We start from the raw sequence: 230,686 nt of genomic DNA, 5'->3' as shown, positions 1-230,686 counted from the left end.
TAACGAATTATACGGTTGCAGGGGCTACCACCATTGGAGCCGGTTTGTATGCTTCTCCTGCAGCATTTGGTATATATAACAGTATTTTCTGGGGCAATAAACGAGGTAATGATGTGGCCGATCAGATCGGTGGACCAGCCACTAGTCTGGCCAATAACCTCATTCAGGATGATTATATTTATGGGGCCAACAACCTCATTGGTAATCCAGAATTTGAAAATGCGCTAACGCATGATCTGCGGTTAAAAAACGGCTCAGTAGCCATCAATGCAGGTAACAATGCCTATGTGGGAACGCCAAATGATTTAGGGGGAAATACGAGGATCATCTATAATACCGTCGATCTAGGGGCGTATGAAAATACAAATGCAAGTGCCGGATCTCTTGTGCTCCTTCCAGCGACTTTACCGGTAGCTCGTAGAGGAACAGCTTATAGCCAGCAATTTAGTACTTCTGCTACTGGCGCTATCACCTGGGACCATACTAGTGGTACACTTCCATTGGGTATGCTCTTTAACAAACAAACTGGACTCCTTAGTGGTGTACCGATGTATTCAGGTGCTTTCACGTTTGTCATCAAGGCTACGCAGAATGGAACAATGGCAACAAGGCAGTATAATTTACAAGTCAACGACGGAGCTACCCGCTGGCATGTTAAAGGCAATGCCACAGGTGCCAATAATGGTGCAGACTGGACAAACGGATTAACCAGGTTACAGTCGGCCTTGGGTATGGCAAAGAGTGGAGACGAAATCTGGGTGGCAAAAGGAGTATATACGCCTGCTGGTCACGTGGATTCAACTTTCAACCTGGTATCGGGCGTGAAGCTGTATGGTGGTTTTGCCGGAACAGAAACACTCCTCTCGCAGCGTATAGCAGATGCCAATGGAAAGTTTACGCTTAACAATGCCGAACTCCATGGTTCTGGGGTAAACAAACATGTGGTTTCCAGCATTACGCTAATGTCGGTAGAGACACTCTTAGATGGTTTTACCATTTCAGGAGGAAACGCCACAATTGCAGCTGTTTATGGTACCGGGATTTTTACTCTTGCTGCCGCTATAAATGGAACCTACAAAAACCTGATCATTAAAAATAATACAGGTGCTACACTTGGCGGAGGGATGTACAATCTTGCTACAGCCATCAAATTGGAAAACGTTCATTTTGAAGGCAACACGGCCACGCTTTCTTCCAGGTACGGCGGGGGACTTTATAACGGTGGAGCAAATGCGATACTAAATAATGTAACCTTCCGTGGCAACCAGGCTATACAGGGTGGAGGTATGCATAATGCCGCTGCCAATGTAACCATCAACAATGCGGTTTTTGAAAATAACAGTGCAACTGCAATCGGTGGTGGTTTGGTTAATACAGTTGCCGGGCTTATCCTGAACAATGTGGTGTTTGAAAATAACGATGCTACGCAAGCTGGTGGTGGATTCTCTAATGGTGGGTTAGCTACACTAACAGATGTAACCTTCAAGTCAAACAGGGCAGGTACAACTGGTGGAGGTATCTCCAGTACGGCTGTATTGACCATCGACCGCGGCTTGTTCATTAACAATTCTTCGGTGCAGCATGGAGGTGGTATTTTTACAAACACTGGTGGTACATTGAATTTCACTAATGTGGCCTTTAGCCGTAATGCCGTAACTTCAACTGCTGGCTTTTTTGGTGGTGGTATGTACATTGGAACAGGAACTAACAATATTGTGAACGCTACTTTTAGTAAGAATACTGTAGCGCGGACGGCTCTGAATAGTGGCGCTGGCTTGTACCGTGCTGCAGGAACAGTAAATGTCTATAACAGTATTTTCTGGGGCAATACACAGGGAACTGGCCTGTCTGATCAGCTCAATACAGGAGTCAGTTCTGTGTCCAATAGTACCATTGAAGATGGTTATGCAACGGGATCAGCTATTCTTGTTGGCGATCCACTGTTTACAGATGCAGCCAATGATGATCTGACCTTAAAAACAGGGGCACTGGCCATAGATAAAGGAAACAACGCTGCTGTAGGAACAACAAAAGATATCGAGGGCAACCCAAGGATTTATAATTCTATTGTGGATCATGGTGCTTATGAAAATCAAGGTGGGGCTTCCCTCAAAATTACACCGCTAACCCTCGGGACAATTACCAGAGGCGCATTGGTCGATATTCAGATGGTTGCGACTGGTGGAACGGGTCCTTTTACCTGGAGTATCTTGACCGGAGAATTGCCATCTGGACTATCCATCACTCCAGCTGGACGGATTTATGGCCGCGTGATGAGACCAACTCCCGGTGGCGATACTTTCGTGATCGCGGTAAACAATGCTACGCTTATTGGTAGTAAACAGTACACCATTGATGCTATTCCCGGACCTGCACGTTTCTATGTGAAAAAGGATGCCTTAGGAAAAGCAACAGGTGCTAACTGGACCGATGCCTTTACCGATCTACAACCAACATTAGCTTATGCAATTGCCGGAGATGAGATCTGGGTGGCCAAAGGCACTTACTTACCGGGAACTGCTGTTACCCATACTTTTACGATGAAGTCGGGCGTAAAATGGTACGGTGGTTTTGCCGGTACAGAAAATGAATTGACGGAAAGGGTAGCAGATGCCAATAAATTATATGCGGTTAATGAAACCATTCTCTCTGGAAATGGCGTAAGCTACCACGTAGTGACTAACCTCGAGCAATCTACAAAGGAAACTGTTGTTGATGGTTTCAGTATTGCTAATGGTAAAACAGCAGCAGGATCGACGTCTATCGCTTATAGCGCTGCAGGTATCTACAACAATGCCGGTGAAGCGGTATTCAGAAACCTCTGGGTAAAGAACAATATTGCGGATAGATTTGGTGCAGGTATTTACAATAACGGACCAGCTACCTTTGAAAACATTCGCCTCGAGAAAAATATTGTTAGTCGCGGAGCAGGATATGGCGGTGGTTTATACAACTTGAATGCGTTCGTGATCCTGCGCAACCTGACTTTCGTAGAAAATGAAGCCATCATGGGTGGGGGTATGTATAATACCGTTGCCAATCTGACTGCGGAAAATTTGACTTTCCTAAGAAACAAAGCAAGCTCCTCTGGTGGCGGTTTGTACCATAATGTTGGTGTACTGAACCTTAAAAAAACTGTGTTCGAAGGGAATACCGTAATAGGAACTGGTGCCGGGATAACGAGCACTACGGGCTTTAATGGGGAAGATCTGGTTTTTAAAAATAATACGGCCACCACAACGGCAGGTGGAATGGGTAGTACAGGACCACTAACTTTAAACAGAGTTTCTTTTATTGGCAATACATCTGCAGGCGTTGGTGCCGGGCTTCATAATAGTGGAGTTTCAAGACTCGACAATGTGGTATTTAGCCAGAATAAGACGACTACAAATTCTGCGGCAGGTTATGGTGCGGGGATGTACAATAGCTCCGGTGCTTCAGTCCTCAGTAATACCACCTTTAGTAACAATATCAGCGCTTATACACATGCTACCCTTGGCGCTGGTGCTGGGTTTTATTTTAATAGCGGTTCTGCATCCATTTACAATAGTATTTTCTGGGGCAACAAGAGAGGTGCTGGGGTGTCAGATCAAATTAGAGGCGTAGTAACAGTTGCTAATAGTATTGTCGAAAACGGCTATGCGGGGGGAACAAAGATCTCTATAGGAAATCCATTGTTTACCGATGCTGCTACAGATAACGTTAAAATTAAAGGCGGCTCAGCTGCAATCGATGTGGGTGATAACGCAGCCAGTGGAACAGCACTCGATATAGCCAATCTACCAAGGCTAGTGAATGGAATTGTCGACCTTGGTGCTTACGAAAATCAAGGTGGCGAGAGCCTGCTGATCCTACCTGCAACTTTACCTGTTTCAGTTCGTGGTACCAATATAAATACACAGTTTACCGCTACAGGAGGGGGTGCATCACTAACCTGGAGCATTTCTTCTGGGACGTTACCTGCCGGACTTAGCTTTAGTGCAAATGGAGTGCTTTCCGGAAGAACGATGTTTGTAGGAACTTATACTTTCGTCGTATCTGTTACTGATGGGGAGTTCGCCGGAACAAAACAGTTTAATGTTGTGGTGAGCCCAGGTGCTACCAATATTTATGTAAGTGAAGGAGCAACTGCCGGTCGTAAGGACGGTAGTAACTGGCCAAATGCATTTACGGATTTGCAATTGGCATTAGGACAGGCAACAGCCGGAGATCAGATCTGGGTAGCCAAAGGAAATTATAGTCCTGGGTTATTGGTTACCTCTACCTTTGCCATGAAGGAAAATGTAAAAATCTATGGTGGCTTTGCAGGTACGGAAGAAAACCTTGCCGCAAGAGACACCAGCCTAATACATACCAGTAATAAAAGTATCCTCGACGGAAGTCAGGGCGTAGCCAGTTACCACGTCGTATCCAGCACTACAGCTGTTACTTCGGAGACCATCCTTGATGGATTTACCATTTCAGGTGGACGTACCTTAACCACTACGAGTACCAGTTATCCTAATGTACCTGATCAAGGTGTAAATTATTATGGTGCCGGTATTTATACCAGTTTGGGTCGACCAATATTTAACAACCTTATCCTAACCAATAATACCGCCCTTTTTGGTGGCGGAGCATTTGTCCTTTCGGGAGTAGCTACATTCACCAACACCAAATTTATCGCCAACAGCACCATTGGTAATCTTGGTCGTGGTGCAGGTATTTATAACCATACCGGAGGTATTACTGTTGATAAGGTGCTTTTTGAAGGAAACACTATTACTGCAGGATCCAGCACTTATGGTGGGGCTATTTTCAATAGCGGAACCGCATTGATCAGCAATAGTACTTTTAAAGATAACATTACCAATGGCACAGGTTATGCCTATGGCGGGGCTTTATATAGCAATAGCAGCTTAGCAGTTAAAATCTCCAATACTACTTTTACAGGGAATCAGGCCCTTAACGGTGGCGCGGTATATAACAATGTAGGTTCACCTGAATTTACTAATGTTACCTTTAAATCAAACCGCTCAAGAGGCATGGGCGGTGCCGTTACCTCAGCTGGTACGCCGCTCTTTGAACGTGTATATTTTATTGACAACGAATCTACGCAGCATGGTGGTGCATTATATACTTCAGGGGCAGCCAGGTTAAACAACGTAATGTTTAGCCGCAACCGTATCGTTGCTGCATCTAATGTAGCCGCATATGGTGGAGCCATGTTTACCGCTACCACAGCTACGCTAACCAATGTAACTTTCAGTAACAACAGTATTTCCCGTATTGCTGTGGGTGGTGGCGCTTTGTATCGTTCATCTGGTACAGTTAGCGTCAGCAATAGTATCTTTTGGGGTAATACGCGTGCAGAGGGGGTGGCCGATCAGATCATGGGGGTAGTGACCATTGACAAGAGTATCGTACAGAATGGCATTGCCGGAGGAACAAATATTGCCATTGGTAATCCACTCTTTACGGATGCAGCGACAGACAACCTTCGTTTAAGAGGCGGATCGCCCGCTATAGATATGGGTGATAACGCTAAGGTTAGCGGAGCAACTGATGTGGAAGGAAATCTGAGGATCTATAATGATATAGTGGATATGGGTGCCTTCGAAAATCAAGGAACCGCTAGTCTGATCATCAGTCCGGCAACATTACAGGCTTATAGTCGTGGTGACTTGATGAGTGTGCCACTAACTGTTTCTGCAGGCGGCGCTAATCTGGTATGGAGCATCACTTCGGGTGTACTACCGCTTGGACTCGGTCTGGATGCCAATGGCGTATTAAAAGGCAGGCCACAGGAAGCAGGAACATTTACTTTTGTAGTAGGTGTTACCGATGGTTCACTTGTCGGCAGAAGGCAATATACCTTACTGGTAAATCCGGCATCTACACAACTATTTGTAAATGTTGCCGCGGTATCCGGCAGGAATGATGGCAGCAGCTGGGAACATGGATATACGGATCTGAAAATGGCCATTACTAAAGCCCTTGCCGGAGACCAGATTTGGGTAGCCAAAGGAACTTATAGCCCAGGATTATTGGCCACTAGCTGGTTCACTATGAAAGAAGGCGTAAAAATATACGGAGGTTTCGCTGGAACAGAAACAACATTTAACGACAGAGCCCTACCATTGATACACACGAGCAACCAAACCATATTGGACGGTAGTCAAGGCGTAGCAAGCAGGCACGTGGTGTTTAACAATATTGCATTGAGCAATGCCACTTTATTGGATGGCTTTACCATCAGTGGTGGACAAGGCCTGGCGGGTTCCGACTCAGATAACAACCGGGGAGCAGGTATTTATAATTATGCAGCTGTAAAAGCTATTTTCCGCAATCTGAGGGTCATCAATAATAAAGCAGAAAGAGGTGCCGGTATCTATAACATGGGTACGGCAGTTTATGATAAAATCTTATTTGAAGGGAATGAGGCGAACTCCGTAGGGGGTGGTTTCTTTAACCTCAATACGAATGTCACGCTGACCGATGTGACTTTCCGCGGAAACACTGCGAGGCTGAATTCCGGAGGTCTTTCTCAAAGTGGTGGTGTGTTGAATATCGATCGGGGATCATTCATTGCCAACACTGCCGGTCAGCAGGCTGGGGGTATGTATAACACTTCTGGCACAGCAAACCTGAGCAACGTGATCTTCAGCAGAAATGCTGTGACAACAGTAGGAGCTTACTATGGTGGAGGTATGTTCTCAGCAGCTGCAACCAACCTAAACAATGTTACTTTCAGTGACAATAAGATTGCCTTTACACACGCGACTACTATTGGTGGTGCGGGACTTTACCGTTCGGCAGGTGTGGTGACGGTGAACAACAGCATTTTCTGGGGCAATACCCGTGGAAATAATGTTCCTGATCAGTTGACTGCCGCACAGACTGTGCGTAATTCGATTGTTCAGGGGGGGTATGCAACAGGAACAAATATCCTGATCGGTAATCCTTTGTTTACTAACTCGGCACAGGATGATTTGCAATTGAAAGGCGGATCACCAGCAATTGATGCTGGCGATAATTTAAGCAATACAACAAGTATCGATCTCGCAGGAAATCCAAGGATCACCAATGATATCATAGACTTTGGAGCTTATGAAAGTTTGGGTGGTAACGGACTGAAAATTCAGCCTACGGTATTCCCTTCATCAGCACGTGGACTTGATCCTAACTTCCAGATGACGGTTACCGGCGGTACCGGAAATTATACCTGGACATTGCAGTCTGGTACATTGCCTACTGGTTTGGTGCTAACAGAAGATGGATTAATTACTGGCCGACCAACCGTAGCTGGAACGTTTACCTTTGTGATCTCGGTTACCGATGGTACGCTGGTAGGTAGTAAGCAATTCAGTGCAGTGATTACCGATGGGCCATCGCGATTGTATGTAAGACAAGCAGCTACAGGAAATAACAATGGTAGCAACTGGACAAATGCATTTATAGATCTTCAGACAGCATTAGCACAAAGCAAGGCGGGAGATGAGATCTGGGTGGCCAAAGGAACCTATTATACTGGGCCTTTAGCCAGCTCTTACTTTACCTTAAAAGAAGGCGTAAAAATGTATGGTGGTTTCGCCGGAACAGAAGCGCTTCTTACAGAAAGAAACATAGACAACATACGTACCACAAATGAAACCATGCTGGATGGTAGTCAGGGGACGCCGAGTTATCACATTATATATAATACAGCGGCATTAACCAGCGCAACGGTACTGGATGGTTTTAGTATCCAGAACGGGAAAGCAGCCATCAATAGTACCGGAGCCAGTTATTATGGTGGTGGTATTTACAATACCAATGGTGCGGCGGTCTTCAGTCATTTATGGATTAAAAACAACATTGCTGCATACGGTGGCGGTTTATATCATACTGGAAATGCCGTGTACACAGACATCATTTTTAGTAATAACCTGTCAAAAGGATCAAATGCCAGAGGTGCAGCGGTCTACAATCAGAGTGGTTTTAAACTCACAAAAGGTGTTTTCCAGAATAACCAATTGCTAGAAGGCACGGCTTATGGAGCAGCGATATTCAATTCTGGCCCACTAACGCTTACTGAGGTGAAGTTCGAAAATAACATCATCAGCAATGGATATGGGGGAGCGATTTACTCCAACTCCGGTGCGATAATTGATATTAGTAAAACTGAATTTATAGGAAACAGAGCAAGCACAGGTGGGGCGATATTCCTGGCCAATGGTACAACCACTTTTACGGATGTACAGTTCAAGAACAACACAACCGCAGGCACTGGCGGAGCACTATATGCTGCCGGAGTAGTGAACATTAACAGGGGCGCTTTCATCAATAACACTTCAGTGCAATATGGTGCGGCAATATTTTCGGCCAGTACCCTGAAAATCGACAATACGATCTTCAGTAGAAACAGTGTAACTTCTGCTGCCGCATATTATGGTGGCGCTATCTTCCTGAATTCGGGAAATGCACTGATCAACAACACTAGTTTCAGCAACAATAGTATTGGTTACAATAAAGGAACAGCAACCTTAAGTTATGGTGGGGCTGTGTATCGTTCAGGTGGTACCGCGACCATCAACAATAGTATCTTCTGGGGCAATAAAAGAGGAAATGATGTGCTCGACCAGATGAACGGTGGGCTTATCGTTGGTACTTCTATCGTTCAGAGCGGTTATGCTACGGGGACAGATATTAAAATTGGAGACCCGATGTTTGTAAATGCGGCTACCGATGACTTGCAGCTAAAAGGAGGTTCATTGGCTATTGATGCCGGTAATAACAACTGGCAGGCTTTTGATAAGGATCTTTCCGGTAATCCAAGGGTAGTAAATGAAACGATCGATTTGGGTGCTTATGAGCAGGATGGCAATGGCCGACTGATGATCAGCCCTGCAGTGATCAATTCTATTCCGAGAGGAACTGCGCTGAATCTGCAAATGTTTGCTACGGGAACTGCGTTGCCAGTTAGCTGGACCTTGCAGACAGGTAAACTACCTACAGGTGTTACCTTCTCTACTGATGGGAAACTCAAAGGCGTGCCTACGGTTATGGGTACTTATACTTTTGTGATTGGAGCTACCGACGGACAGATTTTGGGCAGCAAACAATATACCATCACGGTTCAAAATGGTATCAGTCGTTTGTTTGTTAGCCGTTCAGCTGCAGGTGACAACAATGGTAGCAATTGGGAAAATGCCTTTATAGATGTACAACCTGCCTTGGATCTTGCAGGAGCAGGCGACGAAATCTGGGTAGCAAAAGGTACTTACTTTACGGGGCCACTGGCTGCTTCAACCTTTAAATTAAAAGAAGGCGTGAAAATGTATGGTGGTTTTGCCGGGACAGAAGCTGCACTGGCAGACCGGAATATGGCTGAGCTCAGTAGTACCAATGAAACGGTACTGGATGGTAGTCAGGGTATAGCCAGTTACCATGTGGTATCTAATACATTGGCGTTAACCTCGGCTACAGTACTCGATGGATTTAGTATCCAGGGTGGTAATGCAACCTATATGAGTGGTAACAACTATCAAGGGGGCGGTATCTATAACGTTCTGGGTGCTGTTCAGTTCAGCAATCTTTGGTTAAAGAACAATAACGGAACTTATGGTGGAGGTATCTACCACAATGGAGATGCAAGCTATACCGATATCCTATTTAGCAACAACCAGGCTAAAGGGACAAGTGCCAGGGGGGCGGGAGTTTACAATTTGAAAGGTTTTAAACTGAGCAAAGGGGTATTTGAAAGCAACAGAATTCTGGAGACTAGTAGTTATCCTGGTTATGGCGCGGGTATCTTTACGAACGGAATATTGGAGCTTTCGGACGTAGAATTTAAAAATAACACGATTCTTAACGGACAGGGAGGAGCGATTTACAGCAACTCCAGTGCGGTGATCAAAATCAAGAAAGGAATATTTACAGAAAACAAAGCCACAACTGGGGGAGCTCTGTTTATCGCCAGCGGAAGTCCGGTACTAGATGAGGTGACCTTCACTGATAATACAGCGACTACAGGTGGAGCCATTTATGCCAGTGGTGTAATGATGCTTAACCGCGCTTCCTTTATTCATAATACGGCAGTGCAGCATGGTGGAGCGATCTGGTCCAACAGTAATCTGAAAATCGACAACAGTATCTTCAGCCGCAATGAGGTGACTTCTACTGCAGCCTATTACGGTGGTGCCATTTACATCAGTTCTAATGATGTATTGATCAACAACAGTAGTTTTAGCAAAAATAATATTGGCTATGCCAAAGGCACAGCAACCCTAAGTTATGGTGCTGCACTGTACCGCAATTCGGGAACAGTAACTATACACAATAGTATCCTTTGGGGTAACACCCGTATGGGTACTGTTGCTGATCAGCTTAACGCAGGCGTTATCGTAGGGAATACTATTGTACAGCAAGATTATGCTACTGGTACGGATGTTAAAATTGGCAATCCTTTATTCCTCGATGCAGCGGCCGATAACCTACAGTTGCAGGGGGGCTCTTTAGCCATTGATGGTGGTGAGAACAGCTGGCAGGCATATGATAAAGATCTGGCAGGTAAAGCCAGGGTGATCAACAGTAGGATCGACCTGGGTGCTTATGAGAATGAAAGTACAGATAGGTTGATCATCAACCCGGAAAGGATTGACCCGATCAGGAGAGGAGCTTTTCTAAATCTTCCATTGAGCTATACCGGAACGAGTCTACCAGTTACCTGGAGCCTTCAGGCAGGGAAACTTCCGCCAGGTGTATTATTGACGGCTGATGGAAAGCTAACTGGTGTACCTAATATTATTGGCATCTATACTTTTGTGGTTGGTGCTACGGATGGAAACCTAAGTGGTAACCGACAATATAAAGTAACCGTACAAAATGGTACTGGTAGAATGTATGTGCGTCAGGCTGCTGTTGGTGCTAACAATGGTAGTGATTGGACAAATGCCTTCAACGACTTACAAACGGCATTGGAACTGGCAGGCGCAGGAGATGAGATTTGGGTAGCTAAAGGTACTTATTACACTGGCCCACTGGCGGCATCCACCTTTAAACTAAAAGAGGGTGTGAAAATGTTTGGTGGATTTGCCGGAACAGAAACCACCATCGCAGAAAGGGATACCTTGAAAATCAGAACTGATAACGAAGCCATCCTGGACGGTAGTCAGGGTATTGCAAGTTACCATGTGGTGTATAACGCAGTTGCCCTTACCAATGCAACGGTATTGGATGGTTTCAGTATCCAAGGTGGCGGATCGGCGGTTAATACCTCCAACAATAGCATTAACTTTTATGGTGGGGGTATTTACAATTCGCTGGGCACAGCGGTGTTCCGGAACCTGTGGATCAAGAATAACCTTGGCGTATATGGAGCCGGATTGTATCACAATGGTGATGCCAGCTATACAGATGTGATCTTTAGTAACAATAGGTCTACCGGTTATTATGCCCGTGGATCTGCAGTATATAACGTAAAAGGATTCAAGCTGAACAAAGGGGTATTCGAAAACAACAGAATTATTGAAAGTTCCAGTTATCCGGGATATGGAGCAGCAATGTTTAGTACTGGGGTTGCGGATCTGAATAACGTAAAGTTTGAAAATAATACTGTAACCAATGGGCAAGGTGGTGTCATCTATGTCAATTCGAGCGCAGTTACCAACATCAGCAATGCCAGTTTCAGCGGAAGTAAGGCGACTACCGGTGGGGTTTTATACCTGGCAAGTGGTACAGCAAATCTGAGTAATATTAGCTTTAAAGATAACGTAGCTACTGCTGCGGGTGGAGCAATCTATGCCTCAGGCGTATTGAACATTGACCGTGCTTCATTCCAGAATAATAGCTCGGGACAACATGGTGGTGCCATCTGGAGCAATGCTACATTGAAGATCAGCAATACAACTTTTAGTCGGAATAAAATAAGCAACACGGCTGCTTATTATGGTGGCGCGGTCTTTATCTACAGTGGAATAGCTACGTTGACCAACACCAGTTTCAGTAAAAACAGCATCGGCTATTACAAAACCGGAACGGTAAATTATGGAGGTGGATTGTACAGGAATTCTGGCACGGTGACTGTAAATAACAGTATTCTTTGGGGAAATACCCGTGGAGAAGGAATGCCGGATCAACTGAACCTGAACATTAAGGCCAGCAATACATTGATCGGCGGAGGTTACACCGCCGGGCTGAATATCATTGATGCAAATCCAGCCTTTGTGAATGCAGATGGCGATGACCTGGCGCTTACAGGCTGTTCGCCGGCAATCAATACTGGTGACAATAACCTGTCTTCAGCAGGGACTTTAGATATACTGGGGAACCCAAGAACTAAGGCCGGAGTGATTGATTTGGGGGCGATAGAATACCAGCTGGATGTGATCACTTTAAATCCTACAACTTTGCCTCAAATCCCGCGTGGAGCAGCATTCAATCAGCAACTACAGGGAATTGGTGGAACGGGTACTTATACTTATAAACTGGTCTCGGGCAAGCTTCCTGATGGATTGTCTATGGATGCTTCAGGGCTGATCACCGGCAACCCTATCGTGATCGGCAAGTACACTTTTGTAATCAATGTAACCGACGGAACTTTATGCGGTAACCGCGTTTACAATATGGATGTGGTAGCAGGTACAGGTGTAGTACGTATCCTGGTGAACCAGGCAGCAACTGCCGGTCAAAACAACGGTAGCACCTGGGACAATGCTTATCTTGACTTGCAAAGTGCGCTTAAGGTGGCCCTTGCGGGCGACCAGATTTGGGTGGCCAAAGGAACTTACAGTCCGGGAACATTAGTGACTTCTTACTTTACTTTAAAAGAAGGCGTTAAAATGTATGGTGGTTTTGCTGCCACAGAGTCCACCCTCGCTGATAGAGATTCTCTGAATGTCAGAGCGGCTAACGAAACAATCCTGACGGGTAACAATAACAGCAGGCACGTAGTGTACAACAACATTGCCCTTACTGCGGCGACAGTGTTTGATGGATTCAGCATCAGTGGCGGTCGGTCGGTGCCCACAGGTACAAGCACCGGGGAGCCTTATATCGGTGCCGGTATTTACAACAGGATCGGAGCGGCAACATTTAATCACCTTTGGATTAAAAATAACAATTCCAATACTTATGGTGGTGGAATGTACAATGGCGGAACAAGTATCATCAGCAACATCATTTTCGAGAACAATGGAACGCTTAACACTTCCGGATCCTATCGTTACGGTGGTGGTTTATACAATATAGGAGCGGCAACATTCAGACAACTCGAGTTTATCAACAATACAGCTGCTTATGGTGGTGGTATGTACCAGGGCTCAGCAACATTAACGATTAATGACGTATCATTTAAAGACAACAAAGCAACCTTAGGTGGCGGTTTTTACAGTTACTCAGGTAAGGTGACTTTAAATAATGCAACTTTTACAGGGAATACGTCTACTCAACACGGTGCTGGTTTATACCAATGGGCATCCACGTTGACCATTAATAATGCTAAGTTTAGTCGCAATAGGGTAACTGGTACAGGTGCTTATTTTGGTGGTGCAATGTATCAGTATACATCAACCTCGACCTTGGTTAACGTAAGCATGAGCAACAACAGCATTGCTTACGTGAATGCTACGGTAAACAAATATGGCGGGGCCATTTATAAGTATGCAGGAACATTAAATCTGCATAACAGTATCGTTTGGGGTAATGAACGTGGTAATGGCGTACCCGATGAACTTAATCTGAATATCAAACCAGTGAACGCTTTGATTCGTGGTGGATATGCGGCAGGAAAAGTGATCGTAGACAAAGACCCATTATTTAACCTAAGTAATGAAGATGATCTTTCCCTATCGGATTGTTCACCTGCGATCAATATGGGCGATAATTCCCTTTCTGCGGTTATCTTGAAAGATCTTGCGGGACAAGCGCGGGTTAAAACAGAAGTGGTGGATCTGGGTGCTTTTGAAAATCAAAAAGACCGGATCAATGTTGGTCCTGCGATATTGCCAGGAGGTTTTAGAGGGGTAATCTACGAACACCAGATGGTTTCTTCCGGTGGATCTGGAAGTTATACTTATGCGGTGAGTTATGGCTCATTGCCAGACGGACTTCTTTTGAGTCCTTCAGGAAGATTGAGGGGAAGGCCGATCAATGCAGGTCTGTATACTTTTAACATCACAGCAAGCGATGGTACTTTATGTGGAAACAGGTTGTACACCTTTGAGGTGAAAGTGGGCACAGGAAAAGTAAGGATCTATGTAAACCAGGCGGCAACCGCAGGTATGAACAACAGTGCAAGCTGGGATCATGCATTCCTGGATTTGCAAAAAGGACTCAGCTCTGCATTGGCAGGAGATACGATCTTCGTGGCCAAAGGTACTTATACACCTGGTCTGAAGGTGAACAATTATTTTACACTGAAAGAAGGCGTTAAGATATATGGCGGTTTTGCAGCGACAGAAAATGAACTTGCGGATCGGGATTCGACGGCCATCATGACGACCAATGAAACCATCCTTGATGGTGCAAACCGCAGTTACCACGTTATATTTAACAAGATGGCCTTAACCAATGCTACGGTGTTGGATGGATTTACCATCCGTGGCGGTAAATCAGCCAATGGAAGTAGTACAGCTGACCCATATAATGGTGGTGGTATTTACAATGCGCTTGGAAACGCCATATTTAAAAACCTATGGATTAAAAATAACTTCGCTTATTATAGCGGTGGGGGAATTTTCAATAGTGGAGCAGCTATCTTCAGTAACATCATCCTTGAAAATAATACCGTAGTGCAGCTGGGTGGTGGACTTTACAACAATGCTGCCGCTAGCTTTAACAATATCAAATTCATCGGTAATAAAGGTGGTCAGGGTGGGGGAATGTACCACATCACTGCTGCCGTGGGGATGAAAGATGTGGTATTTAAGAACAATATTGCAACAGCAACGGGAGGTGCATTTTACAATGCAACCAATGGAAAACCTAGCATCACAGGTGGATTGTTTGTCGGCAATACTTCTGCACAGCATGGGGGTGCCATTTATCATTTAACAGGTACTTTTAACCTGATTAATGCGGCCTTCAGCAGAAACAGAACTACGGTGAATGGTTATTATGGTGGTGCTTTCTACCATTATACAGGAACGTCGAATATCGTAAACGCGACCTTTAGCAACAACACTTCTGCTTATATCAATGCATCAACAACCACCAAATACGGCGGTGCTTTGTACCGTAATACAGGAACGGTTAATGTTGCCAATAGTATCTTCTGGGGCAATACGCGTGGAAATGCAATCCCGGATCAGATGAATGTAGGAATCGTTGTTTCCACAAGTACAGTACAAAACGGATATGTAACCGGCACAACCATATTGACAAAGGATCCTCAGCTGGCAAACCCTGCTGCGGACGATCTTTCGCTCGCACCTTGCTCGCCGGTGATCAATATGGGAGATAATACAAAGGTTACTGGAACGGCGAAAGACCTTGCGGGCGGAGACCGAATCAAACATACAAAGGTTGATCTTGGAGCTTATGAGTTCCAGGGGGTATATCTTGAAAATGCAGAACAGCAACTTCCGGCGGCCGATCAATGGACCCCCTATAGTCATCAAATTCAACTGGCAGAAGGCGGACCTTATACTTATTCCTTAAGTCAGGGTTTATTGCCTGATGGTTTAGGTTTGAGCAGCTCCGGTGTGATTTCAGGAGAACCATCAAGGGCCGGAGATTACGAATTTACACTGGCAGTTCAGGGGGGGGATGTTTGTGGTTCACTGAAAGTAAAGATCAAAGTGAATCCACGTCTTTCTTATATCATTCAAGTATTGAAACCTTATCCTGTACCGGTTAAGAAAGATACAGGAACACCATTTGGCCAGTTGAACCTGGTGACACAGGTTGAGGTGGTGATGAGTGATAACAGTCATGCCCGATTCCCTGTGACCTGGCAGCCGGGTAACTATGACGGTAATGTGGAAGGTATTTACGAACTCGTAGGTACGTTGACCGTTCCGAATCCTGATGTGAATAGAAATAACCTGACCGCGATAGCGAGGGTTGCGGTCATCACACCGATCTATCCGTATATCATTGATGTAGCAGCACTGCCACCGGTAAAGGTATTATCAGGCACACCATACAGCGATGTATTGCCGTTATTGCCTAAACAGGCACTGGTGACTTATGATGATGGCATCACCAAGGAAATGTTGAATCTGACCTGGAAGCAGGGTGATTATAATCCTAAGGTAGGGGTATATCGTTTATATGCTACACTGGGTATTAAGGAAGAGCATGCTAATCCTGCCGACTTTGAAGCAAACGTAGATGTATATGTTCAGCATAACATCATAGCCGTTGAGGATCTGGCCGACATTACGGTGGATTTGAATACACCAGCTGCAAACTTGCCATTACCTGCTACTGTAAGGGTAACTTACCATGATCAGACTACAGGATTCCTGGATGTGATTTGGGACAGGACGCAGTATGTAGCAGATAAAGGTGCGGAGTATGACCTTAAGGGAACGCTCCAGTTGACTGATCTTGTTTCTAATACCAATTTGTTATTTGCCAATAATAAAGTGATCATCCGTAAGAACATTGTTTCTGTGGAAGGCCAGTACACGGCAAGTACGCCTTATGATACGCCATTTGATGAGGTGATCCTACCACAAACTGTAAAGGTTAATTTTGACGATGGTACACAGGATACTGTAGGGGTAGAATGGGCTCCTGGTAGTTACAATCAACTGCAAAGCGGTAATTATACCCTTACAGGGACTTTGCTACACAATGAAAGTATCGACAATAAGAACAACATCAACGCACAGATGATCCTTACGGTACTGCCAAAACCTAAGAATATTGTAAGCATTGCAGTGTTGGATACGGTGAAGGTGAACTATGGTACATTGCTGACGGCGATTCCGGAGTTGACCGCAGCGGTACAGGTAACTTATGATGATGGTAGTACCGGTACGTTGAACATGAACTGGGATACCGAAGGTTATGATCCACTGGTTCCTGAGGTTTATTCCTTTATTGGAGATCCGATACTAATTCCAGGTGTTGTTAATAAAGATTCCAAAACAGCAGAAATAAACATACAGGTAGGCAATAAAAAGATAATCTCCGTACAGAATCCAGCTGCAATCAGCGTTAAATACGGAACACCGGTGGAAGATATTCCTTTCCCAGAAACTGTAAATGTGACTTATAATGACCAATCGGCAGGAACCGAAGGTGTTGTTTGGACTTCTGCAACCTATAATGCACAGCTTCCAGGTGTGTATGAGTTTAAGGGAACACTGGTTACCGGTGATGACATTGACAATCCAGATAGTTTGTTTGCGAAGGTGAATGTGACTGTTGGACCGAAGCCACTTGAAGTGGTTAGCGTTGCCCCAAGTACGGTGCTTGTACCTTTCGGTACCAGCTTTACCAATGCGCAACCTTTGTTCCCTGCACAAGTAACTGCAACTTACGATAATGGTACAACGGGTCTGCTGAACGTGACCTGGGAAGAGGGCGATTACATTGATGATATGTCTGGTGTTTATGAATTGAAAGGTACATTACAGCTTCCTGAGGACATTCTAAATCCAAATGATGTGGAAGCCTTACTAACGGTAACTGTAGGTAAACACCTTATTGATACTTATACCAGTCCGGATTCTATAACGGTAGTTTTCGGTACGGCTCCAGAAGCAGTTACCTTGCCAGGACAGCTGAATGCACAGTTTGCAGACGGTGGTAATGAAGACCTGGGTGTGGATTGGGACCTTAGTCCTTATAACGGAAACCTTGCCGGATCTTATGTGTTGAATGGAAGCTTTACGCTGACTGATCAAATAGAGAATCCTAAGCCGATAAATCCGAAAATCGTAGTGACCGTATTGCCGAGAGAGAAGGTGATTGTTTCTTTAAAAACAGATACCATCAAGGTCGCATTTGGTACTCCATTGGAAAATTTACAGTTTCCGTCGATCAGCAAAGCGACATTGGATGATGCCACATTGATCGATATTGCCGTACAGGATAATTCATTCAAGTCGGCACTTTACAACGGCGATGCTGCAGGGGAATATCTTTTTGAAGGAGCTATCATTCTGCCTCAGGGAATTTTAAATACGAATAACCTGATGCCAAAAGTCGTGGTGGTAGTCGACAGAAAACAAATTGAAAGTATAGAGAGTCTGCCGGGAATCAACGTAGATTATGATACTGAATTTGACGCGCTGACCTTACCGGAAGCCGTAAAAGTAATTTACAATGATGCCTCAGAAGAACTACTTTCTGTAACCTGGGCTAAGGGTACTTATGACGGTAAGACACCGGGCGTGTATACCTTGCAAGGGACAATGGTTATTCCTGATGCTGCTGACAATCCGAAAGGATTGCAACCTGTAATTACGGTAACAGTAGCAGAACGCATTAAAAAGCTACTTTCTATTCGCAGGGATACGGTTGAGGTGAGCTATGGAACGTTGAAGGCGGACATTTCGACCCCAGCTACCGTAATGGGCTTATTTGATGATGGTAGTACAATGAGCCTTGCGGTAACCACATGGGCGAATGCAGACTACGATCCTACAACCCCAGGATCATACGAGTTTTCAGCTGATGTGGTGATGCCAGCCTTGACCGAGAATGCGGATTCAGTTAAGGCTTTACTTACGGTGAACGTGGCCCAACGCTATATTGTTAGTGTTACAGATCCGCTGGCTTTAACTGTTCCTTTCGGTACCACCTTCGGAACGTTGATGCTACCGGAGAAAGTGACGGTGACTTACAACAATAATGAACAGGAAGATTTGCCTGTTAACTGGGATGGACTTACTTATAACGGTATGCTTGCCGGTGAATATATTCTTCCGGGTACAATAATTCCTGGCTCACCTGAAGAAAACAAAGACAATAAAGCAACGGCGATTAAAATAAAGGTATTACCTAAACTGTTGGTGTTGGATTCTGTATTGGTAAATACGCCAGTTCATTTCCCATTTGGCACCACACAGGAGCAGGTTCTTGCAGCTTTGGGAACTCAGCTTGATGCTGTATTTACGGATGGATCAACAGGTAAAGTTGCCGTTAGCTGGGAATCCCCGCTGTTCAATGGCAATGTTGCGGGGACTTATAATTTTACTGGTCTGCTCGATATGGAAGGGAAAGCGGAAAATCCTGATGACCTGACACCGAAGGTAGAGGTGATCATCGACAATAAAAACGTGATTGCAGTGGAGAGCCTGGCTGATCTGATTGATGTGTATGGCAAGCCTTTCTCTGCCCTTAATTTGCCATCAACAGTAATGGTCACTTATGACGACCAGACTACAGCTAACTTGCCGGTGCTGTGGACTGAAGGCGATTACGATGCAAACTTGCTGACTCCGCAAACTATTCATGGAGAGATCCAGCTGACCGATGATGTGCGGAATGGTGCAAACTTGCAGCCGCAGATTAAGGTAACGCTTTGGAAAGATCTGCTTTCGGTAGCGGAGATTACTCCAATGATCGTGAAATACGGAACGCCATTTGCAAATCTTGCTCTGCCGACATCCATTGAAGTTACTTATAACGACGGGTCGAAAGAGTTGTTGAGCATCACCTGGGATCAGGCGGCTTATACAGCTGCTGCAATAGGAGAGTTGAACCTTACAGGCGAACTTACTTTATCTGCAAATACCTTTAATACCACAGATCAGGTTGCCAGTGTAAAAATTACTATTGAGAAGGCTGCGCAAACCATCACTTTTGCACCTGTAGGCGATAAGAATTATGGCGATGAGCCATTCAAACTGATCGCCACGGCTTCTTCAGGATTACCAGTAACTTTTGAACTGCTGGAAGGTAAGCTTGATCTTAACGGTGACATGGCGACAATCGAAGGTGCCGGAGATGTTGTCCTGAAAGTTTCACAAGCTGGAAATGCCTTTTTTGCCCCTGCGGAAGCACAGCAAACCTTTAAAATCAATAAAGCCATGCTGACGGTTTCTGGAGATACCTTAACGAAATACTTCGGCAAAGAGAATCCTCCGTTCACATACCATATGAAAGGATTTAAATACGAGGAAACAGATACGACAGTTCGTGCGGATGCTACGCTGCAAGGTGAACCTGCTTTCAGTACAACGGCAACGCTGAGCAGTCCGGCAGGTGATTATCCGGTAACACTGAGTTTGGGTACACTGCAAGCCGATAACTATGAGTTTACTTTCGAGCCGGGCTTGTTGACCGTTAAAAATCTATACCATACGATTACTTTTGAAACGATGGGCGGAACGGCTATAGATCCAATACAAGTGGAAGATGGTACTAAACTTCCTGCGGTAACGACCACAAAACAGGGAATGATTTTTTATACTTGGTTTAGTGACCAACTTATGGAAACAGTTTTTAATTTTGACGCCGCAATCACAGAATCGATGACGCTTTATGCAGATTGGACGATGACAACCTTACCAGATTCGGGAGCACTAAGTATGCGTACTGTGGCAGACTATATGCTTGGCCTAAATGAACTGACTACAGCGGAGCGTGCGGCGCCATTCTCGCTATCGCTCTTGAATGGCAAAAGTCACCTCGCGAAGAAGACTGTACCATTCAAACTGAGTGATTGGTATAGTTACGGACCGATGAAAAAGGCATTGTTGAATACCAGTACAGTAACTGCGAAAAGTGAAACTGAGGTTACGATAGCGATGACATTGCTTAACAATGGTGGAACAGCTTTAACAGCCAGTGGTATTTGCTGGAGTACGAATGAGCACCCAAGCCTTGCAGATACAAGAGTGAATGCTGCAAATATTGGCGACACTCAGATCGCAGTGGATGGTTTGATGGTAGGTGTAAATTACTACCTGAAGGCTTTTGTGATCAATCAGGCTGGTGTGAGTTATGGCAACGAGCTGGTGTTCAAAATTAAAGAAGATGGTTCAGTAGAAATGATTAAGAAATAAAAGATATGCAAATCAAACAAAAATGGAGCAGCCATTTAATCCGATTTATGGTGCTCGCTTTAAGTACCTGGTGCTTTCATCCTACGGATGCTAAAGCCCAGTTTGTCGGGAATCCGCTGATTCCTAAAGAAGGGAAAGTGATTATCTATACCAATGACGCCAAAGGTGGGCATCACCAGGTGGCGACGGTTGCCGAACGGAATAACATCAGTGCCGACAGGCGGCAGCCGGGAATGCTGTGTACGGTAATGGACGATGGTACCGGGAAGGCTAAAACTTTCCAGTTGATCTGTAAAGATTTACCTGCAGAGCTGAGTGATAATGCCAACTGGACTGACTTTGCTACTTCGGGTGGTGGTGGTACTATTGGGAGCTTTAACGGTAGCCGCCCGATCACAGGAGAATTTTATACGAATGTGAATCCTGGTACTAATGACCTTGCGAAATGGATTGAGGCGGTATTTTATCCTTCTGTGGGACCATCGGCATCACTTACTGCAACACCATCGGGGGTGGCAGAAATGGGGGCAGCAGGTAGTACTTCTGTTTTCCTATCATGGAGCGCTGCAAGGGCTGCTGCAACAGAAGAAATTACAGAGATTACGGTAAATGGAACCAATGTTTTTAGCAGTACACCTGCTGCAGGTGCTTCAGTAAGCGGAACACAAAGCGCTACAGCTACAAACAACACCAAAACTTCCTTTACAATGACTGTAAAGACAAAAGATAATAAAACGGCATCGGCGACTGCCTCTATCGACTTTCAGTGGAAGCGTTATTGGGGATTTACCTCTGGTGGTGAGGATGGAGTGTCTTTTGCACCAACAGACGCACAGATCCTGGCCTTGTCTGGCAAGGAGTTCGGTACCACAGCTGCAGTATCTAACAAATCAGCTACGCCAAGTGGTCCACAGAAATTGGTTATTGCTTTTCCAGCTTCATGGGGCGGCGGGACTAAGGTTATTGTTGGGGTAAATGATTCTACAGGTGCTTTTGAGAAGACGACGAGATCGTTTACCAATGCAATTGGAGGAACAACATCCTATGTGATTTATGTGCAGCGTGACAACACCGCTGCGGGACTAACTTTTAATATTCAGTAAGCATGAAGAATATCTATTCATTTTTAATAGTAATGGCATTGACTGGCCTGAGTGCATCGGCACAGGTAAAGGTGATCGGTGCGGTAGAACCCAATGACCTTAGCGATAAATATCCTACACACAATGAGATTTATGGTAAAGGAGGTTTTCGTTCGGTAGCAGATATCGCAGGACGAAATGGCATTACCCCTGCAAGAAGAAGTGTCGGGATGTTGGTGTACGTTATTTCAGAAGAAAAACTTTACCAACTCAAAGGTGGTTTGGTAGATGCAAACTGGACAGAACTTGCTTTTGGCGCAGGCGGCGGTGGTACTGGTACCGTTGTGGCCATTGAAAAGGGTGGAACGGGTGCTATTACTGCGGAAGAAGCAAGAGTAAACCTTGGATTGGGTACCATGGCTATTCAGAACAAAGATGCCGTAGAGATTACCAATGGGGCGATTGATGGCACTTTAATTGGTAAACTGACACCTGCAGAAGGTATGTTCACTATTCTGGATGTAAATTCGGAACTGCGTGTGACTGGAAAGGTCATGGTTTCTGGAGATATCACTGCAACAGGGGATGTGACAGCGAATTCGGATGTGCGCCTCAAGAAGAATATTGTGACCATTCCTCCAGTCTCAGAAAGTCTAAGGCGACTGCACGCGGTGTCTTATGATCGTAAGGATATGAACTTGCACCAGATCGGATTTATCGCACAGAATGTTCAAGAGTATTTTCCGTCGCTGATCCGCATTGATAATGATGCGAACAAAACATTGTCGCTGAATTATCAGACCATGACGGTTCCGTTACTGAAGGGCTGGCAGGAACATGATGAAGAAATTAGTCAGCTTAAAACTGAGGTTGATCTGTTAAAGAAGGAATTGAAGGAGCTGAAGGAAATACTGCTGCTCAATGCAAAGGGCAAAAAGTAGGCTGGTATTTGGTCGATGTTGAATTAAATTTGATTTAGATCAATACTGAATTGACTAAAGATAGACTAGGGCGTTTTGATTCATCGTATCTTTAAAGAAAACATCACCAAGTACTTGATAAAATTATGTTTGAACTACCTTATCTAGAAATTTGTGCGGAGATCTTTGAGAAAAGATTTAAAAATAGAGTTCTGCAAAGAGTAGACATTGAGAAGGAACAATGCGCAAATTTTTCTCAAATAGAGTTAAGCGAGCTGTTGGTTGGGCATGAATTGAAAAGGGTATGGCGCGAAGGTTTGTCTTTGTGGTTCCAATTCAGGAATTATGCGGTCTTGGAGATGAGCTTAATGCCTTCAGCAGAACTGCGCGTAATAGAACAAAGTCTGGAAGCTGATTATGGTTTATTGAATCTTTATTTTAACGGTGGACAAATCCTCTCTGTTGAGGATGTTTACGAATTGAGCATATTCCGTCTGAACCCTATTCAAACAAGTGCTCCTGACGTATTGAGTAAGGAAATGACTTACGAGTACTTAATAGATCAATTTTCTAATAGAAATGAAGAGATTAAATATGTACTAATGGATCAGCGGGTGATTCGAGGAATCGAGGAGGCCTACGCGGATGAAATTCTCTGGTTTGCAGAAATTTCTCCTTTTTCAATAGCAAGTAAAATCCCGCTGGATAAAGTAAAAGTACTGTATAAAACAATTAAATATGTTTTATTGGACAGTATTAAAGAAACAAGAAAACTAAACTTTTTGAAAGTTAATGAAATCGATCCTGATCTATTGCTGATTCATAATTCGAATAAGGAGTGTAGTCCAACAGGGAAACCGATAAAAGTAGAAATACGAGATGATACCACCACTTATTATACTGATGAACAAATTCTTTATGTTTAAGGCTCAGCTTTCTGAGTTAGGATATTTTAAGTAGGCAACCAGCCCAGGAATAACCAACTCCGAAACCTGCAAGAAGAACATTTCCTTTTAGTTTGTCCTCTTTTTTAGCTTCCGTCAAAGCGATAGGAATAGTCGATGAAACTGTATTTCCGCAGTCCTCTAAAAAATAATAGAACTTTTCTTCTTCAATGTTTATTTTCTTCCGAAGATGATTTAGCATATACTTATTGGCCTGGTGAAAAATGTATAAATTAACCTCATCAGCCAGAATGTTATTTTTAGACAATACATTTTTTATTAATTCAGGAACTGCAGTTGAAGTAAAACTAAAAATCTCTGCTCCATTCATGCACAATTTACCTGGGTTAGTCACATTGCCGAATTCATCCAAAACATCCTCATTTTGTAAACTAAGACCTGGAAATCTTAGTCCGCCCTTTTTTACAATAAGGTTTTCAGCACCCTTACCATCAGTTCCAAGTTCAAAACTTCCTATTTCAGCAAATCCATCATTCATGGTTATTAAAGTAGCTGAAGCCGCATCTCCAAATATTGTTCTATTGCTTTTATCCTGTGGATGGATAAATTTACTGTAGGTTTCAGCAGTGATCAATAAAACATTAGTCGCAACACTACTATAAATCAGACCTTTTGAAAGTCCTAGGCCATAAACAAAGCCCGAGCAACCTAAATTAAAATCTAAAGCCCCACAAGAGGTTGGAATCCCTAATTTATTTTGGACAATACAGGCGGTGGTTGGTAAAAAGTAATCCGGACTTTGCGTACATAAAAGGATAAAGTCAATGTGATTCCGATCTATCTGATGTTCTTCGAATAATTTCTCGGCCACCTTAACGGCCATATCTGATGAAAATTCATCATCATTCGAAATATGGCGATTATAAATTCCAGTTTTACTGGAGATTTTATCTATCGACCATTCCGGGAAGAGTTCATTTATTTCCTGATTATCGAAAACCTTTTCCGGTAAATAATAGGATATGGCCTTAATTTTTGCTTCCATTGTATTGTTAATAGCCTATAATTTTCCTTTTATTATTCTATATATATCGGCCAATGTGCTAGACTTTCCCAAGTCTTCTGCTGTTAAATTAACACCATACTCTGTATCAGACATGGCCATAACTGATAGTGCAGTTAAGGAGCTCCATTCATCCAGCTCTCTAAAATTAGTGTCGATCTTGATCAGTTCGGGATCAGTTTCATCAAATTGTTTTGAAAAATTGATGAGAAATTTATGTTCTTCCATAAGAGTTAATATTAGTATTTGTAGTAGATTAAGGATTATTTATGAAATTTTACGGGCCTTGCGGGGCTGCCAATTGCGGTACAGTTTGCCGGTAACGATTTGTGGACAACGGCGCCAGCACCTATAATTGTTCCTTCACCGATTTGTAAGTGATCTATAATCTGGGCTCCAGTCCCGACAAAAACGTCTTTGTAAATCGTTACTTCTCCTGAAACATTAACTGAGGGCATAAAAGAAGAATAATCGCCAATCGTCGTATTGTGTCCCAAAGTACATCCTAAATTAAATATTACATGTTTGCCTATTTCAATGTTTACAGTTATAATATTTCCTGCGCATATGATACAGCCTTCTCCTATGGAAACCTGATCTTTTCCAATGATCACATTAGGATGAATTAATGTTGGATGAACAATTAAGGGATTATTTATTTTACTTAATACCTTTCTTTTTAAAGCAGGTAAAGCTATTGCTACAACTGTACTTAACTCAGTTGAAATATTATTTAACGCTTCAATTTCTCCTAAAATAGGATAACCATTCACGATAGTTGATTGCGCTATATCATCATCGTAATACCCCAAAAGATTATATTCCTGTTCTACCTCATTGATTTGATCAATCAACATTTTAACTTCCCTTCCAAAGCCTCCAGCACAAATTATTGCAATGTCTTTCATCTTTTTTTATTTCCATAATAGCCTGATTGCTGTTAATAAAAATGATTTTATCCCTAATAGAGATCGAGGTCGGATTCGAACCGCCTAAGAGATTTTGCTGATCCCTGCCTAACCACTTGGCCACTCGACCTTTATCCAAGGGATTTCGTCCACAGGTTTCTGTGTTATTTTTGGTTAGGTATTTAACACCTTTTTTGAATATTTTTCCATAAGCTATAGATTTAGGAACTATTTTTTGTCATCAATTTTTCTGAGGAGTGTAGATTGTAACAAGAGCATTGCGAAATGGTTTGGAGAAATTATATTTATGACAAACCATTTTTTATTGGTGCAATGGAATGATTAGTTTATGTAAGTTTGCCAAAACTTAGGACAAGGTTAAATTTATGGAGCATAATTTTACGGCAATTGATTTTGAAACTGCCCATGGTAAACGCTGGAGTATTTGTCAAGTTGGTTTGGTGCGTGTTGAAAATGGGATAATTAAAGAGACTATTAACCGATTAGTTTGTCCACCTGATAATTTTTATTTTTACAGGAACATTGAAGTTCATGGCATTACCCCTGAGCGAACCCGTAGATCTCCTGATTTTTCAACTGTTTGGACTGAAATTTCTCATTTTATCCAAGGACAAGTTGTCGTGGCTCACAATGGTGCTTTTGATTTCAGTTGTCTCTCTCAAACTTTGGATTATTATCAGATTGAACAACCTGTGTATAATAAACAGTGTACCTATAAAATCTACGGGCAAAAGTTGGCCTCTCTATGTCAAGAATACCGGATCCCATTAAATCACCATGATGCTTTAAGTGATGCGTTGGCTTGCGCCGAATTATATAAAAGGTATTTGAATAAGTAAAAAAATTACGGTTTTTTATAAAGTACAGCCGTCCCTGGTCCGGTTCCAAAGGGACTAGTAGAGCTAATTGTTACTGACTTTTCATCACTACTTAAGGTGAGTGTTGAATTTGCAGCGGGTTTAACTTCTTCTGTAAGGGTAGCTCCAGGATTAGATTTGGTCCACAAGACCGTGCAGCCCCATGTATTTGTCGTTTTTTTAACTAAATTATAGATATAGCTCGATCCAATAGAGATCAAATTTCTATCCAATGCATTTCTCCAGCCATATTCCGGTTTCGCAGTAGGCGTGATAGCGTAGAATTCGAAATGTTCAAAATTCCCTTTGAACACTATAGTTGCTGCTGAGTTCTGCCAAAATCCGTTGAATGGATGGCAATCATTTAATATGCCAGTGGCTTTGAAATCGATTTGATTACCGTAATAGGTTTGACCGGTAGTAGTAATGGCATAGGCACGCACGTAGTATTTAACACAGGGTTCAATAGGTGTAGCGAGCACGCTGGTAGACATATTGGTGGTGCCAGGGAGTATGGTACCCGTATTTTTTCCATTTGAAGTAGTTGGATTTTGGTTTATACTCCAACAGATTCCCCATTCTCTCATTTTGGCAGTTCCAGCTACCTGTATTTTAACGGATACATTAGTGCCAAAATACTCAGTATCGATCGTGGTTAATGTCAGTGCTCCACCTTCTTCGACGACTGGGGACTCAGTTTTATTCTTTTTACAAGAATTAATGATAAAGATCAAGGCAAGAAAGAAAAGCAATAGCTTTATTTTTAATAGATTTTTCATAGGGTTGGCTTTAGCTTCCCAAAAGTAAGCCGGCTTTTTTTAGCGGAAAATACCTAGATATGGGTATTTTTGAATGAAAATTTTCTGGACTTCATTTTAACGGTAATTTATCAGTTTTATTTACGATAGTGTAAGTATTATTTACCTAACTTTGGTAATTTCGTACGAAATTTATGTATGACACAATTATCAAATAAGAGTGATGACGATCTTCTGAGCGCATTCCAGTCTGGAGACAAGCAGGCTTATGAGATAATTTATGACCGGTACTGGCAGATACTATTTAGGTTTGCCAGAAAAATGTTACAGGATGAAACAGCTGCAAAAGATGTAGTTCAGGAGGTATTTACTGCTTTCTGGATTAAAATTTCTGAAGTCACCATCAACCCTCCGCTTGCTGCATTTTTGTATACTTTAACCAGAAATAAAATTTTGGATCTGGTTAAGCATTTAAAAGTAGAGACCAAGTATCTCGCATCTTTAAATAAAATGATACAGCTCAGTGAATCATTACCAGACAGGATGTATATCGAAAAGGAACTTTATGACCAGATTGAACTGGAAATAAAAAAACTCCCTGAAAAAATGCGTATTGTTTTTGAAATGAGCCGTAAAGGCTATAAATCAAATAAGGAGATTGCTGAAGAACTTAACCTTTCCAATAAAACGGTAAAAAATCAAATTGGTAATGCCATCCGCATACTTAAAAGCAAATTAGGAAACTCTATTCACATTTACTTAACTTTTTTTTAGTTCCATCTGGGCCTTGTGCCTGAGCTTGTCGTTATACCTGTAATCAAACCGAAAAACAGCGTTATGAACGAACAAAGCTATTTAGAAGAAAGGCAACTATTAGACCGGTACAGAAATGGGCTTTGCAGTTCACAGGAAGAACTATTGATAGATCACTGGTTTAATCAGCAATCTAGATCTCTTTCCGACGATTTTGTTGAACCGGGTTACAATGAACTTCGTGAAGAGATTTGGTCAAAACTTCCTGCTTCCAATCAGCCTGTAAAAACGTTAAAACTTTTAACCCTAAAAAGGATAACTGCTGCAGCGGCTATATTTTTGTTTACTGTTGGCGTCGGTTTTTATTTTTATATCAATTTGGGAAATAAACAGGATATCGTGAATGCAAGTAATTATGCAAATGATGTGGGACCGGGAGGGAATAAAGTGACCATAACGCTTGCAAACGGTAAAACTGTTCATCTGAGTGATGCTAAGACTGGTGTTGTTATTGGTAACGATAAACTAGCTTATAGTGATGGTACGGAAATTCAAGACCCCGCTCTGTCCCAGGCGACCTCTCTCCCTAAAGGGGCGAGAGAATTAAATATTCAAACACTGACGGCAACTACCCCTCGGGGCGGTACTTATCAAGTGATGCTATCTGATGGCACTCGTATCTGGATGAATGCAGATTCAAAGATTCAATTCCCTTCTAAATTTAGTGGCAAACGGAGACGAATAATTCTTACTGGTGAGGCTTATCTGGAAGTAGCAAAGGATAAATCGCATCCATTTGTTGTGAAAACCGGGGGACAGGAGATTGAAGTTTTGGGGACGCATTTTAATGTTAGCTCGTATCCGAATGAGCCTGTAAAGACTACTTTGCTTGAGGGTTCAGTTAAGGTTTTAACTGAAATGGCTTTTAAGATTATTCGTCCGGGGCAACAAACGATAGTTGAAAAGAATGCCATAAAAGTACATGATGCTGATTTAGATGAGGTGATAGCATGGAAGGATGGGGATTTCAATTTTAACAGTGAAAGTATAGTAAGTATTATGACCACACTCTCCAGATGGTATGATATAGAGGTAAAATATCAGGGCCAGCTGAAAGATGATGCATTTACCGGTAAAATTTCGCGATCTAAAAATATAAGCCAGGTTTTAAAGATGCTGGAAAAAACAAAAGGTGTTCATTTCAAAATAGAAGGAAGGAGGGTAACTGTAACAGAATGAATGGAAAAAAGCCATTCCGGGTCTTAAACGGAATGGCTTTAGTCTGGATCACGATAACAATTAAATTATTATTGAACCTCAGTAGCCCGCTCATCTGGAAAATGCAAAGGCATACTGAATAACCAAACAAAGCAAATGTACATTTTTTACAAGAAAAATTTCGTACAGCCACCAGGCTGTTTTAATAAAATCCTGTTGATTATGAAGTTGACCACACTTTTATTAATCGTCTCTATCATGCAGGTAAGTGCAACAAGCTTTGCACAGAAAATAACTTTGTCCGAAAAGGCAGCTACCCTGAAAACGGTATTCGATAAAATACGTAGCCAAACGGGTTATGATTTTGTATTTGTTGATGCAACAATAAGGACCATTAAACCTTTTAGCATCCAGGTAAAAAATGAAGACTTAAAAATTGTGCTTGATAAAATATTCGAGGGGCAGCCTTTAACGTATTCTATTGAAGATAAATCGGTAGTGGTATCAAAAAAAGAAGTTACGCTTATCAACCGGTTGGAAGATAAAATTACCAGCTTTTTGCGACAGGACTCTGTTAATTATAAGGGGACTGTTTATAATGAAAAGGGGCTGCCTTTGTCAGGCGCCACAATTCAGTTAAAAGAAGGCACCCGGATTACCCACTCTACTCCGCAGGGTAACTTTGTGATTCACGGGCCTGTTAAGGGAACGCTCGTGGTTTCCTTTTTGGGTTATGCGAATAAAGAGATTAATGTTAATGCGAAAGATTCCGATCGCCAGCTGAAAATTAACATGATTACTACGGCCAGCGAATTGGGGGAAGTAGCCATTGTTAGTACAGGTTACCAGGACATACCTAAGGAAAGGGCTACAGGTTCGTTTGAAGTGATCACGGCTAAACAGTTACAGCACAGCAACGATCCTAATTTACTGAGGAGGTTAGAGGGGATCACGACAAGTCTTGACTTTCGTAATACACTAAGACCCACAAATTCAAGCCAAAAAAGCCGGATACCTACTATTGGACAGATGACCATCCGCGGCAGGAATACGCTTGGTAATATATCGATCACTACTAATACCAGTGGCTGGCCGCTTATTGTAATTGACGGGATCGCTTCCCCCTATGGAACTACTGCTCCTTATTCAGGGGCCGAGGACCTGATCAATCCTGACGACGTGGAAAGTGTAACTATCCTGAAAGATGCTGCGTCAGCTTCAATTTGGGGTTCCAGGGCTGCAAATGGGGTTATTGTGATAAAGACAAAACGAGGTGCCCTTAACCGGCCTGTCCGGGTATCCTTTAACAGCAGTATAAATGTAGCTGAAAAGGTAGATCTTTTTTATAAACCCCAAATGACGGTTTCTGATTATATTGATGCACAAAAGCTTTCGTTTAACCAGGAATTTGCAGACCCGGAGTCTGACGGTCTCCAGGATCCGGAACTTTTCACACCTCAGAAATTCACTAATCCTGTATGGGAAATCATGACCCTGCAAAGAAAAGATCCAAATCCGGATAATCCGATCTATGACCAACAGATCGATGCCTTGCGCGGAAATGATATCAGACGGGACTTTAATAAATATTTTTTGCAAAACGCAATGGCACAACGCTATTCATTAAGTGTGGATGGTGGATCTAAAAACGTAGCTTACCGCCTGTCCGGGGCTTTTAATAAAAACAATCAAAATACTAAAGGTTCATCCTTAAATAATTTTTCACTGGGTTATAATACAACTGTTAAACTCCTGAAAAATCTAGATTTTAACGGGGGGATTATGTATAACAGGCAAAATACCGACGGTCAGTACCAGGCTGATCAAATACAAGCTACCAATATCGGAATGCCTTTTTTTCCTTATACCAGGCTCGTGGATGATCAGGGGAATCCAGCTGTGGTGGCCAAACTGTATCGGCCGGTTTATTTAGATCTTTTACAGCAAACTTATGGGGATAAAATTCTGGACATGAGTTATAAGCCACTGGAAAGTATTAACGAGGGCTATTTAAAGGGTAAAGTACACGCATTCAACCTGAACCTGAATACGGTTTACCGGTTAAGTCAGGTCTTTTCGGCTAATGTTGCTTACAATTACAGCAAAGTCCTAAACGGCTCAACCGAGCTTAGAAGGCAGGATTCCTGGTACATGCGTGAGCTGATCAACCGTTTTACTAGCCCGGACGGGGCAAGGAACATTCCTTTAGGGGGGCTATTGGTTACAAGAAATGCGGAGTCGGACAGACATACCTTAAGGGGGCTGCTGAATGTAAACAAAACCTGGAGCGATAAACATTCCCTTTCCGCTATCGCCGGGGTTGATATAAGTCAGGATTACAATAAACAGCATAATAATCAGTATTACGGTTATGATGAAAACACGCTTTACACAAGTAATCTATTAAATTATGCTACCGGTTATTCGTTTTTATTCCCTGACCTGGACGGAAACTTTAGCAGCGCAATCCCGGTTGCAGGCGATGCACGTATCGGCTTTTCGGATTCAAGGCTCAGGCTCTTCAGCGTTTTTTCCAATGCTGCGTATACCTACAATAATAGGTATACCATTTCGGGAAGCATCCGTAAGGATGGATCCAGTCAGTTTGGTTTAAAGACAAATAAAAGCGGGACACCATACTTTTCATTTGGTGCCGGATGGAACATTGATAAGGAAGCTTTTTATAAGCTTACCTGGCTCCCGAGCCTGAAGTTCCGGGCGACTTATGGATACAACGGTAACGTTAATTCTTCAACACTTCCCCGCACGGTAATACGTTATTCTGTTTTGTCTGGTCTTTCTTCCCCCACGCTTCTGCCTTTCGCAACAACAACTAATGCACCTAACAGAGCGCTTCGTCCTGAACGAACAGGGATGCTGAACCTGGGATTTGATTTTGGATTTAAGAACAACCGTATATCAGGAAGTATAGAGTATTATGATAAACGGACTGTTGATTTAATAGGAAGTAACCCGGTAGATCCCAATACCGGATTTAACAGTATATCCTTCAATTCAGGCAACTTGCATGGCTATGGGGTCGATTTTACCTTAAACTCCGTAAATCTGGTGACAGGTGCGTTTAGGTGGGAAAGTACTTTCCGTTTGAGTTACAACAGGGTAAAACTGACTAAACTATTTGTACCCCCGGTTTCAAATGTTGGACAAAGATTTGGCAGTACCTTTAATGTAGGATATGATCTAACCAGTTTATTTGCTTACAAATGGGGTGGTTTAGACCCTGAAACCGGAGATCCGAGGGTAATTTCCAACGGAGAAGCGGTGACTGTTGACGGAACAGATTTTGAAGTTATGGCTGCCATAGATGAGGGACCGGTTTCTGATCTTCGTTATATGGGTTCATCGGTTGCTGTTTATTTCGGTTCCTTCCAGCACACTTTCAGCTACCGTTCATTTACCCTGAGTGCCAACATCATGTATAAACTGGGGTATTATACCAGAAGACCTATTTCTGATATCGTAGGCTATGGCTTTTTATTCCCGGAGTTTATCGGACAAGGTACACTTCTTGGGGCGGAATATAGTCAACGCTGGCAAAAACCTGGTGATGAACTGAAAACCAATGTACCTTCACAGGTCTATCAGAATGCTATCAATAATACGGCGAGAGACAACTATTACCAATTTGCTGATATCAATGTCATCAGGGCCGATCACATTCGTCTGCAGGAGATTAATCTGGGTTATTCATTTAAAACCGGATCCCGCTTTATCAAAAATCCAAGGGTTTACGCAAACATCAATAACCTCGGCATTTTGTGGAGAGCAAATAAATTGGGTATTGATCCTGATATTAATGATTATCCTCAGCCACGTACTTATAACTTAGGTTTTAGCGCTAACTTTTAAACTTCACAAAATGAAAACACATAGAATTTTATTGCCCCTCCTGATACTTGGCATTGTCTTCAGTTCCTGTGAAAAATACCTGGACGTTAAGAGCGAGAACACACAGGCTTTTATAGAAACGGCTGAAGATTGCCAGTTGGTACTCGATAACTATGCGGCAATGAATGTCGGTTATCCAAGTGATGGAGAGGCTTCAGCTGATGATTATTATCTGCGTGAATCCACATATAGCGGTTCAGCAACGGATCTGGAAAACAAAGCGCTTTATACCTGGGAGCCTGCGGCGCAGCGGGAATCATCTACACCCCAGTGGATAAATCCATATAAGGTGGTTTTTAATGCCAATCTGGTCCTGGAAGCACTTGAAAAACTGAAGGGTGGAAGCACCAGTCAGGCAACACTTGATGCGCTCAGAGGTTCGGCATTGTTTTTTAGGTCCTATGCCTTCTGGACGCTTGCACAGCAATATGCCAATGCTTATCTTCCGGCAACAGCTGGTCAAGACGCAGGTATTCCACTAAGGTTAAGTCCTGATTTTAACGACCAGTATGGACGGGGCACTGTCCAACAGACCTATGACCGGATCACCCAGGATCTTCAGGAAGCGGCAGGGCTGTTGCCTCCGGCTTCTCTGGTTTCGGCTAGACCCAATAAGGCAGCGGCTTATGCCATGCTGGCCAGAACTTACTTATCCATGGAAGATTATCCTAAGGCGCTTACCAATGCCGAATCTGCTTTAGCAACTTTGCCGGCTGACCACCTGCTGGATTTTAACAACTTGTTGGATATGGACCCTCCGTTTCTGCGGTTCAACAAAGAAGTGATCTTTCATTCGGTTATGGTTGGACAACCCTTGATTAACCCTAATACTTTTGGCGCAAGAATAGTGCCGGAGCTGGTTGACGCTTATGCGGATAATGACCTCAGAAAGGATCTGTTTCTAGCACCCAATACCGGCAGTGCCCATGTCGGCACCTTCAGGTTTCGGGGGAATTACGATGAGACTACCACTTCAGCTTTGTTTAACGGGTTGGCCGCTGATGAAATGTATCTGATAAAGGCTGAATGTTATGCCCGGGCGAATAATATCCCGGCGGCTATGACTGCCCTGAACACCTTACTGGTTACAAGGTGGGCAACCGGAACATATGTAAATATGACTGCAGGTAGTGTTGATGAGGCGTTAACAAAAATTCTGGCTGAACGCAGAAAGGAACTGCTGATGCGCGGATTACGTTGGACAGACTTACGCAGGCTGAACCGCGACAACAGGTTTAAGGTTAACATCGAAAGGAAACTGGCCAGAGCGGATAAGACGTTATATATAGTGAGTACTTTACCCGCAAATGACCTTAGGTATACTTTACTGATTCCTAGACAGGTGATCAGGAACACCGGCGCCGAACAAAACCCGAGATGATATAAATTTCATTCCTAACAATTGCAGTGGCCAATTTTGGCCACTGTTTTAACTCTATGCTTAATAATATGAAGAATAATTTCATTTTAATATTGCTGTTTGTGCTATTTGGAGTAGTGAACAATGCTGTTGCACAACAGCCAGAGGCAGCCCTTAAAATAGGCGACCAGCTCCCGGATTTTATAATAAGCAAACTTTTAAACGCCGGAACTGACCGTGTAAGTACTGAAGAAAATACAGGCTCATTTAAAGACAGACTTTTAATTATAGATTTCTGGGCAACCAGTTGTAGTGGCTGTGTAGCCGCGCTACCGAAGATGGAAGCCCTGCAAAAGCAGTTCGGAAATAAGATTAAGGTTTTACCGGTAACTTATGAAGAGAGAGCCCTGGTTACCGGGTTTTGGAAAAAGAACAAATACACCAAGGTACTGGCTTTACCAACTGTGGTAGAAGACAATAAATATAAGGCGTTTTTTCCGCATGAGGCAATTCCTCATGAGGTATGGGTGTACAAAGGAGAAGTGATTGGGATTACCGATGCCGATTATGTTGATGCCTATAATATCCAGCAAGTTTTGGATGGTAAAACACCAAACTGGCCTGTTAAAAATGATTATTATTTTTATGATGCCAGTAAACAGCCTCTGTTTACGCCTGATGAAAAGCAAGAGCATATGAATTCAATTCATACTTATGCAGCAATACGCGGTTACATGGAAAAGGATGGGGCTAGTGCGGCAGGTGTTTTTGGTAATACAGGAACTGTAAGGGATTCGGTAAAAAAGACGATCAGAACCTGGTTCATTAATCAGTCGATTTTTTCATCTTATGCAACCAATTGGAATGCGATAGTCAGCTTGAAGGATTTAGTAAAACCTTCATCTTCCATTGATCCGAACCAGATTGTCTGGGAAGTGAAGGACCCGAAGAAATATATGTCCCAGTCGACTTTAACACCTGATTTTAAGACAGGTTATCGTGGCTATTGGATGCGAGAAAACGCCATCTGCTTTGAATCTGTTAAACGGGATACAGGGCAGACCAACAAAGATATTTCGAGAGGGATCATCGCAGATCTCGACAGCTTACTTGGTTTAAAGGTACGCTGGGAAAAGCGTAAAGAGAAGGTATTTGTATTGGTTAGCACCGGTAAAAAAACGGTCATTTCCCCTGCACAGGCTAAAGCAAATGAAGATGTTGTAAACTCTGTAGACGAACTGGTTTATAAATTAAACCGCCTGGCTAAAAACCCCTATGTATTCAATGAAACTAAAGGAGAGGAAAAACTGGACCTAACCATAAACTCATGGACAGACTTATCCGCTATTGGCAAAGCATTAGCACCATATGGCCTGCTATTGAAAGAAGAAGAGCGGTTAGTAGATAAGTTCATTTTAAGCGAAAGGAAAAAAATATGAACAGAACATTCAAGGGGCTGATGGTGGCAATGCTACTATTTTCAACCAATGCATTACAAGCACAGGTTAGGCCTGCGCAAAGCCAAACAGAACAGCAGGCAAAGGATGCAGCTTTTCTGAAAAAGAATAAGACACAAGTTGGGATTACAGAGACCGCTTCAGGACTTCAATATAAGGTCGTCACGATAGGGAAGGGACCTAAACCTAAAAAATTTAACCGTGTTACCATCAATTATACCTTAAGGAATTTAGAGGGCAAAATTATTGGCAGTAACGGCAATAATGTTTGGAACCACAAAATGGAGAAGGGCTTGTACGGAATGGAGGAAGCGATGAAAATGATGCCCGAGGGATCTAAATGGGTATTGTATATGCCTGCCAGCTTATGTAAAAGCAAGTATGAAAATGTACCAGGTGGAAGAGTCCTGGAATGTACCATTGAGTTATTGGAAGTACAATGAAAATGAAAAAGATACATCTATTCGTGATTTTGCTGTTTGGCATTGGAACAGCAAAATCACAGGAACTGCATATCGGGGATATGCTTCCAAATATTACAGTCAGGAAAACAGTTCCAGCAATAAAGGCTGTTGTCCAAACTGCTGATTATAAGGATAAATTATTGATCATTAATTTTTGGGCAATCAATTGCGGTGCCTGCATTGCAGCTATGCCGCGGATAGATAGTTTACAGCAGCATTTTGGCAACCAGATTAAAATCCTTCCTGTAATCGCTGAAGAAGAAGATCGGGTGAATGCTCTTTGGAAGAAGAACCGCAATACTAAAAATTTAAGTTTGTTTACAGTAGTGGATGATAATTTGCTGCTGTCGGGCTATTTTCCACATAAATCAGTTCCCCACGAAGTATGGGTGCACAAGGGTAAAGTGGTTGCTATTACTTCGGAAGATGAGGTAACCGCTGCTAATATCGAAACAGTATTGGCGGGAAAGCAGGTAGATTTGCCTTTAAAAGATGACTTCGGCGGACGTTTTGATGGGGCTACAAAACCCATCAAAGACACTGCATCTATAGCAGGTACGGATCCTTCAGTGATGCTGAAGTATGTGATGCTGAGCAAGTATAAGCCTGCTATTAAGCCGGGGGCCATAATGAATGAAAACAGGGGTGGTATAAGCAAGGATGTTGCCAGAAGGTCAGTGCGCGCATACGTCATCAACCAACCTATATACACCACCTACCTGTGGGCCCTGTTCAATGCACAGCGCATGGACTGGCTGAAGACGGTACATGCCATTGTTGATTTTGAGCCCAATCGAATAGTGTGGGAAGTTAATGATCAGTCGAAATACAAATATGATAAAGCGCTGTCATGGGATGAATGGAATCGCAGAAATGCCATTTGCTACGAATCACTAAATCCTGATACTGGGCAGACAGACCAGCAGGTTTACCATCAAATTGCCAAAGACCTGAATGACCTGCTCGGTCTGGACGTTCATTTTGAAAAGCGTAAGCTTAAAACACTGGTGCTTACACGTACCGGACAGGCAGATCTCCTGAAAACAAAGAACGAGGGTATAGATCCAAGTTATAACAGTTACAAGGAAGGCCACTTTTTTAGACTCAGGAATGCAGGTATAGCCGCTTTTGTTAAAGAATTTAACCAGTATCAGGGAAATGCTTTTGCAATAGATGGCAGCGGCTACACCATAAAGGTAGATATGGACCTGAACATCCCATCGTGGACAGATCTGGCAAACGTTAAAAAAGAATTGAATAAATACGGGCTGGGCTTTAAGGAAGAAATACGTGAAGTAGAAGTACTGGTTTTTAGCGAAACAGGTGGTGGCTACCGTAAGCCGACAAAATAAACCAGATTTATAAATACACAATTGAAAAAATGAACAAGAGTATTGTAAAAATTGAAGGTCTTAGTCACCGCTATACCCGTGACTGGGCCATTAGGGATATTAATTTTGAGATTAACCAGACAGGAGTTGTGGGCTTACTGGGTTCAAATGGCGCCGGCAAGTCTACAACAATGAACATCATGTGCGGGGTACTGAACCCTACACAGGGCAAGGTTTACATCAATGGCATTGACATGCAGGAAGATGCGGTAGGTGCCAAGAAACTGATCGGCTTCCTGCCACAAACTGCACCACTTCACCTGGATTTAACAGTTGACGAATACCTTGTTTATTGTTCGCATTTAAGGCTGATTCCCGAAAAGGAGATTTCCGCGGCGCTTGAAGAAGCCAAGGATCGCTGCGGTATCAGCCATTTCAGCAATCGGCTGATCCGGAATCTCTCGGGTGGATATCGTCAGCGTGTAGGGATTGCCCAGGCGATCATCCATAGGCCCCGGTTAGTGGTGCTCGATGAACCAACTAATGGACTGGATCCGAACCAGATCACGGAGGTTAGGAAACTTATAAAAGAAATTGCCCAGGAACGCTCGGTCATCTTCTCTTCACACATCTTATCGGAGATCCAGGCCACCTGCCGGGACATCAAGATGATTGAGAACGGGCGTATGGTATTTGAGGATACGATAGAGGCTTTCAATAATTACATTGAACCCAATAGCATGCTCGTTGCATTGAACAATCCTCCTGCACTTGAAGTGTTGCAGGCAATCCCGGGCATTATCTCTGTAGAACAGGATCATGGGAAATATATTCGCTTGAGCTTTAGTAATCCCGAAGGGATCTCAGAAAAGGTAATTGCGATGAGCTCAGAAAATGGCTGGCTGCTCACTGAGATCACTTTAGAGAAGAGTTCCCTGGATGCAATATTCGCTCAGTTGTCGAACAAAAGTAAGGTATAGCCATGAAGATAATTTTAAAAATTGCGGGACATGAGTTGAAACTGCTGTTCTTTTCACCAATCGCCTGGTTGTTGCTGATTGTTTTTCTTTACCAGTTTGGAGCCGCTTTTGCAGGTCACTTAAGTGGGGCCGATGGAGGAGTGCTAAAGTATTTCCCGGGGTATACGAGTTGGTTATTTAGCGGCAATTTGCTGCCGGATGTAGAAGGTAAGATTTACCTTTACATTCCGTTAATGACCATGGGGATCATGAGCCAGGAACTTAATTCGGGCAACATTAAACTACTGTTTTCCTCACCAATAAAGAACAGTTCAATTGTACTGGGTAAATATCTCGGGACAATGGGCTACTGGGTGATTGTAATAGGCTTATTTTCATTGTTTGCCATTCCACCTTACTTTATGATTTCAAGCCTTGACCTGGGGATTGTTCTGCCAGGAATACTGGCTATATTTTTACTCGCCTGTACTTATTCGGCTATAGGTTTGTTCATGTCTTGCTTAACCACTTACCAGGTGGTAGCTGCATTGAGTACACTGACGACCCTGGCTGCCTTGAATTATATAGGCGGTTTATGGCAAGGTATTCCTGTACTAAAAGACATAGTGAACTTTCTGCATATTGCCGGGCATGCCCAGAACATGAACTGGGGGTTTATTAAGAGTAAGGATATCCTGTATTTTGTGATCATCAGTTCGCTATTTTTAGGACTGGCCATTTTTTATGTTGAAGACACCATTAAAGCAAGAACAAAGGTAGCAAAAATTAACCGGTATGCCTTGTTTACAGCTGCAATGGTATTTTTGGGTTGCATGGTTTCCTTAAGACAGTTCACCTTGTATTTTGATACCACAGCCATTAAATTCAATACCATAAGTACATCAAGTCAGGAACTGTTAAAAAAAATTAAAGGACCTGTTAGCGTTACTGCCTATTCAAACCTGCTGGATGATAAAAATGAAATTAATGTTGGCCGTCCGGAAAACAGGGTCAAAGACTTTAATTTCTGGGAGCCATATATCAGGTTTTTACCACAGCTGGAACTGAACTATGTTAATTATTATTCAGATAGCGAACATTATAAAAGTGGTTCAGCGCTTGATTCCGCTGCCAGGCAGCGGGCAGAAGCACGTGGATGGTACATTGAAGATTATTTAAGCCCCAAAGAGCTGAGCAAGACCATTGACCTGAAATCGGAGGACTTTACTTTTGTACGCTGTATATCACATGGGAATAAACATCGTTTTTTGAGGGTCTTTAAAGATTTTATCCATAAACCTTCAGAAAAGGAAATCATAACCGCATTTACAGGGCTTTTGGTAGATTATACCAGGATCGGATTTTTAACCGGTCATTACGAAAGGACCATTGAGGAGAATGAGGATCGGGGCTATAAAAAGATCTTGAATGAGAAGCCTTTTCGGTCTTCGCTGCTTAACAATGGGTTCGAATTTCAGTTGGTTTCTATAAAAGGTAATATTCCAGGTGGTATTGATGCCTTGGTTATTGCTGATCCGCTTTCCGCTTTCAGCTCCCAGGAACAACAGAAGATAAAGGACTATATTTCCAAAGGGGGGAACTTATTGGTAACCGGGGGGCCGGGGAGCCAGGAAATATTGAACCCGATTATCAGCCATGTGGGGGTCCGTTTACTGGAGGGCCAACTTGTTCAGCGTAATAAGGACTTTACCCCTGCTATGGTGTTTACGCACTGCCCATTACGTGAAGGTGGTGATCCTTATGAATTTCAAACTCCGGGCGTATTAGGTATGCCGGAAGCTGTTGCTCTTGAATACAAGACGAATGCAGGCTTTAAGGTAGAGGAAGCTGTAGTAACTGATGAAAGCAATACCTGGAAGCAAAACCGTGAGATCCCTTCGGATACCAGCCTGATTACTTATCAGCCGGAGTTTGGAGATATCCATGGGCAGCTGCCGGTGGCAGTGTCCCTTACACGCAATATTGATAAGAAACAGCAGCGGATCATGATTGTAGGTAACGGAAATTTTTTTAGTAATGTGAACCTGGAGAGAGATTATACACTGGTGCCAGCTTCACATCTGGCATTTGGTGTGGCTATTTTTAAATGGCTTGGATACGGACAATATCCGGTAACGGTTAAGCCTCTGGAACGTTCAAAGGATGTTGAATTACTTTATACAAAGGAAAGCTTTGAAAAATACCGCCCGTATTATATCTGGCTGCTGCCTTCACTGGTATTTCTATTTGGGGCAATATTCCTATTGAGAAGAAGGAGAAAATAATTATGATGTATTTAATAGAAATATAGAATGAAAACGATATTTAAAATTGCCCGGCTCGAGCTGAAGACCTTATTCTCATCACCCATAGCCTGGCTCTTATTGATCATACTTACGGTTCAGATCAGTCTGGATTTTATAGAAATGCTCAAAGTAGTAATCATCCACGAGAGTTATCCTTTCGGCTGGAGAATGATGGGCGAAGCATTAATCCGGTCCCATGCTACAGAGCTCATTTTTGGCAAGTATTTTTACTTTGCTTCAGATGGTATTTTAATGAAGACGATCTCTCACTGGTATTTGTATATCCCGTTGTTAACTATGGGGCTTATTAGCAGAGAACTAAGTAGTGGAAATATCAAACTACTTTTTTCTTCACCAATAAAAACCAGGGAAATTGTATGGGGTAAATTTACAGGGATCATGATGTATTGGAGCACGCTGATGCTTGTTCTTTTAGTGCTTGGTCTGTGTGGCTATATATTCGTCACAGACCTTGATATTCCAATGGTACTTACCTGTCTGCTCGGTGTTTTCCTGGTTGCAATGCTTTATTCCGCTATTGGTCTGTTCGTATCTTGTCTCACTACTTACCAGATTGTGGCCGCAATCAGCACCTTTATCGTTTTGGGCCTATTAGATTATTTCGGTGGCTTGTGGCAGGGGATTAACTTTTTGAGGGACGTGTCTTATTTTATCAATACAACTGCACATACAGAAAATTTGTTAAAGGGATTAATCGTTAGCGAAGATGTTATTTATTTTATTGTACTCACGCTGATGTTTATTGCCTTATCTGTGATGGTACTGCAAGACAAGGTGCATGCCAGGCCTGTGATGGTAAAAGTGGGCCGTTATATTTTACTGCTGGTCATTACATTGATGGTAGGGTATGTGACATCCAGGCCAACGCTCACTTTGTATTATGATGCAACTGCTTTTAAAACGAATACAATCACCAAAGCTGGTCAACAGGTGTTGGGAAGGATAAAAGGCCCGGTAAAGATCACCATATTCGACAACCTGCTGATGAATTATAAAGATGTGGGCAGGCCAGATCATGTTAATGGGAACCTTAAGACCTGGGAACCTTACAGGCGTTTTTTACCTGGACTGGAAATAGAATATGTTCATTTTTATGATAAACAGGCTATCGACGGATCATACCCCGGAGGTACTGAAATGAGTTTAAAAGAGGCCGCAAAGGCCTCGGCAAAGGAACAAAAACTCGATTATGAGGATTACATGCCGCCAGAAAGCATTCATAAGCTGGTTAACCTGGCGCCCTATAACAACGGTACAATCATGCGGATTGAAAATAATGGGAAAAGTATTTTTATCCGGCGCTTAACGGAGCTAAATTTTGAAAGGTTCGAAGAATATGTAATTGCCAATTTCAAGCGAATGCTTGATGGTGCAGATACCCTTGCCTTTCTTGCTGGCAATAGCGAGCGAAGCATTGAAAATGAAGGGGAGAGGGATTATAAATACATTATGTTTGACCATACTTCTACCGAATCGTTGAATGACAACGGCTTTGAGGCTATCGCACATAAACCGGAGCAGCCAATCCCGGGAAATGTGTCTACCCTTGTAATTGCTGATCCGGCGTCTGCCTATTCTCCTGAAGCTTTAAAAAATATCCGGAATTATATTGGATCAGGCAGAAATTTGCTGATTTTAAAAGGAGAGAATGATCCCGCAGTCTTAGAACAGCTAACCAAGCCATGGGGCGTTGAGTTTATGCCCGGTATGGTTATTCAGCCAAATAAAGATAGGTCGGAAAATCACATCGTCGTGAAGCTGATCCGCAGTGCATTAAATGATACATCCTATTTTAGGGAAGGATGGAATGTTGTGGGGCTAACCAATGTCACGGCATTGAAATATCAGGAAGGTGGGCCATTTGAGATAAAGCCAGTACTGGTAACGGATCCAAAAACGACCTGGAACAAAATGCAAGAATCTACACTGGACACCGGGAAGCTGGCTTTTCATCCGGAACAGGGTGATATTCAGATCGAATTGCCTGTTGCCCTTGCATTAACCCGGCAGATTAATAATAAAGAGCAAAGGATCATGATTATAGGGAATGCAGAATTAATGACATACGCTAAAACAGCCCCTTTTTATAAAACGCTTTTCAGATGGTTATCCTATGGGAAATTTCCACTTGATCCGCTTCGTGAAGATTCGGTAGAAAATCATGCAAAACTAAGCTATAAACAATCTGATTTATTAAAATACTTGCTGATTCTGGTCATCCCGGGTATACTGCTCGTTTTTGGCTGGATCTATATATTAAAAAGAAGAAGTCTATAACATGAGTTTAGCTACAGATAAACAGACGCTGAAAGATTTCAGTATTTTTGAGAATAAGGGTAAGGACTCAGTTTACCAGTTATTTAACCATACCTCTACCGGTAAAGGAGCCGAGCTGCTTGAACAAATGTTCAGGCAGCCGCTTTCGGATCGGCAGCAGATCAATGAACGCATCGGGATCTTTAAATTCTTTGAATCAGAAAAAGCGAGTTTTCCTTTCCAGGGCAATCTTTTTGAATTGGTGGAAGCTTACCTGGACAATACAGATACCCGGACATTATATTCTGCACAAGACAATACAATTGTGCGGAGACTACAGGATCTTTTAGGCGGTCATGACCATGCTTATAGGGTTTTATATGGCGGGGTCATTTCCTTTATCAACATCCTGCAGGTGTTGAGGGATTTTATAGCAGGTATTAGCGTTGCTGCCGCCGGATCGTCTTATGCAAGGGAGTCAAAGCTGATTGAAGAATTGCTTGCTGAGGCCGATTTTCAGCCTTTTTTAATGGAGCGGAAAAAGGGTAGACTTTCCTTTTTAAAGGTCATCGCTCACGATAAGAAACTCCGGTTTTTAAACCGGGACAAGATCAGAAAGCTACTGCACTACATTTATAAGATAGATGTATACATTGCGGTTGCAAAGGCGGCCAATGAAAATCATTTCAACTTTCCAGAGGCCCTGGACAAGGATTCTTTAACTGTAAAGCTGAAGGGTTTTGCCCATCCTTTACTAAGTAATGCTATTCCTTATGATCTGGAAATCAACCCAGATAGCAATATTATCTTCCTTACAGGGGCCAATATGGCCGGTAAGTCTACTTTCATGAAAGCCTTGGGCATCACCATGTACCTGGCACATATGGGTTTTCCGGTTTCGGCAGCATCTATGCAATTTTCGGTGATGGATGGAATCTATTCAACGATAAACCTGCCAGATAACCTGAGCATGGGATACAGTCATTTTTATGCAGAAGTGCTGCGGATCAAAAAGATGGCACATGAGCTGAGCACAGGTAAAAACCTGTTCATCATTTTTGATGAGCTATTTAGAGGAACGAACGTTAAGGATGCCTATGAGGCAACAATTGCACTTACAGAAGCCTTTTCAGAAAAACGGAATTGCAAGTTTGTGATCTCTACACATATTGTGGAAGCTGGTGAAGTATTGAAAGAAAGGCGCGAAAACATCAACTTCCTGTTTTTACCGACAAAGATGGAGGGTAGCAAGCCGGTATATACTTACAAGCTGGAGCCTGGGATTACGGAAGACCGGCATGGGATGCTGATTATTAATAATGAGGGAATCCTTGAACTGCTGGAAAAAAGAGAGAATGGAATTTTAAAGCATATGGAATCATGAGTTTTATAGCAGATAAACAAACATTGGAAGACCTAAACCTGCTAAGCAAGTACAGGAGTAATTCGGTATACAGCATTTTTAATGTGGTGCATACCAGGGGTGGCAGGAAGATTCTGGATGAGATGTTTGACTTCCCATTAACCAATGTGGAAGCGATCAATACCCGTAGCAGTATTTTTGAGGCATTTGGTAGGCTGGAGTTTTTGTTTCCTTTGAACGGCCAGGCCTTTGAAGTGATGGAGGATTATTTAAGTTCGGCCGAGGGAAAAGATGCCATGGACATTTTTAAGTTAAAAGCCCTGGCTTTTGTTGGCCTGGATAAGGAATATCGGGAAATCCAGGCAGGCTTTTATGAGACCGTAAAACTACTGAACATTTTCCGTGACTTTCTTTACCGCTTGGATCCGGAAGCTATGCCAGCGGTTTATTGGAAAGAGATAGCGTCTGTAAAGGCGATCTTCAAAGATTATAGGTTAGCCTGGTTGTTATTAGCTAATGGTGCAAAGGACCTATCGGGCCTAAAAATTGCAAAATATGATGCGGTACTTAGGTTTACATTCCGAGAGGAGATGAAGCAGATTTGTAGCCTGATTTATAAAACAGATACTTATATGGCAGTGGGTAATGTAGGCAGGTTGAGCGGCTTTGCCTATGCGAAGGCATTGGCAAAAGACCGGTACATCATTAGGCTGGAAGGCCTGTGCCATCCTGAGTTAAAAAATCCGGTGTCCAATGATATCACGCTATCGGCAGACAGCAATGTGCTGTTTTTAACGGGGGCTAATATGGCGGGCAAATCTACAACGATGAAGGCCTTTGGAATTGCAATATACCTGGCACATATGGGTTTTCCCGTAGCAGCAACTGCGATGGAGTTTTCGGTGAAGGACGGGTTGTATACCTCTATCAATGTGCCTGATAACCTTAATTTGGGGCTGAGCCATTTCTATGCCGAGGTATTGCGAGTAAAAAGAGTGGCAGAAGAGGTGGGTGATTCAAAGAACATGGTGGTCATTTTTGACGAACTGTTTAAGGGAACAAATGTGAAAGATGCCTATGATGCCACTCTATCTGTTACCAAAGCCTTCTCAGCTCATCGGAATTGTGCCTTTATCATTTCCACACATATCATCGAAGTAGGGGAGGCGCTCGGGGCGGTTTGTGACAATCTACAGTTTGTATACCTGCCAACAGTTATGGATGGACTTAAGCCTAGCTATACCTACAGATTGCAACAGGGTATTACGAATGACCGGCATGGCATGATGATCATTAATAATGAGCGCATACTAGAAACCATAAAAGGAACACTTAAACAATAATTCATATGAAAAAGATTAGTAAAATAGTACGCAGGTTTAGTTTAGTGGCTTTTGCTTTGATATTGGCCAATCCACAGGTGAAAGCAGTTAAAACAATAGCTGGAGCACGATTTCAAGAGAAAAGAAATTTTTTTATGGCCAAGGTGGTTGATGAAAAAGGAAAGGAAATAGAAGGCGCTATTGGCAGGATTAAGGGGCGGGAAGACGAAAAAATTAAGGGTTATGATGGCCGTGTTTCCGGAAAAGGTAGGAGTATAATTTTTATTAACCCTCCTACCAACGCAATTATAGTAATTTCCAAAGCAGGCTATGTTACCCAGGAAATTATGACTAAAGAGCTGAGGCAGCCAAAAGAATTTACCGGAGAAGAGATGAGAAAATGCATCATTACAGTAAAGATGGTTCCTGTAAAAAAGGCAGGGAAACAGTCTTTCACGAAAAAGAAAGGAGCACATAAATGATGAAACTAATTGTATTATTGGCCTTCTTTATTGTTGCAGGCAGCGCTGATTTGCCAGCCCAGATCACCAAAATTCCTTTTGAATCCAAGGGCTCGCATCTGTACATTAAAGTACAAACTGCTCAAAGTGATTCCCTGAGCTTTATTTTTGATACCGGTACAACAGGCGCAACGATTGATTCTGCAACTGCAGAAAAGATAGGTGTCAGTAAAGAAAACCGAAAGATGGTAAATGTTGGTGGCATAGCCGGAATGCAAACCAATATCATGGCTGTAAATCAAAATCTAAAATTGAAAAATATTGAGATTAAAGGCTTAAACCTGGTACTGATGAATTTAAATACATTGTCTAAAATTTTAGGTAGACGTTTAGATGGGCTTATTGGTTATGAAATTATGAATAAATACGTAACGCAGATTGATTTTGATCATAAACATTTACTATTGTATAACCAGATTAAAGAAGTAGATACTACCGGCTATACTGGCATCCCATTTGAATTTAACAAGGGTGTTTTAATACCGCGTTTTCCGATTACGATTACGCTTACCAATGGAGAGCGTTATACTGGAAGAGCAATGTTTGACACAGGGAATGCTTTTTCATTGTTGGTGAGTGCGCCCTATAATAAATTCCATAATCTGAATGCAAAACTGGGAACTGTGTTCCCGGCATGGGGGCTGAATCCGGTAGCACCAGATCTGGTTGCTATGATTAAATCAATGTCTTTTAATGGGTTTGATTTCGGAAATATGAGCATCAGGTTGACGACAAATGAACAGGCGGAGCCAAAGGACGGTTATCTGGGTATTTTAGGCATTGAAGTGATTAAGCGGTTTAATGTAATTTTAGACTATGCACACAAAAGGATCTACCTAAAGCCAAATCAATCGTTTAACAGCAATTTTACTATAGAGCAACAAGCCGTTACTACTGCTCCGGCTCCAAAATTGCCTTCTTTAGTTAAAGAAAGTTCTAAATTTTTAGAAAATAATAAGACCATGCCAGGAGTAAAGCAGACGGCTTCGGGCTTACAATACAAAATTCTTAAGAAGGGCATGGGAGCTAAGCCTTTACCTGGGGATAAAGTGACTTTATATTATACAGTTTCCCTTCTTGATGGCACTCCGTTATGGAAACCTTTTGATGCTAAAAATCCCTGGGTACACCATTTGGACAAAACTTTGGATGGCATTAAAGAGGCCGTATTGATGATGCCGGCAGGTTCTAAATGGAAATTGTATATTCCACCTGCACTTGCTTTTGGTGTGGATGGCTATGAAGAGGTTCCTCCGGGAGCGGGGATCATTTGTGACTTGGAGGTGGTTGGCAGTGTTCAATAAAAATAGGATCTTATGCTGAGAAAAGTTTTGATTTTAACAGGAGTGCTTTCCTTTTTTTGCTTGCCGGAGTTAAAAGCACAGGGATTACCGATATGGGATCGCAGTAAACAGACGGGATCTTTGCCAGACTGGCTGCTTAAAGCCCCTGCTGTAAAAGCCAGTGTGCTGAGAAGTGCAGACGGTAAGGACCTGATATTATATAACGGTCTGCTGAAAAGGGTGTTCAGAATATCGCCAAATCTGGCCTGCACAGATTATACCAATTTAAGTACGGGTAAACAGCTCCTCCGTAGCTTGCGGGAAGAAGCCCGTTTAACCATTAACGGAAAGGAATATAAGATAGGGGGATTGAAAGGACAACAGGAAAAAGCCTATCTGCTGCCCGAATGGGTAGATGGTTTTACTGCTGGTGAAGCTGATTTTAAATATGCGTCCTACCAGATTAAACCGCTTATATCACAACTGAAATGGAACAATTCCCGGTTTTGGACACCACAACACAAGGACGCAACTGGCAAAATGATTTCTTTCCTTTTTAAACCTCAGGTCAGCGAACTGGAAGGATTGGAGGTGCGGGTAAATTATGAATTGTATGATGGTATGCCTTTAATGTTGAAGTCGCTTTATGTGTCAAATAAAGGAACAAAGGTTTTTAAGATCAATAAGGTCGTGAATGAAGTATTGGCAATGGCGGAGGAAGAAAGTTCTGTAGAAGGAATGTTTGAGAAAATGAGGAAGCCAGCCGGCATTTATTTTGAGACCAACTATGCCTTCAATAATTCGATGAACTACGCCAACAGCGACCAGACTACACATTGGAAAACAGATTCAACTTATACATCTCAGGTGCACTACCGCCATCAAACGCCTTGCCTGCTGGAGATTTATCCTGAAAATGCACCGGGAATTGAGCTTCAGCCCGGGGGGAATTATAATTCCGTAAGAACATATGAGCTGCTGCAGGACGGGGATGAACGGGAAAGACGGGGACTGGCCATCAGGCGGATGTACAATGCTGTGGCCCCCTGGATATCCGCCAACCCGATTTTTATGCACCTGGTAAGCCGTAACGATGAACAGGTACGTACCGCCCTAGATCAATGTGCGGCTACAGGATATGAAGCGCTGATTGTCAGTTTTGGCAGTCACCTGAATATGGAAGATACGACCGCAATAAACTTAAAAAGATGGAAACAGCTGGCAGATTATGCCCATAGCAAAAACATCAGGATTGGTGGATATTCTTTGTTTAGTTCGAGGAGGATCAGTGATAATGATGATGTTGTGGACCCGAAAACGGGAAAACCCGGTGGCGCTTTTTTTGGTGGCCACGCACCTTGTTTTGGCAGTGAATGGGGGCTGTGGTACATCAGCAATATCAAGTATTTTTACTCGAAAACAGGGTTTGATATCTGGGAAAATGACGGGCCTTACCCGGGAGATCTTTGTGCTTCGGTTTCGCATCCCGGGCATAAAGGCCTGGAAGAGTCGCAATGGCGGCAAATGGAGATCCAGAAGGAACTGTACCATTGGCTGAATGAACGCGGGGTATACATTAACGCACCTGACTGGTATTTTCTGGATGGTACAAATAAGATCGGCCTGGGCTATAGAGAGGCTAATTTTTCTTTATCGCGCGAGCAGCAAAAAATTCTGAACCGGCAAAATATTTATGATGGTACCTGGGAGAAGACCCCAGCTATGAGCTGGGGTTTTGTACCACTAACCCAATACCAGGGCGGTGGTGCGGCCGCTACGCTGGAACCTTTGGCCGAGCACCTGAAAGATTATGAACAGCTGATGATGCAGTACTATGGAGCGGGAATCCAGGCCTGTTATCGTGGTCCCAGATTATATGATAGCGAGGAAACCAAACAAACGGTGATTAAGGTAATCAGCTGGTATAAAAAATACAGAGAGATCCTGAATTCGGACATCATACACCTGCGCAGAGCAGATGGCCGGGACTGGGACGGGATATTACATGTGAACCCATTGTTGAAAGACAAAGGGCTGATGATGCTTTATAATCCGACAAAGAAAAAGATCACAAGAACGGTAAAAGTACCACTGTATTATACAGGACTAACCGATGCGGTAGTACTGAGAGAAAGAGGAACGACTGCTAAAAACTATAAATTGAACAGGGATTATAGTATTGACGTTACTTTTAGCATTGACCCTGAGAATTATAGCTGGTTTGTTATACAATGAAAAATCCGCCTAATCCGTTTTTATTCTTTTTACAAGAATTAATGATAAAGATCAAGGCAAGAAAGAAAAGCAATAGCTTTATTTTCAATAGATTTTTCATAAGATTGGCTTTAGCTTCCCAAAAGTAAGCCGGCTTTTTTTAGCAGAAAATACCTACATATGGCTATTTTGTATCAGTATGGTCTTCCGATAATTTGCTGATTTAAAAATATTTTCATTTTTATCTACTCCCTACCACAAAGTTATTCGTCAATGTGCTAAATAAAGACAAAAATGTCTTTGCAGATATGCATAAACCAGATATAAAAGAATTGTTAAACAGGTATAAAAGCGGAAACCGTACTGAAGGAAGGAGTATTATCGTAATGGCTTAAACTTTACACACAATTGCGCAAAAAAAGACCCGGAAGCGTTTGCACCGCTCCGGATCAGTTAAGGTATAACCTTGGCAAGAGAACCAAACCGTTTCAAAAGTTTTTAATTTCACTTACTAACCAAATGTACAAAATTTTTAAGGACCTACTATGGTGGACATCACACCGTATAGGATCCATATTTCTACTCCGAGTAGTTTTATTACTGTTGGGCCTGCTTGTTTGGACTAAAAGTAATGCCGAAAATGGTTATGATTTATGGCTTAGATATAAACCAGTTCATGAGACAAGCTTAAAAAACAATTACCAATCTGTTATCAAACAGATTTCTGCAAGTGGAAATTCAGCAAGCCTTATCGCAGCAATTACCGAACTGCAAATCGGAATGAAAGGTTTACTCAATGTATCTTTACCACATGTAAAGACCGTTAATGTAAACGGAACATTGCTGCTCGGAACGCCGAGCACTAACGCTGCTATAGCTAGACTTAACTTGGCAGAATTAAAAGATCTTGGAAAGGAGGGCTACCTGATCAAATCGCTGCAGATCAACAGAAGATCTTGTACTGTAATTGCATCCAATACTGATATTGGTCTACTTTATGGATCGTATCATCTTTTACGTTTGATTCAAACCAGACATTCGATTCAAAAGCTCTTAATCGTGGAGAAGCCAAAGATACAGCTTCGTGTACTTAATCATTGGGATAATTTAAACGGAACCGTTGAAAGGGGCTATGCCGGATCTTCTTTATGGGACTGGCAGCGTTTACCGGGGTATCTTGACCCAAGGTATACCGACTATGCAAGGGCAAATGCATCAATAGGTATTAACGGCACCGTAATAAATAATGTAAACGCCAGTGCTAAAAGTTTAACAAAAACCTACCTCCTCAAAGCTGCCGCACTCGCAGATGTATTCAGACCTTATGGAATAAAAGTCTATCTGACCGCACGTTTTAGTGCACCAATAGAAATTGGGGGCTTAAAAACTGCTGATCCTTTAGATCCAGAAGTGATCAAATGGTGGAAACTAAAGGTCGATGAAATTTATAGGTACATCCCGGATTTCGGAGGTTTTTTAGTTAAGGCAAATTCGGAAGGGCAACCAGGACCGCAAGACTATAAGCGTAGTCATGCAGAAGGGGCCAATATGATGGCTGATGCTTTGGCCCCTCATAATGGGGTGGTGATGTGGCGTGCATTTGTGTATGAAAATATTAAGGGAGAAGACCGAGCTAAACAGGCCTACCAGGAATTTAAAAAATTTGACGGAGATTTTAAAAGCAATGTCTTACTACAACCAAAGAATGGTCCAATTGATTTTCAGCCAAGAGAGCCCTTTCATCCATTGTTTGGAGCAATGTCAAAAACACAGCTAATGCTTGAGTTTCAGATTACTCAAGAATATCTTGGCTTTGCAACTCACCTTGTGTATCTGGCTCCTATGTTTAAAGAAACGCTATCAACAGATACCTATGCAAAAGGAAAGGGCTCAACCATTGCAAAAATAGTCGAGGGTAAGCTAGAATCCCATCAGATTTCAGGAATTGCAGGAGTTGCCAATATTGGTAGCGATATCAATTGGACAGGACATCCTTTTGCACAATCCAATTGGTATGCATTTGGGCGAATGGCCTGGAATCCGGAAGCGAGTCCTGAAACCATTGCAGATGACTGGCTGAAGATGACCTTCAGCACTGATCCTTCTTTTGTGGTGCCGGTAAAAGAATACATGTTAGCTTCAAGAGAACATGCTGTACATTATATGATGCCTCTCGGACTCAACCACATTATGAACCTGGGAACACATTATGGCCCTGGACCATGGGATAAAATTCCAGGATGGAATGCGCACGATTACCATTTGGCAGATGCTGAAGGTCTTGGCGTAGATCGTACGGATAAGGGCTCAAATGCGGTGGAGCAGTACTTTCCGGAAGTAAGACAGAAGTATAATGACATCAAAAGTATTCCACCGGAGTTATTGCTTTGGTTCCACCATGTGCCCTGGAAGTACAGGATGCCTACAGGCAAAAGTCTTTGGGAAGAACTGGTATACACTTATTATTCAGGAGTAAGTGCCGTTGAAAAAATGCAGAATACATGGGATGGGCTTAAAGATAAAGTTGATCCCTTACGTTTTGTGCAGGTTAAGCAACTGCTGGCTGAACAACAGCGGGAAGCGGCTTGGTGGCGTGATGGGTCGGTGTTGTATTTTCAAACGTATTCTAAAATGCCATTACCCCAGGGGTTCAAAGTTCCGGCACAAAGCCTGGAACATTACAAGCAAATTAAAATGCCAGATCGAACGGATAAATAATTTAATAAAAAAACAAGCAAAACTGCAAAGTTAAATTTTTAAAAAACTATGTCTAAATTATCTCAACTCATTAAATCAACGTTGTTTCTGTTTCTTTTTATTGGAAGCTTATCTTCCCTTGCACAGGAACCGGTTAACAATGCTCCTGTTCCTTCGGAAATTGAAAATCCTGAATTATTGGGGATTAATAAAGAAGAGGCCCATGCCACACTAATGCCTTATGGTAACTTGAAGCAGGCGCTAAATGTCGACAGGAAAGCGTCATCATTAAGTAGAAGTTTAAATGGAATATGGAAGTTTAATTGGGTTCCATGGCCGCAACAAAGACCAGTAGATTTTTATAGGGTGTCATTTGATGTGTCAAAATGGAAGAATATTCCTGTACCCTCCAATTGGCAGGTAGAGGGATATGGCACTCCATTTTATCGGAACATGGGCTATACGTTTAAAACCAATTTTCCTTTTGTAATGAATGACACACCAAAGGAATTTACCTCTTATAAAGAAAGAAATCCAGTTGGAAGTTACAGACGGGATTTTGATCTGCCTTTGGACTGGAAAACGAGACAGATTTTTTTAACCTTCGAAGGTGTGGATGCCGGATTCTTTTTATGGATAAACGGACAAAAAGTTGGTTACAGTGTCAATAGCAGGAATGCAGCAGAGTTTGACATTACAAAGTATACCAAACCAGGTAAAAATATCGTCGCTGTAGAAGTTTATCAATATACCTCAGGCAGTTACCTGGAGGATCAGGATATGTTTCGCTTAAATGGTATTTTCAGGGATGTTACACTTTGGTCAACACCAAAGCAGCACATTAGGGATTATTTTATCAAAACAGACCTTGATGACCAGTACAAAAATGCTACTGTTCAGATCTTAACAAAAATAAAAAATTATAGTACGGTTATAAGCGGGGCTAAAACTGTAGAAGCACGGCTTTATGACGGAGAAAAAGAGGTCCCGGGTTCTACCACTATAATGGCTGTACCTGTGTTAAAACCTGGAGAAGAGGTTTCAGTAAATCTATCTTTTAAAGTGAAAGATCCGGTTAAATGGACTGCCGAAACACCTAAACTATACACTACGGTGATCAACTTAAAAGCCGGACAAACAATTATAGAAACGCTTTCTTCACATACAGGTATCAGGGAGATTGAGATAAAAGGCCGTACATTTTTGGTAAATGGTATTCCAATAAAGTTAAAAGGAGTAAACAGACATGAGCAATGGCCCGATGTTGGCCATGCTGTTACCGAATCCCAGATGATACGGGATCTGGAGGTAATGAAACAAGGTAATTGTAACCACGTTCGAACCTCCCATTATTCTGATGATCCACGTTGGTATGAGTTGTGTGATAAATATGGCATCTGGGTTCTTGCGGAAGCCAATGTGGAGTGCCATGGACTGGAAAACAAATATAGAGAAGATCCTCGTTTGAAATCGGCAATGATAGATCGGAACGTTTCCAATGTCCAGAATTTTAAAAACCATCCTTCGGTGATCATATGGTCTTTGGGTAATGAGAGTGGTAGTGGACCTATAAACTTAGTGGCAGCTTTAAAAGCCGTAAAAGCATTAGATCAGACCAGACCAACGCATTATGAGGGCTTTGGTACTGGAGAAAAAAATCCGGCAGATATTGATAGTCGAATGTACTCCGGTCCTGAATCGGTTGAAAAAAGTGCAAAGGATACGAGTCTTACCAAGCCTTATTATCTTTGCGAATTTGCCCATGCGATGTTTAATTCTATGGGGTCACTGAAGGAATATAACGATTTGTTTGATAAGTATCCCAGTGTACTTGGTGGAGCTATATGGGAGTTCCAGGACCAGGCACTTTGGAATAAGAGAGATCCGAAACATCCAATTCTTGCTTATGGTGGTGGATTTGGGGAATTTCCAAATAATGGGCTTTTTATTCATAAAGGTGTTGTTGCTGCAGACAGAACACCAAAACCGCATTATCCGGAAATGAAAAGGTTGTTCCAATGGATCGGCACCAGAGATGAAAACCTTAGCAAAGGTTTAATCAAAATAAAAAATAAATACCAGTTTATAAATTTGAATGCATTTAAAGCGAGCTGGGTACTTTCAGAAAATGGAATAGAAATTTCTAAAGGCGACTTCGATATTGCAGATATCGGTCCCGGAACAGAAAAGGTTATTAATTTGCCAGTTTCTGTTGTCAATCCCAAGCAAGGTGCGGAGTATTTTTTAAACGTGTCTTATACGTTAATGAATGACCAGATGTGGGCAAAGAAAGGATTTGAAGTTGCCTCACAACAATTAAAAATGCCAGCACAGAAAAATAATGTTGAGGTTAAGCAGCCATTAAATGGCAAGGTGGTATTTTCTGAGACTGGTGATGCAATTGAAATTAAAGGTGGAGATTTTAGCCTGGCCTTCGATAAAAAGTCAGGAACTATTTCATCGCTTATACGTGGTGGAATCAATATGCTTCAAACCAACGGTGGTCCCAAACTACATTTATGGAGAGCTCCACATCGTAAAGATGATATGTGGGCAGATCCTGACTGGCAAAAGAATGGATTAAGGGATCTGAAATGGACAGTTAATAAAATTGAGACCATGCAGAAAGATGAGGCCACTATTGTAGTAACCGTTGATCTGAATGCTTTGGGTAAGAATGATTTCAAGGTAACCCATCATGTAGTGTATACGATTACTTCCGATGGTAAGTTGAGATCAGTTAATGATGTAAGTTCAAATAAACCTGAATTACCGATCGCACGTATGGGCGTCAGGATTCTGATGGATAAGCAGTTTGGTGATTTTAGTTATTTCGGACGGGGGCCAATGGAAAATTATTCGGATCGCAAATCCGGGTCTGACGTTGGTCTTTATGGTAGTACAGTTTTGGCTCAATTCACTCCTTACGAAAAACCGATGGAATGTGGTAACCATGAGGATATCAGATGGGCAGCCGTTAAAAATGATATGGGCTATGGACTTAAGGTAGTCTCGGATAAGAATTTATTGCAGGTGTCTGCGCTTCCGTATACAGACGAAGAAATGGAAGATGTGGCTTATCGGATTGATCTTCCTCAAAGTAAAGGAACTGTACTTTGTGTAAGTTATAAAACGCTTGGAGTAGGCTCATGGGGTTGTGGTCCTAAACCGCTTGGACCTTACATGCTTTATGCTAAACCAGCTTCGTTTAATTATGAATTGAATTTGTTGAAGCGGAAATAGCTTAGTTGTTACCAAAACATACCAAATATCTAACCACACACAATTAATTATGCGAATTGTATACTTCTTAGGGTTGTTTCTTTTGATGGGGTCCTCTGTTCGGGCACAGGTATCACCTCCTTCATCCAAACCAAAACCACAAAAAAAAATCACTCAAAAACCAAAACCAGATACGGTTATCGTAAGCATGCCAGTAAAGCCGGTTTTGAGTACGGGTGTTAAGGATTTGCAGTCTATCAGCTTGCCCTTGTTCCCTGCGTCTTCTTTAAATCAGGCATTAAAAGGTACTGCTGCTGGATTATATGTTCAGGAGCAAAGTGGTGAGCCTGGTGTTTATCAGTATATGCACATTAGGGGTACATTGTTACCGCTGTTTTCGGCCGAAGACCTGGTAAGATCGCAGCCCTTGATTGTAATTGATGGAATACCGGTAATTTCAAATGAACATCCCTTTGCCTATGATGTTCAGCTGTACGACTACAGTAGGATAGGCCCGTCAACCAATCTGCTTGCGGGCATTGATCTTGATAATGTTGAATCTGTTCAGTTGCTTAAAGACATTTCTCAATATGCTGTTTATGGACCTAAAGCAGCCAATGGTGTTATTTATGTAAAAACCAAGACAGGAAAAACCAAAAAGGCGATCTCATTCGATTCCTATTTTGGAATAGCGAATCCTGCTCCCGTTACTACTTTTAACGGTGCTACGGAAAACAAGTTCAGAGAACAATTTTATAATCGGTACGCAAGCATGGCGCAAATGCAGAATTATGCTGCTTTTTTAAAGGATTCCCTAAACACTGTTTACTATGGTCCATCAAACTGGACAGATTCTTATTATAAAAAGGCGGCGGTTTATTCGATAAATGCGAGTGCAACCGGTGGAACAGAAAGAGCAAATTTTAAATTTTCATTAGGCAAGGTTGGCAATAATGGCGTTGCTGATGATACTCGGCTTGATAAATATGCTGTTGGTTTTAATTTAAATATGAAGCCTGTTAAATGGATGACTGCAACTGCCAATATTATGGCAAGCAGGATGGATAGAAAACGTAACAGGTACAGTCGCGACCGCATAGCTGAAGGCCGTTATTTGCCAGATCTTAGTCAGCCTTTATCACCAAATAATGACATCTATGGTGGAATGCTTACTGCCTATAAGGAGGCGGTTGATGACAATCTAACAAATACTTTAAACGGATATTTTAACATGGGCCTTACATTTGGTAAAGTCAGGTTTAACAGTTTTCTGGGAGTAAGTTACACTGATGGTTCCAGAGATTTGTATAATCCTACAACTTTGCTGGAAACGATTGCCTTTGCCTCAAATTATTTCGGATATAGTCAACGGTTGGTAATTGACAATACCATAAACTATTCTTATAAAATTAATGATAATAACACAATTGATTTTCTTGGCGGTCAGTCGATAAATTGGGACACCTATCGCTATAATTATGCTTATGGATATAGAAACGGCACGGATTACATTAAAGTAAACCTGCTGAACAAAGATGACCTTCAACCCAGTATATTTACCCGTAGGTTAATATTCAGATTCCTGGATAAGACCGTTAATAATCAGGTTTCCTTCTATGGAAAAGCAGATTATAAATATAAAAACTGGTTAACGGTATCGGGGCTTTTGAGGGCTGATGGCATTTCAAATATGCAGCCGACCAATCGATGGTTTTATTCGCCAGTTGTATCAGCTTCATGGAATATTAAAAATCACCTGCTCATCAAAAACAAAACGGTGACGGATTTAAAGCTGAGAGGAAGTTTTGGGATTTTGGGAAGAAATGAACTGAATGACCGTTATGCGCAGGGGCCTCAGTATGTTGTCGATTTTGGGTGGTCTGGAGAACCCCTTGTCCCATCTTATGCGGGTACAGTTGGATTGGTACGTCCCTACACCAAAGGATATATCGGGTATGATATTCCCTGGTCTTACAATGAGCAAATCTCAGTTGGATTTGACTTTTCACTTTGGAAAGGCCGTTTAAACGGGATAATTGACTTGTACGCTAATACCGCTAAGGATCAGCTTCTCGGAGTTCCGGGATTGGCAGAGTACGGCTATACCAAAGCTTATAAGCCGGGTATGGATGTAAACAATTCGGGTGTTGACCTGACACTGACTGCTGATCTGTTACCTGCCAGGAATAAAGTGAAGTGGACTATCTCGCTGGGAGCGAACTATAATAGAAACACATTAAGGTCGCTTCCAGATGGAAGGAAGTCAATTATTATTGGGAATCGTTTATTGCAGGTGGGCAATTCGGTGGATCAGTTCTGGTTGTTAGAAAATAATGGCATCTATAGCGCTGATAATGAAGTGGAAATAAACCCTGCTAATCAGCGTAAGCTAAATTATGAGGGTGTTGATTTAAAGGCAGGAGATCCTAGATGGAAGGATTTGAATGGTGATTTTACGATTAATGAAAAGGACAAAAAACTGATGGGACACATGATGCCTGTCGTATCCGGAAATTTTTCAAATACCATTTCTTATAAAAAGATAAGTTTAGGGTTTGACTTTTACTATAACCTGGGCAAAAATATTTTAAACAAAGAAATGGCCAACCGTTTTGATTTTATCAACCGTGAAAGCAGTAATGACATTAACTCAATTAAAGAAATTACTTTTTGGCAGGAGCAGGGGAACGTAAAAAAATATCCATTGTATAACGTCTGGAGTAGTGTTATTCCTTATCGTGCCGAACAGGATCTGTTTTTAGAAAATGCGTCGTTCCTGAAGCTTCGTACGGCATCACTGGGATATGACATGACACAATTGATAAATCGTTCCTTTAAAAAGGCAGATGTCAATAGATTTTTTATTTACACCACAGTCAACAACGTATTTACGCTTACACCTTATAGCGGCAGAGATCCTGAGTTGGTCGATTATACCGGTTACGATACTGGATATGGCTTGCCTATACCCCGTACTTATACGGTTGGAGTTAAAATGAGTTTATAACCAACAGCACATTTAAATGAGAAAGATATTTCTATTTTTTGCCCTGATAATTATGTTATCAGGTGCTTGTAAGAACATCCTTGATGTTACTCCGACAAGGGTAGTTGGAGAGGAAAATATGTGGAATGTAATGGAAGACGCCCGGGCCGGCTTGATTGGGGTTTACGGTTTGTGCAGATCTGCCCTGGCTGATAATAACAGGTTTTGGTATTATGGTGATGTAAGAATGGCTGATTTTGATGGGACAACCAGGGAGGATATCAAATCAATACATAATAATGAACTTAATGTTCAATATCCGCTTGTTCAGGATTTGTCAGATTGGAGGCGGTTCTACGCCGCTATAAATGCAGCCAATTTATTTATTGAACGTGCGCCCGAGATTTTCAAAAAAGACCCTAGGTATACTGAGCAGAATTTTAACCTGGACATGGCTCAGGCGAGGGTTTTGCGGGCCTTCCTTTATTTTTATATTGTGCGTCTGTGGGGAGATGTTCCGCTGATCACTACTTCGCATGATGGTGAGTTTGCAAATAAGAAAAGGGAAGATCAGCAGAAAGTGCTGGCCTTTGCTGCAAATGAGTTAATTGCTTCAGTTCAATATTTACCTTATAGGTTTAATGGAGCTTTTCCTGAACAAACCGGGCAATACTATGGCCGGAATATAGATAATTGGGAATCTGATCTGGTTAGGAAGCATACTGCCTGGGGCATACTTGCGCATATTTACGCCTGGCAAGGGAATTATGCAGAAACCGCAAGATATGCGCAGCTGGTGATGGATGCTGAGTCAAATCTCGGGCTGGCCACTGCTGCATTTCCCATCAACGGCAGCAATATACGCAGGATGTTCCGTGGCGAAGTCAATGATGAAGTCAAGGCTGTAGTTTTGGGCTTCGGACACAGGTGGAGGCCTGCCGAAACTTCGTTTACCGGGACCATTGAAGGACTTACCTTGGCTCAACCCCTGGTAAATAACAGATTGATACAGGCAATATACGTACCTAAGGATACAATTTTGTCAATTTATAAAGAGGCTAAAGATGATCGGTTTGGAATTGATACCCTGACCAAAAATGTGACAAGTGATCTCTGGTTTACAGGCTTTGATAGACCTTATCCTATGTTTAAAAAGATTTTCGCAGTGGCAGATGTCAGTGTGCAGAACACGAATGTGCCAATAGCATATTTTTCCAGTACTACAGTGGTAAACAGAATGGAGGATATTGCTTTGCTCCTGGCAGAAGCCAAGGCGGTATTAAATGATCGTCCGGGGGCAATTGTGATTTTAAATAAAATTAGGACAAAACATGGACTTCCGGTCTATAATCCGCTTGTCAACGGTGAGGCGGTTGATGCCGTATTTAGTGAACGCAGGCGTGAATTGCTGGGTGAAGGGCACAGGTGGTATGATCTGGTCAGGTATAAAAAAATTAAAAACAATGACCTGGAATTTAATGATTTGATACAGTCTGGAGGAATTTACTGGCCCATTAACCGTAACCTGCTTATTCAGAATCCTTTGTTAATACAAAATACTTACTGGCAATAATCAAAATGAAGAAGCTTAATTTATTTAATTATTTAGGATGTGTACTGCTGGGCAGTATAGTCTTTTTCGGATGTGATAAAACGGATAAGGGTGATTATGATTATACCAATCCCAAGGCTCCATTTAAAGGTAATACTTATGAGTTTTTAAAAAGTAAACCTGGAATTTTTGATTCTGTGCTGGTGGTTATCGACAGACTGGGACTTAAAGATGTATTGGAAAAAGAGCATATCACACTTTTTGCCCCTACTAACCAAAGCTTTGTGTTGGCACTCAATAAATTAAACAATGGTAAGACCATATCATCTCCCGGCTATGTTTCACTCAGCAAGTATCGCGTAAATAATTTGGATAGCCTGATGTGCCGCTATATGATTGCTGGTTTAAACCTCAGTGATTCTATGACGCTCACTGATGGAAAAACGATGAAAAGCTATAAGTATAACTATCCGATGAATGGTAAAAGGAACATTTCCAGATCGGAGGGTTATCAAAATGGTGGTGCCTCGTTGATCACCTTTTCAGATACACGCCGCAGTAGTTTTAAAGCCTCCTGGCTGGGTACAGTTGCTAATTCGATAGATATCCGTACCACTAATGGTATAGTTCATATCCTTGAACCGGGGCATTTATTTGGGTATAATGATTTTTACAAACCGATCCGTTCTCCCTTCAAGGGCTTGCCATTTGAATTCCCTTCTGTTATAAATGCAAAGGCAGTACTTGAAGCCGAAGATTTTGATAAAGGTGGCGAGGGAGTAGCTTATCATGCGACTGTATTTCCCTCAAAAAATTACAGACCTACCGAAGGGTTTAGGCTTGAAAACCATGGTGCTTCGACGGCACCGCTTTCAGCAGGTTATTCCTTTCCTTCTACCTGGGATTTACAAGATGGAACTTCCGGTGATTGGGTAATCTATACCATAAACGTATCTGAAGAAGGGGATTATGAAATCATGACCAGGTACCGTAATAGAGCCGGCATTAATTCAGATTTTAGTTTGGTCAGATATAATCTGTCATTTGACTTTATAGAATCAAGTTCTATAGCTATAGTTAAAAGAGATAGTTACCCTGTCTGGTCGGGAAGTATTGTAAACGTGCATCTTAAAAAGGGCATCCACTCTATGCGTTTTTTATGGGAAGTGACCCCATTGGAACTCGACGCATTTCTTGTTAAACGAATAAACTAAATTATATGATCTCGAAAATTAATTGTACATCAGTGCGGTTTAGAGGTAGTTCATTGTTCAAACAGATGATGCTTGGCATCCTGCTTTCAAGTACTGCTTTAACAGCCTGCAAAAAAATATACAACGTTCCGGCGGGTTCTGATTATTTAAGTGAAAGCATCAATTATACCGTAGATACCTACCGCCCGGTATTAGGCCGCACTACTGTCTTTGGAAGCTTTAGTTCTGATGATTCTACTTTCCCTTTAAAGTTTGAAATTGTTAATCCCCGAAATAATGCTGGGACAGCAACAACTGCTTTTTCTCAAACGTCTTCAGCTCTGGTATGGAATGGCAGATATACCGGATTAGAAAAAAGCATAGCTGAAATTGAAGCAAAACGGAGTGTGGAAGAGCGCCCTTTATTTGAAGTGGCTACATCGGGGGAATTCATTTTATGGGCAGGGGCCAGAAATAATAACTTCCTCAAACCAGTATCTGACAGTGCCTATGTTTTTGATGTGAGGGTTAGCAATAATGGGGGCAGCAGACTCATCCGAAAAATAAATATCATTCCCAGAAGAGAACGCCCTTATGAACCTAGCTTTCATATAGATGAAGTAACAGGCTTAAGTAAGCTGGAACCCAATGGTGCCGTAAAGCGCCTGATTCCGGCGATTCTTGCAGGTATGAGAGCCTCAACTTTACAAAGAAATCTGGAACGTGAAATCAGGGATGATCAGAAAAAAACGCTTACGCAGGACTGTTGGGTTTATTTCAAAAAGAAAGCCGGTGAAGGTCATTCGCTAACTTTCAAATTTATGGATAAAGATTCACTGCCGATAAATCCGGCAAAGTTTAACAATACGAAGTGGGATCAGCTGGTTCATGGATTTAATATGGAAATGACCCCTCAATATGTGAAGTATGATATTGCTTATCCGGTTCCTTTGATAAAAGCTCCTACAGTTTATACAACTATCGATGGTGCCCAGGCAAATGTAGTTTTTAGTTATAGCCGAATTGGTTTCTCCGGCAGCAGGGAAATAGGCACGATGAGTCTGGCCTTTAATATTTTTGAAAAAGGGGACTGGGAAATTATCTTTTTCTTTCACAATGATACGCCAAAGTTTGAAAATGAATAAGGTTGTAAACACACTGAGGAATCCAGTAAATATGAAAAATAGAATATTGAAATTGCTGTTGATGTTAGTAATGGTGCATTCAGGTATTTACGCACAAAACAAACCAGTCAGAATAAGAGGCTTGGTTACAGAGCGGTCTACCGGTGCGGTAATTCCAGGGGTAAGTATTATTGTGAACAATAAAGCCGTTGGACAATCAAGCAACCAGGGTACCTATTCCATTTCCGTGCCGGAAGGTTCTGAGATCAAATTTCGGATTGTTGGTTATGAGGAGGTTACAGGCAAGGTTAAGCCTGGATCTGATGAACTAAACATACAGATGACCGAGAAAACGTCAGCGCTGCAGGAAACCATTATTAGGGGATATGTATCAACCAGCAGGGAAACCGATGCCGGGTCGTCTAAAAAACTTGATGGTAAGAACATTCAGGACGTGCCGGTTGCAAATATTGAGTCTTTGTTACAGGGACAAATTGCAGGATTAAATGTTCAGGTAAATACAGGTGCTCCGGGGTACCGGGGAACAGTATTGATCAGAGGTGTATCCAATATTGATGTAGTGGGGAATGGAGAAGATTCTTTTTTAAATCCAACTTCGCCTTTGTATGTAATTGACGGGATACCAATAGATGCAGAGAGCGAAGCTGCGGATAACGGATTCAATTCATTAGGGCCGGGTATTAGCCCACTTTCGATGATTGCTCCTGAAGATGTCGCCAGTATTGAGGTTCTTAAAGATGCGCAGGCAACTTCACTGTATGGCTCCAGAGGAGCATATGGTGTGATATTGATCACCACACGGCAGGGAAATTCTTCCATACCCAGATTGCGCTATTCTTCAAATTTCTTCATAAGTACCCCGCCGAAACTCAGGTCAACCTTAGGTGGGGCCGCTGAGCGGGAGTTTAAAATCGGGCAGATACTAAAGTATGGTACGGTGAATGATATAATTAACAGACTATCAGATTCCTATTACTTATCGGATAGTTTGAGTACCTATTATAACAACTCCACCGATTGGCAGAAAGTATTCTATGGGCCGCAGTTTAATCAACAGCATAATCTTGCTATTGAGGGTGGAGTTAAAGAGTTTATCTATAAAACGAATTTAGGTTTATATAATGAAAAAGGGATCCTTGCCAATACAGGTTTCAACAGGTACACACTGAATTCCAGCTTTACTTATAAACCAAGTGCTAAGTTTTCTGTATATGCCAATATCTTCGGGGGCATTGGTATAAAAAATAAGGGCAGTGGGGTTGGACTACTTCAGAATGGCATTGCCAGAAACACTTCGGCATCTTCCTTATTGCCGCCGCCATCATTATACAGTGCTTCGTCAGATGTCATAGGTGCCTTACAGGTGCAAAATGACAACAGCTCCAAGAACCTAAGGACAAGTTTTCAGGTGAATTACCAACCTACCAAAAAAATAAATTTGAGCACTACCGGAAGTTATGATACAACAACGGGAACGGAAGACAGTTTTACACCTGCGGCTGCAAACGGAGAATATGCGAAAGCTTATGCTTATCATGACTCAAAATATACGGTATACAATCGAAATAATATTTCCTACAATACCTCTTTTAAAAAGAGTCACGAACTTTCAATATCCGCCTTCAATGAGGTTTATATTAAAAGCTTCCAGTCTTACGCTGCTGAGCAGACCAGACTGCCGGTGAATTCATACATTGGGCCGATTGGTTATAGCGGAGATTTTGTTACAGGCTCGTCGAGAGGGGGCGGTATGCTTCAGCTTACCAAATCCAGACTGGTGTCTTTTGCTGGTTCTATTGTTTATAATTATAAGAGAAAATATGTATTCAACGGTTCATACCGATTTGATGCAAGTTCCTTTAGTGGAGAGGAAGATCCTTATTCTAAAAACCCTTCCGTTGGTTTAAGGTACAATTTCAGTAAGGAAAAGATCTTTGATGGAGCAAGTAAATGGTTAGAGTATGCTTCTCTTAAAGCAAGCTGGGGTAAAAGTATTTCTCCAACAGGAAATGTTTTTGCTGTGAACGGAACATATGAGAACAAAGGGACTTATAATGGCTTGCCAATTACAGGATTAAAATATGATTTTATTCCAAATCCGGCATTGGGAGCCGCAACAAGAAGTACCTATAATTTTGGTCTAGAAGGTGGTCTGTTTAAGGGACGTATCAGTTTTTCTTTTGACGCGTATTCTAGTCAAATGGATCAGCAAACACGTGAACTACAGTTGAATACAATTATTGGTTACAATAAGGTATTGAGTAACGAGGTCGGATTAACCAATTTTGGGTACGAGGGAGATATCACCATCCAGGTATTGCCACCTAAAAGCAAATTAAGGTGGGTTACAAAGCTTAATGGATCCATGAATACTACTTATCTGACAAAATTACCTGGCGGGGTAAGTCAGATCGTTCAGGGAAATACTGTGTTTTCGGTTGGAAAAAATCCTTTCTCTTATTATTTCTTTAAAAATAATGGCGTATATGCCAGTGACACTGATGTACCGATAAATCCAAAAACCGGTTTGCGAATACGAAATGGGAATAATGCAAATGCTTATTTCCAGGGAGGGGATCCAATCATCCAAGATTTGGATGGGGATTACGTGATTACGGATAAAGACCGTGTTGCCATGGGGAATTCTCAGCCTACTTTTACCGGAGGGTTCATCAATAGTTTTGGATATGGCAACTGGTCTCTTAACATAAATTGCTCTTTTACCATCGATCGTGATGTCATTAATGCCGCAGATGCCTCCCGGTTGAGGATGGCTGGCGACCCTTTTGGTACACAGGCTGTTTTACCAATAGACAATCTCAATTATTGGAAAAAACCAGGTGATCGCGCAAAGTATCCGGATGCGTTGAACTACACCAGGGCTGAACTGATATCGCCATTTAGAACTAATCAATCCCTTTTTATGGAAGACGGTTCCTATTTTAAAGTTAATAACATGACGCTTGGCTATGTATTTAACAGGCAGCTGGTGCAATCACTGTCCATTAAATCTTTAAGGGTATTTACAACGATCAACAACGTAATTACTTTCTCTAACTATTCAGGTTCAAATCCAGAAAATGTATCCAATACAGGTTATGATAATTCTGGGGGATATCCAATGGCGAGAACTTACAGTCTGGGACTGAACGTGGAGTTTTAGGTTTACTTTTAAAATTATACTTATGAAAAAATATATAATATGCCTGTCAGTAGCAATGATTTTTACGAGTTTATCAGGCTGCAAAAAGTTTCTGGATGTAGAATCTATCACTGCGCTTAGTGGTAATAAATTCTGGTCTACGCAGGCTGATGTTGAGTCTTTTACGAATAATTTATATGCCCAGCTCTGGGCCAAGTTTTCAAGCGCTCCGTTTATCTCCTCAACAGGGGAATTGCGGTCGGGTGAAATATTGCCTTCAGTTGATGGTAATTATAACAGTAACAATACAACATCAAGGGTGGTATACCGGTCTTTTGGTATAAACGATCTTAAAACTGTATTGGTTTCGGGACGAGCCTGGACCAATCTCAATTTTGCTTCCATTACACGTTGGCTTGAGTTTTACCAGGTCATCCAGGGAAGTAATATCATGTATGATAAGGTAGATAGAGGTATTCCGGGGATGTCGGACATTGATACAAAGCGGTATAAGGCAGAAGCGGTTTTTATCCGTTGTTTTACCTATTTCTATATGGTTAGGTTGTTCGGAGATGTAGCTTACTATACAGATGCTTATCATTCTGACCCTATAGGCAGGGAGAACTTTGTTTCGGTATTAAATAAATGTATTGCTGAATTAGCAGCCTCCAGGAATGATCTTCCATGGAAGTATGAAGATGCGGCCTTTAATGGTTTTAGGGCTAACAAGGGAGCTGCTATAGATTTATTGATGAATATGAACATGTGGAATGCAGGGTTCGATCAGGCTAACAAGCAAAATTATTACGCAACAACGCAGTTATTAGGACAGGAAATTGTCACCAGTAATGCTTATAGCCTGGTGCCACTTTCCAGATTGCCAACGGTGATGGAAGGCGGTACAGAAGAAGGGTTATTTGCCTTTAAGCAGGGTGTTGATTTCGGAACACCAAACAAAAACGCTTTTCCAGGCGAGATATTGGTTGCCTACCCTCAAAAAGGTAATACAGCTGCAAATGGTACTTATAGCAACGCTTATTTTCGGTCTTCTTATATCAACAAAATATATAATCTGGATGAGGATGACCGTCTGGCTTCATGGTTTGTGAATCCGACTGCAAACGATGGGATCTTCAGTATGAAAAAATTTGCGGGATCCTTATCCTCTACAGGTTTTCCGGATTGGGCAATTGTGATGTTCAGATATGCGGATGCTGTTTTATTAAGGGCAGAAGCAGCTGCGGAACTAGGAATGGATCAGGAGGCGGTAGATATGCTTAACCTGGTGCGTGATCGTGCAGGGGCGACCTTGTTTGAAATTGGCAGTGCGGAGAATCTTAAAGACGCAATTTTTAGAGAAAGACAGAGAGAGTTCATAGGAGAAGGTTACAGTTTTTTTGATCTGGTAAGAACCCGAAAAATTACGGATGGTAACTGGACGAGTAATCCACTCACTCTTGCCCAGTTTAATGAAGGCGCCTGGACCTGGCCGATTGACGCTTCCGCACTTACAAGGAATCCGTTTATGACCCTGAATTCCTATTGGTTATAATTAAAATAAAGAATAAAAGATGAGAAAATATATGAATTCCGGACGCCTGCAATTGGCTTTATTGGCATTTACTATACTGATTTTTGCTGCATGCGGAAAAGATACCTACTATCAGGACGGTGGAAAGGAAAACGCAAAATTTGACGGCACCATTCTTCAGTATCTGGAGTCTAATCCACGGTACTTTGATACCCTGGTTACGGTCATCAAGTTGGCTGGAATGGAAAAAGAGTTTAACAATGATCAGTTCACTTTTTTTGCGCCTGTTGACAACTCATTCCGCGGGCTGATCAAAACACTCAATACAGTCTTGTATGCAACAGGGAAGGACACTGTGGTAAACCTTAATGATATCCCTGATGCAATATGGCAGAAATATGTTTCGGTATATATGTTTAAGGGGCTTAAAAAAGTAAACGATTACCCGCAGATTGATTTGAACGCTCGGGGTTTGTACCCCGGGCAAAATTATAAGTCCTTAGGGGATGTGGTTTTTAATATTGGTGCCATTTACGATAATGCAGGGAATGTGAGCGGTACAGGAAGTGAGAACTCACAGGGTGTAAAATATGCGGGATACCGCCATCTATGTATCTCATTTATTCCCAATACTGCTGATCCGCTGGCAAACTGGAATACTGTACTGGTGTCATCTTCGGATATTCAACCCAATAACGGAGTTGTGCATGTGCTTAAAGCAAGCCATACTTTTAGTTTTGATGCCACAAATTTTATCCAGGATGTCCTGTTATCCAGGTAGTATAGCTGGTCATAAATAATAAAAATACGCTGATTAAATATTTAGAATATGAAATATACATACCTATTGTTTGTTGCCTTCTGCCTGTTGTTTTTCTGGGGATGCAAGGAGGATAAGACGCTTTCTGAAAATCCTTACAATGGAGGGGCTAAGCCCCTGGGGATCGGTTTTAATGCCGTTATTCCACCTGTTCCAATCGACGGTAGTTCAGGAACGACAGTTACGTTTACCGCATCTGGCTTATTAAAGTATAAAGGAGCTATTTCTTTTTCTTTTAATGGAGAGGAAGCAGAAATTATTGATATTCAGGATAATGCTATCGTTGTCAAAGTGCCCGCTATGGCAAGCTCCGGGGCCGTTTCAATTATGGTTGAAGATCAGGTTTTTTATGGTCCTCAATTTAAGGTATTGGGTAAAGTCATGATCGATCCATTTTATAAAGCGATTAACGGTGCCAATAATTTGGTGAGGTCTTATCTTAAACTGGATGATGGAAGATACATTCTTACTGGAAGCTTTAGCGATTATAATGGCCAGGCCAATGAGGCTTCACCGATCAGACGGATTGTGCTGACCTCGGCCAGCGGGGAACTTGACCGTTCCTTAAGATTTGGTTCTGGTGCAGATGATCAGATCAATTCAGTAATTCAATCTCCTAATAAACAAAATTTTTATGTAGGTGGACGCTTTAGTAGTTACGACAGGATGAACAGGTTCATTAGTAACATTACAAGGACAACAGTTAATGGTACAGCTGATTCCATTCGGGTGAACACTTACAGTACTCCCTTCAATGGTAAACAGATTACAGTACCGGCTTTTTCAGGTGGCATAAGTGGTTCGGTACTTAAGCTTTTTAATTCGGGAAACCAGTTGATTGCAGTAGGTAACTTCAGTCATTATGTAAAACGTAACTACACTAATGGAAGGACTATTGTAATTACTAATCCGCTTACTCAGGAGCAGTTTTTTGTTTACAAAGACAGCATCACTACAGACAGTATTTCAATGAAACAACTGATCCGTTTTAATCCGGACGGTACGCTTGACAAATCGTTTCATTTTAATGCCGCCACCGGCAGAAGCTATGAAGGAGGTAATGGCTCCATTAACGCAGCCTTTCAGCAGGCAGATGGTAAGATCATTCTGGTCGGTTCATTCAGTAGGTTTAATGAGCTGCCCTCGGGGAGGATTGTAAGGGTAAATCCTGACGGAACGCTAGATAATACCTTTAATGTAGGAACAGGGGCCAATGCGTCAATCAGTAGCATTACCTATAATGAAATTTCTAAAAAATTCCTCATCACAGGCACCTTTGGAACCTTCAACAACTTGCCGGCAAAAGGTTTGGCCATGCTCAATCAGGATGGGTCTCTTGATGCTAATTTTGTAGCTAAGGATTTCGCCAACGGTTATCCTTCTTATGCCAAACAGATATCAAATGGCATGATTATCATTAGCGGAGGATTTAAAAAATACAGCAATGTTAAACGTTCAGGCTTTATTATACTGACTGAAACCGGGCTGTTGGCTCCCGGATACAATACCGCCGGTGATTTTTCGGGGAGCATATATGACATTATTGAAGGCAAAAATGCAGAAAATAAAACCTCATTGATTTTACTCGGCAGTATTTCCAAGTTTGACGGAAAACCCATTAATAATATCACTTGTATTTCTTTTACAGAAGAATAATTGCAGATCAAATTACAAATAAAGATCACATGAGAAACAAAATTGTATTATTCCTAGCCGTTTGCATCACACTAGGACTGCTTGGCAGCTGTCAGGATAAATTTAAAAGACTTTTACCTGAAAAGGATTACGTAGATGCACCAAATGTAAATGCTGGCGCACAGAAGGTTTTATATGTTATTGTGGATGGCGCACGAGGACTTTCTGTTAAAGATGCGCCGGCGCCAAACATAAAAGCTTTAACACAGAAAGCAACTTATTCCTGGACGTCATTAAGTGATGAACTTTATAATGATGCCAGTTCCTGGGCGGATATGCTTACCGGTGTTGGGAAAGATAAACATGGGGTATATAATGAGACCCTGATAGGCAGTAATTTAAGCAAGTACCCGACCATTATTACCAGGATTAAGTCGGCAAGACCAGAGACCAGGATCAGTTCTTTTTCTGCATCAGATGTTTTTAAAGAAAAGCTTGCAACAGGAGCAGATGTCCGTCAGTCATTTTCTACTGATGCTGCCGTTAAATCTGCTGTCGTTACAGAACTTAGCCAACAGGAAGTGGGTATTGTAATAGCCGAATTTGGTGGTGTCAACGTCGCTGGAAAAACTTATGGCTACGATTTATCATTTCCTGAATATAAAACCGCCATCACCAGTTTTGATAGCTATGTGGGAGAAATGGTAGCGGCTTTAAAAGCAAGACCAACCTATAATGCTGAAAACTGGCTGATTGTTGTCACCTCTAGCAGGGGCGGGGCATTTGATATCGTTCCGGCTGACGGAACTGTTTTCAGTAACGCTCAAATCAATACATTTACGATTTTCTCAAGTCCAAAATACAATCTGAAATATATAGATAAACCTTATACCGGTAATCGCTATGATGGTACCTTCCTCAAGTTTGGTGGTATTCAGGATGATGCGATAAGTGCCCGGGTAGCTGATCCTGTTGCTAATGATCAGATTTTTAATTTTGGGGATACCGCCCAGTTCACTATTGAGTTAAAAGTTAAGAAAATCAACAGGGGTACAACTGCTCAGCCTAATTATGACTATTCCTATCCAGCTATTCTTTCCAAAAGAGCATCTAATACTGATAATAGTAGTATAGGATGGACAATTTCTTTGGATGGGAAGAGCTGGGCTATTAATTTCGGAAAGCCTTCTGCTGCTAATTTTTCTGTTAGAGGTCGCGATATTAACGATGGGAATTGGCATACACTAGGTGTTGTTGTTGAAAATAGAGATCTTAAAAGGTATATCAAAACATTTACAGATGGTGTATTTAACGGTGAATCTATGTTACCTGATGGCTGGGGCCCAATAGATCTGCCGGTTGGTACTGATTTGCCAAATTTATTAACACTGGGTTATATTCCTGGACGTATAAACACCGGCCAGACCTTTAATGGCTTTATCAGCGATGTGAGGATTTGGCGTAAAGCATTGACTAATGAAATCCTTACAAGATTTGCCTGTGATACTTATGTGCTGAAGTCACACCCCAATTTCAAAAGCTTAGCAGGTTACTGGCCATGTACAGAAAGTGCTGGTAATCAGTTGCACGACAATAGCGGGACGTTGGCACATTTTAGTGTCGAAAAAGGTAATGATCCCATCATTAATCCGCTATGGGTCTTCAATTCCAGTTTAATTTGCCCGGTTTCTGCGACTAATCTTGCCAGCACGGTTCCTGCTTCCAGGGATGCAGCAACACAGATTTTAAGCTGGATGTCTATCCTACCGAAGGAGACCTGGAAGTTAGATGGAAGAGTATGGCTTAATCAGTAGTTTGATCTCAAAAAATAAAAGATATGAAAACTAAGTATATAATTATGTTTGTGTTGATCTTCATTCTAAGTGCATGTAAGGATGATATCTTTCCCAATAAAGAGTTCCCAGCGGTAACAACGGGATTTGATTATAAGGATGGCCGTCTGGAGGTCCGTAAATCCATTGTACAGAGAGTCGGAGCCTATATGGATGTTCCTGTAGATATTTCACTTGACGGACCAGCCCCTGCCTATTTTACGATGAACATTACTGCAAATGCAGATACTGTAAATACATTAATCGCAAATGGTGGTCTATTGAATACGGTAGCCTTACCAGCGCAGTCTTTCTCCTACCCAGCAAACACCGAGCTACATTATGGTCGGAACAGTTCAAGGATTTATGTGCGGTTTTATGTGCCAGACCTTGAGATTTACTATGGCCGAAATGTAGCAGTTGCGCTTAAATTATCTAATCCCACAAAAAATAATGAAATAGCCCCTTCTAAAAAGACTATAATTCTTGTGCTCAATACGAATGAACTAATAGATCAGAGCGACCTTCGTTTGATCAGGTTTGAAAACGGTGGGGAAAGAATGGTAATTACGCCAACGTCTGGGAGCAATATTACTCAGGATGCCACTTACTTTAACATTCCTTTAAATGCCAGGCTTATGGGGGCTGTTGGCCAGGATGTTTCTGTAAAAGTATTGTCTAATCAGGATACAGTTCAAAAACTACTGTTAGCAGGTGTACTTCCAGAAAATACTGTAATGTTAGAAAGTTCGAATTATTCTTTGCCTTCAGACCCTATAAAGATTTTACAAGCAGAGGGGGGGAAGGGAACATTTAATTTAAGAATTAATACCAGGGATATGGCAAGGTACTTTGGTAAAAATATTGCCATTGGTCTAAAGTTGAGCGATCCCACCAGGTATCAGCTAGATCCTCTTGATAAGTCGCTGGTAATTATCATCAACACTACGGTATTGAAAGACTTGGGCGGTGTTCTAAAAAATTCATTGCGACCATATACTGTTGTTCAATCTACTGACAGATGGGGTACACCGGTAGATTGGATCGTTAACGATGCTACGAAGGTACATACTGTTGCTGGGGTAAAATACGGGGGACACGATAAAACAAACACTTGTTTAGTTATTGGAGGAGCCACTGGCAGCCCTGTTGTTACAAATGGGAAGGTTTACCAAACCATTACGCTGCCGGCAGGAAGCTACCAATACACCACAAATGCAAAAGATGTAATAAATCCTAATAACGGAGTGTTTTATTTTGTGGTGAACGTGGGTGATGGGCTGCCTAATACAGTAGATGTACCCAATTCTGCACTTGCTTTTACACGACCAACCAAAAATGATCATACGCTAACAGCAAGCTTTACACTAAATACACCCACAAAGGTTTCTATTGGGTTTGTTGCCAGTTCTACAAATGGGAATTTCCTGGTAACAGTTAGAAAGATTGATCTTTTTAATACTACTGTTTATTAAACAATGAAATGGAAAAAATATAATCAAATCTTAAACATGAAATTAAAAAATCTGATCATCCTTCTTTTTAGCATTTCATCCCTGGGATATGCCCAAAAAGTAACACTTAGTGATAGATCCGCTCCGCTATCTGTTTTTCTTCGTTCGGGAACTGTTATGGATGGATCCAGTCAGTGGAAAATGAAGAAAGTTACTGAGGTGAGGGAGAATGAAATGAAAATATCGGCAGTTAATTATAGTGCTGCTGATTGGATGCCTGCAACTGTACCTGGAACTGTTTTAAGTAGCTTGGTTGCAAATAAGATTTATCCGGATCCATATTTCGGTGATAACAACAGAAAAGAGCGCAAATTGATTCCTGATTTGAATGATGAGGGGGTCGAATTTTATCATTACTGGTTTAGGACAGCGTTCATTATTCCAAAAAGTTTTGCTGGCAAAAGGCTGTGGCTAAAGTTTCACGGAATCAATTATCGTTGTGAAATCTGGATGAATGGAAAGAAACTTGGGAATATGGCTGGCATGTTCAATGCACAGCAGTTTGACGTTAGTGAATTTGCAAACAGGCAGGGTAAAAATGTATTGGCTGTTAAGGTGAAACCAGTAGATATTCCAGGATCTAGTCATAATTCAAAAAAAAACAGGACTGGAGCAATTGGGGAGAATTTTAATGGTGGAGATGGTGAAATTGGCAGAAATGTGACGATGCTGATGTCGGTTGGATGGGACTTTACCAGTCCAGATGGGATCAGGGATCGGAATACGGGGATATGGAAGGATGTAGAGTTGTTTGCTACCGGTGATGTTTTGTTAGCGCATCCTTTCGTGATGACTAAGTTGCCATTGCCAGATACGACTTCAAGCAAGGAAACTGTAAAAGTAGAGCTTTATAACGCCGCTGCTGCCGCTCGTTCGGGTGTGCTGTCTTGTTCGATTAAAGAGGCTGGGGTTGATTTTCAAAAGCAGGTATCGCTGAAAGCGGGCGAAAGAAAGACTATGACCTTAACGCCGGAGGAATTCAGCCAGCTAAAAATTTCAAAACCAAGATTATGGTGGCCGTTAAATAAGGGAAAACAGGAATTGTATACACTTGATCTGAAATTTACTATTGGGGGCAAGGAGAGCAGTAGTGTGACCAGCCGCTTTGGTATCCGGGAAATCACCACGGATCAAAATACCCCTGATCAGTCACGCAGGTTTCTTGTAAACGGGCACCCTGTATTTATTCGGGGCTCTAACTGGGTGCCGGAGGCAATGTTAAGGAATTCTGAACAGCGTACCTATGCCGAATTGCGGTATACCCGACAGGCTGGTATTAATTTCCTGAGACTTTGGGGTGGTGGAATTGCCGAATCAGATTATTTTTATCGGCTTTGTGATGAGATGGGGATTATGGTATGGACTGAGTTCTGGATTACCGGCGATACTCGTTTTCCGACAGATACGGCACTATATTTTAAAAACATGACGAATACGGTAAAAAGGGTTCGAAATCATGCTTCATCTGCTTTTTACGTTTCTGCCAATGAATCTACCGAAATCAAGGGAGCGCGGGAGCTGATCTATGCACTAGATCCAACTAAAGGGTATCAGCCACAATCTGAATGCTGCGGGGTGCATGATGGAAGCCCGTATAAATATGAAAACCCAATGCAGTACTTTGAAAATACAGCTTCAAAAAGAGGAAGCCGGGTAGATGGGTTTAACCCTGAATATGGAGCCCCGATTTTGCCGGTCCTTTCTTCGCTGAAAGACATGATGCCGCAAAAAGAGCTTTGGCCAATCAGCACTGCTGTATGGAATTACATGGATGGGGGAGGTTTCCATCAAATGACCACAAAGTATAGGGAAGCAGTGGAACAGTTTGGCCGTTCTTCGTCAATTGAGGATTTTGCGAGGAAAGCGCAATTTGTCGGGGCAATGAACTACCGGGCACTCTGGGAGGTCTGGAATTACAATAAATTCCAATATGGCGATCGCTTTGCTTCTGGATTATTGTTCTGGTATCACAATAGCCCGTTGCCACAAACCTCAAGTAGGTTTTACGATTGGTTCCTGGAGCCGACTGCCGGACTTTATTATTCCCAGAATGGGTTGGCACCGTTGCACCCGCAATATGATTACATCAAAAATACGGTTTCCGTATATAATGATTACAGGCAGTCATTTAAAGGATATAAAATTATTGCAATGGTTTATAATTTCGAAAGTAAGATGGTATCGAAGCTTGATAAAATTGTAGACATCCCTGCTGACGGATTGGTTAAGGATGCTTTAAAAATTAGCTTTCCGGAGGATATTTCGCAGATACATTTTATCAAACTTGTTTTAGAAGATGCTCGTGGAAAGCAAATCGCTGATGCTTTTTACTGGAGGTCAAATGATAAATATAAAGGGGCCTGGACCATAACGGGGCCAGCTGTATCAGGATTTCAGGATATTAATAAATTGAATAAAACAAAACTTAGCCTAAAAACCAGTCAGAAAACTTTTCCGGGGAAAACAGTGGCAACAGTGCTTGTTGAAAATGAAGGGAATTCTCTTTCTTTCTTTACACAACTCAGGCTAACAGATGGTAGTGGGAAAAGTATCAGACCTGCATTTTATAGTGATAATTTCTTCAATCTTCTACCAGGTGAAAAAAAGGAGATAACGATTGAAATTCCATCCTATGTGCTAAAAGGTAATCGTTTTTCAATTGGTATAGATGCTTTTAATGCGGATTCGCCAAAATAGCCTGGCGGTATCCCGTTAAACTCATGCCCTTCTGCTTCTTAAAGAACTTGTTTAGGTGACTGCCATCGGCAAAGCCGAATTCATCAGCCAGTTCATTGATCCGCAGGTCGCTGTACTTTAACCGCCATTCGATCAGCCGGATCCTGTAGCTGGTAATGAACTGCTGGACGGTTTCTCCGCAAGCTTTTTTGAAATAGACACCCAGGTAAGCCTGGGAAATCCCAAAAGCCTGACTTATTGCGGCCGCAGTCAGCTGATCTGGCCTAAAAATATGGCGCTCAATGTGGTTGATGATCTGGAGGATGCGCTTGTCTGTGTTGGTACGGACATTTTCAGGTCTTATCTTTGAAATGTTCCTTGCCGCAATCACAATCAGCGCGTTCACCAGGTTCATGTCCAGATCCTGCTGGTAAACACCCCCAAGCTTCATTCCAAACAGCAACGATTCGACAATCATTTCAACGAGGCGGCTGTCGTCTTTGCAACGCATTACACAACCCGACAGGTGGGTGGCATAGAAGAGCAGACATTCCAGGTGGTGAATGCTTTTCCATGGGTAGCTGCGAATGTAACTGTCGCTAAACCGGATCAATAGGAACTCTGTTACTTCGCTTATCTCGAAAGTATGTCGGTCGTTGGGCGTGATCAGTAACAGATTCCCGTCACGATAAGCCATACGGTTGCCGTTGATGCAGACTGTGCCTTTACCAGAAATCAGGTATACCATTTCAAAGAAACTATACTGTTTGTCGCCCAAGGGGCAGTGATCGGTTTTGAGATATTCCAGCTCCACCTGCTGGTGCATATTTTGTTTGACCATAATGCAAACATACCTTTTTATCATAGAAATGAACCGAAGGAGTGCGTATTTATCGGTTTACTTTTGTTAAAAATGACCTCAAGAATAAAAACTATGTTTAAAGATAAAAAGAATACACTAACCCTGGCCGCCGTTTGCCTTTCCTCACTGATGTTTGGATTGGAAATTTCAAGTGTCCCGGTATTGCTGCCTACACTCGAAAAATTATTAAGGGGCAATTTCAGTGATGTACAATGGATTATGAATGCCTATACCATTGCCTGCACTACAGTACTGATGGCTTCTGGCACGCTTGCCGATCGCTATGGCCGCAAACTTGTTTTCATGGCCGGGCTTGTGCTTTTTGGTATAACCTCCTTGCTTTGTGGGCTGGCTACATCAATGACACTACTCATCGCCGGACGCTTTTTGCAGGGGCTTGGCGGGGGGATTATGCTGATCTGCCAGGTTGCTATTCTTTCTCATCAGTTCCAGGACGGGCGCGAACGCAGCCGGGCATTTGCTGCCTGGGGTATTGTTTTTGGAATAGGATTGGGGTTTGGGCCGCTAATTGGCGGTCTGATCCTTACATTTTTAAGCTGGAAATGGGTTTTCCTGGTACATGTTCCGCTCAGCTTGCTTACGTTAGGACTTGCATGGGCGGGAGTGCGGGAATCAAGGTCAGCTCAAATACAGCGGCTGGATACCTTAGGTATGGTTAGCCTTTCCATAGCTGTTTTCGGGCTAATCTATTACATTACCCAAGGACCCGCAATGGGGTTTACAAGCGTATACTCCCTGCTGATTCTGGGAGTATCTACAGGGAGTTTTCTAATCTTTTTATATGCAGAAAAGACAAGCGTCCAACCCATGTTTGATTTTACTGTATTCAGGATACGGGACTTTTCCGGTGCTATCATCGGCTCTATAGGCATGAACTTTTGTTTTTGGCCTTTCATGATCTACCTTCCTATCTATTTTCAGGGCGTTTTGGGATACAGCAGCCTTTTGGCTGGTACGGTGTTGTTGGCTTATACGCTGCCCACATTAGTGGTTCCACCACTGGCCGAGCGATTATTGCTGAGATATCGTCCTGGTATCGTTATCCCATTGGGGCTTTTTATCATCGGATTGGGATTTATATTGATGTGGTTTGGCATTTATGCTGCACATTTCGGAACTTGGACTATGATGCCCGGCATGCTGTTGTCTGGCATCGGATTGGGGCTCTCTAATACTACTGTTACGAATACCACTACAGGCGCTGTGAGTCCTGACCGTGCAGGTATGGCTTCGGGGATAGACATGAGTGCAAGACTGATCACCCTGGCAATCAATATCGCTTTGATGGGGTTTTTGTTAAGTAAAGGTGTGTTTATGCATTTAAAGGTTGCATTTGCAGGAACTTTTGATAACCTTCAGCTCCATTCAGCGGCCGAAAAAATCGCAGTAGGTAATTTTGCGGGCCTTCTGGAAAAAATCCCTGGGATTATAACTTTAGACCCAAGTGGTGAGGTAACACATGATGCATTGGCTGGTGGTTTTCAATTGCTGACTTTGTTCAGTGGAATTGGGGTCGTTTTCCTGGCATTGGTTAGTTTCTTTATATTTAAGCCGGGATCACAGAATAAGTAATGCCATGGCATTTGGTGCGGAGTAGATCAACTATTATTATGAATAAAAAGAATACAGGTGAAATCTTAGCGGCTTTATGTTCATTTCAAGTCCAGAAAGTCACTTTTTACACATAATCTGTTGATCTTCAAATTTTAACCGAAAAATGTAGGGTCTTCAATTTAAAAGAATTTATATATTTTTGAATCGAATTGCCAAGTTTGAATTCACAAGCGCTCTATCGGCAAGGGAAAATGAAGCCTAAGCAAGAAGTAAAAGAAACGTCTAAATCATCTCTCAAATTGAAGAGTTCGTATTTCAAAGCAGCATTGGTTATTGCGATAATTATAACCCTTGGAATGTTATTTTTTAAACGCTCGGCTAAATTTATTCCGGTCGAAAATGAGCGTAGTTCTGAACATGAATTTGCTTCTATCACCCTATCTAGTGGCGAAAAGGTAGTTCTTAATGATGAAAAATCAGGAGTTATTCTCGATGGCAGTCAGTTTAAATATAACGATGGCTCGATTATAAATAGAAACAAAACAAAACAATTCTTTTTTGATAAGCCCTTTTCAGAAATTTTGCTGGAGAAGCAGGCGTTTGCGGTAATTATGTCTCCGGCTAAAAGGATGTACCGGGTAGCGTTACCAGACAGCACTAAAGTCTGGTTAAGAGCAAATTCAAGCCTAAAGATTCCTTCAGATTATAATCAATCTGACAAGCGAATAATTCAACTGACCGGAGAAGCATATTTTGACGTCCCAATTAAAATAGCTTCTTCAACAGAAATGAAGAACGTGCCATTTGTAGTCTTAACAAATAATCAGAAAATAGAGACATTTGGAACAAAGTTTAATGTAAGTGCATACTCAAATGCTAATCACGTGAAAACTACTTTATTGGAAGGGGAATTGAGGCTTAGTTCTTTGGTGAATAAATTATGGTTATCTGTAGATCAAGTAGTTGCAGACCCATTTGAAAGTGTTTCAGCTGGGCAGCCGATCATGCTCAAACCAAATCAACAAGCAAATTTGATAGATTCAAAATTCTATATTGAGACTGTTGTCGCTGAAGAAATAGTTGCCTGGAAAGATGATGAGTTTGTATTCAGAAACACATCTTTGGAAAAGATTATGGATGTAATTTCTGGATGGCATAATATTAAAGTCGTTTATAAAACCGAACGCAGTAAGCATATTTTATTGGGTGGGGAAATATTTAAGAACCAGTCATTATCTACGGTCCTTAAGGGCTTGTCTTTAGCAGTTAAAGTAAACTTTAAGATTGTTGGGAATAAAATAATCGTTTACGGCTTATAATGCGAGTTTTTTCCTGATAAATAGTCTTTTGAGGGATGGGTACTTCTGAGCTTTTTTGGGATTTCACCGACATAGCTTTTAAAAGCCCTACTAAAATAATGAGGCTCTTTGTATCCACATAAAATAGCAATGTCTTTAATTGGTTTATCAGTTGTTAGCAGTAATTCTACAGCGTATTCAATTCGAAGTTTTATAACTTGTTCATGAACAGGTAAACCAAAGGCCATTTTAGATAAACGATCCATTGTTCTGATGGAGAGCATCAAATTTTGAGCTAGTTTACTTGCGCTATCAACTTTAGAAGTTGTAAAATTTGCTAAAATGTACGCTTTGATCCTGGAGGCAGAATCCTGTTGATAAATGGTCGTTAATACTTTTCTCTTAATATTGCTGTAGTATTTATCAATACATTCATCAATAAGATAGTAACCATCGTCGTCAACACCATTGAATATTGAACTATTTAGCAATTTAATTAAACGGCGGGGTATGCTAACCTGTGTTAGGTTGATTTTCTTATTTGTTCGATTATAATAAGATGAAAGTATAATTTCAAACTCCGGCATTTTTCTGCATCGATACATGAACCAGTCTGGCTTAAAATTGATTAATATTATTGTATTCATACCTTCATGAGCAATTTTCCGATATTTTCCTGGAGGATGGTAAGTTAAATAACAGGTTGACTTATTAATATTTACGAGCATATAGAACGAGGGGGAGGTTACTGAGATATCGATCAAAACTTTTTTAGAGAGTGAACCTTCAAACATTTCTACATTTGCGAAGTAGAAGGAGTTGGATCGAACAACCAAAGTTCCCTCATTCAAATGATATTTTTTTAAGTTGGTATTTAAAAGCGGTTTGTCAGACTTAGCTGTTAAATCAGAAAGGATTTCAGATTTAATCGGATCCAAGTGAATAACGATATTCGAGCGCATTTTTGTCCCAGTTTGTTTTGAGCGAAAGGTGATTTAATTAAGATTCTATATATTAAGTCAATCTTTAAGCGGGTAAAAACAACAATTAGGGGATGCAAAAATAAATTAAGATTAGGGTTATACAAATAAAGATAGAATTAACCTGTCATTAAAAACCAATACCACTTGCTTTTGTTATATCTAGTCAAAACCCTATATTATGGAAAATAAAATTCTTGAACTTGAAAAAAAGTATTGGAAAGCAATGGAAACCCGTGATTTTGATACTGTAAGAAGTCTTACCCGTTTCCCCTGCATCGTGGCTGGTAAGGATGGGATAAGAAGTGTGGATGAACCTTCTTTCAAAAAAATGTTTGATTCGGGAGCCGGAAACCAGTTGAAAGTAGTGGATATTTCTGATGCGGAAAGCGAAATCATAGCTGAAGATACTGCGGTTTTAGCCTACCTTGTAGAATTAGAATATAGCATGGAAGGTCGGAAATCTTCAGGAAAATGCGCATGTACATCGACCTGGGTTAAGGTAAATAAAAATTGGGTTTGTGCCATGCATACAGAATCTGATTTAAGAAAATAAGAGATGAATATGGTTATATATATAAGATGATTATTGAAACTGAGAGGCTTTATTTTAGAGAATTATTAGAAACTGATATTAGAGGTGTTTTTAGTTTGGATTCTGACCCTGAAGTGCATCAGTATTTAGGGGGGAATCCAATTGAAAGTGCCCAACAAGCTCTAAATGCTATAAAATTCATTAGACAACAGTACATTGACTATGGAGTGGGCCGTTTAGCAATAATTGAAAAAGAAACCAATAGTTTTGTTGGATGGGGCGGTTTTAAATTAATTACTGATTTAACTAATGGGCATAAGAACTATCATGACTTAGGATATAGATTTCTAAAAACGGCTTGGGGAAAAGGTTATGCCACTGAATCTTCAAAAGCAACAGTAGAATATGGTTTTAATAAACTTAAGCTTCCAGTAATTTATGCTATGGCTGATAGAGGTAATTTGCAATCCCGAAAAGTTCTAAAAAAATGTGGTTTTATAGAAAAAGGGTTATTTGATTATGATCTCGTCCCACATTATTGGTATGAACTTTTTAATCAATCGGGAGTGTAAACCAAAAACTACTACCATTTCCAAGCTCGCTTTCTGCTCCAATTTCCCCATCATGTTTTTTAATAATTTCTGACGATATATATAAGCCAAGGCCTAAACCTGAATATTGGCTCCGACTTTTATCGCCTCTGTAATAACGGTTAAACAAATGGGGGATCTGGTCTCTTGGTATTCCTGGGCCCTTGTCTATTACAGAAACCTTTGCTTTGTTTTTTATTTTTTGAATATCAACAATAATCTCTTTAGACTCTGGGGCATAGTTTCTGGCATTATTTACAAAGTTTATGATCACCTGATCGATTCTATGAGGATCTGCATATACCTTCAAATTCAGGTCTCCTGTGGCTTTAATACTATATATGCCTTCAATTTTGAGGTGATTGCAACAGTCTTCTATCAGTTCAGAGATGGTAAACCAGTTTTTTTTTATATAAAGTTCCCCCTGATTTAACTTACTTGCAATTAGCAGGTCATCGACAAGAATGTTGATTTTATCCAAACTTCTAGAAGCCTTTTCAATTAGAGTGGGCAAGAAATCTGTTTCTGGATGTTTCTGGAGTCTGGTAATTAATTGCATAAAAGCAGATAAGCTGGTGATTGGTGTTTTTAGTTCATGACCAGCAATACTAACAAAATCGTCCTTTTGTTGCTGAAGTTGTTTTAGGTCATGAATATCGGTGGCCGTTACAATCCAAAGGCCAACGATCCCATCTTCTTGAACTGGTTGCATTCGGTTTAAATGCCAACGGTAGGTCCCTTCAGCGCTGCGATATCTGTTTTCAAATTCTCCTCCTTCATGACCTGATCTAATCAAATTATATTTGCGAAGTGTTTCATGTAGGTCATCTGGATGAATCACTTTGAGCCATTTGCTGCCGTATGCTTCAGTGGGATTAAGACCTGTATAATCATACCAACGTTTGTTAAAATAAGTCATTTTTCCCTTGATTGTACTGGTCATTGCCATTTGAGGAAGTGCATTGATCAAAGCCCGAAATCGCTTTTCACTTTTTTCGACTCGTAACTTTGCCTTCACTTGTTCCGTTATTAGATTGGCTACCAGCATTATTCTGTCAGTTTTACCTTTTGAATTTTTCAAGGGCTGATAGACAAGGTTTGAGTAGACTTCCTCTGTTTTATGACTGTGTATCAGAAAAACTTTCACTTCATTTCCATAGTATGGAGTTCCGCTGGTGTAAACTTCATCCATGATCTCGAGAAAACCTTGGCCTTCTAACTCAGGTATGGCTACCTTAAGTGGTTTACCTATAATCGTAGCATGTTTACCCCAAACTTCAAGCATTTTCTCGTTTACCGTTTCAATAATTAGCTCTCTTCCTTTAAATACTGCGATGGCCACAGGTGCATCTGCAAGTAGCGATCGAAATCTGGCTTCTCGTTCTGCAAGTTGTCTTAATGTATCGTAAATCTGATGTTCAGATTTTTTTTGGCTATTAGATTCGTAAAAGGTAACCAATAGTCCACAAACCTTTCCCTCGAGATCATAGAGTTGGCTGCAATTAAAAACCCAGAAACTATTGGCAGGATGTCCGTCCTGTTGTTTTGGGATCAATTGGTCTTCCTGCTCCAACATTTTATCACCGGCCATAGCCATCTCGATACTGGGTTCTATTGCGAGCCAGACTTCCGGCCAGCAGTCCTGGGCTCTCGCCCCTAATGCTTTAGGGTGTTTGTTTAATTTTTCGAGGGTTGTTTTATAAGTGTCATTATAAAATTGAATAAGCTGAGGACCCCACCATAGAAACATTGGAAATTTTGATCTTAGAATAATGTCCAATGCCGTTAGTAAATTTTGCGGCCAGGTATCGGCATTACCTAAACTAGTGTTAGACCAATTGGCCGAATATATTAGATTGCCCATTTCCCCGGCTTCTTTTAGATGCGCGAGATAATCAAAAGATGATTTGCTATGAACTGGCATAATAAAAATCTTTTAGAACGGGTCATGTAGCGTTTGGCGTTACTTTTGTCATTCGTTGGTGTCAACATTCAGCACTGCAAAATGTTTTATAAAATATTCACCTTTTTATCATGAAATAATTGTGATCCTGCAGTTACTTAGGATTCACAAAAACAATTATTTGCAGTATTTAAGTAAAAGTTCATTTGCCGTTTTATTACCCATGAGTTGTATTTTAGTCCAGTCTGCACATGCCCCCTTCAAGTTTCCTAATATTTGTTTGCAGATTCCTCGATGGTATAGATTTTCTACCTCATCAGGCCTTACTTCTAGTGCTCGGTCGTAATGATATAATGCAAGTTCGTAGTCTTTATTATTATAGGCAGTGTTGGCCTTTTGAGAATCGAAATATGATGGTAACGTCTGTTCAGAAGTGAGATATTTTAATGATTGGTTCATCAGTACCGTAACAGTTTTGCCATTGTGCTGAGCTGGCTTCCACATGTTCCTGGCTGAATTAAAGGCTTTGATATATTCGGCGTCATATTTTGGATTGATTCCTTGGATAATTCTAAGACTGTCAGGATGGCCATCTGGATCAATGATAAAAGTAGATAGGAGTTCTCCACTCTTGACATCCATCTTTTTTTTACGGATCAGTTCGTACATATAGGATTGAAAAGACGATCCCTTAAATTGAGCGTAGATTTTTTGTCCGGATTTATAAACGGTATCTGTTCCTTTGATGCTGAAAATGTCATTTGGACTGAGTAGCGTGTTGTTTTGGATGAATTGTTCCTTATAAAGCGTGTATTTGATTGCCCATGGATCCTCTAATGATCCACTTGCAGAGCTACTAATGAGCACCAGTTTGTCTGCATTATTCTCCATAATCTTCAGTGTATTCATAACTGATCCTACTTCACTTTTAATAATTAAGTGGTTTCCACTAATTGCAAATAGGTAAGGGGTTCCCTTTTCGTAATAGACGCCTGAAATGCCAATTTGATCTTGATTACTGAAAGTATATTTGAGGTAGGTATACTTAAGAATATTATCCTCGGGAAGCTCATCTCCACTTAAGTAATTGACCTTCGTAGCAACATAAGAGCCGTTTAATTTTACCTGGGCATGGCTAGCCTGTACATAAAGTGTTAAAGCAATGAATATGAGAAAGCGGAACGGAGAGTTTGTTGTAAATTTCATTAGAGCATATAAACCATAAATATAACATTTAGGTTCAATACTCATACATTTGACCAGACTGCCAATTCATTTCCTGCGGGGTCGAGGAAATGAAATCTTCTTCCCCCTGGATCGCTTACTTTCTTTCTCAATTCACTAATTCTGGAGCCTAATGTATTTATGAAAATGAATACATCCTCATTATATTCTCCTAATAAATAACTTTGGGTGTAATTTAAATAGCTATTATTCTAATTTCGTATATTTCGTGATATATAGTTTCCAGAATTACATTTGGAAACTATAACCGAGCATAGTCCTAAATACTTTTTGCTCGTGGTCATAGGCCGGCATGATCCATATCGTTGACTGAAGCTTAGGGATCGTGTACCTAAGGTTAGGACCAAGTCCGTGATAACGCCAATCCATAATACCCAAACTGATTTTTTCTGAAAATTGATGGAACATATTGACTTTATATAAGTAGTTATTATTACCATTTCCCCGTTCACCAAGTATCAGGAAGGATGTTTTTCCCTGTTTCCACCATACACTTGCTGAATATCTAGGAGAACTTTGTCCATGCTCAATACCTGCATAGCCCGAGAAACTTAATGATTTAATTGGTGAATAGGATAGTCCTATTAAAGCCTGGCTCCACTTTTCGCGAATAAGTCCAAAAAATACTACGGCAAAATGATTACTTATTTTTTTGCTTCCTGCGTAATTTATGACAGGCTCAACTGATCCGTCCTTATTAAACTTACCGTAGAGTTCCAATTGTGCCTGTGCTAACATAGGTAGCCCTAACATGAAGATTCCAATGATAATCTTTGCACGAAATTTTTTGGGATAAGAAAAACATATCGCTAATGCGCTATTATTTGGCATGGTAAGAAGGATAAATAGAAACTGCTCCTATTATTGGAGCAGTCTTCATCTGAAAAAATATATAATATTCTTAAGTTATAAGCCTAACCAGGTATTAGCTGAGTCGCTATTCCTATTCTATTCCATGCATTGATAGTTATAATAGCTAGGATAACTTGGGCCAAATAGCTTTCTCCCAATGCTTCTAAGGCCTCAGTATAGGTTTGGTCCCCAACGTGATTACTGATCAGCGTCACTTCCTCCGTTAAAGCCAGGATGGCGCGCTCGTCTTTGGTAAAAAATGGCGTATCACGCCATGCATTGAGCGCATATATGCGCTGTTCTGTTTCACCCGCCTTACGTGCGTCTCTGGTATGCATATCTATACAAAATGCACATCCATTTATTTGTGATGCCCTAATTTTTATCAAATCTTTGTGGGTCCTGGTTAATGGTGTACTTTCGATGAATTTTTCTAAGCCCAAGATCGCTTTGTAACCTGCTGGTTCTACTTGGTCAATTTTAATACGTGTTTCCATTTTTATCTTTAATTATATGTGTAATTAGATGCTAATCTATTTGAATGATTTAAAATGCTTTTTCAATTTCAGGTGTATCCTCAAGCATTAAGAATTTTGTGATTTTTCCCTCTTTAATTGTGAATCTTTGACAAAAAGTGGTAGTAAATCTTTTACCAGTCATCTTTACTTTTCTCGACATAGTACCAAAAACGGCAGCTTCATAACCATCGATAAAGATATGATCAGGTGTTAGTTCATCATCGCCGTCAACGTGAGCATCAAAAAGTAGTTGCAATGCTTTATGAATAGCTGATTTTTCAGTTTGTTTTCCTGTCCAGGGAAGGCGTGCTGATTTAACGATGTACCAGTCGATATCTTCTGATAGTAGTGAAATAATTGAATTGGCATTTTTCTCAGAAACATTTTTATAAAACTCGTTGAGAATTTCTTGTGTTTGTATATTTATTTCAGTTGTCTTCATCTTAGTTTTTATTAATTAAAATTGATTACTATTCTTAATAGTGTAAACTTAAAAAGTTATTAGTTGTCAATTACATTCCAGTTTTGAAAGATGATCTGGCCCAGATTTGTTTTTTAAATTCATCACACCAACAGCAATCAGGATTAAAATGACGCCAAACCATTGCAAAGGGCTAACGTTCTCCTTTAATAGGAGACTGGCAGCCAAAACAGCAACCGGAATTTCGACAGAGGAAAGGATAGCACCAAGCCCTATGCCTGTTAATGGCATGCCAGCGGTAAACAATAAGGGAGGTAGTACCGTTCCAAATAAGGAGATTAACAATCCCCAACTATAAAATATATGGTAGTTAAAATCGCTGTTTAGCGACGAATGGTAGACGATACATATAATTACAAGGCCTCCTAATATCATATAAAGACTTCTTTGGTAGGGAGAATATTGCGGCTTGATATTTTTAGTGGAGTACATCGTAGCCGTATAACACAAAGCTGCCATCATACCCCAGAGGACGCCTTTCCAATTTAGATCAACGGATTGTCCCAGTAAATTTGTGGCTATAACTGAGCCAATGATTACCATGATGGCAGCTACAATCTTGTTAAGATCAGGAATCTTTTTGGTGATTAACATCTCGAGTATAATACCCATCCACACAGTCTGCATCAGCAGAACAATGGCGAAACTTACTGGTATATGTATAACCGCCAAATAGTAAAATATACTGGTTAAGCCAAGGGATGTTCCTGCAACCATTAATTTCAATTTACTTGTGAATGGAAGCTTGGTCTCAGCTACCTGGTTTCTCTTAATATTTCTGAAAACATTCACAATGAAGAGCGTAATGAACCCTATTCCAAATTGAGATAAAGTCACTTCTGCTGTATTGTAACCTTCTAAATAAGCCTTTTTTACATAAATTCCTAACATTCCATAGCAGGAAGCACCCAAAAATATCAGTATACTCCCTTTCAATTTACCATTCATGACAAACTGAGTTTCTGATTAATTAACGTTCTTAGTTGTTCACGAACGTTCAATATTTCTTCGGTTAAATCGTTACTTTCTCTCGAGGTCCCATTTATAGCTAATTCATCGACATCATGGATTCCCATGATGCCAAAAACCATTTTTAGATAGCTGCTTTGAAAATTCATGTGTGCATTTCTTTCTCCTTTTTCATAACCTTGGCTACCTCTGGAAAGTAAGAGTATTAAGCTTTTATTCTCGAGCAAGCCTCTATAAGGTTGATCACCTCTCTGCAGATTTCTGGTGAATGTTTCATTAAACCGCATGATATTGTCTATATATGCTTTAAGCGTACTTGGGATCGACCAGTTATACATCGGGGATGCAAGTACGATAATGTCTGCATCATGCAATTCCTTTATATAAATATCGCTCCATTTAAGCATCTCCCTTTCATTTTCACTTCGATTTTCGGGGGATTTGAGGTTCGCATCAATCCACATTTGGTCGATATGGGAAATCTCACTCTCGCTGAAGTCGCGATATTGAATTTGGTGGGCAAAACCTGTCATTTTCCAATATTCAATGAATGTATCGCTAAGGCTTCTACTAACTGAGTTTTTTGTATTGGCACTTGCATTAATTACTAAAATCTTTTTCATTGCTTTAGGATAATTTATCGTAGACAACTCCTATAAGTTTTAACACGCTTAATTTTAGTTACTTTTATGAAGTAGGTTATCAATACTCCATTTGTAAATTGGAATGTATGATAACAAAAGACTAGCAGCAGAGGCTGTAAATACGCCAAAATTTATTGGTTTTTGTATTCCGACAGATGTCGTCATAAATAAAATGAATGTAAAGGTGAGCAGGGAGCTTCCAATTGCAGCATATTTTGTTTTAAAGCCAATAATCAAAAGCACTGCAATGGTGAATTCTGAGAAAGTAGCTATTCCTCCCATTACATCTACCATCGGTCTACTTAAATATGGCATCAAGGTAGATGTATAATTAATAAAGTTATCCCAATTGCCCCATTCAATATTTCCAGTCCCGATAGGACCTAGAATACCTAACCTGTCTAATACTGGAGTTAGAAATGTGATGCCTAGTGCTCCTCTTAGGAGTAACTGCGGTACTTTAAATGAATTTTCCATAAATTATATCTTTTGTTTATGCAAATCTAATGTCATTCAAAGTCGTATTACTATTCCAGTTTAATCATAACAGATGGCCCAGAGCCGATCTGTTATGAATTTCCTATTCTTTCCATGGGGAGTGTAAGATGCAGTCACAGAAGTTTTTACGATGGAAATTTGGGATCATATAGGCGCAAACGTCCGCCTTGATGTTTCCAAAGGTCGTCTCGGTTTTATGCTCAAATCCACTAAAAAAAGTTGGGATAATATTTTTTTTGAAATCGTTTCTCGGGAAGGCTGTGACGATTTCAATTCTGTTTTCTTCGCTGAGGTTTTCATATCCTTCTCCCATAACATCCAGACCTACACCAGAATACATTAGGGCTACCTCCGGTTCTTTATGCTCTGCAATACCTATAGTGGTATGTAGTGCGATGGTGTCCCAAACCAATTGCAAAGATTCTTTTGGTAAGCCATGGCTTTTGAGGAAATCGCGGGCAGCATTGGCGCCGTCTACTTCGAAACGTAAGTCAGGACTGCTGTAGTGTTTTGTCAAACCCAAATCGTGAAAAACTGAACTGACATACAACAATTCCTGGTCGTATTTCAGTTGCTTTCTTTGACCATTTAAAGAGGAGAACAGAAATACCCTTAGAGAATGATTGTAAATGAATTCTGTTCCGTGTTCCAGTAAAAGTTCTGTAGCCTGGTTGGCGATTTTGCTGTCAGGGATACTTATCCCGGCAACTTTTTTTAATTGATGAACTGACATATTTTTTTGTTTTCCCAAAATTACTGCTGTCTGAGGAATAGGAAATGTCAAATTCGGTTCATCACATGCAAATAGCTGTGATGTATTGGATAATAGCTGAGATTCATTACGAACCTATGATCATAAAATGGGCTCGATATTCTTTGGGAGATATCTGTACGTTCTTTTTGAAAAAATGACTGAACTGTTCCGCGGAACTGAAGTTGAGCTCAAATGCTATTTCTTTTATTGGTCTGGCAGAAAACTGTAAAGATCGCTTTGCCTCTGTAATCAGATGCGCGTTGATTAGTTCCTTAGCTCCTCTGCCGCTGGAGTTTTTTGACACATCAGTCAGTTTTCGAACGGAGATACCTAAAAGTTTAGCGTAGTCCGTTACCTCATGTGAGGTTTGATAATGTTCGTTTATTAAGGAGATAAATTGTTGGTAGATCTTATTTTCATGACTTTCGAACGCGTTTGAAATGGCAATATTCACATTGGCGATTTTGATCATGATAATTTTCAGATAAGCAGCCATTGCATCTAATTTATTGATGTATGCATTTTTACTGTATTCACCGAGCAAGGATTGAAAAAGAACATTAAGCTCCTGGAAGTCATTTGCTGTTAATCGAAGGGATTGATTGGCAGATGTGTTGTTGAACAATACTGCTTTACAATTGTTTGCACTTTGCGGAGCCCTTTCCCAGAAACAGTCGCCAAAACTTAGTTCATATCCTGTAAATTCAGCTCCTTGCTGAAAAGCAATGACCTGACCTTTAGCAATCAGAAAAAGTTCTGCCGAAGAAATTTTAAAAATATGCTCATCTATTTTTAGGGTTCCAATACCAGAAGTGATAAGGATTATCCGATGATAAGCAAGGCGTTGGACCCTGACCTTATCAAATGCTTTTTCCTTCAAAAAGTGTATCGAAAACGAATCTTTGATGTCTTTTTCGATATCAATCGGTTCTGCTAGATGAGGATTGGTACTTCTCATAACTTTTAAATTATGCCGCCAGACAATTTTACAATACAAAGATATAAAACATTTTGTAAAATAGACCGAATGGTTTATTTTTGCTTTGTAATATTTTAACATGAATAAGGCAGAACGAACCAGAAGATTTATTATCGAAAAATCTGCTTCTATTATTAATAGAAAAGGAATGGCAGGTACCTCACTTAGCGACATTATGGAGGCAACGAAATTGGCTAAGGGGGGAATTTATGGGAACTTTGAAAATAAAGAGGAGATCTGTATGGAGGCTTTTCTTTATTTGACTGAGACGCTTGCCCGGCGTCTGGATGGAGCGGTTAATTTGGGTAGAAATGCAAAGGAGAAATTCCACAACTTACTGGAGGCTTACAAAGGAAATAAAGATGTCGAAGGAGGCTGCCCGATCTTGAATTTCGGTGTGGAAGCTGATGATACACATCCTAATATGAAAGTTTATGTAAAAAAGGCAATCAATTCCTCTCAGAAGCGAATTTTAAATATTATTTCGGATGGTATAGCTAATGAGGAGATATCTTCAACTGTAAATCCGAAGAATTTTAGTGTCAAAGTTTTTGCCATGATTGAAGGTGCTATTTTGTGCAGGAGGGTTGTAGAGAATGATGAGCAAATGAGGATCGTTATGGATTCAATCTGGGAGGAATTTGAATCTTTTTTAAAGTAATTTTTTTTGTCAATGAAAAGACCGATTGGTCTATTAATACATTAATCACTGAAAAACAATGAGAACATTAAAAGAAAATCACCAGGGCTTTAGCACAATACTAGCCATGTCACTGATTCCATTATCAGGGTTTGCAACAGACATCTATCTGCCTTCGCTGCCGGCCATGGCAAAAGATCTACATGTTTCAGCGTCAGCAATCCAGCTTTCTTTGGTGTTATTTATGTTTAGCACAGGGATAAGCCAGATTTTTATTGGGAGTATTCTGGATAGTTTTGGACGGTTTAAGATCAGTATAATCTCACTTGCAGTTTTTTCACTGACTAGTTTCGTCATCGCAATCGTACCCAATATCTATGTGATTTATGCGATGAGAATTATTCAGGGGATTACCATTGCCTTTATTGTGGTGGGCAAACGGGCCTATTTTGTGGATATCTTTTCTGGAGAAAAATTAAAGAGCTATATTAGTTTATTTGCCATTATCTGGGCTTGCGCACCCATTATGGCACCGTTTGTAGGGGGCTATCTGCAAAGTATCTTTGGCTGGCGTTCCAATTTTTATTTCCTGGGCGGCTTGTCACTACTGTTTCTGATTTTAGAACTGATCTATAGTGGGGAATCTTTGAAACATTTTCAACCTTTTAAAATGAAATCGATTTTACAGACCTATGGTGGGATGTTAAAAACGGCTGATTTTTCGCTGGGCTTGCTGATTATTGGTAGTTGCTTTGGACTGGTTGTTATTTACAGTTTGTCCAGTCCTTTTATTATCGAACGTGTGTTTGGCTATTCATCAGTGACTACCGGGTACAGCTCATTGTTGTCGGGATTGTCTATTATGACTGGTGGAATCATTGCCAAATCGCTTCTTAAAAAATCTTTGGTCAAAAAAATAGTAACGGCCTTGGTTTTTCAGGTCAGTTTAGTTTTACTTATGATATTTACCGTGCCCATTGGTACTAATATTTATACTTTAATAGGTTTCACGATTGGAATTCATATGAGTGGTGGATTTATTTTCAATATTATATATGGTTATTGTCTGAGTCGATTTTCGCGAAATGCAGGGGTAGCAAGTGGACTTACTGGCGGAGCTACTTATATGGTCAGTTCTGTATTCAGTTATGGTTTCGCAAATTTATATGCTGTTAAAAGCCAATTTCTGCTTGGGGTGGCGAATATATCTCTAATCCTGCTGATTGGCCTGCTGTTTATTGCTTTTAATGGCCGCCGGAAAAATTATCTCTCCGCGCAGCTGAAAGATGCAGTAGCGGTATCATAATTATTATCAATTTAAACACTTAAAATTACAAATCATGTCTGAATCTATTCAATTAATTCCTAACGGTTCTCTCATTACCGCCACCCCTGAAGAAGGAAGACAGCTCGCTGTTAAAATGGCGAGGTTGATCATCAAAGCCACTCAGCCTGATGCGGCGATCAGGGAAAGGTTAAGGCCTTTATACGCAGAGGATCCGGCACTGCTAATCGCTATCGGCCAGACCGTAGCTATAGAATTCACTACTATCGCGGCAGCCAATAATTGTTGGAAGAAAGCGGACCAGCTGAAATAAACTTTTAATCCCGTTTTCCTGAAAATATCAAAATCGATGGGAGATTAATGATTGCCGATATTTATTTTTAGTTTTGCGGAGCAGACCTTTAAAGATTCATGGAGCTAAAAGCCGTAAAAGACGCAAATTATTGGATGGAGGCACTTCAAAGGGAAGATCAGAAAGCTCTGGGATATTTCTTTGATTTGCATTACAAGTCTTTGTGTTATTTTGCATGTAGGCTCGTTCAGGATGATGTTGAGGCTGAGGATATTGTTTCGGCCTGCTTTGTCAAACTTTGGGAATCTGAGCGAAAGGTTGTAACGGCAGAAAGCGTGAAGGCTTTCTTGTATATTGCTTGCCGGAATGCCTGTTTTGATTACCTTAAACACCTCAAAGTAAAATCTACTGTCCAGGAAGTCTATTTCAAACAATTGGAGCAGGGCGAGGAGACTATTTTAAATAATATTATCGAGACAGAGGTCCTTGAGATGCTGGTGGCTGAAATTGAACTGCTACCGGAGAAATGCCGTGAGGTTTTTAAGATGATTTATTTCGGGCATAAAAAAACAGATGAAATTGCAAAACAGCTTGATCTTTCTCCCAAAACTGTTCGCAATCACAAAGCGAAAGCTATCGGGCTGCTTAAAAGTGCAATCCTGAAAAAAGGGGTTTCTCACACCTTTTTTCTCGCTTTTCTGCTCTTTCTGGATCGACGCTAAAATTAATTTGATTTTTATTTTCAGGTTGAATGGGCATTCGTATAGGTACAATCGTATCTATATCAATTGACATTAATAAATAGTGGGGTATAAAATCAGACTAAACTATGCTTGAAAAAGAATTTCATATCTCCAGGTTAATTAAAGCGCATTTAAAAGGAGGATTGAATGCTATGCAGGAGCTAGAACTGAATGCTTGGCTTGAACTGTCTGAGGATAACCGCCGACTTTTCAATGATTTTAATCTGGAGCAGGAAGTCCGTAATAAGATCAACAAATATGAGTCTGCAAATAAAGCTGCGATATGGAGTAAAACCATGAGCCGCCTCAATGGTCATAAACCATTGAAATCAACCACACCACTTTGGTATAAGTTAACAGCAGCAGTAGCAGCTGTGGTTATAATTCTATCCAGTATCTATTTCTTTTCGTCCAACGATGGAATACTGGAACAAGTAGATTATGTTAATGATGTGCTACCAGGGAAATCAAGTGCGACACTTACACTTGGTAACGGGGATAAAATTAGTTTAGAGCAAGCTATTAATGGTAAGATCGCTCAGGATTCTGGTATCATTATCACTAAGACGGCTGATGGGGGAATCATTTATCAAACAGATAAGAACAGCTTAAAATCGTCTCAGGAAATAAATACACTCTCTACAGGCAGAGGACAAACGTACATGTTAACTCTGCCTGATCATTCCAAAGTCTGGATGAATGCTTCTTCAAGTCTGACTTATAGTATGGGTTTATTACAAAAAGGAGTACGTCTCATAAAACTAGAGGGAGAAGCATATTTCGAGGTATCCAAGGACAAAATGCATCCATTTATAGTGGAGAGCAATGGGCAGCAGGTGAAAGTTTTGGGTACACATTTTAACATCAGTTCTTACGCGGAGGATGAGGCCACTCAAACCACTTTGCTGGAGGGAAGTGTGGAGGTCAGGAATAAATTGAACATCAGGATTCTTAAGCCTAACCAGCAGGCTAGATATGCCGCAGGGGATATCCAGATCAAAAATGTCAATGCCGAATCATTTGTAGATTGGAAAAATGGCGTTTTTTCATTTGAAAATGAAAGTCTGCAATCGATCATGCGTAAAGTGGCCAGATGGTATGATGTAGAGGTGGTTTATCAGGGGACTGAAGAAGAAACTCAGACTTTTTCGGGGACAGTGTCCAAATCGTCAAATGTTTCCAAAGTGCTTAAAACATTCAATGACAGCAGCGATCTTAAATTTAAAATAGAAGGAAGAAAAATTTTTATCAGCCGATAGGCGATTAACTGAATCATCATGGAGACTAACCGACTCCTGTCATAATAAATACTTAATCAACTAAACGAATGAAACACACCAAATTAAAAAGAGATCCTTAATGCCAGGGAAGAGCACACCAATGACAAGGTGTGAAAGCAGACCAGGAATGCAGCAAACATTCCCGGTCGAATGTTCAGGTTAATTACCGCCAACAAATCTTGAAAATCAATTTACGATTCAAACCCAAACAACCAAATGTATGAAAATTTGTACTAAGAACCCATGCTGGTATACCTACCACATGAAAAAACTATTGCTGGTTATGAAAATCACCACATTTCTATTATTGATAGCCATAATGCAGGTTAGCGCAAGCGGTTTCGCCCAAAAAATTACGCTTAGCCAAAAAGAGATTACCCTGAAGGAATTCTTCCGAGCCATAAAAAAGCAAACCGGATATAATGTCTTTTATTCTAACCAATTGATTAATGATTCCAGGAAAATCAATGTTGATTTTGAAAACGAGGATCTGGAGCCAGTCTTGAAAAAAGTTTTGACAGCACATGATTTGTCCTTTAATATAAGGGATAAAGACATCTCTGTGAAACCGGAGGAAAAGACATTTTTGGACAATCTTGTTGCCCGTTTTCAAGAAATTGATATCAATGGTAAGATTTTGGATGAAAAAGGAAATGCTTTGCCCGGAACAAACATAAAGATTAAGGGAACAAACAGGTACGTGATTTCGGATAACAATGGAGCTTTTTTACTTAAGTCCGTTGACGAACAAGCTATTGTCGTCATATCATTTGTCGGTCACCGTACTTTGGAAATTCCGGCCAATAAAATTAAGGGCACCATTACTTTACGTGCAATTTCTGCGAACCTTCAGGAAGTAAGTGTTACAACCGCTTATGGAATAGAACGGAGTAAAAAAGAACTGGGATATTCGGTTGCCCAGGTAACAGGAGAAGCTATCAATAAGGCCAATAGCGGGAATATATTGAATGGTTTGATAGGAAAGGTTTCCGGCCTGAATATCATGAGCCAAAGCTCGGAAATGTCCCCTAAAATGCGGGTACTGTTAAGAGGAATCCGGTCATTTGGCCAGTCGAGTAATAACCAGCCTCTATTTATATTTAACGGCGCACCGCTTTCTTTTGGTGGCGACATGAATGCTGCACAGCGCTCGTTAGAATTTATCAACAACTTAAATCCTGCGGATGTTGAAGAAGTAACAGTGTTAAAAGGCGCCAATGCAACGGCTATGTATGGACCGGAAGGTGTAAACGGTGTGATCATCATTACCACCAAAAAAGTGAAGCAGGGGGAGATGAGTATCAATGCTAGGGTAAATTCCTCCTACACTCGGTATGATTATAGACAGCGGTCTGATCAACGGACGTTTGGTGTAGGTGATGAGAGTGGTTTTGGAGTTGGGGGCGCACAACCCGGTAACTGGGGGCCTGCTTATGATGGGAAAATTATCAGGGTAGGCTTTCCTGATAAGGATGGTAATTATCAGGAAGTTCCTTACAGTGATCTGGATGACCGCTACAATTTTTTTAATGTCGCCAGGAACACGCGCGCCAATGTTTCCATTGCAGAAGGAAATCTAAACTCTTCCTATTATATAGGTGCAGGATATAACGATCAGACTGGATTGTTGCCGGGGGATAAAACCAGGCAATCTACTTTCTTATACAGTACCAACAAGAAAGTTGGAAAGCTATTGGATTTGCAGCTTAATGTAAATTACTCCAATACAATAGCTGACAGGGGAGCTGATGTGAGTTCAAAGGTTTTAAACACCCCCAGTTTTATACCTTTATTAAGCTACAAGGATTATAAAAATTCTCATTGGGCGACATTGGACAACTATTGGTTTGGCATAAACCCTTATGCCGCGCTGGATATGACCAGGTCTTTAGCAAGAGCTAATGCTTTTACAGGTAATTTTATTGCAAACTTTAAGCCATTCAAATGGCTGAACATCAAGGATCAGATTTCTGTGAACTATCAGGGGACAAATAATAAAATAAATGCGCAGCCCATTATCTTTTCAGACTTCGCCAGGGTAGATCCGGTTAAAGGACTGGATAAAGATGCATCTACCATTGATCAATTTAGCAGCGCTACAGCATTTAACAATGATCTGTTAATCTCAACAATTCACAAATCCGGCGACTTCCTGATCCGCGCAAACCTGGGCAACAGCATTCGCGACAATTTTGATAAGGCGCTTCAAACCTCTGCCAATCTTGTAGTTCCAGTGTTTAATAATGTCTTCGTGAGGACTGATCAAGGTGTTGCCGGACAAGAGAAACATACAACGACAAGGAGCATTTCAGCTTTCGGAAATGTCTCTTTAGGTTATAAGGATAGGATTTTCCTGGAGCTTACCGGGCGTAATGAATGGGATTCAAAGCGGGCAAAAGTGGCCAGAGGAAAGGATCTTTATTTTGGTGCAAATACCTCACTGATCCTGAAAGAGATCGTGCCTTTTTTAAAGGAACAATCCTGGATTGATATTTTCAAGCTAAGGCTGTCGGCCGCATTTACTGCGAATATGAATATTCTTCCCCAGCAAAGTGAAAAGACTTTCCAATTGCTGATTCCATTTCCCATTACAAATCCAACCACTGGAAAATCAGTTCTTGGATATGCTTTAACAGGGAATCCTAATCCTTTAATCAAACCTGAAAAAGTGTTTTCGCAGGAGTATGGAACAGAGCTAGCTTTTCTGGAAAACCGGATCAAATTTGATGCTGCTTATTACCATCAGATTAATAATGGTGTGATCATGGCTGTAGGTATTCCTCCATATAGCGGATATCCTGGTACAGATAATGCAGGTCGCTTTAAAAATACTGGATGGGAATTTGATTTAGGTATAAACCCACTTGTGGACTTTGGAAAAGATATTGACATATCCCTTACAGGACGGTTTTCTATCAATAATAATGAAGTTTTACAGGTCGCCGATATTTACAATGGTACATTTATTATGAATGATCCATACGGGAATTTGTTTTATGCGAGAGAAGGACATTCGGCATTTGAATATCCGGTAACAGATTTTAAAAGAAACCCGGAGGGAAAGGTAATTGTAGATAAAAATACTGGATTACCTACTGTAGATACACAGAATCCAAAAATAGCAGGAAAGACATTACCGATATACCAGGGCGGCGTCACTTTGAGTGTAAGGTATAAGCGTTTTACACTGAGTTCCCAAGCAGATTATTCAGCTGGAAATCATTTTCAGTTTAGTTCCGCAAATATACAAACAGGTGTAAGCAATTTAACTTTAATAAACAATAGGGAAATTTTTGTATTCCCAAATTCAGTAATTGAAGACAGTCCTGGCCATTTTATTGAGAATAAGGATGTGCCAGTTTCCAATGCAGGAAAAGATCTTTTTTCCAGGTTCGCAGCGGCAAGTATCCACACCATTACGAACGCATCATACTGGAGAATAAGAGAGGTTTCACTGCAATATGAAATGCCGTTGAAAACCAAGTGGGTAAAAAAGATTTCGGGAAGTATTTACGCCAATAATGTGTTCTCTTTTTATCCCCGCTCTAATATATACGGAGATCCTGTATTAAGCCAGGGCCCGGGCATACCTCAGAGTAGAGCTACAGTGGTTGGCCAAAACTCAACTAGTGACACAAATAATGTGAGTGGTGGCTCTGCTGATGCAAATGCAGGTCCTGGGCTGATTCTATATGGATTTACATTTGGTTTATCCTTTTAACATTATAATCTAAACATATGAAACGATATTTTAACTTTACATTAATAGCAGCAATTTTGTTGACTTTCCTGTCGCAAAGTAGCTGTAAAAAGGGATGGCTGGATGTAAATTACAATCCCCAACAGTTGACAGATAATGTAGTTACGCCGGATTTATTGTTGCCGCCATTACTTCTTGAATGTGCTGCACTCCCGCCTGATTTCGAGATTCTGTCGATGTGGCTAGGCTATTGGGCGGCTCCGACGTTGGGAACAAACCAAAGCCTTACTAACTATACAGACGTTGTAACAGGCTCTATTGCTTCCTCCAGCGTCCCTATACTTGAACAAAAATCTGCAGATCTGGGACAGGAATTTTATCTTGGTATTGCCAAGGTTGTTCGCGCGTTAATGTGGAGCCGTTGTGTGGACAAGTTAAATTTTGTTCCCTATACAGAGGCTTACAATCCCGCTATTCTTCATCCGAAATACGATAATGGTCAACCGATTTATGATGATCTGATCAAACAGTTGACTGAGGCAAGCGGACTGATTAAAAATGCGGATGTGACTAAGAATTTAAAAATTACCATAAGCGATATCATGTTTCATGGCGACAAAACAAAATGGCTACAGTTTATCAATACCTTAAAACTGCGTTTATTAATCCATCAGGCTAACCGTCCTGATAGGGCAGCTTATATTGCTGCTGAGATTCAGGTAATCAAAGACCAGGGATCAGGCTTTCTTCCTATGGGGGTTGAAGGGGCTGTGAATCCTGGTTGGATCATTTCAACTGCCGTAAATCCTTATTTTGGTCTTTATTCCAGTCATAATATCAGAGGAGGAGCAAGAGGAGATATTTATACTGGAATAACCAGTCCAGATATGGCGCACGCCAATGAGTATGGGCTTAATATGCTCAAAAGTGACAATGATCCCAGGATTGGCTTCATTTATTCCTCCACAGACAATGTTAAACCAGCTAGTGGTGCTGAACCTTTTCCGCAACCAGCACCTTCAAATTTCAGGGGGAGCCGTTTTGGACTGTCATTTAGTTCCTTCCAATATCCTTATCAGAACCGGGTTTATCTATCAGCAGTTGGCGGCTCAAGGAATATAGATGTAGTAACTCCTGCTTCAAGCGGCATTATTAAAGGCAATAATATGGACTCCTGGATCATTACCAGCGTGGAGAATGCTTTTCTGCAGGCTGAAGCTGTGTTTCGTGGATGGCTGCCGGGCGATGCTGAGCAGGCCTATCAAACAGCGATAAAAGCCTCTTTTCGCTGGCTTAACCTGGGTGGAAATGCAGCTACGCCTGCACTTTCTGATGCAGTGTTTAATGCCTGGTATAGCTCCCAGGTAAACAATCAAAGAGTAAACTGGACAACAGCACCTGACAAATATAAACTGATCATGTATCAGAAATACATTGGTTTGAATGGCATTGATCCGATCGAGACCTGGACAGACTACAGGAGAAATGGACGTTTTCCTGACGTACCTGTATCTGCTGATCCGACAAGGATTGCCAATACAGTTCCCATCCGGTTTATGTATACTCCGCGCGAAATCCTTACCAATATGGTTGAAATCAAAAAACTGGGCGAGATCAATGCGTTTACGGATAAAATCTGGTGGATGCCTTAATTTTTTAACTAAAAAATATAAAAATGAAAATATATATACTCATGGCAATGGTAATGTTGTCATTAAGCAGTTGCCTTAAAAATAAGGATGAGATTCTAGATTACCGTGGAATAAAGCCTATTGTGATCAATCCTAAATCTAACTATCCTTCAAAAACCATATTGCCAACCCTTCTGACGGATAGTGCATTTGGGGTAACCCGATTGAACCTTATAGCTAAGTACTCGTTTCAGGCTCCCGCACCGCGCGACCTTAAAATCGCCTTTATAAGAGATGACGCTGCTATGGCAAAGTATAATCCTTTTAATACTTTTACGCCGCTGCCTGCGGATGCTTATGAGATGAGCGCAAATGAAGCGATCATTCCAGAGGGGATGCAGCTGGGTGTGCTTCCTGTTAAAATTATTCCGGGAAAAATTGCCGGTAGCAAAAGATACATCATCGCCTTTTCAATTAGCAGTGCTGAAGGTATCGATATTCCGGGAAACTCCAAGACTATTATTATTACCCTTAAGGGACAATAATCCATCCACGTTGACCGGCAGGCTTAGTCTTGCCGGTCAATTTAACTTTCGTTTAATATGAATCCAAAAAAAATGTTGACCGGGCTACTATTGTGCCTGTTTTCAACGCTCTTTTATAAATCTTATGCACAGCAATTACCGCTCGACCCGGAAGTAGTTACCGGTAAACTGGCGAATGGTTTTAGCTATTATGTCCGCAAAAACAGTAACCAAAAGAAACGGGTCACACTTTATCTGGTAAATAAAGTAGGGTCGATTCTGGAAACAGAGCAGCAACTTGGACTTGCCCATTTTATGGAACACATGAGCTTTAACGGTACTACTCATTTTCCTGGGGCAACACTGGTTGATTTTCTGGAAAAGGCAGGTGTCAGATTTGGAGCAGATTTGAATGCCTATACCTCCTTCGATGAAACGGTATATCAGCTTCCCATTCCGATCGATGACCCAAAAATGCTAAGCAGCGGGCTGCAGGTAATCCGGGACTGGGCGGCTGAAGCTACGCTCGACCCCAAGGAAATTGACAAGGAGCGAGGTGTAGTGCTGGAAGAAAAAAGGCTGAGAAATGGTGCGCAACAAAGAATCCAGCAACAAACGTTTCCGATGATGGTTAACCATTCCCGTTATGCGGACCGTCAGCCCATAGGTACTGAAGAAGTTATCAAAAATTTTACCCGTGAAACCATTCTCTCATTTTATAAAGACTGGTATAGGCCTGATCTGCAGTCAATCATTGTTGTTGGTGACGTGGATGTGAAGGATGTGGTAAAGCGTATAGAACATTTATTTTCAGATCTGAAGAACCCAGAGCCATCCAAACCCAGACCTGTATATGATATCGAGTTGTCCGGTAAGAATCAGTTTCTTGCCATTACGGATAAAGAGGCACAGGGCACATTGATGCAGGTAATGATTAAATATCCTCATAAAAAATTACAGTCGCATTTAGATTACCTGGATTACATCAAAAGAAACATTTTTAACCAGGTTCTGGCACTCCGTTTCAGGTCAGTTTCACAGAAAAACGCAGGGAACTATTTGGCTGCAAGTGCGGGTTTAACTTCGGTAACAGCAAATGTTGATGCATTTAATGCGTCGCTTTCGGCACGACCGGGCGAATTGGAAAAGGGTTTTGCTGCATTCTGGTCTGAATTGGCCAAAATCAAAGCGCAGGGATTTACGGAAGCAGAAATTACTGCCGCCAAGTCTCAATATCTGGCTTCTATCCAGGCTTCTTTAGCTGAACGAGATAAAAAGCAATCGGCACAATACGCTAACGAATACGTCCGTCATTTTCTTCATGGAGAAGCAAGCCCTGGTATACCTAAGGAAGCAGAGCTCATTGAAGCTTATTTGCCTACGATCAGTTTGGGCCACCTAAACCAAATGGCCCAACAGCATATAGTTGATTCGAACAGGGATGTGATCCTGATTGCACCTGAATCAGCCAAATCAACTTTGCCTGATGAGGCTACTGTAAACGCTTGGTTCTCGAAATATGAGCAAGTCGCGGGGAGTGGTGATGATACAGACGCACAGAAGCTGATAAAGAAACTTGCAAAAATGCCACTGATTGCTTCCCCTCCGGTAAAAGGTAAGGTGATTTCATCAACAGAAATTAAAGAACTGAAAATTACCGAACTAAAACTTAGCAATGGGGTAAGAGTGATATTGAAGCCTACTACCTTTAAAAATGATGAGATCATTTTCAATGCTTACAGTCCGGGAGGAACCTCCATTTATCCGGATGTTGATTACCAGTCCGCTACCAATGCCGCCCCTTTGGTTACAAGTGGCGGCTTGGGGGATTTTAGTGCAGAAATGCTAATACAAAAATTGACGGGAAAATCCGCATCTGTGAGTCCCTACATAGGCGAGCGTACAGAGGGCATATCCGGTTACAGCAATACCCATGAACTGGAAACGGCCCTTCAACTCATCCATCTTTATTTTACCGAACCCCGTAAAGATACAGCGGCATTTAATGCGATTATGAGCAGAACCAGAGCATCACTTGCAAATCCTGTTCTTACCCCGGAGAAAATGTTTGGTGATACCCTAAGTGCTGTTCTCAGCAATTATAGCGTCCGCAGGAAGTCTGCCGGGCTTGCCGAACTGGAGCAGTTAAGCCTGGACAGGGCATTTGAGATCTATAAAGATCGTTTTAGTGATGCATCTGATTTTACATTTGTGATGGTGGGGAATTTTGATGAGAAAAAGATCAGGCCTTTACTGGAACAATATTTAGGCTCACTGCCTTCAGCAGGCAGGAAAGAAGCCGCAAGGGATCTCAAAATTCAAATACCTGCTGGCAAGATCACAAAGACTTTGTACAGCGGCTCGGAAGACAAAGCAACCGTTCAGCTCGTACTCAGCGGTGATTACCAGTACAGTGAAGAAAACAGGTATAATATGGAAGCCATTAAATACATCCTTGGATTGAAGTTGAATGACAGGTTGAGAGAACAGGAGGGGGGGGTATATTCTCCTTCGGTATCTTTAACTTCGTCACGTAGACCCAGGTCAAGGTATGCTTTTTCCGTAGGTTTTGGCTGCTCACCCGCAAATGTTGAGAAACTGATTGCTTCGGTATGGGAAGAAATTGCTAAACTCCAAAGTAATGGTCCTTCTGCCGATGACCTTGCTAAATTTAAAGCAGAACAGAAAGTGGGCACTAAAAATGCGATGGGAACCAACGCTTTCTGGCTGAGCTATCTGGGTAGTCAATTTCAGGAAGATTCTGATCCTAAACAGATTTTGCATTTTGATGCTGTCATCGATGGCATGACAACTGGTAAATTAAAAGAAGCCATGAATATTTATTTGAATGATAAAAACTACGTGCGTGCGGTACTAATACCCGAAGACAAATCAGTTAATTAATATCTCTCAAATGTACAACGGGGAGGCAGCTCCCTGTTGTACTCAAAAAAACAATTATCTATGAGATCAATCCGTTGCATCCTTTGTGTTGCGGTTTTTTGTTTTACCTGTCTCTCTGCGAACGCACAGATCAGGGTGTCAGCAACCCCGGTGCAGGTGAGCGGGACTATTAAAGGAGTGGTAACATCACAGGCCTCTGGAAAAGTAATCCAGGGTGTTTCTGTAATGGCAAAAACAAAAGATAGTTTATTATTAAGCTATACATTTACTAACGAAAAAGGCGAATATATTTTATCCAAACTCCCATTTGGGCAGGATTTTAAAGTGTTTGTCTCATTGTACGGATACCACCGTGATACCTCCGAGGTTCAAAGATTTAAAGTTTTGGAACCCATGGTGATCAACAGGAACTGGACATTATCCACTGACTTAAATGCGCTGGATGAGGTGACAGTTAAAGCGCGTAAACCGCCATTTGTCATTAGAAAAGACACGCTGGAATTTGATGCTGCTTCATTTAAATTACTTCCACATGCGATACTGGAAGACCTATTGAATCGACTTCCGGGGGTATTGATTGATAAAGAGGGAAATATTACTGTTAATGGCAAAAAGGCAACTAAAATACAAGTCGATGGGAGGGATTTCTTTGGCCGAAACACAGTCATTGCAACAAAAAATCTACCAGCAAATATTATAGATAAGATCCAGGTTACCCCAACTGATGATCCGGCAAAAAGAATTAACAGAATGCTTAACCCGGCTACGGATGATGTAACCATAAACCTGCTGCTGAAGAAAGATCAAAATAGAGGACTACTGGGAAATGTAATGGCTGGCTATGGCACAAAAGATCGTTATTCGGCCAGCGGTATGTTAAGCTCTTTTGGTGGAAAGATTCGATTTGGTCTGTTTGGCTCTGGTGGGAATGGTAATATGATTAATAGTGCTGGAGCAAACCCTGGTGCCGGGCCTTCTGGAATGCCAGTAGGTGGTACACTTACTGCTACCGGTGGTGGTTTAGCCGCAGCTATAAGGGGGGCTAAATCTCCCGGACTTTCGGGTGCTGGACTCAATGACCGAAAAAATCTATCCAGTACATTCAATACCGAGCTAAGTAAGAAGGTTAAGGTTAATGGTAATTATAATTTCAGTCATCAGAAAAGCATACTGGAAAAACAATCACAAAGAATTAATTTCCAGGATTCGGGTAATTTGAAATATTTTGAAGACCAATCAGGTGCCGACTATAACAATACCCATTCTTATTTGACAAATATTGAATTCGCACAAGACACTTTGACTACCTGGCGGTTTATGGCCACAGTAAATTATGCCCCCTTTAAACGTGAAAAACAGACCTCTGCTTTGAGCGAGGGCCCGGATGGTGCTAAATTGAACTCTTCAGATATTTATAATCTATCTGATGGTACCCGAAAGGGATTTACTCATTCCCTGTTTTTTGGGAGACGCTCGAAGGATGGAAAGACAGGTTTTATACTGAACTGGAATATTAACGGAGATCAGACAGGAGATCAATTGACTAACTATTCAGAGAACGAGTTTATCAATAATGTCGGAATATCATCTAAAACTACAATTGATCAAAAAGGAGATTCGAGAAGAAATTCACTAAACAATGATTTGTCTTTACAGTTATCTAGAAATTTAAACAAGTCTTTCACAGGTCAATTGGAGTACAGGTTGAACCAGCAATCAAATCGATTGAAAAAATACCTGTTTAATATTAATGGCTCAGGTAAGTATGATGTTCTGGATACTGCGCAGTCCGGTGATAGTAAGGACAATAATATACAACAAAATGTGTCCTTTCAGTTAGCTTATAACAAGGAACGTTTCAGTGTTGCCTTGAATGGTGGAATGCGTTTTATTAATCAGCATAACCGGCTTTTTATTCAGGATACCTTAATTACTATAAACCAGCGTCAGTTTACGCCAAAACTTATTTTAAATTATTCGCTTGCTAATAATGGTAACCTGAATTTAAGTTACGATATCGCATCTTATGCGCCCTCAGCTGATCAGCTGTCACCAGTAAATGACAACTCCAATCCTTTGTTGGTTATTATAGGTAATCCTTTTCTCAAAACGGGTTTAGGACACAATATCAATGCGGGGTTTAGCAAGTTTTTTCCTAACCATGAAGCCAATCTTCATGTCAACGGAGGAGCGAATTTTATCAAAAACCAAATTATCCAGGATGTCGTTTATGATGATCAGGGAAGACAGGTACAGAGCTATCGAAATGTGGACGGATATAATTCTTTTCGTTTGTCAGGGGGCTTACAAAAAGGATATCATATAAAGGAATTGAGTATTAGACCCTTTATAGATTTGGCCCTAAATAAAAAGCAGGATGTGGGTTTCATTAATTCACATAGAAATGAAACCAAACAATGGCAGTATGGCGGGAATACAGGATTTGCTGTTAGTTATATGAATTTTGTGTCTCTTTCCTCATCGGCGGATGTTTCTTTTAACAAAACGGACTATAGTTTAAATGATCGTGAGGATCTCAATTATAATACTCAGAATTATTCGTTTACGCTAAAAGTAAGCCCCGTTAGCAGAATTGAATTTGGAAGTCAGTTTTCCTATCAGTACAATTCTCAAATTCCAAAGGATTTTCAACGTACTGCAGTGGTATTGAATAGTAGTTTTGGTTGTCGTTTTCTTAAAAGCCAGCAATTAAATTTTAAACTATTTGTGAATGATGTGTTTAACAATGCCATAGTTAATTCTACTATAGTAACTCCTTTTTATAGCGAAAATAGCAGTGTCAATTCCTTAAAAAGATATTTTCTTTTTTCGTTGCAATACAATTTTAATGGCTTATCTGCTACGAATAAGATCAGGTAGATCGAGACAAACATTCTTTACTCTTTTTGCTTAGCGGGTTTTATATGGAACAGGCCGGATTTTTTCCGGCCTGTTTGTTTTATTAAAAAATTGGATGTTATTAGTTTTATTTAGTGATACTTTTGGTTTTATTTTGAGACGTTTTGCTTGGCTATAGCAAGAGGTTGATATAAAACAGCATATAACTTATCATACAGGTCAGATAAGTGCGCCTTACTTCCTTTATCTGCTGCAGTTGAAATTGCTCGTTTAAGATCAGCCGTTAATTCTTTTGCATGTACCTTAACTGTTGATGTTGCATCAATGTTAGTGCTCAATCCAGTCTTGTATAAGGTTATTAAATTTAATACATAACTTTTTTGAAGGTTGCGCCTATTTAAACTAATGGCTTGATGTACTGGTAATTCAGAAAATATCCCTTGTTTTAAATCATAGAGCATTTCAGACACAGGATAAGCTAGAATTCCGGAAAAGAGTTCCATGGCTCTCATCTGCTCGATCTGTTTGATGTCCAGCATGGCCCTGATCATATCTTTTTGTATAGCTTCTACACTGTTAAAGTTCACAGCTGCAAGGCTGTACATCTTTTTATCCATCAGCCAATACGGGGTAGAGAATAATTCTTTTTGTAAGAAAACCATACTTTTCTTTTGTTTTTCTTTGCTTATAGCAGTATATACCACGCCAGGCTGTTCAGATGTTTTAGGATCTGTCATCAATCCGCCAAAACTCATCGCCACATGGAACATATAACGCTTGTACTGGGCAACAACTTCTTCGTACATTTCACCTGCTTTTACATAACTGTCACCAGGTTTAATGGTCCAACTGATCAGGTTAGGTAATATTCTCTTAAGGTTTTTAATTCCATAGTTACTGGCCAATATGGCATCATTACCCAGATCCTCGTTTTGATTTCTTGGATCCAGCATCGAGGTGGGCACATCATTCACCCGTTCAATGCCAAATTTGTATTGTTCCCCTGTTTTAAGTTTGTCAGTGATCCATTGATTTAAAATTTGTTTTTCTTGTTCAACAGTTTTATTCTCCGGTAAGACTCTATATCCCCATTCTATCGCCCATTTGTCATAATCTCCTATTCGGGGGAATATGCCTTTTTCACTGATATGGTCTTCAGGCTGGGCTACATAATTAAACCGCGCGTAATCCATAATGGAAGGTGTGTGGCCGTGTGCTTCCACCCAGGCTTTATCTCTCAATTTTTCAACAGGCGTGGTAGCAGAAGCACCCCAGTTATGACGTAGGCCGAGCGTATGGCCAATTTCATGTGAAGATACAAACCGGATCAGTTCACCCATTAGTTCATCATCAAGGTGTGGTGTTCTTGCACGCGGATCAATAGCTCCCGCCTGGATCAGGTACCATTTATACAATATCTCCATTACACTATGATACCAGTCTACATGCGATTCCATATTCTCGCCCGTTCTTGGATCTTGTATGGTATTACCCGTAGCATTGGCCCTGCCAGATGCTTTATAGACGACCACATTGTGACGGGCATCATCTATGTTGAACGTCGAATCGTTTAAAGATACCTCTTTGCCAATAATTGCATTTTTAAAGCCCGCTCCTTCCAGGGCAACCTGCCAATCATTTATGCCCTGTATTAAGTAAGGTACCCATTTTTTTGGTGTTGCCGGGTCTATATAAAAGACTATAGGCTTTTTAGGCTCTACCAGTTCACCACGGTCGTACCTTGCGCGATCTTCATCTTTTGGTTCCAGTCTCCATTTCCAGATATGATGGGTATCTTTTATCCCTTTAGGGTTGTCGTCAAAATCCTTATAATCGTTCCAGACCAATGCGAGGTAGCCCACACGCGGATCATAACTCCGTGTTTTCATTGGTTCTTTAGGCAAAAGGATAATAGAATTATTAAATTCAAAAGTGAAAGTCTGGGTTCCACCAGGCGAAGCCATACTCATAGTCCTTACATTTTTGATCTCCACATTCGTAGGATAGGCGAGGATCTCCTTAATGTAAGAGCGATCTGCCGCTACCGGACCATTTATGATTATTGGCTTAAATGTAGGATTGTATCCAAAAATACCATTTTCAGTTCCAAGATAGTCTGTCATGTCAATCACGACGGTGTTTTTAGTAGTATTCACCGCCTTAATTGGAAAAAGAGCATAAATGGGCTGCATATTATTTTTTAATAATGCACGCGATACTCCGTTTTGAGTGCTGTCACCTGAACGCTCTGTATAACTAATCGCTTTTAATGCAACTTTATTACCCGGGATCTTTTCAAAATGAAACATGTTTTGTCCCATCCAGTCGCCCCCGTAATTACACATTGCAGCGTTCAAAAAAACAAAACGATAATCAGCAGGAGAACGAATGATCCTGTTTACTGTAAAAAGATCCCGGTTAAATACAGAATCAGGTAGTTCAAATAAATAGCGTTCCGCTACTTTATGCACTGTAAAAAAACCAACTGAACTTTTAGCTGTTGTTGGCACTATTTCCGGGTAAGGCTTGATGCCATCTGTTTTTAACTGGGCCGAGGCAGGAAGCGGATTTGCTGCAGCAAAACCCAGTATCAGTAAGGATAAGCCATATATATATAATAATTTTAGTTTCATGGAATTTATTTTTTGTTAAATGGCCTTTTTTATTTGTGATGGAGGTGCAGGCAATGCCGCAGGATTATATAAAGCGAGATATAAGCGTTCTTTCATATCATCCAGATGGGCTTTTGACACCTTGTTAGCAGTTCCTGTATAAGCTTTTCTAAACTCCGCCATTAATTCCTTTGCATGTGACCTGATCACTGATCCGACCTCACTATCTGCCCCGGTTCCGGATTGAAGCATATTGCTTAACTTTAGCACATAGGCTTTTTGCAATTCCCTGCGATAAACATTGATACTTTTATGTAGTGGCAATTCCGAAAACACCCCTTTTTTCAATTCACTCAGCATCTGAACTGCTGTATAAGCTTTTTGCGGATCAGATGCTTCAAAACTTATTAACTTGGCGATACAGCGGGAATCCAGGAGAATAGACAGGACATTTTTTTGAACTGTCATTACTGGATTATAACTAGTATATGTTAATGCATACAGTTGATTATCTTTTAACCAATAGGGGGTCTCAAATAGTTCTTTTTGTAAAAAGACCATTGCCTGTTGTTGTTTTTGCTTACTTGCAAAACGGTAAACTACGCCTGGCTGGTCGCTATTTTTAGGTGTAATATATAAGCCACCAATTGTGTAAGCAGCATGCTGCAGGTAACGCTCATACTGATTTACCAATTCCAGGTAAATTTCCCCGGCACGATCATAATTCTCATACGGTCTTTGAGTCCATTTTATCAGATTCGGCATCACTTTTTTTAGGTTTTTAATACCATAAGTACCCGCAAGTACTGCATTGTTACCTAAATCATTGCGTTGATTGCTAGGGTCATTTACCGTGCTAAATGAAGATCCGTCTTCGCCGCCAAATTCATATTGTTTTCCAGAGTTTAACTTGTTAATGATCCACTTGTTCAATATGGTATTTTCTTCTGCTGATGTTTTACTATCAGGAAGCAATCTGTATCCCCATTCAATAGCCCATTTATCATAATCGCCGATTCTGGAAAACATAATGTTACCATCAGCATGATCTTCAGGCTGAGCTACATAATTACAACATATGTCGTCCATTATAGAGGAGGAAATACCGTTTCTCTCCACCCAGGATTTATCTCTAAGCTTGGCTACTGGTACTGTAGAAGAAGCATGGAGGTTATAACGCAGGCCAAGTTTGCTGCCGATTTGCTGTGAAACTGCAGACCGCATAAGTTGGCCCATTAGTTCATCATCAAATTGTGGTTTACGGGCACGTGGATCTGTTGCTCCAGCTTGTATCATGTAAGCTTTGTAAAGCTGATCTGTCGCATTGTGGTACCAGCTAATATGGGCCTCTAAAATTTCACCACTTCTTGGATCCCTAATTATATCTCCACTAGAAGCCATAACGTCTGCCGGTTTGTATACCAGTACATTGTGCCTTGCATCATCAATATTCCAAGTAGAATCGTTTACAGGGGCTTCTCTACCAATGATCGCATTTTTAAAACCTGCTTTTTCAAAGGCGATCTGCCAGTCATTTATGCCCTGGATTAAATAATTTACCCATTTTTTCGGTGTTGCCGGATCAATATAAATGACAATCGGTTTGGCCGGTTCAACCAGCTCACCCCGTTTATATTTTTCAAGGTCACCAGCATTTGGCTCCATCCTCCAGCGAAGGATATTGCCAACGGTTTTTACACCACGCGGATTAAGGTCAAAATCCGTATACTCATCGAAAAAATATCCTACACGATTGTCATATTGCCTTGCTTTCATTGGTGTTTTTGGTAGCAATACTATAGAACTGTTCATCTCAAATGTATAGACAAGCACTGGCGCGAGCGCCCCATCTGATTTTTGATAGGTTTTGACCATTTTGATCTCTATATTCATTGGGTAAGCTTTTACGCTTTTCAGATAAGACCTGTCTGCAATGGGGTTTTGTAAACCTGACAACGTTTTTTGCGCAGCGTCAAAACCGAACAGTGGGTTGTCACCACTAATGTAATCGGTTATTTCTATTACACTGCTATTATTTTTGCTGTTAATAGTTTTAATAGGGAATGAAGAAATAATAGGCTGCATAGTGCTTTTTTGAATAGCTTTATAAAGGCTATTCGCTGACGTATCGCTTGTACGTTCCTTATACGAAGTGATTGATGCAAACATTTTGTTGGATGGGCCTTTCACAAAGTTGAACACGTTTTCACCAATCATATCCCCTGCATAAGAAACAGACCTTGATTCGGGTTTTCTGAAATCAGCAGCCGATCTGGAGATTCTGTTTACTGTTAGTAATTCTCTACCTAACAAAGAATCAGGGATTTCTAGAAAATATTTTTCATCGACCTTATGTACCTTAAAAAAGCCACTGGACGTATTGGCACTTGCAGGGATAATTTCCTCATAGGATTTTAATCCATCTGTTCTTGGAAGAGGTTTTGTCGGTGTTATAGCGGAGGGAGCACCTTTGCCTTTGACAATGACCTTAGCTGTATCCTTTACCTGTGCAATGCTATGCAGGGAGATTGCAGAGATTAAGATTGCAAGGTATATTATAATGATTTTTTTTGAAGTTTTCATTGCTTTTTATAATTGACTAACGAAGCTACCAAGAGTCAGATGCATACTTTTAGGCATTTCACTCTTGGTAGTATTATCAAATAAGTTTATAATTATTAGTTATATCCGGGAGCCTGGGTCAGGTTAGGATTAGCATTGATATCTGCAGTTGGAATTGGCCATATCTGTTTTTGACTCGTCCAGATGCCACCTTTAAGTGGGGATGCAACGGACATTACAGCGTCAATTGTGCCTGTACGTTTTAAATCAAAAAAGCGGTGACCTACTTCTGTGAAAAGCTCGGTACGTCGTTCCTTTGCTATACTTTCCAGCATTTCAACTTTTGTCACTGCAGCAGTCCCAGTTAAACCTGCTCTACTTCGTACCGCATTAATGTCTGCCTGCGCAGCATTTGCACCGATCAGATTATTTTGCTGGGCTCTGGCCTCCGCGCGAATAAGATACTGTTCTGCAAGTCTCAACATCACTATATTTTCTACACCATTTACTTTACTTTTATATTTGGTCACCAAATAGTGGGTTTCTGGTAAGGCAGGAGCTACAGGGGTTGTTGTTATTCTACTGGCCCATGTCGTTAGCCGCTGATCTGTACTTTCAAAAGAAGAAACCAAAGTAGGGCTTAAGGTGGCGGTTACACCATAGCTAGGCAATGTTCTTGATACTGCAAAAACGGTGGGTGCGTCATTAAAATAAACGCTGTAATCTTTTACCCAGGGCTGACCTGGCGTAGTTGCATCGATAGCAAAGGACCAGATAGTTTCCTTACTTGCCGCCAAAAAAGTTTGTGCAGGTGCAGGTAATTCATAATTAGCCTTATCGTTAATCAATATATTTGCCTGCTCTTCAGCTTTAGCCCATTCTCCGGCGTAAAGGTATACTCTTGCCAGCAGTGCTGTAGCTGCAATCTTGTTTGGACGGCTCCGACTTGTAGTCGTAACTCCCGAAGCATTGCGATAATCAGTACTTAATAACGATTGAGCCTCCTGGAGGTCAGCAATAATCTGCTTATAAACTTCAGTTTTGGGCGTACGACCCAGTACATTATTGATCCTAAAATCTGAACTCGTCACCAAAGGCACATCCCCATAAATATTTGTTAAGTAAAAATGAAGCAATGCACGCAAAAACAATGCTTCCCCAATCCATTGATTTTTATAATTGATAAGCGAAGTCGAAGCACGTATACCTTCAATGGCCAGGTTGCAATTGTAAATATGAATATAAAAATCTGACCAGTATTTGCGGGCAAGATTACTTGTAATTGCATTTCGGTAAAAAGCGTTCAAATCAGCGTTGGGCGACTGATTTGTCAGTTCATCGCTGTACTCCCCTGTGAGAAAACCTATTCCTTGTCCATCAAATTCAGTATTGATAGCTAAATTTCCTAAAATATGGCTTATGGTCGCCGCCGCCGACTTGTCATTTGTAAAAGCACTTGATCCGGAAATTTTATTCAGCGGAAGTGGTATTTCTAAATATTTTTTACACCCTGTTGCGAAGGTCGCTGTAAGCAAACAAATCGCAAATATATTTTTAAGTTTCATAATGCTGCTGTTTAAAAAGTTAAATTAACACCACCCGTAAATACTCTTAACGGACCTTGTCCTGCCCCCATATTTTCGGGGTCAAAGTCTCCATATTTAGAAACTGTTAAGAGGTTTTGGCCCTGCAGATAAATACTCAGTCTTTTGATAGAAAGATTTTTTAGCATTTCAGTTGGGAATGTATAGGAAATATTAACGTTGTTTAATCGGGCATAATTAACACGGGTATATGCGCCGGTGCTATTTATGAAGTTTTGCTGCTGGAATATCGCTGTGGTACCCTGTATAGCACGGGGAACGTCCGTTATGTCACCAGGTTTTTTCCATCTTCTCAGCATTATCGTTGAGGTATTGTTATTAAAAGTACCTGGTTGAGTGGTAAAGGTTTGGTAGCCAAGCATGTTCTTGCCCATTTGACTTGTGAAAGTAATGTAGGCAGTCAGACTAAAATTTTTATAGTTGAAAGTATTCTGGAAGCCACCATAATATTTGGGTGATAAATCTATAAATTCAGTACGATCTTTAACATCATCTAAACCGGCGCTAAAAAAAGGAAGCCAGTCGCTAATCACATCTCCTTTATAAAAGCTGTGATTACCCGTAGCAGGATTAACACCGGCGTACCTGAACAGTTTTACCCCCGTTATTGGTTTTCCAACTACCCAATTGGTATTTGGAAGAACTTCTACTTTTGGATAGGAGACCAGCACATTTTTTGGAACGGTAATGTTAAAGGCACTGCTCCAACTAAAATCGCGAGTTTTAACATTATTACTGCGCAGTTCCAATTCATAACCCCAGTTTTTCAATACTGCCGGAGAATTTACACTTATACCTGTGAAACCTGTCACACTTGATAGCGGTTGAGGAAGCAGCTGGTTGGATGTTTTATTCTTATAGTAAGCGCCCTCAATCCCAATGCGTCCCTTAAGAAATTCCAGGCTAAGTGCGATCTCCGCTTTTTCATTTTTTTCCCATTGTAGAGATGGGTTAGCTAAAGCATCTGGCTTTAAGCCTACACTTCCCTGGTAAGGAGTTCCATTTGTAAAAGTATTTAAGAACAGGTAATTGTTAATACCGTCTCCACCCACCGTGCCATAACTTCCTCTGATCTTTGCAAAGTTTATGATAGGGGAAAGGAGTTTCTTAAACCAGCGCTCTTCACTGAGAATCCATGCAGCGCCTAAGGATCCAAAAAAGCCCATCTGGTTATCTTTTCCAAATTTTGTTGATCCGTCATAACGGCCGTTCACGTTTAGGATATATTTATTATCCCAATTGTAATTCACAATACCAAAGAATCCGAGATATCGTCCTGGACTTTGGTTGTAGCTTGCTGTTACGTTAGTTTTATCTGCAAAGCTAGGATTGTATAGTAGGTCGTCAGAAAGGAAATTATTTCCTGTAATGGTATTGTTGTAATCTAGTGCATTCTGCACTGTGGCTCCTGAAGTAAGATTTAGGGTGCCTTTCCCGCCTAGCTTGTGAACATAGTTGACATTTGGTTCAAATGTAAGTGTACGATTATTATAAAACTGTACCGTACTTTCTGTCGTATAAGCAACTGATGGATTATAATAAGTACTAGGTGTACCATTCAATTGTTTGGATGACAGCAGATTAAATCCAATATTTGTTCTTAAAGTTAATCCTTTTAAAGGGATGTACTTTATTTCGGCATTGGAGATCAGGTTATTGGTGTTATTTTTATTGATGATATTAAATACTCTTGCAGCGTTCTCACCAGTTTCCCAGTTTAGTCTTCCATCGGGTAAGTATAGTGGAGGTGCATTAGGTGCTAAATTTGTAGAATAGCCAGATCCAAAATCATAAGCTACCATGTCATTGATGTTATCGGTATAACTTCCTGAAAGACTGATGTAAAATTTATTATCCTTGCTGCTCGAATTCAGATTAAAGTTAATTCCGCCCCTACGATTAGATCCTTTTACACTTTGAATATCTTTCTGCTTATTGTAGCTGGCACCAATTAAGAAATTTATCCTTTCGTTACCACCAGAATAAGTAGCGTTGGCGTTGGTAACCATAGCCCTATTGCCACTCAATTCCTTTACCCAATCTGTGTATCTGTCTTGGGGCCAGGTTCCATTGAGGTCTTTATCAAAAGGTCCGGGAGTTGCCTTATCATTAGCAATTGCTTCTCTTCTCAATTCTAAGTACTGTTCCGTATTTAAGAACTCTGGACTTACACCCCGAACAGTTATACCTGTATTCATATTTATGTTAAATGAGGGTTCTCCTGCCTTACCCTTTTTGGTAGTGATCAGGACAACGCCATATGCGCCCCTGGACCCATATATAGAGGTAGCATCCGCATCTTTTAGAAAATCTATACTTTCTATCATTGACATGTCGAGGTAATCGAGTGCATTGCCACCTTTTAATTCATCAGAAGGGAAATTACCCAGCATTGGCAATTTTCCACTTGGATAGGGTACACCGTCTACTATAAATAAGGGCTGACTAGCGCCACCAAGAGAGTTTTTTCCTCTGATGGATATTTGAAAGGGTGTCCCTGGACGTCCACTTTTTTGTTGTACGAATACACCTGGGACGCGGTTTTGAATGGCCTGTAAAACATTTGGGACAGGGTTTTTCATCAATTCAACGGCTTTTATTGTGGTAGAACTACCGGTCGCGAGCCTTTTAGTCGTTGTTCCATAAGCCAATATCTGTACCTGATCAAGTTCACTTGTTGCAATTTTTAATCTGACGATTATAGGATTTTTAAGACCGCTAATGGATACTTCCTGGGGGATATAGCCAATGTGGCTGAATTGCAGGACGGCGTTCGGTTCTGCCAGCAGCATACTGAATTTTCCATCCTTATCCGTGCTTTTGTGCTGGTCGGTATTTTTGACCTTGATGTTTACACCAGCTATGGGTTCGCCATGTTCGTCAAGTACGGTCCCAATTATTAAAGTTGGAATCTTTCTGACTGAATTAATGATAAGGCCATTGATTGGTTTGGAATTGATGACTACATTTTTTTCAATGATCGTATAAACTAATGGGAGCTTATCAAAAAGTTGATCCAATACCTCCTTCAGGGTGGCATTTTTAAAATTTACACTAACTTTTGGCATAGCCTTGATCAGTTCAAGTTTAGAAAAAAAGTTATATCCGCTCTGTTGCTCAATCTGTGAAATAACAGATTCGAGACTTACATTCTTTTCAGTCATGTTGATGGTCTGACTAAAAACGGCTGCATTTACTTGGAGACAGCCTATGATCATTAGTAAAGTGGTTAGCTTCATGATAATGAATATTTTTTTAAACCGCATGAATTTTAAATGCCACGGTTCACAATTTGTTAGAAATTGCATACTTTCGTAAGGTTTGAGTTTACTGATTAGTTGATTGGTAATGGTATAAAAGCTAGTCTCAGACCTTCTGCCGGGTCATGCACGAACATGATCCGGTTTTTTCTGACACTAGGGGGTGTACAGCCTAGCCATACACTACATGTGATTGAGTAGTTATTTTACGATAATCTTTTTCCCTTCTATTTTAAAGTTAATCCCACTTGTTTCCAATATATTCAGTACCTGTGATACCTTTACATTTCTGGATACTTTCCCCTTGTAGTGATCCTCAGGAGGCTTACCCTGATAAATCACCTCTACATTATACCAACGGCCAATCTGGTTCATGATGGTCTTGATGTCTGCGTTTTCAAACTGGAACCAGCCATCCTTCCAGGCTACTGCTTCTGATGTGTTAACTGTATTGATCTGTATCCCTGGTTTACTGGCACCATTAGCTATGGCAGACTGCTGTCCGGGTCTAAGTAAAGCTTCATTACCATCACTAAGTATTTTCACACTACCTTCCAGTAAAGTTGTCCTTGCATATTCTTCCGCAGGATAGGCATTTACATTAAAATGAGTGCCTAATACTTGAACAGTTTGTTTTTCGGTGATCACACGGAAGGGCCTATTTGCATTTTTTGCTACTTCGAAATAGGCTTCACCGGAAAGTTCAACATTCCGTTCCCCATTTTTAAAAATTGTAGGGTAACGCAGGCTGGATGCAGCGTTTAGATAAACAATGCTATTATCTGGGAGCTGTACCCGGAATGTTTCGCCTTTTGCTGTTGTTAATGTATTATAAGCAGTTGCGGTATTACTTTTATCCTTAATGGCCTGATAGGAAATCAGCCCATCGGCGGATTTCGTTATCTTTACCCCTGGATCCATTGCCAGCAATCCATTGATTGCCTCAGAAATATGGATTTTCTTACCACTAGCCAGGAGTAAGGTTGCTCCCTGCTTACCAGGGGCCACATCATTTGTATATTTAGTATGCTGAATAATTTCCCCCTGATTGCGGTTGGTATAGAAATAAATTGCCAGGTTGGTACTCAGTAGCAACACCGCGGCTGCCACAAATCGAGGCCATAAGCTTACTTTTTTAACCACAGGATATGGAGCCAGTTCTAAACGCGCATCAATGCCCGCCTTAATAGCCAGCTTTAATCGTTCTTTTTCCTTATTCTCCAAGAGCTCTATTACACTGGTTTCAGCCATAAAGAACTGGTAATAAGAATGAAGGAACTGTTCTTCCTGCTTAGAAGCCCTTCCTTCAATATATTTTGACAAAATGTCTAAAAACTGCGCCTTCTCCATTTGTAATTGCTGCTATTTAACAACATGAGTAGGCAAATGGAAAAAGCCCCACGCGGAATGAAAATATTTTTTTATTGGTTTTGGCTCATTAAGTAAGCGATGGACAAAAGAGAAGCCCTAAGTATGGTCAGTGCCCTGGCCAGTTGGTTTTGTACCGTCTTGCGGGAAATTTTAAGTTCCTGAGCGATTTGTGAAGTAGTCAGATCTTCATGAAAACGCATTCTAAAAATAGTTTGTTTGGCGGCTGGGAGTGAACTAACCAGGGATTCATAATTCTTAAAGAATTCTTCGAGTAAGATTTCGGCATCCGCTTGTGGGTAATATACTCTTGCTTCCATGATCAGGTCAGTTATCGGAAGGAAGCGGTTATTTATCTTTAGCTGCCTGAATACGTTGTTGCGACAGGCAGAAAACAAGTAGGCTTCAAGGTTGTCGATGTAATTAGTTTCTTTGTGCGTCCACAAGGAGATGAAAACATCCTGGGTGATGTCCTTGGCCATGGTTCCATCGTTTAGTTTTTTAAAAGCCTGGTCATAAACTTTATCCCAGTGCTTTTCATACAAATAGTCAAAAGCATGCCGATCTCCTTCTCGCAACATCAGAAGTAATTGCTGATCGGTGTGACTACTGTAATCTAACATGATACTTGAATTCTTCCCCCTATACAATTTACGAAATTTTTCGGAACAAAACTGTATAAATTTTTCCGTATTCTATATAACCTTTTTCAAGATACCCAATGCTGCTATCATTTCACTTTCATTGAGGGAAGCAAAACCCATTCTCATCCCATTAGCCGAAAAGGATTCATTTTTATAAAAATGTCCATTTTCGATGTAAAGACCTTTTTTTAAAGCCTCTTCAGCGGTTTTGATTAAATCAATCTTTTGATTAAAATTTGACCAGACAGCGAGCCCGCCATCTGGTATCTCAAATTCTATGACTTCGTTGAATTCAGATTTGAGGATCTCGCAAAAAAGATTTCTACGCTGCTTATATATTTTTAGTGACTTTCGGAAATGCCTATCCATTTCGCCATTGTCAAACATCATGGCAAAAGCATCTTCCAGTAAGGTATCTCCTTGTTTGTCGATCAGCCCCCTTAATGAGGCTGCGGCTTCAACAAAAGCTGTAGGACCAATCATAAATCCAATTCGCAAGGCGGGAGCAAAAGTTTTTGAAATGGAACCGATATAAATTACGTTGTGATTGTGATCAATACTTGCTAATGGCAGGTAAGGTTTATTATCATAATGAAAGTCAAAATCATAATCATCTTCAATGATTGCAAACCGGTGTTCTTTGGCAAGTTTTAATAGTTTCAACCTTCGTTCCATGCTAGTGGTTACCGCTGTTGGAAAGTGATGGTGCGGAATGATATATACCGCCTTTATTTTTTTGACTGTTAAAAGCGCTTCGAGATAATCAATATCCATTCCATTGGCATCAATAGGGACCCGCAGGAGATTTGCACCGACATAGCTGAAAGTGTCATCTGCAAAACCGTAATTTGAAATTCCAACGGCGATGTTATCTGTAGGTTGGAGTAATAGCTGAGCTGCTAAATAAATCCCCATTTGGCTACCTTTTGTAATGATTATTTGTTCAGAAGAAACATTTAGGCCTCTGGTGTTGGATAAATAATCGCAAAGAGAGGATCGCAGATGTTGGGAGCCTTTGGAGTCTCCGTATTTCAGGAAGTTTTTTCCATAAAATTTTCTGGAGATGCTTCGATATTCCCGCATGAGTTGATCAACTGGTGCAAGGCGTACATCAGGAAAACCCGCATCAATAGCGAGATCTGCTTTGTGGAGGTTGTTGCTGGGAATTGCATTACTAAACTTGTTGGTCCAGATGAAAGCTTCCTGAACATTTTTATTTAAGGTTGGTTCTGGAAGTTGGGGCTTGGAAATTATTGGCAAGTTGGAAAGTACAAAAATTCCTTTTCGTTCAATAGATTCAGCCCAGCCCTGACTAATCAGCTCTTCATAGGCCAATTTAACGGTATTTCTATTGATACCTATCAACTCCGCTAATACGCGGGAGCTAGGCAATATATCTGATGGCTGTAGTGTACCGTTGGTGATCAATAAGATAAATATGTTGCAAACCTGGATGTGTAAGGTCACAGGTGCATTTCGGTCAATCTGGATTAATGATTTATATGGTAACATCTGGGCTGTTTTTTTTATAGAAATTATCCTATAAATATAATCCAATATCTGTATTTTTCAACATAGCAAATAAACATAGCGAATAAAATATAGGAAGACTTAATATGTCCACAATGTTCTGGTAATATAGCTTACTCACTTTTGGCGGGTGAAACAATTAGAAGATTCTGCGCTACTGGGATTATTGCGTAATTCTGATTATAAAGCATTTGACGAATTATATCTGCGTTTCTGGAAAACGCTTTATATGCACGCGTTAAAGAAGACAGGAAGTAGTGATGATGCGTCTGATCTTGTCCAAGAGGTTTTTACAGATCTCTGGGATAGAAGAAAAAACATACCAGAAATTAATGCCCCCTTTAAACACTATCTGCGCAGCATGCTGATTTTTAAAGTCGCTGATTATTTTCGCCGTAAAGGATTCAGCGAGCTTCATATTGCAGATTTTGAAGAGTTCCTAAGCAATACCCCTGCAGAGTCCGTTGCTACACCAGCGATACATGAAGAGCATAGGCAGCAGTTTGATAAGGCTCTTGCCCTTATCAATAAGACCGTGGCCAATATGCCAAAAAAAATGCGGAGGATTTTTGTGATGAGCAGATCTGGTAAATATTCGGTTTCGCAAATTGCAGAATCGCTGGATATTTCCAACCAGACCGTTAAGAACCAAACTGCCAACGCTATGCAGCGGCTAAGAAAGGCGACTGCAGATTTTTCACTGAATATATTTTTTCTTGCTCTTTTTTACTGGTTAACGATAAGTTAATAGAAGCTTAACGATAAGTTTCTGGTACTTTTTGGTTTCTCTACGACTTTATAGGTGAATGAGACCAAAAAAGTATACGTTAAAGAACCTGTTTAACAGGATGGCGAAAGGAGTAGCCACTAAAGAAGAAAAACAAACAGCACAGCAATGGTACAGCAGACTGGATTTGACCGGGGGCGAAGCATTTGGTTCTGCTGAAGAAGAACTCCGTATACAGGAACGTATGCGCCTGAATTTACATGCCCATGTGCATCAGAACAAAATATTAAAGCTTTATAGATCTTTGTCTGTACAAAAGATTGCTGCTGTACTTTCCTTTGCCTTGCTAACTCTGGCCATAGGAGGGTATTTGCTTAAGAATCATCCGATACAGCAATACCAGGTTGCATCAGGAAACCAACACATTAGAGCTGTAACATTGCCTGATGGTACTCGGGTTATGCTTAATATGGGCTCGAGCATCAGTTGGAAGAGCAACTATAATACATTAAACAGAGCGGTGCATCTTGTCGGCGAAGCATACTTTGATGTGAAGAAAGACAAACAACGGCCTTTCATTGTCAGTTCCGCTAATATCAATACCATCGTACTTGGTACAGCTTTTACCGTTGAGGCCTATCCCACAGAGAACCATTTGAATGTTTCGCTGATCCGGGGAAAGGTAAAAATAGAAGATCAGGACAATCAGGACAATAAGGTATTCCTGCTGCCAGGGAATATGGCTAGTTATGATACTGGAACCGGAAAAATAGAAGTTAGGGCCACTGCTGTGGAAGCTCCTGACGCCTGGACGCATGGAGCCCTGGTTTTCAATGACATTCCACTTGCAACCGCTATAGAACGCTTAAGTACAAAATATCATTTAAACATCCAGTTTGACAAAACTGAAATGGAAAAGAAAAAAGTGACCGCTTCTTTCCACGTTGTTAGCTGGCAGGAAGCCCTCCATAGCATATTGTTTGCGAATAATATGACCTACATCATTAAAGACAATACAATTCACATAATCAACAATTAGTAATGAATTATAATTTTACCAAATTATTTCTGGTCCTGCTGTTCACCGTGTTTTATCATGGTGGCACCTATGCGCAGCAACTTGGATCTAACCAGTCCGTTTCAATTAGCATCTCGAATGGAAATGCATTGCAGCTGATTAAGGAGCTGGAGAAACAATCTACCGGTTACTCCTTTTCCTATTCCAGTGAAAAGTTGGAGGCTGTGCGACTAAATAAGATCAGCTTCAATAATATGGGCTTGCTGGATGCCCTCAAAATTATCGAAAAAGAATATAGGCTGATTTTTTCCGTCCAGGAAAAAACAATTTCAGTAAGTACTATGCCTGTTTCACCATCACGGAACTTACCGGTAACCAAGGCGCTACTTAAAGAGGTATGGGGAGTCGTTCGTGATTCCATGGGAGGTGTTCCGGGCGTGTCCGTGAGGATTAAAGGTACATCTATTGGAACCATTACCGATACAGATGGCAGATACCTGATCTCAGTACCTAATGATAAAGCCATCATCCAGTATTCCATGGTTGGCTACATCACAAAGGAAATCGTTGCCTCTGGGCTGCAACTGATCAATGTTACACTCGAATCCGCCTCAGGAAATCTAAACGAAGTAGTGGTAGTAGCCTTCGGAACCCAGAAAAAAACGGATATGGTAGGTTCGGTAACTTCAATCAACGTAAAGGATCTGAAAGTTCCTTCCAGCAACCTGACTACCGCACTGGCTGGACGTGCGGCTGGTATCATCGCTTATCAGCGTAGCGGAGAACCGGGACAAGACAATGCAGATTTTTTTGTACGGGGGATTACAACCTTCGGAAGCAATACCTCTCCATTAATTTTGATTGATGGTATGGAACTGACAACAACAGATCTTGCCCGGCTTCAGCCGGATGATATTGCCAGCTTCTCCATACTAAAGGATGCGACCTCGACAGCTGTATATGGTGCAAGAGGGGCAAATGGTATCATATTGGTTACTACAAAGCAAGGTGCTGTTGGAAAAGCAAAACTATCCTTCCGTTTGGAGAATTCTGTATCCAGCGCAACTAAGGATCTGGAACTAGCTGATCCAATTACCTATATGAGACTTTCCAATGAAGCCATCTTAACAAGGGACCCATTGGGCACACTGCTCTATTCGGAGGAAAAGATTGTCAATACTCAGGCCGGTAAAAATTCCATCATTTATCCTGCTAATAATTGGAAAGAAATGTTGTTTAAGGACAATGCCATTACCCAGCGCGCCAACCTGAATATCAGTGGTGGCGGTGGAATTGCCAGGTACTTTGTTTCCGGTGCCTACAATAAGGATAATGGTATGCTAAATGTTGATCAGCGCAACAATTATAACAACAATATCAACCTGAAAAGTTATACCCTTCGTTCAAATGTTACTGTTGATGTAACGAAATCTACCGAAATGATTGTTCGGCTGAGTGGAAACTTTGATGACTACAGTGGGCCGATAGACGGTGGTTCGGGTATGTATAGAAAGGTAATGAGGTCTAATCCTTCGTTGTTTCCTGCGTATTTCCCGACTGATGAACAGCATCAGTTTGTAAACCACATTATGTATGGAAACTATGGTGGGGGAAATTACCTTAACCCTTATGCCGATATGACAAAAGGATACAAAGATTACTCAAGATCACTTATGCTGGCGCAGTTTGAAGTAAAGCAAGAGCTGTCAAGTATCATAAAGGGACTTTCATTCCGCACGATGTTAAATGCGAACAGAACATCATATTTTGACGTGAACAGAGCTTATACCCCATACTTCTATACTTTGGGGGGATATGATCAACTGAATGATAAATACACCATTACCAACCTGAATGAGTCAACCGCTACAGAATATCTGGGCTATACTGAAGGGCAAAAAATAGTTCAATCCTCTTTTTACCTGGAATCGATGCTCAACTATAATCAAACTTTTAACAAGCACGGTGTAAATGGTTTGCTGGTTTACAGGATGATGGAAAATATTGAAGCAAACGCAGGTGATCTTCAGGAATCCCTTCCTTTTAGAAACCTTGGTGTATCAGGGAGAGCAACTTATTCTTATGATAACCGCTATTTCGCAGAGTTTAACTTTGGTTATAACGGATCGGAACGTTTTGATGAATCCAAGCGTTTTGGCTTTTTCCCTGCCGCAGGTGTCGCATGGAATATTTCCAATGAAAAGTTTTTTTCCAGGATTAAGCCAATAGTCAGTAATTTAAAATTGCGTGCTACCTATGGCCTTATCGGTAATGATGCCATTGGTGACAAGAGCGATCGGTTTTTTTATCTTTCCAATGTTGATATGAATTCGGTCCCAAGGTCGGCAACATTTGGCAATGGACAAGGTGAAATGTTTACCCTGAAGGGGGTGTCAGTATCCAGGTATGCTAACCCGGATATTAGCTGGGAAGTTGCCACAAAAAAGAATTTTGCGCTGGAAATAGGACTCTTTAATAAAATAAATTTCCAGGCAGAATATTATAATGAATCAAGGGACAATATCCTGATGACCCGTTCTGTACCTAATACCCTGGGCTTGACCTCTCCGGTACGGGCCAATGTGGGGAAAGCATCTGGGAAAGGAACGGACATCTCTATAGATTATTCTGAAACGCTGAACAACAATATGTGGTTCTCGGCAAGAGGAAACTTTACTTATGCAGCAAATAAATTTGAAGTATACGAAGAACCTCAGTATAATGAAGCGTACCGTTACAAAGTAGGTAATCCCATAAATCAATCCTATGGATATATTGCCGAGCGGTTATTTGTTGATGATGAAGAAGCTTTAAACTCACCTAAACAAAATTTTGGTGAGTATGGGGGAGGTGACATCAAGTATACTGATGTAAATCGCGACGGACAGATTACAGAGGCCGACAAAGTGCCGATCGGTAATCCAACCGTTCCTCAGATCATTTATGGTTTTGGATTTTCAATGGGCATCAAAAATTTTGACTTTAGTGGATTCTTCCAGGGACTTGCCAATGAGTCTTTCTGGATAGATGCTAAAGCTACCTCACCCTTTGCTTCTTACAGAACAGACGCAGAAATTGCGGATAAAGTACTTGATGGTAAAATATTAAATAATCAATTACTGAAAGCATATGCCGACAGCCACTGGTCGGAAGACAACCGAGATGTATATGCGTTATGGCCAAGATTAAGTCCTGAAATCAATGAAAATAATTCGCAAACCAGTACCTGGTTCATGCGTGATGGGGCATTTTTACGTCTTAAAACAGTTGAACTTGGTTATACACTTCCAAAAAGCTGGCAGAAAAAAATGGGCACCAGTTCATTTCGGGTTTATGCCAGTGGGACTAATCTTTTCAATTTTAGCAAGTTTGATTTATGGGATGTGGAAATGGGAGGGAATGGCCTGGGCTACCCACTGCAAAAAGTATTTAATGTGGGTATTAACGTGACATTTAACTAAGGAATCATGATTGTAATACAAACAAAGTCGATGAATATGATGAAAAAAAATATAATTAAGGTGGCATTTGTGCTGCTTGTATTATCTACAATGTGCTCTTGTAAAAAATACCTGGATGTTGTGCCCGATAACGTGCCAACGATAGAAAGTGCTTTTACCATGCGTACTCAAGCCCAAAAATTCCTGTTCACCTGTTATTCATACATGCCTAAAGAAGGCGATCTTACAGATGATCCTGGTATCCTTGCCGGTGATGAGATATGGGATCAGCCGCTTAAAGGTGCTTATTTTCAAATAGCCAGGGGCTTTCAGAAAGTGAGTTCGCCATATGGTGACAGGTGGACTAATTTGTACAGGGCGCTTAGAGATTGTAATATCTTTTTAGAAAACGTAGGAAAAGTGCCTGATCTGGATGAAGAAGAAAGGAGACGATGGATCTCAGAGGTAAAGTTCCTAAAAGCATACTACCATTTTTATTTGGTAAGGATGTATGGTCCCGTGCCGATCATCAAAAATAATTTATCAATTGACGCTGATCCAGATATGATGCGGGTAAAGCGTGATCCGGTAGATTCATGCTTTAGTTATATCACCAGCCAGATAGACGAAGCTGTGGAATCACTTCCCCTTACCGTGGTTAACCCCACAACAGAGGCGGGGCGCATTACGCAGCCCATTGCGCTAGCGTTGAAAGCTAAGGTACTGGTTACTGCAGCAAGTCCCCTCTTTAACGGAAATGCAGAACAGGCCAGACTTAAAAATGCAGACGGAACAGCCCTTTTTAATCCTGTATATTCAAAAGTAAAGTGGGATTCTGCGGCTGTGGCCTGTAAAAAGGCAATTGATCTGTGTCATTCTGTAGGGATGAAGCTATATACTTTTAATCCTGATTTTCAGCAATACAACATCACGCCCACAACCAAAACGCAGATGAGTATCAGGAATAGTTTTGCCGAAAAATGGAATAGTGAGATTATCTGGGCCAATACGCAAACCCTGCCTGCGGTAACTACCTTGCAAACGTTGGCAGCCACCTGGTGGGATCCAACCATGCTCGATATTTCCAGTATCAGGGGCGAATTGTCTCCTCCTTTAAAGATCGCTGAGATGTTCTATTCCAGGAATGGCGTTCCCATTACCGAAGATAAGACATGGAACTATAATAACAGGTATAGTCTGCGTACAGCTCAGGAAAATGAAAAATTATCTATTAGAAAGGACTATGAAACTGCCCAGCTTAATTTTGACAGGGAGCCAAGATTTTATGCGGATCTTGGTTTTGATGGGGGGATTTGGTACGGACAGGGTAAGTATGACGACAGTCAGGAATTATTTTATCTCCAGGCCAAGTTTAAACAACGCAACGGAGCTGGAAAGGCTAATTTTAGTACGGTGACCGGATATTACATAAAAAAATATGTGCATTACCAAAATGTGATTGTCGGTACTACCTGTTCTACAAATCCATTTCCTTGGCCTATTATCCGTTTATCAGATCTTTATCTGCTGTATGCCGAAGCTCAAAATGAATCGGAGGCAACACCCAGTGAAGAGACTTTTAAATACATCAATCTGGTAAGGGAAAGGGCAGGTCTGAACAGCGTACAGTCATCTTGGACCAATTTTTCCACCAATCCTGAAAAGTTCAGCAGCACTTCGGGTATGCGTGAGATCATTCATAAAGAAAGACTTATTGAGTTGGCTTTTGAATCACAGCGTTTGTGGGACTTAAGACGCTGGAAAGAAGCAGCCAAGGAGTTGAACACATCGATCACATCCTGGGATATGGGGCAGGAAGCTGCGGTCGGATATTACAGACCGGTAAGTCTGTTCAACCAAACCTTTGCTTCGAAGGATTATTTCTGGCCAATCAGCGAAGCAAATATCACAGCGAATAGGAATCTTGTTCAGAACCTGGGCTGGTAACGCTTCATAAATGATCGTTTTAACACCATTTAAAAACAGATAAATACGGATGAAAAACCTATATTTTATAATTTCGATAATTATAGCTACACTCTTGTACAGCTGTACAAAAGAAGAAAGACTGGACCATATAGATGCCAACGCACCGGCACCAGCACCGATCAGCAATGTGAAAATTAAAGAACTGCCGGGAGCTGCTAAGCTTTCTTACAAGATTCCCGTAGATCAGAACCTGGCCTATGTAAAAGCCATTTATGAAATACAGCCGGGTGTATTCAGAGAAGCCAAAACATCCAGGTATGCAGATACATTGGCGCTGGTAGGTTTTGGGGATACCAAAAGTTACGAAGTAAAGATCTATAGTGTAGGCAAGAACGAAAAGGAATCTGCTCCTGTAATCGTCAATGTCAGCCCTCAAACACCTCCTGTCAGATCGGTGTTTTCAACAGTTGATGTCGAATCTACTTTTGGCGGAGTAACGGTAACTTTTGACAATGCAACTAAAGCAGATCTTGCCATAGAGGTAATGATGGATACTACTGGCAAGAATACCTGGGCACCAGTAACCTCTTATTATTCAGCAGCAGTAAAGGGTAAATTTTCTGCAAGGGGCTTAAAAAGCCAGGAGAAAAAATTTGCGGTATACATAAGGGATCGCTGGAGCAATAAATCAGATACCCTGGTTAAACTCCTGACACCAAAATTTGAAACACAGATATCAAAATTGAGTTGGGTTTCCATGCAAATGCCACTTGATTCCTGGAGGCCAGTAAACTCGGGCTATAGCGTTTCAAAAATATGGGATGGAAAATGGGGGATACTTACGGGGGATACTTTCGCAACGCCCAATGGTTCTACCATACCTTCCTGGTTTAGTATAGATCTCGGAAAGAAAATCCTGTTGAGCAGATTTAAGGAACATCAGGCACCTACGTCGCATTTATACATTGCATCGGCAGTTAAAAAGTTCGAACTGTGGGGCTCTAATGCGCCTAATCCTGATGGCTCTTTTAACGGATGGGTATTGTTGGGGGCATTCGAATCGTACAAGCCATCAGGATTACCAATGGGCCAGACTACTGCAGAAGATAAAAATTATGGCAATTTTCTCGGAGAGGATTTTCTTTTTGAGGAAACACCACCAGCTGTGCGTTACCTGCGCTGGAAAACTGTGGAAACCTATAGCAGTACGGGGCAAATAGTTATAGCTGAGCTCACTTTATTCGGGGAAGTACAGCCCTAATTGTATATCATGAATATGAAAATTAATCGTATGAAAATAAAACATCATCAAATCGTGCTGCTTGCCATAACCATATGCGCAGTTGCTGCCTGTACGAAAATGGATAGCAGTTACAAAGAATTTATTGTTCCGGGAGGGCTAACCTATGCAGGCAGGGTAACTAAGCCTGTTGTCCAGTCGGGCCGCGAAAGAATCAGAATCTCCTGGCTCCGCGGCGCGGATGCCAATGTGAAACTGGCAAGGATATACTGGAACAATTATGCAGATTCTGTTAGTGTACCAATTCCAGCCAGTGGCGACACCATTAGTGTGATCATTGATCATTTGGAGGAAAGGCCCTATACTTTTATTGCACGTACTTTTGATGATAAGGGAAATAAATCTGTTGACGTAGAATTACTGGGTGAAACTTATGGTCCTAAGTATCAATCATTATTGGTCACGCGTCCGGTAGTTCAGAGTGAAAATATGGGAACAAATCTACTGATAACCTGGAGCAATGCCAATAAAACCGGCGGGGCCTATGTAACGGAAGTAGAATATATCAATACTGCGAATGTAGTTACCGTAAAGCGTTTTGGTGTGGATGAAGTCAGCTCTGCAATTTCAGACTATAAACCAGGCAGCACCTACAGATACAGAACGGAGTATCGTCCAGGTGCAAGCATAGATCCTTTTTATACAGGATATACTTCGCTGATTGTATCTTCAAAAATACCGAAATCAGGCCTTGTGGCTACAGCTGACTCTTTTGCTGCTACCTCTCAGCTTGCCAATGGCGGAGGTCCTGCCAAATTTGCTTTTGATGATGACCTGAATACTTTCTGGCATACCCATCATACTCCCGCACCAGTTCCGGTATTCCCACATTGGTTGGCAGTCGACCTTCAGAAAACTTATAACATAACCAGGGTTGAGCTGATTTGCAGGGCAGGCGCAACAGGAGTTACAAATAGTTTTACCACATTTATTATCCAGGGAAGTATGAACGGAACAACCTGGACAGATTACGATACGTTTACACTGATACAAAAAGATGAAGCGCAAAGTTTTGCTCCAAAAAACACTGCGAAAATGCGCTTTTTCAGAATCTATGCCACTGCAGGCCCCGCCGTACATACCAGTTTAGCTGAGTTTACCGTATACGGTTATGAAGCCCCATAAAATAATCTTATAAATATCATGATATCAGCAAAAAATAATTTTTCAGTGCTATTGATTGCACTATTACTGGTTTCCGGTTGCAGTCCTAAAGTAGCAGGCAACGGAAACACAACAGATGAAGACATTTCAGGAGAGTTTAGCATTGCCGTGCTCCCCGATACTCAATATTATACCTCTGAAAAGAATGGCGGTAAAAAGGAAATGTTTACGGCGCAAACCCAGTGGATTGTAAATAATGCCGTTAAGGAGAATATAGCCTATGTCATCCACCTTGGTGATATATCCGATGATGGTGAGAAGTTCCCTGAGCAATGGGTCAATGCAGCCGAATCGATGTATGTATTGGAAAAACCACAATCGGGGTATCCACAGGGGATACCTTACGGTATGGCGGTAGGTAACCATGACCAGACCAAGAGCCAGTATCCGCTGAGCGGCAAGACAGATCAGTATAATAAGTATTTTGGCATTGAGCACTTTAAGAATAAAAAATGGTATGGTGGACACTATCGTGATGATAATGACAGCCACTACGACCTTTTTATTGCAGGGGGTATAAAATTTATCAGCATTTTCCTTGAATATGATTCTTATGATGAAGACATTGAGGGAATGAACAAATGGGCTAGCCAGTTGTTGGAAAAATATAGCGATAGAAAGGCAATCTTAGTGAGCCACTCGATGATCCATTTCAATAAGACCGTTGGTACCAATGAGAAGGGCTTTCCAGCCTTTTCCAAGCAGGGAAAAAGGATATTTGACGGGCTTAAGCGCTTTCCCAACGTATTTCTTACCCTTTCAGGTCATGTGGGCGACAATGGTGAAGGTTATCGTCAGGACGGTTATGCAGGTAATGTCGTTAAATCTCTTTTGTCTGATTACCAGAGTAGGCCGAATGGAGGTCACGGGCTGATGCGCCTAATGAAGTTTTCAAAATCCAGGGATCTGATCAGTGTACGTACTTTTTCTCCGTTTACCGGAGAAGAAGAAAAGGATGCTGACAGTCAGTTTACATTACCCTTATTCCATCACACTAACGTGGCAAGGTACCTGGATTATAATAACGATCAGACTACTGAGTTGATGTCGTTCTCGGCGGGGAATTGGAAGATCGCTAATCATGCAGACATAGCGTTTGGAAAGGCAGGAGATATAGCCGTTCCCGCAGACTATAATGGAGATGGAAAGGTCGAGCTTGCTGTATTCCGGCCCTCAGAAGGTAAATTTTATACTCAGGATGGAAAAACAGTAATCCTGGGCCGCAATGGTGATATACCTGTATGTGGAGACTATAACGGAGACGGTTTTGCTGATTTTGCAGTTTACCGGCCCGCTAATCTGACCTGGTATTTTGATGGCATGGATAGCATCAGATTTGGCCATAAAATGGGCATACCGGTTCCGGCGGATTATGATGGTGACGGAATTTTGGATGTTGGATTTTTCCGCAGAGACAACTCTTTATGGCAGACTAGCCTTGGAAATATTCCATTACAGGTTCAGCATGTTGCCGGAGACATACCAGTTCCTGCTGATTATAATGGTGATGGTAAAGCCGAAATGGCAGTATTCAGGCCTTCTACAGGAGAATGGATCATTGATAAAATTAAGCAGCCAGTTAAGTTTGGTCAGGCTGGAGATATACCGGTGCCAGGGAATTATTATAACGATGGAAAGGCTTATCCGGCTGTTTACCGTAACAATAAGCTGATCCTGCAAAATAAAGAGGTCGATTTTAAGACGGGGAATAAGGAGACACTGATCAACCTCCCTTATGCCATACGTAAATTTTTCTTTTAAAATTCTGGCTTAAATTGAAATTGTATTATGGAGCCTGTCTTTCTGGACAGGGTTCCATAATACCATCATTGTTTGTTCCTAATTGTACATGAAATCCCCCCAGGAATCTCCTGATATTTTTCCTTTTGAGGCTAGACTAAAATTTCATTAAGCTCATTAATTGGCCTAATAATATTTTCGGTTTTTATACGCAGTTATTGACGGAGTTCTTTTGTTAAAAAGATGTTAATATAAAATTATGAATAAGTTATGAATGGGTTAATCAGGATGGAGTCCTTGTTTTTTTAAGAACACATACCTAATATTGCGAGAGATATGAAATGTATAATCTAATAGTAGATTTATTCATTTTATCAAAATTATCGTTACTCATGATTAAACAGCTCCTCAAACAAAAGGTTAGAGCATATACGCTTACAGAAATACTAGTGGTATTGGTTATTATTGGTATTCTGGTTTTACTGGCGCTCCCTAATTTATTGCCCTTAATTACCAAGGCTAAAAGTACTGAAGCTAAAGTTCAATTGGAACATTTATCAACCCTGCAGCAAAGTTTCTTTTACGAAAAATCTAAATACAGTTCTGATCTGACCGAGCTTGGTTTTATCCAGGAAAAGTTGACTACTGGTGGAAAAGACGGCAGAGCCAATTACAAGATCGAAATTGTCAATGCCACAAACAGTGCTTTTCTTGCTCGGGCGACAGCCGTTACTGATTTCGACGGTGACGGGACTTTTAATGTCTGGGAAATCGATCAGGCAAAAAATCTGAAAGAAGTAGTAGCAGATTAATGATCTTATTACAAGTTGTAATGCTACTGTGTCTGGCTTTTATTTGCTATCAGGACTTGGTTTACCGGGCGGTGTACTGGGTGTGTTTTCCTGTATTAGCGGTAGTGATGTTTATGTTGAAATATAATCTTTCAGGATTACAAGAGACATTTATAAATGCAGCATATGGCTTGGTCTTTCTACTGGTTCTTTGGGGATATTTTTCAATTAAAAATAAGAGAACAATAAATCTGACTAACGATTATATCAATCACCTCATCCTTTCAGTTACCTGCAGCGATACTTTCCGCTATCAATCGAGAAATAATTGCCTTCATCCGTTGCAGTTACTTACCCGGCTATTGTGTTGCTGTCGTCTTTAGGTGCCGTGTTTTTTATGATCAAGTTTGTGGTGCCCATGTTCGCCGATGTGTTTTTACGCTTCGGAGGTAAATTACCTTGGATTACAGCTTTGATTATCAGTTTTTCGGGTTGGTTTGATCTGTATTTTATATTTCTGCTGCTATTTGTAGTGGTGCTGGTGGTCATTTATTTATTTCAACGCAAAGCCGATTGGTTTAGGAGCTTTTCTTCGCATTTGCTGTTAAAGGTGCCGGTTGTCGGTGATCTGGTGAAGAAGATTTACTTTGCACGTTTTGCCAATACCATGCGTTTGTTGGTGAGTACAGATACACCTTTGCTGCGATCTATTGCCTTGGTACGGCAGATGATAGATTACTATCCGATCGAAACTTCCTTATTGAAGGTAGAACAGGATATTTTGCAAGGGGAATCTTTGCATAAAAGTCTGTCTGCTTTTCCTTTTTATCCTGCCAAAATGATCCAGTTGATTAAGGTTGGCGAAGAGGTGAACCGGATGGATTATTTCTTTGAAAAAATAGCCGCACAGTACACGGAAGAAGTGGAGTATAGGACCAATACGATCAGTAGTTTATTGGAGCCGCTGATCATCATTTTTTTGGGATTAGTGGTAGGGGTGATCCTGATAGCCATGTATCTGCCAATGTTCAAAATGAGTAATAGTTTTTAAAAATATAAAATAACGCTTTATGAATACACTATCCTGTTTTATTATTGACGATGAGTCTTCTGCTGTTGTCTTGTCAAGTTTTATTCGTGAAACGACAAAATTGAATCTTTTTGGAGTAGTTTCTGATGTTGGTAGCGCTATGAATTCGCTACTTTCATTAAGTGCAAATGATATACTTTTCTTCAATATAGACCTTGCAAAAGATTATGGTCATATACATGATTATGTCTTACTGAATCAGACCTTGGTGATTGTAACATCGAGGGTGAAGGATAATGCTTTCCAGGCTTTTGAGGATGGATTTTTTGATTACCTGTTGAAACCTTTCAGCTGGGAACGGTTTCTGAAAACAATTAATAGGGTAATTCAGGTACGTAAGTCTGCAGGTGTTAGAAACAGCTTGTATGTTCAATCCGGGAACAAGGGAAATATTATTAAAATTCTTTTTGATGAGATAAAATATATTGAGGCAAATCAAAACTTTGTGATGATTAATACAATCCTGGGAGAACACATCACCTATCAGACCATGAAAGTGATTGAGCAAAAACTATCATTTCATTTTATAAGGGTACATAAATCATACATTGTAAATGAGTGTAAAATTCACTCTGTGAAAAATGATTGTGTATACCTATACGATAAAACAATAATCAAGATTGGGCCTAAATATAGAGACAAGTTTTTAAGTAAATTAATGATTGGCGCCGGCTTTCTTATCTGTTTATTTTTACGTCAATCGAATATTGGCTTTTGACATCCGAATCCTTCCTTTCATGTAATAAATTCTTCTCGGGTTAGATAACAGCCTAGTTTAGGAGGATAGCTGTGTAAAACATGTGTATATGGACCCCTTACATTTTAATATGATAAGAAATAATTTTTGTAAAATATTAATAAGTTGTTTTTGTTTACTACTGCTTCTTAGTTGTTTAGTTGGACCTGCTAGTGCACAATTACCAGTTGAAGATGGAGATTATTTGGGGCAGATTTCAAGAATTGCAATTCCTGGAGTTCCATCTCCAACAGCCGCTTCTTTAGGACAATATGCAAATAATGTTGTATCTAGTTTTACCGGTATTCCTAATATAAATATCCCACTTTATGAAGCGAGTGCAGGTAACCTTAAGTTACCTATTTCCCTTTCTTATAATGCTTCAGGTATAAAAGTAGCTGATATTGCGAGCTGGGTGGGACTAGGCTGGAGTTTGAATTGTGGTGGTGTTATTACAAGAAATGTTCGGGATCTTCCTGATGATAAATTTAATTTTGGCATGGGTTGGTTGAGCTATAATTATCTTATAAGACCAGATGGGTTAATCGCTGGGAGTCAAATGCATGGTTACTCTCCATTCGCAGGTAATTATAACTCAACAGGACTTCATATGATGCGAACGCCCTATAATGTTATTGATACAGAACCTGATATCTTCTATTTTAACTTTAATGGACATGTTGGTAAATTTTTCTTCAGTCAGGGTAGCAATCTGGTTGACCATACTGGACAAATTGCTCCAGAAGCACATTCGATAAATCTGATACCTTATCAGGATCTGAAATTTAGTTATACTTTATCAGAAGAGAGCACTACTATTAATCCCAGACGCATCAAATCTTTTACTGTTATCGATGAAAGCGGTAACACGTATTATTTTGATAAAACTGAAAAAACAATTGCTAGGTCAACTGGCGATAGTTATTATGCTCCTGTTACTGCTCCTGATAGTTATACTACCGAGGGTTTTTATAGCAGTAGTGAATATAATAGCTCTTGGTATCTGACTAAAATTAAGACTATCCAAAATCGTGAAATTATGTTTAATTATGAGGCTGAGTCTTACACCCAGCTTTTGCCTGATAGTTATTCTGTAAGAAGTTTTAAAACCAATACGCCATATGTATCATATATAGATTGTTCTAAACCTTATGATAGGCCAAATGCATCAATAGCTTTCCATAACGAAAACCAAGTAAATGCACTTCGCTTGTCAAGTATTGAGGGACCGGATTTTAAAATCCAATTTGAAGCATTAAAGAATCGAGAGGATTTGATAGGTTCATCAGCGCTTACCTCAATAACAGTTTACGCAAAGTCTGAAACAGGGGGGCTTTCATTTGTGAAAGGAATTGATTTTAATCATAGTTATTTGCAGAGCCCAATTGATCCGGATTTACACAGCTACTATGCACAGTATGGAAATCCTAATAAAAGGCTTAAGCTGGATAAGATTATTGAAAAGGATGTAGAAGGTAATGTTTTGAGTCCTTATAAGCTTTATTATAATGATACATATGCTTTACCAAACCGATTCTCTCCTCATCAGGATTTTTGGGGTTATTTTAATAACAATACTTGTAACACGTTAACACCAACTGTTTATATTTATCCCGCGGAGTATGGGGATGCTAGGTTCTCTATGTTTCGAAAAACAGATTATGCTGGAACAGATGAATATATAATTTACGGAGCTGACCGAACGACAAATACTGCGGCGGCATTGTCTGGTACTTTAAATAAAATAATCTTTCCGAATGGTGGCTACGAAGAATTTACATTAGGTTCAAACACTTTCGCTTTTGAAGACAGAAATATATTGGGCGGAGGTTTAAGACTAGAAAAAAGTATCCGACATGATGGAATATCGTCACAAAATGATATTGTCAGAGAATACTCGTATGTTAAAACAGTCACTCCTGAGAAATCCAGTGGTATATTGTTCAACCTTCCCGTATTTACTTATACGGAAAACTTTCTGCCCTATTGGAACCAGTTTGATCCTTATGATATGTGGCCGGCGCTTGGGGGGGAATTTGATCCAAGGGAAAATTTCGCTTATTATGTATATAATTTGGTGATAACTAGTGCTCCTAATTTTACTTTGAGTGGATATGATGGAATAAATATAGGGTATTCTGAAATTAAAGAAAGAATAGTTGGTAATGGTTCAACAATAAGGCGATATAGTACCCCTGGAAGGGCTTTGGCACTTAACGACGTGAACGGTGGTGATTGTAATCCTGAGGAAGATGGATATTGTGACGGACTTTTTTATGCTGCACCTGTAAAATATTATTATATTTCACATCCATGTCCACCTGGTAGTCCAACCTCTCTTAAAGATACTATTGATGTTACTGGATTACAGTTTACTTCAAACGGATATCCTTTTGCTCCAAAATTAAACTATGAATGGAATCGTGGACTTTTACTGTCAGAAAAAGTTTTCAACGAACAAAATGTTCAGGTTAAAGAGACCATTAATGAATATGAGCTATATACTCCTAATAAGCAACCTCCATTATATATATGGGGTTTAAGAAAGGCTAGAATGACAAATTATCGCCCTCACGTTGGCTGTCTACCATCGAAAAAATTGATAAAGTTTGATGTCGTCGCAGAATACCCTGTCATTACCAATATTGCAAAGGTAATCAATAAGAGTACTGTTAAACTTTATAATGCTGCTGGTGTAGAGCCTTTTACTACTGTTAAAAGATATAAGTATAACGGTAACCAAATCCGGGAGTCGGAGATTAGTATTGCCGCTGGAGGTAATGAAAGAATAAATAAAAAGTATTTCTATCCAATGGACTACAAACTAGATCCCAATAATACTTCAGGGATGAATAGTATTACACTAGGAATTTTAAACTTGCAAACAAAACATGTGATTAGCCCGGTGATTCAATCTTATATGGAAATGCAGGACGGAATTGGGACAACTATTAAGGTGACGGGTGGAGAATTTGTAGCCTATGGTTCGAGCGCTACAGTTCCAGAACAAATTTACCAGATCGAAACCGACGTACCTGTTGCAGGTGTAGGGGAGATAGATGTTAATAGTAATAATGTGTCTTTTTCAAGTCTTTATAAATCAGTTGGTTCTTTTAAATACGATGAGTTTGGGAATATGGGTCATTACAATAAAGAAAAAACCAATGGAAATGTTTACCTGTGGGGATACCAGCATCAAAATATAACTGCAAAAGTTAGTAATGCAAAGCCGGATCTTGTGGCCTATTCTTCATTTGAAACAAGTGACAAGGGGAATTGGAATTATAGCGGCAATAATTTGTATGGTAGTAATGCTATAACGGGGAAGGCCTTTTACAGTTTAGTTAATGGAGGTATATATAAAAGTGGTTTGACTGCCTCAGAGACATACATAGTTAGCTATTGGAGTAGACATGGCGAACAAATTGTTACGGGCAGTACAAGCGTAATTACAGGTAGGAGCTATAATGGGTGGACATATTATGAACATTTTGTTCAGGCTCCGGTTAGTGCTACAATTTCAGTACTAGGTAGTGGGACAATTGATGAATTGCGGTTGTACCCTAAAGATTCCCAGATGACCACTTATTGTTATGCTCCACTCATAGGACTAATAAGTTCAGCAGATGAAAAAGGAAGTATTACTTATTATGAATATGATGCTTTCCAGCGGTTGAAGTGTATTAAAGACCAAAATGGAAACATTATTAAAAGTTACGATTACCATTATAAACCACAAATCAATTAAGTGATGAGAACTAGACTCTACTTTACATTTCTTATACTAATAGGGGTAACCTTTAATAATTACGGACAAGAGCAAAAACGTCCAAAACAAGATGCTTCAATAGTGGCACAGAGACAAAAACAGGAGCAAAATTACTATCGAAAGAGTCTTGGTGTGGATTCGGTAAAGGCCACACAGATCGCTCAAGTGCAAAGTAGCTATAAAGCTGCGCTAAGTATCATTGTAGTCGATACAAGTCTAAATGAAGCGGCGAAACGGACGAAGATTGGTGCGTTGATGGATGTAAAGAATCGGAAGCTTCGAGGGTTGCTCAACCCTGCACAGCAGGAGAAGATAATCCCAACTACAGAGCGAATGCCTGCCAAACCAATAAAATAATCTTAATCACTACTTGCTCTTAACGCCGCATATATGAAAGCTTCGCACCTCTCGATGTTCAGGACCTCAAGCAGGTACTGGTTGTTCCTGTTTTTTATATTGTTAAACTTTAGCTGGAAGAATGCCCAGGCTCAAAGTGGTACCTATATGGACGATGCATTCTCCATTCCGATAAATGGCTGCGGTTACAGTAGTTTTACGGATTTTCAGAACAATAGTTATGGCTTCGGTAATAATTATGGCCAGCCAAGTGCAGATGTGTGGTATACTTTTACACTAAGTAACACTGTTGATGTCAGCATTTCTCTTTGTGGGAGTAATTTTGATACTTACTTGCATTTGCTGGATGGTAATGGGAATTTGGTGGTTTATAACGATGACAATGGGCCATTCTGTAGCGGAGCGGCCTCCTCTATTTCTGAGAGCCTAACTGCGGGTACTTATTATATTGTAGTGGAGGGGTATAGCAGCAACAGCGGAGATTTTAATTTGGACTTTGTGGTTAATGGGAGTGGGACGCCTTCTGTTGGTTCAGATTTATACAATCCAGTCTATGCTGGTAGTTTTAGCGGAGCTGGAAGTTATACGGACACCCGTAATAATGCGGATGGTTGCCTGGGAAATAATATCGGACAAGCCAGTAATGATATTTACTATCAGTTTACGCTAGGGGCTGAATCAGAAGTGACGCTTTCACATTGCGGGAGTGGGTTTGATACTTATATGCATTTATTGGATGCTTCGGGAAATCTGATTACTTATAATGATGATAATTCTGGCCTGGCTTGTCCTGGTCGCGAGTCTTTTATTCAGATGACGCTTCCTGCTGGTACTTATTATGTAGTTTCGGAAGGATATAGTACAAATGTGGGCAATATTATCACTAACATTAATGTGGCGCTAAGTTCTTCGGGGTCGGCGCCAGTTATTGCTTATGATAATCCCCCGCCTTTTACGGTAGGAACTGCTATTAGCCCAGTAAGTCCCAGCAATACTGGGGGGGCGGTTTCATCGGCTGGTCAAAGTACGACAACGCTTGCCGGCAGTGGCTTTGCAGGTTCAACAAATGGAACTGGCACTGGAGCGAGTTTTAATAATCCGCTGAATGCAGCGGTTGATGCAGCTGGGAATGTGTATGTTGCCGATGCGGGTAATCACAGTATCCGTAAGATTACTCCCTCGGGAGTGGTGACGACTTTTGCCGGCAGTGGTTCTGCAGGTTCTGCGGATGGTGTTGGTACTTCGGCATCCTTTCAACATCCTTCTTATATCGCAATAGATGCTTCTGGTAATTTGTTTGTCTCGGATCAGCATAACAATAGGATTAGGAAGATTAGCCCATCGGGTATGGTGAGTACCTTTGCCGGGAGCGGTGCTGCTGGATCGGCCAATGGAACAGGAATGGCTGCGAGTTTCCAATCACCAATAGGCCTGGCTTTTGATGGCTCGGGGAACCTTTATGTAGCAGATTACAGTAATCACAAAATAAGAAGGATTACTCCTTCCGGAGTCGTGAGTGATTTTGCTGGTTCGGGGAGTCTTGGGGCAGCAAATGGAGCAGCAGGGATAGCTAGTTTTAACCGACCTATGGGCTTGGCCTTTGATGCAGCAGGTAATTTATATGTAGCTGATCGGGACAATGCTATGATCAGGAAGATTACGCCGGCTGGGGTAGTGAGTACGCTTGCCGGTAGCTTACCAAGAGGCTATGTGGATGGACCAGGTAATATTGCGAAATTTAATCCCAGTAATGATTTGGTGCTGGATGGGAATGGGAATATCTATGTTGCCGATCAGTCAAATAATATGGTTCGTAAAGTCACTCCAACAGGTGAGGTTAGTGTATTGGCGGGCACGACTGCAGCTGGTTCTGTGAATGGTACTGGATCGGTGGTACGTTTTAACTCTCCTTTTGGTATTGCCAGCGGTAGTGATGGAGCCATTTATGTAGTTGAAAGTGCACCTAATTTGATTCGTAAGATCGTATTGTCGAAAGCTTATACGATCAGTCCCACTTTACCAGCAGGTTTGGTGTTTAACGATACAGACGGAACAATCAGCGGTACCCCCACAGTTATGGCACCACTAACGACTTATACCATTACAGCATATAATAGTGCAGGAAGTCATAGTACAACATTGAGTTTTGCAGTTAATGCGGCTTTGGCTTGTGTGGAGGCTAGTCAGGATCAGAATTACATCACTACTTATGCGCCCCGGGAAGCTGGGCTAACAACAGCGGCCGCGGTAACAGCTGCGGGCTGTGATCCTGAGTTAGTACAAACCGAGATTCAGTACTTTGATGGTCTAGGTAGATCATTACAGACGGTACAGGTGAAGGGCAGCCCGAACAAGAAGGATATTGTAGTTCCTATCGAGTATGATGCTTTCGAGCGAGAGCACAAAAAATACCTACCTTATGTCAGCACTGGCAATACTGGGGCATATAAGCCTGATGGATTAACAAAAGTATTTGATTACTATAATGCTCCACAGTCTGGGCATGCGGGAGTATTTAGTACACCATTTTCAGAAACGCGGTTTGAGGCTTCTCCCTTAAACAGAGTATTGGAACAGGGATCGCCAGGCTCGGCATGGCAGATCGAGGCCAACAATACTGGACATACCTTGAAAACAGATTATGGAACAAATCTGGCTAATGACGTAAAATTATGGACGGTTACTGCTTCTGGGGCAACTGCGGGTTACTATGCCGCTGGTGCCTTGTATAAAACTATAATAAAAGATGAGAACTGGAGAGCCGGGGATGGTAAAGCTGGTACCACAGAAGAATACAAAGATTTTAAAGATAAGGTGGTTTTTAAAAGGATCTGGGAAACAGATACCAAAGGACTGTCTACTTATTATGTTTATGATGATTTCGGTAATTTACGTTATGTACTGCCACCTGCGATAAATGAAAATACAGACCGATTGGTCGGCGCGATTAACAGTTTCAGCGAAAGTAATGGAGAGTTTAAAAACTTTATGTATGGTTACCATTATGACAGTAGAAAAAGGTTAGTGGAAAAAAAGGTTCCCGGTAAGGATTGGGAATTTATGGTATACAATCCGCTTGATCAGGTTATACTTACCCAAGACTGGAAGCAAAGGAGCGAGGGAAAATGGTTGTTAACCAAGTATGATGCTTTGGGCAGGGTGATTTTTACGGGCTTGTACAATGATGGAAGTAGCAGGCAGGCTATTCAGGATGCGGTGAACAATCTGACGGTAGTTAATCCTGATTACCACTGGTGGGAGGAAAAATCCGGATCGGGTGTGGGTTATACGAATAATGTGTTTCCGCAAATCATCAGCTATTACCACAGCCTCAATTATTATGATGATTATGATTTCCCTGGTAATGTGTTCGGGCAGCCAGATACTGGCTTAGGTCAGATGCAGTCTCCCTGTACCAAAGGGCTATTGACGGGGAGTAACGTAACAGTGCTAGGTACGGGTAGTATGTTGCTGACGGTGAATTATTATGATGCTGAGGGCAGGGTAGTTCAGAGCAAAGGCCAGCATTACAAAAACAATACGGCTGATGTATACAACTATGATGAAATAAGTAATATATATAGTTTTACAGGGGAACTGAAGGAGAGTACCCGTCGGCATTTTAATGGCGGTGTTGAAGGGGTGTATGTGTACAATAAATATGTATATGATCATATGGGGCGTAAGCTGAGTACGGAACAGAAGACGGCTAATAATTTGTTGGCTGCAACGGATCTGCCGCTGGTTAAATTATCGGGTAACACTTACAATGAAATCGGGCAGTTGTTAATTAAGGGACAGCACAGTACGGGGGGAGGCTCTTTCCTGCAAAATACAGAGTACACTTATAACGAAAGGGGCTGGTTAAAGACGAGCAGCAGCGGTTTATTCAGCATGGAGCTGAAATATCAGGATACAGGCAACCCGTTATACAATCAATATAATGGTAACATTGCTCAACAGATATATAACAATGGTTTGGGTAATGTTTTCACTTATACCTATGATAAGCTGAACCGTTTATCTAGATCAAATGGTGGTAATGGTCTGGGTGAAAGTATCAGCTATGATGTGATGGGCAATATCAAGACTTTAAGCAGGGATGATTATGGCACTAATGATTATCACATTAGTCAGTATCTAGGTAACCAGTTGAAACAGATCAGTGGTTTTACCAACGGTGCTTATACTTATAATGAGAACGGGAACCTCGAAGTTGATGGGCCAAATGGGAATACGATCAGCTATAACTACCTGAATTTACCCATGCAGGTAACTGGAAACGAGAATGTAACTTATTTGTACGATGCTGGAGGGAGAAAGTTAAGGAAACAAAGTACCTCAACAGGTACAACGGAGTATGTTGATGGGATTCATTATAAGTCCAACGGTGCGATAGATTTTGTTCAGATTGAAGAGGGGATTGCCAGGAACAATGGTGGGGGTTACAGTTATGAATATAACCAGATGGATCATCTGGGGAATGTTCGTTTAAGTTTCTATAAGAATCCATCAACGGAATTGTTGGAGGTATTACAGCGTGATGATTATTACGCTTTCGGACAGCGGAAAGCTGTTGGAATTACAGGGACAAATAAATATCTTTACAATGGCAAGGAGTTGCAGGAAGAACTGGGACAGTTCGATTACGGCGCAAGATTCTATGACCCGGTGATAGGGAGATGGAATGTAGAGGATCCGTTGGCATCAGATTATGAGAGCCAATCTCCTTATAATTATGCTCAAAATAATCCAATATATTATATTGATCCTGATGGTAGAGAGACTGAGGGGTTTTTTAACGATTATATTTTTGATACAGATGGTAAACTGAAGACTGTTGTTCTTAATGACGATCCCGATAGATTCTTTCAGATGGATAGTAAGGGCAACAATAATGAAATTAAACCTGACCAGTTGACTTTGGGAATGTCAGTACAATATCTGAAATTTAATTCGGGTTTAAATTCGGATAAGGGCATCCCACTTAGGGAAGTGGAAATTAACGGTAAGCCCATTAAAAATCTCTCCGCACTTCCATTAGCTAGCTCAGGCGTTCCTAAGGAAATGGGACTAGAAATGAGTTTTCCAATTGAAAGTCTGATACCGCAATTAAAACTTATAATTACTTTTATTAATGTTGTAGATTTGATGTCGAAATCCAATTTGCAAATAAAAGGGGAGCGTAACCAAGCGGGAAGTGCTGGGGGAACTAATAATCCTTTTAAGAAATTAAAACCTGATCCAAATAAACCAGGGAATGTTTTGGAAAAGAAATCAGATGGAAGAACAATATCCAAAAGGGAACCGGACGGATTCAAAGAATGGTGGAATGCTAAACATCCTGATAAAAAAATATGAAAGGAGAAAGAATATATTCGAGAGCAATGTTGATAGATTCTAAACTATATGGAGAGTCAAATTTAACAGTGCAAGGCAAAAGAGATTTATATAATCAATTTTTTAAATTGATTAAAAAAGCTGCTTACCTAGGGCATAAAGATGCTATGTATGAATATGCACAGCAATTTGAAGACATAAGTTTTTTAGGTGTAGAAAATCCATGGTTCAATCCAAAGAAGAGGAATTTTTGGTATCATAAAGCTATTGAAGCTGGTCATCCTGAGGCTTATAACAATCTTGCCTATATTTATGAAATTGGAGAAGGTGTAGAAAAAAATAATAATAAGGCTTTGGAGTTTTATAAAAAATCTGCAGAACTAGGATCGGTTCTTGGTAAAAAAAACTATAAGATTATGCTTAAAGATATGAGTAAGGGTGGTCGTTATAATAAATAATCAAAAGATGATTTGCTATGAACTGGCATAATAAAAATCTTATAAAATAGGGAGGCAATAGCATTAATTTAGATGTAAACTTGTTTTGGGATTGGTTTTCAAAACACTGTAAAGACCTTGGTGAAAACTTTGATAATGAAAAGTTATTAACTGAAATTGACGATAGGTTAACGGACTTAGGTGGTTTTGCCTGGGAGATTGGACCAGGGACTAAAGCGGATAATCAATTAGTTATATCTCCTGGAGGGGATCTCAGTTTACTGCCAGTAACAAAGGGAATTGTTTCTTATGCGAAAATTATTCCTGGGTGGGAATTTCATTATGCAAAGCCGCCAAAAGAATGGGACTTGATATTTGATTTTGAGAAAGATAATGGTGATTTGATTGAAATTGACGCATCAAATTGGCAATACGTGTTATTGAAGTATGAAGATGGAAAGTTTGAAATAATAATTCAGGTGCATGACTTAGATGGTTTAAGTGAAAATGATAAGCTTGTTGCATCAGGAATACTTTTAGATGGGATTTTAGGAGAGGAAGTTAGAATGCTTCGCATTAGTTATATAGATGTAGTAAGAAAAATTGATAACCAGTATGCAAGTAAAAGTACTGATATAAAATATCTTGATAACCATTTAAAGACATTGCTATAAACAATATCATTTATTCCTTATCCAATTAATACTTTTTTTAGATAAAACTTATAGCTGCTCATGATTAAACGGCTCTCTGCTTGTTTTTGGAATTGAGCTCAGATGGAAAAACATCATCTAAACTGGCACCGCCCGGATTCAAAGAATGGTGGAATGCTAAACATCCTGATAAAAAAATATGAAAGGACAAAGAATATATTCGAAAGCTATGCTGATAAAATCTAAATTCTATGAAGAGTCAAATTTAACAGCGAAAGACAAAAGAGATTTATATGATCAATATTTTAAATTGATTAAAAAAGCAGCCTATCTAGGGTATAAAGAAGCTATGTATGAATATGCACAGCAATTTGAAAACATGAGTTTCTTAGGTGTAGAAAATCCATGGTTCAATCCAAAGAAGATGAATTTTTGGTATCATAAAGCTATTGAAGCTGGTCATCCTGAAGCTTATAACAATCTTGCCATTATCTATGAAATGGGACAAGGTGTAGAAAAAAACTACGATAAGGCTTTGGAATTTTATAAAAAATCTGCGGAACTAGGATCGGTTCTTGGTAAGAAAAATTATAAGATTATGCTTAAAGATATGGCTAAAGGTGGTCGTCATAATAAATAGCATATTTTAAGTATTCTTCAACCTCATTCCGAAACCGTCACTAATTACACGGTCCCGACTAGCGCCGTCCAGGAGAGGTTAATTTTATGATTGCTCGTTCTGATGGTTTAACGTTAAGAAATACAGATTTTATTAACCCTCATTAACCCAAATTTCAACACATTTTTTTTGATTTAAAATGGACAATCATTCCAAAATGCTAAACTAATTTATAGTCTTATTGGAATGATTGTCCATGTAATAGCTGTAAAATCTACTCACAAATACGATCAACCTTGCTCGGAGTGATTTTATGATATTTCTTAAATACCCTGCTAAAATGGAATGGATCATGGTAGCCAACCTCTGTAGCGATCTCTTTAATCAGTTTACTAGTCGTTGTAAGCCTTACCATCGCTTTAGTCATTTTAAGTTTTAGGATATATTCATTCGGTGACATTTGAAATTCTTTTTTGATCAGACGTATAAAACTGCTCCTTGACATATTGAATTTATTGGCCAGCTTAACTAAATCATCTACCACTTTATCCGCATAATTTTGATGAATAAATCTGGTGATTTGGGCTATTTTTTGCTTGTTTATGCTATTGGTATCATATTGTTTCGCAATTAAGCTGTTCTGATATTTGCTCAGGATATTTTCAATAATAAGACTGATTTCTACGTCAGTTTTTAAGCTTTTGGTGGTTTTAACCGTTTGTTCTTTTGTGAGTTGCTTTTTTATTAGAGTGAAAATACTTTTGGCAATCGTACAGTGGGGTAGTGTAAGGTATGAGACTGTTGGTGATTGATAGACATCTGCTAAAGGTTTAAATTGCGGTACCTCATTAAGTTTGCGAATGTAATAATCATCTCTAAAAGTTAAGAGTATCATTTTGTGGTCGCCGGCCGAAAATTGCCAATTGTATTTACCCACTCTTAGATAGCTTAAAGCACAACTATTTCCCATAGTTTCTGAGACAGGATTACCCAGATGATCTGAAAGAACAGACTGACCATCATGCATGACAAACATAAAGAAAGATGATTTATGGATCAGTGTATCAAAACTGAAGTCTTTAAAAAGGCTAAATTCAAATAGCTCTAAATGAACCAGGTAATTGCTTAATGATTGTACAAATATCCTGTTTTCGGATAACGAAAATAGGCTTGTAATTGCCCCTCTTAAAGGGATTGTAGTAAAATAAGGTAGCGGATAAGTGTTGATAGTTTTGAACAGCGCGGAAATAAATTGGAGCGTGATAAGGGATTGCATAATGAATATAGGGATAGGTTAATTGTAAAGTTTATTCAAAGCATTGAGTACATCGAGTTCGTCAATGCCTTTGTATTCACTGAATTCTTTTACCGTAATAAACTGGCGTTTTTTCTTGTTGACTTCTTTACGGATGGATTTAAAAATCCGTTGCGCTTGCCGCTCACCTACTTTTAGTAAGCTTGCTGCTTCTTTGGGATAAATGCATAATCGTTGCATGCTATGGTTTGTTAAAACCGCAACAGGTTAAGTGGCGCTTAGCGTACAGATCAACAAACCCATACGGAACCCAACTGGCAGTTGGTTAATGACTAATTTATTGCTTAAAAATAATAAATATTCTATTGTTATGCAAATAATTATGTAATAGATAGAGATTAAGCAATCGTTTGCATGCTTCATTTATCATAATTAGATGGTTTTGTTGATTAATTATATAAGTACTTAATGAGAAGTAGGATAAGATTGTATAACGAAACGACCTGTTGCGACCAAGAACGACAGCTTGCGGCATAAAACGACATTTTGCGACATCTTGAATTTTTTGGTGACATATATTGCTTCGAAATATTATAAACCACTAAAAACCAGATGTATGAAAAGGGAACGTTGTGTAAAGTTCAGCTCCGGGAACTCTCCACCTAAAATTCAATTTGGGTCTATGATAAATAGGTACATCATAGGTACATCACAGGTACATGAGAGGTACCTCATAGGTGTAACCACCTACCAAGTAGGGCTAATGTACCTTTCATGTACCTAAGAGGTACGTTCTTGCATTAGGTCGAAATACCGATGCTGATTTTAACTAATAGTAAAATACTGTTTGATGGTTTAAGAATTATAAAACAAAAGCAATAGGATGGCAAGATTACCAAAAGGAATTTTAGGACCAATTATAGGGTTAGTTGGACCGGTAGTAGGTGTAGTCTGGAACGGAGTTCCATACGTACGCTCGAAACCAAAAAAGAAAAAAAAGAAAAAGGGAAAAAAATCACTCCGTCAGCTCGCTAATGAAGGGAAATTTAAATTTGGGAACGATTGGATGATTCCATTTCATCCTTACATTATTGCTGGCTTTCAAAATTTGCCGATTGATAAACCGGCAATAAGTATTGCTTTTGCTATAAATTATAGTCAGGCTATTATTGGAGATTACCCAGATTTCGGAATTGACTTTTCTAAAGTAGTACTTAGCATTGGGGATTTACCGGGTCTGGAGGAACCTGTAATGGAACTCGTAGCTCCCGATAGGATGGAGCTACGCTGGGAGTATATTAATCGCCGATTGACTTCATTTGATGACCAGATTATGTTGGTTCTGTATAATAAGGAGCTGGCAATGACAGATGGTTTTATTGGGGGCATTAAACGGACAACCAAAAAATGCAGTTTTCAGTTTAATGAGGAGTTGATTGGGAAATCCATGGAAGTATATGTTTCAGTGATCTCTCTCAATAGGAAAAAAATAGCAAACAGTGTATATCTAGGGAGGATCGAACCATGAGAAGGCCACCTGATATGACGCTTCAAAAACTGGTGCTGGAGCGTATGTCTCCACGGACTGCTGCCATGAGTAACGAAGAAATTGAGCAATGGATAGCGGCCCTACCCGAAATTAATGACGAAATCATTCATTTTACAAGGCAAACAGTTTTTGGCTCTTTGCCTGATAGGTTGGTGATCAGACATTTAAATCAGTTTTGTATGGAATGTACCTTAATGCTGAATGCTTTGTATGACTATTCAGATCGCAGGAGAGAGATGGAACAATTGTATGAAATGGTTTTGAACTGTGTGTTGGTTGTTTTTGAATCTCATCGTCAAAACTACCGTAAATACCTGGATCTGAATGTATCAATGCCGATCATTTTATACCATGCTGCAGCACGAAAAATAGAAGATGGGATAGTGTTAATGGTGACTGCGATGACGAGATACCATGCCCATAAAACACTGCAAGCAGTCGTAATCAGTAAAATGAGCAATCTATTGAAAAATGGAAGCGGCACCTGGCATCAGGTCAGTTATCTCGAAAAATTGCAGCAATACATTATGAAACTTTGTACTGGGGGCTACGAAAATATTAACGTTCCCTTGAGGCACTTATTGGTAGCTGCAAACTTCAATACCCCTGGTTTTATTGCTTATTGTAAAAGCTGTATGGAGGAAGAGATGGGAGAGAATTATGAAATCAGAGACCAGTATGATTGTTTGTACCGGCACCAACGAGAGTTGACTATCCTGTTTGATTATCCTGAATTTTTGAAGTTTGAGTCAAAACAACTTAAGGTGAAAGAGGTGTTGCTGCAATACGTGAATTCGGAATTGAGCATAATGGATAGAAAATATCGGATGGTCAATGAAAATAAAGTCGTTGATCCTGTAGCACTGAGGAGCAAAGTGTCGGTTTCGATTTCTGTAGATGCCCTCGCTTATTTTTTCAGATTGCTGATGATGGCAGAGATTACAACCTGCTCTAAAAACGAATTAATACTTTTCATCTCCAGAAATTTTTGTACGCCAGGCACCGGAGAAAGAGATTTGTCCCTAAAGAGTATTGAGAATAAGTACAGGCAGGTGGTCAAGAATACTTCAATTACGGTGAAGTCCATTTTATCAAAAATGTTAAAACAACTCAATGAAGAATTCAAATAGTATAGCATACAGCGGAGCGATGATAAAAAAGATGGGATACATAGCGATTTGCGGCGTAATTATGGGGATTATTGTTTCAGGAAAGCGTATCGCACTTTCGGGAGAATTGAAGAGCCTTAAAATGCTGATTGACCCTATCCATGTTGATTTGGTAGAGGATTTGGATTTGTTACGTATCCTTGATGAGCCTCATGTAAAATTTGCTTCGGAGCTTGCCGATTATATTCAGTTTGAAGTGCTGAACCCTTATGGACTAGTGAATTCGTTAGATGATGATGTAGTCTTGGAAGATGAATGGGCCACGGAAAAGGGTTGGGAGCTACATTGGCGGTTTATGTTTTATCTCCTCCGTCCAAAAGTTCGTGATCGTTATGTTAATTTCAATAGAATTTTACTGACTTCGCAGCGGGTGATTTATGAGCTATTGAAGCTGATGGTAACTGGGGAAACCAGGATGTCTGATCCTACTTATCGAACCAACTACAGTCCTGGAAGGTTAAAGGCATTGATGATTGGGAATGAGGACCCCAATGTAGTGATGATGGCCGAATTGATCAATCATATAAAAGATTATGAAGTCAAAAGTCGGGCGATAACAGAAATTCCCAAGAAAAGAACGCGCCGCTGACATAGGTTTAAAAGCCATTTTTGCCAAATTTAGAGGGGGGAGTTCCCAACTCCCCCCAACTGGACAAGCGATGTCTTTTGTAGTTTATTTGTGCTGTTGTTTGTGAAAGGTGATACTGCAGGATTGCTGATAACGGACAACATAACTAATAGATTTTTAAACCTTAATTTTTTAAAAAATGGGAATTATCAGACATGGGATCCTCGGCGGATTCCGAAAAAAGGTCGGTACCGTTGTGGGTGCCTTTTTTAGAGACCTAAATGTAATCCGGGCCTTGCCTAGGATTAGCAATAAGCCTGCCACTAAGGTCCAGGCTACTCAACGTTCCAGTTTTGGCCTGGTTACAGGCTTCTTAAGTTCATTTAGTGACTTTATAGAATTGTTCTATGGCAACAGATCTGCATCAAAATCACCTATGAACGAAGCAGTTTCCTACCACTTAAAAGAAGCTGTTACAACTGTTGGATCAGTGCTTGAGATGGATTACACAAAAGTAATGTTTGCTCGTGGTAAATTGAAGTTGCCTGCTGAAATGAACCTCGCGGCCACAGTGGAGGGTAAAGTGGATTTTGAATGGAGTACTAATGCAGATAGCGATGATAACAAGTATAGAGCTGCAACAGATATGGCCAACTTGCTGGTGTACAACCCCGCAAAGGGTGAATTTGTTAGCCTAATGGGGGCTGCTCCACGCTCTGCAGGGGTCTTTAAATTGCAGCTGCCGCCAGAATTTGGTGAAGATTATGTGCATGGCTACATCAACTTTAGTTCGATAGATAAAAAAGGACTGGTATCGAACAGCAAGTATGTAGGAAAGATCATGATTGTTGCTATGACCTAAATGAATAGGCTGTATCGTTAGTCCGGATTAACGATACAGCCTGATTTTCTTAACATTTCTTAAAACAAAATAGGATGAACATTTTAAAAATAACGAAGGATGATGTTTCCAGGAGAAACTATATGCCCTATCTATTATTTGGCTTATGCTTATTGCTGTGGCCGCTCTTACAGCGTGTGATTATGAATTGGGATCCTATGATGGGTGTTATTGATCCAAATATCTGGTTGTTGATCTTAATCAGCCTGATCTGCTTTCTGATCGTGACAGGTTTATGTTGGTGGCTGTTACAAAGTTTTTGGATGGCTTTAGGGTTGCCTTTATTAACTGAGATGGTTTTATCTTTTAAAAAATTAGCGTTATGGCAACAATTAGGATTTTATTGGGCATCGTTTGCTTTGCTGTTGTTGGCAGCAGTTGGGGTGCTGACGGCAATCGTATAGCTGATGGAGACAAAAGAACTGTCATCGAAACAGCTAAAAAAGAAATTGGCATTCGGGAATCTGCGGAAAACGCTGGTTTGCGGGTGGACCAGTACAATGCGCATGTGGGACTTAAAAAAGTGCCATGGTGTGCGTCGTTTGTTTCCTGGTGTTTTGGGCAGGCTGGATATGCTCAACCGCGTACGGCCTGGAGTCCTTCACTTTTCCCCGCAGATCGGCTTGCCAAGAATCCGGTGGCTGGAATGGTGTTGGGGATCTATTTTGAGCATTTGAAGCGAGTTGGTCATTGCGGCATCGTCGAAGAGGTAAGGAATGACTGGGTTTATTCGATCGAAGGAAATACGAATTTAAATGGAAGCAGGGAAGGGGATGGGGTTTATCGGAGAATGAGACATAAGAGGAGCGTGTATTGTTTTGCGGATTGGCTTACAAAAACATAGGAAATGAAGAGAATATTTATTGCTATTGTAGGGTGCTTATTTGGTTGCGCTTTATTTAATAAGACAAGTAAAACGACTACTATAGATAAGCAATCATCGGAAAAGCAGCTGGAATCGAGTCAGCTGCTTTTTAAAACTGCAAATAAAGAAACGCAGATCTTTACGTACTGGAATGATAGTGGGTTTTATCAGATTCAAAATATCAGGGAGCAAGTGAATGTAGCGAAAACTGATAAATTGAAAGCAGAGGAGAAACAACTGGCTAAGCAGGAAACAATAGTGAAAAAGACTGAACCGTTAAACTTCTGGGTTTATATTATCCTATTAATAGGAATGCTAGGTTGCTATTGGTTTTTTACGAGGTTTGTCTCTTGAACGTTAGTCTCTTGTTTGCTATCATCAGCAAATTCCAATGTAAAGGTCGTTCCTTTGCCAGGTATACTATTAAAGCTGATCCGGCCTTTCTGCATCTCCGTATACTCTTTGCACAAGTTCAGGCCAAGCCCAATACCTTTTTCGTTGTTTGTGCCATAAGTTGATACTGCATTCAGCTTAAAAAGATCTCCCTGCATTGCTATAGGGATACCCACGCCATTATCCATGATGTGTAACTTGACGTAGCCGGAATCATAAGAACTGTATAGCTGAATTTCTCCCCCGGAAAGGGTAAACTTTACTGCGTTATTTACCAGGTTCCTGATCACCAACTTAAGCATATCCAGGTCTGCAGTCAGCTCAATGGATGGGTCAATATTTGCAACGATCGCTACAGCTTTTATATCCGCGGCTGCTTGCTGCACAAGCAGACAGGAAGATACGACGTTAGATAAGTTCAGTCTCACCATGTTTACGCTGATGCCTCCGTCCATTTGCGATTTTGTCCAGTTCAGTAAATTCTGCAACATCACCTGCGTATTTTTTGTCTCATTGAGCAAGTTGTTTTCCAGAAAGCGGCGTTCCTCTGGCGACAAATCATATTCGTTAAGCATCTCTAAAAAAATGGCGATGGAGTTGAGTGGAGAACGCAAGTCATGAGATAAAATAGACAATAACCTGGTCTTAGAATCGTTGGCTTCTTTTAAAGCTAGGGAAGCTGTCAGCGCATTATTCTTTTCCCGCTGATAACTGTTGATCAGGTAAGAAAGTACCGCACCTATACACACGACTACAGAGATGTAAGTAGTCGCTGTGTCTAGGAACAAATCACTACGTTTTGTATAAGAGACTTTGACAAATTCATTGTTATAATACTCAAACAGCAATAGCCCACCAACAAAACTCACATTCATTAGCATCCAAAATAGATACTGTCGGGTCGGCATTACCGACAATGTAAAAACCAGTGAGAGGAGGTAAAGTATTAATGTAGGACCGTGTATGCCTGAATTAATGAAGTAATTAAATACCATCAAGACGTTAGTGCCGGCGCTAAATAGGATGAAACTAAGCCGCAACCTTCCAAAATACCGGGAATTGATGTACATCGCTACAGTGACAATCCAGGCCGTTGAAAGTGCGACATTGACCAATGGAACCTTTATGACCAAATTTACCAGTAATGCCAAAGGAAGACCGATCATAGCAATCACACTTACTTCATGAAATATCCTGGCCTGTAGCGTAGTGTCAGCGTTGCTGCCGATCAATTTGGCATGTTGCCGTCTAATAGATTTGATCATCAAAAGAATTACAGGTTTTAAAAGGCGCAAATTTATGAAAATTCCGATCAGGTAGTTGAAAGTCTCTGCCAAGTCGACCTTTTCCAATTGCGCACACCCTGTGTGCGCAATTGGAAAAGAAGAAAAAAAACAATAAAAGTTTTGGTTTAATTAAAAAGTTTATATATTCGTGTACGTTAACGTTAACACGTTCGACGTACCAAATATAGGCAGGTTGTTAAGAGTATTGAAATTCGCTTTAATTAAAAAATAATCAAAGCGAATTTTTTTAAATTATTTACGGGTACGTTAACGTAATAGTGATAGCCCTTTTTATTAATGATTTAATTGCGATGTTTAAATAAAAAAAACAGATGGGGTCAGTAAAAGTAAATTCACTTAGTTCAAGAGAGACGTTAATTTCCATGTTTATTCTGGGGGGCTTGTTTTTCGTCTTTGGTTTCATTACCTGGATCAACGCAATCTTAATTCCTTACTTCAAGATAGCCTGCGAATTGAGCAATTTTCAATCCTACCTTGTAGCCTTTGCTTTTTATATATCTTATTTTATCATGTCGTTGCCTTCTTCTTATTTGTTGAAACGGGTAGGGTTTAAAAAAGGGATCATGTATGGCCTGTGGGTAATGGCTATAGGAGTATTTATATTCATCCCAGCCGCACTGGGTAGAACCTATGAAGTGTTTCTGGTTGGCCTATTTACTATAGGATCTGGTTTAGCCATATTGCAGACTGCTGCGAATCCTTACATCACCATTTTAGGTCCCATAGAGAAAGCCGCAAAGCGCATTAGCTTTATGGGCATATGTAATAAAGGGGCTGGTATTTTGGCTCCACTCATATTTGCTCATGTGATATTTAAGGTTGCTGATAACGAAATGTTAAAGCAATTGCCTTTAATGGGAGCGACTGAAAGAGGCGTAGTTTTAGACGAATTAATTAGAAGGGTAATCCTTCCATATGGTGTTTTGGGTACCGTATTGGCTACACTTGGTATTTTAATCCGTTTCTCTCCACTGCCAGAGATCGATACCGAGCAGGAGAATGAAGAGCTAACCATCATCAATGCGGATAAAAAAAGCCTGTTTGATTTTCCTTATTTAATATTAGGTGTTTTAGCCATATTCTTTCATGTAGGCACACAGGTCATTGCCATTGATACAATTATTGGTTATGCAAGTGTGATGGGGATGCCGATTATGGAAGCGAAGGTTTTTCCTTCTTATACGTTGTTTACCACCATTATAGGCTATGGTTTAGGAATTATTCTGATTCCAAAATACATTTCACAAGTCAATGTGCTGCGCTTTTGCACCCTTTTGGGCGCAGTATTAACGCTTTTAATTATTTACAGTTCCGGTACCTATACCATTTTAGGTCATTCTATTGATATCTCCATCTGGTTTATCGTGTTGTTGGGCTTAGCCAATTCATTGGTTTGGGCAGGGATCTGGCCTTTGGCTTTAAATAACCTGGGTCGCTTTACAAAGGTGGGGGCATCCATGTTGATTATGGCACTCTGTGGAAGTGCGATTTTTCCATTGATATATGGCCATGTAGCCGATTTGTATGATGTAAGGACCGCCTACTGGATATTATTCCCTTGTTACCTCTACCTGGTGTTCTATGCTTTCTACGGACATCTGATCAAACGCTGGTTACCCACATTTAAAAAGAACAGTATGCAAGAGTCGGAACTGATGAGCAAAGTCAACTCCTAGCCTATTCAAAAAAAGCTTTCAATACAACCAAATATAAACAAGCATACCTAAACCTAAACCAAACAAGATATGAAGAGGGAAACAAATTAAAATTAGTAGTAAGATGAAACCAGTCCGGGGATTTTATCCCTGTAATTATTAAAAATTTTAACTCAAAAGAATGAAAAAACAACTATTAAAGCACGCACTTTTATGTACTTCTGTTTTAATACTCTCTTCAAGCGTAAATGCGGCTTCGGAGAAATTTGTTAAGGAAACAAAAGTTAAGCACATAAACATTAACAATGCTAAGGATATATTAATTAAAGGTACAGTAAAGGGCGAAGGCGGTTCCGCATTGTCGGGCGTTACTGTTACGGTTAAGGACAGCAAGATTGGTACTAAAACCAATGCTTCTGGTGAATATCAACTCAATGCACCCGAAGGTGCTACTTTAGTGTTTAGCTATGTAGGCTATGTTCAACAAAGCATCAGTGTGGGGAACAAATCTGTCATCAATGTAACCATGTCAATTGATGAAGGTAAATATCAAATGAACGAGGTGGTGGTCGTGGGTTACGGTACGCAAAAACGTTCGGATATCACCGGATCGGTAACTTCAGTGCCAAAGGAAAGATTAGCTGGTTTGCCAGTTACCAACGTGCTATCTGCCATTCAAGGTACCACAGCAGGATTAAATGTTTCGTCACCCTCATCTGTACCTGGTAGTTCGCCAACGGTATTGGTTAGAGGGGTGAACTCTATCAATGCGGGTACTGGACCACTGACAGTTATTGATGGAGTGCCATTTAGTAATTTGGGTGGCTCTATGAATGACATTAACCCTAATGATATCGCTTCTATTGAGATTCTTAAGGATGCATCAGCAGTAGCTATTTATGGAACACGTGGTTCTAGTGGTGTAATCTTAATCACGACAAAAAGAGGAAAAACCGGAGAGCCTACGATTAGATACAGTGTTTATGGAGGACCTGAGTATCAGATCAAAAATTTACACCCCTTAAGTGGACCAGAGTATGCGGAGAAATATTTAGAATTTTTAAGACAAAGTAATCGACCAGTTGCCAATCCGCCAGTACCTAACCAATATGAAATTGCCAATTATAATACCGGTACTACAGTAGATTGGTTAAAAGAAATCTCTCAATCTGGTAGTATTCAAGATCATAACTTGAGCATCTCAGGGGGTACAGAAAAGATTAAATACTTTGTGTCTGGTGCTTATCAGAAGCAAAAGGGGGTATTAAAAGGCTATCAATTTACTCGTGCTTCTGTACGCTCCAATTTGGATGCAACAGTTACCTCATGGTTAACGGCAGGTACTTCGTTATTTTTCGCCAACAGTAATGCGGATGGGGGAACGGTAACTTACAGTAGTGCGTTGCAGATGAGCCCTTATGGACGTTTACGTGAGCCAAATGGGGATTATACGATTTTTCCTATGTTTGGTGAAACTCTTTTCAGAAACCCATTGCTGGGTTTAAATCAAGATGTAAACAATCGTGACAAAAACTTGAATGGTACTTTTTATGCCGAAGTTAAGCCAGCTTTTATTAAAGGATTAAAGTATAGGTTTAATGGAAATTATACTTTTCAGCCTACTAAGGACGATTTTTACTCCGGCCCCGATGCAGGTGATACATTCTCGGGAACTGCAAGTGTACAAAAAGAAGAAACTGAAGGCTGGTTGTTAGAACACATCCTTTCTTACAATAAAGATTGGAATGACCATCATTTCGATGTAACCGCGTTGTATGGTGCACAAGAGAAGATATATACGAGATTAAATGTTAGAGGGACCACATTTGTAAATGATGATTTATCCTTCAATAACATTGGTGCAGCAGGTGCAGTTGTACCTACTTCCCTCTATTCCAGAGAGGCCATGGTTTCTCAAATGGGCCGTTTAAATTATTCTTATAAGAGTAAATATTTAATTACAGCCACTGTGAGAAGGGATGGATTTTCGGCTTTTGGATCAGCAACAAGTAAGTATGGTACCTTTCCTTCCATTGCTTTAGGTTGGAACATTTCTAATGAGCGTTTTTTAAAAAATGTATCACAGATTGATAACATCAAGTTGAGAGCTTCGTATGGGAAATCTGGAAATCAAGCGATCAGTGCTTATCAGACGATTACCACGCAAGGAGTCACCAAGTATATCTACAATGGGGTAACTACTACAGGATTAGTATCTAGCTCTGCACTTGTTAATGGCGTATTAGGAAATACTAAACTAAATTGGGAAAGCACTACTGGAACGAACTTAGCCGTTGACTTCTCTTTATTTGGCAGTAGGATTTCGGGTACTGTAGAAGTTTATAAAACCGAAACTAACGATGTTTTATTGAGACGTAGGTTACCTGCCATCATTGGTTTTCCAAGCATCTTTGACAACTTAGGTAAAGTAGCGAACAAAGGGATAGAATTTACTTTAAATACAGTAAACATTAAAAATGACAATTTTACCTGGTCTACGAATTTTAACTTTTCGGCCAGCAGAAATAAAATTGTTTCCTTGTATGGCGATAACCTAGATGATATAGGTAACAAATGGTTTATTGGTAAATCATTGTACGCTATATATGATTATAAGCTAGAAGGCGTTTGGCAAACAGGTGAAGATCCTTCAAATGTTGACCCAACAGCGAAGCCTGGAGACTTAAAGTTTGCAGATCTTAATGGCGATAAAAAAATTACGGAAGCGGATAAGTCTTACCTGGGTAACAGCTTGCCTAAATGGACAGGTGGTATGATCAATAATTTTAAATACAAAAATTTTGGTCTGAGTGTTTTCGTTCAAACTGCTCAGGGATCCTTGATCAATAATCCATTACTAAACCTGCAAACTTATGGCGGTCGTGTAAATATACCAAGAGAACTTAGCTATTGGACACCAACAAACAACAATAATGAGGCGCCTTCTTTAACTTATTCGAACCCACGTTTGTATGCTTATCCAACAAAACAGAACTATTGGAGAATAAAGGACATTACACTTAGCTACAATTTATCTACTAAAGTTGCAGAGCAGTTAAAGTTAGGCAGTTTGTCGGTGTTTGCTAGCGGTCGTAACCTACATACCGTTACCAATTGGATTGGAACAGATCCTGAGTTGAGTGTGAATGCAACCCCAGCTATACAAGCAGGATTGGCTAACCAACCGCTAACCTACGGAGTATACCCATTAGTGACTAGCGTTGTCGTTGGTTTAAACATAACATTACGTTAATCTTTAAAAATAAAATTATGAAAAAGCATATTCTTTTATCATTCATATTTATTGCAAGTGTTGGCTTAATTTCTTGTAGTAAGAGTTTTTTAGATGAAAAATCTGACTCTAGTTATTCGCCATCTACGAGTTTTAAAAATGTTGCTGGTTTAGAGGCCGGAATTGCAGGTCTACAGGCAACTGTTAGGGAGCAATATACCATTCAGAACCACCAGTCGCTACTCGCTGTTTTTCAAGTAGGAACGGATGTAGCAATTAGTGGCCAGGAAAATCCTGAATTAATTCCTTATCATGATTATTCAAGGCTTTTGCCTGTAGATCCATCAGCCCTATACTACTGGACCTGGTCTTACAGAGTGATTACCAATGCCAATCAAATTTTGAGAGGTACCGCAGATCCTACAGCCACGTTAACTGATGCTCAACGTAAATTATATACTGCAGAGGCCCGTTTTTTTAGAGCTTATGCCTATAATTTCCTGGTTACTTTATGGGGAGAAGTTCCATTGCTCGATCGTCCATATGATGAGCCTAAAACAGATTTTACCCGTGCTAGCGTAGCCGATTTGAACAAATTGATCAATGATGACCTTTTATACGCTACGGTTAATTTACCTGCTATAGATCAGGTTTCTAAACCAGGTCGTATCAGTAAAGAGGCTGCTTCGCAATTGTTTGCAGAAGTGTATTTGAGACAGGGTAAAAATGATTTGGCAGAGGCACAATGTCTGGCGGTTATTGCCGGTAACTTCAAGTTAGTGGATACCAGATACGGAGTTAAAAAAACTGAGCCAGGTGATCCTTTCTCAGATATGTTTATTACTGGTAATCAACGCCGTCGTCAGGGAAATACCGAAGCCATTTGGGTGCAGGAATTAGAATTCAATATACCTGGTGGTGCGACGAATTTGGATCAACACCGTAGAGTTTGGGTACCTTTTTATGGTAACGTTTCGGGAATGTTGGTTTGCGATTCATTAGGTGGACGTGGTGTGGGCCGTTTACGCTTAAGTCCTTGGGTGATCAAAAGCGCATACACAGGGTCGGGAGCTAATGATATGCGTAATTCTAAATACAATCTTCGCCGTGACTTCTACTACAACGATCCTAGTAAACCAGCTTTATTCGGGAAAAAAGTAGTTCCAACTCCGGCTGATACTTTATGGAGTATTGTTCCTTACACTACAAAATGGAATCATTTTATCGCTACAGATCCTACTGGAAATGGAGCTTTTAAAGATTTAATTATGATGCGTTTGGGGGAAACTTATTTGTTATTGGCAGAAGCGCAATTCAAACAAAACAACCCAGGTGGTGCTGCCATCAGTATCAATAAATTAAGAACCAGAGCAAATGCAGCACAGGTATCAGCAGCTGACATTACGTTGAATTTTATTTTAGACGAACGCGTAAGAGAATTGATTGGTGAGGAAAATAGAAGAATGACTTTGGTGAGAACGGGAACTTTACTCGATAGGGTAACGCGACTAAACATTAAGGAAAATACAACCATTAAGCCTTACAATGTGCTTTTACCTATTCCGCAGACTGAGATTGACTTAAATAAGGATGCGAAATTGGGTCAAAACTTGGGCTATAATTAATACCTGAAAATAGGGGGTATCATTAATCCGGTCGTCATGACGACCGACTAGACAAAAAGATTGTCATGACGACCAGATTAATGATACAGCCTGTTTTAATTACAAGATTTATATTTTTTAACATAAAAATTGCCGCATAGGCTAGTAAAAAAAGGTTTTAAGCCTATTAAATGAGAAATTTATTTGTACCGTTCCTGGATCAATATACAGCCAATGATGACATTGAAAAAGTCTCGACTTTATTAGATGCTTTACCAAAAAACCGAATCGCTCAGCAGCCATGGCCTGAATTCAATAGTGATTTGCAAGCCAATTTTAGCATTGCACATAGCAATGATTTCCTAATGTTAAAATATGTGGTAACTGAGGATGTAATTAAGGTGGCCACAACTGAATTAAATGGGGCAGTGCACAAAGATAATTGTGTGGAATTTTTTGTGTCGTTTGGAGCGGATAAGTCTTATTACAATATCGAGGTGAATTGCGTTGGCGTATGTTTAATCGCTTACGGAAAAGGAAGATCAAATAGAGATTTCTTGCCAAAGGAGTTGGTGAAAAGGATAAAAACACATGCTGTTATTAAAACGGCAGCAGAAAATAGTAGGCGCAAATATGTATGGGAAATCACATTAATGATTCCGATAGTGGTATTTGCATTTAGTAATTTAAAAACGCTAAGCCAACAAAGGGGCTTTGGCAATTTTTTTAAGTGTGGTGATGATTTACCGCAACCACACTTTTACAGTTGGAATGAAATAGAGGCCGAAAGTCCTGATTTTCATTTACCTGAGTTCTTTGGATCATTAGCATTTGGTTAAGCTGTTGATCTCAAAATATAAAATCTACATATGAAGAAAGTTAAAATAATTAATGGCCAGATCATCACACCTTATCGCATCATTAAAAACGGTACGCTATTAATTAATGGTCATCAAATAGAAGCAATAGAAGAGGGAGATATCGAAGCAGCAGATTATGAGCTGATCGATGCAAAGGGGAATTATGTTTCTCCGGGCTTTATCGATATTCATATTCATGGTGGTGGCGGGCATGATTTTATGGACGCAACGGAAGAGGCCTATCTGAAAATTGCTGAAATTCATGCTACTTACGGGACCACCGCAATGGCGCCCACAACATTAACCTGTGCCAAAGAAGATCTGTTAAAAGCAATAGATCTTTATAAAAGTACAAATGCTAAAAATACCAAAGGTGCACAGTTTATAGGCATGCACTTAGAGGGGCCTTATTTTGCGCTTAGTCAGAGTGGCGCGCAAGATCCAAGGTACATCAGAAACCCTGATCTGGAGGAGTATAAAGAAGTAATTGCCTACGGTGCTGAGGCAATTAAACGCTGGAGTGTTGCCCCTGAATTACCGGGTGCTATTGAAATGGGTAAATACTTGAAATCGCATGGAATTATTGCAGCTATTGCCCATACGGATGCCATTTATGAAGAGGTTTTAGAGGCGGTAGAAAATGGCTATAGTCTGGCCACGCACCTGTATTCGGCTATGTCTGGCGTAACCAGACGAAATACGTATCGCTATGCAGGCGTGATTGAAAGTGCTTTTTTAATTGATGCGATGGACGTAGAGATCATTGCGGATGGGATTCATTTGCCAGCACCATTATTGAAACTGGTTTATAAAATTAAAGGACCTGATCGCATTGCGCTAATTACAGATGCCATGCGTGGGGCAGGAATGCCAGAAGGGGAGAGTATCCTCGGAAATAAGGACACTGGATTGAAAGTGATTATCGAAAATGGAGTTGCAATTATGGCCGACAGATCTTCTTTTGCAGGAAGTGTGGCTACGACAGACCGATTGGTAAGAACGATGGTTCAGATGGCTGATATCCCATTGGTAGAAGCAGTTAGGATGATGTCTAGAACACCAGCTACGATCATGGGTGTTGAAAATACAAAAGGAACGCTAACTGTAGGCAAAGATGCTGATGTGTTAATTTTTGATGAAAACATCAACATCAAAACGACCATGATTAATGGGACAGTAGTCTATTCCTCAGCAGATTTTGTATAACTTAAAGAAAGATTTAGATGAAAGAATTTATAAAAGATAAATTAACCGTGAAGGTTTTTGAGAACAGAAACCTGATGGGAGCAGCGGTTGCTACGGCTGTTGCAGAACGCATAAACATATTATTGAGCACACAACCCTTCGTTAATATCATATTTGGTGCAGCCCCTTCTCAGAATGAATTTTTTGAGGAATTGCTGAAAAAAGACATCGATTGGTCTAGACTCAATGCTTTCCACATGGATGAGTACGTAAACCTGGCTGCAGATGCGCCGCAAGGATTTGGTAACTTTATCAAAGCACGTTTATTTGATTTAGCGCCTTTTAACACGGTAAATTATATCAACGGAAATGAAGCTGATTTTGAGGCTGAGTGTACGCGCTATACCGCATTGTTAAATGAGTTTGAAACGGATATTGTATGCTTAGGCATTGGAGAAAATACGCATTTGGCATTTAACGATCCGCATGTAGCTGCGATTAATGATCCTTATTTTGTGAAGCGTGTGGATTTGGATCAACAGTGTCGCAACCAACAAGTTAATGATGGCTGTTTTACCACGATCAATGAAGTACCTACGCATGCTTTAACGCTAACCCTGCCTGCTTTACTAAAGGCACCTTATGCTTTTTGTACCGTGCCTACTGAGAAAAAGGCCCAGGCCGTTTACCATACCTTAAATGAGGAGATTAGCGATAGATTTCCTTCTACTCATTTAAGAAATCACAAAAATGCAATCTTGTTTTTGGATGATCAAAGTAGTGTAAGCATTTAACATCAGAACAAAGATTTTTAAACCTAAACAACCAAGAAAATGAAATGTGAATTAAGTACAGAGCAGATTCAGTTTTTTCAAACTAATGGATTTATTGTCATCGAAGATTTTTTATCAGCTGAAGAGTTAACGCAATGGCGGGAAGCAGTTACGGAAGCGGTAAAGGACAGAAATGGTGTAAAAATGCCTGGAAAAGAAGGTAAAGTTGGGATGGATGATGGGATCAATAAGGACGCTGAATATTTTTCCAAAGTTTTTGATCAACTGCTAAATCTTTGGCAAACCAATGATAAGGTAAAAGAGATTATGTTGGATGAGCGTATTGGTAAAATGGCTGCACAGCTTTCTGGTGCCAGTGGGATCAGAATATGGCACGATCAGGCCCTATTTAAACGTCCTTGGGCAAATCCAACATCTTGGCATTTAGATACCCCATTTTGGTCTTTCTCTGATAGAAAAGCTTTATCGATTTGGGTAGCCCTGGATGATGCGACCTTAGAAAATGGTTGCTTATACTTTATTCCGGCATCATTTAAACAAACAACTTTTGTAAATAAGGGAATAGGGAAAAATATGGATGGCATTTTTGAAGCTTACCCGCAATTTGCTCAGGTAGCTTCAGTGTCGGCCGCTATGAAAGCTGGAAGTTGCTCTTTCCATAATGGATTGACCATACATGGTGCAGGCGCCAATATGAGTAGTGGATATAGAAGAGCCATGACTTGTGCTTATATGCCAGATGGAAATACATTTAATGGTGAACCTAATATTTTACCTGAGCCCTATCTGAGTACGCTTAAAGTTGGCGACTTGCTGAATAATGACGAACAAAACCCACTGATTTATAAATCGTAAAGAATGGATTTATCCCTAAAGTTTTTGTGTCCGCGTTGGGGTTTTGAAGATATTCCCTGGCCTGTTTTTTTGAAACGCGTAAAAGAAGCCAATTATGCTGGTATTGAATGGTTCCCTTATGGAGAAACCTGTGATGTGCAAGAGGTATTGGATTTGTTGAAGGATTATGATTTGGATTTTGCTATTGTAATGACGGTGATTAAACCTTATGCCAATTTGGAGCAATACCTGGAAAATCTTAAGCAGGAATTGAGTCAATTGATGGAGATGAGAACAGAATCTAAAGCGCCCTTATTTTTTAGTGCTCAAATCGGTAGAGAATACTTTAACGCGGATGAAATACAAGCCTGCCTGGCGGTTTGTAATCAGATTGAGGATCAATATCAAACGCCAATCAATCAAGAAACGCACCGTAATAAATGGTCGTATGCGGCACATAATGTAGCGCCAATATTAGCAAAGAATCCGGATTTAAAATTAACGCTGGATGTTTCTCATTGGTTTTGTGTTTCTGAAAGTTATCTGAAAGATCAGCAAGCTGCGGTAGATAATGCCATCGCACATGCCCGCCACATTCATGCAAGGGTAGGGAGTACACAAAGTTCGCAAGTTTGGGATCCGGCAAATGCCGAATATGAGGAGGCTTTAGCAGCCCACGTTCAGATTTGGGACAAATGGGTGAACCAAATGAGAATAAATAAAATGCCGATCACGATTACTCCGGAGTTTGGACCAGTGCCTTACATGGTAAAGGGGAATAGGACAATGTCTCTAAGTGATGAACAATGGCGAATCAATTTATGGATGAAAGACTTTTTACAAAAGCGGTACAGCTAAAATAGGAACTATGAAGAGGAAAACATTTTTACAGCAAAGTGCTATTTTTTCTGTTGCCAGCTTATTGATGTTAAAGAATAATGCTTTTTCTAAGTCAGTAGTAAATACGCTGATAGATGATACCGATGCGGATTTATACCAGCTCTTTAAGAACCCATCCATCGGTTACAGGCCATTTGTGCGCTGGTGGTGGAATGGGAACAAGATAGAAAGAACGGAGTTGGCGAGAGAGCTTAAACTGTTAAAAGAAGCAGGAATTGGTGGGGTAGAAATCAATCCAATTTCCTTTCCATCCAATACGGATGATATGGGCATCCCATCTGTAGATTGGCTAAGTGAGGAGTGGATAGACTTATTGAAGTTTACGTTGACCGAAGCGAAAAAACTGGGCATGACTTGTGATCTTTTAGCGGGCACAGGATTCCCTTTTGGGGCTGGTTTTTTAGCTGATGAAGACCGTGCTCAAGTAGTGGTGGTAGCTGTGAAAAAACTGGTAGGTCCTTTAAAAACTGAAATCTCCTTATTTGATATTTTTAAAGAAGCTGATCCCGCAACTTTGAGTCCTTATACCGGGCGTAAAATGGAACTATTGGGACTAAGTATTGTTCCAGATCCTTTGACGAGTATGGACCAGGTGAAAAATATTACCAATCAAGTCGTAAATGATGGGGTGAAAATTGACTTGCCGAAAGGGAATTTTGCCGTTTATGGTTTAGTGAAAATAGATGGTTTTATGAAAGTGATACAAGGTGCACCCGGTGGGGCTGGACCGGTACTGAATCATTTTAATGAAAAGGCTGTCAAAAATTACCTCAATAAAATTACGGGCACCATTCAAACCCGAATTGGCCCATTAGCACCAGATGTACGTTCCTTTTTTGTCGATAGTTTAGAAATGGAAGGCGCCAATTGGTCGACTGACATGATGGTCGAGTTTAAAAAACGAAGAGGCTATGATCTGTATCCATACTTGCCATTTATACTCTTCAAAACGGGTAGGATGGGGAACACGATTGACCTATATTATACCGTAAACATCAGTCCGGAAATGAAAAAGATGCTGAACAGGATGCGGTATGATTTTGAATACACCAAAGCTGAGCTTTTTAGAGAAAGATTTTCGAAGAGCTTTGTGGAATGGTGTGCTGAAAACAAAATAAAATCAAGAGCACAGGCTTATGGTAGAGGACATTTTCCATTAGAGGGCAGCTTTGATATGGATATCCCTGAATGCGAAACCTGGATGAAATATGGTATAGGCGAGGAGATCTCAGAACGGGATTTCATGAAGTATCCATGGCATTTAGGCCGTGGTAATACCATGATCAATAAATATGTTTCTTCAGCGGCGCATTTGAAAGGTAAAAAACTGATCAGCTCTGAGGAACTAACCAATACAGATATGGTATTTAATGAGTCGCTGGAGTTGTTTAAAATAGCGGGCGATCAAAGTACGATTTCAGGAGTTACGCATCCCATTTTTCATGGGTTTAATTACTCCCCACCGGATGCTGCTTTCCCTGGTTGGATCACCTATGGTGGTTATTTTAATGAACAAAATACCATGTGGCCGTATTTTAAGCATTATACGGATTACAGAGCAAGGCAGTCTGCATTATTACAACAAGCTACTTTTTTTGCGGATATAGCGATTATGGCACCAATTGCTGATATGTGGGGAGAGTTTGGCGCGCAAATGGAACCCTTTCCCTGGGGTGTAACACCACCTTATCAACAGTTGATTTGGGAATCTATTCATCAAAATGGAAATGCTTGTGATTATGTGTCTGAACAGGTAATTGCAGATGCAGATTTTAAAGGTGGTTGGATGACCTATGGTCCGAGAAAGTACCACACGCTATTTTTAATAGAAGTACGAAGTATTTTGCCTGAAACGGCGAAGAAACTATATGATTTTGTGAAAGCAGGTGGCCGGATCTTCTGCATAGAAGCTTATCCAGCGCAATCTTTAGGTTGGTTTAATCACGAACAAAAGGATGCAGAAGTAAAGCAATGGGTGACAAAATTAAAAGCATACCCAGATCGATTCATTTTCTTAGCAAAACCGGCGGCAAATTTTAAAGACTGGTATCAAACGATTCAAGCAAAGTATAAGGTAACGCCATATGTTAAAATCGCCAAGCCAAATACTTTCGTTACCCAGGTGCGGTATCAAACGAAAAACTCAGATATCTTTTTGTTTAACAATGCTAGTGCCCATCTCAGTATCGATTTAGACGCTACGTTTTTACCGGAGATTACAGATAAAAAACAAGCTTGGATTTGGGATGCAGTAACTGGTGAGCGCTTTAAACTGGACTTGAAGGATAGGAGTTTAAAAATAAAACTGTGTCCTGCTGATTCAAAAATTATTGTTTTCAATAAGGATAGAAATGGTAAAAACTGGGATCCAGTTCCTGAGGTAACACCAAATGCGATGGGCTTAAAATCCCCTTGGAAAGCGGAGTTTACTCATATGGATGGGACCGTGAAAAACCAAGATCTGGCTGAACTGAGCGATTTAAAAGATTTACCTGATTACACCTATTTTTCTGGTACGGTTTCGTACAAAAATACCATCACATTAGCTAATCCTGCAAACCTTCATTATTTAGATTTAGGGCAGGTATTTGGCATAGCAGAATTGATTGTGAATGGGGAGAATTTAGGTACGCAATGGTATGGACGTAGAGCTTATGCACTCGGAAATCTGTTGAAAAAAGGCACCAATAATATTGAGATTAAAGTGACTACGGTAATGCTGAATTACATGAAATCTTTAACAGAAAATACGACCGCACAATATTGGTCGAACAATAAAAAGAAAGAACAACCACTTCAATCCATGGGTTTGGTTGGCCCTATTAATTTATTTTAAAAATATTAAGAAGATGAAAAACAAGAAAATGATTCTGATGCTGTTAATTCTAATTCAGTCTGCCGCTGTTTTTGCAAAAGACTATAAAGCATCATTTTTTCATATCAAATCAGACGGCTCAACAATGAATACCCGTTCTATTCAGTTTGCGATAGATTACATCAGCAAAAACGGTGGTGGCAGATTGGTTTTCTATGTGGGTAGATATTTGACAGGTTCTATTTATATGAAATCTAACGTTACGATTCAACTGGAAGAAGGTGCTGTTTTATTGGGCTCAACCAATCCTTTTGATTACGATAGAATTGGAAATACGGCGCTTATTCATGCAAGGGATGTAGAAAATGTAGGCATTACTGGTAAAGGAATGATTGATGGACAAGGTAGGGCATTGGCCAATAATTCTATCGCTTATGCAAATGATGGGTTGATTGTGGATATTTTGAAATATGATCGTACCCGTGAGTCCATCCGACCAATGGTGATTTACTTTTACAACTGCGTAAATGTGAATATCAAAGACTTGATTCTTCAAAATTCGGCTTGTTGGTTACAGACTTATGAGCGATGCAAAAATATGGTGATCGACAACATTACGGTAAACAACGTTGCTTATTGGAATAGTGATGGTATTGATATCGTTGATTGTGATAATGTGGTGATTACGAACAACAAAATAGATGCTGCGGATGATGGAATTTGTCTGAAATCTCACACTGAAGGGTTTTTCTGTCACAATGTGCTGATTGAAAATAACATTGTACGTACCAGTGCAAACGGTATAAAATTAGGAACAGCTGGTAAAGGTGGTTTCAGAAACATTAAAATATTGAACAATACGGTTTATAATACCTATCGCTCGGCTATCGCTTTGCAAAGTGTTGATGGTGGCTTCTTGGAAGATATTGTAGTAGATGGTTTAAAAAGTACCAATACTGGTCATGTGATCTTTTTAAGATTAGGCGAACGGATTCCAGGTAAAAAGTCGACCATGAAAAGGATATCCATAAAAAATGTGGTAGCAGATGTACCATTGGGTAAAGCTGATGCTGGTTATGATTATGAAGGACCGATAGAAGATATGCCAAGAAACATTTCTCCAATTATTATTGCGGGTTTACCTGGGCAATACATTGAGGACGTAACCTTCAGCAATTTTGAAGTTTCTTATCCTGGTGCGGGTAGTAAATACATGGCTTATATCGCATTGGATAAATTGGACAGCATTCCGGAAGAGCCTGCAGGTTATCCTGAGTTTTCGATGTTTAAAGAAGTTCCTGCCTGGGGTATTTATGTGAGACATGCGAAAAATATCAATTTCTCGAATCTGAATATGAAAGCAGAAAAGAAGGATTACAGATTGCCAATTGTAATGGATGATGTACATGGCGCAGAATTGAAGAAAATCACGTTTCAGCAGATCGATCAGAAAAAATTATTGCATACCTATAAGTCAACAAATGTAAAGGTTAATTAAATGACCTATATTTAATCCCATCTTAATTCTTCTTTGCAATGAATCAGTTTAGCAGATGTTTAATTGTTACCGCTTTGATCGGGACTGTCGCAAGTGTTGTAAATGCGCAAAATAAAAATGACTTATATAAGTACGTAAAACCCATTATTGGTACTCAAAAAATGGGGCATACTTATCCAGGAGCTACCGTACCGTTTGGTATGGTACAATTGAGTCCGGATACCGATACGCTTTCTTACGAAGATAATGGAAAGTATAATAAGGATGTTTATCGGTATTGCGCAGGTTATCAGTATGATGATCCGACGATTGTAGGCTTTAGCCATACGCATTACAGTGGTACAGGGCATTCGGATTTGGGTGATTTTTTAGTGATGCCAACTGTTGGAAAGGTACAACTTAACCCAGGAACAGCTACACATCCGGAAAACGGTTACCGTTCAAAATTCAGTCACCAGAATGAGGTAGCGGAAGCCAATTATTACAAGGTGAAGCTGGATGATGATGGTGTTTTGGCAGAGTTAACCACTTCTGCAAGAATTGGTTTTCATCAGTATACTTTTCCGAAATCTGCAGCGTCCAATATCATATTGGATTTGATGCATGGTCTTTATAACTACGACAATAAAAATGTATGGACTTATGTTCGGGTAGTAAATGATTCTTTGGTAGTTGGTTATAGACAAACGAATGGCTGGGCAAAAAACCGAACGGTATATTTTGCGATGTCTTTCTCTAAGCCATTTAAGTCATACGGCGCTAAAGATTTTACTAAAAAAGAGGTTTACAAAGGGTTTTGGGCAAAGTTTGACCAGACCAAAAACTTCCCGGAGCTGGCTGCGAGGCAAATTAGAATGTATTTTAATTTCGATACGGAAGAGGCGGAAAAGGTAAAGATCAAGTTTGCGATTTCATCGGTGAGCAGCGACAATGCCTTGATGAATATGAAGGCCGAAATACCGGGCTGGGATTTTAATCAGGTTAAAGAACAAGGTCAGCAGGCTTGGAATAAGGAGCTTCAAAAGATTGAAGTGAAAACAGAGAAAAAGGAAGATGCCATCAATTTTTATACGGCGATGTATCACGCCTTTTTGAGTCCAACGGTTTATATGGACCTGAACAATGAGTACAAGGGTTTAGACCAGAAGATACATCAGGCCAAAGGATTTGCAAATTATACCACGTTTTCTTTATGGGATACTTACAGAACTTTACATCCCTTTTTTAACATCATCCAGCCACAAAGAAATAACGATATGGTGAAATCTATGCTGGCGCATTTTGATCAAAGTGCTTTACCGATGTTGCCTATATGGTCTAACTCGGCAAATGATACCTGGTGTATGAGTGGTTACCATAGCGTATCTGTAGTTGCGGATGCGATTATTAAGGGCAATTTTACTGGAGATGTAAATAAAGCTTTGGCAGCTTGCGTGGCGACTGCAAATCAACGTAATTTTGAAGGTATAGGAGATTATATTGATAAAGGTTATGTACCATCAGATAAAAACCGGACAGCAGTATCTAATACGCTGGAATACGCTTATGACGATTGGTGTATTGCACAATTGGCTAAAAAAATAGGTAATACTGAAGTTTACAATGCTTTTATTAAACGTGCTGAAAACTGGAGAAATGTGTATGATGCATCGATTGGTTTTATGAGACCACGCTTATCTGACGGATCTTTTAGAAAAGAGTTTGATGTTTTAGAAACTGAAGGGCAGGGATTTATTGAGGGTAATGCCTGGAATTATAGTTTGTATGTTCCTCAAAACCCTGAGGCATTAATTGAACTGATGGGTGGTGATAAAAAATTTGTTCCGCATTTAGATTCGTTGTTTACAATGGATTTGCCTGATGTCTTTTTTGCGCATACAGAGGACATTACGAGAGAAGGTATCATTGGTAACTATGTACACGGAAATGAGCCAGCGCACCATGTGGCTTACCTTTACAATTATACCTCACAGCCTTGGAAAACTCAGAAAACTGTACGGATGATTTTGGGTAAACAATATCATAACGGGCCTGATGGTTTAGGTGGAAATGATGATTGCGGACAAATGAGCGCCTGGTACATGATGTCATCACTTGGTTTTTATCCAATGGCACCGGGTTCTGACCGTTATGAGTTAGGCAGTCCGTCGGTATTAAATGCAAGCCTAAACCTCGAAAATGGTAAGCAATTTATTGTGGAAGCTAAAAACCAAAGTGCTAAAAATGTTTATGTAAAGCAGGTGCTTTTAAATGGAAAAGTATTAAATCGTTTATATATTACCCATGGCGAAATTGTTGGCGGTGGGAAATTAACTTTTATTATGGCTTCGGTGCCGAATAAAAAGAGCAGTTAAAGAGAGCGATTAAAGAGTAGATAAATGAGGTTACCCATATTTTATAGCGTCCTGGCTATGGTTTGTTTTACAATAAGTAAGGCCCATAGTCAGGATGAATTTCAAATCATTGAATCCAGAATCACGAAGTATATCAAAGCCGAAGTTGAAATCAATCAGCTCAATGAGGACCTCAAAAAGAATGCATTAGCGATTCAAAATGATGGACGTTGGTTGGGGATTGATTATTCCTCTAAAGCTGAAACGAGTTGGGCCCCGCTGGTCCATTTAAATAGAATTAAGCAATTTGCACTAGCTTTAAACGACGCAGGGCCTGCCGGGGATAAGAAATTGGCTTCGCAAACCATCAACGCTCTGCGGTATTGGGCACAGCAACGCCCGAGCAGTAAGAATTGGTTTCAAAATGACATTGCTTCTCCGACAGCTATAGGGGAGATCTTGATGCTCTTAAAAAGCAGCAATACGGTACCCTCAACTTTACAGGATTCCTTGATCAACTTGATGAAGCAAGGGGATGTGATTAGGGCCGCTGGTGCTAATAAATCGGATATCGCTATTCACATGATGTATCGGGCTTGTCTAACCAGAGATAAAACACTGATGGACTCGGCCGTTGATCAGGCATTTAAACCCATTACCTTAGGCAATAGACAAGGCTTACAATACGATTATTCTTATTTGCAGCATGGGCCGCAATTGCAGATCGCGAGCTATGGTCAGGTGTTTTTAAATGGCGAATATAAGGTGGCATCCTGGTTATTGCGAACCAGTTATGCGCTCCCAACAGAAAAGTTAAAAATACTGGATCAGTACTTAATCGGTACTTATTTAAAGACGATTAGGGGCAGGTATATTGATTTTAATACTGAGGGCCGGGGGATTTCGAGAAATGATGTTTTAGATAAAAACAATATTACATCGAAAGCAGGAACACACAGCTTATTGGCGTTGGCAAAAGAAGTAAATCCAAAAAATACAATGGTGTTAGATGAGGCAGAGCAACGAATTCTGCAAATTCAAGCGCCCTCTTTTGGAATCAAACCTAGCCATACTCATTTTTATAAGAGCGACTATACGCTCCACAATCGGCCGGCTTATTCCTTTAACGTAAGGACCGTTTCCAGACGTACCGTTAGAACGGAATTTGGAAATAATGAGAATTTAATTGGTAAGTTTTTACCTGATGGCTCTACCAATATCCAGCGTAGCGGTGCAGAGTATTATAATATCATGCCGGTTTGGGAATGGGATAAAATTCCGGGTGTAACCAGTAGGGATTATAAGGTAGATCAAAGAACTACGATTGAGTGGGGAGAAAGAGGAGTAGGCTCTTTTATTGGAGGTACATCTGACGGGGTATATGGCACAACGGTTTATCAATTGGATTATGATGAGGTGACTGCAAAAAAAGCATGGTTTTTCTTTGATGATGAAGTGGTTTGTTTAGGTGCTGATATCAATAGTTTGGCTAAGGAAGCGATTACGACTACGGTTAATCAAGCTTGGGCAAAGGGGCCGGTAAGGGTTTTTGATCAAGATATCAAGCGAATCTGGCAGGATAGCGTGGGTTATTATTTTCCAAACCAGGGCGATATCAAATGGACTAGCGGAAAGCAAAGCGGTCGCTGGAGCTTAATCAATGCCAATAGATCGAAAAATGTGGTGCAAGGAAAGGTGTTTAAGTTATGGCTTAATCATGGCCATGATCCAGTTAAAGGATCTTATGCCTATATTGTAAAACCAAATATCAGTGAAAATGAGATGAAAAGTAACAAGGCTTTGAATACCAAAATATTAGAAAATACACCTCTTGTGCAGGCTGTTGAAAATGAAGATTTGCAAATGGTTCAGGTGGTGTTTTATGAGGCGGGTAGTTTGACAAGGCCAAATTTTTCTGTGACTGTTGATCAGCCTTGTGTTTTATTAATCAAAGCGTTGAAGACAAAAAATCCCATATTATATCTTTCAGATCCCACTCAGAAATTAACAGATTTACACATCAGTTTTAGTTCTGAATTTCTTGAAATCAAGGAACCTTTTCCGATCAGTCTGCCACAAGGAGATCAGAAAGGTGCAACTGTAAATTTCCAATTTAATTAAACCCCAATATTAACGTATAGTATCCATCCAGACATGAAGAAAATAGTTGTACTTTTTATTTTAATGACTTCGATCATTGCGAATGGCATTGCCCAGAAAAAGCCATTGGTAGACGTAGATAAAGCATTTGACTTTGCGACCAAGCAATACACCAATATGTTGGCCAGTCACCCAGACTTAACCAAATTTCCACAGTCTACAAAACCGAATGGAGCACCTGATGACAGGACTTCTGAATGGTGGTGTAGCGGTTTTTTTGGCGGATCTTTATGGTATTTATATGAATACACTGGCGGGGCGAACTGGAAAGCTGCCGCAGATAAATGGACAAAAGCTTTAGATAAAGAAAAGCACAATACAAGGACGCATGATTTAGGTTTTATGCTGTATTGTCCGTATGGAAATGGCTACCGCTTGACTCAAAATAAGGAGTATATAGAGCCGATGGTTACTGGTGCAAATTCATTGGCGACCAGGTTTAATCCTGCTTATGGTTTGATCAAATCATGGGATAAACATGCGGATTGTGAATATCCGGTGATTATCGACAATATGATGAACCTGGAGTTTTTATTTTGGGCTGCTAAACAATCAAAAGACAAAAGATTGTACAACATCGCGGTAACGCATGCAGACAATACTTTAAAACATCATTTCAGAAAAGATTTTAGCAGTTATCATGTGGTTTGTTATTTGCCGGGAACTAAAGTTTATAGACAAAAAACACATCAGGGTGCAGCAGATTCTTCTGCCTGGGCAAGGGGACAAGCATGGGCAATGTATGGGTATTCGATGATGTATAGAGAAACGAAGGATAAGAAGTATCTTAAACAGGCTGAGGGGATCGCTAATTTTGTCATCAAGCATCCAAATCTTCCTGCGGATAAAGTACCTTATTGGGATTTTGATAGACCAAACGAAGAAAGAGATGCTTCGGCAGCAGCCGTGTTTGCTTCTGCATTTTTAGAAATGAGTACGTTTAGCAAAAAGAACAAAGATTTATATTTCTCTACGGCCGAGCAAATGCTGGCTAGTTTAGCTTCTCCTGCCTATACGGCGAATTTGAATGAGAACAATAATTTTATTTTAAAACATTCGGTAGGGCATAAGCCAGCAAAATCTGAGATCAATACCCCAATTGTTTATGCAGATTATTATTACTTAGAAGCCTTATTAAGGTATAAAAAATTAACAGCGCTATAGGCGCTGTTAATTTCTATATGATTTATAATTCTCTTTCGTGATGATGTCAATTGGCATGTAATAGGTAGGTTCTATTTCGCCATTTAACACCAGGTTTTGATATAGGGCCATGATGCCTTTATAGCCTTGCTCTTGAGGTTTTTGGCAGATTAAGAAATCTATTACTCCTTTTTTCAAGTGTTCGATGCTTTGGGGTAGGAAATCGTAGCCTACTAAAAAAACATGTTCCTGATTTGTTTTTTCTAAGAATTGAGCGACAGAGAAAACCCTGGAGTTGGTTACAAAAATGGCTTTAACATCGGTATGCTCGCTTAATACTTCCGTCAATCGCTTGGCTACTGAAAGGTAATCGGTATCGGGTGTAATATCGGTTTTTACAATTCGAACTTGCTTTTCATGTGCTTTGAAGTAAGCCCTAAAACCTTCTTCTTTTCGCGACAAGTGATGATAGCTATCGATCTCTTTGGAGATGTTTACAATCAAAATTTTATCCCCTTCTTTGACTAAGTAGTTGACCATGTGGGCGCTTAAATGTCCACTTTGAAATAAATCCGGACCAATGTAACTCAGTCTGGATTCATTTGGAATATCAGAGTTGATGAAAACCTGCGGGATTTTTTTAAGGTTACAAAGTTTAGCAAAGGCTAGTGATTCTTCAATAAAAATGGGGGCCACCAATATGCCATCAACCTCAGCTTTAAGGATGTTTTTCGTTTGATTTACGAAAGACTGTTTATCATTTTGATCATAAAAATATTTATCAATCACAATTCCAAATTGCTTGATCTCGGCTTCGGCCATTTCGATGCCTTTAATCGGGGCATCCCAAAATTCTGTTTCTTTAGAAACAGCGGGAATTAAACTGGCAAAGCGCAATACTTTTTTAGAGGCTAGTCTACGTGCCAAAATGTTAGGCTGGTAATCCAGATCTTTCATGATGGCCAATATTTTATTCTTGGTTGTGTTTGAAACACCTGTTCTGTTATGTAATACTCTATCAACAGTACCTATAGAAACATTCGCCCGCCTTGCTATTTCCTTTACACCAGTTTGTATATTTGTCTTCATTTGCGCATATCGAATTCTTCTGTAAAAGTATTACTAAATCCGTTAATAAAAACTTAAATATATAAAAAGAATGCTGCTGTTTATTTAATTAAAAAATTGGCATCTTCTTGTATTCCTTCAGTGTTTGAGGCTAATAAAGTTTCATCATTTACCATTTGTATCGCCTCGCTTGCGGATGGATAATTTCCTTTGTAAGGCTTGTTACTAATGAGATTATAGGCCGAGATTAAGGACCATCGTGGTGCATCACTAAGATTGGCATCTGAACGGTGTAAGGTGTTGCTATGGAAGAACAATGTATCTCCAGCTTCCATTTCCACATACACCAGTTCTAGTCGCTTCAATAGCTCATCTACTCTTTCTTGATTGGCACCAACCTGTTCTCCGCTAAAGCCATGTTCGATCCTTCCGGTTAGATGTGAGCCTTTAATAACTTGTAAGCAACCATTTTCTTTAGTGGCCGGACTTAATGCCGTGAGCACGCTTAACATCTGCGGATATAGGAAACCATCACGGTACCAATAGCCATAATCCTGATGCCATTCCCACGCGCCCCCAACTTTGGGTTCTTTTTGCATCAATTTGGAATGAAAATGTGCGGGTTCGCCTTCCAATAAAAGTTGGACACCTTCGACAATTCGTTTAGAACGTGCCAATAAGCTATAGGCATCATCTGCTAAGGAATACCACAAAGCCAATTTAGTTCTAAGGCCGTTAGCATCGCCTCTGTCAAATGATTTATTGCTGATGACCTGGTCGTGAATGGCAATGTCATATAGCTTTTTTACCTCTTCGGGGTTTAGCATTCCTTTGATCAATACATAGCCATTTTCGTTAAAAAGGGCTTTATCTGCTGCACTTAATTTTTTATAGTCCATTTTCTTATGTTTGATTTGTTTTTATTGTGGGGATTAAACGGGTAAGTAGGGTGTAGCCTATTAGATAGGTGCAGCCAACAATCAGGAATATACTGCTATAACTGCCTGTGAGTGCTAAAATTCGTCCGGTTAGCAGGGATAAGACAATGCCACCACTTACAGCGGAAAGGGTTGCTACCCCCATCACTGTACCTACTTCGTCTGATGGAAAAACGTCAGTAATGGTGGCGAATATATTTGCTGTCCAACCGCAGTGCGCTGCCGCTCCTAAGCCAATCAGGACTACTGCCATCCATAAATTATCGACAAAGCCAACTCCGCATAGCAATAAGCCGATTAAGGCGCATACCAATAGTGCTTGTTTTCTGGCTGCATATACGCTTTTGCCTTTTTTAATCAAATAGGAAGAGTAGGCACCACCTGCAAGGCTGCCGATATCTGCCAATACGTAAACCGTAACTAATGGCCAACCTAAGGAGCCAGTACTTACTGCTTTGGTTTCGTTTAAGAATTTAGGTAGCCAGTATAGCAAAAACCACCAGGTTGGATCGGAAATAAACCGAACCAGACAAATAGTTAGGACTTCCTTTTTGAAAACGACTTGTTTCCAGCTTTTAGAGCTTGGTGTTTCTTGATTTATTGGAGGAGTTTGGCCAGGAGCTTGGGTAGGAATTAGCTCAGGTACTTTTTCGGGTGTTTTATAGGTGATCATCCAAAAAAACATCCATATAAAACCTAAAGCTCCGGTTAGGATAAAGGCCCATTGCCAACCAAATTTATAAGCAATAAAAGGAATCAATAGAGGAGCTACAATGGCACCAATATTTGAACCTGCATTGAAAAATCCGGTGGCAAAGGCCCTTTGAGAAGCGGGGAATAATTCGGCCACTGTTTTAACACTGGCAGGGAAGTTTACAGATTCTCCCAATCCTAAGCTGAAACGGGCCATTGCAAAACCAACTGCTCCTTTTGCAAAAGCATGGGCCATGCCTGCGGCACTCCATAAGGCTACGCCAATAGCGAAGATCCATTTGGTGCCAAACTTATCTAATAATTTTCCGGTTAGGACTACTCCTAAGCCGTACGAAATCTGGAATGCGGTTACGATATAGCTGTACTCTACTTCGCTCCAGTTGTACAAATGTTGCAGTTCTGGCGCCAAAATGCTGAGCACATGCCTGTCCAGGTAATTGATCGTGGTGCTAAAAAAGAGGAGGATGCATATTTTCCATCCGTAAGAGATTTTCATGTCGTTCAATTATAGAATGAAGACCTCATTCTGTTGTGTTTAAATATTTGTTTTAAACGAAGCTAGGATAAAAACGGAGCAGGCTTTAGCGCTAATTTTGCTTTATGTAGAACAAATTTTGCGCATATGGTGTTTTCTAGGATTAAATGATTAATTTTTGTGCAATGAAAGCACTTCATCTTAAAGTTCCGGCTTACAGTAAATTTCATATTGATGCAAGAAGAGAGCAGGTCAGTTATTTTGCAAATCCCTGGCATTTTCATGATGAGCTGGAGATTACTTTTGTGATTAAAAGTGAAGGAACTAAATTTATTGGTGATTACATCTCTGAATTTAAACCGGGTGAAATCATCCTTTTGGGTTCGCGTTTACCACATTATTGGCGTAACCACAGTAGTTATTATCAAGACACAGCAGAGAAGGGTGCGGAAGCCATTATTATTAGGTTTAATCAGGATTATGCTGGGAATGAATTTCTTAAAATTCCACCGATGAAACCTGTTCTTGATTTACTGAATGATGCTAAAAGGGGCATCCATATTCGGGAGCCACATTCTGATTTACAACAAAAGTTGATTGATTTTTTGACGCTTAACGAATCGCAGCGGACTATAGCGCTAACCGCTATTTTATTGAGTATTGCAACGGAGAAACCCTATGATTATTTATGTAGCATAGGTTATGCGCATCAGTACAAAAGTAACGACATCGAAAAAATAGATGCGGTTTACGATTATGTGCTGGACAATTTTAAAGCAGATTTGAGCTTAGATGATATTGCTTTAAGATGTAATATGAACACTGCTGCATTTTGTAGATATTTTAAAAGGAAAACGGGAAAGACTTTTGTCGATTTTATGAATGAGATTAGGTTGGGGAATGCAGCTAAATTATTGTTAAAAGGAGATTTGACAATTGCTGAGGTGGCCTTTGAATCTGGGTTTAACAACCCATCTTATTTTAACCGCTTGTTTAAGCGATTGAAGGGGGTAACCCCCACAGCATATCAATCACAGTACCTAAATACGAATTAATTATCTGATGGAAATTGAATTTTATATCCCCAGATGGGGGAATAGGCATTTATCATGGACTGATTTTGCAACAAAAGCAAAGCTGTCGGGGTATGCAGGAGTAGAGGCAAATTTGCCGGCAGAAGAGGAGGAGCAGTTGGACATGTTTACGCAACTAAACGCTAATGGTTTGCGTTGGATTGGTCAGCATTTTGAAACGGCTACCGTAGATTTTGCAGCGCATGTTAAACAATACGAAGCTCGATTGTATGCTTTAGCTGCTGCAAAGCCGGTCTTAATCAATTCGCAAACGGGGAAGGACTTTTTTACGTTTGACCAAAATAGTGAGTTGATTGCGCTAGCAGCCAGGATAAGTAAAGAAACCGATGTAAGGATACTACACGAAACGCATCGTGGTAAATTTAGTTTTTGCACTTCGGCTACCGCTCCGTATTTACATCAGTTTCCTGATTTAAGGTTAACAGCAGATTTTTCTCATTGGTGTTGTGTAGCCGAGTCGTATCTGCAGGACCAACAAGAAGTGCTACAACTGGCTATCGATCGGACAGATCATTTTCATTCCCGCGTTGGCTTTCCTGGTGGTCCCCAGGTAAATCATCCGGCAGCGCCAGAATGGAAAGAGGCTCTTGATTTTCATTGTGCATGGTGGGATGCTATTGTACAACGTCACTCCACTTTGAAAACCAAGACCTTAACTGTTACTTGTGAATTTGGTCCTTATCCCTATATGCCGCAATTGCCGTTTAATCAAGAGCCTGTTAGCGACTTATGGGAGGTAAATCTTTTTATGAAAAACTTTCTGGAAAAGCGGTATGCAGATTTATCGGATTAACCAATAGCCTAATATCGATATTCCTCTAGGGTACCAATAGCCAATCCAAACATCATCCTTTTTAAGCAAACCATCGTTGTAAGCATAAGGGCTGTTTTTGTTCCATTGGTAAACATAGGGGGCCGAGGAGTGTTTAATGCCATACCATTGCGCCGCTACTACATCGGCGACAATGGTTTTGCTAAACCAGGTAGTGCCTTCCTGAGTAGTTAATTTAATGCCATAGTCGGTTATGCTTTGTGCATACGTTGCTGCGTAATCTTTTTTCAGTACTGCGGCTAGCTGCTGGAGTATTGGCGATTTACAGGCAACGAGACCAGGTAAAAACAGACCTTCGCCAATCACTACCGAACGTTGGTTCCATTTTGGGAAGCCTTCATCTAAACTTACCGGAATAAACCCGTATTTCTGTTGTGCTTTTTTTAAGGTGGCGAGAATGAGGTTGGCTTCTTTTTCAAACTGAAGTGCTTGTTTATTTCTTAAGCCTTCATTATTTACGGCAACACCCATGTTTTTATAACCGGCACCTTCTCCATCAACTACGCCTTTTTTTGTGGCATCTATGGCATGAACTTGGGCTTTATTGGATAAAGCGCTGAACATTTCGGCAGCTACCGCATAGGCGCTTAATTGTTTGGCGCCTAAGAATGTGTTGTCTGGCGAAAGTTTGAGTGCTTCATTGGCGTCATAGGTGGTCCAGCCATAGGCCTTATCGGCGATTCCATTTCCATTGGTATCTCTATTGATGACAGATTGTAGTAAGACATCAACGGTACCCAGCATAGATTTTACAAAAGCATCATCATGACTGATTTTCCAATAGTAATAAAGTAACAATACGAAGGAGGTGTTTTCTTCTACGGCCATATGGGGACCGTAGTTGTAGTTGGCTGTTTCACTTACAAAAGGTAAATCGCCCACATCATGATATAAGTAAGGGCCGTATTCTGCGGCAGTCATACCTTGCTGGTAGGCCGGTTTGTTTTGAATTGCATTGGCTGGTACTGTAAGTTCTGCCCGGGCGATATAGTTTGTCCATTGGCTGAGTTGAAGTTTTAAGCGCCAAGGGCAAAAAATAGCACTTACTTCAGTTTCGTGGGCTACATCTACCGTACTCAGGTGTTTAAATCTGCCTTCTGAAACATAAAATCTGGCTGTTTTATGTTCATCCAATAAAAAGTAGGTATTTGCTAAATCAGTATGAAAAGTTAAGGCTAAAACCCATTTCTCCTGATTCGTTAAAGCGCCATTCATTAAACTATCCTCAAATTTTTGGGTAAGGCGTATGTTTTGCTCAAAATTTTCTGTAGCATATTGCAAAACTTCATTTATGTTTTTCCAGTAATGGGTATAGTAAAATTGGAGTGGTAGGTTTACTCGTTTATCCTCAATTACCGTATGATTGTGATGGGTTGCATAAATTTGATTAAACTCTTTATTAGCTTGTTGAGGTAGGTTGAATTCATAAAATAATCCTCCGAAACCATTGTCACTAAAAGTCCCTTTTGCAGGGGTTTTAATGGCTGTCAGGGCCAGTTTTCCATTTAAGTTGGCGTTATCTTTAAATAAAACTGTCTGCTCTTTATTGTCTGGTTTCATCGGTTCAAGGCTCATGAAGTTGAAGCCTTTTACAGGTGTTTTAGCGATCCCAACTTTTAGTTTACAGTCGACAGCGGTTTTGCTTTCGTTTGCTACATTAATCTGTAAGTAAAAGCCAGGGAAGATTTGAGTTTTGATGGCCGAACTATCTGCCAAATCTTTTGAAGATGTAAAGGAAGAAATCAATGTAAAATTAACTTTAAGGCCTTCGGGTGTTTCTCCGGTAAGGAGCATGGATGTTGGTCCGAATCGGAGTTGTTGGTTTTTAAAATAGCTAGCGTTTCTAGGCAGCTTTGTGGTTCTAAAACAATATGTCTTTTGGTTAACGGTTAAGCCGATCAGTAAACCTGTTTGCTCATCCATATCGAAACCCAAACTACCGGTTTGCATGCTTTGTTTTTCATTGAGCAAAGAGAAAGTAAAGCGACTGCCCAAACGCGAATTTAGTAAGGAGAAGTTTGTGCTGTCTGTAAGTGGGGTGGATATTAAGCTTTGATCGACTTTGAAACTTTGCGCGGTAGCAGTTAAGGATAGGCCTACTGACAAGATCGTGAACAGTATCTTTTGATAATTCATTAGGAAATTTTAAGATTTAGAAATGATTAATTGCTTTTAAAACTTGAAGCGGGTAGGCCTTCATTATTGTAAAGGTTGGCACCATCCGGGCTATCTGCCCAGGCATAACGCACAGCGATAGGCTTGGTAATGGCATCGCTCCAAACTACGACTTGTTTTCCTACTATTTTGGCTTGTGCAGGTACAAATTCTTTTCCATCGGCGGATATGCTGAATAGATTTAATTTTTCGCCAACACACTTTAGCCCTGTTCCAATATGATCAAAGGAAACGTAAACCTGCTTGTCCTGAATTTTTGCTGATTTGTAAATGGGACCAGAAAAGACAAGGTTTTCGTGATAGGCAACTCGCTCTGCCGCCAAAGCCAGGCGCTTTCCTACATCTAATTTATTGGCTGGATGTATGTCGTCTTTCTCTCCAATATCGTGTATAACCGCCATGGCGGTGTGTGGTGTTTTTAAGGTCTTCATCTGGGCTTCCCTCAATAAGGCCCAATTACTATGGAGTGGTTCTATACCTGTACTTGAATAATTGGCCAATTGCACAAACAAAAACGGCAAGTTTGCTTGTTGCCAATCCTCGCGCCAGGTATTGATTAAGGAGGTTAGTAAAGCTTGATATTGTTCTGGTTTAGGGGTATTACTTTCGCCTTGATACCAGGTTATCCCTTTAATACTGTAATCAGAAAGGGGTTTAATCATAGCATAATAATAGGCTGTAGGGCTGTGGCCTGATAATCCATTCCCTCTAGGTAAAACTGCGGTCTCAATTCCGGATTTGAATTTCCAGGTGCCATTTAATGGTATGGAGTCATTCGAAAATTTGAGTTGGTAGCTGTTTTTTGGATTGAAAGCAATTGCATTAGTTGGACTAATCAGTCTGATGGTGATACTATTTTTTCCTGCTTTTAGTATTCCAGATTTGATGGGATAATTACGGTCGGTATAGCCGCTGTTTATAGCTCCTATTTTTTGCCCATTTAGGTAAGTTTCATCCTGCGTCTGCATTACTCCTAAAGAAAGACTAGCGGCTTTTCCCGCTAAATGCTCAGGGACATTTAGCTCAGTTTTAAACCATATGGAGCCATATTTTGGTGTTTTTATTTTTTCAGTTAGCTGCGCTAAGCTTGCAATTTCTTGCCAATTTGCTGCATCCTGATAAGGGGTTAAAAACCACTTCTCGTTTATTCCTAAATCATCTTCTTTTATTGATTTATACCAGGCTTTTGATTTTAATTGATGTTCATTCAATATACGAGCTACTTCGGCAGTATCTTTTAACTTTTGGGCTACTTTGTCGTAATCCGGAAAGGTTTTTAAGGATTCGCTATTTATCCAAGATTGGGCTGGTGTACCGCCTACACTTGAATGGATGATGCCTATTGGTACTTTATATTTTTCATATAAATCTTTTGCGAAAAAATAAGCTACAGCAGAAAAGGACAGGATTGTTTTGGGGTTTGCACTCACCCAGCCGTTATCACTATTTACATCTGGTATTGGGTTAAAAGCCATGTCTCTTTTAACCAGAAATTGCCTGATCATCGGATAATTACTTTGCTCAATAATTTGAGGGTAATTTGCTTTGATGTTAGGTCTACCCATCGTAGCCTCCATGTTAGATTGGCCGGAACACAACCATACATCACCTATAAGTAAGTCCTGAAGTTCATTGTTATTGATTCGCATATTGAACGGTCCGCCGGCTTGTTGCGGTCCAATATTTATAGCCCATTTGTGATCGGAGCCCGCTTTTGTGCTGTACTTTTTATTCTTAAAGGTTAAGGTGATCTCTTCTCCGATATCAGCCCAGCCCCAAATCTTAATGTTTTGATCTCTTTGCAATACCATTCCGTTGCTTACCAATCGGGGAAGCTTGACTTCGGCATATGCAGTAATCGTAAATAACAGCAGGGCGGTGATGCAATGTATGAACTTTTTCATTCTGGCTATATTTGGTCATACAATAATAGCATATTCCATTTGATAATTAGCGATAAATTATAATAAAAACATATAAGTTATCGTACACGAAGTGCTATTGTGGTTTTAATAGACCTATGGTAGCTCGAAGAATTCTACTTTGCCAGTTTCCATTTTATAGATACCACCAACGATTTTAATCTCCCCTTTTGTTTCCATTTCCTTTAAGATGGGGCTCTTCTCCCTAATGTTATGGATACTGAGTTTTACATTTTCCAGGCAAATGTGGTCAACGTATTCTTTGTTTTTGGTAGTCTTTTCTCCTTCGAATGGGGTATCTGCAGTGACTACAGGGCGAATTTTTGAGAGTAAAGCGGTAATGTTTCCAAGTTTAACATTGTCAATCGCTGCTTTTATCGCTCCGCAATGTTCATGTCCCAAAACCACAATAACCTTAGAGCCAGATACTTTACAGGCATACTCCAGGCTTCCCAGGATATCCTCGTTTACAATATTTCCGGCGACGCGAGCGACAAAGAGGTCTCCAATTCCCCGATGGAATACATCTTCTACGGGCACGCGGGAATCCAGGCAGGATAGTATTACAGCTTTAGGGTGTTGTCCTAATGCAGCTTGACGAATTCTTGTTGAATTGTTACGAACGGTTAAGGCGTCAGAAACAAAATCTTCATTTCCTTTTTTTAGGATGGCTATAACCGTGTCGGGGGTCAGTTCAGCCTGCTGTTCAACTGTTAAAATCTTCTCCGAAAGCACTTCAGCGCTGTCTATTTCAATTTTTTCCTTCTTATTTCCCATATCATTAGAAGATTTCGTATTGTTTTGACATGCAATTAAACCAGTTACCCCTAAGAGTAGAGCTGTCATCAGTACTTTTGAAATGCTCATTATGGTATGAATTAAGATTTGTTTTATGGAGTGGTTTGTGTATTTGTTGCTGCATATAAGAAAGTTAACGTTTTATTTTTGCAAAAAAAAGAGGGCGATGATGATCGCCCTCTTTTTGTAAACTCGTTATAAAATGTCCGTCATTCTGAATGTATTTCAGAATCTCGCGCCAGCTTTTTTTAAATTTTGCTGAGTTCAGCATTGATGAAGCTTAACTCTTCGCTACTTAAATCAAAATTCATTGATTCGGCATTGGAAACTGCCTGTGCTGCATTTCTCGCACCAGCCAATACGATGGTGATGCCTTTTTGCAAACTTGTCCAACGTAACACCAATTGAGCAAGACTAGCATTCTTTTCCGCTGCAATCGGACGGATATTGTCCAAAAATACCTTTACTTTTTCTAAATCAAATTGACCAAAATATCCATTTCTGTGGTCATCGCTTTTAAGTTTTTCGTTCTGAAAATATTTACCAGAAAGTAGTCCTCTTTCCATTGGACTGTAAACGATGATTCCAATATTGTTTGCTATTGTGTAAGGAACAAGCTCATTTTCAATGCCGCGGTTGAGCATACTATAACCTACTTGGTTTGAAGCTGGGATAAATGTTTTGCTGGCTTCTTTTAACAGATCCACGCTGTGATTGGAGACAGCCGCTGCACGAACTTTACCTTGTTTAATCAAGCTTTCCATAGCTTCCATTGTTTCATCAATGGGGGTAGTCGCATCTGGCCAATGTTGTTGGATCAGATCGATGTAATCTGTGTTTAAACGTTTCAGACTTTCTTCTACTTCTTTGATGATGTTCGCTTTTGAGGATAGTTTATAGATCGGGGTACTTTTTCCGTTTTCGTCTAAATCAAAGAAATGCTCGCCTTTGCCCTGATTGCTGCCATCCCAAACTAAACCGAACTTGGTTAATAGCTGTACTTTGGTCCTGTCTTTTCCTTTTAAAGCCGTTCCAATCAGTTCTTCACTTAATCCGAAGCCATAAAAAGGAGCGGTATCTAAGGTGGTAACACCATTGTCTATAGAAGCATGGATCGAATCTATAGAGTCTTTCTGCTCATTTCCACCCCACATGGTACCGCCAATGGCAAATGCACCGTAAGTAATTGTAGACAATTCTAAATCTGTATTTCCTAATTTTCTGTATTCCATCTTGTTGTTTTTTTGACGGGGCAAAATTCCCTAAAAAATCAGCATCATCATAATAGTATAAATAGTAGGTAGGTATTATAAAAATGATAGTGTTTTAAAACGTTACATTCCTATTTATGGTTTTCAGCACAATAATTGTAGTTTTAGTTTTGGCGTTCAATATTTTACTTAATCCCAAATTGATGAAGAAAAAATTACCATTGCCTTTATGGACGATTATATCCCCAATAGTAGCCTGGTTAGCGTATTTTGGCAACTCCTTGGACCTGGGAACTTTCTATATATTTTTTCTTGCAGCTGTCCTGATTGCAGGAGTACTTGCTGCGGTGCACCATGCTGAAGTTGTCGCACATCGTGTGGGCGAGCCATTTGGTACCCTGCTATTGGCCCTTGCCATTACGGTAATTGAGGTCGCATTAATTGTCTCTCTGATGCTCACTGGTGGTCCGGATACGGCTGCACTTGCCCGGGATACAGTTCTGGCTGCGGTGATGATTATTTTAACTGGAATTATTGGTTTGTGCTTACTGGTAGGGGGTGCAAAGTTTAAGGAACAGGTGTTTAGCTTGCCTGGGGTAAGTGCGGCTTTGGTTACGCTTACAGCCATATTGGTGTTGACACTGATTCTTCCTAATTATACCACCAGTAAGGAAGGTCCTGAATACTCTCAGGTTCAACTTATCTTTGTAGCTGTGGTATGTTTGGTATTGTATGGTGCTTTTGTAATGGTTCAAACCATGAGACACCGCGATTTCTTTTTACCACCAGATGCTGATGGTAATGAAGAAGTACACGCTGAACCGCCAACGACTAAGGTTGCATTGTTAAGTACATTTTTATTGGTTTTATGCCTGGGCGTTGTAGTGTTGTTAGCAAAAGCACTGGCGCCTGATATAGAAAATGCGGTAGTGAACTTTGGCGCGCCAAAGTCATTAGTTGGGGTGATCATCGCAGCAGTAGTATTATTGCCGGAAGGTCTTGCAGCCTATCGTGCAGCTAGAAAGAACCGTTTACAAACAAGCTTGAATCTGGCATTAGGATCTGCACTGGCAAGTATCGGTTTAACCATTCCAGCTGTCGCAATTGTATCTATCGTAACTGGAATGACTATCACGTTGGGAATTGATATGAAGGCTACGGTATTGCTGCTATTGGCGCAGTTTACCATCATGCTTTCGTTGGCAACTGGGCGTACTAATGTGTTGCAAGGAGTTGTGTTGTTAGTGGTATTTATGGTTTATCTTTTTACTATTATAGCGCCATAAGAAAAGGAGAATAGAAATCTATTCAGATTTCTATTCTCTAACCTCTAGTTCTTCATCAAACAGTTCAAAAAATAGGTTTTGCAATTTATGAACATGCTGTAGTGTTTTATAATCTCCTGAGTCATCATTCGCTGGTACTTGCTTGTAGCACTCAAAATATTCATCTTCTTCAATATGATACAAGAAGAAATTGTATTCAGGATGTTGATAGTAACCACCACCATTGTCATTAAATCTAAACTTGTTAACTAGCCAGTCTTTAGTTATGGAAATTGGAGTAAAGTCTTCAGCAAAGTCAATATCTGGCCCACAAAGCACCTGAAACAACTCCTCCTTATTCATGCAATAATTGGAAATTCTTAATTCTGTGTTTTTCATATTGCCTCAAATCTACAAATAGATTTAATAAACCTATGATAGGTTATCTATAGGATCTTGAGCTTGTGTTCGGTGTTTCAGACCCGATAAAAAGGACTTCTATAGGGGATGCATCATTGGATTAAACTGTAGAAGACAGTGCTACTAGCATTTGGGATTCCAGAAATATGGTGTAAATCAAGGCAAATAACAGGCAATACCAGAGGATGTCGATTTCCTTTCTCCATTTAATCCAGGATGCGGTTACGATAAAAAGTGGGAGCGTAATGAGATAAATTATAATGAAGTTAAATATAAAATCGAAAGGCGTGGAGTAATGATCAGTTATGAATACGGTAATGCCCATCTGTGCCAGCCAAACTGAAATAGGGAGGAGAAAGCATAAAAAATATTTCCAACCCCATTTCATCGGTACTGCTTCTGGGTAAGTTTTGCGGTAGTTTTTTACGATGAGCATAATCATCAAAATGACCAGAATTGTCAATATGGCGAGTTGGATATACTTCATGATAATCGTATCTGCTCGGGTATTAATCCTGTCAGAAAAAATCATCCGATCCCCTTCGAATTTTTGAATTTGAGTGGTTTCTCCTTTAATGAAGGTCTTTTTAGTAACAACAGTATTTGCATGCTCCCGATAGGTCCATATGGAGTCTTCGATCCCATTTTTATAAAAACCTTCTATTAGCGTAGTATCGCCATTTTTCCTGATGAATTTTCCATCCAAACGGCCGCCTTTGAATCGGAGTGAGTCTTCATAATTCGGGGCTTTAAGTGTAAGGTAGGTCATCTTTCCCGGAGGCATTAGACTTTCAATTTTTGGCATTTGATTGTGTAGAGACTCATCCAGACTGGTAAGGAAAAGGTTTTTATTGTAGTCGTCGCTTTTAACAGGTCGTCTGGTAGTCTCTAGTTGTTTCACCTCAACTACGAGTAACGAATCGAAAGTGTGAATCCTAAAGTCTTCTTCATCATAATTGGAATCGGGCAATACGTTAGACTTAAAAAGTACATACTGTGGCTGCTCAAAACTTTGAATATATCTAGGCATGCTACTCGCGCAAAAGGCGAAAAATGCCAACACGGCGATAAATTGAGGATTTAAGTTAATGTTGAAAGTCAGGCCATTTAAAGCATACCAAGCTAGCGGTAGAACAATCAAAGCCAAAAGGTCAGTTGGGTCTACTACTCGTTGAATGGGGAAGAAATAGGTACTGAAAAAATCAATAAATATTGAAGAATAGCTGCTTTTCCAATATATAAACAGCAATCCGGTAAGGACAAATATTGGCAGTCTGTGTTTAGGGAACAAGACTGACCAGAAAATCGGGAATATAAATAACCCGCAGAAATCTGATAGTTTTCCTGTGAAAGTATTATGAAAAACTTCTTTTAGATAGAAATCGTTAAGTATCAATAAGGCTAAGCAAATGAGGAAAGGTAAGGAGGTTAAGGGTTTCAATCGATTGGAGATACGCATACTTGATTAGCTTTCCAGTTTATACAAAAAAATGGGTTTGGTAACCCAAAGAGATGAGCATGAAGGTTTATTATTAAAGGGAATAAAATTACGGTAAATGCTACATGGAAAGCAACACTGCTACATAATGAAAGATAGCTGCTGCCAATACCATTGCATGCCATAATGCATGAGAATAGGGCCGTTTACCAAATAGATAAAAAGCTGTTCCTATGGAATAAAAGCCAGCGCCAATAAACAACATGATAATCACTGAATCTGGAAGTGCTGCAAAAAACTTATTTCCGCCAATTAACATCATCCATCCCATTAGCAGGTAAATGATCGTGGAAATGATATTGTATCTACCGGTGTACCATATTTTAAAAAATATACCCACAACCGTAAGTCCCCATAATATGCAAAGCAACATGATCCCGAAACTATTGTTCATATAGATCAGTAAAAAAGGCGTATAAGTTCCAGCAATAAGGAAGTAAATACTGATGTGATCAAGGATTTCAAAGAGTCTTTTTACCCCAAATTCTAGAGCCAGGTGGTATACCATTGAACAAGTGAATAGCATGAGGAAACAAAAGCCGTAAATACCAGCTCCGACTATGGCAGGTACATTGTTATGGGCTGTGGCTATTCCGATGAGTACGGGCAAACCGCTAACACCAAATAGTACCCCAATACCATGGATTAGTCCATGGAGGAGCTCTTGCTTTCTGGTAAATTTTTCCTTAATTCCATTCATTAAATAAGTAACAATTGAAACCCGTAAAAGTTAACCTATTAGGAAAAATGGGTAACTCTAACGCATCTTTTCAAATACAAACTTTGGGTTTTTATAATTGATTGGAATGTGCTTTTTGAAATAGGGGATGTTCATGTAAATTTCCAGAGATCCTTCTCCCATAATTAACTGATCATCTTTTTTTAATAACGCAATTGGAGCGGTATGCCACTTTTCTATTCCGTAATGTTGGAATCGGTAGGTCCCCTTTAAAGTATCTCCTTTTATAATTCCCGTAACACCGCCAGAATCTTTGTATGCGCCATGGTAATTGACTTCATATTGGCCGTAGAACTCCTTATCGGTCAGTTTTATTTTAAGTATTGCGGTATCCCCTTTATTAATAGCTTGGTACATTGTTGTAGTTTCATCACGATCTATCTCACTATTGTAGCAACTGGATAGGATAAAAATTATCCCTAAAAACGGTAATAACGGTTTCTTCATGTACCTATTTGATTATTTTCAAATATAGCTATAGGTAGGTGAAATCTTTCCTAATTTTGGCCTCAAGAAGATATTATCATTATGCTTGGATTAAAATTATTGACAGACCCACGTTGGGCAAACATTGCTGAATCAAATTTAGAGGAGATCTTAACTGATCATGCCTGGTGCGAACAAAAAGCAGCAACAAATGCCATCACCCTGATTGCCAATAATTCGGAGCATATGGATCTGGTGGAAGCCCTTACTGCTATTGCAATTGAAGAAATGCAACACTTTCAAATGGTGGTCGATATTATCAATCAACGTGGTTACACCCTTGGTCGTGAACGTAAAGATGATTATGTAGGTCAACTGGTTAAATTTAGTCGTAGAGATGGCAGTAGGAACAACGCTTTTATCGACCGTCTTTTATTTGCCGCAATGATTGAAGCAAGAAGCTGCGAGCGTTTCCGTGTATTGTCGCAAAACATTAAAGACCAGGAATTGGCAAAATTCTACCATGATTTGATGGTGTCGGAAGCAGGACATTACACGGTGTTTCTAAATTTTGCCCGTAAATATACCATCGATATTGATGTAGATAAAAGATGGAAAGAGTGGCTTGAATTTGAAGGCGAGCTGATTCAGAGCTTCGGTAACAAAGAAGCCATTCATGGCTAATCAAAAAAATAGTAAACTATACTGAGATAGTAATGTTATAGGGCTGCATTTAAAAATTACTAAAATGAAAAAAGTCCTTAGTATTACAGCATTGGTTGCGGCTTTTGCATTTACACTTAGTTCATGCGGTTGTGATGATGAGACCAAAAAACAACCAGTAACTCCACCCGCAGAGGATATGATGGTCCCACCAGCGGCGGAGGCTATTAGCAATACTTTAACTTTATCAGCCCATGATGAGATGAAGTTTGATAAAACGGAATTAAAGGCATTAGCTGGAAAACCAATTACATTAACATTTGCACACATTGGTACAATGGATAAAAATACAATGGGTCATAATTTTATCCTGTTAAAAAAAGGTACGGATATTGACGATTTTGTGAAAAAAGCGCTAACAGCAAAGGACAACGATTATATTCCTAAATCTGAAAGTGATAAAATTATTGCTCATACCAAGTTACTTCCAGGTGGAGCAACTGATACAATTGAGTTTACAGTCCCTGAAAAAGGTACCTACGATTTTATTTGTTCTTTTCCAGGACACGCTGCTACAATGAGGGGGAAATTTATTGTAGAGTAGTATTAATTACACGGACTATGTTCCCGATTTTAAATTTCAGGGAACATGGTTTGCGCTCTTTCACCAATCAAAGGCATTGGTTTTTTCTCTCCATTTAAAACACCAATAAATCCAATGATCCAGATAACAAATAGGCCGACGTATACAATGTATGCGAGGTAAATAATTCCAAACATCCCTGTAGTGGCTATTAATATCCCCAGAAAAAAGCTGAGTGCAAAGTATATAACTGTTGATATGATTGCGAACAGCAAAGTTTGTCTCAAATGATAACTACCAAAGTCAGTTTTTTTGTCTTTATGCAGTGCAAAGTAGGCAATTAACCATAAAATTATACCGAAATAGCTCAGTATAGCAGCTGTTTTTCCATTGTCTGAAGTAACAGGCGTTGGGTTAAAAGGTTTGTTAGTTTCCATTTTAAGATGCTTTTAAGATTGTAAATTATTGGTAGGCTGTTAAATATATTCCAATAATGATGCCACAGAAGTTTTAAGCACAATTCTTAGGTCCCATATACTATTGGAGCTTCAATACCTACTTTTTTTAGTTTTTGGAATAAATGATGCGGATCGAATGGTTTTGAAAGATAGTCGTTCATTCCTGATTTTTTTACCCTTTCCGCTACATTGTTGTTTACACTCGCTGTAAGCGCAATAATATGGATGTTAGCCTTTTTCTTATTGTTTAGACTACGAATGGCTTCAGTTACCTCATAGCCGTCCATTTCGGGCATATAAAGATCCATTAAGATCACATCAAAATCTCCTTGTTCTAATTTTTGCAATGCAAATAATCCATTTTCAGCAATTGTGGGGACAATATTCCATTGTTCAAGTGTTTTTTTTATGACAAGAATATTTACAGGGTTATCCTCGGCAACCAATATTTTAAGGTGAGCCAATTCATACTTCGCGTCTAGCGGCTTATGAATGATCGTTGAATCAGCAACAAGATATGGAAAGGTAATGTCGAAAAAGAATTTTGCACCAGTATTCACGTTGCTTACCATTTCAATATCACTATTAAACATTTTTAAGACTTTTTTAACAATAGGAAGGCCAAGACCGGTACCACCATAGTGGCGACTTGTACTTGTTGAAGCCTGGGTAAATGGCTCAAAAATATGCTGCTGTTTATGGAGTTCTACGCCGATGCCTGTATCCTCAATTGTAAAACGAATAGTGATTAGCGTATCACTGAGGTCGATAGTTTCGGTATACAAGCCCACATATCCACTTTCTGTAAATTTAATTGCATTGTTTAATAGGTTAACCAATACCTGGGTTAAGCGGGTAGGATCGCCGATTACGATTTTATCTTCAAGTTCATCAGCAATGCTGAGTTTTAAATCCAGCATTTTTTCCTGAGCCTTTAGTTTAAGACTGCAGTAGTTGTTTTTTAGTAGGGTGGAGAGGTCGAAAGCAATGTGTTCCAGCTCAACCTTATCAGAATCAAATTTATTGAAATCAAGAATATTATTAACGAGCAACAGTAGGTTTTCAGCCGAAAACTTAAGAACAGAAAGGTTTTCCTCTTGATCCTTACGTGGATCTTGTAGTAGTAACGCATTGGATATACCAATTACGCCATTTAAAGGGGTACGCAATTCGTGCGACATTGTCGACAAAAACTCCATTCGAGTATTAGATACTTTTTTAAGATCAGACAGCGTTGTATTCAGCTTCTCGTTCAGCTCCTTTAGCTCATTTTTTGTTTGAGTCAGATTAATGAAATTACGATTAAAAGCTTTGAAAAAATAATAATGGAGATAGACGATTAATAAAAAATTATAGGCTGTGACGAATAGATAGGTGGCTTGATTAACTTCTTGTGGGCCAGATCCTAAGTAGAAATAGTTTTTGCTGTCAATACCGGTGTATATGATTACGGGTAATATGTTAATAGCCGAATAAAACCATCCCCATTTTAAGCCATGCATATAAAAGCTAAGCGCACAGGCAAACCAGATAAATTGCAGGGTTTCTACATTAATATCTTGCACATACACCGATAAATTACTCCAAACGGCGAACGTGAGCAAACAAAGTGATATATGAGAAGCTAGTCTCCAGGCGCGGGTATAATAAATCAGACCTAAAAGCATTAAAGCGGCGAGGAAAACTGTACTAACCCTGATCAGATGTAAGGTCTGCCCCCCTAAAATATAGGCTACGGTTAATATAGCTGTGAAAGGGAGGTATAGTATCAGGATATAGGAAAGCATTTTAGCACGAGCTTGATTTATAGGATCAGTTTCGGGCTTCGCTAATTTGATGACAAAATTTTCAATAGGTTGAAATAGATGAATCATAATTATTTTTTAATTTAATAAAAAAAAACAATGGAAGGCGAGGGTCTTAAGAAAATACTAATGGTGTCTGGTTAGGATCGAGCTGGATACAGAGTTTGTATTCAATGGATAACAATAACAAAAGTTTATGTTTAATGTTTTTATTATTTATCTTTTTCGTAAAGATAGAAAATCTTTAATTCTAAGAATTGTATCCTCGTAAAATATCTGATACGTATCTTTTGTTACATAGCCAATATGGGGTGTAGCTAATAAATTGGGTAGCCATCGGAAGGGATGGTTGGTTGGTAGCGGTTCTATCTCATAGACATCTAATGCGGCGCCAGCGATTCTTTTGTTTTTTAAGGTCGCAATAAGATCGGTTTCATTGATTAATGGCCCCCTCGAGGTATTGATAAGATAGGCTGTTGGTTTCATTAATGAAAGCTCTTTTGAGGTAATGATGTTTCTTGATCTTGAGCTTAAAATTAAGTGTACGCTTACAAAATCAGCCATCTTAAACAACCCTTCTTTACTAACTAACTTTGCACCATGCTCATTTGCTTTTTCTAAAGTAAGGTTTTCGCTCCAGGCAACTACCTCCATTTCAAACGCTTTGGCATACCGCGCTATTACACTTCCAATATTACCTAAACCAACAATTCCAATAGTTTTCCCTTTCAGGTCTACGCCAATTTCCTTTTGCCAATGCCCTTCGCGTAAGGAGGTGGTTTCAGGAACAATATGTCTTGATAAGGCAAGCAGCAAGGCCCAGGTCAACTCGGGAGCTCCACTTGCGTGATAGCCGGTCGTTGAAATGGTAATACCTAATTCTTCAGCGGCCTTTGCATCTATAGAAGCATTGCGAAGGCCGGTAGAGATAATCAATTTAAGGTTGGGTAACTGGGAAAGAATTTCTCTGGTTAAGGGGGTTCGTTCGCGCATAACACAGATCACATCAAATTGCATTAATCGGTGTATAATTGCAGTTTGATCTGTGATGTGGTCATTAAAGACTACTATGTTGGTCGTTTTCTGTAGGCTGGACCAATCGCCATAGGAAAGGGCTACGTTTTGGTAATCATCTAATATTGCAATTTGGGGAAGTTTCATTTGTCTGATTTTTTACAAAAAACAAGTTACAGCTGATTAAGTTTCTCAATAGGTAATTTTGATAGAATAATTTATATCTTGTGTTGACAAATGATAATCGAAAATTAATTTTATGCGTAAAAATCTTATTGTATTCGGTATGAGTTGCCTATTGATGGTAGGTTCGGCCGAATGTTTATTTGCATCGGCTAACAAGATAGCTGTTGAACCACAAGTGGTAGCGCCCAAAGATCTGATAGGCCGTTGGGATATCACTGTTGATGAGAATGGAAAATCTGCGCCGTCATGGCTGGAAGTAAAGCTTTCTGGCTTTCGTACTTTGGTAGGCTATTTTGTGGCTTCCTCCGGTAGTGCCCGTCCGGTTGCTGAGGTAAAGTTTGACAATGGTAAGTTCAGGTTCGAGATTCCACCACAATGGGAAAGTGGTACTCAGAATTTTGTGATAGAAGGTGAATTGGTAGGGGACGGAATCCAGGGAACCATGGTGACCAGTGAGGGTGAAAAGTACAACTGGAAAGGCGTAAAAGCTCCTTATTTGAAAAGAACGGCAGCTCCGGTATGGGGAAAGTCGATCAATTTATTTAATGGAAAAGACTTAACCGGTTGGAAGGCTACAGGCAAAAACCAATGGGTAGTAAAAGATGGTGTTTTAACCAGCCCAAAAGCAGGATCTAACTTAATAACCGACCAGAAATTTGAAGATTTTAAACTACATGTTGAATTCAAATATGCAAAAGGAGGAAATAGTGGTGTGTATTTGAGAGGTCGTTATGAAACGCAAATAGAAGATAGTCCGAAAGATGCACATCCTAACAGTGTTTTGTTTGGTGGGATCTATGGATTTTTGACAGCCAATGAAATGGTAACGCTTGGACCTGATCAATGGCAAGTATATGATATTACATTGGTTGGTAGAATGGTAACCGTAGTTGCTAATGGTAAAACCATCATTAGTAATCAGGAAATACCAGGCATCACTGGTGGAGCTTTAGATAGCAACGAAGGGGAACCGGGACCAATTTATCTTCAAGGTGATCATCAGCCTATAGAATTTAGAAAAATAGTAATTACGCCTGCTAAGTAAACGGCTATATTATTCAAGTATTGAAGCCTGATCATTATTTATGATCAGGCTTTTATTTTACCCCAAAACATTTGAGGATGTAAAAGGGTTTTATAGGTCAAGGGTTAAATTAAATTATTATGGCATCTTTTCGAATTGAACACGATTTTTTAGGGGAAAAAGAAATTAGCAATGACTGTTATTATGGCGTTCAGACGATGCGGGCTAAGGAAAATTTCGACATTACGGGCATCCCAATCGGTAGTGAGCCTCTTTTGATAAAGGCCTTTGGTCATGTTAAAAAAGCTGCGGCATTAGCCAACAGAGATCTGGGTATTTTGGATGCAAAAAAGGCCGAAGCGATTGCTTATGCTTGTGATAGATTGATTGCTGGAGAGTTTACAGATCAGTTCATCAGCGATCTGATACAGGGTGGTGCCGGAACATCAACCAATATGAATGCAAACGAGGTAATTGCCAACCTGGGATTGGAATATATGGGCTATAAAAAGGGCGAATACATTCATTTGCACCCAAATAATGATGTAAACCTTTCCCAAAGTACTAATGATGCTTACCCCACTGCATTTAGAATTGCTGTTTACCTTAAAATCGCTGCTTTTTCAGTTGCCGTTGAAAAATTGCAAAAAGCATTTTTTGATAAAGGAAAAGAGTTTGAGGATGTTTTGAAAATGGGAAGAACCCAGCTTCAGGATGCTGTACCTATGACGCTGGGACAGGAGTTTAATGCTTTTGCGACTACTTTAGGAGAAGATGTAATGCGCATCAGAGAGTCCGCTTTACTCATCACCGAAGTAAATATGGGCGCAACGGCGATCGGTACTGGAGTTAACGCTCCAGAAGGTTATTCGGAACTGTGCGTGAAATATCTTGCAGAGATTAGCAAAGTACCGGTAATTCTTTCTGCCGACTTGATTGAAGCAACTTATGATACAGGTGCTTACGTACAATTGAGTGGAACCTTAAAACGTAATGCCATTAAATTGAGTAAGATTTGTAATGATTTGAGGCTATTGAGTAGCGGTCCACGCTGCGGTCTCAACGAAATCAACCTTCCTGCTATGCAGCCAGGTTCATCTATTATGCCAGGCAAAGTGAACCCTGTAATACCAGAACTGATGAACCAGACCTGTTTTTATGTGATTGGTGCAGACCTTACCGTAACTATGGCAGCGGAAGCGGGACAGTTGCAGCTTAATGTGATGGAACCCGTAATTGGTATGGCATTGTTTACCTCATTACAATACCTAACTAAAGCTTGTAATGCCCTTAGAAAAAAATGCGTTGTTGGTATCACAGCCAATGTAGAGCATTGCAAAAATATGGTGATGCAAAGTATAGGAATTGTAACGCAGCTGAATCCAATTTTGGGTTATGAAGAATGTTCTTCTATTGCCAAAGAAGCACTAAAAACTGGGAAGTCGATTCATGAGATAGTTGTAACCGAGAGAAAGCTGATTACTCAGGCCAAATGGGATGAAATTTATTCCATTGAGAACCTAATTCATCCTAAATTTATTGCGCAATGATATTAAACAAAATGGCCCAACTGAACTCAGTTGGGCTATTTTGTTTTAGGCTCGCCGTCATCCTGAATTTATTTCAGGACCACGCACTTACCATTTAAAACCTGCCTAAACGAGGTCCTGAAATAAATTCAGGATGACGACTGTTTTACATACCTTCGTTTAAGAAAAATGTAATGCTAATTACCTGTTAATTGCTCAGTAACCTGAGTTTTTTTACCATTAATAGTTAATGTTAAATCAACAATCCCCTTAGCAAGGTTATGTTTTGAACCTTCTTTTACACTAATTTCTGGAGCTTTGCTTCCTTCAAAAGGATAAAGTACAGTTGTAAAACTTACAGTTTTGTTGTCGTTCTTAGCTTTTTCAAATGCAAAAGCAGGGCGTGCAACTTCTTTACGGTATTTATAAGATACTTTACCTTCTTCTTCTGTTAATACAGCACCTTTATTTAGGGTTTGGATCAACAGGTTGTTACCATCTTTATAACCAGTTTGTACACTGTTGTTTGACTTATTAAAAGTAGTACCACTTTCTTCAGCAAGCTGGAAGTGGATACCTACATTACCTTTTGCATCACCAATAGCCTCATCAATAATCACAAAATACTTTTTATCGATGAACAATACACTACGGCGGTGGTTCAGTTCCTTGTAACTCTGGTTATTATATACCAATAAGTCTACGGCAGGACTGGTTTTCCAGGTCAGCAATTTCGCATTGCAACTATCCATATTGATATTGTCAAGCGTTAAGGTTTTGTGTACTTTAGTCTGACGGTAAGCATCTCTCAATTTCTGAATTTCAGCACTTCCGCTGTAAACATAAGCACCAGCATCTGGCATGAAATTGCGACCTTTTACCCAAAGATCAAACGTGCCATTGTCTGGCTGACTGTGGAAGAATGCTGGTGGGCTGGCTCTTAACACCATTACCGTAGCATCATTTTTCCAACCGTTTCTAAAAGTATAGAAACCACCGGTTTTTAACGCATTTGATAAATATGCAGGTGCAGTACCTTGTTTTCCATCTGTGGCGAAATACTTAATTACGGGGTTGTGTGGGAATACCTGCAACCAGTCTTTGTATTCCTTTTGCATTTCACTCTTACCAGTTAATTTGGCATCACCAAACATTGGGTAAGAATAATCAGGGAAAGAGAAATTAGTTAAAGCGATGATCATTTCTTCAATTGTTTTCTTGTAGCTTTCTGGAAACTCGTTAGACATTCCTGTCAGTTGAGTCATGCGCAATGCTTTCAAAAAGATATTGATCGCAGCTACATGATAATTTGGAGAAAGCTCAAACTGTAATCCATCTGGATAGATTTGTTTCTTGATCTCTGCATTTAAGATTTCGATACCACTTTTTCTCCAGGTATCAGCAGGTTTCAACTCAGGGAAGAAACAACCTGCATAAACGATCCTTTGCGCTTCAAACAACAGGTGATTTCCTTGCTTAGAGTAATTGTTAAGGATATGATTTGCTTGTTGGTTGTAAGTATTAAGGAATTCAAGCAAGAAATCAGGAGTAAAATTAGGAGAGCTCACAAACATGTTGAACATACCTGGTTGATCCTGAATCCTTGTAGAAACCTCTAAGGGACGCCATGCAAAACGATCATTCTCTTTAGACAAGCCTTTTGGGTTCTTTTTTACCCAGTCGCGGAACTGGAAAACCCATTCTTTAGCATATTTCTCATCACCGGTTGACCAGTAGGCCAATCCCATTGGTTGCCACCAATATGTGCGGTGTAATTGCCAACGGATCTCATTGTCCTTAATTGGCCAATGTTGCCAGTTGATATCCTGACCATAATCAATAAATCCGTATCCTGGATGAACATAGAATTGGTGCAGCAAACCTTTATCTGCTTTTTCAAGTACCCCTGCAGGAAGTTTTTTTCCAGCAAAGCGGGCTTTATCTTCCATATTATAATCAGGATGCTTAATGTTATCCCTTTTTCTATAATATTTTAATAAGGCTTTGGCTGCATTTTCATAATCCTTAGCTGCAACGAGTTTGTTTACCTCTTCCAGACCGGGGTAGTTCAGGTTCAGATTACTGAAGCTGTCTTTAGTCACCGGCGTACCTTGCGGCTTGGCAAATAATAGGGTAGGCGCAAGGGCAAGCAAGAGGATGATCTTTTTTACGTTCATCGTTATTTGGTTTTTAAATTAAGCTTTCGCGATTGTTTTCAAATCAATTTTTTTAATCTCTGCGTATCTTTTTAAAGCTTCCATGAAGTAATAATCAGCATAGTTTAAAGGTGTATCGATTTCCGAATTGTAAAGGAGTGCACCAACGCTGTGTTTCAGGATAAAAAACTGATTTTCTCCTGGCTTAGCTAAATACTCATCTGATGATAACGTTTTTAAAATATCTTCAGCAAATTTAAAATATTTATCGCCGTCTTTTACTTGTGTACTTAAATCTAACAATGCCGAAGCGATTACAGCAGCGGCAGAAGCGTCTCTTGGAGAACGGTCAGCGTTATGCACATCAAAATCCCAAAGTGGAATTTTATCCTTAGGCATTTTTGGGTGATTCATGATAAACGCGGCAACTTTTTCGGCTTGTTCTAAGAATTTTTTGTCTTTCGTATCTCTAAAGCTCATGGCATAGCCATATACTGCCCATGCTTGTCCTCTAGCCCATGCCGACTCGTGTGTTAAACCTTGGTGGGTTTCTCTTTGTAATACTTTTCCAGATAAAGTATCGTAGCTAATTACGTGGTATGAGCTGTAATCTTTTCTGAAATGGTTTTTCATGGTTGTTACTGCATGCGTTTTCGCAGCTGCAAACCATTCTGGTTTCTTGAATTCGTTTCCTGCCCAGTATAAATACTCCAGGTTCATCATGTTGTCGATAATTACCGGGAACTGCCAGTGACCAAAATCCCATGAACGAATAGCACCTACTTTTTTGTTGAAACGTGCATATAAATTTGCAGCACCATTTTCTAAAGGCTTATGGTAAACCTGATCACCTGTTAATCTGTAGCCATTGCCATAAGAGCAATACAACATAAAACCTACATCATGGGTATCCTTAATGTATTGTAACGAGTCTAATCCAAGTGTGAATCTTTTAGCTTGGTCTGCTAAATTTTTATCACCCGATAACTCATACCCGTACCATAATGTACCTGGGAAAAATCCTGTTGTCCAATCGCGCACAGGAGCTAACCTTACCGTTCCATCAGGGTTGATAGATCTTGGATTCATTCCTGGTGTAAAAGTTTGCGCTGCTTTTGTCAACTGATATACCGCAGTCTTTGTCGATTTCTTTAACCAATCATCTCCGTTGTCCTTCGAGACTGCCTTACTATTTGTTGATCCCATCAAAGCGATAGAAGCAATAAATGCACCTACTAATGTTTTCATAATTATGTTTTGTTTTTTATGCTTTTGGAGCTATTAATTTTAGATATTAATGATTTTATGAAGGTAGGGAGCAAAAAAAACAGCGGCTTTAGGAATCGGATATATTCATTTCGAAATTGATGAATGCATGGAGATTTTTAACGGCTAAGCGTCCCGTTTTGTAAAATAATTACTGCTTTAACCAAAATTGATAGTATTTTAAACAATACCTAAATTAGTTCTTGGTAGACTCCTATACTTTCGTTTTTATCGAAAAAACCAAATACTAATAATGGGTAATTTAAAATTCATATTATCGGCTTTGGTTGCCGGAATAGGCTTAAGCTCCTGCCAGCATCCTCAAAAAGTCGAAACTACTAAAAGACCGAATATTGTGTTTATCATGACAGATGACCACACCATTCAAGCTATGAGTGCTTACGGTAGTAAACTCGTTAAAACGCCTAACCTGGACAGAATTGCCAACGAGGGCATTTTGTTTAACAATTGTTTTGTAACCAATGCAGTTTGTGGCCCTTCAAGAGCTACCATCCTGACCGGTAAATACAGTCACCTTAACGGCTTGACTGATAATTCTAAAGTATTCGATAGTACACAGGTGATCTATCCTCAATTGTTAAAACAGGCAGGTTACCAAACCGCAATGATCGGTAAATGGCACCTGGGCTCAACTCCAATGGGCTTCGATTATTACAGTATCTTACCTAATCAGGGGCAGTATTATCAACCTGAATTTTTGGAAAATGGTAAAAAAGTCAAAGAACAAGGCTATGTAACTGATGTAATTACAGATAAGGCCATTGGTTTTCTGGAGAAAAGAGATCATGACAAGCCTTTTATGATGATTTATCAGCATAAAGCACCGCACCGTAACTGGCTGCCTGCACCAAGGCATTTGGGGATGTTTGACAATACGGTTTTCCCAGAACCGGATAATCTGTTAGATGATTTTAATAACAGAGGCCGGGCTGCTAAAGAGCAACTGATGAACATCTCAACAGATATGTGGCCTGCCTGGGATCTTAAAATGCTTTCAACAGCACAGTTAGATTCTATGGCTAAGTTGCCGAACGAAAAGTTTAAAGATGCTAAGGGTGATGATTATAAACAAGCCAATGATCCATCATTAGATAAAGCTCGCTTTTTCGAAGTGTATAACCGCATGACCGATGCTGAGAAAGTACAATGGAAAAAAGTATACGACAAACGTGTTGCTGAGTTTAAAAAGTTAAACCCTAAGGGGGCTGATTTGGTACGTTGGAAATACCAACAATATATGCGTGATTACCTGGCTTGCGTGGTTTCTGTAGATGAAAACGTAGGCAGATTAATGGATTACCTTAAAAAAATAGGAGAGTTGGACAATACCATTATTGTTTACACTTCAGATCAAGGCTTCTTTTTAGGTGAGCATGGTTATTTCGACAAGCGTTTTATGTATGATGAATCTTTCAGGACACCGTTATTGGTAAGATATCCTGCATCTATTAAAGCAGGTTCGGTAAGCAATGCTTTTGCCATGAATCTTGACTTTGCACCAACCTTATTGGATTATGCCGGTGTCAAAATTCCTGATGATATGCAAGGTGTGTCGTTGCGTCCGGTATTGGATAACGCAGGGAAAGCACCTGAAAACTGGCGTAAGGCGGTGTATTACCATTACTATGAATATCCTAGCTGGCATGCGGTAAAAAGACATTATGGCATTAGAACAGAACGCTATAAGTTGATTCATTTCTACAATGATGTGGATGAATGGGAGCTTTATGATATGCAAAAAGATCCAAAGGAAATGAACAATCTGTATGGCAACAAAGCTTATCTGCCAGTAGTAAAAGAGTTGAAAGAACAACTTAAAAAGCTACAGATTCAATATAAAGACACAGATCCAACAGAAACTAATTCTAAATAAATCATAAAGATGAAATTTAACAATTTTAAATACATCCCTGCTGCACTAATGATAGTGCTAACCTGGGCTTCCTGTGCTCCTGAAAAGAAGCCAGAACGTCCAAATATCCTTATGATCATGTCTGATAACCAGTCATGGAATCACGTAGGTAGTTATGGCGATAAAACAGTACGCACACCAAATATGGATTTAATAGCCAAGCAAGGAGTGCGTTTTACCAATGCTTTTTGTAGTTCTCCTTCTTGTACACCGGCAAGGGCAGGCATGTTGGCTGGACAAGATATCTGGCGTTTAAAAGAAGGTGCTAATTTATGGGGCGTATTGCCTGTTCAATACAAAGTATATCCTGACTTATTAGAAGAATCAGGTTATGCTGTTGGTTACCAGGGAAAAGGATGGGGACCAGGAAGTTTTGAAGCAAATAAACGTCCTAGAAATCCTGGAGGAAACAAGTTTGCTAGTTTCGCGGAATTCTTAAAGAATAAACCAGAAGGACCTTGGAGTTATTGGCTAAGTAGTTTGCACCCACATAGACCTTATGTAGAAGGTTCTGGAGAAAAGGCTGGAATAGACCCTGCCAAAGTAAAAGTACCTGGGTATTTACCTGACCAAATCGATATCAGAAAAGATATCGCTGATTATTATGCAGCAATAGAAACATTTGACAAAGAAATTGGTGAGACCCTAAAGGAATTGAAAGCAACTGGCCAATTGGAAAACACCGTTATTGTGGTTTGCAGTGATAACGGTTGGCAGATGCCGCGTGGCTTAGCTAATTTATACGATTTTGGTACACATGTGCCACTTATTATATCTTGGCCAGGTAAATTTAAGCAGAATGTAGTAGCTGATAATTTGGTAACTCTAAACGATTTAGCACCTACATTTTTACAGTTAGGTAAGGTAGCTGTACCAGCTGATATGACGGGTAAAAGTTTATTGCCAATTGTAACAGCAGGTGAAAAAGAAGAAAAACAAAGAGATTATGTGGTACTTGGCCGTGAGCGTCATGCTTTTGTTAGGCAGCATGGTTTAGGTTATCCGGGTAGGGCAATACGTACTAAAGAATTTTTATATATTAAAAACTATGAGTCAAACAGATGGCCAGCGGGTGACCCACCGTTTTATGGAGATATAGATCCATATATGTTCAACTGGCCAGGTGCAACTAAGTACTATCTAATCGAAAATAGAAATGACCCAAAAGTTAAACCCTTTTTTGAATTATCAATGGGTAAAAGGCCTGCTGAAGAGTTATTCGATATTAACAAAGATCCGGATCAATTACATAACCTGGCTGCAGATCCCGCATATGCTAAAATTAAAGAAAAATTAGCTGTTCAAATGCGTGATTACCTGGTGAAAACACAGGATCCCAGAGAAACTGGTGGTGATACAAAGGTTTGGGATACGGCTGACTACTTTAGCGAGGTTGATAAAAAACCGAAACCAAACAAGGAAATGCAAAAGCGATTTAATTTAGATTCTGCTTACGATTATTTAAAATAGAGGAGGTACAATTGAAAGGACTATTGATGGCCGCCGCTTTACTGGCAGGATTTGGAAATGCTAAAGCACAAGTCCAAAAGGCAAATGCTTCAAAGCCTAATATTATCATTATTATGACGGATCAGCAAACTGCTGATGCGATGAGTAATGCAGGTAATAAAGATCTACATACGCCTGCAATGGATGTGCTGGCGGCAAATGGAACTCGTTTTACCCGTGCTTATTGTGCCCAGCCACTTTGTACGCCCTCCAGATCATCCATCTTTAGTGGCAAAATGCCCCATGAAAGCGGCTTTACAGGAAATGCACCTGAAAAAGACGGACAATGGCCGGATTCTGTATTGATGATGGGAAAAATACTAAAGGCAGGGGGCTATAAAACCGGCTATGTCGGCAAATGGCACCTGCCTGTTCCTGTTGCAAAAATAGAGCAACATGGTTTTGAAACCATCGAAAATACCGGTGCCGGCGATTATACAGATGCAGTTACACCATCACGTTGTGCTGCTTTTATTAAAAAGAATAAAGCTAACCCATTCTTATTGGTGGCTTCCTTTCTTAATCCCCATGACATTTGTGAGTGGGCGAGGGGCGATGAATTGAAAATGGATGTATTGGGTACAGCACCTGATACTGCATTTTGCCCTAAATTACCAGCCAACTGGCGGATCAATCCAAATGAGCCAGCTATTATTAGAGAACAACAAAAAGTAAGCCCGCGTACCTATCCATCAGTCGGCTGGAATGAAACGCAATGGCGTAAATACCGTTGGGCTTATAACCGATTGGTGGAGAAGGTTGATAACTATGTAGCTATGGTTTTAGGCTCATTAAAGAAATATGGTATCGAAGACAATACCATCATCATTTTTACCAGTGATCATGGCGACGGTTATGCTGCACATGAATGGAACCAAAAACAGGTTCTTTATGAAGAATCAGCTAAAATACCATTTATGATCTCTAAGATTGGACAATGGAAAGCAAAAACCGACGATCAGTTGGTTTGCAATGGCATTGATATTATCCCTACAATTTGTGGCTTTACAGGTGTCGAAGCTCCAGCTTATTTAAAAGGGCTTGATTTAAGTAAACGTATTGAAAACCCTGCAGTTAAACTGCGTGATACGCTAGTTATAGAAACAGACTTTGCTGATAATGAAATCTTATTGGGTATCAAAGGTAGAGCGGTGATTACCAAAGATTTTAAATATATCGTTTACGATAAAGGAGAGATTAGAGAGCAATTGTTTGACCTTGAAAAAGATCCAGGTGAGACAAATAATCTAGCTGTAAAATCTACCCATAAGAAGAAACTGAACCAAATGCGTACCTATCTTAAGAATTGGTGTAAAACACATCAGGACTCATTTTATGCGCTAAAAAAATAAAACATGGCTACAAGCTTAGCAATCATCCTTCAATCGGCCTTGCTTTTTTCGCCGGTTAACCAAACCGATCAACAGCAGGTTATTAAACAGCTGGATACTGGGATGCTTCACCCACGTACCCGCGAATGGGCATATCCTGTAAACCGTGTTGAAGTCCCCAATGACAGTCCATATTTGCTTTGGCCTGGGATAAAAGGTAAAACTGTAAAATACAAAGTGCTATTGGCAACAGATAGTCTGTTTAAAAAGGATGTGATTGCAGGTGCCGAACAACGTTGGGCGGTATACCCATTACATCGAAGCCTAAAACCAGGTAGATGGTATTGGAAATATGCCGCAGTTGAGCAAGCTGGAGGGAAATGGAACTGGTCGCCCGTATATGATTTTGTAGTTAAAAAGAAGGCAAAAAACTTGGCTGTTTCACCTGCTGTATCAACAGTGTTGGAAAAGAGTAAGGCTGCTCATCCTCGCTTATGGGGCATGAACAAAGATGCTGATGCTTTTTATACCAACAATCAGCAAAACCCCGAAGCGAAGCTTTTTATAGCTGCTTCAACGAAATTACTAGGGCAACCTTTGCCTGAAGAAAAACCAACACGTCCACGCGATACCACAGGGATGACTGCCCTGCAACGCAAGCAGATGGTAGAGTTTATGTACCATGGCTTTGGCGAAAAGGTTGCTACACCCATCAGAAACTTATGTATTGCTTATCAGTTAAGCAAAGATGAACGTTTTATCAAAGAAGCGATAAAAAGAGCCGTTCATGTGGCTAAGATGAATCCGGAGAGCTTGGCTACCCGCGATGATTTTAACAATGGAAATATTCTTGAAGGTTTGGCCTGGCTGTATGATGCTGGATATAAGTTACTGACTGCAGAAGAAAAAGCTGTATTGAAAAAGACGATCGGCATACGTGGGCAAAGGATCTATGAAGGTTTGCCCAACCGCTTTGAACTTCAAATGTGTGATAACCATGTTTGGCAACATATTTTGCGCAATTTCTCTATTGCAGCGGTTGCTGTAGCAGGTGATTTGCCTGAAGCCAATGAATGGCTGACTTATGTGTATGAAGTATGGACTGCACGTTTCCCGGTATTGGGAACTAACGATGGAGGCTGGCACGAAGGTAATGGTTATTTTAGGGTGCATTATGAAACATTGATCTATTTGCCAGAGCTATTTGGTAATATTTCTGGGATAGATTATTTTAAACAGCCCTGGATGCAGAATCTTCCATATTATCTGTTGTATAGCTACCCGCCAAATTCAACATCTACCGCGGTGGGTGATATGCACGAGAATTTAAAGGGGGTGGTGAAGATGCAAGCCATATTTGCTGATGCACTTTCGATGAAAATGAACAATCCATACCTAAACTGGTATGTTTCAGAAATAAAGAAAAGTAAACCTGAATATTTTAAAGGGAATGATGATTTTCAGTTGTTTAGATTGTTGAATTTCAATCCAAAAGTGTTAAGAAAAACAGCTTTGCCTTCGGCTTTGCCAAAAGGTAGGGAATTTAGGGATATTGGTTTAGCAGCTATGCATTCCGACTTGACGCATGCAGATAACGAACTGGCGAGTTATTTAATGGCCAATCCTTTTGGTGCTGCGGGTCATGGTCATGCTGCTCAAAATGCATTTACGATCAATTATAAAGGTAAAAAGGTATTTGGTGGTACTGGATTTTACAGCAATTTTAGTGATGCGCATAACCTTTTGGATTATCGCTCATCGAGAGGATACAATACGATTTTAGCAGATAGCCTTGGCCAAAGGATAGGTGAGGATGGCTACGGATGGATGCCACGCTTTATGACAGGGGAGCATATTCAATACGCTTTGGGCGACGCCTCCAATGCCTATGGCGAGGTGACTACCGATTTTTGGTTGGGCCGCTTTAAAGAAATCGGAATTAAAGCTGATCAAAGTAGTGGTTATGGCAATTCTGGTGTGAAATTGTACCGAAGACACATGCTACAATTGGATAGCAATTATGTGGTGTTATATGATGAATTGGAAGCTGACAAACCTGTAAAATGGACTACCCAGCTACACAGCCCATTTGTAATGAATGGAAAAAGTACTGCAAATGCCCTACAACAGCAATTTGATGTGAAAATAGGATTTGGTAGTGTAAGCGCGGCTATTTACGCACATACTCCTTTGCAAATGGTCATCCATGACAAATACAATTACCCTGCAAAAAACTGGAAAGGTAAGACCGATGATGAAGGAAATATCATCGAATTCAAAAGCCAATGGCATGCAGGTGTAAGTACGGTTAATCCTGTGCAGGTAAATCGGTTTTTAACCATTATTCAGTTAAAAAACAAGACAGTAGAGGTGATTAAAGTAGTGAATGATGCAAAGGGGCTTTATAACCTAAAAGTAGGTGACTGGGATATTATAGCTGAACTAAATTCGGCTAATCCAGCATCGTTGGTTGTAAAATCAGCTGTAGAAAATGCTGCCTTTAGTTATGGTGCTATGGCTATTAAAATGAATGGAAAAGCCTATGAGCATCGTTTAAAAGGTAGCTCTATGTTAATTGAATTTAAAAATAATGCATTAAATAGACAAGAAGTTGTGGATAGTTGGCCAGATGTAGTTAATTTTGATGCTGGATTTAAACGTAAGTAATTTTGTGTCGGTGCTATGAGGAAAGCGATATGTTTTTGTTTGTTGGTGTGGTTGGTACTATCGGTCCAGACCCTACATGCACAAGATATTGCTGAACAATCTGTAAAACGTTATTTTAGAGGTGTTTCTGTTGATAAAGGTTTGTCTCAAAGTACAGTGTTCTCTATTGTACAGGATACGCTTGGCTTTATGTGGATGGCTACTCAGGATGGACTTAACCGCTATGATGGCGAAAGTTTTACTGTGTATAGACCTTCTAAAACCGATAAAACCAGTCTGCAATCCAACTATATACGTAGCATTTACCTGGCCCATAAAGGCCAGTTATGGGTGGGTGGTAACCAAGGTGTGAGTCGTTACGACTATGCAACTAATAGTTTTGAGAATTATAAATTACCACGCAAATCTGGCGAATGGTACATTTCATCAATTATACAAGATGCAGGGAAGTTGATCTGGGCCAGCTCAAGTGCAGGAGAGATCTTTTATCTGGATCAAGAAACCGCTCAGTTTAAGCAGATCAATTTTGATGCTTCGGCTTATGATATTAGATCCATAACGCGTCTAGCCTTGTTAAAAAATACCTTGCTGGTGGGAACTGATGTTGGCTTGTTTAAGCTGAATGGGGCTACCAAGAAACTGACAGCTATAAATCTGGGTGTAGATAAGCCTAGAATCAATGAGGTTTTTATCGACGTGCAATCGTTATTGGTTGGTACTGAAGGTCATGGATTAATTAAATACAACACGACTACTGCTGCATTGAGTAATTATAGGCACAATACCAGCAATTCTACCGGACTTGCTGATAATGACGTTCGTGGCATCAATAAGGATGCACAGGGCAACATTTGGCTGGGCACCTTTAGAGGTCTTTCTATCCTTGATGCTAAGGACGGTACTATTCAAAATTATTATCACCATGTTTCTATCCCTTATACCATTAATCAGAACTCTGTACGTTGCGTATATCGCGATAAGCAGGATGGAATGTGGTTGGGTACTTTTTATGGTGGGATAAACTATTACCATCATAATGACATTAAGTTTAATATCTTAAATCAGAATACGGGAACGCTGTCTTTAAACGATCAGGTCGTAAACGTAATTAAGCAGGATAGTAAAGGTGATTTCTGGATCGGTACCAACGATAAAGGCTTAAATTATTGGAACAGACAGGCCAATACAATTAAATATTATACCTATAAAGAATCTGGTCAGGGCGCAATAAGCTCTAATAACATCAAAGCTATCATTTTTGATCAGAGCGGTAAATTGCTGGTCGGTACGCACAATGAAGGATTGAATTACTTTGATCCTGCTACTGGAAAAAGTAGGGTGTACAAACATTCGTCTACAGATCCAAAAAGTATTGCGGGAAACATGGTTTATGCGTTGTTAAAAGACCATAAGAATCGAATATGGGTGGGGACACGTACCGGCTTTGATGAGTTTAATCTTGCCGATCAGTCTTTTAAACATGTTTACATTGATAAGGCTGGGAAGCGGTTAACTTCTGATGAGGTAACCTATTTGCTTGAGGATTCTAAAAAGAGAATCTGGATAGGTACAACAAATGGTGTAAATATGTTTTACCCGGATAATCAATTGTTTGATGCTTTTCCGGGTACTTTACTCAGCAATGATGTGGTAAGTTGTATCGCTGAGGACAATAAAAAGCGGATATGGATAGGTACTCGCGATGGATTAAACCTATTTGATGAAAGTAAGCGATCATTTGTCAGTTTTAATACACGTAAGGATTTCCTTAAAGGAACGATCTACGGCATAGTACCTGATGATGAGGGTTTTTTATGGATTTCGACCAATAAAGGTTTGGTTAAGTTTAATCCGGATACCCGTAAAATACAGATTTTTGACAATAAGGACGGTTTGCAGAACAACCAGTTTAATCTCTATGCTTTTTGTAAGGCAGCCGATGGGATGATGCTTTTTGGGGGGATAAATGGGATTTCCTATTTCTATCCAAAAGCCTTAAAGCAAGAGCCAATGAAGTTAAAGGTAAACTTCACTGGTATCGAGGTATTTAATAAAACAGTTGTGCCTAATGATGGTTCAGATATCCTGGATCAACACATCGATCAGGCAAAAAGGTTGACCTTTAAGCATGAGTTTAAGCAATTCACGATCTTTTTTAATGCTTTCAATTACATCTCACCCAATAAAACAAAATACGAATATAAGCTAGAAGGTTTTGATGCGGATTGGCAGATGGCCGAAGGGGTGTCTAAGGCTAGTTATACCAATGTGCAGCCAGGAAAGTATGTATTTAAGGTAAAGGCTATTGGTCCGTTGGGTGAAAGTAGCGCAGAGAAAAGTCTGGATATTGTGATTTCACCACCTTGGTGGAACAGTGGTTGGTTTTACCTGCTAATGACCATATTGCTTGCTGCTGCTGGATACCTGGTATATCGTGTGGTTTCTGAACGGATCAGAGCACAGCACCAACTAAAGCTGGAGCGTGTGGAACATGAAAAGGTCGATTACATCAACAAGATGAAAATGGAGTTCTTTACCAACGTTTCTCATGAGTTCCGTACACCTTTAACCTTGATTCTTGCCCCATTAGAAGAAATTTTGAGTAAGCCAGTTACTGATAAACCCTTAAGGAAACATCATGAGCTGATGATGCACAATGCAAAGCGTTTGTATCATTTAGTTGAGCAACTTTTTGATTTTAAGAAAGCGGAGTTAGGGACTAAAAAACTGAAGGTAAGCAAAGGGGATATGGTTAGTTTTATCCATGATGTTTATAATTCGTTTACCACTTTATCTGAAAAGAACAAAGTCAAATATACTTTCCGATCTACAGAGGCGAGGTTGCCTTTCTATTTCGATAAGGATGCTGTAGAAAAGATCATGTTTAACCTGCTTTCTAACGCATTTAAATATACTCCAGAAGGAGGCTCAATAAATGTTGAATTTGCCAGTAAGAATGGTAATGCAGTCATTAAGGTGAGTGATACAGGAATTGGTATTGACGTACAACATAAGGATCGGGTTTTCGATAGATTTTATCAGGTAGATGGCAGAGAGATGAACCTGGGATCAGGTGTTGGTCTGGCTTTTACCAAGCGCCTGGTTGAATTGCATCATGGATCAATAACTGTAGATAGTACGTTGGGGAAAGGCAGCGTTTTTGTTGTGGTTTTACCATTGGCAGATGAGTTTTATGATGCTGATGAACGTGCGGAAGCGCCAACGTATGAACTTTCTGTCGGAAATGAAGTCAGTAACCAGATTGAAGAAAATGAAGAAGTTGAAGTGTTGGAAACAGAAGGCTCCCCACTTGAAAAAGAGAAACTGATGGTGATTGATGATAATCCTGAAATAGTAGGTTATCTTAAAAATTACTTTGATAATATTTACCAGGTAAGCGTTGCTTATGATGGTAAGGAGGCATTAGCACTGTTGGAAGAAGAGCCTGTAGACCTAATCATTTGTGATGTAATGATGCCTGAATTGGATGGGATACATTTTTGTAAGCGGATCAAACAAAATATTCAAACTTGTCATATTCCGGTGATACTGCTGACCGCTAAAAATGAAACCAACCACCAGATTAAAGGATTGGAAGTAGGAGCGGATGATTATGTAACCAAACCTTTTTCTATTGTTCTGCTCGAAGCTAAGCTGCAAAACATCAGCCGTTCGCGTAAAAGGCTAAAGGAATATTATTCCAGCTCAAAAGAGATCGTTCCAGAAAATATAGCTTTCAATACGCTTGATGAGGATTTTTTAAGAGAGGCCATTGCCATAATTGAGTCGCACATTACTGAGTCTGATTTTTCTGTAGATAAGTTTAGTCGCGAGATTGGCATGAGCAGGTCTAATCTTTATTTAAAGCTGAAAGCGATTACCGGCGAATCTGCAACAGATTTTATCAAGCGTATCCGCTTTAAAAAAGCGGTGGAATTGATGGAGTCTCGACAGTATACCATTGCACAAGTTGCCTATATGTCGGGCTTTAATTCCCCTTCTTATTTCTCTACCGCATTTAAGCAATATTACGATTGTATGCCAACAGAATACCTTGCAAAGAAGGATAGTGAGGTTAATTAAGCTTTTTTAGCACAAAATCTAAATCATTTAAGACAATATTGAAATCTTCTCGGCGGTTTTACAACTAATTTCGATTTTGTAATTGAAACCTGAGAAAAATTGACAAAATCGTACGCTATAGGAATTGACGTGGGTGGTTCATCATTAAAATGTGGACTGGTAAGCAACACGGGAGAAGTGATCTATTCCTTTTTATTTCCGCTAAATAATATTGTAACAGAGGGCGAAGTCATTGCATTACTTAATGCAGCTATTCGTAAGTGTGTGGAGCATGCTCCTGAAAAAGTAATTGGAGTAGGTATCGGTTTCCCTGGCATTGTAGACCAGAATATAGTGATTGGTGGCGCGGATAACCTTCCCGGATTTGAAAACCTGGATCTAGGTAAAATCATTGCCGCTTCTACCAGCTTAAATGTGGTGATTGATAACGATGCCAACATGATGGGCTGGGGTGAACTTGTTTATGGTGCTGCCGGTGATTGTACTGATGTGGTTTTTCTGACTATTGGCACTGGAATCGGAGGCGGGTTGATCATCGACGGTAAGTTGTATGGTGGTTATAAAAATAGGGGTACGGAATTGGGACACATCACCATCCAGCATGCTGGAATAGCGTGTTCTTGTGGATCATCAGGTTGTTTCGAAGCCTACGCTTCCGTAACTGCCTTGATTAATGATTATGCCTTGCTGCATGGTACAGGTACGGAAGGCATCACCGGAAAAATGATTGTAGAGAATTATCTGGCCAAAGAGCAGAAAGCCATCTCGGCCATGCAAAAACATTTCGACTACATGGCTACAGGTATTGCTAGTTATATAAATGTATTTAGTCCACAAAAAGTAGTGCTGGGCGGTGGTATCACTGAATCTGGTAAATTCTACATCGAAGAAATCAAATCAAGAGTGATGGAAAGGGTGATGCCCGGAACCTCACAGTATACCCATATTGTGGCTGCGAAATTAGGTAATCAGGCGGGATTGCTGGGTTGCGCAGCAAGAGTATTTTCAAAATTTTAACCATTTATAAGAATTTGTATGCAGCGTAATAATTTTTTGGTTGGCGTGATCCTATTGATCTGGTTCGTCATCTCATTTGTGACTAACATTCTTGGGCCATTAATGCCCATCATTATTCAGACTTATAAATTAAGCCTTACGATGGCGGCTTTTTTGCCTTTTTCGTTCTTTTTGGCTTATGGGATTATGTCTATTCCATCGGGGATGATGATTGAGCGGATTGGGGAGAAGAAATCGATGTTGATCGCTTTTAGCTTGAATTTTATTGGTGCTTTAGCTTTCGGCTTATATCCGCAATATGGCATTGCACTAGGCTCGCTATTTATCATTGGGATAGGAATGGCGATGTTACAAGTGATTATTAACCCGCTAATGCGTACGGCAGGTGGCGAAGAGAACTTTGCTTTCTTTTCGGTGATGGGACAATTGGTATTCGGATTGGCTTCCTTTATCAGCCCCTTTGTATTCTCTTATCTTTTAGCCGCACTATCTACCAGTCCGATTGAAAATCCGTTAATAGCTAGGCTAGCAGGTTTGGTAAAAGACAATTTATCATGGACTGCATTGTATTGGCTGTTTAGCTTTATCTTTTTATTGATTCTATTGTTACTTTCCTTTATCAAAATGCCTGTGGTAGAATTAAAGGATGATGAGAAATCAGGAGCTAAAGGTGTTTATCTGGGCTTGCTTAAAAACAAAGAAGTGCTGTTGTTTTTTGTTGGGATAGTCGCTTATGTGGGAACAGAGCAGGCATTGGCTAATTGGATGTCTGAGTTCTTAAGAGCTTACCATGGTGTAGATCCTAATCAAGAAGGAGCACAGGCGGTGGCTTGGTTCTGGGGCTTAATGTCGCTAGGTTGTTTGCTTGGTTTGGCTTTATTAAAATTATGGGATTCTAAATTAATTCTTAAAATAGCTACACTGATTTCGATGGTTACAGTTTCTGTGGCTTTATTTGGGGATAAGGATATGGCATTATATGCTTTTCCGACAGCAGGATTCTTTATCTCTGTCATGTTCTCTATTATTTTCTCATTAGCTTTAAACTCGGTAGCGCAACATCATGGTTCTTTTTCAGGGATTCTGTGTTCAGGTATTTTTGGCGGGGCGTTGGTACCGTTAATTATTGGTTCGTTGGGCGATGCAATAGGCTTGCGTTATGCGCTGATGTTCGTTTACATCACATTGGCTTATATCCTGTTTCTAGCTTATTATGCTAAGCCGATGATTAACAACAAGACCGTAAGTTTGAAAGAATTGTTTAATTAAAGGCTTGCATAGGCCTTCGGTAAGGCTTCGGACACGCGTTTACCTTTAAAGGAGCCTTTAAGGGTTGTCAAAGGGCTTTCATAGGACTATTAGTCCTACGAGGTGCCTACGATATTCCTATGGTACTCCTTATCCGATCCTAACCCTGAGCAAGGCTTCCCGAAGGATCTCCAAAAGTTGATCAAACTCTCAGATTTTTCCTCCTTAAATATAAAAAAGGCAGTATCAATTCATGATACTGCCTTTTACAGATGGTACTGTTAACTACTTTTTAAACGTAGTTTCAGTTGTATACTTGATTTGATCTGATCCAGCTTGCTGAACCAGCTCGTTAAATATAACCAGCTCACTGTTGTTGATCTTTCTGATTTCGTACAATTCATCTTCGCCATCTTCAAGATCTTTGAGGATTAATTGTGTACCGTTTATTTTGTAACTGAATTGATCACCTTCGTTATCGGCTGCAGTTCCATTGCTCTTAAACTCGATGTAATTCGAACGATCGGAAGCAGTCTGGCTATTTTGATCTGTAACTTTTCCGTTTGTATATACGATGTTAATATAAGAATGTAGGTACCATTTGCCTACAATACCGCCGGCATCTTCATCTTTGTCTTTTTTACATCCCGTGATGGTTACAGTTGCAATAAGTAATAATAGTAAAGTAAAATTTTTCATAATCATTCTGTTTAAATAGGTTTTAAATTTTGTGTAAAAAAACAAATTCATAAAATGGCTTACAATACCTAGAAATGGGTATTTATAGGCAAGTGCTATCCTGAGTATAACCGCTTTTTTACTGCTTAAAATACCCAATGGCAACATCGTACAGGATTTTGGGGAAATACTACAGTAAAGCCTGTAGGTCAGTTACTATATTTGATATTTGCATATTTAACCAAATATTTCTGAATCTGTTTTAAGCTTCAGATTTGCTGAAATCTGTATTGAATGAGAAATTTCCCCATTTTTATTTGTTTATGCTTTTTGCTTTTTAGCACTATCGAATCCGGTGCAACAGTAGCTTATAAAAAAAATAAACGTACCATCGTTATCCCTGCTCAAAGTAATCCGAGGGTCAAGTTTGGAGCCGATAAATTAGCAAAATCTTTATCATTAATTGGTTATGATGTTAAGATTGTACAGAACGATAAAGCCCCAAATGGCACTGAGCTGATTTTAATCGGCGTAAAAGGAGACCAACTATTAACGGGTTTATCAACACTAATAAACAATTCAGGTAAAACGCCCGGAAAAGAAGGCTTTAGCATCAATTATACTAAAAACAAGAACCTCGTTATCGAAGGTACAGATCCTTCTGGCGCCTTGTACGGTTGCATGGAATTGGCAGATGAGATAAAAACCAAAGGTAAACTCCCAGATAATATAGCGCTCACTGATCAGCCGGAGATGGTGTTGCGGGGCACTTGCATTGGTTTACAGAAGCCCGATTACCTGCCTGGTAGAGATGTGTATGAATATCCTTATACACCAGAAACGTTCCCTTGGTTTTATGATAAAGCACTATGGTTACAATATTTAGATATGATGGTAGAGAACCGTTACAATTCATTGTATCTCTGGAATGGGCACCCTTTCTCCTCGTTAGTGCGACTTAAAGATTATCCTTATGCAGTAGAGGTAGACGATGCAACCTTTAAAAAGAACGAAGAGATGTTTAAGTTCTTAGCTCAGGAAGCTGATAAACGTGGTATTTGGATCATTCAGATGTTTTATAATATTCTTATTCCAAAACCTTTTGCAGAAAAACATCACTTAAAAACTCAGGATAGAAATCGGCCAATTATTCCTTTGATAGCCGATTACACCAGAAAGTCTATTGCGGCATTTGTAGAAAAGTATCCTAATGTAGGTTTGTTGGTTGCTCTCGGTGAGGCTATGGAAGGAGTGGGACAAGATGATATCGATTGGTTTACTAAGACCATTATTCCTGGTGTAAAAGATGGATTAAAAGCTGCAGGTATTAAAAATGAACCACCAATTGTATTGAGAGCCCATGATACCGATGCGCCAAGTGTGATGGCAGCATCCTTACCGCTCTATAAAAACCTGTATACCGAAAATAAGTTTAACGGTGAAGCTTTAACAACTTATACCCCAAGAGGAAGCTGGGCAGAATTGCACAGAAAGTTGAGTGCAATTGGTACCGTTCATATCGCCAATGTACATATTCTGGCCAATCTGGAACCTTTTCGCTATGGATCTGCTGATTTTATCCAGAAATCTGTGCAGGCCATGAACAAAATATATGGCGCCAGAGGCTTGCACCTTTATCCTCAGTCTGGGTATTGGGATTGGCCTTATACGGCCGATAAGATTACCGAAAGGCAGTTGCAGGTTGATCGGGATTGGATTTGGTATAAAGAATGGGGCAGGTATGCATGGAACTCTACCAGGGATAGAAATGAAGAAATTAATTACTGGGGACAGGAATTAGCCAATAAGTACGGTACTGATCTTAATGCTGGGAAAGCAATTCTGGATGCTTATGAAGAATCGGGAGAAATCTCTCCTAAGCTTTTGCGTCGTTACGGGATTACTGATGGAAACAGGCAGACTTTAACATTAGGGATGCTGATGACGCAGCTGATTAACCCTTACCGTTATGGCTTATTTACCTTAATGTACGAATCTGAAGCTCCGGAAGGTGAAATGATCATTGAGTATGCAGAGAAGGAATGGAAAAAACAGGGACATATTGGTGAAACACCAGTTCAAGTGGCCAAAGAGGTGATCGAACATGGTAAGAAAGCATTGGTGGCGATCAACAAAGCTTCGTCGACAGTTACTAAAGATACAGCTGAGTTTAGAAGGCTTAGAAACGATATGCACTGCTACGATGCAATGGCGAATTTTTATGCTGAAAAAGTGAAATCTGCACTATGGGTTTTGCGCTTTAAATATTCTAATGATGTAGCGGATTTAGAGAAGGCCTTACCATTTTTGGAGAAGAGTGTGGCTCATTATGCTGACCTGGTTAAATTGACTCAGAATGATTACCTGTATGCAAACAGTATGCAGACCAAACAGCGTAAAATACCGATGCGTGGGGTGGATAAAACGTTTATTCACTGGAAAGAAATGCTACCCGTGTTTACCAAAGAGTTGAACCACTTCAAAAGGAGCATTGACTCTTTGAAATCAGCTGGTTCAGGAAAAGCAAACGTGTTAATGCCATTTAAAAATGCTTCCGTTAAACTATTGTCAGGCAACGAAAGCTATGTAATTAGTAAAGATGCGCTGGTATTTACTGATTCGGTAGCGAAGATAAAAGACATTACGGAGCAATTGGTAGGGCTTAAAGGCTTGAAGTTGAATAAAGCGCAACAAATAAAATCGGGTACTACACTCAAGTTTAGCAATACTGTACCTGTAAAAGTATTGATAGGTTTCTTCAATAAAAAAGGCCCTGGTTACCTCGCTGCGCCTGAACTGGAAACTGATGCAAGTGCAAATAATTACGGACAATCCGAGATCAAGATCTCTAATGCCTTGGTTTTAGATGGGTATCCCCCAATTAATGTACATGCTTATTCGTTTGAGCCAGGAACAAATACCTTAACTTTAGGAAAGGGTGCTTGTATGGTTCTTGGTTTTATTAATGAGAATCAGGAAATGCGCATTTATAACGCAGGATTGGATGGTAAGGGTAAAGATATTGACTGGTTATTTGAATAATGATGAATAGAAAGAAATTGATAGCTATTGCCTTGTTTTTGTTAGGAGGAACAGGAGTCTTTGCACAGTCGCAAGTGGGACAGGCAAAGCTTAAAAAATACGTGACTTACTTTAACTCCATTGATACGGAGGCGGTAAAGAACTTTGTGCCTAATGCACAAGCATTTGATTGGTTGGTGCAAAATGTGCCTTTGTTGGATTGTCCGGATGAGGTGTTGGAGCAAAACTATTATTACCGCTGGTGGTCTTTCCGTAAGCACCTTGTAAAGACACCTGAGGGCTTTATTTTCACAGAGTTCATAGAACCGGTTAAACATGCCGGTAAATACAATTCCATCAGCTGTGCGTTGGGACATCATATCTACGAAGGCCGTTGGCTTAAAAATACCGATTACTTGAAGGAGTACATTGATTTCTGGCTATATCATGCTGATGTTGGTCAGACTAAGCAACGTTTCCACCAGTTTAGCAGTTGGTTGGACGATGCGGTTTACCAGAATTATCTGGTAACACCCGATCTAGCTCATTTAAAGCGGATTTTGCCAGCACTAGATGCCGATTATGCCAAATGGGAGAAGGAAAGACAGCTAAAAAGTGGTTTGTTCTGGCAATTTGATGTAAAAGATGGTATGGAAGAGTCTGTTAGTGGATCGAGGAAAGATCAAAACAGACGACCAACCATCAGCAGCTATATGTACGGAAATGCTAAAGCGCTGGCCAGTATAGCTGATCTAACCGGTGATAAAGCATTGGTGCAGAAATATAATGGCAAAGCTGCACAACTTAAAAAGTTGGTGCAGGATAGCCTTTGGGATAGCAAAGATAGCTTCTTTAAAACTAAACACCCTGATGGGCAGTATGCTCGCGCTCGTGAAGCCATCGGCTTTGTACCATGGGATTTTGACCTGCCAGCAGATCAAGCCGTTTATGCCAAGGCCTGGGATCAAATATTGGATACCGCAGGATTTAATGCGCCATGGGGCTTAACGACTGCCGAAAGAAGGGAGCCGACATTTAGAACCAGGGGTTCTGGACATAGTTGTGAGTGGGATGGTGCTTTATGGCCTTTTGCCAGCTCTCAAACCTTAAAGGGCTTAGCAAATTTGCTAACCAATTATAAGCATCACGGTAAAATGACATCAAAAGTCTTTTATGATGAACTGCACAAATACGCGAAATCTCATCAAAAGAATGGTAAGCCTTATTTGGGAGAGTATCAGGATGAAAAGAATGGGGAATGGTTGAAAGGAGATAATCCAAGAAGTAGTTTTTATAACCACTCTACCTTTTGCGATTTGGTGATCAATGACCTAATCGGGATTAAACCAAGGGCTGACCATGCTGTCGGTTTTTATCCGCTTATTCCTGAAGGACAATGGGACTGGTTTTCATTGGACAACATTTCTTACCACGGAAAAACGCTTAAGGTGGTTTGGGATAAAACCGGTAAGAAATATAAAAAGGGAAAGGGATTGTACATCTATGCAGATGGCAAAGAAATTTATCGTGCCGCGAACTTAAAGCCAGCAGTAATTCAAATAAATAAAAATTAATATAGCCGAAATGAAGTTTTATAGCCCGTATCCTATCGTCAGAATAGTTGTCGTTTTTATGGTATGCTGTTTTGCAATGGTATTAAATGTCAATGCGCAATCTTATTACAATGTATTGAAATATGGTGCAAAGAACGATAGTAGTAAGCTGGCTACAATAGCGATTAAAAAGGCCATTGATGCAGCTTCAAAAGCTGGTGGGGGTACTGTTTATTTTCCTGCCGGAAAGTATTTAACTGGGGCAATACATCTGAAAAGTAACATTACCATTTTTATTGATGCTGGAGCAGAACTTCATTTTAGTGATAATTTTGATGATTACCTGCCTATGGTAAAGAGCAGGTATGAAGGAGTTGATGTAACTAGTTTTTCCCCTTTATTTTATGCTTATGAAGCAGACAATATCGCGATTAAGGGGCGCGGTATTATAGATGGACATGGTAAAAAATGGTGGGATTTTGTAGAAGGTTATAAAGAAGGCCAACCACGATCTAAATGGCAACACCAGTTTGATACGCTCAATAAGGATATTTTAATGCCTGATGAGCCTAAGCAGATGAAACGTGGTTTTTTGCGTCCACCATTCATTCAAACGATGTATTGTAAAAATGTATTGATAGAAGGCATTACCATCCGTAATTCTCCTTTCTGGACTGTTAATCCTGAGTTTTGTGAAAATGTAACTGTTCATGCCGTAACGATTAATAACCCTGGTTCTTTTGCTCCAAATACGGATGGCATTAATCCGGAGTCTTGTAAGAACGTACACATTTCTGATTGCCATATTAGTGTTGGTGATGACTGTATTACCATTAAATCGGGTAAAGATGCACCGGGTAGAAAAATGGCTGCCCCGGCAGAGAATTATACCATTACCAATTGCACCATGTTATCTGGTCATGGCGGAGTGGTTATTGGTAGCGAAATGTCTGGCGATGTGCGAAAAATCACCATTTCTAATTGTGTATTTGATGGCACGGACCGTGGAATCCGGATCAAATCCGCTCGCGGTAGGGGTGGCGTAGTTGAAGAAATCAGGGTGGATAACATTATCATGAAAAATATAGGTCAACAAGCTATTGTGCTTGATCTTCAGTATGCTAAATCAATAGTTGAACCTGTTTCTGAGCGTACACCAAGGTTTAGGAACATCCATTTTAGTAACATAACGGGCCAGGTTAATCAGGCTGCTTATTTGAATGGATTAGAAGAAATGCCTATTGAGAATATCAGTTTTAACGACATTAATATGGATGCTAAAACGGGATTTGATATCCATAATTCCAGCAGAATAGAATTTCATAATGTGCAGGTGAATACAGAAATAGGCCCTTCAGTGAAAGTTGAGAATGTAAATATGTTGACTGTTAATGGGTTGAAGAGTTATTCGCCTCATAAAAATTCAGCAGTAATAGACCTTAAAAACGTAACAGACGCATTTATTTACAATTCTTTCCCGGTTGCAGGCACGGAAATCTATTTAAAAATTATTGGAGAAAAAAGTAAAAATATAACGCTAGGAAATAATAACTTTAGTCATGCTAAAACTCCTGTTTTAACTGCGAGGGAAGTTACAGAAGGAGTAAGGGTTATTTCGGGAGATTCAATTAAGTAATTTAATTTGTATCAACATGAAATTCATGAGCTCTTCGACCTGGATGTATGTAGTAGTGATCAACTGTTTGACCATTATACATGCCGATGCCCAACAACCTGGCTATCAACTTTGGTATACCAAGCCTGCGGTAAAATGGACTGATGCTTTGCCCATTGGCAATGGACGTATCGGAGCCATGATATACGCCGGAGTAGAAAAAGACCATATTCAGTTTAATGAAGAGACCTTATGGACAGGTGGCCCCAGAGATTATAATCATAAGGGGGCTGCAAGCGCTCTTGGCGAGATTAGGAAATTACTTTTTGAAGGGAAACAAGAAGCCGCAGAAAAGCTAGCTACTGAAAAATTTATGGGTAGCCAGAGTGGAGCGGGGGACAGGGATAAATGGACTGCCGAAATGAAAGCCTTGAAAGGTATGCAGGGTAATCCGGCTTTAGAGAGTTATGACGACAAGGAATGGAAAACGATTAAAGTTCCAAGTTATGAAGGTTGGGAAACGGTAGGGTTATCAGGCTTTGATGGTGCAGTATGGTTACGTACTACCTTTGATGCACCTGAAGGCTGGATTGGCAAAGATTTGGTACTCGACCTGAACCGCATCCGTGATCAGGATTTTACTTATGTGAACGGAACATTGGTTGGCAATACAGATGGTACAACACCGAGAAAGTATACGATTCCAGGTAAATTGATTAAAAAGGGAACAAATACCATTGCCATACAAGTATTGAATTATTTCGATAAAGGTGGCATTGCAGGCTATAAAGATACGAGTCGGGCTATAGCAGTTTATCCGGAAGGTGATCAGCCAGAAAAGGGAGTATCACTGGTTAAAGAATGGAAATATAAAATACAGAACGATGAACCACCAGTAGTGTCGCAGTTTCAGGCAAGTTATCAACCCTTTGGCGACTTATACCTGAATTTTAAAAACCATACTGCTTCAGTTACTAATTACAAGCGCAAACTAGATTTAAGTACAGCAATTGCCAGTACATCTTATGCCTTAAACGGAGTAAATTATTTGCGTGAATATTTTGCAAGTCAGCCTAATCAGGCTGTTGTAATTCGCTTAACTGCCGATAAAAAAGGAAGCATTAGTTTAGATGCTTTGCTGGCTAGTCCACATAAATATTCTGTTGTTAAAAAACTAAACGAAACCACCATTTTGCTTAGTTTAAGTGTAAGAGGAGGTGTTTTAAAAGGTCAGAGTCAGCTAAAGGCGGTGGTCACAAAAGGGAAGTTGTTGGTTAGTCAGGGCAAGTTAAGCATCAGCAATGCTGATGAAGTTGTTCTTTACCTTACCGCGGGTACCAACTTTATCAACGATAAGAATGTGGCTGGAAATCCTGCTATTGCTTGTTTAAATGCCATTACAAGCTTACAGAATAAAACTTATGCTCAAGTTAAAGCAGCACATGTAAAAGAGTACCAGAAATACTATAATCCTTTTTCTATTAGTTTTGGAAAGAGTGAGCATGAAAACTTACCTACCGATGAGCGTATTGAAAAATTTGCAGGGTCGTCTGATGCTCCATTTGCGGCTTTATATGTGCAATATGGCAGGTATTTGTTGATTTCCAGTTCACGACCGGGAACACAGCCCGCAAATTTACAGGGCATTTGGAATGATTTGTTAACTCCACCATGGGGCAGTAAGTACACGACCAATATTAACTTGGAAATGAATTATTGGCCAACAGGTATTTTGAATCTTGGTGCCATGAATGAGCCTTTGTTTAAAAAGATGCAAGGACTTGCAAAAAATGGTGCTGTGACGGCTAAAGTACACTACAATGCAAATGGCTGGGTGTTACACCACAATACCGATCTGTGGAATGGTACGGCACCTATCAATGCATCCAATCATGGGATCTGGGTTTCTGGTGCAGGTTGGTTAAGTCAGCATTTATGGGAGCATTACCAGTTTACGCAAGACAGGATTTTTCTTAAAAATGAAGCCTATCCTTTAATGAAGCAGGCGGCAGTTTTCTTCGTAGATTTCTTAATTAAAGATCCTAAAACAGGCTGGTTGATCAGTACCCCTTCTAATTCTCCAGAAAATGGAGGGCTTGTGGCGGGACCAACTATGGATCATCAGATCATCCGGACATTATTTAAAAACTGTATTGCTGCCAGCGAGTTGTTAGGGGCTGATGCTGAATTTAGAAAAATATTACAGGAAAAAATGACACTGATTGCACCCAATCAGATTGGTAACTATGGACAGCTGCAGGAATGGCTGGAAGATAAAGACGATACCACCAATGTACATCGGCATGTTTCGCATTTATGGGGAGTGCATCCGGGCAACGACATTACCTGGGATACACCAGATATGATGCGGGCCGCCCGGCAGTCGCTGATCTATAGAGGTGACGCGGGGACAGGTTGGAGCCTGGCTTGGAAGATCAATTTCTGGGCAAGGTTTAAAGATGGCGATCATGCGATGAAAATGGTGAAAATGCTGATTAGTCCTGCCGAAAAAGGCGGGGGAGCTTACGTGAATCTATTTGATGCACATCCACCATTTCAGATTGATGGTAATTTTGGCGGTGCCGCAGGAATTGCCGAAATGCTTTTACAAAGCCATACCCAGTTTGTTGAATTGTTGCCTGCATTACCTGCAGATATCACAGAGGGTGAAGTGAAAGGGATGTGCGCGCGTGGAGGTTTTGAATTAAATTTTAAATGGAGTAAGGGTGTGTTAACAACATTAGAGATCTCTTCGAAAACAGGAGGTGTATGCTTGTTGCGGTACGGAAATAAAATTACCAGTATCGCCACACAAAAGGGGGAAATATATAAATTGAATGGAGATTTGGAGCGATTATAAAAGAAAACTTATTGTTTTTTTGATAGGTATTCTTTTAACAGGCACAGGTTTTGCACAGACAGGACTACGTAAAAGCACTACACTAAATAACAACTGGCAAAGTATTGCCAATGATACAAATATCAATGCCTATACTGGTTTTGAACAAAGCAGCTTTAATGACAAAAGTTGGAAAACAGTCAATGTTCCGCACAATTGGGACCAATATGAGGGCTACCGTAGAATGTTGCATGGCAACAGACATGGCTATGCCTGGTACCGTAAAACCTTTACAACTACAACGGCAGCAAAAATTGGAAAGCGTTTCTTCCTTTATTTTGAAGGCGTAGGCTCGTATGCTAGTATTTGGCTAAATGGTAAGAAGGTGGGCTACCATGCAGGTGGCCGTACCACTTTTACATTGGATGTAACGAATGTGATCAAATTAAACAATCAACCTAACTTGTTGGCTGTACGTGCTGATCATCCGGCGAATATCCAAGACTTGCCCTGGGTAGATGGAGGCTGTTCGACAGAAAGGGGTTTTTCTGAAGGCTCTCAGCCAATGGGGATTTTCAGACCAGTACATTTGGTTGTGACGAGTGACGTTAGGATTGAACCTTTCGGTGTGCACATCTGGAATGATGATCAAGTATCTGAGAAATCAGCGATGCTGAAAATGGAGACGGAAATTAAGAATTATGGTGCAAGGATTCGTACTATAACTGTACTGAGTCAGTTGTTTGATCAAGATGGTAAAAAAGTAACAGAAAGTAGAAACATAAATAGGTTATCGCCTGGTAAGACATTAACAGTAGCTCAGCAAACGGCACAATTGAAAGATGTAAAGCTATGGTCTCTAGAAAATCCTTACTTATATACGCTTAAAACAAGCATTGCAGAAGGGAATAAAGTGATTGATGAGTTGAGTACGCCTTATGGTATTCGTTGGATTAGCTGGCCAATAGGAGCAAAACCGGCAGATCCTAAACGATTTTTATTGAACGGAAAGCCTGTCTTTATCAATGGAGTAGCGGAGTATGAGCACCTGATAGGAAATAGTCATGCTTTTAGTGCTGAGCAGATCAGATCTCGCGTGATGCAGATTAAAGCCGCCGGTTTTAATTCTTTTCGCGATGCGCACCAGCCACATAACTTGCTTTACCAGGAATATTGGGACAAGTTGGGCATTTTATCCTGGACGCAGATGGCTGCTCATATCTGGTACGATACGCCTCAATTTAGGGCTAACTTTAAATCATTGCTTACCGATTGGGTAAAAGAACGACGCAATAGTCCTTCGGTGGTATTATGGGGACTGGAAAATGAAAGCACATTGCCCGAAGATTTTGCTAAAGAGTGCACCGAGCTTATCCGTAAGCTTGATCCTACGGCATCTGCACAGCGAAAAGTAACCACTTGTAATGGTGGTAAAGGAACGGATTGGGATGTACCACAAAACTGGACAGGTACTTATGGTGGCGATCCCTTAACGTATGCAGATGATATACAAAGACAGGTGCTTATTGGCGAGTATGGCGCCTGGCGGACGCTTGATTTGCATACCGAAGGCCCCTTTATGCAAAAAGCTGTGTATAGCGAAAATAACATGACTCAATTGATGGAGACCAAGGTTAGGCTTGCTGAATCTGTAAAAGATAAGACGACAGGGCATTATTTCTGGTTGTTCAGTTCGCATGATAATCCGGGTAGGGTACAAGGTGGAGAGGGCTTAAGAGAGTTGGATCGTGTAGGGCCTATAAATTACAAAGGTATGTTTACGCCCTGGGAAGAGCCTTTGGATGTATTTTATATGTTTAGAGCCAATTATGCGCCAAAACAAACGGAGCCTATGGTGTATATTGTTTCGCATACCTGGCCAGAAAGATGGCTGAAACCGGGTAAAAAAGACAGCATTACAGTATATTCTAATTGCGATGAGGTAGAGCTTTTTAATGATGTAAACAAGGCATCCTTAGGGAAAAGAAAACGAGGTATTATTGGCACCCATTTCCAATGGGACGCCGTTGATGTCCAATATAATGTGCTTTATGCAGTGGGCTATGTAAATGGAAAAGCTGTTGCTAAGGATTATATTGTATTGAATAATTTGCCACAGGCGCCTCATTTTAATGAATTTAATAAGGGGGCTGAAAACATAACGGCTTCTGTAAAAGATTATAATTATTTATATAGGGTAAACTGCGGTGGCGCAGCGTATACAGATCAGAATGGTCAATTATGGTCGGCCGATAGACAGCTAACGGATGGTGGTTTTGGTTCTCGGTCCTGGACGACAAATTTCCCTGGTATGCCTGCATTTTTTGCCAGTCAGCGCCGCACATTTGATCCGATTAAAGGCAGCAGAGACTGGAAGTTATTCCAAACCTTTAGATACGGTCGTGATCAGTTGAGTTATCATTTTCCTGTTCCAGATGGAGAATATATGGTAGAGCTCTATTTTATTGAACCATGGTTAGGTACTGGTGGAGGTATGAATGCGGAAAGGATGCGTTTGTTTGATGTGGCTGTAAATGGGCATACCATACTTAAAGATGTGGATATCTGGGCCACAGTAGGGCATGATGCTGCTTTAAAAAAAACGGTAAAGGCTAATGTTAAAGGCGGACAGCTCGTTATCTCCTTCCCTCAAGTGAAATCTGGGCAAGCGGTGATTTCTGCAATTGCTATTGCTTCGACAGCTAAAAGCATAAAACCGGCAAAGGAGAGTAAAAGTATTATTGAACTGACTAATGGAAGTAGTTTTAGATCTAATACATGGATGGATCTGGGCGATCAGCAATATACCGATGATCCTATTTATTTCAGTTCATTACCTTCAGCGCTGTACGGTGCAGAATGGGTACAGACATCTAATAAAACAACAACTGCTTTAGAGTTTAAGGTTAGTGCTGATGCTGATGTATATGTGGCAGTTGATGCGGTAGCTAAGCGGCTGGTTTGGTTGGCTAATTTTGAGGATACCAAAACAACACTGCAAAATAGCCAAGGACAAACCTTCAATGTTTATAAGAAACGTTATCTTAAGGATGAAATGGTAAGGCCGGGTGAAAAAGTACCTAATACTGCCATGTATACGATTGCTGTATTGCCGCTGAGCAATATGCAGCCTGCGTACGACCTTAAAACGGTAACGACCTACAAAGCAACGGATGCGAGTTTTAAAGGTGATGGATTGGTAAAAGAAGAGCTGATGGGCAAGGAGCGTGTTACCTTTAAAAAGCCATCTGGAGACGTATTGGAATGGCACATGATAGTTGGTGTTGCGGATACTTATTCCCTTACCATAAAATATCATAATCCGTTTGAACGATCACTAAAAGGGAAAATAGAGGTGTTAACAATGGATGGTACTGTATTAAAGGCCGCCGAATCTGTGGAGTTTACACCAACGAAAAAAGGAAAATGGAATTATTTCAATACCAATACAGGCACGATGATCAACGCGGGTACTTATGGGGTCCGGTTAATTGCAGTAGATGCAGCGGGATTGAGTATGGATGGTCTTGATGTGCAATAAACTCTTATTACTCATTTAAATATTTCCGCTTATAATCTAGTGGAGTCATGCCTGTTACTTTTTTAAAGTGTCTGTAAAAATTAGATACATTATTAAACCCACAGTCAAAGCAGATCATTTCTGTAGGGAGTTTGCTTTCAATTAAGAAGCGGCAGGCATGACTTACTCTAATCTCAATCAGGAAATCATAATAGGTTTTCTTAGTCATCAATTTAAAATACCTGCAAAATGAGGTGATGCTCAGGTTGCTTAAGGACGCGATCTCCTCTAGTGTAATGTCGTTTTTGTAATTGGTCATCGTATAAGTACATATCTTATTGATACGTAGTGTTTCCGATTCGTTAGATTGGTAGAAAGTATTTTTGCCATTTACTATTGTGGCATATTCGTCCGTTTCGGCCAAGGTTTTTAAAATGCTGAGCAGGATGATGATGCGATCGAGGTTGGTTGCCTCAATAGAAGATTTCATCAGCTCGGCTAGTTTATCCTTGGCCTTCCCAGTAATTACCATTCCGCTTTTAGCCTTCTCAAATAACTTTGGGATCAGGTAAGCTTCCGGTAGGCTCAATAGATTTTTACCCAAGCAATCCGGTAGAAACTGAATTACCATGGCTTCTACATGGAGGTCGGGATTGTTCTGGAAGTATTCGTCCTTACAGCGCCAGGTATGTGGGAGGTTCTCTCCCAGTAGAACCATTTCATCAGGTGTGAAATTACTGATGTTGTCGCCTATAAAACGGACACCTTCACCTTTAATTATATAGTGAAGTTCAAGTTCCGGATGGTAGTGCCAGACGTTTCCAAAGTCGGGCTTAATATCATGGCGTATACTAAAGGAGCTTTGGAGCGTACTCGGGATTTTATGGAAATGAGGCTTCATTTTTATTTTTTATATTTGAATATAATATTTATATTTAATTATTGAAAACGATGATTTAGCAAATCCTGTATGTAATTCACTAAAGTTATGGGATTTTATGGTAATATCCTATAATGATTTGCTAATAACCATCAGTAATTGATAAGTGCTATTGTTGAGTTTTGTATAAGGACAATAGGAGATAACCAAATTATAAACCGAAATATTCTTTTTATATGAAGAATATATTCAGTAATAAATTATGAAACAGCGGGAAAATAAAGGAATTTTATTGGTTTCCATCGAAGATGTAGGGCTGTCGGCAAATCAAAATTGCTGGGAAGCGGAGTCGCCAATGGAGTGTGATCTGACCACGAAACATCGTTATATAAATTCTGCAAAAGCCTTGTAAAAACTTTAATACAATCACTTAACCAAACAAATGAATTATGAAACGTGTTTACCTATTACTGACTTTAATGCTCTCAGGTATCGTTGGTGTATTTGCGCAAAATAATGCCATTGCCGATAACGAAAAGACTGCATACTTAAAGGTGATCACTCAGCGCGCCGACAAGATTGCAGCTGTACTTAACATAAGTGATGTTGCGAAACAAGAAAAGGTTAGAGACATTATTCGTGATCAATATAATAGTTTGAATGATATTTATACGGAGCGTGATGCAAATGTTAAGGCAATAAAAGAGGCTAACAGTGCTGATAAAGTAGCTGCTGAAGCCGCACTAAAGGAAGAAGCAACTAAAACAGATGATAAATTAGCAAAGCTTCATAAAAAATACCTGAGTAAACTGTCTTCGAAATTAACTGCAGAACAAGTGGATCAGGTAAAAAATGGGATGACTTATAATGTTCTGCCTATTACTTATAAGGCTTATCAGGAACAAATATTAACGCTTACCGAAGATCAGAAAAAGCAGATCTTCACTTGGCTTACGGAAGCACGCGAACATGCTATTGATGCAGAATCATCGGATAAAAAACATGCATGGTTCGGTAAATATAAAGGTAGAATCAACAATTACCTGTCTGCAGCCGGCTATGATTTGAAGAAAGAAGGGCAGGAGTGGGAGAAGCGTAGGAAAGCCACTGCAAAGCAAAAAGGAAACTAAAATATAAACGCGCTCAATTTGGTTAGATAGGCGCTCTCAAAAGTTCTTATTTGGTTAGAAAAATTCCCGTTACTGGTTAGCGTAACAATCGGTAACGGGTTTTTCTTTTATCAACGAAACGTAAACTGTAATATCATTATAAACAATTAAGCAAAGTCATTTGATCAAACATTTACTTTAAAACCAAGCCATTAACATCTTCTCAGCTTAGACCAAAAATATAGTGTTTAATGAAAAGGCAGTCTTATCGTTGATTCATTAAATAAAAAATTAACCATTTTATAATACAAACCAAGTATGAACTTTAGACTTTTACGAACGTTAAAAGGGGTAGTAGTATTATCCTTGCTTTTTTGTGCTTCATCGTACGCGCAAGTAAAGAAAATTACAGGTAAAGTTACTGACGGCAGTGACGGTGGGCCAATGCCCGGTGTTAATGTCAGCGTTAAGGGGAAACCCAGTAATGTAGCCACGAATGCCGATGGTATTTACACCATTCAGGCCGATCCTGCAACTGACGCATTGGTATTCTCTTATATCGGTTTCAAAAGACAGACGATCGTATTGGCAGGGAAATCTACATTAAATGTTTCTTTGGCTTCTGACAATTCTGATCTGGATGAAGTGATCGTAGTAGGTTATGGTACCAAAAAGAAATCGGAAATCTTAGGATCGGTAGCGGTTATTTCTGGTGAAGAAATTCAGGATATTCCTGCACCAAACCTTGCAGGAGCTTTAAGAAACCGGATTGCAGGTGTTGGCGTCAGTCAGACATCAGGTCGCCCGGGCTCACCTATTACCTTAAATATTAGAAATTCAACTTCATCTGAGACGGCACGTACCGTGGGTGTTACCAGTGAACCTCTCTATATTATTGATGGGATTACGGTTAATAAAGAAGCTTTTGATAACATTGATGCATCAATGGTCGAAAATATGTCTTTTTTAAAGGATGCATCGGCCGCAATTTATGGAGCTGCGGGAGCGAAAGGTGTTGTTTTAGTTACCACTAAGCGAGGAAAAGTTGGA

Annotated in this window: 149 protein-coding genes and 1 tRNA gene (2 of these 150 cut by a window edge); 105 read left to right on the top strand and 45 right to left on the bottom strand. The window is 40.3% G+C overall.

Features of this window, described 5'->3' with window-relative positions; translation table 11 throughout:
* The 4 genes from EZ444_RS02270 to EZ444_RS02255 form a co-directional block, all read left to right on the top strand.
* Positions 1 to 20,927, top strand: the 3' portion of a protein-coding gene (locus tag EZ444_RS02270) for a choice-of-anchor Q domain-containing protein (protein ID WP_131606809.1). It extends 2,644 nt beyond the left edge of the window; 20,927 of the gene's 23,571 nt are visible here — the last part of the coding sequence; the start codon falls outside the window, past its left edge; its stop codon occupies positions 20,925 to 20,927.
* A gap of 5 nt (positions 20,928 to 20,932) precedes the next feature.
* On the top strand, positions 20,933 to 22,030 hold the full coding sequence (locus EZ444_RS02265; protein WP_131606807.1) for a hypothetical protein: 1,098 nt from the start codon (positions 20,933 to 20,935) through the stop codon (positions 22,028 to 22,030).
* Positions 22,031 to 22,032: 2 nt separating this feature from the next.
* Complete coding sequence (locus EZ444_RS02260; RefSeq protein WP_131606805.1) at positions 22,033 to 22,950, top strand: tail fiber domain-containing protein; 918 nt, start codon at positions 22,033 to 22,035, stop codon at positions 22,948 to 22,950.
* A 125-nt stretch (positions 22,951 to 23,075) separates the two neighbouring features.
* Positions 23,076 to 23,855 carry a DNA-formamidopyrimidine glycosylase family protein gene (locus EZ444_RS02255; RefSeq protein WP_131606803.1) on the top strand — a complete coding sequence of 260 codons (780 nt, stop codon included), beginning with the start codon at positions 23,076 to 23,078 and terminating at the stop codon, positions 23,853 to 23,855.
* A gap of 16 nt (positions 23,856 to 23,871) precedes the next feature.
* Here EZ444_RS02255 and EZ444_RS02250 read toward each other — a convergent pair whose 3' ends face one another.
* The 4 genes from EZ444_RS02250 to EZ444_RS27100 all read right to left on the bottom strand — a co-directional run bounded on the left by EZ444_RS02250 (position 23,872) and on the right by EZ444_RS27100 (position 25,935).
* Complete coding sequence (locus EZ444_RS02250) at positions 23,872 to 24,879, bottom strand: ketoacyl-ACP synthase III (protein WP_131606801.1); 1,008 nt, start codon at positions 24,877 to 24,879, stop codon at positions 23,872 to 23,874.
* A 15-nt stretch (positions 24,880 to 24,894) separates the two neighbouring features.
* Positions 24,895 to 25,125 (bottom strand): acyl carrier protein, encoded by a 231-nt coding sequence (locus EZ444_RS02245; protein ID WP_131606799.1) that lies wholly within the window; start codon positions 25,123 to 25,125, stop codon positions 24,895 to 24,897.
* A 35-nt stretch (positions 25,126 to 25,160) separates the two neighbouring features.
* Entirely contained in the window at positions 25,161 to 25,805 is a 645-nt protein-coding gene (locus tag EZ444_RS02240; RefSeq protein ID WP_131606797.1) for an acetyltransferase, read from the bottom strand.
* Between the two features lie 60 nt (positions 25,806 to 25,865).
* Positions 25,866 to 25,935, bottom strand: a tRNA-Cys gene (locus EZ444_RS27100).
* 256 nt (positions 25,936 to 26,191) lie between these two features.
* Here EZ444_RS27100 and EZ444_RS02235 point away from each other — a divergent pair.
* Positions 26,192 to 26,665, top strand: a complete 474-nt coding sequence (locus EZ444_RS02235; protein WP_131606795.1) for a 3'-5' exonuclease — start codon at positions 26,192 to 26,194, stop codon at positions 26,663 to 26,665.
* Positions 26,666 to 26,670: 5 nt separating this feature from the next.
* Here EZ444_RS02235 and EZ444_RS02230 read toward each other — a convergent pair whose 3' ends face one another.
* Positions 26,671 to 27,462 (bottom strand): hypothetical protein, encoded by a 792-nt coding sequence (locus EZ444_RS02230; protein ID WP_131606792.1) that lies wholly within the window; start codon positions 27,460 to 27,462, stop codon positions 26,671 to 26,673.
* A gap of 177 nt (positions 27,463 to 27,639) precedes the next feature.
* On the opposite strand from EZ444_RS02230, the gene EZ444_RS02225 reads away from it, so the two are divergent.
* From EZ444_RS02225 to EZ444_RS02090, 28 genes are all read left to right on the top strand, one after another.
* Positions 27,640 to 28,215: an RNA polymerase sigma factor gene (locus tag EZ444_RS02225; protein ID WP_131606790.1), complete on the top strand. Its 576-nt coding sequence runs from the start codon at positions 27,640 to 27,642 to the stop codon at positions 28,213 to 28,215.
* 63 nt (positions 28,216 to 28,278) lie between these two features.
* Positions 28,279 to 29,433 carry a FecR family protein gene (locus EZ444_RS02220; RefSeq protein WP_131606788.1) on the top strand — a complete coding sequence of 385 codons (1,155 nt, stop codon included), beginning with the start codon at positions 28,279 to 28,281 and terminating at the stop codon, positions 29,431 to 29,433.
* A gap of 201 nt (positions 29,434 to 29,634) precedes the next feature.
* Positions 29,635 to 33,282: a SusC/RagA family TonB-linked outer membrane protein gene (locus EZ444_RS02215; protein ID WP_225874604.1), complete on the top strand. Its 3,648-nt coding sequence runs from the start codon at positions 29,635 to 29,637 to the stop codon at positions 33,280 to 33,282.
* Between the two features lie 10 nt (positions 33,283 to 33,292).
* Entirely contained in the window at positions 33,293 to 34,702 is a 1,410-nt protein-coding gene (locus tag EZ444_RS02210; RefSeq protein ID WP_131606783.1) for a RagB/SusD family nutrient uptake outer membrane protein, read from the top strand.
* Between the two features lie 68 nt (positions 34,703 to 34,770).
* Positions 34,771 to 36,120 (top strand): TlpA family protein disulfide reductase, encoded by a 1,350-nt coding sequence (locus EZ444_RS02205; RefSeq protein WP_165503499.1) that lies wholly within the window; start codon positions 34,771 to 34,773, stop codon positions 36,118 to 36,120.
* Positions 36,117 to 36,581, top strand: coding sequence for an FKBP-type peptidyl-prolyl cis-trans isomerase N-terminal domain-containing protein (locus EZ444_RS02200; RefSeq protein ID WP_131606779.1), 465 nt, complete (start codon positions 36,117 to 36,119; stop codon positions 36,579 to 36,581). The genes EZ444_RS02205 and EZ444_RS02200 overlap by 4 nt, the downstream gene beginning before the upstream one ends.
* A gap of 2 nt (positions 36,582 to 36,583) precedes the next feature.
* Entirely contained in the window at positions 36,584 to 37,954 is a 1,371-nt protein-coding gene (locus tag EZ444_RS02195) for a TlpA family protein disulfide reductase (protein WP_165503498.1), read from the top strand.
* 29 nt (positions 37,955 to 37,983) lie between these two features.
* Positions 37,984 to 38,913 (top strand): ABC transporter ATP-binding protein, encoded by a 930-nt coding sequence (locus EZ444_RS02190; protein ID WP_131606775.1) that lies wholly within the window; start codon positions 37,984 to 37,986, stop codon positions 38,911 to 38,913.
* Between the two features lie 2 nt (positions 38,914 to 38,915).
* Positions 38,916 to 41,177 (top strand): Gldg family protein, encoded by a 2,262-nt coding sequence (locus EZ444_RS02185; RefSeq protein ID WP_131606774.1) that lies wholly within the window; start codon positions 38,916 to 38,918, stop codon positions 41,175 to 41,177.
* Positions 41,178 to 41,204: 27 nt separating this feature from the next.
* Positions 41,205 to 43,496, top strand: coding sequence for a Gldg family protein (locus EZ444_RS02180; RefSeq protein WP_131606773.1), 2,292 nt, complete (start codon positions 41,205 to 41,207; stop codon positions 43,494 to 43,496).
* 1 nt (position 43,497) lies between these two features.
* A complete protein-coding gene (locus EZ444_RS02175; RefSeq protein WP_131606772.1) occupies positions 43,498 to 44,859 on the top strand; it encodes a MutS-related protein in 1,362 nt (453 codons plus the stop codon).
* Positions 44,856 to 46,181, top strand: coding sequence for a MutS-related protein (locus EZ444_RS02170; RefSeq protein ID WP_131606771.1), 1,326 nt, complete (start codon positions 44,856 to 44,858; stop codon positions 46,179 to 46,181). The genes EZ444_RS02175 and EZ444_RS02170 overlap by 4 nt, the downstream gene beginning before the upstream one ends.
* 5 nt (positions 46,182 to 46,186) lie before the next feature.
* A complete protein-coding gene (locus EZ444_RS02165; RefSeq protein WP_131606769.1) occupies positions 46,187 to 46,642 on the top strand; it encodes a hypothetical protein in 456 nt (151 codons plus the stop codon).
* Positions 46,639 to 47,985 (top strand): FKBP-type peptidyl-prolyl cis-trans isomerase, encoded by a 1,347-nt coding sequence (locus tag EZ444_RS02160; RefSeq protein ID WP_131606767.1) that lies wholly within the window; start codon positions 46,639 to 46,641, stop codon positions 47,983 to 47,985. The genes EZ444_RS02165 and EZ444_RS02160 overlap by 4 nt, the downstream gene beginning before the upstream one ends.
* A gap of 12 nt (positions 47,986 to 47,997) precedes the next feature.
* Positions 47,998 to 50,199, top strand: a complete 2,202-nt coding sequence (locus EZ444_RS02155; RefSeq protein WP_131606765.1) for an alpha-galactosidase — start codon at positions 47,998 to 48,000, stop codon at positions 50,197 to 50,199.
* Positions 50,200 to 50,697: 498 nt separating this feature from the next.
* Positions 50,698 to 52,896: an alpha-glucuronidase family glycosyl hydrolase gene (locus tag EZ444_RS02150; RefSeq protein WP_131606763.1), complete on the top strand. Its 2,199-nt coding sequence runs from the start codon at positions 50,698 to 50,700 to the stop codon at positions 52,894 to 52,896.
* Positions 52,897 to 52,944: 48 nt separating this feature from the next.
* Positions 52,945 to 56,118, top strand: coding sequence for a glycoside hydrolase family 2 TIM barrel-domain containing protein (locus EZ444_RS02145; protein WP_131606761.1), 3,174 nt, complete (start codon positions 52,945 to 52,947; stop codon positions 56,116 to 56,118).
* 49 nt (positions 56,119 to 56,167) lie between these two features.
* On the top strand, positions 56,168 to 59,104 hold the full coding sequence (locus EZ444_RS02140) for a SusC/RagA family TonB-linked outer membrane protein (RefSeq protein ID WP_131606759.1): 2,937 nt from the start codon (positions 56,168 to 56,170) through the stop codon (positions 59,102 to 59,104).
* 16 nt (positions 59,105 to 59,120) lie between these two features.
* A complete protein-coding gene (locus tag EZ444_RS02135; RefSeq protein WP_225874603.1) occupies positions 59,121 to 60,656 on the top strand; it encodes a RagB/SusD family nutrient uptake outer membrane protein in 1,536 nt (511 codons plus the stop codon).
* Between the two features lie 5 nt (positions 60,657 to 60,661).
* The gene (locus EZ444_RS02130) at positions 60,662 to 61,849 is read left to right on the top strand and encodes a fasciclin domain-containing protein (protein ID WP_131606757.1); all 1,188 of its coding nucleotides are present in this window, start codon (positions 60,662 to 60,664) and stop codon (positions 61,847 to 61,849) included.
* A 5-nt stretch (positions 61,850 to 61,854) separates the two neighbouring features.
* Positions 61,855 to 62,973, top strand: coding sequence for a DUF5007 domain-containing protein (locus EZ444_RS02125; RefSeq protein WP_131606755.1), 1,119 nt, complete (start codon positions 61,855 to 61,857; stop codon positions 62,971 to 62,973).
* Positions 62,974 to 63,004: 31 nt separating this feature from the next.
* The gene (locus tag EZ444_RS02120) at positions 63,005 to 66,136 is read left to right on the top strand and encodes a SusC/RagA family TonB-linked outer membrane protein (RefSeq protein WP_165503497.1); all 3,132 of its coding nucleotides are present in this window, start codon (positions 63,005 to 63,007) and stop codon (positions 66,134 to 66,136) included.
* Positions 66,137 to 66,158: 22 nt separating this feature from the next.
* Complete coding sequence (locus EZ444_RS02115) at positions 66,159 to 67,667, top strand: RagB/SusD family nutrient uptake outer membrane protein (RefSeq protein WP_131606751.1); 1,509 nt, start codon at positions 66,159 to 66,161, stop codon at positions 67,665 to 67,667.
* Between the two features lie 19 nt (positions 67,668 to 67,686).
* Positions 67,687 to 68,427 carry a fasciclin domain-containing protein gene (locus EZ444_RS02110; RefSeq protein ID WP_131606749.1) on the top strand — a complete coding sequence of 247 codons (741 nt, stop codon included), beginning with the start codon at positions 67,687 to 67,689 and terminating at the stop codon, positions 68,425 to 68,427.
* A 48-nt stretch (positions 68,428 to 68,475) separates the two neighbouring features.
* Entirely contained in the window at positions 68,476 to 70,122 is a 1,647-nt protein-coding gene (locus EZ444_RS02105) for a DUF5008 domain-containing protein (protein WP_131606747.1), read from the top strand.
* Between the two features lie 29 nt (positions 70,123 to 70,151).
* Complete coding sequence (locus EZ444_RS02100; RefSeq protein ID WP_131606746.1) at positions 70,152 to 71,915, top strand: LamG-like jellyroll fold domain-containing protein; 1,764 nt, start codon at positions 70,152 to 70,154, stop codon at positions 71,913 to 71,915.
* A 23-nt stretch (positions 71,916 to 71,938) separates the two neighbouring features.
* Entirely contained in the window at positions 71,939 to 73,408 is a 1,470-nt protein-coding gene (locus EZ444_RS02095) for a DUF5013 domain-containing protein (RefSeq protein WP_131606744.1), read from the top strand.
* Between the two features lie 36 nt (positions 73,409 to 73,444).
* Positions 73,445 to 76,144, top strand: coding sequence for a glycoside hydrolase family 2 protein (locus tag EZ444_RS02090; RefSeq protein WP_131606742.1), 2,700 nt, complete (start codon positions 73,445 to 73,447; stop codon positions 76,142 to 76,144).
* Here the strand turns inward: EZ444_RS02090 and EZ444_RS02085 are convergent.
* Positions 76,122 to 76,964 (bottom strand): AraC family transcriptional regulator, encoded by an 843-nt coding sequence (locus EZ444_RS02085; RefSeq protein ID WP_131606740.1) that lies wholly within the window; start codon positions 76,962 to 76,964, stop codon positions 76,122 to 76,124. The two genes, EZ444_RS02090 and EZ444_RS02085, sit on opposite strands and share 23 nt — an antisense overlap.
* Before the next feature lie 72 nt (positions 76,965 to 77,036).
* On the opposite strand from EZ444_RS02085, the gene EZ444_RS02080 reads away from it, so the two are divergent.
* Together EZ444_RS02080 and EZ444_RS02075 are read left to right on the top strand one after the other, a co-directional pair.
* The gene (locus tag EZ444_RS02080) at positions 77,037 to 78,578 is read left to right on the top strand and encodes an MFS transporter (RefSeq protein WP_225874602.1); all 1,542 of its coding nucleotides are present in this window, start codon (positions 77,037 to 77,039) and stop codon (positions 78,576 to 78,578) included.
* Between the two features lie 200 nt (positions 78,579 to 78,778).
* Positions 78,779 to 79,879: a FecR family protein gene (locus EZ444_RS02075; protein WP_131606738.1), complete on the top strand. Its 1,101-nt coding sequence runs from the start codon at positions 78,779 to 78,781 to the stop codon at positions 79,877 to 79,879.
* Here the strand turns inward: EZ444_RS02075 and EZ444_RS02070 are convergent.
* Complete coding sequence (locus EZ444_RS02070; RefSeq protein ID WP_165503496.1) at positions 79,867 to 80,796, bottom strand: helix-turn-helix domain-containing protein; 930 nt, start codon at positions 80,794 to 80,796, stop codon at positions 79,867 to 79,869. The genes EZ444_RS02075 and EZ444_RS02070 overlap by 13 nt on opposite strands.
* Positions 80,797 to 81,019: 223 nt before the next feature.
* On the opposite strand from EZ444_RS02070, the gene EZ444_RS02065 reads away from it, so the two are divergent.
* Positions 81,020 to 81,394 carry a nuclear transport factor 2 family protein gene (locus EZ444_RS02065; RefSeq protein WP_131606735.1) on the top strand — a complete coding sequence of 125 codons (375 nt, stop codon included), beginning with the start codon at positions 81,020 to 81,022 and terminating at the stop codon, positions 81,392 to 81,394.
* 26 nt (positions 81,395 to 81,420) lie between these two features.
* Complete coding sequence (locus tag EZ444_RS02060; protein ID WP_131606733.1) at positions 81,421 to 81,945, top strand: GNAT family N-acetyltransferase; 525 nt, start codon at positions 81,421 to 81,423, stop codon at positions 81,943 to 81,945.
* On the opposite strand, the gene EZ444_RS02055 is transcribed toward EZ444_RS02060, so the two are convergent.
* The 10 genes from EZ444_RS02055 to EZ444_RS02005 all read right to left on the bottom strand — a co-directional run bounded on the left by EZ444_RS02055 (position 81,926) and on the right by EZ444_RS02005 (position 90,785).
* A complete protein-coding gene (locus tag EZ444_RS02055; protein ID WP_131606731.1) occupies positions 81,926 to 83,887 on the bottom strand; it encodes a PAS domain-containing sensor histidine kinase in 1,962 nt (653 codons plus the stop codon). The genes EZ444_RS02060 and EZ444_RS02055 overlap by 20 nt on opposite strands.
* A gap of 156 nt (positions 83,888 to 84,043) precedes the next feature.
* The gene (locus EZ444_RS02050) at positions 84,044 to 85,072 is read right to left on the bottom strand and encodes a hypothetical protein (protein WP_131606729.1); all 1,029 of its coding nucleotides are present in this window, start codon (positions 85,070 to 85,072) and stop codon (positions 84,044 to 84,046) included.
* A 267-nt stretch (positions 85,073 to 85,339) separates the two neighbouring features.
* Complete coding sequence (locus EZ444_RS02040; protein WP_131606727.1) at positions 85,340 to 85,942, bottom strand: hypothetical protein; 603 nt, start codon at positions 85,940 to 85,942, stop codon at positions 85,340 to 85,342.
* A gap of 83 nt (positions 85,943 to 86,025) precedes the next feature.
* On the bottom strand, positions 86,026 to 86,460 hold the full coding sequence (locus tag EZ444_RS02035) for a carboxymuconolactone decarboxylase family protein (RefSeq protein ID WP_131606725.1): 435 nt from the start codon (positions 86,458 to 86,460) through the stop codon (positions 86,026 to 86,028).
* 49 nt (positions 86,461 to 86,509) lie between these two features.
* Positions 86,510 to 86,923: a nuclear transport factor 2 family protein gene (locus tag EZ444_RS02030; protein ID WP_131606723.1), complete on the bottom strand. Its 414-nt coding sequence runs from the start codon at positions 86,921 to 86,923 to the stop codon at positions 86,510 to 86,512.
* A gap of 66 nt (positions 86,924 to 86,989) precedes the next feature.
* Positions 86,990 to 87,910, bottom strand: coding sequence for a DMT family transporter (locus tag EZ444_RS02025; RefSeq protein ID WP_131606721.1), 921 nt, complete (start codon positions 87,908 to 87,910; stop codon positions 86,990 to 86,992).
* On the bottom strand, positions 87,907 to 88,581 hold the full coding sequence (locus EZ444_RS02020; protein ID WP_131606719.1) for an FMN-dependent NADH-azoreductase: 675 nt from the start codon (positions 88,579 to 88,581) through the stop codon (positions 87,907 to 87,909). Before EZ444_RS02020 ends, EZ444_RS02025 begins: the two co-directional genes overlap by 4 nt.
* 27 nt (positions 88,582 to 88,608) lie before the next feature.
* Complete coding sequence (locus tag EZ444_RS02015; RefSeq protein ID WP_131606717.1) at positions 88,609 to 89,052, bottom strand: DoxX family membrane protein; 444 nt, start codon at positions 89,050 to 89,052, stop codon at positions 88,609 to 88,611.
* Positions 89,053 to 89,155: 103 nt separating this feature from the next.
* Positions 89,156 to 89,806 carry an HD domain-containing protein gene (locus EZ444_RS02010; protein WP_131606715.1) on the bottom strand — a complete coding sequence of 217 codons (651 nt, stop codon included), beginning with the start codon at positions 89,804 to 89,806 and terminating at the stop codon, positions 89,156 to 89,158.
* 106 nt (positions 89,807 to 89,912) lie between these two features.
* Entirely contained in the window at positions 89,913 to 90,785 is an 873-nt protein-coding gene (locus EZ444_RS02005; protein ID WP_165503495.1) for an AraC family transcriptional regulator, read from the bottom strand.
* Positions 90,786 to 90,885: 100 nt separating this feature from the next.
* On the opposite strand from EZ444_RS02005, the gene EZ444_RS02000 reads away from it, so the two are divergent.
* The 10 genes from EZ444_RS02000 (at position 90,886) to EZ444_RS01955 (ending at position 106,685) form a co-directional block, all read left to right on the top strand.
* Positions 90,886 to 91,467 carry a TetR/AcrR family transcriptional regulator gene (locus tag EZ444_RS02000; protein WP_131606711.1) on the top strand — a complete coding sequence of 194 codons (582 nt, stop codon included), beginning with the start codon at positions 90,886 to 90,888 and terminating at the stop codon, positions 91,465 to 91,467.
* A 58-nt stretch (positions 91,468 to 91,525) separates the two neighbouring features.
* Positions 91,526 to 92,752, top strand: a complete 1,227-nt coding sequence (locus EZ444_RS01995) for an MFS transporter (protein ID WP_131606709.1) — start codon at positions 91,526 to 91,528, stop codon at positions 92,750 to 92,752.
* Between the two features lie 34 nt (positions 92,753 to 92,786).
* Entirely contained in the window at positions 92,787 to 93,044 is a 258-nt protein-coding gene (locus EZ444_RS01990; RefSeq protein ID WP_131606707.1) for a hexameric tyrosine-coordinated heme protein, read from the top strand.
* Between the two features lie 98 nt (positions 93,045 to 93,142).
* Positions 93,143 to 93,745: an RNA polymerase sigma-70 factor gene (locus tag EZ444_RS01985; protein ID WP_131606705.1), complete on the top strand. Its 603-nt coding sequence runs from the start codon at positions 93,143 to 93,145 to the stop codon at positions 93,743 to 93,745.
* 107 nt (positions 93,746 to 93,852) lie between these two features.
* Positions 93,853 to 95,025, top strand: a complete 1,173-nt coding sequence (locus EZ444_RS01980; RefSeq protein WP_131606703.1) for a FecR family protein — start codon at positions 93,853 to 93,855, stop codon at positions 95,023 to 95,025.
* Between the two features lie 283 nt (positions 95,026 to 95,308).
* Positions 95,309 to 98,767, top strand: a complete 3,459-nt coding sequence (locus EZ444_RS01975; RefSeq protein ID WP_205945188.1) for a SusC/RagA family TonB-linked outer membrane protein — start codon at positions 95,309 to 95,311, stop codon at positions 98,765 to 98,767.
* A 17-nt stretch (positions 98,768 to 98,784) separates the two neighbouring features.
* Entirely contained in the window at positions 98,785 to 100,398 is a 1,614-nt protein-coding gene (locus EZ444_RS01970) for a SusD/RagB family nutrient-binding outer membrane lipoprotein (protein ID WP_131606699.1), read from the top strand.
* Between the two features lie 23 nt (positions 100,399 to 100,421).
* Complete coding sequence (locus EZ444_RS01965; protein WP_131606697.1) at positions 100,422 to 100,922, top strand: DUF1735 domain-containing protein; 501 nt, start codon at positions 100,422 to 100,424, stop codon at positions 100,920 to 100,922.
* Positions 100,923 to 100,979: 57 nt separating this feature from the next.
* Positions 100,980 to 103,805 carry a M16 family metallopeptidase gene (locus EZ444_RS01960; protein WP_225874601.1) on the top strand — a complete coding sequence of 942 codons (2,826 nt, stop codon included), beginning with the start codon at positions 100,980 to 100,982 and terminating at the stop codon, positions 103,803 to 103,805.
* Between the two features lie 60 nt (positions 103,806 to 103,865).
* The gene (locus EZ444_RS01955; RefSeq protein WP_131606695.1) at positions 103,866 to 106,685 is read left to right on the top strand and encodes an outer membrane beta-barrel protein; all 2,820 of its coding nucleotides are present in this window, start codon (positions 103,866 to 103,868) and stop codon (positions 106,683 to 106,685) included.
* Between the two features lie 128 nt (positions 106,686 to 106,813).
* Here EZ444_RS01955 and EZ444_RS01950 read toward each other — a convergent pair whose 3' ends face one another.
* The 7 genes from EZ444_RS01950 to pdxR form a co-directional block, all read right to left on the bottom strand.
* On the bottom strand, positions 106,814 to 109,297 hold the full coding sequence (locus EZ444_RS01950; protein ID WP_131606693.1) for a zinc-dependent metalloprotease: 2,484 nt from the start codon (positions 109,295 to 109,297) through the stop codon (positions 106,814 to 106,816).
* A 15-nt stretch (positions 109,298 to 109,312) separates the two neighbouring features.
* Positions 109,313 to 111,859 (bottom strand): zinc-dependent metalloprotease, encoded by a 2,547-nt coding sequence (locus EZ444_RS01945; protein WP_131606691.1) that lies wholly within the window; start codon positions 111,857 to 111,859, stop codon positions 109,313 to 109,315.
* Positions 111,860 to 111,954: 95 nt separating this feature from the next.
* The gene (locus EZ444_RS01940) at positions 111,955 to 113,403 is read right to left on the bottom strand and encodes a RagB/SusD family nutrient uptake outer membrane protein (protein WP_131606689.1); all 1,449 of its coding nucleotides are present in this window, start codon (positions 113,401 to 113,403) and stop codon (positions 111,955 to 111,957) included.
* Between the two features lie 11 nt (positions 113,404 to 113,414).
* Positions 113,415 to 116,681, bottom strand: coding sequence for a SusC/RagA family TonB-linked outer membrane protein (locus EZ444_RS01935; RefSeq protein WP_165503494.1), 3,267 nt, complete (start codon positions 116,679 to 116,681; stop codon positions 113,415 to 113,417).
* 222 nt (positions 116,682 to 116,903) lie between these two features.
* A complete protein-coding gene (locus EZ444_RS01930; protein WP_131606685.1) occupies positions 116,904 to 118,052 on the bottom strand; it encodes a FecR family protein in 1,149 nt (382 codons plus the stop codon).
* 71 nt (positions 118,053 to 118,123) lie between these two features.
* Complete coding sequence (locus tag EZ444_RS01925) at positions 118,124 to 118,693, bottom strand: RNA polymerase sigma factor (protein WP_131606683.1); 570 nt, start codon at positions 118,691 to 118,693, stop codon at positions 118,124 to 118,126.
* A 72-nt stretch (positions 118,694 to 118,765) separates the two neighbouring features.
* On the bottom strand, positions 118,766 to 120,226 hold the full coding sequence (gene pdxR, locus EZ444_RS01920; protein WP_131606681.1) for a MocR-like pyridoxine biosynthesis transcription factor PdxR: 1,461 nt from the start codon (positions 120,224 to 120,226) through the stop codon (positions 118,766 to 118,768).
* A 148-nt stretch (positions 120,227 to 120,374) separates the two neighbouring features.
* On the opposite strand from pdxR, the gene EZ444_RS01915 reads away from it, so the two are divergent.
* The 16 genes from EZ444_RS01915 to EZ444_RS01840 all read left to right on the top strand — a co-directional run bounded on the left by EZ444_RS01915 (position 120,375) and on the right by EZ444_RS01840 (position 145,375).
* Positions 120,375 to 120,992, top strand: coding sequence for an RNA polymerase sigma factor (locus tag EZ444_RS01915; RefSeq protein ID WP_131606679.1), 618 nt, complete (start codon positions 120,375 to 120,377; stop codon positions 120,990 to 120,992).
* A gap of 58 nt (positions 120,993 to 121,050) precedes the next feature.
* Positions 121,051 to 122,010, top strand: a complete 960-nt coding sequence (locus tag EZ444_RS01910) for a FecR family protein (RefSeq protein WP_131606677.1) — start codon at positions 121,051 to 121,053, stop codon at positions 122,008 to 122,010.
* A gap of 2 nt (positions 122,011 to 122,012) precedes the next feature.
* Positions 122,013 to 125,450: a SusC/RagA family TonB-linked outer membrane protein gene (locus EZ444_RS01905; RefSeq protein ID WP_225874600.1), complete on the top strand. Its 3,438-nt coding sequence runs from the start codon at positions 122,013 to 122,015 to the stop codon at positions 125,448 to 125,450.
* Between the two features lie 36 nt (positions 125,451 to 125,486).
* Positions 125,487 to 127,376 carry a RagB/SusD family nutrient uptake outer membrane protein gene (locus EZ444_RS01900; protein ID WP_131607214.1) on the top strand — a complete coding sequence of 630 codons (1,890 nt, stop codon included), beginning with the start codon at positions 125,487 to 125,489 and terminating at the stop codon, positions 127,374 to 127,376.
* 49 nt (positions 127,377 to 127,425) lie between these two features.
* A complete protein-coding gene (locus EZ444_RS01895) occupies positions 127,426 to 128,619 on the top strand; it encodes a DUF5000 domain-containing lipoprotein (protein WP_131606675.1) in 1,194 nt (397 codons plus the stop codon).
* 30 nt (positions 128,620 to 128,649) lie between these two features.
* Complete coding sequence (locus tag EZ444_RS01890) at positions 128,650 to 129,783, top strand: DUF4998 domain-containing protein (RefSeq protein WP_165503493.1); 1,134 nt, start codon at positions 128,650 to 128,652, stop codon at positions 129,781 to 129,783.
* An 18-nt stretch (positions 129,784 to 129,801) separates the two neighbouring features.
* Positions 129,802 to 131,583 (top strand): FG-GAP-like repeat-containing protein, encoded by a 1,782-nt coding sequence (locus EZ444_RS01885; protein WP_131606670.1) that lies wholly within the window; start codon positions 129,802 to 129,804, stop codon positions 131,581 to 131,583.
* A gap of 371 nt (positions 131,584 to 131,954) precedes the next feature.
* On the top strand, positions 131,955 to 132,374 hold the full coding sequence (locus tag EZ444_RS01880; protein WP_131606668.1) for a type IV pilin protein: 420 nt from the start codon (positions 131,955 to 131,957) through the stop codon (positions 132,372 to 132,374).
* Positions 132,375 to 132,681: 307 nt separating this feature from the next.
* Complete coding sequence (locus tag EZ444_RS01875) at positions 132,682 to 133,404, top strand: type II secretion system F family protein (RefSeq protein ID WP_225874599.1); 723 nt, start codon at positions 132,682 to 132,684, stop codon at positions 133,402 to 133,404.
* 19 nt (positions 133,405 to 133,423) lie between these two features.
* Positions 133,424 to 134,161, top strand: coding sequence for a LytR/AlgR family response regulator transcription factor (locus tag EZ444_RS01870; protein WP_131606666.1), 738 nt, complete (start codon positions 133,424 to 133,426; stop codon positions 134,159 to 134,161).
* A gap of 109 nt (positions 134,162 to 134,270) precedes the next feature.
* Positions 134,271 to 137,927 (top strand): hypothetical protein, encoded by a 3,657-nt coding sequence (locus EZ444_RS01865; protein WP_131606664.1) that lies wholly within the window; start codon positions 134,271 to 134,273, stop codon positions 137,925 to 137,927.
* A 3-nt stretch (positions 137,928 to 137,930) separates the two neighbouring features.
* The gene (locus tag EZ444_RS01860; RefSeq protein WP_131606662.1) at positions 137,931 to 138,305 is read left to right on the top strand and encodes a hypothetical protein; all 375 of its coding nucleotides are present in this window, start codon (positions 137,931 to 137,933) and stop codon (positions 138,303 to 138,305) included.
* A gap of 33 nt (positions 138,306 to 138,338) precedes the next feature.
* The gene (locus tag EZ444_RS01855) at positions 138,339 to 143,666 is read left to right on the top strand and encodes a DUF6443 domain-containing protein (protein ID WP_131606660.1); all 5,328 of its coding nucleotides are present in this window, start codon (positions 138,339 to 138,341) and stop codon (positions 143,664 to 143,666) included.
* Positions 143,663 to 144,103, top strand: coding sequence for a tetratricopeptide repeat protein (locus EZ444_RS01850; protein WP_131606658.1), 441 nt, complete (start codon positions 143,663 to 143,665; stop codon positions 144,101 to 144,103). The genes EZ444_RS01855 and EZ444_RS01850 overlap by 4 nt, the downstream gene beginning before the upstream one ends.
* An 80-nt stretch (positions 144,104 to 144,183) precedes the next feature.
* Entirely contained in the window at positions 144,184 to 144,756 is a 573-nt protein-coding gene (locus tag EZ444_RS01845) for a hypothetical protein (protein ID WP_131606656.1), read from the top strand.
* Positions 144,757 to 144,934: 178 nt separating this feature from the next.
* Positions 144,935 to 145,375: a tetratricopeptide repeat protein gene (locus EZ444_RS01840; RefSeq protein WP_131606654.1), complete on the top strand. Its 441-nt coding sequence runs from the start codon at positions 144,935 to 144,937 to the stop codon at positions 145,373 to 145,375.
* Between the two features lie 253 nt (positions 145,376 to 145,628).
* Here EZ444_RS01840 and EZ444_RS01835 read toward each other — a convergent pair whose 3' ends face one another.
* Both EZ444_RS01835 and EZ444_RS01830 read right to left on the bottom strand, forming a co-directional pair.
* Complete coding sequence (locus EZ444_RS01835) at positions 145,629 to 146,630, bottom strand: helix-turn-helix domain-containing protein (RefSeq protein ID WP_131606652.1); 1,002 nt, start codon at positions 146,628 to 146,630, stop codon at positions 145,629 to 145,631.
* 18 nt (positions 146,631 to 146,648) lie between these two features.
* Positions 146,649 to 146,849 (bottom strand): hypothetical protein, encoded by a 201-nt coding sequence (locus tag EZ444_RS01830; protein WP_131606650.1) that lies wholly within the window; start codon positions 146,847 to 146,849, stop codon positions 146,649 to 146,651.
* A gap of 643 nt (positions 146,850 to 147,492) precedes the next feature.
* Between EZ444_RS01830 and EZ444_RS01825 the strand changes: the two genes are divergently transcribed.
* The 7 genes from EZ444_RS01825 to EZ444_RS01795 all read left to right on the top strand — a co-directional run bounded on the left by EZ444_RS01825 (position 147,493) and on the right by EZ444_RS01795 (position 152,015).
* Positions 147,493 to 148,137, top strand: coding sequence for a DUF6266 family protein (locus EZ444_RS01825; RefSeq protein WP_131606648.1), 645 nt, complete (start codon positions 147,493 to 147,495; stop codon positions 148,135 to 148,137).
* Positions 148,134 to 149,288, top strand: a complete 1,155-nt coding sequence (locus EZ444_RS01820; RefSeq protein ID WP_131606646.1) for a hypothetical protein — start codon at positions 148,134 to 148,136, stop codon at positions 149,286 to 149,288. The genes EZ444_RS01825 and EZ444_RS01820 overlap by 4 nt, the downstream gene beginning before the upstream one ends.
* A complete protein-coding gene (locus tag EZ444_RS01815; RefSeq protein WP_131606644.1) occupies positions 149,272 to 149,916 on the top strand; it encodes a hypothetical protein in 645 nt (214 codons plus the stop codon). Before EZ444_RS01820 ends, EZ444_RS01815 begins: the two co-directional genes overlap by 17 nt.
* A gap of 178 nt (positions 149,917 to 150,094) precedes the next feature.
* Entirely contained in the window at positions 150,095 to 150,757 is a 663-nt protein-coding gene (locus tag EZ444_RS01810) for a DUF6266 family protein (protein ID WP_131606642.1), read from the top strand.
* A gap of 74 nt (positions 150,758 to 150,831) precedes the next feature.
* A complete protein-coding gene (locus EZ444_RS01805; RefSeq protein WP_131606640.1) occupies positions 150,832 to 151,200 on the top strand; it encodes a hypothetical protein in 369 nt (122 codons plus the stop codon).
* Complete coding sequence (locus EZ444_RS01800; protein WP_131606638.1) at positions 151,119 to 151,640, top strand: CHAP domain-containing protein; 522 nt, start codon at positions 151,119 to 151,121, stop codon at positions 151,638 to 151,640. The genes EZ444_RS01805 and EZ444_RS01800 overlap by 82 nt, the downstream gene beginning before the upstream one ends.
* A gap of 3 nt (positions 151,641 to 151,643) precedes the next feature.
* Positions 151,644 to 152,015: a hypothetical protein gene (locus EZ444_RS01795; protein WP_131606636.1), complete on the top strand. Its 372-nt coding sequence runs from the start codon at positions 151,644 to 151,646 to the stop codon at positions 152,013 to 152,015.
* Here EZ444_RS01795 and EZ444_RS01790 read toward each other — a convergent pair.
* Positions 151,985 to 153,319: a sensor histidine kinase gene (locus EZ444_RS01790; protein ID WP_131606634.1), complete on the bottom strand. Its 1,335-nt coding sequence runs from the start codon at positions 153,317 to 153,319 to the stop codon at positions 151,985 to 151,987. The two genes, EZ444_RS01795 and EZ444_RS01790, sit on opposite strands and share 31 nt — an antisense overlap.
* A gap of 353 nt (positions 153,320 to 153,672) precedes the next feature.
* On the opposite strand from EZ444_RS01790, the gene EZ444_RS01785 reads away from it, so the two are divergent.
* From EZ444_RS01785 to EZ444_RS01725, 13 genes are all read left to right on the top strand, one after another.
* Positions 153,673 to 155,037, top strand: a complete 1,365-nt coding sequence (locus EZ444_RS01785) for a sugar MFS transporter (RefSeq protein ID WP_131606632.1) — start codon at positions 153,673 to 153,675, stop codon at positions 155,035 to 155,037.
* Between the two features lie 160 nt (positions 155,038 to 155,197).
* Positions 155,198 to 158,269 carry a SusC/RagA family TonB-linked outer membrane protein gene (locus EZ444_RS01780; RefSeq protein WP_131606630.1) on the top strand — a complete coding sequence of 1,024 codons (3,072 nt, stop codon included), beginning with the start codon at positions 155,198 to 155,200 and terminating at the stop codon, positions 158,267 to 158,269.
* 17 nt (positions 158,270 to 158,286) lie between these two features.
* A complete protein-coding gene (locus EZ444_RS01775) occupies positions 158,287 to 159,873 on the top strand; it encodes a RagB/SusD family nutrient uptake outer membrane protein (RefSeq protein WP_131606628.1) in 1,587 nt (528 codons plus the stop codon).
* 170 nt (positions 159,874 to 160,043) lie between these two features.
* Positions 160,044 to 160,691 carry a carbohydrate-binding family 9-like protein gene (locus EZ444_RS01770; RefSeq protein ID WP_131606626.1) on the top strand — a complete coding sequence of 216 codons (648 nt, stop codon included), beginning with the start codon at positions 160,044 to 160,046 and terminating at the stop codon, positions 160,689 to 160,691.
* 30 nt (positions 160,692 to 160,721) lie between these two features.
* Positions 160,722 to 161,918, top strand: coding sequence for an N-acetylglucosamine-6-phosphate deacetylase (gene nagA, locus EZ444_RS01765; RefSeq protein WP_131606624.1), 1,197 nt, complete (start codon positions 160,722 to 160,724; stop codon positions 161,916 to 161,918).
* A gap of 17 nt (positions 161,919 to 161,935) precedes the next feature.
* The gene (locus tag EZ444_RS01760) at positions 161,936 to 162,691 is read left to right on the top strand and encodes a 6-phosphogluconolactonase (RefSeq protein WP_131606622.1); all 756 of its coding nucleotides are present in this window, start codon (positions 161,936 to 161,938) and stop codon (positions 162,689 to 162,691) included.
* 39 nt (positions 162,692 to 162,730) lie between these two features.
* On the top strand, positions 162,731 to 163,546 hold the full coding sequence (locus EZ444_RS01755) for a phytanoyl-CoA dioxygenase family protein (protein ID WP_131606620.1): 816 nt from the start codon (positions 162,731 to 162,733) through the stop codon (positions 163,544 to 163,546).
* A gap of 3 nt (positions 163,547 to 163,549) precedes the next feature.
* Complete coding sequence (locus tag EZ444_RS01750; protein ID WP_131606618.1) at positions 163,550 to 164,383, top strand: sugar phosphate isomerase/epimerase; 834 nt, start codon at positions 163,550 to 163,552, stop codon at positions 164,381 to 164,383.
* A gap of 10 nt (positions 164,384 to 164,393) precedes the next feature.
* Positions 164,394 to 167,261, top strand: coding sequence for a glycosyl hydrolase (locus tag EZ444_RS01745; RefSeq protein WP_131606616.1), 2,868 nt, complete (start codon positions 164,394 to 164,396; stop codon positions 167,259 to 167,261).
* Between the two features lie 13 nt (positions 167,262 to 167,274).
* Positions 167,275 to 168,738 (top strand): glycoside hydrolase family 28 protein, encoded by a 1,464-nt coding sequence (locus tag EZ444_RS01740; RefSeq protein WP_131606614.1) that lies wholly within the window; start codon positions 167,275 to 167,277, stop codon positions 168,736 to 168,738.
* A 38-nt stretch (positions 168,739 to 168,776) separates the two neighbouring features.
* A complete protein-coding gene (locus EZ444_RS01735; RefSeq protein ID WP_131606612.1) occupies positions 168,777 to 171,092 on the top strand; it encodes a GH92 family glycosyl hydrolase in 2,316 nt (771 codons plus the stop codon).
* Positions 171,093 to 171,116: 24 nt separating this feature from the next.
* On the top strand, positions 171,117 to 173,192 hold the full coding sequence (locus tag EZ444_RS01730) for a polysaccharide lyase family 8 super-sandwich domain-containing protein (RefSeq protein WP_131606610.1): 2,076 nt from the start codon (positions 171,117 to 171,119) through the stop codon (positions 173,190 to 173,192).
* 33 nt (positions 173,193 to 173,225) lie between these two features.
* Complete coding sequence (locus tag EZ444_RS01725) at positions 173,226 to 174,395, top strand: glycoside hydrolase family 88 protein (RefSeq protein ID WP_131606608.1); 1,170 nt, start codon at positions 173,226 to 173,228, stop codon at positions 174,393 to 174,395.
* 6 nt (positions 174,396 to 174,401) lie between these two features.
* Here EZ444_RS01725 and EZ444_RS01720 read toward each other — a convergent pair whose 3' ends face one another.
* The 3 genes from EZ444_RS01720 to EZ444_RS01710 all read right to left on the bottom strand — a co-directional run bounded on the left by EZ444_RS01720 (position 174,402) and on the right by EZ444_RS01710 (position 177,590).
* Positions 174,402 to 175,463 carry a LacI family DNA-binding transcriptional regulator gene (locus EZ444_RS01720; RefSeq protein ID WP_131606606.1) on the bottom strand — a complete coding sequence of 354 codons (1,062 nt, stop codon included), beginning with the start codon at positions 175,461 to 175,463 and terminating at the stop codon, positions 174,402 to 174,404.
* An 80-nt stretch (positions 175,464 to 175,543) separates the two neighbouring features.
* The gene (locus EZ444_RS01715; RefSeq protein ID WP_131606604.1) at positions 175,544 to 176,341 is read right to left on the bottom strand and encodes a phytanoyl-CoA dioxygenase family protein; all 798 of its coding nucleotides are present in this window, start codon (positions 176,339 to 176,341) and stop codon (positions 175,544 to 175,546) included.
* A 4-nt stretch (positions 176,342 to 176,345) separates the two neighbouring features.
* Positions 176,346 to 177,590 (bottom strand): MFS transporter, encoded by a 1,245-nt coding sequence (locus tag EZ444_RS01710; protein WP_131606602.1) that lies wholly within the window; start codon positions 177,588 to 177,590, stop codon positions 176,346 to 176,348.
* A 164-nt stretch (positions 177,591 to 177,754) separates the two neighbouring features.
* Between EZ444_RS01710 and EZ444_RS01705 the strand changes: the two genes are divergently transcribed.
* Together EZ444_RS01705 and EZ444_RS01700 are read left to right on the top strand one after the other, a co-directional pair.
* Positions 177,755 to 178,624 carry an AraC family transcriptional regulator gene (locus EZ444_RS01705; RefSeq protein ID WP_165503492.1) on the top strand — a complete coding sequence of 290 codons (870 nt, stop codon included), beginning with the start codon at positions 177,755 to 177,757 and terminating at the stop codon, positions 178,622 to 178,624.
* A gap of 7 nt (positions 178,625 to 178,631) precedes the next feature.
* On the top strand, positions 178,632 to 179,456 hold the full coding sequence (locus tag EZ444_RS01700) for a sugar phosphate isomerase/epimerase (RefSeq protein WP_131606598.1): 825 nt from the start codon (positions 178,632 to 178,634) through the stop codon (positions 179,454 to 179,456).
* On the opposite strand, the gene EZ444_RS01695 is transcribed toward EZ444_RS01700, so the two are convergent.
* The 4 genes from EZ444_RS01695 to EZ444_RS01680 all read right to left on the bottom strand — a co-directional run bounded on the left by EZ444_RS01695 (position 179,445) and on the right by EZ444_RS01680 (position 185,622).
* Positions 179,445 to 181,631, bottom strand: a complete 2,187-nt coding sequence (locus EZ444_RS01695) for a glycoside hydrolase family 52 protein (RefSeq protein ID WP_131606596.1) — start codon at positions 181,629 to 181,631, stop codon at positions 179,445 to 179,447. The two genes, EZ444_RS01700 and EZ444_RS01695, sit on opposite strands and share 12 nt — an antisense overlap.
* A 26-nt stretch (positions 181,632 to 181,657) precedes the next feature.
* Complete coding sequence (locus tag EZ444_RS01690) at positions 181,658 to 183,574, bottom strand: sialate O-acetylesterase (RefSeq protein ID WP_131606594.1); 1,917 nt, start codon at positions 183,572 to 183,574, stop codon at positions 181,658 to 181,660.
* A 114-nt stretch (positions 183,575 to 183,688) separates the two neighbouring features.
* On the bottom strand, positions 183,689 to 184,459 hold the full coding sequence (locus EZ444_RS01685; protein ID WP_205945187.1) for a carbonic anhydrase family protein: 771 nt from the start codon (positions 184,457 to 184,459) through the stop codon (positions 183,689 to 183,691).
* Positions 184,460 to 184,638: 179 nt separating this feature from the next.
* Positions 184,639 to 185,622 (bottom strand): aldo/keto reductase, encoded by a 984-nt coding sequence (locus EZ444_RS01680; protein WP_131606592.1) that lies wholly within the window; start codon positions 185,620 to 185,622, stop codon positions 184,639 to 184,641.
* Positions 185,623 to 185,804: 182 nt separating this feature from the next.
* Here EZ444_RS01680 and EZ444_RS01675 point away from each other — a divergent pair, with 182 nt between their 5' ends.
* Complete coding sequence (locus EZ444_RS01675; protein WP_131606590.1) at positions 185,805 to 186,887, top strand: calcium:proton antiporter; 1,083 nt, start codon at positions 185,805 to 185,807, stop codon at positions 186,885 to 186,887.
* A gap of 30 nt (positions 186,888 to 186,917) precedes the next feature.
* Here EZ444_RS01675 and EZ444_RS01670 read toward each other — a convergent pair whose 3' ends face one another.
* The 4 genes from EZ444_RS01670 to EZ444_RS01655 form a co-directional block, all read right to left on the bottom strand.
* Positions 186,918 to 187,265 (bottom strand): hypothetical protein, encoded by a 348-nt coding sequence (locus EZ444_RS01670; RefSeq protein WP_131606588.1) that lies wholly within the window; start codon positions 187,263 to 187,265, stop codon positions 186,918 to 186,920.
* Positions 187,266 to 187,386: 121 nt separating this feature from the next.
* Positions 187,387 to 188,316, bottom strand: a complete 930-nt coding sequence (locus tag EZ444_RS01665; RefSeq protein WP_131606586.1) for a hypothetical protein — start codon at positions 188,314 to 188,316, stop codon at positions 187,387 to 187,389.
* 529 nt (positions 188,317 to 188,845) lie between these two features.
* Positions 188,846 to 189,484: a PAQR family membrane homeostasis protein TrhA gene (gene trhA / locus EZ444_RS01660; protein ID WP_131606584.1), complete on the bottom strand. Its 639-nt coding sequence runs from the start codon at positions 189,482 to 189,484 to the stop codon at positions 188,846 to 188,848.
* Between the two features lie 57 nt (positions 189,485 to 189,541).
* Complete coding sequence (locus tag EZ444_RS01655; protein WP_131606582.1) at positions 189,542 to 189,970, bottom strand: hypothetical protein; 429 nt, start codon at positions 189,968 to 189,970, stop codon at positions 189,542 to 189,544.
* An 81-nt stretch (positions 189,971 to 190,051) separates the two neighbouring features.
* Between EZ444_RS01655 and miaE the strand changes: the two genes are divergently transcribed.
* Both miaE and EZ444_RS01645 read left to right on the top strand, forming a co-directional pair.
* On the top strand, positions 190,052 to 190,633 hold the full coding sequence (miaE, locus tag EZ444_RS01650) for a tRNA-(ms[2]io[6]A)-hydroxylase (protein ID WP_131606580.1): 582 nt from the start codon (positions 190,052 to 190,054) through the stop codon (positions 190,631 to 190,633).
* A gap of 64 nt (positions 190,634 to 190,697) precedes the next feature.
* Positions 190,698 to 191,216 (top strand): plastocyanin/azurin family copper-binding protein, encoded by a 519-nt coding sequence (locus tag EZ444_RS01645; RefSeq protein WP_131606578.1) that lies wholly within the window; start codon positions 190,698 to 190,700, stop codon positions 191,214 to 191,216.
* 29 nt (positions 191,217 to 191,245) lie between these two features.
* Here the strand turns inward: EZ444_RS01645 and EZ444_RS01640 are convergent, their stop codons facing one another.
* From EZ444_RS01640 to EZ444_RS01630, 3 genes are all read right to left on the bottom strand, one after another.
* Positions 191,246 to 191,632: a hypothetical protein gene (locus tag EZ444_RS01640; RefSeq protein ID WP_131606576.1), complete on the bottom strand. Its 387-nt coding sequence runs from the start codon at positions 191,630 to 191,632 to the stop codon at positions 191,246 to 191,248.
* Between the two features lie 86 nt (positions 191,633 to 191,718).
* Complete coding sequence (locus tag EZ444_RS01635) at positions 191,719 to 193,527, bottom strand: response regulator (RefSeq protein ID WP_131606574.1); 1,809 nt, start codon at positions 193,525 to 193,527, stop codon at positions 191,719 to 191,721.
* A 147-nt stretch (positions 193,528 to 193,674) separates the two neighbouring features.
* Positions 193,675 to 194,619 (bottom strand): D-2-hydroxyacid dehydrogenase family protein, encoded by a 945-nt coding sequence (locus tag EZ444_RS01630; RefSeq protein ID WP_131606572.1) that lies wholly within the window; start codon positions 194,617 to 194,619, stop codon positions 193,675 to 193,677.
* A gap of 112 nt (positions 194,620 to 194,731) precedes the next feature.
* Here EZ444_RS01630 and EZ444_RS01625 point away from each other — a divergent pair, with 112 nt between their 5' ends.
* Both EZ444_RS01625 and aspA read left to right on the top strand, forming a co-directional pair.
* Positions 194,732 to 195,703 (top strand): 3-keto-disaccharide hydrolase, encoded by a 972-nt coding sequence (locus tag EZ444_RS01625; RefSeq protein WP_131606570.1) that lies wholly within the window; start codon positions 194,732 to 194,734, stop codon positions 195,701 to 195,703.
* A gap of 119 nt (positions 195,704 to 195,822) precedes the next feature.
* On the top strand, positions 195,823 to 197,232 hold the full coding sequence (gene aspA / locus EZ444_RS01620; RefSeq protein WP_131606568.1) for an aspartate ammonia-lyase: 1,410 nt from the start codon (positions 195,823 to 195,825) through the stop codon (positions 197,230 to 197,232).
* Positions 197,233 to 197,408: 176 nt separating this feature from the next.
* Here the strand turns inward: aspA and hepC are convergent, their stop codons facing one another.
* Together hepC and EZ444_RS01610 are read right to left on the bottom strand one after the other, a co-directional pair.
* Complete coding sequence (gene hepC / locus EZ444_RS01615; RefSeq protein ID WP_131606566.1) at positions 197,409 to 199,388, bottom strand: heparin-sulfate lyase HepC; 1,980 nt, start codon at positions 199,386 to 199,388, stop codon at positions 197,409 to 197,411.
* A gap of 18 nt (positions 199,389 to 199,406) precedes the next feature.
* Positions 199,407 to 200,615, bottom strand: a complete 1,209-nt coding sequence (locus EZ444_RS01610) for a glycoside hydrolase family 88 protein (RefSeq protein WP_131606563.1) — start codon at positions 200,613 to 200,615, stop codon at positions 199,407 to 199,409.
* A gap of 271 nt (positions 200,616 to 200,886) precedes the next feature.
* Here EZ444_RS01610 and EZ444_RS01605 point away from each other — a divergent pair, with 271 nt between their 5' ends.
* From EZ444_RS01605 to EZ444_RS01575, 7 genes are all read left to right on the top strand, one after another.
* Complete coding sequence (locus EZ444_RS01605; RefSeq protein ID WP_131606561.1) at positions 200,887 to 202,527, top strand: sulfatase family protein; 1,641 nt, start codon at positions 200,887 to 200,889, stop codon at positions 202,525 to 202,527.
* Positions 202,528 to 202,536: 9 nt separating this feature from the next.
* Positions 202,537 to 204,036, top strand: a complete 1,500-nt coding sequence (locus EZ444_RS01600; RefSeq protein WP_131606559.1) for a sulfatase family protein — start codon at positions 202,537 to 202,539, stop codon at positions 204,034 to 204,036.
* A gap of 11 nt (positions 204,037 to 204,047) precedes the next feature.
* Complete coding sequence (locus tag EZ444_RS01595; RefSeq protein WP_225874598.1) at positions 204,048 to 205,427, top strand: sulfatase family protein; 1,380 nt, start codon at positions 204,048 to 204,050, stop codon at positions 205,425 to 205,427.
* A gap of 3 nt (positions 205,428 to 205,430) precedes the next feature.
* Positions 205,431 to 208,073 (top strand): DUF4962 domain-containing protein, encoded by a 2,643-nt coding sequence (locus tag EZ444_RS01590; RefSeq protein WP_131606557.1) that lies wholly within the window; start codon positions 205,431 to 205,433, stop codon positions 208,071 to 208,073.
* A 15-nt stretch (positions 208,074 to 208,088) separates the two neighbouring features.
* Positions 208,089 to 212,156: a hybrid sensor histidine kinase/response regulator transcription factor gene (locus tag EZ444_RS01585; protein WP_131606555.1), complete on the top strand. Its 4,068-nt coding sequence runs from the start codon at positions 208,089 to 208,091 to the stop codon at positions 212,154 to 212,156.
* 99 nt (positions 212,157 to 212,255) lie between these two features.
* Complete coding sequence (locus EZ444_RS01580) at positions 212,256 to 213,173, top strand: ROK family protein (protein WP_131606553.1); 918 nt, start codon at positions 212,256 to 212,258, stop codon at positions 213,171 to 213,173.
* Positions 213,174 to 213,191: 18 nt separating this feature from the next.
* Positions 213,192 to 214,442, top strand: coding sequence for an MFS transporter (locus tag EZ444_RS01575; RefSeq protein ID WP_131606551.1), 1,251 nt, complete (start codon positions 213,192 to 213,194; stop codon positions 214,440 to 214,442).
* Positions 214,443 to 214,706: 264 nt separating this feature from the next.
* Here the strand turns inward: EZ444_RS01575 and EZ444_RS01570 are convergent, their stop codons facing one another.
* Positions 214,707 to 215,120, bottom strand: a complete 414-nt coding sequence (locus EZ444_RS01570) for a lipocalin family protein (RefSeq protein WP_165503491.1) — start codon at positions 215,118 to 215,120, stop codon at positions 214,707 to 214,709.
* A 273-nt stretch (positions 215,121 to 215,393) separates the two neighbouring features.
* On the opposite strand from EZ444_RS01570, the gene EZ444_RS01565 reads away from it, so the two are divergent.
* Genes EZ444_RS01565 through EZ444_RS01545 form a run of 5 tightly spaced genes read left to right on the top strand, consistent with a single transcriptional unit; the run spans position 215,394 to position 227,668 of the window.
* Positions 215,394 to 218,141 (top strand): alpha-d-galacturonidase, encoded by a 2,748-nt coding sequence (locus EZ444_RS01565; RefSeq protein WP_131606547.1) that lies wholly within the window; start codon positions 215,394 to 215,396, stop codon positions 218,139 to 218,141.
* The gene (locus EZ444_RS01560) at positions 218,141 to 219,694 is read left to right on the top strand and encodes an MGH1-like glycoside hydrolase domain-containing protein (RefSeq protein WP_131606545.1); all 1,554 of its coding nucleotides are present in this window, start codon (positions 218,141 to 218,143) and stop codon (positions 219,692 to 219,694) included. Before EZ444_RS01565 ends, EZ444_RS01560 begins: the two co-directional genes overlap by 1 nt.
* Positions 219,695 to 219,704: 10 nt before the next feature.
* The gene (locus EZ444_RS01555) at positions 219,705 to 221,309 is read left to right on the top strand and encodes a glycoside hydrolase family 28 protein (protein WP_205945186.1); all 1,605 of its coding nucleotides are present in this window, start codon (positions 219,705 to 219,707) and stop codon (positions 221,307 to 221,309) included.
* Positions 221,310 to 221,325: 16 nt separating this feature from the next.
* Positions 221,326 to 224,148 (top strand): glycoside hydrolase family 95 protein, encoded by a 2,823-nt coding sequence (locus EZ444_RS01550; protein ID WP_225874597.1) that lies wholly within the window; start codon positions 221,326 to 221,328, stop codon positions 224,146 to 224,148.
* Complete coding sequence (locus tag EZ444_RS01545) at positions 224,126 to 227,668, top strand: malectin domain-containing carbohydrate-binding protein (protein ID WP_131606543.1); 3,543 nt, start codon at positions 224,126 to 224,128, stop codon at positions 227,666 to 227,668. The genes EZ444_RS01550 and EZ444_RS01545 overlap by 23 nt, the downstream gene beginning before the upstream one ends.
* Before the next feature lie 7 nt (positions 227,669 to 227,675).
* On the opposite strand, the gene EZ444_RS01540 is transcribed toward EZ444_RS01545, so the two are convergent.
* Positions 227,676 to 228,548: an AraC family transcriptional regulator gene (locus EZ444_RS01540; protein WP_131606541.1), complete on the bottom strand. Its 873-nt coding sequence runs from the start codon at positions 228,546 to 228,548 to the stop codon at positions 227,676 to 227,678.
* Between the two features lie 241 nt (positions 228,549 to 228,789).
* On the opposite strand from EZ444_RS01540, the gene EZ444_RS27095 reads away from it, so the two are divergent.
* From EZ444_RS27095 to EZ444_RS01530, 3 genes are all read left to right on the top strand, one after another.
* Complete coding sequence (locus EZ444_RS27095; RefSeq protein ID WP_165503490.1) at positions 228,790 to 228,939, top strand: hypothetical protein; 150 nt, start codon at positions 228,790 to 228,792, stop codon at positions 228,937 to 228,939.
* A 37-nt stretch (positions 228,940 to 228,976) separates the two neighbouring features.
* Positions 228,977 to 229,657 (top strand): DUF3826 domain-containing protein, encoded by a 681-nt coding sequence (locus EZ444_RS01535; RefSeq protein WP_131606539.1) that lies wholly within the window; start codon positions 228,977 to 228,979, stop codon positions 229,655 to 229,657.
* A gap of 297 nt (positions 229,658 to 229,954) precedes the next feature.
* A protein-coding gene (locus EZ444_RS01530; protein WP_131606537.1) for a SusC/RagA family TonB-linked outer membrane protein crosses the window boundary here: on the top strand, positions 229,955 to 230,686 show its start. Its footprint extends 2,412 nt past the window's final position; only the first 732 of its 3,144 coding nucleotides appear in the window; its start codon is at positions 229,955 to 229,957; its stop codon lies off the right edge, out of view.

This window comes from Pedobacter hiemivivus (assembly GCF_004331685.1).
GTDB lineage: Bacteria > Bacteroidota > Bacteroidia > Sphingobacteriales > Sphingobacteriaceae > Pedobacter > Pedobacter hiemivivus.
The sequence above is the reverse complement of the archived record's forward strand: the minus strand, read 5'-3'. Positions and strand labels throughout refer to the sequence as shown.

Coding starts and splice junctions, on each gene's coding strand:
- EZ444_RS02265 (WP_131606807.1), top strand. CDS start 20,933: ATGCAAATCAAACAAAAATGGAGCAGCCATTTAATCCGATTTATGGTG.
- EZ444_RS02260 (WP_131606805.1), top strand. CDS start 22,033: ATGAAGAATATCTATTCATTTTTAATAGTAATGGCATTGACTGGCCTG.
- EZ444_RS02255 (WP_131606803.1), top strand. CDS start 23,076: ATGTTTGAACTACCTTATCTAGAAATTTGTGCGGAGATCTTTGAGAAA.
- EZ444_RS02250 (WP_131606801.1), bottom strand. CDS start 24,879: ATGGAAGCAAAAATTAAGGCCATATCCTATTATTTACCGGAAAAGGTT.
- EZ444_RS02245 (WP_131606799.1), bottom strand. CDS start 25,125: ATGGAAGAACATAAATTTCTCATCAATTTTTCAAAACAATTTGATGAA.
- EZ444_RS02240 (WP_131606797.1), bottom strand. CDS start 25,805: ATGAAAGACATTGCAATAATTTGTGCTGGAGGCTTTGGAAGGGAAGTT.
- EZ444_RS02235 (WP_131606795.1), top strand. CDS start 26,192: ATGGAGCATAATTTTACGGCAATTGATTTTGAAACTGCCCATGGTAAA.
- EZ444_RS02230 (WP_131606792.1), bottom strand. CDS start 27,462: ATGAAAAATCTATTAAAAATAAAGCTATTGCTTTTCTTTCTTGCCTTG.
- EZ444_RS02225 (WP_131606790.1), top strand. CDS start 27,640: ATGACACAATTATCAAATAAGAGTGATGACGATCTTCTGAGCGCATTC.
- EZ444_RS02220 (WP_131606788.1), top strand. CDS start 28,279: ATGAACGAACAAAGCTATTTAGAAGAAAGGCAACTATTAGACCGGTAC.
- EZ444_RS02215 (WP_225874604.1), top strand. CDS start 29,635: ATGAAGTTGACCACACTTTTATTAATCGTCTCTATCATGCAGGTAAGT.
- EZ444_RS02210 (WP_131606783.1), top strand. CDS start 33,293: ATGAAAACACATAGAATTTTATTGCCCCTCCTGATACTTGGCATTGTC.
- EZ444_RS02205 (WP_165503499.1), top strand. CDS start 34,771: ATGAAGAATAATTTCATTTTAATATTGCTGTTTGTGCTATTTGGAGTA.
- EZ444_RS02200 (WP_131606779.1), top strand. CDS start 36,117: ATGAACAGAACATTCAAGGGGCTGATGGTGGCAATGCTACTATTTTCA.
- EZ444_RS02195 (WP_165503498.1), top strand. CDS start 36,584: ATGAAAAAGATACATCTATTCGTGATTTTGCTGTTTGGCATTGGAACA.
- EZ444_RS02190 (WP_131606775.1), top strand. CDS start 37,984: ATGAACAAGAGTATTGTAAAAATTGAAGGTCTTAGTCACCGCTATACC.
- EZ444_RS02185 (WP_131606774.1), top strand. CDS start 38,916: ATGAAGATAATTTTAAAAATTGCGGGACATGAGTTGAAACTGCTGTTC.
- EZ444_RS02180 (WP_131606773.1), top strand. CDS start 41,205: ATGAAAACGATATTTAAAATTGCCCGGCTCGAGCTGAAGACCTTATTC.
- EZ444_RS02175 (WP_131606772.1), top strand. CDS start 43,498: ATGAGTTTAGCTACAGATAAACAGACGCTGAAAGATTTCAGTATTTTT.
- EZ444_RS02170 (WP_131606771.1), top strand. CDS start 44,856: ATGAGTTTTATAGCAGATAAACAAACATTGGAAGACCTAAACCTGCTA.
- EZ444_RS02165 (WP_131606769.1), top strand. CDS start 46,187: ATGAAAAAGATTAGTAAAATAGTACGCAGGTTTAGTTTAGTGGCTTTT.
- EZ444_RS02160 (WP_131606767.1), top strand. CDS start 46,639: ATGATGAAACTAATTGTATTATTGGCCTTCTTTATTGTTGCAGGCAGC.
- EZ444_RS02155 (WP_131606765.1), top strand. CDS start 47,998: ATGCTGAGAAAAGTTTTGATTTTAACAGGAGTGCTTTCCTTTTTTTGC.
- EZ444_RS02150 (WP_131606763.1), top strand. CDS start 50,698: ATGTACAAAATTTTTAAGGACCTACTATGGTGGACATCACACCGTATA.
- EZ444_RS02145 (WP_131606761.1), top strand. CDS start 52,945: ATGTCTAAATTATCTCAACTCATTAAATCAACGTTGTTTCTGTTTCTT.
- EZ444_RS02140 (WP_131606759.1), top strand. CDS start 56,168: ATGCGAATTGTATACTTCTTAGGGTTGTTTCTTTTGATGGGGTCCTCT.
- EZ444_RS02135 (WP_225874603.1), top strand. CDS start 59,121: ATGAGAAAGATATTTCTATTTTTTGCCCTGATAATTATGTTATCAGGT.
- EZ444_RS02130 (WP_131606757.1), top strand. CDS start 60,662: ATGAAGAAGCTTAATTTATTTAATTATTTAGGATGTGTACTGCTGGGC.
- EZ444_RS02125 (WP_131606755.1), top strand. CDS start 61,855: ATGATCTCGAAAATTAATTGTACATCAGTGCGGTTTAGAGGTAGTTCA.
- EZ444_RS02120 (WP_165503497.1), top strand. CDS start 63,005: ATGAAAAATAGAATATTGAAATTGCTGTTGATGTTAGTAATGGTGCAT.
- EZ444_RS02115 (WP_131606751.1), top strand. CDS start 66,159: ATGAAAAAATATATAATATGCCTGTCAGTAGCAATGATTTTTACGAGT.
- EZ444_RS02110 (WP_131606749.1), top strand. CDS start 67,687: ATGAGAAAATATATGAATTCCGGACGCCTGCAATTGGCTTTATTGGCA.
- EZ444_RS02105 (WP_131606747.1), top strand. CDS start 68,476: ATGAAATATACATACCTATTGTTTGTTGCCTTCTGCCTGTTGTTTTTC.
- EZ444_RS02100 (WP_131606746.1), top strand. CDS start 70,152: ATGAGAAACAAAATTGTATTATTCCTAGCCGTTTGCATCACACTAGGA.
- EZ444_RS02095 (WP_131606744.1), top strand. CDS start 71,939: ATGAAAACTAAGTATATAATTATGTTTGTGTTGATCTTCATTCTAAGT.
- EZ444_RS02090 (WP_131606742.1), top strand. CDS start 73,445: ATGAAATTAAAAAATCTGATCATCCTTCTTTTTAGCATTTCATCCCTG.
- EZ444_RS02085 (WP_131606740.1), bottom strand. CDS start 76,964: ATGGTCAAACAAAATATGCACCAGCAGGTGGAGCTGGAATATCTCAAA.
- EZ444_RS02080 (WP_225874602.1), top strand. CDS start 77,037: ATGACCTCAAGAATAAAAACTATGTTTAAAGATAAAAAGAATACACTA.
- EZ444_RS02065 (WP_131606735.1), top strand. CDS start 81,020: ATGGAAAATAAAATTCTTGAACTTGAAAAAAAGTATTGGAAAGCAATG.
- EZ444_RS02060 (WP_131606733.1), top strand. CDS start 81,421: ATGATTATTGAAACTGAGAGGCTTTATTTTAGAGAATTATTAGAAACT.
- EZ444_RS02055 (WP_131606731.1), bottom strand. CDS start 83,887: ATGCCAGTTCATAGCAAATCATCTTTTGATTATCTCGCGCATCTAAAA.
- EZ444_RS02050 (WP_131606729.1), bottom strand. CDS start 85,072: ATGAAATTTACAACAAACTCTCCGTTCCGCTTTCTCATATTCATTGCT.
- EZ444_RS02040 (WP_131606727.1), bottom strand. CDS start 85,942: ATGCCAAATAATAGCGCATTAGCGATATGTTTTTCTTATCCCAAAAAA.
- EZ444_RS02035 (WP_131606725.1), bottom strand. CDS start 86,460: ATGGAAACACGTATTAAAATTGACCAAGTAGAACCAGCAGGTTACAAA.
- EZ444_RS02030 (WP_131606723.1), bottom strand. CDS start 86,923: ATGAAGACAACTGAAATAAATATACAAACACAAGAAATTCTCAACGAG.
- EZ444_RS02025 (WP_131606721.1), bottom strand. CDS start 87,910: ATGAATGGTAAATTGAAAGGGAGTATACTGATATTTTTGGGTGCTTCC.
- EZ444_RS02015 (WP_131606717.1), bottom strand. CDS start 89,052: ATGGAAAATTCATTTAAAGTACCGCAGTTACTCCTAAGAGGAGCACTA.
- EZ444_RS02010 (WP_131606715.1), bottom strand. CDS start 89,806: ATGTCAGTTCATCAATTAAAAAAAGTTGCCGGGATAAGTATCCCTGAC.
- EZ444_RS02005 (WP_165503495.1), bottom strand. CDS start 90,785: ATGAGAAGTACCAATCCTCATCTAGCAGAACCGATTGATATCGAAAAA.
- EZ444_RS02000 (WP_131606711.1), top strand. CDS start 90,886: ATGAATAAGGCAGAACGAACCAGAAGATTTATTATCGAAAAATCTGCT.
- EZ444_RS01995 (WP_131606709.1), top strand. CDS start 91,526: ATGAGAACATTAAAAGAAAATCACCAGGGCTTTAGCACAATACTAGCC.
- EZ444_RS01990 (WP_131606707.1), top strand. CDS start 92,787: ATGTCTGAATCTATTCAATTAATTCCTAACGGTTCTCTCATTACCGCC.
- EZ444_RS01985 (WP_131606705.1), top strand. CDS start 93,143: ATGGAGCTAAAAGCCGTAAAAGACGCAAATTATTGGATGGAGGCACTT.
- EZ444_RS01980 (WP_131606703.1), top strand. CDS start 93,853: ATGCTTGAAAAAGAATTTCATATCTCCAGGTTAATTAAAGCGCATTTA.
- EZ444_RS01975 (WP_205945188.1), top strand. CDS start 95,309: ATGAAAAAACTATTGCTGGTTATGAAAATCACCACATTTCTATTATTG.
- EZ444_RS01970 (WP_131606699.1), top strand. CDS start 98,785: ATGAAACGATATTTTAACTTTACATTAATAGCAGCAATTTTGTTGACT.
- EZ444_RS01965 (WP_131606697.1), top strand. CDS start 100,422: ATGAAAATATATATACTCATGGCAATGGTAATGTTGTCATTAAGCAGT.
- EZ444_RS01960 (WP_225874601.1), top strand. CDS start 100,980: ATGAATCCAAAAAAAATGTTGACCGGGCTACTATTGTGCCTGTTTTCA.
- EZ444_RS01955 (WP_131606695.1), top strand. CDS start 103,866: ATGAGATCAATCCGTTGCATCCTTTGTGTTGCGGTTTTTTGTTTTACC.
- EZ444_RS01950 (WP_131606693.1), bottom strand. CDS start 109,297: ATGAAACTAAAATTATTATATATATATGGCTTATCCTTACTGATACTG.
- EZ444_RS01945 (WP_131606691.1), bottom strand. CDS start 111,859: ATGAAAACTTCAAAAAAAATCATTATAATATACCTTGCAATCTTAATC.
- EZ444_RS01940 (WP_131606689.1), bottom strand. CDS start 113,403: ATGAAACTTAAAAATATATTTGCGATTTGTTTGCTTACAGCGACCTTC.
- EZ444_RS01935 (WP_165503494.1), bottom strand. CDS start 116,681: ATGAAGCTAACCACTTTACTAATGATCATAGGCTGTCTCCAAGTAAAT.
- EZ444_RS01930 (WP_131606685.1), bottom strand. CDS start 118,052: ATGGAGAAGGCGCAGTTTTTAGACATTTTGTCAAAATATATTGAAGGA.
- EZ444_RS01925 (WP_131606683.1), bottom strand. CDS start 118,693: ATGTTAGATTACAGTAGTCACACCGATCAGCAATTACTTCTGATGTTG.
- pdxR (WP_131606681.1), bottom strand. CDS start 120,226: ATGTTACCATATAAATCATTAATCCAGATTGACCGAAATGCACCTGTG.
- EZ444_RS01910 (WP_131606677.1), top strand. CDS start 121,051: ATGAGACCAAAAAAGTATACGTTAAAGAACCTGTTTAACAGGATGGCG.
- EZ444_RS01905 (WP_225874600.1), top strand. CDS start 122,013: ATGAATTATAATTTTACCAAATTATTTCTGGTCCTGCTGTTCACCGTG.
- EZ444_RS01900 (WP_131607214.1), top strand. CDS start 125,487: ATGATGAAAAAAAATATAATTAAGGTGGCATTTGTGCTGCTTGTATTA.
- EZ444_RS01895 (WP_131606675.1), top strand. CDS start 127,426: ATGAAAAACCTATATTTTATAATTTCGATAATTATAGCTACACTCTTG.
- EZ444_RS01890 (WP_165503493.1), top strand. CDS start 128,650: ATGAAAATAAAACATCATCAAATCGTGCTGCTTGCCATAACCATATGC.
- EZ444_RS01885 (WP_131606670.1), top strand. CDS start 129,802: ATGATATCAGCAAAAAATAATTTTTCAGTGCTATTGATTGCACTATTA.
- EZ444_RS01880 (WP_131606668.1), top strand. CDS start 131,955: ATGATTAAACAGCTCCTCAAACAAAAGGTTAGAGCATATACGCTTACA.
- EZ444_RS01870 (WP_131606666.1), top strand. CDS start 133,424: ATGAATACACTATCCTGTTTTATTATTGACGATGAGTCTTCTGCTGTT.
- EZ444_RS01865 (WP_131606664.1), top strand. CDS start 134,271: ATGATAAGAAATAATTTTTGTAAAATATTAATAAGTTGTTTTTGTTTA.
- EZ444_RS01860 (WP_131606662.1), top strand. CDS start 137,931: ATGAGAACTAGACTCTACTTTACATTTCTTATACTAATAGGGGTAACC.
- EZ444_RS01855 (WP_131606660.1), top strand. CDS start 138,339: ATGAAAGCTTCGCACCTCTCGATGTTCAGGACCTCAAGCAGGTACTGG.
- EZ444_RS01850 (WP_131606658.1), top strand. CDS start 143,663: ATGAAAGGAGAAAGAATATATTCGAGAGCAATGTTGATAGATTCTAAA.
- EZ444_RS01840 (WP_131606654.1), top strand. CDS start 144,935: ATGAAAGGACAAAGAATATATTCGAAAGCTATGCTGATAAAATCTAAA.
- EZ444_RS01835 (WP_131606652.1), bottom strand. CDS start 146,630: ATGCAATCCCTTATCACGCTCCAATTTATTTCCGCGCTGTTCAAAACT.
- EZ444_RS01830 (WP_131606650.1), bottom strand. CDS start 146,849: ATGCAACGATTATGCATTTATCCCAAAGAAGCAGCAAGCTTACTAAAA.
- EZ444_RS01825 (WP_131606648.1), top strand. CDS start 147,493: ATGGCAAGATTACCAAAAGGAATTTTAGGACCAATTATAGGGTTAGTT.
- EZ444_RS01820 (WP_131606646.1), top strand. CDS start 148,134: ATGAGAAGGCCACCTGATATGACGCTTCAAAAACTGGTGCTGGAGCGT.
- EZ444_RS01815 (WP_131606644.1), top strand. CDS start 149,272: ATGAAGAATTCAAATAGTATAGCATACAGCGGAGCGATGATAAAAAAG.
- EZ444_RS01810 (WP_131606642.1), top strand. CDS start 150,095: ATGGGAATTATCAGACATGGGATCCTCGGCGGATTCCGAAAAAAGGTC.
- EZ444_RS01805 (WP_131606640.1), top strand. CDS start 150,832: ATGAACATTTTAAAAATAACGAAGGATGATGTTTCCAGGAGAAACTAT.
- EZ444_RS01800 (WP_131606638.1), top strand. CDS start 151,119: ATGGCAACAATTAGGATTTTATTGGGCATCGTTTGCTTTGCTGTTGTT.
- EZ444_RS01795 (WP_131606636.1), top strand. CDS start 151,644: ATGAAGAGAATATTTATTGCTATTGTAGGGTGCTTATTTGGTTGCGCT.
- EZ444_RS01790 (WP_131606634.1), bottom strand. CDS start 153,319: ATGATCAAATCTATTAGACGGCAACATGCCAAATTGATCGGCAGCAAC.
- EZ444_RS01785 (WP_131606632.1), top strand. CDS start 153,673: ATGGGGTCAGTAAAAGTAAATTCACTTAGTTCAAGAGAGACGTTAATT.
- EZ444_RS01780 (WP_131606630.1), top strand. CDS start 155,198: ATGAAAAAACAACTATTAAAGCACGCACTTTTATGTACTTCTGTTTTA.
- EZ444_RS01775 (WP_131606628.1), top strand. CDS start 158,287: ATGAAAAAGCATATTCTTTTATCATTCATATTTATTGCAAGTGTTGGC.
- EZ444_RS01770 (WP_131606626.1), top strand. CDS start 160,044: ATGAGAAATTTATTTGTACCGTTCCTGGATCAATATACAGCCAATGAT.
- nagA (WP_131606624.1), top strand. CDS start 160,722: ATGAAGAAAGTTAAAATAATTAATGGCCAGATCATCACACCTTATCGC.
- EZ444_RS01760 (WP_131606622.1), top strand. CDS start 161,936: ATGAAAGAATTTATAAAAGATAAATTAACCGTGAAGGTTTTTGAGAAC.
- EZ444_RS01755 (WP_131606620.1), top strand. CDS start 162,731: ATGAAATGTGAATTAAGTACAGAGCAGATTCAGTTTTTTCAAACTAAT.
- EZ444_RS01750 (WP_131606618.1), top strand. CDS start 163,550: ATGGATTTATCCCTAAAGTTTTTGTGTCCGCGTTGGGGTTTTGAAGAT.
- EZ444_RS01745 (WP_131606616.1), top strand. CDS start 164,394: ATGAAGAGGAAAACATTTTTACAGCAAAGTGCTATTTTTTCTGTTGCC.
- EZ444_RS01740 (WP_131606614.1), top strand. CDS start 167,275: ATGAAAAACAAGAAAATGATTCTGATGCTGTTAATTCTAATTCAGTCT.
- EZ444_RS01735 (WP_131606612.1), top strand. CDS start 168,777: ATGAATCAGTTTAGCAGATGTTTAATTGTTACCGCTTTGATCGGGACT.
- EZ444_RS01730 (WP_131606610.1), top strand. CDS start 171,117: ATGAGGTTACCCATATTTTATAGCGTCCTGGCTATGGTTTGTTTTACA.
- EZ444_RS01725 (WP_131606608.1), top strand. CDS start 173,226: ATGAAGAAAATAGTTGTACTTTTTATTTTAATGACTTCGATCATTGCG.
- EZ444_RS01720 (WP_131606606.1), bottom strand. CDS start 175,463: ATGAAGACAAATATACAAACTGGTGTAAAGGAAATAGCAAGGCGGGCG.
- EZ444_RS01715 (WP_131606604.1), bottom strand. CDS start 176,341: ATGGACTATAAAAAATTAAGTGCAGCAGATAAAGCCCTTTTTAACGAA.
- EZ444_RS01710 (WP_131606602.1), bottom strand. CDS start 177,590: ATGAAAATCTCTTACGGATGGAAAATATGCATCCTCCTCTTTTTTAGC.
- EZ444_RS01705 (WP_165503492.1), top strand. CDS start 177,755: ATGAAAGCACTTCATCTTAAAGTTCCGGCTTACAGTAAATTTCATATT.
- EZ444_RS01700 (WP_131606598.1), top strand. CDS start 178,632: ATGGAAATTGAATTTTATATCCCCAGATGGGGGAATAGGCATTTATCA.
- EZ444_RS01695 (WP_131606596.1), bottom strand. CDS start 181,631: ATGAATTATCAAAAGATACTGTTCACGATCTTGTCAGTAGGCCTATCC.
- EZ444_RS01690 (WP_131606594.1), bottom strand. CDS start 183,574: ATGAAAAAGTTCATACATTGCATCACCGCCCTGCTGTTATTTACGATT.
- EZ444_RS01685 (WP_205945187.1), bottom strand. CDS start 184,459: ATGAGCATTTCAAAAGTACTGATGACAGCTCTACTCTTAGGGGTAACT.
- EZ444_RS01680 (WP_131606592.1), bottom strand. CDS start 185,622: ATGGAATACAGAAAATTAGGAAATACAGATTTAGAATTGTCTACAATT.
- EZ444_RS01675 (WP_131606590.1), top strand. CDS start 185,805: ATGAAGAAAAAATTACCATTGCCTTTATGGACGATTATATCCCCAATA.
- EZ444_RS01670 (WP_131606588.1), bottom strand. CDS start 187,265: ATGAAAAACACAGAATTAAGAATTTCCAATTATTGCATGAATAAGGAG.
- EZ444_RS01665 (WP_131606586.1), bottom strand. CDS start 188,316: ATGCCTAGATATATTCAAAGTTTTGAGCAGCCACAGTATGTACTTTTT.
- trhA (WP_131606584.1), bottom strand. CDS start 189,484: ATGAATGGAATTAAGGAAAAATTTACCAGAAAGCAAGAGCTCCTCCAT.
- EZ444_RS01655 (WP_131606582.1), bottom strand. CDS start 189,970: ATGAAGAAACCGTTATTACCGTTTTTAGGGATAATTTTTATCCTATCC.
- miaE (WP_131606580.1), top strand. CDS start 190,052: ATGCTTGGATTAAAATTATTGACAGACCCACGTTGGGCAAACATTGCT.
- EZ444_RS01645 (WP_131606578.1), top strand. CDS start 190,698: ATGAAAAAAGTCCTTAGTATTACAGCATTGGTTGCGGCTTTTGCATTT.
- EZ444_RS01640 (WP_131606576.1), bottom strand. CDS start 191,632: ATGGAAACTAACAAACCTTTTAACCCAACGCCTGTTACTTCAGACAAT.
- EZ444_RS01635 (WP_131606574.1), bottom strand. CDS start 193,527: ATGATTCATCTATTTCAACCTATTGAAAATTTTGTCATCAAATTAGCG.
- EZ444_RS01630 (WP_131606572.1), bottom strand. CDS start 194,619: ATGAAACTTCCCCAAATTGCAATATTAGATGATTACCAAAACGTAGCC.
- EZ444_RS01625 (WP_131606570.1), top strand. CDS start 194,732: ATGCGTAAAAATCTTATTGTATTCGGTATGAGTTGCCTATTGATGGTA.
- aspA (WP_131606568.1), top strand. CDS start 195,823: ATGGCATCTTTTCGAATTGAACACGATTTTTTAGGGGAAAAAGAAATT.
- hepC (WP_131606566.1), bottom strand. CDS start 199,388: ATGAACGTAAAAAAGATCATCCTCTTGCTTGCCCTTGCGCCTACCCTA.
- EZ444_RS01610 (WP_131606563.1), bottom strand. CDS start 200,615: ATGAAAACATTAGTAGGTGCATTTATTGCTTCTATCGCTTTGATGGGA.
- EZ444_RS01605 (WP_131606561.1), top strand. CDS start 200,887: ATGGGTAATTTAAAATTCATATTATCGGCTTTGGTTGCCGGAATAGGC.
- EZ444_RS01600 (WP_131606559.1), top strand. CDS start 202,537: ATGAAATTTAACAATTTTAAATACATCCCTGCTGCACTAATGATAGTG.
- EZ444_RS01590 (WP_131606557.1), top strand. CDS start 205,431: ATGGCTACAAGCTTAGCAATCATCCTTCAATCGGCCTTGCTTTTTTCG.
- EZ444_RS01585 (WP_131606555.1), top strand. CDS start 208,089: ATGAGGAAAGCGATATGTTTTTGTTTGTTGGTGTGGTTGGTACTATCG.
- EZ444_RS01575 (WP_131606551.1), top strand. CDS start 213,192: ATGCAGCGTAATAATTTTTTGGTTGGCGTGATCCTATTGATCTGGTTC.
- EZ444_RS01570 (WP_165503491.1), bottom strand. CDS start 215,120: ATGAAAAATTTTACTTTACTATTATTACTTATTGCAACTGTAACCATC.
- EZ444_RS01565 (WP_131606547.1), top strand. CDS start 215,394: ATGAGAAATTTCCCCATTTTTATTTGTTTATGCTTTTTGCTTTTTAGC.
- EZ444_RS01560 (WP_131606545.1), top strand. CDS start 218,141: ATGATGAATAGAAAGAAATTGATAGCTATTGCCTTGTTTTTGTTAGGA.
- EZ444_RS01555 (WP_205945186.1), top strand. CDS start 219,705: ATGAAGTTTTATAGCCCGTATCCTATCGTCAGAATAGTTGTCGTTTTT.
- EZ444_RS01550 (WP_225874597.1), top strand. CDS start 221,326: ATGAAATTCATGAGCTCTTCGACCTGGATGTATGTAGTAGTGATCAAC.
- EZ444_RS01545 (WP_131606543.1), top strand. CDS start 224,126: ATGGAGATTTGGAGCGATTATAAAAGAAAACTTATTGTTTTTTTGATA.
- EZ444_RS01540 (WP_131606541.1), bottom strand. CDS start 228,548: ATGAAGCCTCATTTCCATAAAATCCCGAGTACGCTCCAAAGCTCCTTT.
- EZ444_RS27095 (WP_165503490.1), top strand. CDS start 228,790: ATGAAACAGCGGGAAAATAAAGGAATTTTATTGGTTTCCATCGAAGAT.
- EZ444_RS01535 (WP_131606539.1), top strand. CDS start 228,977: ATGAAACGTGTTTACCTATTACTGACTTTAATGCTCTCAGGTATCGTT.